The 228,195-nt window shown below is 70.9% G+C and carries 217 protein-coding genes, 2 tRNA genes, 3 pseudogenes and 3 riboswitches (1 of these 225 only partly in view); of the genes and pseudogenes, 101 read left to right on the top strand and 121 right to left on the bottom strand.

What is annotated here, in order from left to right:
* A protein-coding gene (gene cobF, locus BCF74_RS02380; RefSeq protein ID WP_106296344.1) for a precorrin-6A synthase (deacetylating) crosses the window boundary here: on the top strand, positions 1-216 show its end. The gene continues 579 nt to the left of window position 1, outside the view; the window shows 216 of its 795 coding nt (coding positions 580-795); its start codon lies beyond the left edge, outside the window; it ends in the stop codon at positions 214-216.
* On the opposite strand, the gene bluB is transcribed toward cobF, so the two are convergent.
* Both bluB and cobN read right to left on the bottom strand, forming a co-directional pair.
* Positions 185-1,978 carry a 5,6-dimethylbenzimidazole synthase gene (gene bluB, locus BCF74_RS17855; protein ID WP_106296343.1) on the bottom strand — a complete coding sequence of 598 codons (1,794 nt, stop codon included), beginning with the start codon at positions 1,976-1,978 and terminating at the stop codon, positions 185-187. The two genes, cobF and bluB, sit on opposite strands and share 32 nt — an antisense overlap.
* A gap of 2 nt (positions 1,979-1,980) precedes the next feature.
* Entirely contained in the window at positions 1,981-5,646 is a 3,666-nt protein-coding gene (cobN, locus tag BCF74_RS02370) for a cobaltochelatase subunit CobN (RefSeq protein WP_106296342.1), read from the bottom strand.
* Between the two features lie 78 nt (positions 5,647-5,724).
* Positions 5,725-5,796: riboswitch (cobalamin riboswitch) on the bottom strand.
* 53 nt (positions 5,797-5,849) lie between these two features.
* On the opposite strand from cobN, the gene BCF74_RS02365 reads away from it, so the two are divergent.
* Genes BCF74_RS02365 through BCF74_RS02355 form a run of 3 tightly spaced genes read left to right on the top strand, consistent with a single transcriptional unit; the run spans position 5,850 to position 9,279 of the window.
* On the top strand, positions 5,850-7,043 hold the full coding sequence (locus BCF74_RS02365; protein ID WP_245889171.1) for a cobalamin biosynthesis protein CobG: 1,194 nt from the start codon (positions 5,850-5,852) through the stop codon (positions 7,041-7,043).
* Positions 7,040-7,711 (top strand): precorrin-8X methylmutase, encoded by a 672-nt coding sequence (locus BCF74_RS02360; protein ID WP_106296341.1) that lies wholly within the window; start codon positions 7,040-7,042, stop codon positions 7,709-7,711. Before BCF74_RS02365 ends, BCF74_RS02360 begins: the two co-directional genes overlap by 4 nt.
* Positions 7,712-7,731: 20 nt before the next feature.
* Positions 7,732-9,279, top strand: a complete 1,548-nt coding sequence (locus BCF74_RS02355; RefSeq protein WP_106296380.1) for a precorrin-2 C(20)-methyltransferase — start codon at positions 7,732-7,734, stop codon at positions 9,277-9,279.
* A gap of 28 nt (positions 9,280-9,307) precedes the next feature.
* Here BCF74_RS02355 and cobM read toward each other — a convergent pair whose 3' ends face one another.
* Together cobM and cbiE are read right to left on the bottom strand one after the other, a co-directional pair.
* Positions 9,308-10,066, bottom strand: a complete 759-nt coding sequence (gene cobM, locus BCF74_RS02350) for a precorrin-4 C(11)-methyltransferase (protein WP_106296340.1) — start codon at positions 10,064-10,066, stop codon at positions 9,308-9,310.
* Positions 10,063-11,358: a precorrin-6y C5,15-methyltransferase (decarboxylating) subunit CbiE gene (cbiE, locus tag BCF74_RS02345; protein WP_106296379.1), complete on the bottom strand. Its 1,296-nt coding sequence runs from the start codon at positions 11,356-11,358 to the stop codon at positions 10,063-10,065. Before cbiE ends, cobM begins: the two co-directional genes overlap by 4 nt.
* Positions 11,359-11,452: 94 nt before the next feature.
* A riboswitch (cobalamin riboswitch) is annotated at positions 11,453-11,640 on the top strand.
* A gap of 42 nt (positions 11,641-11,682) precedes the next feature.
* Between cbiE and BCF74_RS02340 the strand changes: the two genes are divergently transcribed.
* The 10 genes from BCF74_RS02340 (at position 11,683) to BCF74_RS02295 (ending at position 23,588) form a co-directional block, all read left to right on the top strand.
* On the top strand, positions 11,683-12,732 hold the full coding sequence (locus BCF74_RS02340; protein ID WP_218279183.1) for an ABC transporter substrate-binding protein: 1,050 nt from the start codon (positions 11,683-11,685) through the stop codon (positions 12,730-12,732).
* Positions 12,729-13,781 (top strand): FecCD family ABC transporter permease, encoded by a 1,053-nt coding sequence (locus BCF74_RS02335; protein ID WP_106296339.1) that lies wholly within the window; start codon positions 12,729-12,731, stop codon positions 13,779-13,781. The genes BCF74_RS02340 and BCF74_RS02335 overlap by 4 nt, the downstream gene beginning before the upstream one ends.
* Entirely contained in the window at positions 13,778-14,740 is a 963-nt protein-coding gene (locus BCF74_RS02330) for an ABC transporter ATP-binding protein (protein WP_245889170.1), read from the top strand. Before BCF74_RS02335 ends, BCF74_RS02330 begins: the two co-directional genes overlap by 4 nt.
* An 18-nt stretch (positions 14,741-14,758) precedes the next feature.
* Positions 14,759-14,824: riboswitch (cobalamin riboswitch) on the top strand.
* 85 nt (positions 14,825-14,909) lie between these two features.
* A complete protein-coding gene (locus BCF74_RS02325; RefSeq protein ID WP_106296338.1) occupies positions 14,910-17,066 on the top strand; it encodes a VWA domain-containing protein in 2,157 nt (718 codons plus the stop codon).
* Entirely contained in the window at positions 17,066-17,680 is a 615-nt protein-coding gene (gene cobO, locus BCF74_RS02320) for a cob(I)yrinic acid a,c-diamide adenosyltransferase (protein WP_106296337.1), read from the top strand. Before BCF74_RS02325 ends, cobO begins: the two co-directional genes overlap by 1 nt.
* Complete coding sequence (gene cobBC / locus BCF74_RS02315; RefSeq protein WP_245889169.1) at positions 17,677-20,226, top strand: bifunctional hydrogenobyrinic acid a,c-diamide synthase/histidinol phosphate aminotransferase CobBC; 2,550 nt, start codon at positions 17,677-17,679, stop codon at positions 20,224-20,226. The genes cobO and cobBC overlap by 4 nt, the downstream gene beginning before the upstream one ends.
* Positions 20,223-21,263, top strand: coding sequence for a uroporphyrinogen-III C-methyltransferase (cobA, locus tag BCF74_RS02310; protein WP_106296335.1), 1,041 nt, complete (start codon positions 20,223-20,225; stop codon positions 21,261-21,263). Before cobBC ends, cobA begins: the two co-directional genes overlap by 4 nt.
* A 15-nt stretch (positions 21,264-21,278) precedes the next feature.
* The gene (locus tag BCF74_RS02305) at positions 21,279-22,046 is read left to right on the top strand and encodes an adenosylcobinamide-GDP ribazoletransferase (protein WP_106296334.1); all 768 of its coding nucleotides are present in this window, start codon (positions 21,279-21,281) and stop codon (positions 22,044-22,046) included.
* A 1-nt stretch (position 22,047) separates the two neighbouring features.
* Positions 22,048-22,593, top strand: a complete 546-nt coding sequence (gene cobU, locus BCF74_RS02300) for a bifunctional adenosylcobinamide kinase/adenosylcobinamide-phosphate guanylyltransferase (RefSeq protein WP_106296333.1) — start codon at positions 22,048-22,050, stop codon at positions 22,591-22,593.
* Positions 22,590-23,588: a cobalamin biosynthesis protein CobD/CbiB gene (locus BCF74_RS02295; RefSeq protein ID WP_245889168.1), complete on the top strand. Its 999-nt coding sequence runs from the start codon at positions 22,590-22,592 to the stop codon at positions 23,586-23,588. Before cobU ends, BCF74_RS02295 begins: the two co-directional genes overlap by 4 nt.
* An 85-nt stretch (positions 23,589-23,673) precedes the next feature.
* On the opposite strand, the gene BCF74_RS02290 is transcribed toward BCF74_RS02295, so the two are convergent.
* Genes BCF74_RS02290 through BCF74_RS02275 form a run of 4 tightly spaced genes read right to left on the bottom strand, consistent with a single transcriptional unit; the run spans position 23,674 to position 26,659 of the window.
* Positions 23,674-24,411, bottom strand: coding sequence for a cobalt-precorrin-6A reductase (locus BCF74_RS02290; RefSeq protein WP_106296332.1), 738 nt, complete (start codon positions 24,409-24,411; stop codon positions 23,674-23,676).
* Positions 24,408-25,091: a nucleoside/nucleotide kinase family protein gene (locus tag BCF74_RS02285; protein WP_218279182.1), complete on the bottom strand. Its 684-nt coding sequence runs from the start codon at positions 25,089-25,091 to the stop codon at positions 24,408-24,410. Before BCF74_RS02285 ends, BCF74_RS02290 begins: the two co-directional genes overlap by 4 nt.
* A 4-nt stretch (positions 25,092-25,095) precedes the next feature.
* A complete protein-coding gene (locus BCF74_RS02280) occupies positions 25,096-25,875 on the bottom strand; it encodes a TSUP family transporter (RefSeq protein ID WP_106296331.1) in 780 nt (259 codons plus the stop codon).
* Entirely contained in the window at positions 25,868-26,659 is a 792-nt protein-coding gene (locus BCF74_RS02275) for an HAD family hydrolase (protein ID WP_245889167.1), read from the bottom strand. Before BCF74_RS02275 ends, BCF74_RS02280 begins: the two co-directional genes overlap by 8 nt.
* 116 nt (positions 26,660-26,775) lie before the next feature.
* Here BCF74_RS02275 and BCF74_RS02270 point away from each other — a divergent pair, with 116 nt between their 5' ends.
* Entirely contained in the window at positions 26,776-28,407 is a 1,632-nt protein-coding gene (locus BCF74_RS02270) for a right-handed parallel beta-helix repeat-containing protein (protein WP_106296329.1), read from the top strand.
* A 50-nt stretch (positions 28,408-28,457) separates the two neighbouring features.
* Here the strand turns inward: BCF74_RS02270 and BCF74_RS02265 are convergent, their stop codons facing one another.
* Together BCF74_RS02265 and BCF74_RS02260 are read right to left on the bottom strand one after the other, a co-directional pair.
* Complete coding sequence (locus BCF74_RS02265; RefSeq protein ID WP_245889166.1) at positions 28,458-30,233, bottom strand: proline--tRNA ligase; 1,776 nt, start codon at positions 30,231-30,233, stop codon at positions 28,458-28,460.
* Positions 30,234-30,317: 84 nt separating this feature from the next.
* Positions 30,318-31,589, bottom strand: a complete 1,272-nt coding sequence (locus BCF74_RS02260; protein ID WP_106296327.1) for an MFS transporter — start codon at positions 31,587-31,589, stop codon at positions 30,318-30,320.
* A 22-nt stretch (positions 31,590-31,611) separates the two neighbouring features.
* Between BCF74_RS02260 and BCF74_RS17920 the strand changes: the two genes are divergently transcribed.
* Positions 31,612-32,142, top strand: coding sequence for an MGMT family protein (locus tag BCF74_RS17920; protein ID WP_218279181.1), 531 nt, complete (start codon positions 31,612-31,614; stop codon positions 32,140-32,142).
* 27 nt (positions 32,143-32,169) lie between these two features.
* Here BCF74_RS17920 and BCF74_RS02250 read toward each other — a convergent pair whose 3' ends face one another.
* Positions 32,170-32,607, bottom strand: a complete 438-nt coding sequence (locus tag BCF74_RS02250) for a DoxX family protein (RefSeq protein ID WP_106296326.1) — start codon at positions 32,605-32,607, stop codon at positions 32,170-32,172.
* 156 nt (positions 32,608-32,763) lie between these two features.
* Between BCF74_RS02250 and BCF74_RS02245 the strand changes: the two genes are divergently transcribed.
* Entirely contained in the window at positions 32,764-33,267 is a 504-nt protein-coding gene (locus tag BCF74_RS02245) for a hypothetical protein (RefSeq protein ID WP_106296375.1), read from the top strand.
* Positions 33,268-33,311: 44 nt separating this feature from the next.
* Here the strand turns inward: BCF74_RS02245 and BCF74_RS02240 are convergent, their stop codons facing one another.
* Positions 33,312-34,220 (bottom strand): hypothetical protein, encoded by a 909-nt coding sequence (locus tag BCF74_RS02240; RefSeq protein ID WP_106296325.1) that lies wholly within the window; start codon positions 34,218-34,220, stop codon positions 33,312-33,314.
* A 161-nt stretch (positions 34,221-34,381) separates the two neighbouring features.
* A complete protein-coding gene (locus BCF74_RS02235; protein ID WP_106296324.1) occupies positions 34,382-35,224 on the bottom strand; it encodes a GNAT family N-acetyltransferase in 843 nt (280 codons plus the stop codon).
* A gap of 98 nt (positions 35,225-35,322) precedes the next feature.
* On the opposite strand from BCF74_RS02235, the gene BCF74_RS02230 reads away from it, so the two are divergent.
* The 3 genes from BCF74_RS02230 to BCF74_RS17850 all read left to right on the top strand — a co-directional run bounded on the left by BCF74_RS02230 (position 35,323) and on the right by BCF74_RS17850 (position 36,555).
* Complete coding sequence (locus BCF74_RS02230; RefSeq protein WP_106296323.1) at positions 35,323-35,712, top strand: helix-turn-helix transcriptional regulator; 390 nt, start codon at positions 35,323-35,325, stop codon at positions 35,710-35,712.
* A 94-nt stretch (positions 35,713-35,806) separates the two neighbouring features.
* Positions 35,807-36,319 carry a VOC family protein gene (locus BCF74_RS02225; RefSeq protein ID WP_342747528.1) on the top strand — a complete coding sequence of 171 codons (513 nt, stop codon included), beginning with the start codon at positions 35,807-35,809 and terminating at the stop codon, positions 36,317-36,319.
* 110 nt (positions 36,320-36,429) lie between these two features.
* Entirely contained in the window at positions 36,430-36,555 is a 126-nt protein-coding gene (locus BCF74_RS17850; protein WP_281257162.1) for a hypothetical protein, read from the top strand.
* A 226-nt stretch (positions 36,556-36,781) separates the two neighbouring features.
* Here the strand turns inward: BCF74_RS17850 and ispG are convergent, their stop codons facing one another.
* From ispG to BCF74_RS02190, 7 genes are all read right to left on the bottom strand, one after another.
* Complete coding sequence (ispG, locus tag BCF74_RS02220) at positions 36,782-37,942, bottom strand: flavodoxin-dependent (E)-4-hydroxy-3-methylbut-2-enyl-diphosphate synthase (protein WP_106296373.1); 1,161 nt, start codon at positions 37,940-37,942, stop codon at positions 36,782-36,784.
* A 58-nt stretch (positions 37,943-38,000) separates the two neighbouring features.
* Positions 38,001-39,359, bottom strand: coding sequence for a M50 family metallopeptidase (locus BCF74_RS02215; protein ID WP_106296322.1), 1,359 nt, complete (start codon positions 39,357-39,359; stop codon positions 38,001-38,003).
* A 114-nt stretch (positions 39,360-39,473) separates the two neighbouring features.
* Complete coding sequence (gene dxr, locus BCF74_RS02210; RefSeq protein WP_106296321.1) at positions 39,474-40,664, bottom strand: 1-deoxy-D-xylulose-5-phosphate reductoisomerase; 1,191 nt, start codon at positions 40,662-40,664, stop codon at positions 39,474-39,476.
* Positions 40,661-41,188 carry an acyl-CoA thioesterase gene (locus BCF74_RS02205; protein WP_218279180.1) on the bottom strand — a complete coding sequence of 176 codons (528 nt, stop codon included), beginning with the start codon at positions 41,186-41,188 and terminating at the stop codon, positions 40,661-40,663. The genes dxr and BCF74_RS02205 overlap by 4 nt, the downstream gene beginning before the upstream one ends.
* A 33-nt stretch (positions 41,189-41,221) precedes the next feature.
* Positions 41,222-41,824 (bottom strand): TIGR03086 family metal-binding protein, encoded by a 603-nt coding sequence (locus BCF74_RS02200; RefSeq protein ID WP_106296320.1) that lies wholly within the window; start codon positions 41,822-41,824, stop codon positions 41,222-41,224.
* Positions 41,825-41,935: 111 nt separating this feature from the next.
* A complete protein-coding gene (locus BCF74_RS02195) occupies positions 41,936-42,280 on the bottom strand; it encodes a barstar family protein (protein ID WP_106296371.1) in 345 nt (114 codons plus the stop codon).
* The gene (locus BCF74_RS02190; protein WP_106296319.1) at positions 42,280-42,780 is read right to left on the bottom strand and encodes a guanyl-specific ribonuclease; all 501 of its coding nucleotides are present in this window, start codon (positions 42,778-42,780) and stop codon (positions 42,280-42,282) included. Before BCF74_RS02190 ends, BCF74_RS02195 begins: the two co-directional genes overlap by 1 nt.
* Before the next feature lie 88 nt (positions 42,781-42,868).
* On the opposite strand from BCF74_RS02190, the gene BCF74_RS02185 reads away from it, so the two are divergent.
* The 4 genes from BCF74_RS02185 (at position 42,869) to BCF74_RS02170 (ending at position 47,168) form a co-directional block, all read left to right on the top strand.
* Positions 42,869-44,116: a sensor histidine kinase gene (locus BCF74_RS02185; RefSeq protein ID WP_106296318.1), complete on the top strand. Its 1,248-nt coding sequence runs from the start codon at positions 42,869-42,871 to the stop codon at positions 44,114-44,116.
* Complete coding sequence (locus tag BCF74_RS02180) at positions 44,113-44,760, top strand: response regulator (RefSeq protein ID WP_106296317.1); 648 nt, start codon at positions 44,113-44,115, stop codon at positions 44,758-44,760. The genes BCF74_RS02185 and BCF74_RS02180 overlap by 4 nt, the downstream gene beginning before the upstream one ends.
* A gap of 234 nt (positions 44,761-44,994) precedes the next feature.
* Positions 44,995-45,768 carry an ABC transporter ATP-binding protein gene (locus BCF74_RS02175; protein WP_106296316.1) on the top strand — a complete coding sequence of 258 codons (774 nt, stop codon included), beginning with the start codon at positions 44,995-44,997 and terminating at the stop codon, positions 45,766-45,768.
* Entirely contained in the window at positions 45,765-47,168 is a 1,404-nt protein-coding gene (locus BCF74_RS02170) for an ABC transporter permease (RefSeq protein ID WP_106296315.1), read from the top strand. Before BCF74_RS02175 ends, BCF74_RS02170 begins: the two co-directional genes overlap by 4 nt.
* Positions 47,169-47,283: 115 nt before the next feature.
* Here BCF74_RS02170 and BCF74_RS02165 read toward each other — a convergent pair whose 3' ends face one another.
* From BCF74_RS02165 to BCF74_RS02145, 5 genes are all read right to left on the bottom strand, one after another.
* Positions 47,284-48,744 carry an NAD-dependent succinate-semialdehyde dehydrogenase gene (locus tag BCF74_RS02165; protein WP_106296314.1) on the bottom strand — a complete coding sequence of 487 codons (1,461 nt, stop codon included), beginning with the start codon at positions 48,742-48,744 and terminating at the stop codon, positions 47,284-47,286.
* Between the two features lie 158 nt (positions 48,745-48,902).
* On the bottom strand, positions 48,903-50,408 hold the full coding sequence (gene phoA / locus BCF74_RS02160; RefSeq protein WP_425432796.1) for an alkaline phosphatase: 1,506 nt from the start codon (positions 50,406-50,408) through the stop codon (positions 48,903-48,905).
* A gap of 126 nt (positions 50,409-50,534) precedes the next feature.
* A complete protein-coding gene (locus tag BCF74_RS02155; RefSeq protein ID WP_106296312.1) occupies positions 50,535-51,047 on the bottom strand; it encodes an Rv0909 family putative TA system antitoxin in 513 nt (170 codons plus the stop codon).
* A gap of 43 nt (positions 51,048-51,090) precedes the next feature.
* The gene (locus BCF74_RS02150; protein ID WP_245889165.1) at positions 51,091-52,167 is read right to left on the bottom strand and encodes a LacI family DNA-binding transcriptional regulator; all 1,077 of its coding nucleotides are present in this window, start codon (positions 52,165-52,167) and stop codon (positions 51,091-51,093) included.
* A gap of 104 nt (positions 52,168-52,271) precedes the next feature.
* Complete coding sequence (locus BCF74_RS02145) at positions 52,272-52,502, bottom strand: hypothetical protein (protein ID WP_106296311.1); 231 nt, start codon at positions 52,500-52,502, stop codon at positions 52,272-52,274.
* Positions 52,503-52,601: 99 nt separating this feature from the next.
* On the opposite strand from BCF74_RS02145, the gene BCF74_RS02140 reads away from it, so the two are divergent.
* The gene (locus BCF74_RS02140) at positions 52,602-53,705 is read left to right on the top strand and encodes an LOG family protein (protein ID WP_106296310.1); all 1,104 of its coding nucleotides are present in this window, start codon (positions 52,602-52,604) and stop codon (positions 53,703-53,705) included.
* A gap of 47 nt (positions 53,706-53,752) precedes the next feature.
* On the opposite strand, the gene BCF74_RS02135 is transcribed toward BCF74_RS02140, so the two are convergent.
* From BCF74_RS02135 to pyrH, 6 genes are all read right to left on the bottom strand, one after another.
* On the bottom strand, positions 53,753-54,076 hold the full coding sequence (locus tag BCF74_RS02135; RefSeq protein ID WP_245889175.1) for a type II toxin-antitoxin system PemK/MazF family toxin: 324 nt from the start codon (positions 54,074-54,076) through the stop codon (positions 53,753-53,755).
* A gap of 11 nt (positions 54,077-54,087) precedes the next feature.
* Positions 54,088-54,321, bottom strand: coding sequence for a ribbon-helix-helix domain-containing protein (locus BCF74_RS02130; protein ID WP_106296308.1), 234 nt, complete (start codon positions 54,319-54,321; stop codon positions 54,088-54,090).
* 43 nt (positions 54,322-54,364) lie between these two features.
* Entirely contained in the window at positions 54,365-55,594 is a 1,230-nt protein-coding gene (gene rlmN / locus BCF74_RS02125) for a 23S rRNA (adenine(2503)-C(2))-methyltransferase RlmN (protein WP_106296307.1), read from the bottom strand.
* Positions 55,595-55,642: 48 nt separating this feature from the next.
* Positions 55,643-56,503 (bottom strand): phosphatidate cytidylyltransferase, encoded by an 861-nt coding sequence (locus tag BCF74_RS02120; protein WP_245889164.1) that lies wholly within the window; start codon positions 56,501-56,503, stop codon positions 55,643-55,645.
* 34 nt (positions 56,504-56,537) lie between these two features.
* Positions 56,538-57,095 carry a ribosome recycling factor gene (gene frr, locus BCF74_RS02115; protein ID WP_106296305.1) on the bottom strand — a complete coding sequence of 186 codons (558 nt, stop codon included), beginning with the start codon at positions 57,093-57,095 and terminating at the stop codon, positions 56,538-56,540.
* 136 nt (positions 57,096-57,231) lie between these two features.
* Positions 57,232-57,987 (bottom strand): UMP kinase, encoded by a 756-nt coding sequence (pyrH, locus tag BCF74_RS02110; RefSeq protein WP_106296304.1) that lies wholly within the window; start codon positions 57,985-57,987, stop codon positions 57,232-57,234.
* A 163-nt stretch (positions 57,988-58,150) separates the two neighbouring features.
* Between pyrH and BCF74_RS02105 the strand changes: the two genes are divergently transcribed.
* Positions 58,151-59,653 carry a sulfatase family protein gene (locus tag BCF74_RS02105; RefSeq protein ID WP_106296303.1) on the top strand — a complete coding sequence of 501 codons (1,503 nt, stop codon included), beginning with the start codon at positions 58,151-58,153 and terminating at the stop codon, positions 59,651-59,653.
* Positions 59,654-59,678: 25 nt separating this feature from the next.
* A complete protein-coding gene (locus BCF74_RS02100; protein WP_245889163.1) occupies positions 59,679-60,314 on the top strand; it encodes an antibiotic biosynthesis monooxygenase in 636 nt (211 codons plus the stop codon).
* A 99-nt stretch (positions 60,315-60,413) separates the two neighbouring features.
* Here the strand turns inward: BCF74_RS02100 and tsf are convergent, their stop codons facing one another.
* Together tsf and rpsB are read right to left on the bottom strand one after the other, a co-directional pair.
* A complete protein-coding gene (tsf, locus tag BCF74_RS02095) occupies positions 60,414-61,244 on the bottom strand; it encodes a translation elongation factor Ts (RefSeq protein ID WP_106296302.1) in 831 nt (276 codons plus the stop codon).
* Positions 61,245-61,301: 57 nt separating this feature from the next.
* Positions 61,302-62,276: a 30S ribosomal protein S2 gene (gene rpsB, locus BCF74_RS02090; protein WP_106296301.1), complete on the bottom strand. Its 975-nt coding sequence runs from the start codon at positions 62,274-62,276 to the stop codon at positions 61,302-61,304.
* Between the two features lie 290 nt (positions 62,277-62,566).
* Here rpsB and BCF74_RS02085 point away from each other — a divergent pair, with 290 nt between their 5' ends.
* Positions 62,567-63,805, top strand: coding sequence for an MFS transporter (locus BCF74_RS02085; protein ID WP_245889162.1), 1,239 nt, complete (start codon positions 62,567-62,569; stop codon positions 63,803-63,805).
* Positions 63,806-63,911: 106 nt separating this feature from the next.
* The gene (locus tag BCF74_RS02080; RefSeq protein ID WP_245889161.1) at positions 63,912-64,232 is read left to right on the top strand and encodes a DUF1232 domain-containing protein; all 321 of its coding nucleotides are present in this window, start codon (positions 63,912-63,914) and stop codon (positions 64,230-64,232) included.
* Between the two features lie 144 nt (positions 64,233-64,376).
* Here the strand turns inward: BCF74_RS02080 and BCF74_RS02075 are convergent, their stop codons facing one another.
* The 3 genes and pseudogenes from BCF74_RS02075 to BCF74_RS17840 form a co-directional block, all read right to left on the bottom strand.
* Positions 64,377-66,503, bottom strand: coding sequence for a M6 family metalloprotease domain-containing protein (locus BCF74_RS02075; RefSeq protein WP_106296299.1), 2,127 nt, complete (start codon positions 66,501-66,503; stop codon positions 64,377-64,379).
* Positions 66,504-66,547: 44 nt separating this feature from the next.
* Complete coding sequence (locus BCF74_RS17845; RefSeq protein WP_281257161.1) at positions 66,548-66,817, bottom strand: DNA alkylation repair protein; 270 nt, start codon at positions 66,815-66,817, stop codon at positions 66,548-66,550.
* Positions 66,818-66,894: 77 nt separating this feature from the next.
* Positions 66,895-67,149 (bottom strand): annotated as a pseudogene (locus BCF74_RS17840) (DNA alkylation repair protein); the annotation flags it as partial.
* A gap of 133 nt (positions 67,150-67,282) precedes the next feature.
* On the opposite strand from BCF74_RS17840, the gene BCF74_RS02065 reads away from it, so the two are divergent.
* Both BCF74_RS02065 and BCF74_RS02060 read left to right on the top strand, forming a co-directional pair.
* Entirely contained in the window at positions 67,283-68,449 is a 1,167-nt protein-coding gene (locus BCF74_RS02065; RefSeq protein WP_106296298.1) for a pyridoxal phosphate-dependent aminotransferase, read from the top strand.
* A gap of 97 nt (positions 68,450-68,546) precedes the next feature.
* On the top strand, positions 68,547-69,149 hold the full coding sequence (locus BCF74_RS02060; RefSeq protein WP_106296297.1) for a murein hydrolase activator EnvC family protein: 603 nt from the start codon (positions 68,547-68,549) through the stop codon (positions 69,147-69,149).
* 47 nt (positions 69,150-69,196) lie between these two features.
* On the opposite strand, the gene BCF74_RS02055 is transcribed toward BCF74_RS02060, so the two are convergent.
* The 5 genes from BCF74_RS02055 to BCF74_RS02035 form a co-directional block, all read right to left on the bottom strand.
* Complete coding sequence (locus BCF74_RS02055; RefSeq protein WP_170070102.1) at positions 69,197-69,958, bottom strand: DUF3152 domain-containing protein; 762 nt, start codon at positions 69,956-69,958, stop codon at positions 69,197-69,199.
* 337 nt (positions 69,959-70,295) lie between these two features.
* The gene (locus tag BCF74_RS02050; protein WP_245889160.1) at positions 70,296-71,213 is read right to left on the bottom strand and encodes a tyrosine recombinase XerC; all 918 of its coding nucleotides are present in this window, start codon (positions 71,211-71,213) and stop codon (positions 70,296-70,298) included.
* Positions 71,214-71,408: 195 nt separating this feature from the next.
* Positions 71,409-72,542: a DNA-processing protein DprA gene (gene dprA, locus BCF74_RS02045; RefSeq protein ID WP_106296295.1), complete on the bottom strand. Its 1,134-nt coding sequence runs from the start codon at positions 72,540-72,542 to the stop codon at positions 71,409-71,411.
* Positions 72,539-73,168 carry an ATP-binding protein gene (locus BCF74_RS02040; protein ID WP_245889159.1) on the bottom strand — a complete coding sequence of 210 codons (630 nt, stop codon included), beginning with the start codon at positions 73,166-73,168 and terminating at the stop codon, positions 72,539-72,541. Before BCF74_RS02040 ends, dprA begins: the two co-directional genes overlap by 4 nt.
* A 347-nt stretch (positions 73,169-73,515) precedes the next feature.
* Positions 73,516-73,728 (bottom strand): hypothetical protein, encoded by a 213-nt coding sequence (locus BCF74_RS02035; RefSeq protein ID WP_106296294.1) that lies wholly within the window; start codon positions 73,726-73,728, stop codon positions 73,516-73,518.
* Between the two features lie 186 nt (positions 73,729-73,914).
* Between BCF74_RS02035 and BCF74_RS02030 the strand changes: the two genes are divergently transcribed.
* From BCF74_RS02030 to BCF74_RS02015, 4 genes are all read left to right on the top strand, one after another.
* Complete coding sequence (locus tag BCF74_RS02030) at positions 73,915-74,664, top strand: hypothetical protein (RefSeq protein WP_106296293.1); 750 nt, start codon at positions 73,915-73,917, stop codon at positions 74,662-74,664.
* A complete protein-coding gene (locus BCF74_RS02025) occupies positions 74,661-75,800 on the top strand; it encodes a helix-turn-helix domain-containing protein (RefSeq protein ID WP_106296292.1) in 1,140 nt (379 codons plus the stop codon). The genes BCF74_RS02030 and BCF74_RS02025 overlap by 4 nt, the downstream gene beginning before the upstream one ends.
* Positions 75,801-75,984: 184 nt before the next feature.
* Positions 75,985-77,439 carry a hypothetical protein gene (locus BCF74_RS02020; protein WP_218279179.1) on the top strand — a complete coding sequence of 485 codons (1,455 nt, stop codon included), beginning with the start codon at positions 75,985-75,987 and terminating at the stop codon, positions 77,437-77,439.
* 325 nt (positions 77,440-77,764) lie between these two features.
* Positions 77,765-80,464 carry an ATP-dependent DNA helicase gene (locus BCF74_RS02015; protein WP_106296290.1) on the top strand — a complete coding sequence of 900 codons (2,700 nt, stop codon included), beginning with the start codon at positions 77,765-77,767 and terminating at the stop codon, positions 80,462-80,464.
* A gap of 36 nt (positions 80,465-80,500) precedes the next feature.
* On the opposite strand, the gene BCF74_RS02010 is transcribed toward BCF74_RS02015, so the two are convergent.
* The 3 genes from BCF74_RS02010 to soxR all read right to left on the bottom strand — a co-directional run bounded on the left by BCF74_RS02010 (position 80,501) and on the right by soxR (position 85,519).
* Positions 80,501-80,878, bottom strand: coding sequence for a sulfate permease (locus BCF74_RS02010; protein ID WP_106296289.1), 378 nt, complete (start codon positions 80,876-80,878; stop codon positions 80,501-80,503).
* A gap of 191 nt (positions 80,879-81,069) precedes the next feature.
* Positions 81,070-84,600: a MobF family relaxase gene (gene mobF / locus BCF74_RS02005; protein ID WP_106296366.1), complete on the bottom strand. Its 3,531-nt coding sequence runs from the start codon at positions 84,598-84,600 to the stop codon at positions 81,070-81,072.
* 460 nt (positions 84,601-85,060) lie between these two features.
* Positions 85,061-85,519 (bottom strand): redox-sensitive transcriptional activator SoxR, encoded by a 459-nt coding sequence (gene soxR / locus BCF74_RS02000; RefSeq protein ID WP_106296288.1) that lies wholly within the window; start codon positions 85,517-85,519, stop codon positions 85,061-85,063.
* A 514-nt stretch (positions 85,520-86,033) separates the two neighbouring features.
* Here soxR and BCF74_RS01995 point away from each other — a divergent pair.
* The 21 genes and pseudogenes from BCF74_RS01995 (at position 86,034) to BCF74_RS17005 (ending at position 107,550) form a co-directional block, all read left to right on the top strand.
* Positions 86,034-87,569, top strand: a complete 1,536-nt coding sequence (locus BCF74_RS01995) for an MFS transporter (RefSeq protein ID WP_281257160.1) — start codon at positions 86,034-86,036, stop codon at positions 87,567-87,569.
* 768 nt (positions 87,570-88,337) lie between these two features.
* Complete coding sequence (locus BCF74_RS01990) at positions 88,338-89,174, top strand: AraC family transcriptional regulator (protein ID WP_106296287.1); 837 nt, start codon at positions 88,338-88,340, stop codon at positions 89,172-89,174.
* A gap of 253 nt (positions 89,175-89,427) precedes the next feature.
* On the top strand, positions 89,428-90,540 hold the full coding sequence (locus tag BCF74_RS01985; RefSeq protein WP_106296286.1) for an ArdC-like ssDNA-binding domain-containing protein: 1,113 nt from the start codon (positions 89,428-89,430) through the stop codon (positions 90,538-90,540).
* On the top strand, positions 90,540-91,511 hold the full coding sequence (locus tag BCF74_RS01980; RefSeq protein ID WP_177426622.1) for a bifunctional DNA primase/polymerase: 972 nt from the start codon (positions 90,540-90,542) through the stop codon (positions 91,509-91,511). The genes BCF74_RS01985 and BCF74_RS01980 overlap by 1 nt, the downstream gene beginning before the upstream one ends.
* On the top strand, positions 91,511-92,272 hold the full coding sequence (locus BCF74_RS01975) for a DUF2637 domain-containing protein (protein ID WP_177426621.1): 762 nt from the start codon (positions 91,511-91,513) through the stop codon (positions 92,270-92,272). The genes BCF74_RS01980 and BCF74_RS01975 overlap by 1 nt, the downstream gene beginning before the upstream one ends.
* Positions 92,269-92,673, top strand: coding sequence for a hypothetical protein (locus BCF74_RS01970; RefSeq protein ID WP_106296283.1), 405 nt, complete (start codon positions 92,269-92,271; stop codon positions 92,671-92,673). The genes BCF74_RS01975 and BCF74_RS01970 overlap by 4 nt, the downstream gene beginning before the upstream one ends.
* A gap of 7 nt (positions 92,674-92,680) precedes the next feature.
* On the top strand, positions 92,681-93,592 hold the full coding sequence (locus tag BCF74_RS01965; RefSeq protein WP_106296282.1) for a hypothetical protein: 912 nt from the start codon (positions 92,681-92,683) through the stop codon (positions 93,590-93,592).
* Positions 93,589-94,626: a ParB N-terminal domain-containing protein gene (locus BCF74_RS01960; RefSeq protein ID WP_106296281.1), complete on the top strand. Its 1,038-nt coding sequence runs from the start codon at positions 93,589-93,591 to the stop codon at positions 94,624-94,626. The genes BCF74_RS01965 and BCF74_RS01960 overlap by 4 nt, the downstream gene beginning before the upstream one ends.
* A gap of 47 nt (positions 94,627-94,673) precedes the next feature.
* On the top strand, positions 94,674-95,372 hold the full coding sequence (locus tag BCF74_RS01955; protein ID WP_106296280.1) for a hypothetical protein: 699 nt from the start codon (positions 94,674-94,676) through the stop codon (positions 95,370-95,372).
* A 15-nt stretch (positions 95,373-95,387) separates the two neighbouring features.
* Positions 95,388-97,034, top strand: a complete 1,647-nt coding sequence (locus BCF74_RS01950; RefSeq protein WP_106296279.1) for a M23 family metallopeptidase — start codon at positions 95,388-95,390, stop codon at positions 97,032-97,034.
* 276 nt (positions 97,035-97,310) lie between these two features.
* Positions 97,311-97,577 (top strand): DUF6112 family protein, encoded by a 267-nt coding sequence (locus BCF74_RS01945; protein ID WP_106296278.1) that lies wholly within the window; start codon positions 97,311-97,313, stop codon positions 97,575-97,577.
* A 185-nt stretch (positions 97,578-97,762) separates the two neighbouring features.
* Positions 97,763-98,083, top strand: a complete 321-nt coding sequence (locus tag BCF74_RS01940) for a DUF6112 family protein (protein ID WP_106296277.1) — start codon at positions 97,763-97,765, stop codon at positions 98,081-98,083.
* A 34-nt stretch (positions 98,084-98,117) separates the two neighbouring features.
* Positions 98,118-99,542 carry a conjugal transfer protein TrbL gene (locus BCF74_RS01935; protein ID WP_106296276.1) on the top strand — a complete coding sequence of 475 codons (1,425 nt, stop codon included), beginning with the start codon at positions 98,118-98,120 and terminating at the stop codon, positions 99,540-99,542.
* Between the two features lie 7 nt (positions 99,543-99,549).
* Positions 99,550-101,019: an SCO6880 family protein gene (locus BCF74_RS01930; RefSeq protein ID WP_106296364.1), complete on the top strand. Its 1,470-nt coding sequence runs from the start codon at positions 99,550-99,552 to the stop codon at positions 101,017-101,019.
* A 91-nt stretch (positions 101,020-101,110) separates the two neighbouring features.
* Positions 101,111-101,488 (top strand): annotated as a pseudogene (locus BCF74_RS01925) (hypothetical protein); the annotation flags it as partial.
* A gap of 839 nt (positions 101,489-102,327) precedes the next feature.
* Positions 102,328-103,815 (top strand): ATP-binding protein, encoded by a 1,488-nt coding sequence (locus BCF74_RS01915; protein ID WP_106296275.1) that lies wholly within the window; start codon positions 102,328-102,330, stop codon positions 103,813-103,815.
* The gene (locus BCF74_RS01910) at positions 103,812-104,390 is read left to right on the top strand and encodes a hypothetical protein (protein WP_106296274.1); all 579 of its coding nucleotides are present in this window, start codon (positions 103,812-103,814) and stop codon (positions 104,388-104,390) included. The genes BCF74_RS01915 and BCF74_RS01910 overlap by 4 nt, the downstream gene beginning before the upstream one ends.
* Entirely contained in the window at positions 104,387-106,174 is a 1,788-nt protein-coding gene (locus BCF74_RS01905; protein ID WP_106296273.1) for a type IV secretory system conjugative DNA transfer family protein, read from the top strand. Before BCF74_RS01910 ends, BCF74_RS01905 begins: the two co-directional genes overlap by 4 nt.
* A gap of 78 nt (positions 106,175-106,252) precedes the next feature.
* Positions 106,253-106,732 (top strand): single stranded DNA-binding domain-containing protein, encoded by a 480-nt coding sequence (locus tag BCF74_RS01900; protein ID WP_106296272.1) that lies wholly within the window; start codon positions 106,253-106,255, stop codon positions 106,730-106,732.
* Positions 106,733-106,747: 15 nt separating this feature from the next.
* Entirely contained in the window at positions 106,748-107,323 is a 576-nt protein-coding gene (locus tag BCF74_RS01895; RefSeq protein WP_106296271.1) for a hypothetical protein, read from the top strand.
* A complete protein-coding gene (locus BCF74_RS17005) occupies positions 107,320-107,550 on the top strand; it encodes a hypothetical protein (protein ID WP_146132853.1) in 231 nt (76 codons plus the stop codon). Before BCF74_RS01895 ends, BCF74_RS17005 begins: the two co-directional genes overlap by 4 nt.
* Here BCF74_RS17005 and BCF74_RS01890 read toward each other — a convergent pair.
* From BCF74_RS01890 to rplS, 8 genes are all read right to left on the bottom strand, one after another.
* A complete protein-coding gene (locus BCF74_RS01890; protein WP_245889174.1) occupies positions 107,504-109,027 on the bottom strand; it encodes a recombinase family protein in 1,524 nt (507 codons plus the stop codon). The genes BCF74_RS17005 and BCF74_RS01890 overlap by 47 nt on opposite strands.
* Positions 108,909-110,138, bottom strand: coding sequence for an ATP-binding protein (locus BCF74_RS01885; RefSeq protein ID WP_245889158.1), 1,230 nt, complete (start codon positions 110,136-110,138; stop codon positions 108,909-108,911). Before BCF74_RS01885 ends, BCF74_RS01890 begins: the two co-directional genes overlap by 119 nt.
* Positions 110,135-110,503 carry a YraN family protein gene (locus BCF74_RS01880; RefSeq protein WP_106296269.1) on the bottom strand — a complete coding sequence of 123 codons (369 nt, stop codon included), beginning with the start codon at positions 110,501-110,503 and terminating at the stop codon, positions 110,135-110,137. Before BCF74_RS01880 ends, BCF74_RS01885 begins: the two co-directional genes overlap by 4 nt.
* 122 nt (positions 110,504-110,625) lie before the next feature.
* Positions 110,626-110,940 (bottom strand): DUF2469 domain-containing protein, encoded by a 315-nt coding sequence (locus BCF74_RS01875; protein WP_106296268.1) that lies wholly within the window; start codon positions 110,938-110,940, stop codon positions 110,626-110,628.
* Positions 110,937-111,806: a ribonuclease HII gene (locus BCF74_RS01870; protein ID WP_106296267.1), complete on the bottom strand. Its 870-nt coding sequence runs from the start codon at positions 111,804-111,806 to the stop codon at positions 110,937-110,939. The genes BCF74_RS01875 and BCF74_RS01870 overlap by 4 nt, the downstream gene beginning before the upstream one ends.
* 82 nt (positions 111,807-111,888) lie before the next feature.
* The gene (gene lepB, locus BCF74_RS01865) at positions 111,889-112,791 is read right to left on the bottom strand and encodes a signal peptidase I (protein WP_106296266.1); all 903 of its coding nucleotides are present in this window, start codon (positions 112,789-112,791) and stop codon (positions 111,889-111,891) included.
* Positions 112,792-112,805: 14 nt separating this feature from the next.
* A complete protein-coding gene (gene lepB / locus BCF74_RS01860; RefSeq protein WP_106296265.1) occupies positions 112,806-113,546 on the bottom strand; it encodes a signal peptidase I in 741 nt (246 codons plus the stop codon).
* A gap of 42 nt (positions 113,547-113,588) precedes the next feature.
* The gene (gene rplS / locus BCF74_RS01855) at positions 113,589-113,948 is read right to left on the bottom strand and encodes a 50S ribosomal protein L19 (RefSeq protein ID WP_106296264.1); all 360 of its coding nucleotides are present in this window, start codon (positions 113,946-113,948) and stop codon (positions 113,589-113,591) included.
* Between the two features lie 299 nt (positions 113,949-114,247).
* On the opposite strand from rplS, the gene BCF74_RS01850 reads away from it, so the two are divergent.
* Entirely contained in the window at positions 114,248-115,006 is a 759-nt protein-coding gene (locus tag BCF74_RS01850; protein ID WP_106296263.1) for an ABC transporter permease, read from the top strand.
* Between the two features lie 75 nt (positions 115,007-115,081).
* Here BCF74_RS01850 and BCF74_RS01845 read toward each other — a convergent pair whose 3' ends face one another.
* The 9 genes and pseudogenes from BCF74_RS01845 to BCF74_RS01810 form a co-directional block, all read right to left on the bottom strand.
* A complete protein-coding gene (locus BCF74_RS01845; protein WP_106296262.1) occupies positions 115,082-115,681 on the bottom strand; it encodes a hypothetical protein in 600 nt (199 codons plus the stop codon).
* Positions 115,678-116,358 carry a class I SAM-dependent methyltransferase gene (locus tag BCF74_RS01840; protein WP_245889157.1) on the bottom strand — a complete coding sequence of 227 codons (681 nt, stop codon included), beginning with the start codon at positions 116,356-116,358 and terminating at the stop codon, positions 115,678-115,680. The genes BCF74_RS01845 and BCF74_RS01840 overlap by 4 nt, the downstream gene beginning before the upstream one ends.
* On the bottom strand, positions 116,355-117,572 hold the full coding sequence (trmD, locus tag BCF74_RS01835; protein ID WP_106296261.1) for a tRNA (guanosine(37)-N1)-methyltransferase TrmD: 1,218 nt from the start codon (positions 117,570-117,572) through the stop codon (positions 116,355-116,357). Before trmD ends, BCF74_RS01840 begins: the two co-directional genes overlap by 4 nt.
* Before the next feature lie 20 nt (positions 117,573-117,592).
* Positions 117,593-118,183, bottom strand: a complete 591-nt coding sequence (gene rimM / locus BCF74_RS01830) for a ribosome maturation factor RimM (protein ID WP_106296260.1) — start codon at positions 118,181-118,183, stop codon at positions 117,593-117,595.
* Between the two features lie 137 nt (positions 118,184-118,320).
* Entirely contained in the window at positions 118,321-118,563 is a 243-nt protein-coding gene (locus BCF74_RS01825) for an RNA-binding protein (RefSeq protein ID WP_106296259.1), read from the bottom strand.
* Positions 118,564-118,565: 2 nt separating this feature from the next.
* Entirely contained in the window at positions 118,566-118,697 is a 132-nt protein-coding gene (locus tag BCF74_RS17970) for a sunset domain-containing protein (RefSeq protein ID WP_483868520.1), read from the bottom strand.
* A 231-nt stretch (positions 118,698-118,928) separates the two neighbouring features.
* Positions 118,929-119,417: pseudogene (gene rpsP / locus BCF74_RS17650) on the bottom strand (30S ribosomal protein S16); the annotation flags it as partial.
* A 260-nt stretch (positions 119,418-119,677) separates the two neighbouring features.
* Positions 119,678-121,207: an SDR family NAD(P)-dependent oxidoreductase gene (locus tag BCF74_RS01815; RefSeq protein WP_106296257.1), complete on the bottom strand. Its 1,530-nt coding sequence runs from the start codon at positions 121,205-121,207 to the stop codon at positions 119,678-119,680.
* The gene (locus tag BCF74_RS01810) at positions 121,204-121,668 is read right to left on the bottom strand and encodes an RrF2 family transcriptional regulator (RefSeq protein ID WP_106296256.1); all 465 of its coding nucleotides are present in this window, start codon (positions 121,666-121,668) and stop codon (positions 121,204-121,206) included. The genes BCF74_RS01815 and BCF74_RS01810 overlap by 4 nt, the downstream gene beginning before the upstream one ends.
* A 212-nt stretch (positions 121,669-121,880) precedes the next feature.
* On the opposite strand from BCF74_RS01810, the gene BCF74_RS01805 reads away from it, so the two are divergent.
* Positions 121,881-122,816, top strand: coding sequence for a sulfite exporter TauE/SafE family protein (locus BCF74_RS01805; protein WP_106296255.1), 936 nt, complete (start codon positions 121,881-121,883; stop codon positions 122,814-122,816).
* 102 nt (positions 122,817-122,918) lie between these two features.
* Here the strand turns inward: BCF74_RS01805 and BCF74_RS01800 are convergent, their stop codons facing one another.
* On the bottom strand, positions 122,919-123,407 hold the full coding sequence (locus BCF74_RS01800; RefSeq protein ID WP_146132852.1) for a T6SS immunity protein Tdi1 domain-containing protein: 489 nt from the start codon (positions 123,405-123,407) through the stop codon (positions 122,919-122,921).
* Positions 123,408-123,512: 105 nt separating this feature from the next.
* Between BCF74_RS01800 and BCF74_RS01795 the strand changes: the two genes are divergently transcribed.
* Both BCF74_RS01795 and BCF74_RS01790 read left to right on the top strand, forming a co-directional pair.
* Positions 123,513-123,770, top strand: coding sequence for a type II toxin-antitoxin system Phd/YefM family antitoxin (locus tag BCF74_RS01795; RefSeq protein ID WP_106296253.1), 258 nt, complete (start codon positions 123,513-123,515; stop codon positions 123,768-123,770).
* A 1-nt stretch (position 123,771) separates the two neighbouring features.
* Complete coding sequence (locus BCF74_RS01790; RefSeq protein WP_106296252.1) at positions 123,772-124,029, top strand: Txe/YoeB family addiction module toxin; 258 nt, start codon at positions 123,772-123,774, stop codon at positions 124,027-124,029.
* A gap of 1 nt (position 124,030) precedes the next feature.
* On the opposite strand, the gene BCF74_RS01785 is transcribed toward BCF74_RS01790, so the two are convergent.
* The 6 genes from BCF74_RS01785 to BCF74_RS01760 all read right to left on the bottom strand — a co-directional run bounded on the left by BCF74_RS01785 (position 124,031) and on the right by BCF74_RS01760 (position 131,988).
* The gene (locus BCF74_RS01785; protein ID WP_106296251.1) at positions 124,031-125,119 is read right to left on the bottom strand and encodes an amidohydrolase family protein; all 1,089 of its coding nucleotides are present in this window, start codon (positions 125,117-125,119) and stop codon (positions 124,031-124,033) included.
* Positions 125,120-125,211: 92 nt separating this feature from the next.
* Positions 125,212-126,000: an alpha/beta fold hydrolase gene (locus BCF74_RS01780; RefSeq protein WP_245889156.1), complete on the bottom strand. Its 789-nt coding sequence runs from the start codon at positions 125,998-126,000 to the stop codon at positions 125,212-125,214.
* A gap of 53 nt (positions 126,001-126,053) precedes the next feature.
* The gene (gene ffh / locus BCF74_RS01775; RefSeq protein ID WP_106296249.1) at positions 126,054-127,655 is read right to left on the bottom strand and encodes a signal recognition particle protein; all 1,602 of its coding nucleotides are present in this window, start codon (positions 127,653-127,655) and stop codon (positions 126,054-126,056) included.
* Between the two features lie 9 nt (positions 127,656-127,664).
* On the bottom strand, positions 127,665-130,079 hold the full coding sequence (locus BCF74_RS01770; RefSeq protein ID WP_170070101.1) for a [protein-PII] uridylyltransferase: 2,415 nt from the start codon (positions 130,077-130,079) through the stop codon (positions 127,665-127,667).
* A gap of 131 nt (positions 130,080-130,210) precedes the next feature.
* A complete protein-coding gene (locus BCF74_RS01765) occupies positions 130,211-130,549 on the bottom strand; it encodes a P-II family nitrogen regulator (protein ID WP_106296247.1) in 339 nt (112 codons plus the stop codon).
* Positions 130,546-131,988 (bottom strand): ammonium transporter, encoded by a 1,443-nt coding sequence (locus tag BCF74_RS01760; RefSeq protein ID WP_106296246.1) that lies wholly within the window; start codon positions 131,986-131,988, stop codon positions 130,546-130,548. Before BCF74_RS01760 ends, BCF74_RS01765 begins: the two co-directional genes overlap by 4 nt.
* A gap of 224 nt (positions 131,989-132,212) precedes the next feature.
* On the opposite strand from BCF74_RS01760, the gene BCF74_RS01755 reads away from it, so the two are divergent.
* The gene (locus BCF74_RS01755; RefSeq protein WP_106296245.1) at positions 132,213-132,614 is read left to right on the top strand and encodes a thiol-disulfide oxidoreductase DCC family protein; all 402 of its coding nucleotides are present in this window, start codon (positions 132,213-132,215) and stop codon (positions 132,612-132,614) included.
* Between the two features lie 39 nt (positions 132,615-132,653).
* Here the strand turns inward: BCF74_RS01755 and ftsY are convergent, their stop codons facing one another.
* The 3 genes from ftsY to BCF74_RS01740 form a co-directional block, all read right to left on the bottom strand.
* Entirely contained in the window at positions 132,654-133,868 is a 1,215-nt protein-coding gene (ftsY, locus tag BCF74_RS01750) for a signal recognition particle-docking protein FtsY (RefSeq protein ID WP_106296244.1), read from the bottom strand.
* Positions 133,869-134,105: 237 nt separating this feature from the next.
* Positions 134,106-136,067, bottom strand: coding sequence for a M13 family metallopeptidase (locus tag BCF74_RS01745; RefSeq protein WP_106296243.1), 1,962 nt, complete (start codon positions 136,065-136,067; stop codon positions 134,106-134,108).
* Entirely contained in the window at positions 136,067-136,324 is a 258-nt protein-coding gene (locus BCF74_RS01740; protein ID WP_245889155.1) for a hypothetical protein, read from the bottom strand. Before BCF74_RS01740 ends, BCF74_RS01745 begins: the two co-directional genes overlap by 1 nt.
* A gap of 99 nt (positions 136,325-136,423) precedes the next feature.
* Here BCF74_RS01740 and lepB (BCF74_RS01735) point away from each other — a divergent pair, with 99 nt between their 5' ends.
* On the top strand, positions 136,424-137,131 hold the full coding sequence (gene lepB / locus BCF74_RS01735) for a signal peptidase I (RefSeq protein WP_245889154.1): 708 nt from the start codon (positions 136,424-136,426) through the stop codon (positions 137,129-137,131).
* Between the two features lie 145 nt (positions 137,132-137,276).
* Here the strand turns inward: lepB (BCF74_RS01735) and smc are convergent, their stop codons facing one another.
* The 4 genes from smc to BCF74_RS01715 form a co-directional block, all read right to left on the bottom strand.
* The gene (gene smc / locus BCF74_RS01730) at positions 137,277-140,906 is read right to left on the bottom strand and encodes a chromosome segregation protein SMC (RefSeq protein ID WP_106296242.1); all 3,630 of its coding nucleotides are present in this window, start codon (positions 140,904-140,906) and stop codon (positions 137,277-137,279) included.
* 249 nt (positions 140,907-141,155) lie between these two features.
* Complete coding sequence (locus BCF74_RS01725) at positions 141,156-142,073, bottom strand: type IV toxin-antitoxin system AbiEi family antitoxin domain-containing protein (protein ID WP_106296241.1); 918 nt, start codon at positions 142,071-142,073, stop codon at positions 141,156-141,158.
* A gap of 217 nt (positions 142,074-142,290) precedes the next feature.
* Positions 142,291-142,578 (bottom strand): chorismate mutase, encoded by a 288-nt coding sequence (locus BCF74_RS01720; RefSeq protein WP_106296240.1) that lies wholly within the window; start codon positions 142,576-142,578, stop codon positions 142,291-142,293.
* An 85-nt stretch (positions 142,579-142,663) separates the two neighbouring features.
* A complete protein-coding gene (locus BCF74_RS01715) occupies positions 142,664-142,987 on the bottom strand; it encodes an acylphosphatase (RefSeq protein WP_106296239.1) in 324 nt (107 codons plus the stop codon).
* Between the two features lie 78 nt (positions 142,988-143,065).
* Here BCF74_RS01715 and BCF74_RS01710 point away from each other — a divergent pair, with 78 nt between their 5' ends.
* Entirely contained in the window at positions 143,066-145,126 is a 2,061-nt protein-coding gene (locus tag BCF74_RS01710; protein WP_106296238.1) for an acyltransferase family protein, read from the top strand.
* A 90-nt stretch (positions 145,127-145,216) separates the two neighbouring features.
* Here BCF74_RS01710 and mutM read toward each other — a convergent pair whose 3' ends face one another.
* From mutM to BCF74_RS01665, 9 genes are all read right to left on the bottom strand, one after another.
* A complete protein-coding gene (gene mutM / locus BCF74_RS01705; RefSeq protein WP_106296237.1) occupies positions 145,217-146,083 on the bottom strand; it encodes a bifunctional DNA-formamidopyrimidine glycosylase/DNA-(apurinic or apyrimidinic site) lyase in 867 nt (288 codons plus the stop codon).
* Positions 146,084-146,135: 52 nt separating this feature from the next.
* Complete coding sequence (gene rnc / locus BCF74_RS01700) at positions 146,136-146,909, bottom strand: ribonuclease III (RefSeq protein ID WP_106296236.1); 774 nt, start codon at positions 146,907-146,909, stop codon at positions 146,136-146,138.
* Between the two features lie 11 nt (positions 146,910-146,920).
* Positions 146,921-147,115 (bottom strand): 50S ribosomal protein L32, encoded by a 195-nt coding sequence (rpmF, locus tag BCF74_RS01695; protein ID WP_106296235.1) that lies wholly within the window; start codon positions 147,113-147,115, stop codon positions 146,921-146,923.
* A 1-nt stretch (position 147,116) separates the two neighbouring features.
* The gene (locus BCF74_RS01690; RefSeq protein ID WP_106296234.1) at positions 147,117-147,698 is read right to left on the bottom strand and encodes a YceD family protein; all 582 of its coding nucleotides are present in this window, start codon (positions 147,696-147,698) and stop codon (positions 147,117-147,119) included.
* Between the two features lie 183 nt (positions 147,699-147,881).
* Entirely contained in the window at positions 147,882-148,382 is a 501-nt protein-coding gene (gene coaD / locus BCF74_RS01685) for a pantetheine-phosphate adenylyltransferase (RefSeq protein WP_106296233.1), read from the bottom strand.
* A gap of 115 nt (positions 148,383-148,497) precedes the next feature.
* Positions 148,498-149,133: a hemerythrin domain-containing protein gene (locus BCF74_RS01680; RefSeq protein WP_106296232.1), complete on the bottom strand. Its 636-nt coding sequence runs from the start codon at positions 149,131-149,133 to the stop codon at positions 148,498-148,500.
* Positions 149,134-149,313: 180 nt separating this feature from the next.
* A complete protein-coding gene (gene rsmD, locus BCF74_RS01675; RefSeq protein WP_170070090.1) occupies positions 149,314-149,943 on the bottom strand; it encodes a 16S rRNA (guanine(966)-N(2))-methyltransferase RsmD in 630 nt (209 codons plus the stop codon).
* Position 149,944: 1 nt separating this feature from the next.
* Positions 149,945-152,146 (bottom strand): ATP-dependent DNA helicase RecG, encoded by a 2,202-nt coding sequence (locus BCF74_RS01670; RefSeq protein ID WP_106296230.1) that lies wholly within the window; start codon positions 152,144-152,146, stop codon positions 149,945-149,947.
* Between the two features lie 15 nt (positions 152,147-152,161).
* The gene (locus BCF74_RS01665) at positions 152,162-153,844 is read right to left on the bottom strand and encodes a DAK2 domain-containing protein (RefSeq protein WP_106296229.1); all 1,683 of its coding nucleotides are present in this window, start codon (positions 153,842-153,844) and stop codon (positions 152,162-152,164) included.
* A 106-nt stretch (positions 153,845-153,950) separates the two neighbouring features.
* Between BCF74_RS01665 and BCF74_RS01660 the strand changes: the two genes are divergently transcribed.
* The 3 genes from BCF74_RS01660 to BCF74_RS01650 all read left to right on the top strand — a co-directional run bounded on the left by BCF74_RS01660 (position 153,951) and on the right by BCF74_RS01650 (position 154,991).
* Positions 153,951-154,026: transfer RNA gene (locus BCF74_RS01660), tRNA-Lys, on the top strand.
* A gap of 126 nt (positions 154,027-154,152) precedes the next feature.
* Positions 154,153-154,626, top strand: coding sequence for a nucleotidyltransferase family protein (locus BCF74_RS01655; RefSeq protein WP_106296228.1), 474 nt, complete (start codon positions 154,153-154,155; stop codon positions 154,624-154,626).
* Positions 154,626-154,991 (top strand): HepT-like ribonuclease domain-containing protein, encoded by a 366-nt coding sequence (locus BCF74_RS01650; protein ID WP_106296227.1) that lies wholly within the window; start codon positions 154,626-154,628, stop codon positions 154,989-154,991. The genes BCF74_RS01655 and BCF74_RS01650 overlap by 1 nt, the downstream gene beginning before the upstream one ends.
* Before the next feature lie 259 nt (positions 154,992-155,250).
* On the opposite strand, the gene BCF74_RS01645 is transcribed toward BCF74_RS01650, so the two are convergent.
* Positions 155,251-155,481, bottom strand: coding sequence for a hypothetical protein (locus tag BCF74_RS01645; protein ID WP_106296226.1), 231 nt, complete (start codon positions 155,479-155,481; stop codon positions 155,251-155,253).
* A gap of 45 nt (positions 155,482-155,526) precedes the next feature.
* Here BCF74_RS01645 and BCF74_RS01640 point away from each other — a divergent pair, with 45 nt between their 5' ends.
* On the top strand, positions 155,527-156,609 hold the full coding sequence (locus BCF74_RS01640; protein ID WP_170070100.1) for a glycosyltransferase family 2 protein: 1,083 nt from the start codon (positions 155,527-155,529) through the stop codon (positions 156,607-156,609).
* On the opposite strand, the gene BCF74_RS01635 is transcribed toward BCF74_RS01640, so the two are convergent.
* The 5 genes from BCF74_RS01635 to BCF74_RS01615 form a co-directional block, all read right to left on the bottom strand.
* Positions 156,523-156,777, bottom strand: a complete 255-nt coding sequence (locus BCF74_RS01635) for a DUF3618 domain-containing protein (protein WP_106296224.1) — start codon at positions 156,775-156,777, stop codon at positions 156,523-156,525. The two genes, BCF74_RS01640 and BCF74_RS01635, sit on opposite strands and share 87 nt — an antisense overlap.
* Complete coding sequence (bcp, locus tag BCF74_RS01630; protein WP_106296223.1) at positions 156,774-157,259, bottom strand: thioredoxin-dependent thiol peroxidase; 486 nt, start codon at positions 157,257-157,259, stop codon at positions 156,774-156,776. Before bcp ends, BCF74_RS01635 begins: the two co-directional genes overlap by 4 nt.
* 60 nt (positions 157,260-157,319) lie before the next feature.
* A tRNA-Leu gene (locus BCF74_RS01625) sits at positions 157,320-157,401 on the bottom strand.
* A gap of 26 nt (positions 157,402-157,427) precedes the next feature.
* The gene (locus BCF74_RS01620; protein ID WP_106296222.1) at positions 157,428-158,684 is read right to left on the bottom strand and encodes a glycosyltransferase family 87 protein; all 1,257 of its coding nucleotides are present in this window, start codon (positions 158,682-158,684) and stop codon (positions 157,428-157,430) included.
* Positions 158,685-158,749: 65 nt separating this feature from the next.
* The gene (locus BCF74_RS01615; RefSeq protein WP_170070099.1) at positions 158,750-160,009 is read right to left on the bottom strand and encodes a glycosyltransferase; all 1,260 of its coding nucleotides are present in this window, start codon (positions 160,007-160,009) and stop codon (positions 158,750-158,752) included.
* Between BCF74_RS01615 and BCF74_RS01610 the strand changes: the two genes are divergently transcribed.
* The gene (locus BCF74_RS01610; RefSeq protein WP_106296221.1) at positions 160,002-161,120 is read left to right on the top strand and encodes a glycosyltransferase; all 1,119 of its coding nucleotides are present in this window, start codon (positions 160,002-160,004) and stop codon (positions 161,118-161,120) included. The two genes, BCF74_RS01615 and BCF74_RS01610, sit on opposite strands and share 8 nt — an antisense overlap.
* Before the next feature lie 27 nt (positions 161,121-161,147).
* On the top strand, positions 161,148-162,233 hold the full coding sequence (locus tag BCF74_RS01605; protein ID WP_106296220.1) for a glycosyltransferase: 1,086 nt from the start codon (positions 161,148-161,150) through the stop codon (positions 162,231-162,233).
* Here BCF74_RS01605 and BCF74_RS01600 read toward each other — a convergent pair.
* The 7 genes from BCF74_RS01600 to BCF74_RS01570 form a co-directional block, all read right to left on the bottom strand.
* Positions 162,205-162,852 (bottom strand): WbqC family protein, encoded by a 648-nt coding sequence (locus BCF74_RS01600; protein ID WP_106296219.1) that lies wholly within the window; start codon positions 162,850-162,852, stop codon positions 162,205-162,207. The two genes, BCF74_RS01605 and BCF74_RS01600, sit on opposite strands and share 29 nt — an antisense overlap.
* Complete coding sequence (locus BCF74_RS01595; protein ID WP_146132850.1) at positions 162,849-163,469, bottom strand: PIG-L deacetylase family protein; 621 nt, start codon at positions 163,467-163,469, stop codon at positions 162,849-162,851. The genes BCF74_RS01600 and BCF74_RS01595 overlap by 4 nt, the downstream gene beginning before the upstream one ends.
* Positions 163,470-163,550: 81 nt before the next feature.
* Positions 163,551-164,450: an alpha-1,2-fucosyltransferase gene (locus BCF74_RS01590; RefSeq protein ID WP_170070098.1), complete on the bottom strand. Its 900-nt coding sequence runs from the start codon at positions 164,448-164,450 to the stop codon at positions 163,551-163,553.
* The gene (locus tag BCF74_RS01585; RefSeq protein WP_106296216.1) at positions 164,447-165,274 is read right to left on the bottom strand and encodes an alpha-1,2-fucosyltransferase; all 828 of its coding nucleotides are present in this window, start codon (positions 165,272-165,274) and stop codon (positions 164,447-164,449) included. The genes BCF74_RS01590 and BCF74_RS01585 overlap by 4 nt, the downstream gene beginning before the upstream one ends.
* A gap of 42 nt (positions 165,275-165,316) precedes the next feature.
* Positions 165,317-165,970 carry an RdgB/HAM1 family non-canonical purine NTP pyrophosphatase gene (gene rdgB / locus BCF74_RS01580; protein ID WP_106296215.1) on the bottom strand — a complete coding sequence of 218 codons (654 nt, stop codon included), beginning with the start codon at positions 165,968-165,970 and terminating at the stop codon, positions 165,317-165,319.
* Complete coding sequence (gene rph / locus BCF74_RS01575) at positions 165,967-166,716, bottom strand: ribonuclease PH (RefSeq protein ID WP_106296214.1); 750 nt, start codon at positions 166,714-166,716, stop codon at positions 165,967-165,969. Before rph ends, rdgB begins: the two co-directional genes overlap by 4 nt.
* A gap of 51 nt (positions 166,717-166,767) precedes the next feature.
* The gene (locus tag BCF74_RS01570; protein WP_170070097.1) at positions 166,768-167,640 is read right to left on the bottom strand and encodes a glycosyltransferase family 2 protein; all 873 of its coding nucleotides are present in this window, start codon (positions 167,638-167,640) and stop codon (positions 166,768-166,770) included.
* Between the two features lie 42 nt (positions 167,641-167,682).
* On the opposite strand from BCF74_RS01570, the gene BCF74_RS17000 reads away from it, so the two are divergent.
* Positions 167,683-168,651, top strand: a complete 969-nt coding sequence (locus BCF74_RS17000; protein ID WP_170070096.1) for an FkbM family methyltransferase — start codon at positions 167,683-167,685, stop codon at positions 168,649-168,651.
* Here BCF74_RS17000 and BCF74_RS01555 read toward each other — a convergent pair.
* On the bottom strand, positions 168,611-169,990 hold the full coding sequence (locus BCF74_RS01555; RefSeq protein ID WP_106296210.1) for a glycosyltransferase family 4 protein: 1,380 nt from the start codon (positions 169,988-169,990) through the stop codon (positions 168,611-168,613). The two genes, BCF74_RS17000 and BCF74_RS01555, sit on opposite strands and share 41 nt — an antisense overlap.
* Positions 169,991-170,133: 143 nt before the next feature.
* On the opposite strand from BCF74_RS01555, the gene BCF74_RS01550 reads away from it, so the two are divergent.
* Positions 170,134-170,910 (top strand): glycosyltransferase, encoded by a 777-nt coding sequence (locus tag BCF74_RS01550; RefSeq protein WP_170070095.1) that lies wholly within the window; start codon positions 170,134-170,136, stop codon positions 170,908-170,910.
* Positions 170,907-171,992, top strand: coding sequence for a glycosyltransferase family 4 protein (locus BCF74_RS01545; protein ID WP_106296208.1), 1,086 nt, complete (start codon positions 170,907-170,909; stop codon positions 171,990-171,992). The genes BCF74_RS01550 and BCF74_RS01545 overlap by 4 nt, the downstream gene beginning before the upstream one ends.
* Here the strand turns inward: BCF74_RS01545 and BCF74_RS01540 are convergent.
* Positions 171,980-172,747 carry an MBL fold metallo-hydrolase gene (locus tag BCF74_RS01540; RefSeq protein WP_106296360.1) on the bottom strand — a complete coding sequence of 256 codons (768 nt, stop codon included), beginning with the start codon at positions 172,745-172,747 and terminating at the stop codon, positions 171,980-171,982. The two genes, BCF74_RS01545 and BCF74_RS01540, sit on opposite strands and share 13 nt — an antisense overlap.
* Before the next feature lie 20 nt (positions 172,748-172,767).
* Entirely contained in the window at positions 172,768-173,622 is an 855-nt protein-coding gene (gene murI / locus BCF74_RS01535; RefSeq protein ID WP_106296207.1) for a glutamate racemase, read from the bottom strand.
* A gap of 55 nt (positions 173,623-173,677) precedes the next feature.
* Between murI and BCF74_RS01530 the strand changes: the two genes are divergently transcribed.
* The 14 genes from BCF74_RS01530 to BCF74_RS01465 all read left to right on the top strand — a co-directional run bounded on the left by BCF74_RS01530 (position 173,678) and on the right by BCF74_RS01465 (position 189,292).
* Positions 173,678-174,613 (top strand): glycosyltransferase family 2 protein, encoded by a 936-nt coding sequence (locus BCF74_RS01530; protein WP_106296206.1) that lies wholly within the window; start codon positions 173,678-173,680, stop codon positions 174,611-174,613.
* Positions 174,610-175,173 carry an acyltransferase gene (locus BCF74_RS17645; protein WP_106296205.1) on the top strand — a complete coding sequence of 188 codons (564 nt, stop codon included), beginning with the start codon at positions 174,610-174,612 and terminating at the stop codon, positions 175,171-175,173. Before BCF74_RS01530 ends, BCF74_RS17645 begins: the two co-directional genes overlap by 4 nt.
* Positions 175,170-176,246, top strand: a complete 1,077-nt coding sequence (locus BCF74_RS01520) for an NAD-dependent epimerase/dehydratase family protein (protein WP_106296204.1) — start codon at positions 175,170-175,172, stop codon at positions 176,244-176,246. The genes BCF74_RS17645 and BCF74_RS01520 overlap by 4 nt, the downstream gene beginning before the upstream one ends.
* The gene (locus BCF74_RS01515) at positions 176,243-177,247 is read left to right on the top strand and encodes a CgeB family protein (RefSeq protein ID WP_106296203.1); all 1,005 of its coding nucleotides are present in this window, start codon (positions 176,243-176,245) and stop codon (positions 177,245-177,247) included. Before BCF74_RS01520 ends, BCF74_RS01515 begins: the two co-directional genes overlap by 4 nt.
* The gene (locus BCF74_RS01510; protein ID WP_106296202.1) at positions 177,238-178,290 is read left to right on the top strand and encodes an RNA-binding protein; all 1,053 of its coding nucleotides are present in this window, start codon (positions 177,238-177,240) and stop codon (positions 178,288-178,290) included. Before BCF74_RS01515 ends, BCF74_RS01510 begins: the two co-directional genes overlap by 10 nt.
* On the top strand, positions 178,287-179,012 hold the full coding sequence (locus tag BCF74_RS01505) for an acylneuraminate cytidylyltransferase family protein (RefSeq protein ID WP_106296201.1): 726 nt from the start codon (positions 178,287-178,289) through the stop codon (positions 179,010-179,012). Before BCF74_RS01510 ends, BCF74_RS01505 begins: the two co-directional genes overlap by 4 nt.
* On the top strand, positions 179,009-181,252 hold the full coding sequence (locus BCF74_RS01500; RefSeq protein WP_106296200.1) for an N-acetylneuraminate synthase family protein: 2,244 nt from the start codon (positions 179,009-179,011) through the stop codon (positions 181,250-181,252). The genes BCF74_RS01505 and BCF74_RS01500 overlap by 4 nt, the downstream gene beginning before the upstream one ends.
* 2 nt (positions 181,253-181,254) lie before the next feature.
* Positions 181,255-182,340 carry a glycosyltransferase family 4 protein gene (locus BCF74_RS01495; protein ID WP_170070094.1) on the top strand — a complete coding sequence of 362 codons (1,086 nt, stop codon included), beginning with the start codon at positions 181,255-181,257 and terminating at the stop codon, positions 182,338-182,340.
* Positions 182,337-183,584 carry an O-antigen ligase family protein gene (locus tag BCF74_RS01490; protein WP_106296198.1) on the top strand — a complete coding sequence of 416 codons (1,248 nt, stop codon included), beginning with the start codon at positions 182,337-182,339 and terminating at the stop codon, positions 183,582-183,584. The genes BCF74_RS01495 and BCF74_RS01490 overlap by 4 nt, the downstream gene beginning before the upstream one ends.
* Entirely contained in the window at positions 183,581-184,621 is a 1,041-nt protein-coding gene (locus tag BCF74_RS01485) for a glycosyltransferase family 4 protein (RefSeq protein WP_106296197.1), read from the top strand. The genes BCF74_RS01490 and BCF74_RS01485 overlap by 4 nt, the downstream gene beginning before the upstream one ends.
* 42 nt (positions 184,622-184,663) lie before the next feature.
* Positions 184,664-185,668, top strand: coding sequence for a GDP-mannose 4,6-dehydratase (locus tag BCF74_RS01480; RefSeq protein ID WP_106296196.1), 1,005 nt, complete (start codon positions 184,664-184,666; stop codon positions 185,666-185,668).
* Positions 185,665-186,651: a GDP-mannose 4,6-dehydratase gene (locus BCF74_RS01475; RefSeq protein ID WP_106296195.1), complete on the top strand. Its 987-nt coding sequence runs from the start codon at positions 185,665-185,667 to the stop codon at positions 186,649-186,651. The genes BCF74_RS01480 and BCF74_RS01475 overlap by 4 nt, the downstream gene beginning before the upstream one ends.
* Entirely contained in the window at positions 186,648-187,769 is a 1,122-nt protein-coding gene (locus BCF74_RS01470) for a glycosyltransferase (RefSeq protein WP_106296194.1), read from the top strand. The genes BCF74_RS01475 and BCF74_RS01470 overlap by 4 nt, the downstream gene beginning before the upstream one ends.
* Positions 187,770-187,831: 62 nt before the next feature.
* Entirely contained in the window at positions 187,832-189,292 is a 1,461-nt protein-coding gene (locus tag BCF74_RS01465) for a sugar transferase (RefSeq protein WP_170070093.1), read from the top strand.
* 251 nt (positions 189,293-189,543) lie between these two features.
* On the opposite strand, the gene BCF74_RS01460 is transcribed toward BCF74_RS01465, so the two are convergent.
* Positions 189,544-191,004 (bottom strand): tyrosine-protein kinase domain-containing protein, encoded by a 1,461-nt coding sequence (locus BCF74_RS01460; protein ID WP_106296192.1) that lies wholly within the window; start codon positions 191,002-191,004, stop codon positions 189,544-189,546.
* A gap of 168 nt (positions 191,005-191,172) precedes the next feature.
* On the opposite strand from BCF74_RS01460, the gene BCF74_RS01455 reads away from it, so the two are divergent.
* On the top strand, positions 191,173-192,081 hold the full coding sequence (locus tag BCF74_RS01455) for a nucleotidyltransferase family protein (RefSeq protein ID WP_170070092.1): 909 nt from the start codon (positions 191,173-191,175) through the stop codon (positions 192,079-192,081).
* Positions 192,078-192,386, top strand: a complete 309-nt coding sequence (locus BCF74_RS17220; protein WP_106296190.1) for a PqqD family protein — start codon at positions 192,078-192,080, stop codon at positions 192,384-192,386. Before BCF74_RS01455 ends, BCF74_RS17220 begins: the two co-directional genes overlap by 4 nt.
* Here the strand turns inward: BCF74_RS17220 and BCF74_RS01445 are convergent.
* The 3 genes from BCF74_RS01445 to clpS are packed head-to-tail and all read right to left on the bottom strand — an operon-like array spanning position 192,361 to position 193,797.
* Positions 192,361-192,780 (bottom strand): VanZ family protein, encoded by a 420-nt coding sequence (locus BCF74_RS01445; RefSeq protein WP_170070091.1) that lies wholly within the window; start codon positions 192,778-192,780, stop codon positions 192,361-192,363. The genes BCF74_RS17220 and BCF74_RS01445 overlap by 26 nt on opposite strands.
* Entirely contained in the window at positions 192,777-193,448 is a 672-nt protein-coding gene (locus BCF74_RS01440) for a DUF2017 domain-containing protein (protein ID WP_106296188.1), read from the bottom strand. The genes BCF74_RS01445 and BCF74_RS01440 overlap by 4 nt, the downstream gene beginning before the upstream one ends.
* Before the next feature lie 58 nt (positions 193,449-193,506).
* Positions 193,507-193,797, bottom strand: coding sequence for an ATP-dependent Clp protease adapter ClpS (clpS, locus tag BCF74_RS17510; RefSeq protein WP_218279177.1), 291 nt, complete (start codon positions 193,795-193,797; stop codon positions 193,507-193,509).
* Positions 193,798-193,896: 99 nt separating this feature from the next.
* Between clpS and BCF74_RS01435 the strand changes: the two genes are divergently transcribed.
* On the top strand, positions 193,897-195,147 hold the full coding sequence (locus BCF74_RS01435; RefSeq protein ID WP_245889173.1) for a nicotinate phosphoribosyltransferase: 1,251 nt from the start codon (positions 193,897-193,899) through the stop codon (positions 195,145-195,147).
* 239 nt (positions 195,148-195,386) lie between these two features.
* Positions 195,387-196,289 (top strand): DUF559 domain-containing protein, encoded by a 903-nt coding sequence (locus tag BCF74_RS01430; RefSeq protein WP_106296186.1) that lies wholly within the window; start codon positions 195,387-195,389, stop codon positions 196,287-196,289.
* A gap of 239 nt (positions 196,290-196,528) precedes the next feature.
* On the opposite strand, the gene BCF74_RS01425 is transcribed toward BCF74_RS01430, so the two are convergent.
* Entirely contained in the window at positions 196,529-198,382 is a 1,854-nt protein-coding gene (locus BCF74_RS01425; RefSeq protein ID WP_106296185.1) for an ABC transporter ATP-binding protein, read from the bottom strand.
* Positions 198,383-198,545: 163 nt separating this feature from the next.
* Here BCF74_RS01425 and BCF74_RS01420 point away from each other — a divergent pair, with 163 nt between their 5' ends.
* From BCF74_RS01420 to BCF74_RS01390, 7 genes are all read left to right on the top strand, one after another.
* Positions 198,546-199,913, top strand: coding sequence for an MFS transporter (locus BCF74_RS01420; protein WP_106296184.1), 1,368 nt, complete (start codon positions 198,546-198,548; stop codon positions 199,911-199,913).
* Between the two features lie 7 nt (positions 199,914-199,920).
* The gene (locus tag BCF74_RS01415) at positions 199,921-202,113 is read left to right on the top strand and encodes a molybdopterin oxidoreductase family protein (RefSeq protein ID WP_106296183.1); all 2,193 of its coding nucleotides are present in this window, start codon (positions 199,921-199,923) and stop codon (positions 202,111-202,113) included.
* Positions 202,110-203,576, top strand: coding sequence for an FAD-dependent oxidoreductase (locus BCF74_RS01410; RefSeq protein ID WP_106296182.1), 1,467 nt, complete (start codon positions 202,110-202,112; stop codon positions 203,574-203,576). Before BCF74_RS01415 ends, BCF74_RS01410 begins: the two co-directional genes overlap by 4 nt.
* An 82-nt stretch (positions 203,577-203,658) precedes the next feature.
* Complete coding sequence (nirB, locus tag BCF74_RS01405) at positions 203,659-206,235, top strand: nitrite reductase large subunit NirB (RefSeq protein ID WP_106296181.1); 2,577 nt, start codon at positions 203,659-203,661, stop codon at positions 206,233-206,235.
* Positions 206,232-206,648: a nitrite reductase small subunit NirD gene (gene nirD, locus BCF74_RS01400; protein ID WP_106296180.1), complete on the top strand. Its 417-nt coding sequence runs from the start codon at positions 206,232-206,234 to the stop codon at positions 206,646-206,648. The genes nirB and nirD overlap by 4 nt, the downstream gene beginning before the upstream one ends.
* Complete coding sequence (locus BCF74_RS01395; RefSeq protein WP_106296179.1) at positions 206,645-207,208, top strand: precorrin-2 dehydrogenase/sirohydrochlorin ferrochelatase family protein; 564 nt, start codon at positions 206,645-206,647, stop codon at positions 207,206-207,208. The genes nirD and BCF74_RS01395 overlap by 4 nt, the downstream gene beginning before the upstream one ends.
* Positions 207,205-208,332: a uroporphyrinogen-III synthase gene (locus BCF74_RS01390; protein ID WP_106296178.1), complete on the top strand. Its 1,128-nt coding sequence runs from the start codon at positions 207,205-207,207 to the stop codon at positions 208,330-208,332. The genes BCF74_RS01395 and BCF74_RS01390 overlap by 4 nt, the downstream gene beginning before the upstream one ends.
* A gap of 8 nt (positions 208,333-208,340) precedes the next feature.
* Here BCF74_RS01390 and BCF74_RS01385 read toward each other — a convergent pair whose 3' ends face one another.
* Both BCF74_RS01385 and BCF74_RS01380 read right to left on the bottom strand, forming a co-directional pair.
* Entirely contained in the window at positions 208,341-209,591 is a 1,251-nt protein-coding gene (locus BCF74_RS01385) for a homogentisate 1,2-dioxygenase (RefSeq protein ID WP_106296177.1), read from the bottom strand.
* Positions 209,592-209,714: 123 nt separating this feature from the next.
* Positions 209,715-210,362 carry a helix-turn-helix domain-containing protein gene (locus tag BCF74_RS01380; protein ID WP_106296176.1) on the bottom strand — a complete coding sequence of 216 codons (648 nt, stop codon included), beginning with the start codon at positions 210,360-210,362 and terminating at the stop codon, positions 209,715-209,717.
* Between the two features lie 185 nt (positions 210,363-210,547).
* Between BCF74_RS01380 and BCF74_RS01375 the strand changes: the two genes are divergently transcribed.
* The 3 genes from BCF74_RS01375 to BCF74_RS01365 all read left to right on the top strand — a co-directional run bounded on the left by BCF74_RS01375 (position 210,548) and on the right by BCF74_RS01365 (position 214,352).
* Positions 210,548-211,450 carry a hypothetical protein gene (locus BCF74_RS01375; RefSeq protein ID WP_106296175.1) on the top strand — a complete coding sequence of 301 codons (903 nt, stop codon included), beginning with the start codon at positions 210,548-210,550 and terminating at the stop codon, positions 211,448-211,450.
* Positions 211,447-212,688 carry a fumarylacetoacetase gene (gene fahA, locus BCF74_RS01370; RefSeq protein WP_106296174.1) on the top strand — a complete coding sequence of 414 codons (1,242 nt, stop codon included), beginning with the start codon at positions 211,447-211,449 and terminating at the stop codon, positions 212,686-212,688. The genes BCF74_RS01375 and fahA overlap by 4 nt, the downstream gene beginning before the upstream one ends.
* A 158-nt stretch (positions 212,689-212,846) precedes the next feature.
* Positions 212,847-214,352, top strand: a complete 1,506-nt coding sequence (locus BCF74_RS01365; RefSeq protein ID WP_245889153.1) for an amino acid permease — start codon at positions 212,847-212,849, stop codon at positions 214,350-214,352.
* Between the two features lie 43 nt (positions 214,353-214,395).
* Here the strand turns inward: BCF74_RS01365 and BCF74_RS01360 are convergent, their stop codons facing one another.
* The 3 genes from BCF74_RS01360 to hppD all read right to left on the bottom strand — a co-directional run bounded on the left by BCF74_RS01360 (position 214,396) and on the right by hppD (position 217,356).
* Entirely contained in the window at positions 214,396-215,316 is a 921-nt protein-coding gene (locus BCF74_RS01360; protein WP_106296359.1) for an RDD family protein, read from the bottom strand.
* A 57-nt stretch (positions 215,317-215,373) separates the two neighbouring features.
* Complete coding sequence (locus BCF74_RS01355; RefSeq protein ID WP_106296172.1) at positions 215,374-215,997, bottom strand: GNAT family N-acetyltransferase; 624 nt, start codon at positions 215,995-215,997, stop codon at positions 215,374-215,376.
* Positions 215,998-216,111: 114 nt separating this feature from the next.
* Positions 216,112-217,356: a 4-hydroxyphenylpyruvate dioxygenase gene (gene hppD / locus BCF74_RS01350; protein ID WP_106296171.1), complete on the bottom strand. Its 1,245-nt coding sequence runs from the start codon at positions 217,354-217,356 to the stop codon at positions 216,112-216,114.
* Positions 217,357-217,463: 107 nt separating this feature from the next.
* Between hppD and BCF74_RS01345 the strand changes: the two genes are divergently transcribed.
* A complete protein-coding gene (locus BCF74_RS01345; RefSeq protein ID WP_106296170.1) occupies positions 217,464-217,955 on the top strand; it encodes an Lrp/AsnC family transcriptional regulator in 492 nt (163 codons plus the stop codon).
* Between the two features lie 34 nt (positions 217,956-217,989).
* Here BCF74_RS01345 and BCF74_RS01340 read toward each other — a convergent pair whose 3' ends face one another.
* From BCF74_RS01340 to BCF74_RS01290, 11 genes are all read right to left on the bottom strand, one after another.
* Entirely contained in the window at positions 217,990-218,295 is a 306-nt protein-coding gene (locus BCF74_RS01340) for a hypothetical protein (RefSeq protein WP_106296169.1), read from the bottom strand.
* 49 nt (positions 218,296-218,344) lie between these two features.
* Complete coding sequence (locus tag BCF74_RS01335) at positions 218,345-218,665, bottom strand: hypothetical protein (RefSeq protein WP_146132846.1); 321 nt, start codon at positions 218,663-218,665, stop codon at positions 218,345-218,347.
* A gap of 21 nt (positions 218,666-218,686) precedes the next feature.
* Positions 218,687-218,980: a hypothetical protein gene (locus BCF74_RS01330; protein WP_146132845.1), complete on the bottom strand. Its 294-nt coding sequence runs from the start codon at positions 218,978-218,980 to the stop codon at positions 218,687-218,689.
* Positions 218,977-219,519, bottom strand: a complete 543-nt coding sequence (locus tag BCF74_RS01325; RefSeq protein ID WP_106296166.1) for a hypothetical protein — start codon at positions 219,517-219,519, stop codon at positions 218,977-218,979. The genes BCF74_RS01330 and BCF74_RS01325 overlap by 4 nt, the downstream gene beginning before the upstream one ends.
* Positions 219,516-220,244 (bottom strand): hypothetical protein, encoded by a 729-nt coding sequence (locus BCF74_RS01320; RefSeq protein ID WP_106296165.1) that lies wholly within the window; start codon positions 220,242-220,244, stop codon positions 219,516-219,518. Before BCF74_RS01320 ends, BCF74_RS01325 begins: the two co-directional genes overlap by 4 nt.
* A complete protein-coding gene (locus tag BCF74_RS01315; protein WP_106296164.1) occupies positions 220,241-220,843 on the bottom strand; it encodes a hypothetical protein in 603 nt (200 codons plus the stop codon). The genes BCF74_RS01320 and BCF74_RS01315 overlap by 4 nt, the downstream gene beginning before the upstream one ends.
* A 105-nt stretch (positions 220,844-220,948) precedes the next feature.
* A complete protein-coding gene (locus tag BCF74_RS01310; RefSeq protein WP_106296163.1) occupies positions 220,949-222,724 on the bottom strand; it encodes a DEAD/DEAH box helicase in 1,776 nt (591 codons plus the stop codon).
* Positions 222,725-222,901: 177 nt separating this feature from the next.
* Complete coding sequence (locus BCF74_RS01305) at positions 222,902-223,870, bottom strand: zinc metalloprotease (protein WP_106296162.1); 969 nt, start codon at positions 223,868-223,870, stop codon at positions 222,902-222,904.
* Between the two features lie 396 nt (positions 223,871-224,266).
* Complete coding sequence (locus BCF74_RS01300) at positions 224,267-224,602, bottom strand: DUF3039 domain-containing protein (protein ID WP_106296161.1); 336 nt, start codon at positions 224,600-224,602, stop codon at positions 224,267-224,269.
* Between the two features lie 80 nt (positions 224,603-224,682).
* The gene (locus BCF74_RS01295; protein WP_245889152.1) at positions 224,683-225,243 is read right to left on the bottom strand and encodes a YqgE/AlgH family protein; all 561 of its coding nucleotides are present in this window, start codon (positions 225,241-225,243) and stop codon (positions 224,683-224,685) included.
* Positions 225,233-227,455 carry a DEAD/DEAH box helicase gene (locus BCF74_RS01290; RefSeq protein WP_106296159.1) on the bottom strand — a complete coding sequence of 741 codons (2,223 nt, stop codon included), beginning with the start codon at positions 227,453-227,455 and terminating at the stop codon, positions 225,233-225,235. The genes BCF74_RS01295 and BCF74_RS01290 overlap by 11 nt, the downstream gene beginning before the upstream one ends.
* Between the last annotated feature and the right edge of the window lie 740 nt (positions 227,456-228,195).

The raw sequence follows: 228,195 nt of genomic DNA, 5'->3' as shown, positions 1-228,195 counted from the left end.
GGGCACCTGACCTGCCGCGAGCTCGTCTCGCGCGACCCCGGCATCGTCATCCACTGGGGCGCGTATCTCGGTCTGCCACAACAGGTTCTGCGCTCCGGACGCCTCGCCGACGTCATCGACGAGATCGCCCGGCTGCGCGCCGGGCTGCGCGAGGAGCACGGTTGGGTCATGGACACCTACGCCCTCACGGTGCCGTCCGCGCCACCCCGCGCCTGATCCGCATCCCCTGGAGGACGAGCGAGGCCGCGAGACAGGCGCCCACGCCCTCCCCCGAGCGAAGTCGCAGCGAGAGCAGCGGCTCGAGTCCGAGGGCCCGCAGCACCGCGTCGTGCGCGAGCTCACGGCTGCGCTGACCGGCGACGAGATGGCCCTGCACCGCCGGGTCGAGCGCGGCCGCGAGGACCCCGGGCAGCGACCCGGCGAGCCCGTCGAGGATGACGGGAGCGCCGGCGCCGGCTGCCCCGAGGACGACGCCGGTGAGGACGGCGATCTCGGCGCCGCCGAGGGCCACCAGGAGGTCTGCCGGGTCGTCCCGCCACGCCTCCACGCGAGGGCCGCAGCGGCTCAGGGCCTGTTCCACGACGGCCCGCTTGCGCTCGACGATGTCGGCGTCGGCGCCCGCCCCGACTCCCACGGCATCCCGAGGCGAGAGCCCGGTCACGGCACAGGCAAGGGCCGCGGCGACGGTGGTGTTGCCGATGCCGACCTCCCCCAGGGCGACGAGACCGGTGCGTGCCGCCCCCTGACCGATCCGGCGACCGATGTCGAGGAGCTGGTCGACGTCGTGCCGGTCGAGCGCGTCGCTCGTCGCCAGGTCGCCGCGTGGGTGCTCGGGCCGCGCGGCGAGAGCACCGCGCACGGCGGAGTTCCCGGGCACGCCAGCGTCGACGACGACGACGCCGAGCCCGGCCGAGCGGGCGCTGACCGCCCCCATCGACTCCCCGGCAGCGGCCGCCTCGAGGACGTCACGGGTCACCCGGTCGTCGAAGGCGCTCACCCCCAGCCCACTGACGGGGTGCGCTGCACCGGCGAGGACGAGGGTCCCGCTGAGGGGGGTGCGCCCCCGGCCCAGGGCCTCCACGCGGCTGACGACCCGGTCGAGGACACCGAGGGACTCTGGCGGTGAGAGCAACGCGTCCGCGTCATCCGTCGCCGAGACGAGGGACTCCGGTGGCAGGGCGTCAGCCCGACCGGCGCGTTCGGCCCGTGTATCGAGATGCGACACCGGCTGGGTCGGTCCAGCACCCGCCTCGTCCCGCCAGCGGTCGTGCATCACCACGTCCGCGAGCGGCATACGACGCGACCACGCCGCCCGCTCGAGCCCCGGCGCAGGTGGCCGCTCGTCCGGCCAGCCGAGGCACATCCAGCCCATCGGCACGACACCCTCGGGCAGGTCGAGCAGGGCCGAGAGCGCATCCGGGTCGAAGAGCGTCACCCAGCCCATCCCGAGCCCGCGGGCGCGAGCGGCGAGCCACATGTTCTCGATGGCGCACGCGCACGACCACAGGTCGGCGTCGGGGAACGTCGCCCGGCCGAGCACCCCCGCGGCGGGGGTCCGCCGGTCGCACACGACGACGACCCCGACGGGCGCCTCGCGCAGGCCCTCGAGCTTGAGGTCGAGCATGCGCGCCGCCCGCTCGTTCGTCAGCTGCGCTGCCTGGTCGAGGCGAGCCCGGTCGGCGAGGTGCGCGGCCCGGTCCCGCGTCGACGGGTCGCGCACGACGATGAACCGCCACGGCTGCGAGTGCCCGACCGACGGCGCTTGATGGCCGGCGGTGAGGACCTCGGTGAGCAGGTCCTCGGGCACCGGGTCGGGCCGGAACCGGCGGATGTCCCGCCGTCCCGCGATGACGTCGTCGAGGGCGGTCACCACCTCGGGCGCGAAGGCCCACCCCGCCGGGTCTGCGGCCCGCTCCCGGGCGCTCGAGGCGTCACCGACGAGCGGTCGCGGCCGGGGCCAGGCGTCGCGGTCGGCCATGCTCACTCCTCGAGGTCGCCTTCGATGTCGAGGTAGACCTGCCGCATCGCGTCCATGACCTCGGGGTCCGGCTCCTCCCACAGGCCGCGGTCCGCCGCCTCCGAGAGCTTCTCGACGATGCCGCGCAGCGCCCAGGGGTTCGCGTGCCGCATGAAGTCCTGGTTGGTCTTGTCGAGGACGTAGTCGTGCGCGATCCGGTCGTACATCCAGTCCGGCACGACTCCCGCCGTCGCGTCGAACCCGAAGAGGTAGTCGACGGTCGCTGCCAGCTCGAACGCGCCCTTGTAGCCGTGTCGCTGCATCGCGGCCACCCAGCGCGGGTTGACCACGCGCGCCCGGAAGACCCGGTTCGTCTCCTCCTGCAGCGTCCGCGTGCGGACGTTCGACGTGGTCGTCGAGTCCCCGACGTATGCCGCGGGGCTGGCTCCCCTGAGCGCCCGCACCGTCGCGACCATGCCGCCGTGGTACTGGAAGAAGTCGTCGGAGTCGAGGATGTCGGACTCGACGTTGTCGACGTTCTTGGCCGCGACCTGGATGCGCGAGTAGTTGCGCTCCATGTCGTCGCGGGCGGGTGCGCCGTCGAGGTCGCGGCCGTAGGCGAAGCCACCCCAGGACGTGTAGACCTCGGCGAGATCCGCGTCGTCGCGCCAGGTCCCGGACTCGACGACCTGGAGGATGCCCGCGCCGTACGACCCCGGCTTGGAGCCGAAGACCCTTGTGCGAGAACGCCGCTCGTCACCATGCACCTCGAGGTCGGCGAGTGCGTGCGCCTTGGGGTGGTTCTGGTCGAGCGGCTCGTCGAGGCCGACGACGAGCGCCACGGCGTCGTCGAGGAGGTTGATGACGTGCGGGAACGCGTCGCGGAAGAACCCTGAGATGCGGACCGTGACGTCGATGCGCGGGCGGCCGAGCTCCTCGAGCGGGATCGCCTCGAGGCCGATGACGCGGCGGGACTGTTCGTCCCAGACGGGAGTGACCCCGAGCAGCGCGAGCACCTCGCCGATGTCGTCGCCCGAGGTGCGCATCGCCGAGGTCCCCCACGCCGAGAGACCGACCGAGCGCGGCAGCTCGCCCTCGTCCTCGAGGTAGCGCGCCAGCAGCGACTCGGCCATGGCCACGCCCGTCTCGTAGGCGAGGCGAGACGGGATCGCCTTGGGGTCGACCGAGTAGAAGTTGCGCCCCGTCGGCAGCACGTTGACCAGCCCGCGCAGCGGCGAGCCGGAGGGTCCGGCCGGGACGTAGCCGCCGTCGAGGGCGTGCAGGACCATGGGGATCTCCCCCGTCGTGCCCGCGAGCCGCGGGACGACCTCGTCGCACGCGAACCGCAGCGAGGCCTCGACCCCCGCGTTCGGTGCACCCAGCTCGGTCGCGACGACCTCGGGGACGGCGGCGACGTCCCAGCCGCGTGCGGCGACGGCCGCGACGAGACGGCGGGCGACCTCCTCGGCGGCGTCCGTGTCGCTCGTCGACGCGCCGGTTTCGCTCAGGCCGAGCGCAGTCCGTAGGCCCGGCACCCCGTCACGCGCGCCGCCGAAGACCTGCCCGGCACGCAGGACGGCGAGCACGAGGTTCTCGAGCGCCTCACCCGTGGGTGCCTCGCCGAGGACGTGCAGCCCGTCACGGATCTGCACATCCTTGACCGCGCACAGCCAGTAGTCGATCTGGCCGACGAGCTCGTCGAAGCCGTCCTCGTCGGGCCGCTCCTCGAGGCCGAGGTCCTGGTCGAGCTTCGCCGCCTGGAGCAGCGTCCAGATCTCCCCCTGCAGGGCCGGCGCCTTCGCCGGGTCCATGACCGAGACGTTGCCGTACTCGTCGAGCAGCTGCTCGAGCCGGGCGATGTCGCCGTAGGACTCCGCGCGCGCCATCGGCGGCACGAGGTGGTCGACGATGGTGGCGTGCGCGCGGCGCTTGGCCTGCGTGCCCTCGCCCGGGTCGTTGACGAGGAACGGGTAGATGAGCGGGACCGAGCCGAGCGCGGCGTCGGTGCCGCAGGCGGACGACATCGCGAGGTTCTTGCCCGGGAGCCACTCGAGGTTGCCGTGCTTGCCCATGTGGACGATCGCGTGGGCCCCGAACTCCTCCTCGATCCACCGGTAGGTCGCGACGTAGTGGTGGGTCGGCGCGAGGTCGGGGTCGTGGTAGATCGCGATGGGGTTCTCGCCGAACCCGCGCGGCGGCTGCACGAGGAGGGCGACGTTGCCGGATCGCAGTGCGGCAGAGACGATCTCGGCCTCGCCGTCCGCGGTGCTGGCACCTGAGTGGTCGACGAAGAGCTCCCCCGGAGCCTGACCCCACGCCTGCGTCATCGCCTCGCGAAGGTCCGCCGGAAGCGCGTCGAACCACGCGGCATACCGGCTCGCGGGGATGCGCACGTGGTGCTCGGTGAGCTGGCCGTCGGTGAGCCACTCGGGGTCCTGCCCACCGGCCGCGATGAGCGCGTGGACGAGCGCATTGCCCGCAGTGGTGTCGAGCGACTCGCCGTCGCGGGGCTCGACGTCGTCGAGGCCGGGTATGCCGCCCCGCTCGCCGAGGTCGTAGCCCGCCTCGCGCATGGCGCGCAGCAGGCGGATCGTCGACACGGGGGTGTCGAGACCGACGGCGTTGCCGATCCGGGAGTGCTTCGTCGGGTACGCGGACAGCACGATGGCGACCCGTCGCTGCTCGGGCGGGACGTGCCGCAGCCGGGCGTGGCCGACGGCGATGCCGGCGACGCGGGCGCACCGCTCCGGGTCGGCGACGTAGTGCGGCAGCCCGTCGGCGTCGATCTCCTTGAAGGAGAACGCCACCGTGATGAGCCGTCCGTCGAACTCGGGCACGGCGACCTGCGTCGCGACGTCGAGAGGCGACATGCCGTCGTCCGAGCCGGCCCACTCGTCACGGCTCCACGTGAGGCAGAGGCCCTGGAGGATCGGCACGTCGAGAGCGGCGAGGGCAGCGACGTTCCAGCTGTCGTCGTCCTCGCCGGCCGAGGCGGTGGCCGGGCGGGTGCCGCCGGCGGCGAGGACCGTCGTGACGATGGCGTCGTAGCCGCCGAGGTGTTCGAGCAGGTCGTCGGACGCGTCCCGCAACGACGTCGCCCACACCGGCACACCGACTCCCCCAGCGGCGTCGACGGCGTCGGCGAGGGCGTGCGCGAAGTCGGTGTTCCCGGCGGCGAACTGGGCCCGGTAGAAGAGCACCGCGACCCGCGGTCGGGTGCCGTTCGCCTCGCCCGGGTCCGCGGACGCGCCGTCGCGCGGACGCTCCAGCGTCCCCCAGCTCGGCAGCACGGTCGGCGGCGCGAACGTGTCGCCGCTCAGGAGCAGGGTGTCCGACAGGAAGCCGTGCAGCTCGCGCAGGTTGCCAGCCCCGCCCTGGGCGAGGTAGCGATGCGCCTCGTGGACGACCCCAGCGGGCGCGGTCGACTCGGCCATGAGCGCGGCGTTCGGCGCCTGCTCGCCCCCGAGGACGACAAGCGGCACGCCCCGCTCACGCACCGACGACAGCTCGACCGGGAGGTCCTGCGGCGACCCGAGGATGCGCGCGACGACGACCTGGGCGCCGTCGAGCGCCGCCTCGAGCATGTCCGGGCCCGAGCGTGCCGGGTTCGCCCACACGTAGTCGGCGCCGCTGGCGCGGGCACAGAGCAGGTCGGTGTCGGAGGTCGACAGGAGTGCGATGCGCGGCATGCGGCCGGTGCTCCTTCCGGGGTGTCCTCGCCCCGTGACGGCTGGGACCCGACAGGCAGCCGGGCCGGCCGCGACGACGTTCCTGACTCACCTCGCGCTGCCGCCCGAGGCTCACAGTGGCGGGACCGTCCCGGACTCGCACCGGGTTCCGTCGACTCGCAGCCGTGGGCAGCCTAGCGGTCGGGCCGCGTACTGTGACCGCCGTGTCCGACCCGTCCTCCGATCGCGCTGCGGCAGACCGTTGCCCGGGGCTGCTCCGGCCGTTCATCGCCGACGACGGTGCCCTCGTGCGCCTGCGCCTGCCCGGCGGACGGGTCACGACCTCGGTGCTCCGCGAGGTCGTGCGCCTCGCTGCCGAGCACGGCGCGCCCGTCGTCCAGCTCACCTCGCGCGGCAACCTGCAGCTCCGCGCACTGCCCGATCCGCTGCCGTCATCGTTTGTCGAGGGGGTCGAGGCGACCGGCCTGCTCCCGTCGGCGAGCCACGAACGGGTCCGGAACGTGCTCGCGGCCCCCCTCGCCCGCGACCTCGACGGCCTTGTCGCGGAGTTCGACGCCGCACTCTGCGCCGACCCGGGCCTCGCGCGCCTCCCGGGCCGGTTCCTCTTCGCCCTCTCGGACGCCTCCGGATCGGTCCTCGCCGAGAGGTGGGACGTCGCCTACCAGCGGCTCACGCCGACGACGGGGTTCCTGTATGCCGGTGAGCACCGTCGCGAGGTCGCGCCCGCTGACGCGGTGGCCGCGATGGTCGACATCGCCCGGCAATTCGTGCAGTCGGCTCCCGTCGGCGCATGGAACATCCGCGACCTCCCCGACGCCCGCATCACCGATTTATGGCGACTTCGCGCAGTTCCGACGAACGAATCCCCGCGCACGGAGGGGCGCGAAGTCGCCATAAGTCGCTCGGGTGGACCGCGGTCGGCGCCGCCGCTGCGGCCCGGCGTGGTGGGCTCGGACGTCGTCGCGGGCGTGCCCCTCGGAATGCTCGATGCGGATCACGTCGACGCGCTCGCCGACGCCGCTGCGTCGGTGGTTCTCACTCCGTGGCGCTCGGTGGTCGTGCGAGACGGCGCCACCCACGTCGGCAGCCTGCGCGCCGCGGGTCTGGTGACCGAGCCGGACGGTGCATGGGCCAGACTCTCTGCCTGTGTCGGCGCGCCGTCGTGCCGGCGCACGACCGTCCGCACGCTCGACCTCGCGCGTTCGGCCTCGGCGGCCATCGGGTCCGATGCCGGCGCAACGACCCGGGACGTGCACGTCGTGGGGTGCGAACGGCGTTGTGGCACAGGCCCATCCGACACCGTGCTCGTCGCGCCGCCGACCGTCGCGACCGTCGTCGAGGCCATGACCCACCTACAGAACGCGACGGCCGAACCAGCAGATCGAGGAGAACCGTGAGCGAGCTCGCCGCACCGACGCGACGCTACGACTACGTCACCGACGGCCAGGAGATCTATCGCCGGTCGTTCGCGATGATCCGGGCCGAGAGCGATCTGAGCTCCCTGCCCCGCGACCTGCACACCATCGCCACGCGCATCGTCCACGCGGCAGGTGACGTGGGCATCGTCTCCGAGGTCGCCGCCCACCGCGACGTCGTCGCCGCCGCCCGCTCCGCACTGCGTGCCGGAGCCCCGATCCTCACCGACTCGCACATGCTCGCCTCGGGCGTCACTCGCCGACGCCTCCCCGCCGACAACGAGGTGGTCTGCACCCTGCGTGACCCACGAGTACCCGACCTGGCCGCCCAGTGGGGCACGACCCGGGCCGCCGCCGCCGTGTCGTTGTGGGGCGACCGGCTCGACGGCGCCGTCGTCGCGGTCGGGAACGCCCCCACGGCGCTGTTCCACCTGCTCGAGCTCATGCTCGACGGTGGCCCGCGCCCCGCCGCTGTCGTCGGTATGCCGGTCGGTTTCGTCGGCTCGGCCGAGTCCAAGGTCGCCCTGGCCGAGCACGACCTCGGCGGCGGTGTGCAGGTGCCGTGGCTCGTCGTGCACGGACGGCGCGGCGGCTCGGCCATGGCCGCCGCCGCTCTCAACGCCCTCGCGACCGAGGACGAGCTCGCGTGAGCGCGTCGGCCCTCGGTGCGATGGTCGCCGAGCCCGGGCACCTCTACGGCGTCGGCGTCGGCCCCGGCGACCCCGGGCTCATCACCCTGCGCGCCGCCTCCCTCATCGCCACGGCCGACGTCGTGGCCTACCACCGTGCAGCGCACCGCGAGTCGACCGCCCGCGCCATCGCCGCACAGCACCTGCGTGACGACGTCCTCGAGGAGCCGCTCGTCTACCCCGTGACGACGGGCACGACCGACCACCCGGGCGGCTACTACGGTGCCCTGTCCGACTTCTACGACGAGTGCGCGCAGCGGTTCCGGGAGCACCTGAGCGCCGGCCGCAGCGTCGTCTGCCTCGCGGAGGGTGACCCCCTCTTCTACGGCTCGTTCATGTACGTCCACGACCTGCTGCGCGAGGAGTTCCCGGCCGAGGTCGTCCCCGGCATCACGGCGATGTCCGCCGCCACGGCCGCGGTCGGCTCCGGCCTCTCCCGGCACGAGGACACGGTGACCGTCCTGCCCGGAACCCTCCCCGTGCCGGAGCTGGCCCGGCGTCTCGCCGACACCGACGCGGCCGTCATCATGAAGCTCGGCCGTACCTTCGAGGGTGTCCGCGAGGCACTGCGCCAGGCCGGCCTGCTCGAGCGCGCCGTCTACGTCGAGCACGCGAGCCGACCCGGCGAGCGGGTCGTGCCGGTCGCCGAGGTCGACGCCGAGACCGTGCCCTACATGTCGATCGTCGTCGTCCCCGGTGAGGACAAGCGCGCCGACTCGGCCGGACGCGCAGCGGACGCGTCTCGCCCCGGCGCGCACACGGCATACGAGAACGACTGTGGCGCAATGGAACCCACGATCGGGACGGTGCACGTCGTCGGCCTCGGACCGGGCCCCGACGCGTGGCTGAGTCCCGAGGCACAGGAGGTCCTGGGACGGGTCGACCACGTCGTCGGCTACGCGCCCTACGTCGCCCGGGTCCCCCAGCGGGTCGGTCTCACCCGGCACGCGAGCGGCAACACCGTCGAGGTCGACCGGGGACGCCTCGCACTCGACCTCGCCCTCACCGGCGACGACGTCGCCGTCGTCTCCGGCGGGGACGCGGGCGTCTTCGGCATGGCCGCGGCGGTCTTCGAGGCCGCGGAGGACGAGCTGTATGCCGGTGTGCCGGTGCAGGTCATCCCCGGCATCACGGCCGCGCATGCCGCGAGTGCGCGGGCGGGCGCCCTGCTCGGCGCGGACCATGCCCTCATCTCGCTGTCCGACCGGCTCAAGCCGTGGGAGGTGCTGCTCGACCGCCTGACCTCCGCGGTGCGCGCCGACCTCGCGGTCGCGCTCTACAACCCGCGCTCACGCAGCAGGCCGCACCAGCTCGGTCAGGCTCTCGACGCGGTGCGCGAGGTCGCGCCCGCCGACCGCGTGGTCGTCGTGGCGCGCAACGTCGGCCGCGACGGCGAAGAGCTGCGGGTGACGACCCTCGGCGAGCTCGACCCCGAGTCCGTCGACATGAGCTGCCTCGTCGTCATCGGCGCGTCGAGCACGCGGGTCACCCCGGGCGGGCGGGTCTGGACGCCGCGCTGGGTGGACTGACAGGGCCGTTCTCAAGAGCCCGGCGGGCTCAGGCCTCGGGCGCGCCCAACCCGCGAACCCGGTTGCCGTAGAGGTGGCTCTCGACGAAGTCCCCGGTGCCGAGCGCCCGGCCGACGATGATGACCGCGGCCTGGCGCAGGCCGTGCTCCTCGACGCGGTCGGCGATGTCGGCGAGCGTCCCGCGCAGGATGAGCTCCTCGGGCTGCGAGACCTGCGAGCCCACCGCGACGGGACAGTCCGCGCCGTAGTACTCGGCCAGCTCGGCCGCGAGCCGGCGGGTGTGCCGAATCGCGAGATGCAGCACGAGCGTCGCCCCCGTCGCGGCGTAGGTCGCCAGCTGCTCGCCGGGCGGCATCGCCGTGGAGTCCCGTTGCGCGCGGGTGAGCACGACGGTCTGGGCGACCTCGGGCACGGTGAGCTCGCGACCGAGCACGGCCGCCGTCGCGGCATAGGCCGGAACGCCCGGCGTGACGTCCCACGCCACGCCGGCCCGGTCGAGACGCCGCGTCTGCTCGGCGATCGCGGAGTAGACCGATGGGTCGCCGGAGCACAGCCGGGCGACGTCCTTGCCGGCCTCGTGGGCCGAGACGAGGTGCGCCGTGATCGTGTCGAGGTCGAGGCGCTGGGTGTCGACGAGCTCGGCGCCGTCGGGGCAGTGCGCGAGGACGGCTGCGTCGAGGTAGGTGCCGGCATAGAGGCACACGGGCGACTGCTGGAGGAGCCGCACCGCGCGCAGGGTGAGTAGGTCGGCGGCGCCGGGGCCCGCTCCGATGAAGTGGACGGTCACGAGTTCCTCTGTCCTGCAGCGGTTTCGGTGGTCGCGGGGGCGACGTGAGGCTTCGTGGCGGCCCACTGCACGATGGGTCGCGCCGGCTCCCACGAGAGATGGCGACCCAGGGGCCGGGCCCGGTCCACGCCGAAGCGCCGCAGCTCGCCACCGTGGCGCTGCTGGACATCCACGACGACCGCCTCGGTCCCGAGGGTGACGGCGTGGACGACGATCCGCCCGCCGCGCCGCAGCGCCCGCCAGCACGCGTCGACGAGCTCGGCACTCGCGCCGCCGCCGACGAACACCGCGTCGGGAGGGGGCAGCTCGCCGATGCGGTCGAGCGAGGCCCCCTCCACGACCTCGACCGGCACCCCGAAGCGGCGGGCGTTCTCGGTCACCCGCGCGGCGCGCTGCGGGTCGCGCTCGACGGCACTTACCGAGGTGCGCGGCGCTGCGAGGCACCACTCGACCGACACCGAGCCGGAGCCGGCCCCCAGGTCCCACAGGTGCTGCCCGGGCAGCGGTCGGAGCGACGCGAGCGCAAGGGCGCGGGCCTCGCTCTTGGTGATCTGCCCGTCGTGCGTGAAGTCGTCGTCGGGCAGGCCCGGTGACGTGCCGGGCAGGTGCGCGTCGTCCGGGACCTCGAGCGCCACGACGTTGAGCGCCGGTATGCCGTCCGCTCGCCTCCTGGTGTCGCGCGCCGGGTCGCCAGGCTCACCCTCTGCACCCGCGGCATGGGCGAGATCCGTTGCGGCGCAGTCGAGGCGCGACTCGTCGTCCGTCCCGAGGTCACCGAGCACAGTCATCCGGGTCTCCCCCAGCCCGAGCTCGGCGAGCACCGCCGCGAGCCGCCCGGGCGTCTGGGCACCGGCGGAGAGGGCGACGACCCGCGCCCCCGGCGCAAGGTGCCGGCGCACGGCATACGGAGTGGACGACACGAGCGAGACGACCTCGACGGTCTCCGCCGGCCAGCCCATCCGGGCGCGCGCGAGCGCGACCGACGAGACCGCCGGGTGCACGCGCACCACATCCGAGCCGAGCACTCGGATGAGGGTCGTGCCCACTCCCGACACGAGCGGGTCGCCCGTGGCGAGGACGACGACGCCGTCGAGTCCGGTCTCGTCGAAGAGACCCCGCAGCCCGGGCAGCATCGGTGACGGCCAGGCCCGCCGCTCCTGCCCCGGCCGCTCGTCGAGGAGCGCGAGCAGCCGCGGCGAGCCGACGACGACCCGGGCCCCGGCGACGAGCTCCCGCTCCGCCGCGCCGAGGGCGCTGGGCCCGGCAGCGGGGACTCCGACGACGTCGATCACGCGCTCACTGTAGACAGCGGGGGCCAGAGACGTGACGTGCCCGACGACGCGGCGCGGGGCCTCGGTCACCTCTGGTACGTTCGCCGCGAGCAGTTGAGCTGCTCCCGACGCTGGTCGCACGAGAGTGCACAGGGAATCCGGTCCGAATCCGGAGCTGACGCGCAGCGGTAGGGGAGACGAACGCGACGACGAGCCACTAGTCGGGCCGAAAGGCATCGACCGGGAAGGCGTCGCGGGAGGACGATCCCGAGCCCGAAGACCTGCCAGCGGCGGATCCGTGACGTTGGCCTCGCGACTGGGCCCCGACCGAAGAGAGCTGGCCCTGTGCGACCTCCCTCCGCCTCCCGCCGAACCATCCGCGCGATCCTCGCTCTGCTCACCGCTTCACTCGTGGCGACCGCCTGCGCCGGCCCTCCCCCGGGCCCGACCGCCGGTGCCGACGCCGCTGCCGCTGCTGGCAAGGGCGCCACGCCCTCCTCGTCCGCGCGCGACGCCGGACCGACCCGGCTGACGAACTGCGGTGTGCAGGTCGAGGTGGCCGAGGTCCCACAGCGCCTCGTCACCCTGCACCAGGGGGCAACCGAGGTGGCCCTCGCGCTCGGTCTCGAGGACCGGATGGTCGGCACCGCCTCGATCGACGACGCGATCGCCCCACGCTGGCGGGCGGCATACGAGTCCGTGCCGGTGCTCGCGAAGGAGAGCCCTTCTGCGGAGGCGTTCCTCGCCACCCGGGCGGACTTCGCCTACGCCTCCTACGCGAGCGCCTTCGCCAAGGATGGTGTCGGCGAGCGCGACCTCCTGAAGAGCCGCGGCATCGCCAGCTACGTCAGCCCGTTCGGCTGCCAGAAGAGCGGGCCGCCGGCCACGGCGACCTTCGACGCGGTGTGGGGCGAGCTACGGGACATCGCGCGGGTCTTCGACGTGGAGGACCGGGCCGAGAGCATCATCGCCGCGCAGCGCACCGCCATGACAGAGCTGCGGGCGCAGGCGCCCGGCAAGGGGCTGCGCGTGCTGTGGTTCGACTCCGGCGACCGCACCCCGTTCGTGGGCGCCGGCGACGGTGGTCCCCAGGTCATCCTCGACACCGTCGGGGCGACGAACGTCTTCGCCGACCTGCCCGGTGCGTGGGCGGACGGGTCGTGGGAGCGCGTCGTCGCTGCTCGCCCGGACGTCATCGTCCTCGCCGACGCGACGTGGTCGACCGCCCAGCAGAAGATCGACTACCTGCGCGGCGACCCCGTGCTGGGCACGCTGCCCGCGGTGCAGCGCGAGGCGTTCGTCATCCTGCCGTTCAGCGAGACGACTCCGGGCGTCCGGCTCGCCGACGGAGCAACCTCGCTCGCCGCCCAGCTGCGCGAGCTGAACTCGCGATGACCCCGCGCCGCCACGGCTCCGCGGCCCGCCTCACGGTGGGGGTCGCGCTGTTGGGTCTGCTTCTCGGCAGTGCCGTGCTCGTCCTCGGCGTCGGTTCGGTCCCGGTGTCCCCGGGCGACACGGTCGCGGTCGTCGCGCGCCGGCTCGGGCTCATCGACGGACCGGGCGTGACCCGCATCGCCGACGAGATCGTCTGGCAGATGCGGATGCCGCGCGTCGTCCTCGCGGTGTGCGTCGGCATCCTGCTCTCCCAGTGCGGCGCGGTGCTCCAGTCGCTCACCGGCAACGACCTCGCCGACCCCTACCTCCTCGGCATCTCGAGCGGCGCGGCGGCGGGGGCCGTGGCCGTGCTCGTCCTCGGCTGGACCGTGCCCGGCCTGTCGACGAACCTCGTGCTGTCCGTCGGGGCGTTCGTCGGCGGGCTCGTGGCCCTGGGGCTCGTCCTCGCCCTCGCCACCGGACGGTCCGGGACGCTGCCGCCGGGGCGCACCATCCTCGCGGGCGTCGCGATAGGCCAGGTCGCGGCAGCGTTCACCTCGTGCGTCGTCATGGTCTTCGGCGACCGCGACGGCGCCCGCCAGGTGCTGCGCTGGACGATGGGCTCGTTCTCCGGGGTGCGCGCCGCCGACACCCTCCTCCTCGGACCCCTCACCGTGGTCGCCGTCGTCGGGCTGCTCGGGTTCGCCACCCGGCTCGACGCGTTCGCCTTCGGTGACGTCAGCGCGAGCTCGCTCGGCGTGCACACCGAGCGGGTGCGGTGGGTGCTGCTCACCGGATGCGCGCTCCTCACCGCCGCGACCGTGGCGCTCGTCGGGCCGATCGGGTTCGTCGGCCTCACGGTGCCGCACGTCGTGCGCCTGCTCGTCGGTCCATCGCACCGCGCCGTGCTCCCGCTGTCGGCGCTCGCCGGAGGGCTGCTCATGCTCTGGGCCGACACCCTCGCGCGCACCCTCTCCCCCGGTCAGGAGCTGCCCGTCGGGGTGGTCACCGCGGCGGTCGGCACCCCAGCCCTCGTCATCCTGCTGCGTCGACAGGCGGTGCGGTCATGACCGCCGACCTGCCGCACACATCCGGCGTGCACAACTCACCCATCCCTCCCCTCCGGCACACAAACGGCGTTTCCGGTATGCCGTCCGCTGCCGTTGCGTCGGCACGTTCCGGCGAGCCTTTCCTCACCGCGGAGCGCCTCTCGTGGGCGGCCGGCGGAACGCCGGTGCTCGACGACGTGACGTGCACCCTGCGGCCCGACGTCGTCACCGGGGTCGTCGGCCCCAACGGCTCCGGCAAGACCACCCTCCTGCACCTGCTCGGCGGACTGCGCCGACCGGCATACGGCACGGTCCGACTGCGCGGCGAGGACGTCCACCGGATGCCGAGCCGCGAACGCGCCCAGCGCGTCGCGCTCGTCGAGCAACACCCGTCGACGACGCTCGACCTCACCGTGCGCGACGTCGTCGCCCTCGGGCTCGTGCCGCATCGCGGCCGGTGGCCGTTCGGTGTGCCCGTCGACGACGCCCGCCTCGACGACGCCATGCGTCGGGTCGAGATGGACGCCCTCGAGGACCGCTCGTGGGCGACGCTCTCCGGCGGTGAGCGGCAACGCGCCCACCTCGCGCGTGCCCTCGTGCAGGGGCCGGAGCTGTTGCTGCTCGACGAGCCGACGAACCATCTCGACGTCCGCCACCAGCTGAGCTTCCTCTCGACGATCGTCGCGCTCGGCATGAGCACCGTCGTCGTCCTCCACGACCTCGACCTCGCCGCGGCGTTCTGCGACGACCTCGTCGTCCTCGATGGCGGCCGGCTCGCCGCCCACGGACCCGCCGAGGACGTCCTCACCAGTGACCTCGTGGCGCAGGTCTTCGGAGTCGCGGCCCGGGTGGAGCACACTGACCGGCTCCGGGTGACCTGGCAGGGGCTGGCCGACCGTGACGCCACGCCGCGCCTGGAGGATCGCTCGACGGCAAGGACGTCGAGCGCCTCGCCGACCGTGTCGGGGTCCGTGTCATGATGGCGCCGGTCCCCGCGAGGAATACCGGTGCAACTCCGGAGCGGTCCCGCCACTGTGATCCCGTCCCGTCGGGAGAGCCAGGACGTCGTCGGGGGCCCTCGCGCCCGGTGCCCCGGCGTGAGCCGCTGATTGGGCGAGCGTGGTCACTCGCCCCAAGGAGACCCGCGACGTGACGCACTTCCCCTTCACCGCTGTCGTCGGAGCCGACGACCTCTCCCTCGCCCTCGTCCTCACGACCGTCTCGCCCTCGATCGGCGGCGTCCTCGTGCGCGGCGAGAAGGGCACCGCCAAGTCGACCGTCGTCCGCGGACTCGTCGACCTGCTGCCCGAGCAGTCGGTCGTCGACGGTTGCCGGTTCGGCTGCGACCCGGCTCGGCCCGACCCCACCTGCCCCGACGGCCCGCACCCTACGGACGCGCCGACGAGCACGCGCTCGGCTCGGCTCGTCGAGCTCCCCGTCGGTGCGACCGAGGACCGGGTCATCGGCTCGCTCGACCTCGGCAAGGCCCTCGGCGCCGGCGAGGCGGCCTTCCAGCCGGGGCTGCTCGCCGACGCCCACCGCGGCATCCTCTACGTCGACGAGGTCAACCTCCTGCACGACCACCTCGTCGACCTCCTCCTCGACGCCGCGGCAATGGGCCGCAACACAGTCGAGCGCGACGGGGTATCGGTGAGCCACGCGGCGCGGCTCGTCCTCGTCGGCACGATGAACCCCGAGGAGGGCGAGCTGCGGCCGCAGCTGCTCGACCGCTTCGGTCTCACCGTCGAGGTCGCGGCCTCACGCGACCCGCAGCAGCGCGCCGAGGTCGTGCGTCGCCGGCTCGCGTTCGACGCCGACCCGGTCGGCTTCGCGCAGTCGTATGCCGCCGCGCAACGCGACCTCGCGGACCGGGTCGCCTCCGCGCGGGCTGCCGTCGAGGACGTCGAGCTGAGCGAGCGCGCCCTGTCGACGATCGCTCGCGTCTGCGCCGGTTTCGAGGTCGACGGCATGCGCGCCGACATCGTCACCGCCCGGGCCGCGATGGCGCACGCGGCGTGGCACGGACGCGACCGCGTCACCCGGGCGGACATCCGGGCGGCGGCGATCTTCGCGTTGCCGCACCGCCGGCGTCGCAACCCCTTCGACGCCCCCGGCCTCGACGAGGAGCTGCTCGACCAGCTCCTCGGCGACGAGCCGGACGACGACGACCCGGGTGACGGTGGCCCGGACGGCGGAGGTGCCGACGATGCCGGTGACGGGCCGAAGGACTCGCCGAGCCCAGCAGACGAAGCCGGGGCCGACACCTCTGACACCGACCCCGACGGCACGTCGCCCGACCCCTCGGAGCGCCCCGAGGCCCCGCGAGAGCCTGCCGAGTCGTCCGACGCAGACGCGTCGACTCCAGGCGGCGACACGGACACCACCGACGATCCGGACGCCGAGCAGCAGGCGGAACAGCCTGCGACGGGAGGAGCCGTCGCCGCCGGAGTCGCCACAGCCGGCACCCCGTTCCGGGCGCGCACCTTCACCCTCACCGGCCTCGGCTCGGGGGCAGAGGGACGCCGGAGCCGGGCGCTCACCCGCACCGGTCACACCATCGGGTCCACAACCGCGGGCAGCGGCCGGGCCCACCTCCCGGCGACCATCCTCGAAGCCGCGCGGCACCGCGCGACGCGCGGGACGGCATACGGACGCCTGGAGGTCCGGCCCGACGACCTGCGCACCGCCGTGACCCAGGGGCAGGAGTCCAACCTCGTCCTGCTCGCGGTCGACGCGTCCGGGTCGATGGGCGCGCGCCGGCGGATGGAGGAGGTCAAGACGGCGGTGCTGTCGCTGCTCCTCGACGCGTACCAGCGGCGGGACCGGGTGGGCCTCGTGACCTTCCGCGGGCACGACGCCGAGGTCGCGCTGCATCCCACGTCGTCCGTCGACGCGGCCGCGCGCTCGCTCACCACGCTTCCGCACGGCGGACGGACCCCGCTCGCCGAAGGGCTGCTCCTGTCGACCAAGGTCCTCGCCACCGAGAAGCTGCGTGACCCGAAGCGACGTCCGCTCCTCGTCGTCGTCACCGACGGTCGAGCGACAGCCGGACCGGAGGCACTGGAGCGGGCGCGCACCATCGCTGACGCCTGGGGCCGCACCGGGCACCAGTCGGTCGTGATCGACTGCGAGACAGGGCGATTCCGCCTCGGGCTCGCTGCCGACCTGGCCGCGCGGATGGGTGCCACCCACGTCCCGCTCGGCGAGGTCGCCGCCGGCGCCATCGTCGACAGCGTCGCCGCCGCGCGCGAGGACTGGCGCGCCGGTCGCACCCGCGGCACCCGCACAACGGGCAAGGTCGCCTGATGCCGCGCGGACAGGTCCCCGTCACCGCGCAGGACGGCCTCACGACGCGGCAGCGGCGCAACCGCCCCCTCGTCCTCGTCCACGGCGGCACCGGCAAGGGCAAGTCGACCGCGGCATTCGGTCTGGCGCTGCGCGGCTGGAGCCAGGGGTGGTCGATCGGCGTCTTCCAGTTCGTGAAGTCCGCCAAGTGGCGCATCGGCGAACAGTCGGCGCTCGAGGCGCTCGGCCGGCTGCACGAGCAGACCGGCGAGGGCGGCCCGGTCGAGTGGCACAAGATGGGCTCGGGCTGGTCGTGGTCACGCAAGGCCGGCTCGGAGGAGGACCACGCCGAGGCCGCCCGCGAAGGCTGGGCCGAGATCCGCCGGCGCCTCGAGGCCGAAACCCACGGGCTCTACGTCCTCGACGAGTTCACCTATGTCCTCAAGTGGGGCTGGGTCGACGTCGACGAGGTCGTCGAGGTGCTGACGAGCCGCGGCGGGCACCAGCACGTCGTCATCACCGGCCGCGACCCCCACCCCCGGCTCGTCGAGATCGCCGATGTCGTCACCGACATGACCAAGGTCAAGCACCCCTTCGACGAGGGCCAGAAGGGCCAGAAGGGCATCGAGTGGTGAGGCTCCCCCGGGTCGTCATCGCGGCCGCCGCCTCCGGCCAGGGCAAGACCACCGTGGCCGTCGGTGTCATGGCCGCGCTCACCCGGGCGGGGCACGTCGTCGCAGGGGCGAAGGTCGGGCCGGACTTCATCGACCCCGGCTACCACGAGCTCGCAACCGGACGCCCGGGCCGCAACCTCGACCCGTGGCTCCAGGGCGAGTCGCGCATCCTGCCACTGCTCGCGCACGGGGCGGCGACACCGGACCCTGCCGACCTCACCGTCGTCGAAGGCGTCATGGGGCTCTTCGACGGCCGCCTCGGCACGGACGGGTGGGCCTCGACCGCGCACGTCGCGACGCTCACCCGCAGCCCGGTCGTCGTCGTCATCGACATCTCGTCGGCGTCGCGCACCGTCGCGGCCACCGTCCATGGCCTGCGCACCTTCGACCCGGATGTACGCGTCGCCGGGGTGATCCTCAACAAGGCGGGCTCGACGCGGCACGCCGACGAGGTGCGTCGCAGTGTCGAGCAGCTCGGCGTCCCGGTCCTCGGCGTGCTCCCCCGTGACGCCGGTGTCAGTGCACCGTCGCGGCACCTCGGTCTCGTGCCGGCGGCCGAACGACCCGAGGCCGCAGCCGCCCTCGACCGCCTCGCGGAGCAGACCGCAGAGCTCATCGACCTCGACGCGATCGTCGAGATCGCTTCTGCCGCACCGGATCTCGACACCCTGCCCTGGTCGCCCGTCACTCTCCCCGACCGCGCTCGTATGCCGTCCCGCCGGGTTGCCGTCGCCGGCGGGCGGGCGTTCACCTTCCGCTATGCCGAGACCGAGGAGCAGTTGCGAGCCCTCGGACTCGAACCGGTCGTCTTCGACCCGGCCCTCGACACCGCGCTGCCCGCCGGAACCGCCGGCATCTACCTCGGCGGCGGCTTCCCGGAAGTCCACGCCGGCGCCCTCTCGACGAACCGCCGTCTCCTCGCGGACGTGCGCGACGCCGTCCTCTCCGGTGTGCCCACGGTCGCGGAGTGTGCCGGCCTGCTCTACCTCTGCGAGGCGGTCGACGGGCACGGGCTCGTCGGCGCCGTGCCCGCGCGCGCGGCAATGCACCCCCGGCTCACCCTGCGCTACGTCACGGCCACAGCCCCGGAGGACACCCTGCTCGCACCGGCCGGGGCGGAGGTGCGGGGGCACGAGTTCCACCGCACCCGGACCACGCCCGGCCACGGGGAACGCGCGGCGTGGCGCCTCCACGGCTCGGCCGCGGACGGTTCGCCGGAGGGCTGGTCGCTCGACCCGGCGGGCACCGGATCGCCCACCGTGCACGCGAGCTACCTGCACACGCACTGGGCCGGTCACCCCGAGCTCGGCCTCCGTTTCGCCGAGGCTGTCCACGCGAGCCCGCACGAGCGCTCCGTCGACCCCGGCGCACCGGGCGTCCGGTCCGTCGTCGATGCGCGCAGCACCAATGAGAGTGGCACCGGCGGGAACGCGCCCGCTGCGACCAACCACCCGGGCAGCGGGAATGCGCACGACCCCGGCGAGGACCTGCTGGAACACCATGGCGACCTGGAGACCGACCCCCATCTGGTCGACCTCGCCGTCAACGTCCGGCTCGCCGCACCACCGCCGTGGCTCGCGAACCGGCTGCGCGAGCACATCGGCGACCTCGCGGCATACCCCGACGTCCGCGGGGCGACCCGAGCGCTCGCTCGCCGGCACGGGGTCGGTGAGGACACGGTCCTGCCGACGAGCGGCGCCGCGGAGGCGTTCGTCCTGCTGGCGCGCATGACCGACGCTCGCCGACCGGTCGTCGTCCACCCCCAGTTCACCGAGCCGGAGGCCGCACTGCGCCGCGCGGGCGTCGTCCCCGAGCGTGTCGTCCTCGATGCAGCGGACGGGTTCCGGCTCGAGCCCGGTCGCGTGCCCGACGACGCCGACCTCGTCGTCATCGGCAACCCGACGAACCCCACCGGAGTGCTGCACCCACGGTCCGTACTCGAGTCGCTCCGGCGACCCGGTCGGCTGCTCGTCGTCGACGAGGCGTTCATGGACACCATTACGGGAGAACGAGACTCGCTCATCTCGCCCGACATGGACGGCGTCCTCGTGCTGCGTTCCCTGACGAAGACGTGGGGTCTCGCCGGTCTGCGCGCGGGGTATGCCGTCGGCTCCCCCGCCGTGGTCGGCGCGCTCGCCCGGCAGCAGCCGCACTGGTCGGTGAGCAGCCTCGCGGCGAGCGTCATGGAGGCGACCTCGACCCCCGCAGCCGTGGCCGAGGCGGAGGCGGCGACCCGTGAGACGGATCTCTGGCGGAACCACCTCGTCGCGGGGCTGCGCGCCCTCGGCCTCTCCCCCATCGCGTCGCAGACCTCGTTCGTCCTCGTCACCGTCGGCGCCGGGGTGCGCGAGCGGATGCGCGAGCGTGGCTATGCCCTGCGGCGTGGTGACACCTTCCCAGGGCTCGGCCCCGAGTGGGTCCGCATCGCGGTGCGGGACCCGCAGACGATCGACGGGATGTTGCGTGAGCTCGCCACCGTCCTCACCACGCAGGAACGCATCGCATGAGCCTGACCCTTCCCGTGCCTGCCGGCTCGCGTGTCCTCGTGACCTCGCCCGGCCGCCGCATCGCCGAGACGGTCCACGCCCTCACCGACCAGGGTGCCGATGTCGCGGTGACACCGATGGGATCCACCGACACGGCCACGCGCGCGACGCTCGAGGACCTCGCCGGGCGACAGCTCATCACGGTCCTCGGCGAGGTTCACCTCACCGACTTCGACGTCGTCGTACGTGACCCGCTGACCGACGACGCGACGGCCCCTGCTCGTCGTGAACCCGACGCAGCGGAGGCTCTCGACGCCCCACGCGACGCCTCCCCGGGACGGGTCACGCTCGTCGGTGGCGGGCCGGGGTCGGCGGACCTTCTCACGGTCGCCGGGCTGCGCGCGATCCGCGAGGCCGACGTCCTCGTCTGCGACCGGCTCGCACCCCTGTCGGCCCTCGCCGACGCACGCCCGGACGCCGAGGTCGTCCACGTCGGCAAGATCCCGCGCGGCGCGTTCACCCCACAGGAGGCCATCAATGACCTCCTCGTCCAGAATGCCCTCGCCGGCAAGCACGTCGTGCGGCTCAAGGGCGGCGACAGCTACGTCTTCGGCCGGGGCGGCGAGGAGTGGAATGCCTGCGTCGCCCACGGCCTCCCCGTCGAGGTCGTGCCCGGGGTCACGTCGGCTGTGGCCGTCCCGGCCCTGGCCGGCATCCCGCTGACCCACCGCGGAGTGACGCAGGGTTTCGTCGTCGTGTCGGGACACGTGGGACCGCGCGACGAACGCAACGACGCCGACTGGGCTGCCCTCGCGCAGAGCGGGCTCACCATCGTCATCCTCATGGGGGTCGCCGCGCTCGGGGAGATCTGCGAGGTCCTCGTCGAGCACGGTCTCGACCCCGACACGCCCGCGGCCTGCATCGCGGACGGTGCGATGCCGAGCCAGCGCTCTGTCCGCGCGACCGTCTCGGACATCGCCTCGGTCGCCGCCGCTGAGGACCTCACGCCTCCGGCGATCACGGTCATCGGTCCCGTCGTCACCGCTCTCGAAGGCTGAACACCGTTGTCGGACATGGCTTCTGGACTCCGTCTCGCCGTGGGAACGCTGACGGTCGTGCCCGTCGGGCCGGTGGCGGAGCCGACGCGTCGTCAGGCCCGCTGGGCGATGACGCTGGCGCCGTTCGCCGCGCTTCCGGTCGCCGTCGTCGCGGGAGTCGTCGCCGCGCTGGGTGAGCTGGCCGGGCTCCCGGCCCTCGTCACGGCGGCGCTCGTCGTGGGCGCGCTCGCCCTGTCCACCCGGGCCATGCACCTCGACGGGCTCGCCGACACGGTCGACGGTCTCGGCGCCGGGTGGACTCGCGAGCGCGCGCTCGAGGTGATGCGCCGCGGCGACGTCGGCCCCATGGGTGTGGCCGCGGTGGTCGTCACCCTCCTTGTCCAGGTGGCGGGTCTAGCGGCGCTCGTCACCCGCCCGTGGGCCTGGCTCGTCGTCGGCGTCGTCGTGGCCGCCTCACGCGGCGCGCTGCTCCTCGCCTGTCGGTCCGGTATGCCGTCCGCGCGCCCGAGCGGGCTCGGCGCCGTCGTCGCCGGGTCGGTCCCGACGTGGGCCGCCTCCCTGGGCGGGGTGGCGATCGCCGCGACCCTTGCCTCGGCGACGACTGCCGCGGGACTCGAACCGTGGGCTGGTCTGACGGCGACCGTCGTCGCAACGATCGTGGTGGCCCAGGTGCTGCGCACCTGCCGCCGGGCCTTCGGCGGGGTGAGCGGAGACGTCATGGGCGCCAGCATCGAGCTGGCCCTCACCGCGATCCTCGTCGCCCTCTCCTCGGGGCGGTGGTGACGTGCGCACCCTCGTGACCGGAGGCGTCCGCTCCGGGAAGTCGGTCATCGCCGAACGACTGGCGTCGCAGGCTGCAGGGTCGGACGCGGCTGTCACCTATGTCGCGACCGGACCGACCGCGGACGACCCGGACTGGGCCGATCGCATCGCCACCCACCGGGCCCGTCGACCCCCGGCCTGGACCACGGTCGAGACCAGCGACCTGGCGGGGGCGGTCGACGCGCTGACCGGGCCGGCGCTCGTGGACTGCCTCGGCACCTGGCTCACCGGTGTCCTCGACGAGCTCGACGCCTGGGACCGGCCGCGCGAGGCATGGCAGCCGGCGCTGCACGAACGCACCCGTGCCGTTGTCGACGCCTGGGCCCGGTGCCCCCACGACGTCGTCGCCGTCACCAACGAGGTCGGCTGGGGCGTGGTCCCCGCGCATCGCTCGGGCCGGGTCTTCGCCGACGAGCTCGGCCGCCTCAACCAGGACGTGGCCCGCGCGAGCGACCGGGTGCTGCTCGTCGTCGCCGGCCACGTCCTCCCCCTCCGGGAGCCCACGTGAGCCGGTCCCCGGCCTCAACTCGTCTCGACCCGGTTGCGATCGGGCTGCTTGTGGGCTTCGCCGCGGACCGGGTGCTCGGCGACCCCCGACGGGGGCACCCGGTCGCCGGTTTCGGCCGGGTCGCTGCCGCTGTCGAGGAGCGCGGCTACGCACCTCGCCGCGTTCGCGGAGGGTTGCTCGCGGGTGGCCTCGTGGCGGCGGTCGCCGGCACTGCCCTGCTGGAGCGACGACTCCCCCCGACGATGCGGGCCGTCACCGCCACCGTCGCCACCTGGGCGGTGCTCGGGGGACGGTCTCTCGAAAGGGAGGGCGAGGCCATCGGCACACTCCTCACCGAGCCTGACCTGTCGGGCGCCAGGGCACGCATCCGCAACCTCGTCGGCCGCGACCCGAGCAGGCTCGACGGTGACGGGATCGCCCGCGCCTGCGTCGAGAGCATCGCCGAGAACTCCGCCGACGCCGTCGTGGCGCCGTTGTTCTGGGGCGCTGTCGCGGGCGTCCCCGGGCTCGTCGGGTATCGGGCCGTCAACACCCTCGACGCGATGTGGGGTCACCGCAACGCCCGCTACGAGCGCTTCGGCTGGGCGGCCGCCCGCCTCGACGACCTGGTGAACTGGCTCCCGGCCCGCCTCACCGTCGCCCTCAACGCCGCTCTGGCAGCTGTCGGGGTCGGTTCGGGTGGTGGTGCGGATGACGGCGCGACCGGGGTCACCCGGGCCGGCCATGTGCTGCGCACGGTGCTCCGGGACGCGCCGGCACACCCCAGCCCCAACGCCGGCCCGGTCGAGGCATCGTGGGCGTCGGTCCTCGGCGTGCGGCTCGGGGGGACCAACCACTACGACGGGGTCGACGAGGACCGCGGGCAGCTCGGGGACGGACCTTCCGTCACGCCCTCCGACATCCCCCGTGCCACGGCCCACCTGCGTCGACTGTCCACCGTCGCACTCATCACCCTCGTCGCCGGCAGAGCCGCCGCCCGCCACCGACGCCACTGATTGCCGATTCCGTGCACCACTGATTGCCGATTCCGTGCACCACTGATTGCCGATTCCGTTCGGTCGGACCGAACGGAATCGGCAATCAGTCGGAAAGCCAGGTGAGGACGTCGGCGACCGTGCCCACCTCGGTCAGGCCCGAGGGGACCGCGGGTCGTCGCACGACGACGACTGGCACGCCGAGCCCGCGAGCCGCGTCGAGCTTCGCGGCGGTGTAGTCCCCGCCGGAGTCCTTGGTCAGCAGGAGATCGACGCCGTGCTCACGCATGAGCTTCCGCTCGTCCTCGACGCCGAAGGGGCCACGGTCGAGCAGCACGGTCCACGCCGACGGCGCACCCCGGTCCAGCGGCTCGACGACCCGGACGACGACCTCGCGGTCGGTCCAGGCAGCGAAGTGCTCGAGCGTCTGCCGCCCGGTCGTGAGGAACGGCTTCCGCGTGCCGAGGCGCTCGGCCTCGGCCCGGGCGTCGGTGTAGGAGTCGACCCAGCACCACCGGCCCGCGTCGGGGTGAGCAGACCATCCGGGCCGTGCCAGCCGGAGGCACGGAACCCCCGCCGCGCGAGCAGCCGCGGCCGCATGCGACGTCATCGTCGTGGCGAAGGGGTGAGTGGCGTCGACGAGGTGGGTGAACCCGCCCTCGCGCAGCTCCCGCACGAGGCCGTCCACGCCCCCGAAACCGCCGACCCGAACCGGGCCGACCGGCATCCGAGGCGACGAGACACGTCCCGCGAGCGAGGACACGACATCGGTCCCGCCTGCCACGAGAGCGGAGGCCAGCGCACGCGCCTCGGCCGTCCCGCCGAGCAGGAGCACCCGAGTCATGGTCGCCTCGCCCGGACGACGACGCCGTCGAGGAGCACGAGGTCCGCACGCGCCACTCCCTCGGCGACGACTCGGGCGTTGGCCTCGTCGGAGCGCAGCACCCACTCGCGCGCGGCGCCAGGCTCGCGGCCGGTGCCGACGTGCCGACCGACGAGCCGCTCGACGCGCACCGGGTCGTCCAGCTCGCACCACCACACTTCATCGAGCAGCGCGGGGACGGCCGTCCAGTCACCGTCATCGAGGAGCAGGTAGTTGCCTTCTGTCACAACGAGATCCGCCTCGGTGGACACCGTCACTGAGTCCGGCACCGGCTCGCCGACGACGTGGTCGAAGGTCGGCGCGGTGACAACCGCGCGCGGCACGCCGCGCACCGCAGCCAGCACACCGGCATACCCCACCGCGTCGAAGGTGTCCGGAGCACCCTTGCGGTCGCGGCGACCCAGGGCGTCGAGCTCCACATTGGTGAGGTGGTAGCCGTCCATGGGCACGTGGGCGACCCGGCCGGACAGCCGTGAGTGCCCGGCGGCCGCCTCGAGGATCCGTGTCACGACCGTCGTCTTCCCCGCGCCCGGAGGACCGGCGATGCCGAGCACGGCGCGACGGGGCGCGACGCCGTCGACGAGAGCAGCGAGGCGGTCGAGCAGCTCCTCGACCGCGCGCCCGACCAGGGCCTCGGGCACTGACTCACCAGACACCGAGCACCTGCCCACCGATCCGCACGATGAACGCGGCCACGACGACGACGAACACGACCCGCACGAACCCGCTCCCCCGCGACACCGCCGTGCGCGCTCCCACGTAACCGCCGAGCAGGTTGGCCGCCGCCATGACGGCGCCGACCTTCCACATGACGTGCCCGCCGGGCACGAAGACGGTGAGCGCGCCGAGGTTCGTGGCGAAGTTCGCGATCTTCGCCTTGGCGCTGGCCTCGAGGAACGCGTACCCCATGAGCCCGACGAGGGCGAACACCATGAACGAGCCCGTGCCCGGGCCGAGCGCGCCGTCGTAGATCCCGATGACGAACCCGACGAGCATCGCCGTCGCCGTGTGCCGGGTGCCGTCCCAGCGCAGTGCAGTGCTCGTGCCGAGAGAGGGCTTGAAGAGCGTGTAGGCGCCGACGGCGATGAGCATGACGAGGATGATCGGGTTGAACGCCGCCTTGGGGATGTTCAGCCCGATGAAGGCGCCGCCGATCGCCCCCACGTAGGCGACGGCGGCCATCGGCAGGGCCGTCCGCAGGTCGGGACGCACGCGACGCCAATAGGTTGTTGCGCTGGCGACCGTGCCGGCGACCGACCCGACCTTGTTCGTCGCGAGCACCTGCGCCGGTGTCGCGCCCGGGAAGCCGAGCAACAGTGCCGGGATCTGCACGAGCCCTCCCCCGCCGACGACGGCGTCGATCCAGCCGGCGACGAACCCGGCCAGGGCCATGAGGGCGACGGTCGTGAGCTCGACCTCACCCATCGGCGTCGGCGCGGCCTTCGTCGAGCCACCGGTCGACGATGTCGAGGATGTCGAGGAGCTCTTGGGCGCGAGCGTCGGGCTCGGCCGTCACCTCGACACGCTGGGCGGCGGGGATGTCACTGTGCGGGACCCAGATCGCCCGCATCCCGATCTGCTGCGGCCCGTGGACGTCCTCGAAGATCCGGTCACCGACGTAGACCGCCTCACGGGGCGCGACACCCACGGCCTCGCAGGCGAGCCGGAACGCGTCGGGGTGCGGCTTGACGCAGTGGATCTCGGACGAGTAGACGTCGCCGTCGATGAGGTCGAGCACCCCGTCGCGGGCGAAGATCTCGCGGTGGTACTCGCGCGACCAGATCGTGTTGGACAAAACGCCGACGCGAATTCCCCTCTCCCGCAAGCCTTCCCACAGCGGGCGGACCTGTGGGTCGGTGTGCGTGTGCGGCTCCCAGAAGCCTTGGTATGCCGCGAGCGCGAGATGGTGCCTATCGTCCTCGGCGTCGACGCCGGCAGCGTCGAGGATCTGCTCGATGCTCGCGCTCGAGTGGTCCTCGCGGCCCCGCTTCCACGCGTCCGACTCGGCGGCGAGGATCGTCTCGGCGAGCTCGTGGGCCCGCTCAAGGTCGACCTCGCTGACCTCCGGCGAGTCGACGGGGATGCCGTGCACCTCGCGGGCGAAGACGCGCCACTGCTCGGGCAGGTCGACGTCGTGCCACGGGGTGAGCGTCCCGCCCCAGTCGAAGATCACGGCGGCGACGGAGGACACGGGCGTCGGAGCAGTCACCGGCTCAGCCTATTGCTGCCCGGACCACTCCGATGTTTCGGTTGCCACATGCGCACTTCTGCATGAATAGTGGGCGATGCAAGCAGAGTCGATCATTTCTGAGCAAAGGAGCTCCTGTGCCCGTCCTCTCCCGCGCACCACACCGGCTGCGTCGCCCGCACCGCCGTCGCCTCGCGCCCTTGGTGACCGTCACCGTCGCCGCGCTGGCCGCCGCCGCGCCGGTGGCCGTCGTCGCCTCCCCCTCCGCCGCCGCTCCGGGGCGCACCCTGCACGTCGACTGCTCCGCCGCACCGACGGGCAAGGACAACGGCACCGCCAAGCGTCCGTTCACCAGCCTCGAGCAGGTCAACGCGCTCACCCTGCGGCCCCGGACGACGGTCGCCTTCCGCCGCGGCACCACGTGCGCCGGAACCCTCGCCCCGAGCGGCACCGGCGCCAGGGACGCGCCGGTGACCTTCACGGCATACGGCACGGGCTCGCGACCGGTCATCGACGGACAGGGAGCGCCCGACGCCATCCGCATCAGGAACATGGAATGGGTCACCCTCGAGAAGCTCGAGGTGACCAACGCCGCCAACCCCGGGACGAAGCGCCGCGGCGTCACCGTCGACCTCGAGAACTACGGCAAGGCCGAGGGACTCGTCGTCCGCGACCTCTACATCCATGACGTATGGGGTGACGACGCCAAGGACACCAACGGCAGCGGCGGCCTCTACTTTCGCGTCCTCGGCACCGAGCGGGCCAGCTGGTTCGAGAACGTCATCGTCCAGGGCAACCGCATCGAGGACGTCGACCGCACCGGCATCAACCTCGTTGCGAGCGTGTGGCGCGGCCGCGAGGACATCAACCGCCCGGACCTGCCGCCGTGGACGCCGAGCCGCAACGTGCGCATCACCGGCAACACCGTGACGAACACCGGCGGAGACGGCATCGTCATGACCCAGGTCGACGGCGGCCTCATGGACTACAACAAGGTCCACAAGTTCCAGATGCGCTCCTCCGGATGGAACGCCGGCATCTGGCCGTGGAACTCCGACAACGTCACCATCCGCTACAACGAGTCCTCGGGCGGCAACTCGACCGTCGACGGCATGGGCTTCGACATCGACGAGGGCACGAACAACACCGTCGTCGAGTACAACTACAGCCACGACAACGACGGCGGCTTCATGCTCATCTGCACCGCCGAGGGCACGATCACCGGGGCGGTCGTTCGCTACAACATCAGCCAGAACGACAGCTACCGCGGGCTCGAGATGTGCAGCGGCAGCATCGGCGACGCCAAGGTCTACAACAACACGATCTACATCGGCGACGGCGTGAGCCAGACGGTGATCAACGAGAACACCACCCGCCCGCACAACATCGCCTTCGAGAACAACATCGTCGTCAAGGAGGGGGCGGGCAGCGCGACCATGAACCTGCGCCCGAATACCCGGATCTCGTTGTCCGACAACACCTTCTGGAACGTCACGGGCGTGCCGGCCAACCCCGGCGGCATGACGGCCGACCCGCGGTTCATTGCGCGCGGCACGGGTCCGCAGGGCTACCGCCTGCACGAGACCTCGCCCGTCCTCGACACCGGCAAGGCCATCGCCGACGACGTCACGCGTGACTGGTTCGGCAACCCGGTCCCGCTGAGCGGCCCGGTGAACGCCGGCGCCTACGAGGGTGACGGCGTGAGCGGACCGGTCCCGAGCCCGGTCGAGTTGACACCGTTCACCCCAGCCGACGCCGGCTCGCGCTGACGTCGATGCTCAGCGCGCGCTGACGCGACGGCCGGGCCCCAGTCCAAGCCTCAGGCCCGCCCGACCTCGGCGACGATCATGTCCACCGCATCGGCAACCGGCACCTCACGCCGGTCGCCGGTGCGGCGGTCCTTGATCTCGATGACGCCGTTCTCGAGGGACTTGCCGACGACGACGATCGTCGGGACACCGATGAGCTCGGAGTCCTTGAACTTCACGCCGGGGCTGACCTTCTGCCGGTCGTCGTAGAGCACGGAGACTCCGGCGGCCTCGAGCTCCCGGGTGAGCCGTTCGCCCGTCTCGAAGACCTCGGGGTCGCGGGTGGTGTCCTTGCCGGTGGCGACGACGTGCACGTCGAACGGGCTGATCTCCCGCGGCCAGATGATGCCGAGGTCGTCGTGGTTGCCTTCGACGACGGCCGCCACGGCCCGGGAGACGCCCACGCCGTAGGAACCCATGATGACGGTCTGCAGCTTGCCGTTCTCGTCGAGCACCTTGAGGTCGAGCGCCTCGGCGTACTTCGTGCCCAGCTGGAAGATGTGGCCCATCTCGATGCCGCGCGCCGCCTCGAGCCCGTGACCGCAGGAGGGGCAGGCGTCGCCCACGCGCACGTCCGCGGCCTCGATGACGCCGTCGGCGCCGAAGTCGCGGCCCTTGACGAGATCGAGGAAGTGCTGGCCGTGCCAGTTCGCCCCCGTCACCCAACGGGTGCCGTCGACGACGCGCGGGTCGAGCAGGTAGCGGATCCCCGACGTCCCCTCGGCCCCGAGCACGTTGGGCCCGATGTAGCCCTTGACCAGGCTCGGGTTCGCCGCGAAGTCCTTCTCCTCGAAGGCTTCCACCGTCGCCGGCTCGACCTGGGCGCCGAGCCGTTTCTCGTCGAGCTCGCGGTCGCCGGGGATGCCGATGGCGAGCGGCTCGCGGGTGCCGTCGGGGTGGACGAGCGTGACGAGGACGTTCTTCAGGGTGTCGGCCGCCGCCCACTCACGTCCGTCCTCCCGCGGGAAGTGCGCGTTGAGGTGCGCCACGAGCGTCTCGATCGTCGGGGTGTCCGGCGTCGACTCGGCGTGCGCGGTCGTCGTGCCCTCGAAGGGGACCGGATCGGGCACCGGCACCCGCACGGCCTCGACGTTCGCGGCATATCCGCAGTTCGGGCAGCGAACGTAGGTGTCCTCACCGTTCTCGGCGGTGGCGAGGAACTCCTCGGACTTCGACCCGCCCATCGCGCCGGCCATGGCCTCGACGATGACGTAGTGGAAGCCGAGCCGGTCGAAGATCCGGATGTAGGCGTCGCGGTGCAGCTGGTAGCTCTTGTCGAGTCCGGCCTCGTCGATGTCGAAGGAGTAGCTGTCCTTCATGACGAACTCGCGCCCGCGCAGCACGCCGGCGCGCGGCCGCGCCTCGTCGCGGTACTTCGTCTGGATCTGGTAGATCGACAGGGGCAGGTCCTTGTAGGACGAGAACAGGTCCTTCACCGTGAGGGTGAACATCTCCTCGTGCGTCGGCCCGAGCAGGTAGTCGTCGCCCTTGCGGTCCTGGAGGCGGAAGATGTTGTCGCCGTACTCCTCCCAGCGGCCGCTCGCGGCATACGGCCCCTTGGGCAGCAGCGCCGGGAAGAGCAGCTCCTGCGAGCCGATCGCGTCCATCTCCTCGCGCACGATCCGTTCGACGTTGCGCAGCACCCGGAGCCCGAGCGGCAGCCACGTGTAGATGCCGGGGCTGACCCGCCGGATGTAGCCCGCCCGGACGAGCAGCTGGTGGCTCGGCACCTCGGCGTCCGCCGGGTTCTCGCGAAGGGTTCGCAGGAACAGGGACGACATGCGCATGGCCACGATGGCTCTCCAGGTGTCAGGTGTGTCGGGTGCAACCGGGTGGGACGCGCCAAGGATAACGAGCAGGCCGTATGCCGTTCACGCGGATTCCGCGTACCTCGCCGTGGGTGCCGCGTGGCGGAGCGCCGGCACCCACGCGAGGAGCGCGGCGCAGCCGTTGGCGACGGCGACGACGAGCAGGGCGGCAGGCACGCCCCATCGCGATGCGACCTGTCCGGAGACGAGCACCCCGATGGTCGCTCCCCCGCCCCACGAGATCGTCCGCGACGCCGTGCTCACCCGGGACAGCAACCGGTCGGGGACGATCTGCATCCGATACGTCACGGTGGCCGAGATGACGAGGACGTGCAGGAAGGAGTAGGCGAGGTAGACGGCGAGCGCCGGGCCATAGCGGTCCAGCCGGCTGAGCACCGCGAGCAACACCGTCATCATCGGGAAGAGCACCTGGGCCATCCGGATCGCGCCGAAGCGGCGGCTGAGCCGGGGCATGACGAACGACGCGAAGAACGCGCCCGCCGCCCAGCTGCCGAAGAGCAGCCCGAACCGCCATCCGCTCGTGCCGACCCCGAGGACGCGGTCGGCCCACGGCACGATCAGCCCGAGCAGCGCCGCCGCCGACCCGGCACCGAAGACCGAGACCATCGCCAAGGGCCACAGCGTCGGGTGTCGGCGCAGCCAGGTGAGGCCCTCGACGAGGTCGCCCCAGAGGTCGCGCACCGTCGCCCGGCCGCGCACCTCGCGGACGCCGCTCATCGCACCGCGGATGGCCCGCACGAGCAGCATGCTGCCGAGGAACGAGAGGACGTCGACGACGAGCAGGGTCGCCGGTGACCAGATGGCGAGCGCCAGGCCGGCGGCCGCGGGCATCGCGACGTCGAGCACGCTCTGCGTCCCCCAGATCCGCGCGTTGGCGTCCGGCAGCCGGGACCGGCCGACGAGAGAGGGCAGCGCCCCCGCGCTGGACCCATCGAAGAGGACGGCCGCGGACGCGGAGGCGAACGCGGCGGCATACACGTGGACGACGGTGAGCACTGACGCGAGGTGCGCCACGACGATCGAGGCGATGGCGAGAGCGCTCACGAGGTCGGCGGTGACCATGATGCGGCGGCGGTCGAACCGGTCGCCGAGGACGCCGCCGATCAGACCGAAGAACGCCATCGACATCGTGCTCGTCGCCATCAGCCCAGACGTCAGCGCCGGCGACCCGGTGAGCTCGTAGATCAAGACGGGCAGGGCCACGGCGGTGACCGACGAACCGACCATCGTGACCGCGCGCGAGCCCCAGTAGCGGAGGAAGTCACCGTCGCGCCAGAGGCTCTGCGTGGAGCCGGTGGCGGCGGTCTCGGTCACCACCCCACCCTAGGGTGGAGGCGTGGCGAGCGAGCTGACCGTGGAGCGGGTGTTGACCGTCGTCGAGCTCGTGCCGCGCGGACGCGTCGTGTCCTACGGCGACATCGCCGGGATCGTCGGCATCGGCCCGCGCCAGGTGGGTTCGTTCATGAGCCGGTATGCCGGTGGGCTGCCGTGGTGGCGCGTCACCAACGCGGCGGGAGACTTCCCAGAGGAGCTGCGGGAGCGGGCCCGCCCGCACTGGGCCGACGAGGGAATCCTCTTCAAGCGCAATGGTTTTGGCTGCCGTATCGCCGACTACCGAGCGGACCTCGCGAGCCTGCGGACGGCATACGAGCAGCGCATCGCCGACACGCTCGCCCGCATGGGGACACCGGTGCCGCACACGAGCAACCCGGCCGCTCGGGCGCTGGCGGCCGCGGGCATCTCGACGCTCGAGGAGCTCAGCGAGTGGCGCCGCGCCGACGTCGCCGAGCTGCACGGCGTCGGGCCGTCGTCCCTGACGGTGTGGGACGCGGCGCTCGACGAGGCCGACCTGACGTGGAAGGCCTGACGGGCTGTGTCTCGGCGCGTGCGCGGGTCAGCGCAGGCGGCCGGCGGCGCGCAGGGCCGTGCGGATGAGCGGCCACTGCAGCGGCAGGCGCGCCACGGTCCCGGCGAAGAACGCCTTCGAGCCGACGTCGTCCCGGCGCTGCGCCCGCTTCGCGTGGGTGGCGCTCATCTGGACGTTGGCCGGGAAGACCGCAACGAGCAGGGCGGCGCTGGCGAGGCCGGCGACCTTGCGGGTCTGCGGGAAGAGCAGGCCCAGACCGCAGGCGATCTCGGCGACACCGCTCACGTAGACGAGCTCGCGCTTGTTGGGCAGCAGCTTCGGCACGATGCCCTCGAACACCTGCGGGCGCACGAGGTGGGTCGTGCCCGACGTGAGGAAGAGCGTGGCGAGGCCGATGGTGGCCTTGTCAAGCGAGGCCACGTCGAGCGGCAGGTTCGAGGACGACTTCGGCGAGAGCGACGGCATACCGCCGATCCTAGGCAGCCGTCGTATGCCGTGTGCCCACCGGCCGCTGGAGCCTCGGCAAGTCTTTACCTCCGCTTTGCCGGGCGCAGAGCCGGCCGGTCCTAGCGTCGAGTTGCCCGTCGTTCGGTGGGCGCCGACCTCCAGGAGGGACCTCTCATGACCGTTCTCGCCAGCCGTTCCGCGCGCGCCCTGACCGCTGCGGCGGTCGCCACCGGTGCCGTCTTCGTCACGGCGCCGAGCGCCTCGGCCGTCACCAAGCTCACCCATTCGCAGGCCACGTCGAAGTTCCGGACGTACGGGCTCACGTGGTCCTCGTCGGGCGGCTGCAGCGACCGGTACACGTCGACGTGCACCTCGTTCGAGCAGATCAACCTCGCCACGGCCGACGGGATCGTGACGTTCAAACGGGCCAGCGGCTGCGCGACGAACATCACCGGCGGCACCGAGGTCGGCCACGCGTCGGGAACCTACAGCCACTGGAACGGCTACAAGGTCGACATCGGCATCACGACCTGCAACAACAGCTACATCACGCGGAACTTCGCGTATGCCGGTGTGCGCGGCGACGGCGCGACGCTCTACAAGTCGGCGGCGGGGAACATCTACGCCAAGGAAGGCAACCACTGGGACATCACGTACTACAACTGCGGCGGCTGCTGACCGCTCCGGCTCCCCAGCTCCGGTCCTCACAAGGGCGGCGTATCTCACGCACTTGTGAGGACCGGGAGCCCGAGGCCACGAGCGACCTGGTCCACGAAGCGGCCGGGCTCGAGCCGCAACCCCAGCAGCGGGATCCGGAGCACGCGAGAGCTGCCCAGCGACACCTCGTTCGCGCGCAGGGCGTCCTCGGTGGGGTTCAGCCCGAGCAGGTGGTGGCCGCCGTCGATCTCCACGACGAGGCCGTCCCACTCGGCGTCGAGGTAGACCCTCCCGGACGAAGTCACCCGCACCGTCTGCCGCAGTGGCGGCGGGAGTCCATATCGTCGGCACCAGCCACCGAAGTCGAGCTCACCCAGGGACTGTGCCCCATCGCAGACATCGGGGATCACGCGGCCGAGTAGGTCTCGACGCGCACATCGGCCGATCTGGTGCCAGACATCCAGCAGACTGCCGGGGCGGACCAGTCGCTGCTGGACGGGGAGGCAGATGAGCAGGGCGGCCTGCCGTTCGCTCACCGCCCAGGCCGCCGCATGGATGGTCGCCCATTCCGGCTTCAGCCGCGGCACGCCTGCTCCGAGGGTCGGCTCAAGCACCCGACGCTGGTGTCTCGTGACGCCGTCCACTCGACGCGCGGTCGCGGACCGAGGCAAGGACACGTCGATCGTGTTCGGGCTGAACCCCGTCATCCCTTGGGCGACCAGGGCTGCAACCCCGTCCAGCACTGCTCCCGGCCCCGACTCCCACACGGCGTGCCAGAGGTCTGCGACCGGCTCGGGCTCGACGTCGAGGATGCGGACGGTGTGGACACCCCATGTCGACCAGCGGCCTGCTCGGACCTCGGTTCGCACGTCCTCCTTGCCGATCTTGACGTCCCTGAGCAGACGACGGTGGACGACTCCCCCATGATCGCCCGCCAGCTCACGGGCGATGCGGCGGCGTTCGGTCCCTTCCATGCGACGAGGCTGCGGGAGGGGCGCCAACCACCGCACCCCGCACCTCGTCTCCCTGTGGACGGTCGGGCAGCCGGCCCTCGCCTGTGGACAACCCGCGGTCCTCACAAGGGCGGCGTATTTCACGCACTTGTGAGGACGGGAGCGGGTGGACGCGCGGGCGGTCAGAGGAGGACGGTGGCGAACTCGCCAGCGGGCGCGAACCCGAGCCGGTGGTAGGTCGCGAGCGCGGGACCGTTGAAGTCGTTGACGTAGAGCGACACGAGCGGCGCCGGCCCGGCCATGACGTCCTCCATCACCGCCGCGAGCATCGGCACGGCGAGCCCCTTGCCGCGCAGGTGCGGCGCGAGCCACACGCCCTGCAGCTGCGCGCACCCGAGCGCCAGCGAGCCGATGTCGGTCTTGAAGACGACCTTGCCGTTCTCGACGACGACATAGGTGTGCCCACGGGCGATGAGCGCCGCGAGCGACCCGCGATAGCCGCGCGACGACCCCGTGTAGGGCCGGTAGCCGATCTCCGCGGTGAACATGTGCTCGGCCGCGGGCAGGACGATGTCGACCTCGTCGGGCCGGGCCGGACGCACCCGGCGGTCGAGGTCGACCCCCAGGACCGACGGAGGCGTGGCCGTCGCGAGCAGCGGCTGGTGCTCACGGACCGCGCGCGCCGGCCCCCAGTTCGGCTCGAGCCGGTCCCACAGGTCCACGACCTCGTCGCGGGGACCCAGCACGGACGCGACGCGACCGCGCCACTTGCGGATACGGTCGGCATACAGGCTGCGCGCGGTCTCGGAGGTCTCGACCGGCACGACGTTTGCGCTCGCCCAGCACAGCGACGTGAGCCGGCCGTCCTCGCGGATGCCGAGCGCGGAGGTCGACGCCCCGGACTGGGCCTCGAGGATGCGCGCCGCGACGAAGACGTGGGCCGCGAGGTTGCGCGAGCACAGCTCGAGCGCGTCGTCGACGTCGGACCGGGAGAGCGTTCTCACCGGGTTGCGGGTGCGGAGCACGTGCCCAGCCTACGAGCCGCGCGGCCCGCTCACCTGCCCAAACGCACTGAAGCCGATGTCACCCGTCCTGAGTCGGCGCCGGCTGCGACACTACTGCCATGGAGCGTGACGACCTCGTCCGACTGCGGCAGGCCCGGGACCGGATCGACCGCGACTACGCCGAGCCACTCGACGTGCCGATGCTCGCGCGCGAGGCGCACATGTCGACGGGACACTTCCAGCGCTCCTTCAAGACGGCGTTCGGCGAGACGCCCTACGCGTGGCTGATGACCCGCCGGATCGAACGGGCCATGTGGCTGCTGCGCGGCGGGATGAGCGTCACCGATGCCTGCATGGAGGTGGGGTGTACCTCGCTCGGGTCGTTCAGCTCGCGCTTCACCGAGCTCGTGGGCGAGACGCCGAGCGCGTATGCCGCCCGGTCCCACGAGAGCCTCGTCGGCGTTCCCGGGTGCATCGCCAAGCAGGTGACGCGGCCCCGGCGGACCTGAGGCCGCACCGGACCTGGGGCCACACGGGACCTGAGCCGCAAGCGGTCAGGATCGGAGAAGCGGGGCGGCGCGCACGCGGCATACGGTCGCTGACATGACCACCACAGAGAACACCGCAGGCACGACCGCCGCTTCCGTCCCGGCGATGGCCTCACTGGCCGTCGTCAACGTCTTCGTCTTCACCAACGACACCGAGGCCTCGCTCGGCTTCTACCGCGACACCCTCGGGTGCGCCGTCCACACCGACGTCACGAACGGCGACTTCCGCTGGGTGACGCTCACTCCCCCGACCCAGCCGGACCTGCAGATCACCGTGCACAACTACACCGGCGGAGGGTCGATCCCGATGTCCGACGGTGACGCCGACGCCCTGAACGACCTGCTCGCCAAGGGGCTGCTCGCGGCGCTGATCTTCAAGGTCGACGACGTCGACGCCGTCTTCGAGCACGTGCGGTCGTCGGGCGCGGAGGTGCTGCAGGAGCCGGCCGACCAGTTCTACGGGGTGCGCGACTGCGCGTTCCGCGACCCGGTCGGCAACATGGTCCGCTTCAACCAGGACCTGCCGGCCGACCGCGTCCCCGCGTGGCCGACCGACGCCGCGGAGTGAGCCGTGTGCCACCACGAGTGGCAGGTCGCGAGGGCTCGGGCCGCCGCCCGGGCCCTCGCGGCTCCGCGCGACGACGCATCATCCGGGGAACCCGCGGGTAGACAGGTCCCATGCGCCTCGGAAGAAACGTCGAAGTTCGTCCGCTCGGCGGCGGCCCCGGCTGCCTCGCGATGATCCTGGTGTCGATCGTGCTCTCGGTTGTCCTGACGGTCGTGCTCAACCTGCTGGTGCGCTGAGCCCGACCTGCTGCTCCGCCGAGCCCAACCTGCTGCTGCCCCGAGCGGCCACCTGCTCAGACGATGCTCTGATCTTGCGTCGTCCTTTGGGCCACCGCGGTCCAAAGGACGACGCAAGATCAGAGCACTGCAGCGCCCACAGCGGCAGGCGCGTCCGATGCTCTAACCGGCAGGCGCGTCCGATGCCCGAACCCGGCAGGTGCGTCCAACCGGCCTCAGGGCCGCGTCAGCCGACGGTGACGCTCGGCGCTCCCGCGGACTCCTCGTCGATCGGCTCGCCCATCTCCTCGGCGATGCGCATGGCCTCCTCGATGAGCGTCTCGACGATCGCCGACTCGGGCACCGTCTTGATGACCTCGCCCTTGACGAAGATCTGGCCCTTGCCGTTGCCGGACGCGACACCGAGGTCGGCCTCACGTGCCTCACCAGGTCCGTTGACGACGCAGCCCATGACGGCCACCCGCAGCGGCACCGTCATACCCTCGAGGCCGGCGGTCACCTCGTCGGCGAGCTTGTAGACGTCGACCTGCGCGCGACCACACGACGGGCACGAGACGATCTCGAGCTTGCGCGGCTTGAGGTTGAGCGACTGCAGGATCTGGTTGCCGACCTTGACCTCCTCGACCGGAGGCGCCGACAGCGAGACGCGGATCGTGTCCCCGATCCCGCGGGACAACAGCGCCCCGAAGGCCGTCGCCGACTTGATCGTCCCCTGGAACGCCGGCCCGGCCTCGGTGACCCCGAGGTGCAGCGGCCAGTCACCGCGCTCGGCGAGCAGCTCGTAGGCGCGCACCATGACGACGGGGTCGTTGTGCTTCACCGAGATCTTGAAGTCGTGGAAGTCGTGCTCCTCGAACAGCGACGCCTCCCACACGGCCGACTCGACGAGTGCCTCGGGCGTCGGCTTGCCGTACTTCTCGAGCAGCCGCTTGTCGAGCGAGCCGGCGTTGACGCCGATGCGGATCGAGACGCCGGCCTCCTTGGCCCGTCGCGCGATCTCGCCGACCTGGTCGTCGAACTGACGGATGTTGCCCGGGTTGACCCGCACCGCCGCACACCCGGCGTCGATCGCGGCATACACGTAGTTCGGCTGGAAGTGGATGTCCGCGATGACCGGGATCTGCGACTTCTGCGCGATCGCGGGCAGCGCCTCGGCGTCGTCACGGCTCGGGCAGGCGACGCGGACGATGTCGCACCCGGCGGCGGTGAGCTCGGCGATCTGCTGCAGCGTCGCGTTGATGTCGGTCGTCGGCGTCGTCGTCATCGACTGCACGGAGATCGGGAAGTCGCTGCCGACACCGACCTTGCCGACCTTGATCTGCCGGGTCTTGCGGCGGGGAGCCAGCACGGGCGGCGGGAGGGACGGCATACCGAGTCCAACACTCATGCCACCCATTATCCGGTATGCCGTCCGCGCGCCTTCTCGCGCACCCTCACCGAGGCTTTCATCCGCCGAGGTCGATGGGGTTGACGATGTCGGCATAGATGAGCAGCGCCGACATGACGATGAGCACCATCGACACCCCATAGGCCACCGGCAGCGCCTTGGCCACGTCGACGTACCCCGGGTCGGGCCGCCCTCGCAGCCGCGCCCACGTCTTCTTCACGCCCTCCCACAGCGCCCCCGCGACGTGCCCGCCGTCGAGCGGCAGCAACGGCACGAGGTTGAAGAGGAAGAGCATGAAGTTCAGCGACATGAGCAGCGAGACGAGGAACCAGAACTTGTCGCTCCACGACTCCCCGATGAAGGCGTCGAGCCGGCCCGACGTCACCTCGCCGGCGACCCGTCCGACGCCGACGACGGAGACAGGCGAGTCGAGCTCGCGCTCCTGACCGCTGAAGGCCGCGTTCCAGACGCCGACCATCTTCTGCGGGATCCGCACGAGCGCCTGCGCCGTCTGGGCGAGCGTGTCGCCCATGATCGCCGGGACGGCCGTGACCGACCGCTCGAGCACGACCGGCGTGGCCGACGAGACCCCGAGGTACCCCGCCTCGATGACCTGCTGCTTGCCGTCGGCGCCCAGGATGGGCTGCCCCTCCTCGTCGTAGGCCGGCAGGGTGTTGAGGATCGGCGTCACCGTGAGGGTCCGCTGGGTGCCGTCGCGTTCGATGACGAACTTCGTCGGCTGGTCGACCCGCGGCCGGACGAGCTCGCCGACGTCGGAGTTGTCGCGGACGACGGTGCCCTGGACGGAGATGATCTTGTCGCCGGGAAGCAGACCGGCGGCGTTGGCCGGAGAGGGCTGGGCCCCCGTGCAGTCGGTGTCGGTGGCTTCGGCCGCGGGCTTGACGCACTCCGCGACGGCGGCGACGAGGGCACCCTCCTGCGGGCGCGGGAACCCGTGCGCGGGCACGAGCACGGTGAGCAGGACGAGCCCGATGAGCAGGTTCATCACCGGCCCGCCGAGCATGATGATGACCTTCTTGTGCACCGGCAGCTTGTAGAAGACGCGGTTCTCGTCGCCGGGCCGGATCTCCTCGAGGGATGCCTTGCGTGCCTCGTCGGCGAGCTGGCTGAACCGGCCGGTCGAGGACACCCGCATCTTCGTCGGGTCGTCACCCGGGCGCGGCGGGAACATGCCGATCATCCGGATGTAGCCGCCGAGCGGGATCCCCTTGATGCCGTACTCGGTCTCGCCGCGACGCCGCGACCAGATCGTCGGCCCGAAGCCGACCATGTACTGCGTCACGCGGACACCGAACTTCTTCGCCGGCACGAGGTGGCCGATCTCGTGCAGACCGATCGAGACACCCACGCCCAGGGCGAGGAACAGCACTCCCACGATGTAGGCGAGAACGGTCATGGCTCGTACCTCGGTGCCTTCCGGTGGTCGATGTCTGCGGTGTCAGCGTCTGCCGTGTCAGCGTCGATGTCGAGGCTGGGAACCAGCCGGGAGCCCGCTGACGGACGGCTCGGCTCAGAGCCCGAGCTCGGTGGCGGCCTGCCCCCGGGCCCATGCGTCCGCGCCCAGCACTCCCTCAACGGTCGACGCGTCGAATTCGCTCCCAGTATGCGCGCTCTCGTGCTCATCGACGACGCGGGCCACCGAGTCGACGATGTCGAGGAACCCGATCCGACCCTCGTGGAACGCGTCGACGGCGACCTCGTTCGCCGCGTTGTAGACCGCCGGGAACGTGCCACCGGCCTCCCCCACACGCCGCGCCAGCCGCACCGCCGGGAACGCGTCGTCGTCGAGCGGCGCGAAGTCCCACGACTGCGCCATCGACCAGTCGCACGGCTCGTCGACGTCCTCGAGCCGCTCCGGCCAGGACAGCCCGAGCGCGATCGGCACGAGCATCCGCGGCGGACCGAGCTGGGCGATGGTCGAGCCGTCGCGGAACTCAACCATCGAGTGGATCTGCTGCTGCGGGTGCACGACGACGTCGATGCGCTCGAAGGGGATGTCGAAGAGGAGGTGCGCCTCGATGACCTCGAGACCTTTGTTCACGAGGGTGGCCGAGTTCGTCGTGATGACCCGCCCCATGGCGAAGTTCGGGTGCGCGAGCGCCTGCTCGGGCGTCACGTCGCGCAGCTCGTCGCGAGAGCGCCCGCGGAACGGTCCGCCGCTCGCCGTGACGACGAGGCGCCGCACCTCCTCTGCCCGGCCGCCTCGCAGGGACTGCGCGATCGCCGAGTGCTCGCTGTCGACGGGCACGATCTGGTCCGGCTTCGCGGCGCGCCGCACGAGGTCGCCGCCGATGATGAGCGACTCCTTGTTCGCGAGCGCGAGCGTCGACCCGGCCTCGAGCGCGGCGAGGGTGGGCCGCAGCCCGATGGAGCCGGTGATGCCGTTGAGCACGACGTCGGCCCCGGTCCCGGCGGCGGTCACCGCCGCGCCGTCCCCGACCACGATCTCCGGTGCGTATGCCGTGTGCCCGGCGCGCGCGGCATACGCACCGATCGCGGTGCGCACCTCCTCGGGCGAGCCGGACGCGACGGCGACGAGCGGCACGTCGAACTCCACGGCCTGGCGCGCGACGAGGTCGATGTTGGACCCGGCAGAGAGCGCAGCGACGGAGAACCGGTCGCGATTGCGGCCGATGACGTCGAGGGCCTGGGTGCCGATCGACCCGGTCGAGCCGAGGATGGCGACGGAGCGCTGGCTCACGCGTCACCCTCCGACGCAGCGGCCATGCCCTCGGCGAGCTCGGCCTCGCGGGACGCCTCGATGGCCGCCCGTCGGGCGAGCCGGTGCTCGCGGCGGATCTGCGCCTCGCGGAACCGGCGCTTCTCCTCGGGCGTCTCGAGGTCGAGCGGCGGGACGGCCTTGGGCTTGCCGTCGGCGTCGACGGCGACGAAGACGAGGTAGGCGCTGGCGACGTGGACCCGGTCGGTGTTGGAGTCCCACCGGTCCACCTCGACCCGCACCCCGACCTCCATCGAGGAGCGGCCGGCCCAGTTGAGCTGCGCGCTCGAGTGCAGGATGTCGCCGACGCGCACCGGCGTCAGGAACGTCATCTCGTCGAGCGCGGCCGTCACGGCCGGCCCACCGGCATACCGGTTGGCGACGACGCCGGCGATGGAGTCGACCGCCTTCATGAGGTTGCCGCCGTGCACGGTGCCGAGGAGGTTCGCCTCGGTCGCGCGCATGATCTCGGACAGGGTCACGCGAGTGTCGCTCGGTGTGGTCACCCGGTCATCCTGCCAGCGGGCCTCAGGCGCGCCTCACAGCGCACGCAGCGTCGTCGGCGGACGCCACCGCGGGTCGCGGCCGGTCCGCGCGAGGACCCGCTCGAAGGCCGTGGCATGCTCCGGTGGTTCGACGGCGGCACCGAACGTGCCGGGCGTCCCGGCCGGGTCGAAACCCTCGACGTATGCCGCGAGCGCCTGCACCGTCGCGTCGTCCGGCTCGAACGCCTGCCCGGTGGCCTTCGCGAGGTCCCAGCCGTGGAAGGTCACCTCGCCGAGCGCCACGAGACCCATCACCTCGGCGGGAGCATCGAAGCCCCCGGCCCGAGTCATGCCGGTCCATGCCTCGGGCTGTCGCCAGGCGGCGGCGAGCGCGTCCGAGCGGGTGGGGATGTCGTCGCGCCAGGCCGGGTCGGCGTCGGGCCAGCCGTCGGCGTCGGGGTTGGTGTCGGTGAGCGGCCCGAGCTCCTTGTCGGCGCTCGCGCGGAAGGCCTGGGTCAGCCCGTCGACGTGGGCGAGGAGCTGCGAGACGGTGCGCCCATCGCACGGCGTCGGCGCGCCCAGCTGGTCGTCGTTGACGCCGCGCACGACATCGCCGAGCCGGTCGGTGGCCGGCGTGAGGTCAGGTGGGTTCGTCATGTGCCCACGCTCCCACTGGCGGACCTCGGAGTCGAGGGATGCACCAGTTGGCGAGCGATGCAGCCAGCCCTGGCTCACTCACCGCTCTCTGGCTCGCTCGGCTCGCAGCCCTCAGCGGTTGATGATCGTCATGTGGACCTTCGGGTGGTCCGCGCCGACGTCGGCGAGCACCGACTCGATCCCGGCCGCTGCCTTCGGGTCGGACTCGCGCAGTCTCGCGACCCCGTCCCAGACGAGCTCCCACTCGTTCGTCGTCTCCCGGGCGAAGGTGTCGAGGCAGTCGGCGAGCGCGTCGAGGTTCATGCCGAACCACTCGGGGAAGTTCAGCACCTCCGAGAACGCCGCGAGCGACTCCTCCTTCGTCGCACCGGCGGGGATGACCTCGACGGTCCGACCCTCCTCCTCGGCGTCGGCGATGAGGCCGTCGAGGTCCACCCGGTCTCCGAGGATGCGCATCACTGACCCTCCTGGATCTGTCGGAAGCTGTCGTAGTGGTCGTCGGTCCAGTACGTGTCGCCGGCCCGCCCACGCACGATGCGTCGGGCACCGCGGTCGTCGGATCCCGGTGTCTCGACGGTGTATTCGCGGTAGTAGCCCCGCTTCTGCTGCGGCAGGATCCCCTCGCGGTTCTGGAAGGTCTCGTCGTCCTGGTCGTACGGGTACGGCCCGCCGGCGCGGATCAGCCCCAGGGTCGCGCGGGCCTCGCGCGGCAGCCGGGACTCGGGGATCGTGTCGAGTCCGGAGTCGGGTGTGTTTCCCGTCGACGGGTATGCCGTCCCGCTGGGTCCCGCGGTCGCCGTCACCCGGGCGCCGGGCTGGGTGCCGTCGGTCCCGGCGTCGCTCGTGTCGCGGGTCGCGAGCCACCAGAGCCCGACGACGAGGGCGATGGCGAGCAGGGGCGCGAGCCACGTCAGGGCGCTGCGGCGTCCGGTCACGGGGGAGGTCACGGGCGCCATTGTGCCGTGCAGCACCGTCGCGCGGCGTGGGCCGCACGAGCCGCGAGAACGAGGCGACCCCGGTGTTGCGGGTCGTACGCTGTGGCGCGTGACCGACGTGTGGGGTGAGGACCGGCCGACGCGACGCCAGCTGGCGTTCGACGTCGTCACCGCGCTGGTCTTCGCCGCGGTCATGCTGCTCGTCCACGTCGGGTTGGGCCTCACCGCCCCGGTCGCGGTCGTCCTCCTCGCCGCTGCGCTGGCCGTGCGCCGCCTGTCGTGGCAGGCGATGTCGCTCCTGGGGTTCGCCGCAGCGGTGACCCAGGTCGCCGGTGACACCATCGCCTACCTCGCGAACACGGCATACGCCGTGCTGTTCCTCACCCTCGGCGCCCACCAGGACGGCCGGGTGCGCCGGTTCGGGCTCGTGGCCGCCGGAGTCGCGGTCACCGTCGCCGCCCTCTTCGGCGCGACGCGTGGCTGGCCCGATCTCGCCGCTCCCGACGTGCGAGAGCCCGGCACGAGCCTCGTCGAGCGCCTCACGACGGCGGTCGCGCTCGGCTCGAGCGCGGCCGTGTTCTGCCTCGGCGGGTGGGCCTGGGGCTACCTGCGGTGGCAGCAACGGCAGTCGGTGCAGGCGCGCGTCGACGCCCGCGTCGAGGCCGTCGAGCGGGCGCGCATCGCGGACCTGTTCGAGGTCGAGCAGGAGCGGCGGCGCATCGCGGCGGACATGCACGACGTCGTCGCTCACTCGTGGGCCGTCGTCGCGGCGCAGAGTGACGGTGCGCGGTATGCGTTGCGGGACAACCCGGCTGGCGCGGAGCAGGCGCTCGAGGTCATTGGTGAGACGGCCCGGGCCGCGATGGCCGACCTGCGCACGATCGTCGCCCAGCTCCGCGACCCCGACCTGCAGCCCAGCACGCCGGGGCGCGCACAGCAGGACGTCCTGCTCGAACGCATGCGGGCGTCGGGGATGGAGGTCGAGCTCGCCGAGAGCGGCACCCCGGACGAGTCGCCGCTCCTCGCGCTGACCGCGCACCGGTTGCTCGCGGAGTCCCTGACGAACGCCCTCAAGCACGGAGACCTGACGCGGCCCGTCACGGTGGGCATCGACTGGACCGACGGCTACGCGCTCACGGTACGCAACGGCATACCGACTCGATCCGATGCGGCGAAGCCGCCCGGTGGCCACGGTCTCGTCGGTATGGGCGAGCGGGCCGCCGTCGCGGGCGGCACCTTCGCTGCCGGACCCGAGGACGGCGACTGGGTCGTCCGTGCCCACATCCCCACGAGCGGTACGCCGCGACCCGGGGGCGGCTGGCCAGCGGACCCGTCCGCACGAGAAGGTGGAGCATGACCATCCGTGTCGCCCTCGTCGACGACCAAGCCCTCTTCCGCGCCGGGATCTCGATGGTCGTGGGCAGCCAGGACGACCTCGAGATCGTCGGCGAGGCCGGCGACGGTTCCGAAGCGGTGGCTCTCGTCGAGTCGGTCCGTCCGGACGTCGTGCTCATGGACGTGCGGATGCCGCGGGTCGACGGGGTGGAGGCCACCCGGCGGGTCGTCGAGCGCTTCGGTGACGCCGGGCCGCGGGTACTGGTGCTCACGACGTTCGACGTCGACGAGCTCGTCGCCGATGCCATCGAGGCGGGCGCGTCCGGGTTCGTCCTCAAGGAGACCCGGCCCGAGCTGCTCCTCGCGGCGGTGCGAGCAGTCGCGGAGGGGACGCAGGTGGTCGCGGCCGGAGCCACCCGGGCGGTGTTCGAGCGGTTCCGGGAACGTTCGACGAGCCCGCCCGGGGCCGACTACGAGCGCCTCACCCCGCGCGAGCGCGAGATCCTGCTGCGCGCGGCGCAAGGACTGTCGAACGCCGAGATCGCCACGGCCGAGTTCCTCTCCGAGGCGACGGTGAAGACGCACGTGTCCCGCATCCTCACCAAGCTCGCGCTCCGCGACCGGGTCCAGCTCGTCGTCTACGCCTACGAGCACGGCCTCCTCTGACCCTCTCGTGCCGTACTCGCCCAATTGGGTGACTTCGGGACCAACTCGCCCAATTGGGTGACTTCGGGACACGCCGGCCGTGACCAGCTCGCCCAATTGGGTGACTTCGGGACACACCGGCGGCATACCTCGCGGGTGGGCGGAGGGCATACGTCGGCATACATCTCAGGGCTGACCCAGAATCGGCACCGCGGCCGATGTGCGCGACCCCACCACGCACCTAGCGTCGTGGGCATGACTTCAACACCGTTCCAGGACAACGCAACCCAGCCCGTCGTCTCCCTTCGACGGGTCTCCCGCATCTACGGCGAGGGCACCGGCAGGGTGGCCGCCCTCGACGGCATCGACGTCGACATCCACCGCGGTCAGTTCACCGCGATCATGGGTCCGTCGGGGTCGGGCAAGTCGACGCTGATGAACGTCGCGGCCGGGCTCGACGACGCCACGAGCGGCGAGGTCATCCTCGCCGGCGCACCGCTGACGCACCTCGACGACGACGCCCGGACCCGGCTGCGCCGCAGCGAGGTCGGCTTCATCTTCCAGGCCTTCAACCTCGTGCCCACCCTCACTGCGCGCGAGAACATCCTGCTGCCGTTCGAGCTCGCTGGGCGCACCGTGACCCGCGAGCAGCAGCAGTGGATCGAGCACCTCATCGCCACCCTCGGCCTCACCGAGCGCGTCGGGCACCGACCGAGCGAGCTCTCCGGCGGCCAGCAGCAGCGCGTCGCCATCGCCCGCGCCCTCGCGTCGCGCCCGGCGATCGTCTTCGCCGACGAGCCGACCGGCAACCTCGACTCGCGCAGCTCGCGCGAGGTGCTCACCCTCCTGCGCACGGCGTCGCGCGAGTACGGCCAGACGATCGCCATGGTGAGCCACGACCCGGTCGCGGCGTCGTATGCCGACCGCATCCTCGTCATCGCCGACGGTCACCTCGTGGGCGACCACGGTCCGCTCACCCCGCAGCAGATCTCCGAGCTGCTCATCGGCTTCGAGGTCGGTGCGGCATGAACCACTCCTCGAAGGGCAACCTCGTCCTCGGCTCGCTGCGCGAGCTCGGCACCGTCGGTCTCGTGGCCGGCCTGAGCGGCGCGTATGCCGCGGTGCTCATCATGACCTCGACGGTGCTCGCGGCGATGAGCGAGGAGTCCGGCGGGAGTGTCGGACTCATGCTCGGCATCGTCGCCGGCGTCTTCATCCTCATCGCCCTCTATGTCGGCGCCATCGTCATCATCGGCGCGGTCGACACGGTCATCTCCGGCCGGCTCCGGCACATCGCCCTGCTGCGGCTGCTCGGATCACGGGCGAAGGACCTGCGGGTCTCGGTCGTGCGCGGCACCGCGACGGTGGGCGCCCTCGGTGCCCTCGCCGGGGTGGTCGTGGGCACCGTGCTGACGCACGCGACTCGTGCCGTCCTCGTGGCGCGCGGCACGCTGCCCGAGGCGGACTACCCGCTGGTGAGCTCCGCGCTGGTCGTCGCCTTCTGGGCGATCGCCGTGTGCGCCATGTGCGCCGGGTGGCTCGGCTCACGTGGCGTGCTGCAGGTCTCCCCTGCAGCGGCACTGTCCGGGACCGCGGCCCCGGTCACTGCGTCGGGACGGGCCTCGCTCCTGCGCGCCGTCGTCGCCGGCATCGGCATCGTCGGCGGGTTCGGGGTCCTCGCGGCCGGCGCCCTCGCCGGGGAGAGCGCCCCGGAGGCGGGTTTCGTCCTGTCCTTCTTCGGTGCAGCGGGCGCGAGCACCGGGTTCCTCGTCGGGGCGCGCCTCGTCATCCCGTCGATGGTCGCGGCGTTCAGCCGCCTCCTCGGGCGGGACCCGGCGAGTGTCGTGGCGCGGCGCAACGCCCTCCTCGACCCGCTGCGCACGACCCGCTCGACGATGGGCCTGGTCATCGGCGTCACCCTCGTCACGACCTTCGCCTCCGGGATGGCCGCCCTGCGCGCCTCCGTGGACGCGTGGGAGCTCGACGCGGAGCAGCGGGCCGAGGCCCTGCAGATCATGGACGTCACGACGGCCGTGCTCGTCGGCATCATCGTCATCTCCTCGCTCATCGCGGCTGTCGGCTTCGTCAGCACGATGTCGCTCACGGTCATCCAGCGGCACCGCGAGATCGGCCTGCTGCGCACGCTCGGCTTCACCCAGCGCCAGGTCCGCACGATGATCACCAAGGAGTCGGTCGCGCTGTCGGTGTCGGCGATCCTCTTCGGCACGGTGCTCGGAATCATCTACGGCACGAGCGCCGCCCAGTCCCTCGTCGGGTCGCAGGGGTCCGGCTTCGTCTGGGGTGTGCCGTGGGTGTCGCTCGCGGCGATCGCGGTGTGCGGCCTGGTGCTCGTGCTGCTCGCGTCCCGTGGCCCGGCGCGCCGTGCGATCGACATCGCGCCCGTCGAGGCCCTGCGCATCGAGGCCTGACCGTCCCGTCCCCCGACCTCTTGCGACTTCGCAGAGCGCCGCCGCCGGGCTCCGCACTCTGCGAAGTCGCAATGGGTGGCCATCAATGGTCCCTGACCAGGGTGGGCGCCGACAGTCAGGGGTTGAGCGAGACGTACGTCGTCTCGAGGTACTCGTGGATGCCCTCGAACCCGCCCTCACGCCCGAACCCGGAGTGCTTCACCCCGCCGAACGGCGCCGCCGCGTTCGAGACGATCCCGGTGTTGACCCCGACCATGCCGAACTCCAGTGCCTCGGACACCCGGATGACCCGGCCGAGGTCGCGCGTGTAGGCATAGGCGACCAGTCCGTACTCGGTGTCGTTGGCCAGGCGCACCGCCTCGTCCTCGTCGGCGAACGTCGTCACCGGTGCGACCGGTCCGAAGATCTCCTCGCGCAGCAGCCGGGCGTCGGCCGGCACCTCGGTCAGCACGGTCGGTGCGTAGAAGTGCCCGCGGCCGGCGACCTTCTCTCCCCCGGTCAGGACCCGCGCGCCCCGGTCGACGGCGTCGGTGACGAGCTCGTGCACACCGTCCCGGGCCTTGTCGGTGATGAGCGGGCCGACCTCGACGCCGGCCTTGGTCCCCTTGCCGACGGTAAGCGCGCCCATGCGCCGGGCCAACGCCGCCGCGAACTCCTCGGCCACCGACTCGTGCACGAGGAACCGGTTCGCCGACGTGCACGCCTCGCCGATGTTGCGCATCTTCGCGAGCATCGCGCCCTCGACGGCCGCGTCGACGTCGGCGTCGTCGAAGACGAGGAAGGGTGCGTTGCCGCCGAGCTCCATCGACACCCGGAGCAGCTGCTCGGCCGACTGCTCGACGAGGAGCTTGCCCACCGCCGTGGACCCGGTGAAGGTGAGCTTGCGCAGCCGCGGGTCGCGGATGATCGGCTCGGAGACCGATGCGGTGTCCGAGGTCGTGATGACGTTGAGGACGCCGTCGGGCAGCCCCGCCTCGGTGAGCAGCGCGGCGAGCGCGAGCATCGTCAGCGGAGTCTCGCTCGCGGGCTTCATGACCATCGTGCATCCGGCCGCGATGGCGGGACCGATCTTGCGGGTGCCCATCGCGAGCGGGAAGTTCCACGGCGTGATCATGAACGCCGGCCCGACCGGCTTGTTCATCGTGAGCAAGCGCGACCCGCCCGCGGGGTTGACGGCATACCGGCCGTGGATGCGCACCGCCTCCTCGCTGAACCACCGGAAGAACTCCGCGCCGTAGGCGACCTCACCGCGCGCCTCGGCGACCGGCTTGCCCATCTCGAGGGTCATGAGCAGCGCGAACTCGTCGGCGCGCTCGGTGATGAGCTCGAACGCGCGACGGAGGATCTCGCCACGTTCGCGCGGTGGCGTCGTGGCCCAGTCCTGTTGTGCCGCAACGGCTGCGTCGAGGGCGAGGGTGCCGTCGGCGATGGTCGCGTCGGCGACCTCGGTGAGGACGCCGCCGGTCGCGGGGTCGTGGACCGGGAACGTCTGGGCGCTGAGCGAGTCGCGCCACTCACCGCCGATGAACAGCTGGGTGGGGACGGATGCGAGCAGAGACTTCTGCGAGACAGCCATACGTTCGAGTATGCCGTCCGCGCGCCTCTCGCGTGCGGGGCGCCGCACGCACTCGGGCACCGCTCGACGACCCAGCGCCCCGGGGCGCGTCGAACCAGAGACGGCCCGGTCACCGCGAGGTGACCGGGCCGTCATACGGACTGGGAAGCAGCCGCGACTCAGCGCTCCCCGAGACCGAGTGCGCGCGAGATGGTGAAGAACATGTCGGTCTGGTCGGTCAGGCCGACGACGTTGGCCGCCTGCGGACCGTAGCCGGCGACGCGCAGCTGTGAACCGGTGTGCTGCTGCGAGTCTCCGGCGGCACCGGTGCCGTAGGCGATCGTCAGCGGCGAGCCGTCCTTGGTGAGGAGGTTGGCGGTGAGGCCGGGCGTGGTCGAGCCACCCTCGACGATCTGGCTCGTGTGGGCGTGGTCGGCGGTGACGATGACCGTGGTGTTGCCGTCCTTCTTGGCGAACTCGAGGGCCGCCTGGACGGCCTCGTCGAGGTCGATGGCCTCACCGATCTGCCCGCACGCGTTGGCGGCGTGGTCCTGCTTGTCGATGCTCGCGCCCTCGACCTGGAGGAAGAAGCCCTTGTCGCCCTTGGCCTGCGCATTGGCCTTGTCGTGGCCCTTGGCCTTCCCCTTGGCCTTGCCCTTGTCGTGGCCCTTGGCCTTGCCGTTGCCCTTGCCCTCGCTCTGGGCGGCGGGGGTGTCGAGGAGCTCGATGGCCTTCGTCGTCATCTGGGCCAGGGTGGGCTGGGTCGAGGGGCGCTCCGGGTTGGCCGTGCACTTCACGGGCGGGAGGGCGCCACCGGTGGGCGTCGCCTTCGGGCCGGTGTAGCGCACCGGCAGGTTGCCGGGGGCGAAGAGGCCGAGCAGCGGCGTGTCCTGGTTCGCCTCGGTGACGGCCTCGAGGCCGGCCACGTCCGTCACGGTGCGGTAGCCGCGGGCGGTGGCCTGCTGCGCAAGGGTCTGGCCGGCATACTCGCCCGCCTTGGCCTTCTCGGCGAACGTCTTCGCGCCACCGCCCAGGGTGACGTCGGGGCGGGTCGTGAGCAGCTGCTCGGTGATCGAGCCGGGGCCGCCGTTCTCGAGGGCGGCCTCGGGGCAGGTGGTGCTCGTCTTCTCCGGACCGAAGCAGGAGCGCTGCGAGATGTTGGCGACCTGGACGGCGGGGGTGGCGTCCTGGATGTCCGACGTCGTGACGTTGCCGGTCTTGAGACCGCGCTCCTTGGCGAGCTTGAGCAGGGTCGGGAGCGGCTTGCCCTCGATGTCGACCGAGACCGCGTTGTCGTAGGTCTTCGTGCCGGTCGCCCACGCCGTGCCGGTCGCGGCGGAGTCGGGCGCGTAGTCGGGCTTGCCGTCCTTGTAGAGCGAGTACGTCGTGTACTGACCGGTGAGCGGGAGGGCGTCGATGCCGGGGAGGCGCCCGGCCGCGCCGTACTCGTAGTAGCGGGCCGAGGTGATCTCGGAGTCGCCCATGCCGTCGCCGATGAGGAGGATGACGTTGCGGGCCTTGCCGCCGTCGATGGCCTTCTTGACGGCGGCGGTCTGGTCGCCGGAGAGTCGGGTGGCGCCGCCGGTGGCGGCGAGGCCGGAGGCGGCGTATGCCGCGGTGCCGGTGATGGCGAGGGCACTCACCGTGGCGAGGGCGAGGGTGGTGCGTCGGGAACTGCGGATCAGAGGAGTCATGGGCGACACCCCACTCCCGTTGGATGAACCGCCGGCGAACGACCGTCGCCCCAAAGACGAACGGCACCTGTGACTGCCAGCGAAGTCACAGGTGCCGTCGAGGGTTCTCTCGGAAGGCTACTGGCCGGTTCCGTGGGTTCCTGGCGTGCCGCCGTGCGGCGCCTCGGGGTCCTGCGGGAAGGGCGAGTCGCCGCGCGGGTCGGTGTCGGCGCCCGGCGCCTCGTGGTCGCGCGGGAACGGCGAGTCCGCCGTGACCGGCCGGTCGCCGACCGGACGATCCGTCGCCGGCCCCTCGGTGAACGGACCGTCGGTCGCCGGGGCGCCCGTGGTCGGACGGCCGGTGGACGGGAGGTCGTCGCGCAGCGCGTCGGTCCGGGTACCCGGAGCCGGGGCCTGGTCGGCGACCTTGTCGAAGCCGGAGTGGGCCGCGCCCTTGGCCTTGGCGACCTTGTCGGCGTACTTGCCGTCGGTCTTCTCGTCGATCTTCGTGGCGGCCTTCTCGACCATGCCGTGGACCTTGTCGCGGTTCTCGTTGGCCGCGTTGGTCGCGGCGTCCTTGGCCTTGGCAGCCGCGTCCTTGGCGGCGTCGGTGAGCTTTTTGAAGTCGAAGCCCTTGCCTGAGTCGGTCATCTGCCTGCTCCTCGCTGGGTGGATGGGCGGGATGCTCTCGACCCTACGCGCCCGGCGCCTCGAAGGGTGGTCCCGTCGACCCGCGGATGACGAGCTCGGTGGGCAGCGTGACCGAGGCTGCCGGCGACGCGTCTCCACCGGCACGTCGCGAGCGCACGGCGTCGACGAGCATCGACGCGGCGAGCCGCCCCTTCTCGGAGACGTCCTGGCGGACGGTCGTGAGCTGCGGTCGCAGCCGCAGGGCGAGGGGGTTGTCGTCGAAGCCGACGACGGAGAGCCGGCCGGGCACGTCGATGCCGGAGTCCTGCGCCTCGAGGACGATGTCGGCGGCGATGACATCGGAGAAGGCGAGCACCGCCGTCGTGTCCGGCGCGGCCTCGAGGATCTCGGCGAGGATCGCGCCGTGACCGCCCATGGCGTCGATGGGCAGCCGGTAGACGACCGGCGTCACCCCCGCCTCCTCCAGCGCCTCCGTCCACCCGGCGAGGCGCTCGATCGAGGCGTAGCCGTCGCTCGCGCGGTGCCGGTCCGCCTCGCCCGGGTCGACGATGCCGTATGGCGGCTCGCCGGACTTCGTCACGAGCGCCACCTTCGTGTGGCCGAGCTCGACGATGTGCCGGGCCGCGGCCCGGGCACCCTCACGGTCGGCGACGTTGACCCCCGGGGTTCCGGCCTCGGATGCCTGGTCGACGTTGACGATGGGCAGTCCGCGCCGCACCACCTGCTCACGAGCCCCGGACGCAGGGTCGCAGTTGTAGACGATGACGCCGTCCATGGCGACGTCCCGGGCGGGCACCACCTCACCGGACGGCTCGCTCGACAGCAGGGTCAGGGCGAGGCCGGACTCGTTCAGGGTGTGGGCGATGGCCCCGAAGAACGCGGACGCGACCTCGTCCGAGAACGCTGTCGCCGTGCTGTTCGACAGCAGGACTCCGACCGAACCGGTGGCGCCCCGGGCGAGCGCCCGCGCCGACGGGTCCGGCCCGGTGTACCCGAGCTCGTCCGCCGCGGCGAGGATCTTCTCGCGCAGCTGCGCCGAGAGCTGGTCGGGCCGGGAGAAGGCGTTGGAAACGGTCATCCGGCTCACGCCGACCTTGTCCGCGACCGTCTGCAGCGTCACCCGGCCCACGTGCTCCTCGCTCTCCGGGAACCGCGCGGCTCCCGGGGCAGACGCTATCCGGTCCACCGCGAGGTCCGGCACCGGCATGCGGCCGGCGCCCGGGATCACCGGGCGGCGGGCCGGGCCGTCGGCCGGCACGCGCTGCGCGGCTCCACGGCGGACGCGATGCGGCGCAGCGCACCGGCCAAGTGCGTCCGCAGGGCAGCGGAACCGGTCCGCAGCCGCGGTTCAGCCGTGGGGCGTCCGGGCTGGGCCGGGCCGTCGACGCGAGCGCCGGCGAAGTGGCGCTCCTGGGCGCGCGTGGCGGTGAGACTGGCGAGGGGCAACAGGTCCATGGGACTCTCCTTCTGGCGGGCTTCTGTACCGCTACAGTAGCGGTGTGCACTGTACCGGTCAAGTGCAGCCTCACACGCGCCGCGTCTACAGTCGGCGCCATGCGTGACACCGAGATCGAGTCCGTCGCCGACCTCGACGCCGCCCTCGCCGACAGTCGGCCCCTCACCGGACTGCGCCTCCAGGACCTCGACCTGTCCGGCCACGAGGACGAGCTCCTCGCCCGCTCCGACCTCGACGGTCTCGTCGTCCTCGGCGGCCGCCTCTCCCCCGAGCTCGACACGCACCTCCGCACGCAGGGCGCCCTCGTCTTCCCCACCGATCCGGCGGCCCCGGTCAACCCCTACCGCGCCACGCTCTACCAGCCGCACGAACTCTACGCCGGCCTCGCCGAGAGCGGCTACGAGTCGACCCCCGACTACCTCGCCTACGAGTGGGCCAAGCGCGCCGAGCTGCGCCACGACGCCTTCGTCACCCTGCTCCGCGCGATCCACGACGACTCCGTCACCGATGCCCTGCGCGACGTCCTCGGCGAGTCCCCCGTCGTCGGCGTCATGGGCGGGCACGCGCTCATGCGCGACAGCGAGGCGTATGCCAGCGCCGCGCGTCTCGGGCAACGAATCGCCTCCGCGGGCCTCGTCGTCGCGACCGGTGGCGGGCCCGGCGCCATGGAGGCCGCGAACCTCGGCGCGCTCTGCCCGGACGACGCCGCGGTGAGCGACGCACTCGGGCGACTGGCCGGCATACCGTCGTTCCTGCCGTCGGTCGACGACTGGGCGCGCGTGGCGCTCGAGGTCTATGACGACCTCGTGCGAATCCCCTTGCCGGACACTGCGATTCGCTCGATCGGAATCCCGACGTGGTTCTACGGGCACGAACCGCCGAACGTGTTCGGCAACGGCATCGCGAAGTACTTCAGCAACGCCATCCGCGAGGACGGGCTGCTCGCCTGCTCCACCGCCGGACTCATCGTGCTGACCGGCGCGGCGGGGACGGTGCAGGAGATCTTCCAGGCGATCACGCCGCTCTACTACGCCCCCGAGGAGCGCACGCTGCCGCCGCTCGTCCTCGTCGGCGTCGACCACTGGACGCGGCAGGTGCCGGTCTGGGATGCGATCCAGGCCCTCGGCCGGGACCGGGCGCTGGGCCGGGCCGTGCACCTCGTCGACACCGTCGACGAGGCCGCCGACCTCGCCCTCACCTGACTCGGGGAAACCGACGACGCACGGCCACGGCGCACAGGCCGTGGCCCTCAGAGACCGAGGACGAGGCGCAAGCCTGCGTCAACCGAGCGCATCGTCGCTGAATCGAGGCGACCAACGGTCTCGGTGAGACGTGAGCGGTCCACGACCAAGGTCTGCGAGACGTTGACCACGCTGGCCTTCGGCAGCCCCGCATCGCCGGCACTGAGCTCGACGTTTCCGGGCGCCGCAGCCAAGCGGAGGTTGCTGGTCACGGCACTGACGATCACTGTCGCAATGCGTGATCGGTTGAACCTGTCCGAGGACACGACGACCGCGGGTCGGCGATAGCCGGGTTCTGACCCGACCGGCTCCCCGAAGTCGACCCAGCACACCTCCCCGCGGGCTACCACTCCCACGCACCGGACGAAATGAGGTCCCGACCGTTGACGGTCGGCGCCTCAGCCCCCATCTCATCCGCCAACGCGTCGAGCGCAGCCGTCACCGGATCATCCTCCTGCTCCGACAGGAAGGAGCGGATGGCGTGGGTGTACAGCTGCGAGCGGGTCCAGCCGTGCCGCTCAGCCACGTGATCCGCCTCGCGGAAAACGTCGTCAGGAATGGAAACGGCCGTCTTCATGATCGAAGTATAACCGGTATTACCATCGTGACGGGTTGGAGCCTCAGGCCGTGGCGGCGGCGAGCTGGCCGCAGGCGCCGTCGATGTCCTGGCCGCGGGTGTCGCGGATCGTCGTGGGGATGCCGTGGGCGCGCAGCCGCTCGACGAACTGCTGCTCGACCCCCGGTCGCGAGGCGGTCCACTTCGAGCCCGGCGTCGGGTTGAGCGGGATCGGGTTGACGTGCACCCAGCCCTTGCCGCGGGCGCGCAGCTTCTCGCCGAGCAGGTCGGCCCGCCACGCGTGGTCGTTGATGTCGCGGATGAGCGCGTACTCGATGCTCACCCGCCGGCCGGTGGCCTCGTAGTAGCGGTGGGCCGCGTCGAGGGCCTCGTCGACCTTCCACCGCGTGTTGATCGGGACGAGCTCGTCGCGCAGCTGGTCGTCGGGCGCGTGCAGCGACAGTGCCAGCGTGACCGGGATGCCTTCTGCCGCAAGCTTGTCGATGCCGGGAACCAGCCCAACCGTCGACATCGTGATGCCGCGCGCCGACATGCCGAGGCCGTCGGGTGCCGGGTCGGTGAGGCGGCGGATCGCGCCGATCGACGCCTTGTAGTTCGCGAGCGCCTCGCCCATGCCCATGAAGACGACGTTGGAGATCCGTGTCGGTCCCTCGAACTCCGGTATGCCGTCCTCGGCCCCGAGCTCGGCACTCCCCTCCCCCGCCGGGTCGCCTTCTCCCGCAACGGGACCGGGCTGGGAGGCGAGCTCGCCACGGCGTAGCGAGCGGGCGGCATACACGACCTGCTCGACGATCTCAGCCGTCGACATGTTGCGGGTCAGGCCGGCTTGGCCGGTCGCGCAGAACGGGCAGTTCATGCCGCAGCCGGCCTGGCTCGAGATGCAGATCGTCACCCGGTTGGGGTAGCGCATGAGCACCGACTCGACGATCGCGCCGTCGTGCAGCCGCCACGCCGACTTGATCGTCGCGCCGTCGTCGGCGGTGCGCTGCACGATCGGCGTGAGCAACGGCGGCAGGAGGTCGCGCACGAGGTCGTCGCGGATCGCCTTGGGCAGGTCGGTCATGTCGTCGGGCGACTCGACGAGCCGCTCGAAGTAGTGCGTCGAGAGCTGCTTGGCGCGGAAGCCCTTGTGGCCCAACTCCTCGACAGCGGCCTTGCGTTCCGGCGCGCTGAGGTCGGCCAGGTGCTTCGGAGGCTTGCCGCGGCGGGGCGCCTGGAAGGTGAGCTGGCCCGGGGCGGGGCGAGCGGTCGTGGGCTCGGGCAGGGAGGTCATCGCGTCGATTCTCTCACCCGCGCGAGGCTCGCCGGACGAACCTCAGGGTCAGGGCAGCGCCCAGAGCAGCAGCGCCCAGACGACGGGGACGCAGAGGACGAGCGAGTCGAGCCGGTCCATGATCCCGCCGTGCCCGGGCAGCAGCGCCCCCATGTCCTTGATGCCGAGGTCGCGCTTGATGCTCGACTCGATGAGGTCGCCGACGGTGGCCGCGCCGGCGACGACGACACCGATGACGGCTCCCTGCCACCACGTGCCGTCGAGCAGCAGCACGATCGACACCGCACCGACGAGCGCGCAGGTGAGCACCGAGCCGCCGAACCCCTCCCACGACTTCTTCGGCGACAGCGACGGCGCCATGGGGTGCTTGCCGAAGAGCACCCCGAACGCATAACCGCCGATGTCCGAGAACGTCGTGACGAGGATGAAGAACACGATGCGCAGGTGCCCGTCGTCGGCCGCGAGCAGCAGCGACGCGAACCCGCCGAGGAAGCACGGGTAGAGCACGACGAGCAGCGCCCCGGCGATGTCGTTCATCGCCTTGTCGAGCCCGTCGGCGACGCGCCACACGAGCACGCCGACGCAGGTCAGCCCGAAGGTGAGGATCAGTGCCTCCGGCCCGCGGAAGTACGCCGACAGCAACATCGACACCGCACCGACGACGACCGGCACGAACGGCACGTCCATCCCGGCCTGGCGCACCGCCCGGCGCATCTCCCACGCGCCGACCCAGATCGCGACGACGAGGACGGCGAGGAACGCCTCCCTCCGGAACGCGAGCGAGGCGATGATGACGAGCGCCAGCCCGACCCCGACCCCGATGGCCGCCGGCAGGTTGCGCCCGGCACGCGACGAGCGGGTCACCCGAGTCGGGCCCTCGGCCTGCTCGGCAGGTGTCGCTTCACTCATGGCGGGAGTGCTCATCGGACGTCGGACGCCGAGGTCAGACCTCGAGCAGCTCGGACTCCTTGCCCTTGAGCAGGTCGTCGACGGTGTCGACGTACTTCTTCGTCGTCGTCTCGAGGTCCTTCTCGGCGCGCGAGCCCTCGTCCTCGCCGACCTCGCCATCCTTGACGAGCTTCTCGATGGACTCCTTGGCCTGGCGGCGGATGTTGCGGATGGAGACCTTGGCGTCCTCACCCTGCGCGCGCGCCATCTTGATGTACTCCTTGCGCCGCTCCTCGGTGAGCGCGGGCAGGACGCAGCGGATGATGTTGCCGTCGTTGCTGGGATTCACCCCGAGGTCGGACTCGCGAAGCGCCTTCTCGATGTTCGCCATCGCGCCCTTGTCGAAGGGCGTGACGAGGATCGTGCGCGCCTCGGGCGTCTGGAACGACGCGAGCTGCTGCAGCGGCGTCGGCGCACCGTAGTAGTCGACGACGATCTTGCTGAACATCCCCGGGTGGGCACGGCCGGTGCGGATGCCGGAGAAGTTCTCCTTGGCCACCTCGACGGCCTTCTCCATCTTCTCCTCGGCCTCGAGCATGGTGTCGTCGATCATCGGGGCAGGTCTCCTTCGGTATGCCGTCCGCGAACCTCGCGTGGCGCGGGTCCAGTGTGTCAAAGATCGCCGCCGCCCGTTGCAGCGACAGGGCGGCGAGCGGGCCTTCAGCCGTCGTGAGCGGCCCGGGGGAGTCTCAGGCGGTGACGAGGGTGCCGATGCGCTCGCCCTGGATGGCCCGGGTGATGTTGCCCGCGCCCTCCATGCCGAACACCATCATCGGCAGCCCGTTCTCCATGCAGAGGCTGAACGCGGCCGCGTCGACGACCTTGAGGCCCTTCTGCAGCGCCTCGCCGTAGGTGATCGTGTCGAGCTTGCGAGCGTCCGGGTTGGTCCGCGGGTCGGAGTCGTAGACGCCGTCGACGCCGCTCTTGGACATGAGCACGATGTCGCAGTGACACTCCAGCGCCCGCTGCGCGCTCACCGTGTCGGTGGAGAAGTACGGCATACCGGCGCCGGCACCGAAGATGACGACTCGCCCCTTCTCGAGGTGGCGGATGGCGCGACGCGGGATGTAGGGCTCGGCGACCTGGCCCATGGCGATGGCGGTCTGGACGCGGGTGTCGATGCCCTCCTTCTCGAGGAAGTCCTGCAGGGCGAGGCAGTTCATGACGGTGCCGAGCATGCCGATGTAGTCGGCGCGCGAGCGCTCCATGCCCTTCTGCTGCAGCTCCGCGCCGCGGAAGAAGTTGCCGCCGCCGACGACGATGGCGACCTGGGCGCCGCTGCGGACGGCGTCCGCGATCTGCGCCGCGATGCCGCGCACGACCTCGGGGTCGACGCCGATCCGGCCACCACCGAACACCTCACCGCTGAGCTTGAGGAGGACCCTCCGGGGCCGCTCACCGGTGGTGCTGGGAGCGGGCTGTGTCTGGACGTCAGTGGTCACCATGCCTCCTCGGCACAAGCGTCTTGGCGGTGGTTCGCCGGCGGGTCGCCCGTCGGTCGGCGGCGGTCGGCGGTGCCCCGCATCCTCGCACACTGCCATCCTGTCCTCGTATGCCGCGTGCGGCCTCGCGCGCTGCCGTCACCGCCCCTGACCTCAGGAGATCCCGTTGTCCGAGCCGGCTCCCTCCCGCCGCGCGACGCCGGCCCGCCCGAACGTCGTCCTCATCGTCTCGGACGACCACGGGTATGCCGACCGCGGCGCCCTGGGCCGGCACACGGACGTCCGCACGCCCGCCCTGGACCGGCTCGCCGCCGAGGGCGTCTCGTGCACCGAGGCCTACGTCACGGCGCCGAGCTGCTCACCGTCGCGCGCTGGACTCATCGCCGGGCAGCACCAGGCCCGCTGGGGCGCGCGATGGTTCGACGACTCGTGCTTCCCCGACCACCTGCCCTCCCTCGCCGAGCGGTTCGCCGATCTCGGCTACGCCACCGGCTACTTCGGCAAGGTGCACTACGGCCCCGAGGACGTCAGCGACCGGGCCACCCCGCCGCACCACGGGTTCGAGGAGACGTTCTACGGGCTCGCCGGGCAGCAGACCGGCCGCCTCAACTACCTGCGGCACTCCGCGGCCCTGGCCGAGGAGCTGGGGCCCTTCGCGGCGCGGGTCAACGCCGTCCAGCCGATGCTCGAGGGCGACACCCCGGTCGACTGCGACCGGTTCCTCACCGACGAGCTCGGTGAGCGGACCCGGGACTTCGTGACGCGGCATACCGCGCATGCAAGTGACCCGGGCGACGCCAGCGACGAGCGCGACGAGCGGCCGTTCTTCCTCATGCTCGCCTTCAACGCCGTGCACAACTTCTGCTGGCAGCTGCCGCCCGAGGAGCTCGAGCGTCGCGGCCTGCCCACGCAGAGCGGCTACGAGGGTGATGGGAGCGACTACCGCGGCTGGTACGACGGGCAGGTGGCGCCGAAGCTCGAGCACGGGCGCGACTACTACCTCGCCCAGCTCGAGCTCATGGACGCCCAGATCGGCGCCCTCCTCGACACCCTCGACGCCACGGGTGCCGCCGACGACACCGTCGTCGTGTATCTCACCGACAACGGCGGCTCGAACTGCAACCACGCCGACAACACCCCGCTCGCCGGCACGAAGTACACCCTCCAGGAGGGCGGGATCCGCGTCCCGTTCCTGTGGCGCTGGCCTGGCGGTGGTGTCACCGGCGGCGTCGAACGGTCCGGGGTCGTCTCCTCGCTCGACCTCTACCCCACGCTCCTGGCCGCAGCGGGAGCCGAGCGGACGGCATACGACCACTGCGACGGGACCGACCTGCTGGCGTTCCTGCGCGACGGTGACCCGGGCCTCGCCGAGCGAGAACTGCACTGGGACAACGGTTTCCAGTGGGCCGTGCGACAGGGCCGGTGGAAGCTCTCCTTCACCGACCCCGAGAGCGGCGAGGTCGAGGCGCTGCGCGAGATCGAGCGCGCCGAACCGATCCTCGGGCTCGGGCTGTTCGACCTCGTCACCGATCCCGGTGAGACGCGCAACCTCGCCGAGGAACGCCCCGATGTCGTGGATCGGCTGACCACTGCCCACGAGACGTGGCGGGCGTCGGTGCTCGGGACGCCACAGCAGCCGACGGGGCGCGTCCCGGATTCGACCCGGTGACGGGCGCGTCGGCACACTGGTCCCCGTGAGTGACCAGCCCTCCGCTCCCCTGCCCGACAGCGCTCCCGACCGCACGCCGCGCGGCACGTCCGGTGGCCCGGTCACCGTCGCCATCACCCGCAAGGTCCGGCCCGAGGACGAGCTGCTCATGCGGGCGTGGGCCGAGGCAGGGGCGTCGATGGCGAGCCACTTCCCGGGGTTCCTCGGCTCGGGCTGGGTGCGGCCGTCGACGGCATCGAGCGAGTGGCACATGCTCTACCGGTTCGACTCGCGCTCCTCCCTCGACGCCTGGCAGGAGTCCACCGAGCGCAACCGCTGGCTCGCCGCCGCGACGAACCTCGTCGAGGACACTCGGGTCGAGCACCGCACCGGCATCGAGGGCTGGTTCGACGAGCCCGAGGAACGCTCGGTCGACGAGCTCGGCGCGCTCACCGCTCCCCCGGCACCGCCGCGCTGGAAGCAGGCGAGCATCATCTGGCTCGCGTTCTTCCCGACGAGCCTCGCGCTGACCTACCTCATGGCGCCGTTCACCGGCGACTGGCCGGCGTGGGCGCGGGTGCTGCTCTCGACGCTCGTCGCGACCCCGCTCATGACCTACCTCATCCTGCCGAGGGTGACGAAGCTGTTCCACCCCTGGCTCACCCGCGCCTCCGGCGGGTAGCCCTCACCCCGTGCCTGCGGCGACCAGCCCTGGACGCAGGTATGCCGCCCGCTCACGAGAGCGGACGGCATACCGGAATGCGTTGCGGGAGAACCGAGATCAGGCTCCGACGCGGAAGCGCGCGAAGGCCTTGACCGTGGCGCCGGCCTCCTCGGCGACCTTGGCGACGGTCTTCTTCGGCTCCTTGGCGAACGGCTGCTCGAGCAGCACGTTGTCCTTGAAGTAGCCGTTGACGCGACCCTCGACGATCTTCGGGAGCGCAGCCTCGGGCTTGCCCTCCTCCTTGGCCGTGGCCTCGGCGACGCGACGCTCGTTCTCGACCGTCTCGGCGTCGACCTCCTCGCGGGTGAGGACCGTCGGGCTGAACGCCGCGATGTGCATCGCGATGTCGCGGGCGACGGTGTCGTCGCCACCCTCGGTCGCCACGAGGACACCGATCTGCGCGGGCAGGTCGGGGCTGGTCTTGTGGAGGTAGGACACGACCGTCGGGCCCTCGAGGCGGGCAACCCGCTTGACCTCGATCTTCTCGCCGATCGTCGCGTTGGCGTCGTCGAGGAGCTCCTTGACGGTCTTGCCGTCCGCGAGGGTGCTCGCGAGCAGCGCGTCCGCGTCGGCGGCCTGGGTGTCGACGGCCTGGGCGAGGACCTGGTCGGCGAGGGCGATGAACTTCTCGCCCTTGGCGACGAAGTCGGTCTCGCAGAGGACCTCGACGAGCGTGCCGACGCCACCCTCGGCCTTGGCGGCGACGAGGCCGTTGGAGGTCGTGCGACCCTCACGCTTCGTCACACCCTTGAGGCCCTTGACGCGCAGGATCTCGGTGGCCTTGGCCTGGTCGCCGTCGGCCTCGTCGAGGGCCTTCTTGACGTCGAGCATGCCGGCGCCGGTGGACTCACGCAGCGCCTTGATGTCAGCGGCGGTGTAGTTCGCCATGGATGAATTCGCTTCTCTCTCTTGTCGAAAGGGCGGGCTGGGAAGGAGGTGGTGCGGTCAGGCCTTCTCGGCCGGGGCCTGCTCGGCCTCGGTGGCCTCGACGGCGGCGACCTCGTCGGCCGGAGCCGACTCGGCGACCGGGACCTCGAGGGCCGGGTCGGCGTCGGTCGCAGCGTCAGCAGCCTCGGGGGCGTCCGCGGCGGCGGTCGCGCCGGCCTCCGGGGCGACGGCCTCGGCGGTGGCGGCGGCCTGGTCGGCCTCGGCACCGAGGAGCTCGCGCTCCCACTCGGCCAGCGGCTCCTCGCCGGTGCCCTCGGCGTCGGCGGCGGCGTTGTTGCCACCCGAGCGCGCGATGAGACCCTCGGCGACGGCGTCGGCGATGACCCGCGTCAGCAGCGTGACGGAGCGGATCGCGTCGTCGTTGCCGGGGATCTTGTAGTCGACCTCGTCGGGGTCGCAGTTCGTGTCGAGGATCGCGATGACGGGGAGGCCGAGCTTGCGGGCCTCGTCGACGGCGAGGTGCTCCTTCTTGGTGTCGACGACCCAGACGGCGGACGGCACCTTGGACATGCCGCGGATGCCGCCGAGGGTCTTGTCGAGCTTGTCGCGCTCGCGCTTGAGGAGGAGGAGCTCCTTCTTGGTGCGACCCGAGCCGGCGACGTCGTCGAAGTCGATCTCGTCGAGCTCGGTGAGCCGGGTCAGACGCTTGGAGATCGTCTGGAAGTTCGTGAGCATGCCACCGAGCCAGCGGTGGTTGACGTAGGGCATCCCGACGCGCGTCGCCTGCTCGGCGATCGGCTCCTGCGCCTGCTTCTTCGTGCCGACGAAGAGGATCGTGCCGCCGTGGGCCACGGTCTCCTTGACGAACTCGTAGGCGTTGTTGATGTAGGTCACCGACTGCTGGAGGTCGATGATGTAGATGCCGTTGCGCTCCGTCATGATGAAGCGCTTCATCTTGGGGTTCCAGCGACGGGTCTGGTGCCCGAAGTGGACGCCGCTCTCGAGGAGCTGGCGCATGGTGACGACGGCCATGCCGTGTTCTCCTTGTGTGGTTTTTCGGTTCCGTCGGCGACTCACGGTGTTGTGGCCGCCTGCCTGGCGCCGGCGACACACCACGCCGTATGCCGTCCGCTCGCCTGAGCGGGACATCCGGACCATCGTGGTGCGCCCCGCTTCGTGGTGATCCAGTCAGCGGAGGTGCGACGCGCGAATTTGATCCCCGGGTGCGAGCACACGAGAACCAGCCCACATCGTACGCGCGCGGACGGCATACCGAGAAATCCGGTAGGCCGCGCACGTGGCCGCGCGTAGGCTCACCGCTCGTGTCACGCCTCGGGGAGATCGTCGCGCCGGCGCGCCTCGGTACCCCGTTCCGGTGGAACCTCGCGTCGGTGTGGCTGAGCAACCTCGGCGACGGCATCGCCCTCGCCGCCGGTCCCCTGCTCGTCGCGTCGCTGACCCGCAACCCGACCCTCATCGCGGCCGCGGTCGTCGTCCAGCGGCTGCCGACGCTCGTCCTTGCCCTGTATGCCGGCGCGCTGGCCGACCGGGTCAGCCGCCGCACGCTCGTCGTGACCGCGAACGTGCTGCGCTCGCTCGTCATCGGCGTGCTCGTCGCGACGATCGTCACCGACGTCGTCACCATCTGGGTCGTGCTGGGGACGCTGCTGCTCATGGGCGTGGCCGAGCAGTTCGCCGACTCCGCGACGCGCGCGGTGCTGCCGATGATCGTGCGCCGCGAGGACCTCGCGATCGGCAACGCGCGCATGCTCGCCGGCTACCTCGTCGCGAACGACCTGCTCGGGCCGCCGATCGGTGCGTTCCTGTTTGCCGCCGGAATGGCGCTGCCCTTCGGTGCACAGGCGGCCGCGGTGCTGCTCGCGGCGTGGCTCTTCACGCGGCTCGACCTGCCCGCCCCCGACCGGACGGACCGCGAGGACCGGCACATCCGGCACGACATCGTCGAGGGGCTGCGCTGGATCCGGGACAACGCGGCCGTTCGGACCCTGTCGATCGTCATCTTCGTCTTCAACCTCACGTGGGGTGCGCCGTGGGGGATCCTCGTGCTCTGGGCGCAGGAGCGGCTCGGGGTCGGGGCGGTCGGCTTCGGCGTGCTGTCGACCGCCTCGGGAATCGGCGGGCTGCTCGCGATCGTCTCGTTCGACCGGCTGGAGGCGCGGTTCTCGCTGGCGACGCTCATGAAGGTGTGTCTCACGCTCGAGGTCGTCGTGCACTTCGCGCTGGCCCTGACGACGGTGCACTGGCTGGCGCTCGTGCTCATGTTCGTCTTCGGGTCCTATGCGTTCGTCTGGGGTGCGGTGTCGACGACGGTGCGGCAACGGGCGACGCCGATGGAGTTCCAGGGGCGCGTCGCGTCGGTGTACTCCTTCGGGCTCGTCGCCGGGCTGCTCGTCGGGCAGGCCCTCGGCGGGCTCATCGCGAGCCGGTGGGGTGTGGCGGCGCCATTCTGGTTCGCCGGGGTCGGGGCGGGCGTGACGCTGCTGCTCGTGTGGCGGCAGCTGGACTCCATCGCCCACGCCGGCGACGACATTTCCCACTGATTGCCCGTTCGCACCCCACGACTTATTGCGCACAGTTCGCACGGGCCGTGCGAACTGTGCGCAATCAGTCGGGGGTGACGTGGCCGAGCGGGGCACACTGGGTGGTGTGGACGACGTCATCAGGGTGGTGCTCATCGCGCTCGCCGTGCTGGTGGGCCTGTTCGCGCTGGTGGTCGGCTTCCTCATGTGGCGCTACCGGATCCCGCCGCGTGGGGTCGTGGCGCTGGCGATGGCCGGGTTCTACCTGCTGAGCCCGGTGGACGTGCTGCCCGAGGCCGTGCTGGGGCCGCTCGGCCTGGCCGACGACGCCGGGATCCTCGGGGTGGCCGTGCTGTTCGCGCTGCGGCTGGCCCGCGCCCGCAAGGTCCTCACCGACTCGGGCGTCGACTTCGGCCGCCTCCGACGCGGACCGACGAACCGGCAGTGACGACCACGGTGGGCCGCGGCACGCACGGCGCGCACCCGGCATACGGCATCACCGAGGCCATTGCATGTCCGTGGGCCCGCTGACTCAGCCCGGGTCAGCGGCCACCCTGAGGCGAGGTGGCCAAAGGTCAGCGGTCAGCCCGGGTCAGCGGGCGATGGCGGTGCAGGTCGCGGTGGCGGTCTTGCTCGGGTCGCTCTCGCTCGTCGCCGTCAACGTGACCCTGGCCGGTCGCTTCGTGCCGTCGGCGGCGAGGGCCTGGACCGGCACCTCGACGCTCTCCCCCGCCTGGGCCGTCGCCAGCTCGTTGGGCAGGTTGACCCTCCAGCCGGCGGTCGACGTCGAGGCCGAGAGCCGGTAGACGTCGCTGTCGAGGTACGGCGTCACGTCCTCCGGCTGACCGGACGAGTCGCCCACGCCGGACCCGGTGTTGGTGAGCCGGAAGCGGCAGGTGCTCAGCCCGTCCGAGCCCTTGGGTGCGGCCCGGCCCTGGAGGGCGACACCGCGCTGCTGGTCGCCGGAGCCGTCGAGCGAGCGCACGGCGACCGTGTAGGTGAGAACGCCTTGGGCGTCACGCTTCAGGTCGAGGACGTAGAAGTGCAGCCGGTTGGCCTCGTCGACGTACTCGTACTGGCTGCCGGACTTCGCGCCCGCCTTGAACAGGGCGTCGGAGAGCTGGCGGTAGTCGCCGATGGTGATCGGCACCTTCGTGCCGTCGGGGAGGACGTAGTCGGTCATGCCGATGTCCTGCGGGTTGGCGTCGATGACCCAGGCGAACGGCGAGCGGTTCGCGTTCTTGGTCTTGGCGAGCAGGACCCCGGAGTCGGGGGTGAAGGAGTCGGCGCCCATACGGTCGACGACCTCGACCGTGTAGTTGTCGTAGCCGCCGCCGTCGCACAGCGGGTTGGTCGCGGTGCTGCACGCCGGTGAGCGGTCGCCGTTCTCCAGCTCGACGTTGATGCCGGACAGGCCGGCGTCACCCGGCTCGACCGCGCGGGCCGTCACCGTCGCGACGGCGAGACCGGAGTCGGCGAGCGCTTCACGGGACAGCCTGAGCACGTTGGCCTCGTCGACCATCTCGAGCTTCATCTTGTTGCGCAGCATGTGCTGGGCTCCGAGGGACCCGCCACCCGTCGCCGGGATCACCCACCGGCTGTGCGGGCCACCGGGACCGTTGAACGAGCCGCGGCTGAGCATGTCCCAGATGCCCGAGTAGGACCGTCTCGGCGGTATGCCGTAGGGGTTGTTGTAGTTGTCGCCGATGCCGAGGATGTGGCTCAGCTCGTGGGCGTAGACGCCCATGCCGCTGCTCTCGGCCTGCGTCGAGGACCCGCCCCCGGCGTTGGGCCAGATCGTCGAGCCCGACGCCCACGAGGTCCAGTCGACGTAGCGCGTGTCGGACCAGTTCGGCAGGGCACTGTCCGGCGGGCCGAAGGGGTCGGTGACGTCCTCCTTGGTCGGGAACTTCATCATCCCGAACTCCTGCCACGTCGAGGACTCGTCCTGGCCGGCGGAGAGGATGAAGACGAAGTCGAACTGCTCGCGGATCGCGGCGCCCTCCGCGCCCTGCCACAGGGCGAGCCCGTCGGTGCGGATGTTGCGGGTGCACGTGTCACCGGCGGGGCAGGCCTCCTGGCCCTGGAACTCGAGGCCGTACTCGTGGTCCTTGCCGGGCATCGTGTACGGCCCGAACGCCGTGAGGTCGACGCCGTAGCGGCCGCCCGAGTCTTCCATCCAGTACTCGTGGATGGTCCGGCCACCGTTGAGGGCCCCGGGCTTGTTGAGGAAATCCTCGTAGAACTGGGCCACCTGCGAGCGCGGGACGTTGCTGGCGACGCTGCTCGGGTTGCCGAACACCGTCGACCCCTGGGGTTGGGTCACGACGAACGGCTGGTTGGGGTAGTCGAGCAAGACGAGCGCACCCTTGAAGGTGTCCTTGGAGCCCTGGACGGACGGGTCGTTCCACGTCGTGCCCGGCGGCTTGGTGTAGTCCTCCCACGTCATCTCGTCCGGGTTCTCCCAGTCCTGTGGGTCGATCGGTGCCGGGAAGCCGGCGGCTCGCAGCTCCTGGGCCATCCGGCGCTGCGTGGGCGAGCCCTTGGGGCCGTCCTTCTGCCACGGCTGGGTCTGCGGCCACTGGTCGGCACGCCACGGCGTCGGCTTCGGGTCCGCGGCGCGGCCGGCTGCCGGACTGGCACCCGCCGACGTGCCGACGAGGGCAAGCACGATGAGGGCGAAGAGGGGGACGACTCGGCGGACGGTGCGCGCGCTCATACATCGGACCTTAGACCCGAACGCACAGGTGCGCCACGGGAGCGTCACAGGTGCTTGAGGGCCTCACGCCGGCTCAGTCCCGACATGGAGTCCGTATGCCGGGTGACGACGTCGCGGACCCACGCCGGGTTCGTGCGTGCGTACTGCCGCAGTGCCCACCCGATTGCCTTGCGCACGAAGAACTCCCGGTCGCCGAGGTTGGGCACGATGACGTCCTCGAGCAGCTGCGTGTTGGTGCGTTCCCGGTGACGCAGCTGGCTGATGATCGCCGACCGTCGCAGCCACAGGTCATCGCGTTCGGCCCACTCGCGCATCCGCAGCCCCTCCCCTCGGGATCGACGAGCAGCACCTCCCCCACGACGTTGGACAGCTCGTCGACGAGGTCCCACCACGCCCCCGTGACGACGAGCTCCTCGACGAGCGGCATGACCTCCGGGTCCCGCCACGCGCGGTAGGCGCGATGGCGGAGCAGGTCGAGCGCGGCATACCGCTCCTCACGAAACGCGGCCTCGTCCCAGAGGCGACGGACCGTGCCCTCCCACTCCCCGCGGGTGGCGAGCCGCAGTCCCGGGTCGCCCATGAGCGGGCGCAGCGCGACACGCCGATCCGCCGAGGTGAGCCCGAGGAACGGCATCTCGCTCTTCATGTAGCGCTGCTGTCCCACCGCGCGCTCCGGGTCGGCACCGGTGTGCAGCGTCTCTCGGACCGCCTCGACGAGGTCGGCAGACGTGGACATGTCATCGAGGGTAGGGCGACGGGAGCCGCGTAGCCTGCGAGGCATGGAATCGCCTCTCGTGCAGCGGATGCAGGGCTTCGGGTCGACGATCTTCGCCGAGATGTCGGCGCTCGCCCTCGAGCACGACGCCGTCAACCTCGGGCAGGGCTTCCCCGACACCGACGGGCCGCGGGAGGTCCTCGACGCCGCCAAGGCCGCGATCGACGCCGGGCGCAACCAGTACCCGCCGGGTCCCGGCGTGCCCGAGCTGCTCGATGCCGTTGCGGCACACCAGGATCGGTTCTACGGGATCTCTCTTGACCCGCGCAGCCAGGTGCTTGTCACCGTGGGAGCGACCGAGGCGATCGCGGCGACGATCCTCGCGCTGTGCGAGCCCGGCGACGAGGTGGTCACCTTCGAGCCCTACTACGACTCGTATGCCGCGTCGATCGCCCTCGCGGGCGCTGTCCGTCGCACGTCGGTGCTGCGGTTCCCGGACTTCGCGGTCGACGAGGCTTCGCTGCGGGCGGCGTTCTCGGAACGGACCCGGCTCGTCCTGCTCAACACGCCGCACAACCCGACCGGCAAGGTCTTCACGCGTGACGAGCTCAACCTGATCTGTTCTCTCGCAAGGGAGTTCGACGCGTGGGTGGTCACCGACGAGGTTTACGAGCACCTCGTGTTCGACGGTGGCGAGCACGTGCCCATCGCGACGCTGCCAGGGATGGCGGAGCGGACCCTGACGATCTCGTCGGCCGCGAAGACCTTCTCTGTCACCGGCTGGAAGGTCGGCTGGGTCACCGGTCCCGCCGAAGCCGTCGCCGCCGTACGCACCGTGAAGCAGTTCCTCACGTATGTCGGTTCGGGCCCCTTCCAGCCGGCCGTCGCCGTGGGTCTCGGGCTCGGTGATGACGTGTATGCCGGGTTCACCCGGACGATGCAGGCGCAGCGGGACGTGTTGGTCGCAGCGCTGCGCGACGAGCTGGGACTGCCGGTGTCGGTGCCGGGCGGGACCTACTTCGTCATCGCGGACGTGGCGAAGTTGGGAGCGCGCGACGGACTCGCGTTCTGCCGCGAGCTGCCGGCCCGTGCGGGAGTCGCCGCGGTGCCGGTGTCGGTCTTCCACGACGACGAGGACGCTGCCCGCACCCTCGTCCGGTTCGCCTTCTGCAAGCGCGAGGACGTGCTGCGCGAGGCAGCCCGGCGTCTCGCGCAGCTGCGCACGGCTTGACCGGCGTTCGTCCACAGGCGGCGGCTCCGGTCGGCGCCGTCCACAGGCACCCATCCGGCGGGTGGCGCGGCCCCGGCGCCACCCGGACGCTGGGGCCATGGACACCGTCAGCAGCTCCGCCATCATCGCCGCCCTCCGCCGCGCCGCGACCGTCCTCACCCTCGCCGGCTCGCTGGCACCCGCGGGCGTGATCACGATGCCCGACCCTGGACCGACACCGGTCGCGGCAGGGGGCTCGCTCGCGCCGGCGCGCATCGACCCGGCGTCGCTGCGCGGCACGTGGGAGTGGCCGTTGTCGCCGCGACCGCGAGTGCTCGCGCCGTACCGCGCGCCGGCGTCGACATATGGCGCCGGGCACCGTGGTATCGACCTCAGTGCGAACCAAGGCCAACAGGTCGGCGCGGTCGACGACGGCGTCGTCACGCACGTCGGCATCATCGCCGGGCGCGGCACGGTCACGGTGACCCACACATCGGGGCTGCGCAGCACCTACGAGCCGGTCGCCGGAGCCGTCACGACCGGCCAGCGCGTCGCGTCCGGGCAGCGTCTGGGCGTGGTCCGGGGCCGGACGCACTGTGGTGGCTCGTGCCTGCACCTGGGGGCGCTCACCGAGAGCAGCCCCAGTGGCTACACCGACCCTCGTCCCCTGCTCGGTGGGAGCCGGGTCATCCTGCTACCGCAGGGGACGACGAGCCCCTGACCCGAGGGCGAGCCGCGCCGCCCCGACGGCCACGAACGGCTCCTCGATCACGTGACGGTGGGCCAGGCGTTGGCCTTGCACCCGTCGAGGCCCTTGGTCTGCTGCAGCATGATGGGCGCGGGCGCTCCCTTGCTCGGGCACTCGACATGGCCGTGGTAGAGCCCGTGACCGACCTCGTGGTTGACGAGGTACTGGCGATACCCCGTCAGGTCCGTCCCGAAGTGCGGCACCGCCTCGGTCCACCGTCGCGCGTTGAGCACTGCCTTGCGCAGGTTGAAGCAGGACACCTTGCCGTTCGTGTCCAGTGGCGCGCAGAGCTTGTCCGTCGTCTTCGGACTCGCCAGCACGACGGTGAGGTCGACGTCTCCCGCCGCGGTCTGCTCGGCCGTGGCGGCCCGGAACCGGACCCGCTCCTCGGTCTGCCAGCCGCGGGCGTCTCCCAGCGTGGCGGAGATGATGCGCGCCGCCTCGGCGGAGTCCACGCCAGCACCCTCCTCGACCTCGAACCCCACCCGCAGCGTCTTCGTCGGGTTGACCGTCGGCGCGGCGATGGCCGGCAGTGCCAACGCCGTGAGGTCGCCCGATGCCGCCTCGGGCACCTGCCCCTGACGTGGCGTCGCGGCAGGCGTGGCGCTCGTGGTGGGAGTCGGAACCTCCTCCGCTGCCGCGGCAGGCTGGACGTCCGGCCGGGGCAGGGAGGCACGCTGCGACGTCAGGTCGGCTGTGCTCCGTCCGGAGCCGCTGAGCTCGTCGCCGGGCCAGAACGACCACAGCGACAGACCGCTCAGGACGGCGAACACGCCGGCCACGACGGCCCTCCGTCGAGCCACCTGCACCGCTGTCGGGCCGCGCCGACGGCGACGACGCTCACGCACCGGAACCGGTGACGTCGACCCCAAGGACGTGTGGCTCTCCCCGAGGTCACCTCGGTGCGCCACCGAGCCTGGACGACGTGCCGTGGTGGACCGTCGGTCAGGCACCGCCGAGTGCCGGCCCCGTCGGTCGCGGCGTCCCCCGCCGGCGGTCCGCTCCTCGGCCAGACGCCGATCCGCCAACCGACGGAGCTCCGCACGCCGCAGCGGCGCCGGCTCCTCGACCGTGGTCGAGGAGCCATGGTGGCTCACCCAGTCGGGGACGTCGAGGTCGTCAGGCACGGGGGTGGGCCTGGGCATAGGAGGCGGCGAGGCGCTCGATGGACACGTGCGTGTACAGCTGCGTCGTCGAGAGGGACGCGTGGCCGAGCAGCTCTTGCACCATGCGCAGGTCGGCCCCGCCCTCGAGTAGGTGGGTGGCAGCACTGTGCCGCAGACCATGCGGTCCGAGGTCGGGGGCGTCGGGCACGTGGCTCACCATGGCATGCACGACACTACGCACCTGGCGGGGGTCGATGCGCCCACCGCGCCGCCCGAGGAAGAGCGCCGGGCCGCTGCGTTCGGTCGCCAGCCGGGGCCGAGCCCTCGCGAGCCACTCCTGCACGGCTGCTCGAGCCGGTGCCCCGAAGGGCACCCGGCGTTCCTTGTCCCCCTTGCCGATGACGCGGACGACGTCCGCGTGCAGGTCAACGTCGTCGACATCGAGGCCGGTGAGCTCCCCGACCCGGATGCCCGTCGCGTAGAGCAGCTCGAGGACGGCGCGGTCCCGCAGGTGCACTGGGTCGTCGTCGTCCGCCGCGACGGCAGCGACGTCGAGGAGCTGGGCAGCGTCCTGCCGGGCGAGGACGGCGGGAAGGGTGCGGTGCTTGCGAGGAGCGACGAGGCGGAGCGCCGGGTCCGTGGGCACATGGCCCTGACGGGTCGCCCAGGCGAAGAACGTGCGCAGGGAGGCCGACCGACGTCCCAGCGTGGACCGTGCGGCGCCTCGGGCGGCGAGGTCGCCCAACCAGGCCCGCAGGTCTGCCAGCCGCACCGACTCCAGCGGCGTCGCTTCCCCGCCCTCGCCGTCGAGGTGAGCGAAGAAGTCCCGCAGGTCACCGAGGTAGGCCCGCACCGTGTGCTCGGAACGGCTCCGTTCGGCACGCAGGTGGCGCTCGAAGGCGTCGATGACCTCCGACCGGGTGGCACTCACACAGGTCACGGTCCCAGACGACCCTTCAGGGTTCAACCACCCCCGTCGGCGGGTCCGTCCGCGCCGATGACCCCGCCACGACCACCCCACCACTCGCCGCCCGGCCATCCCGGCCGCCGCGACCACCCGGCCACCCCGGCCGCCGCGACCACCCGGCCACCCCCGCCGCCGCGACCACCCGGCCACGCCGGCGGTTCAGTCCGGGAGCACCTTGCGCCACCGGTCCTGGTCGCGGCGCACGAGGCCGACTGCGCCGAGCCGTCCCAGCACGGACAACAGCGTGGGGGTGTCGACCGCGGTGAGTCGTTGCAACGCGGCGAGGTCCGCGCCTCGGCGCAGCGGTATCGCCGACCAGACGGCATGGGCCACCGGGTCGAGCTCGGCCTCCGCGCTCGAGGGTGCACGGGCCGGTGCGGCGGCGTCGAAGCTCAGCCGGCCGACGAGGTCCACCACCTCGGCGGTGTCGGTGACGAGGCTCGCCCCGGTCTCGCGGATCAGCTCGTGGCAGCCGGCCGACTGCACCGACGTCACCGGCCCGGGGACGGCGGCGACGTGCCGACCGAGCGCCGCAGCGGTCCGTGCCGTGTTGAGCGAGCCGGAGCGCAGACCCGCCTCGACGACGACCGTCCCGGCCGTCATCGCCGCGATGAGCCGGTTGCGGGCGAGGAACCGATGCCGGAAGGGCGCCCAGCCGAGCGGCAGCTCACTCACGACGGCCCCGTGCTCGGCGATGTCACGGAGCAACCCGTCATGGGCGGCGGGGTAGGCCCGGTCCAGCCCTCGCGCCAGCACCGAAACGGTCGGCCCGCCGGCCGCGAGCGCGCCACGGTGCGCGGCAGCATCGATCCCGAACGCAGCCCCGGACACCACGCCGATCCCCCGCGCGGCCAGTCCTTCGCCCAGCTCGGTCGCGATGGTCAGGCCGTAGGGGGTGGCGGCCCGTGACCCGACGACGGCCACGCCGCCTTCGACCAGCCCGAGGCCGCCCCGGCCGCGGACATACAGGCAGATCGGTGGGTTGGCCAGCTGCTCCACCCCCTCGGGCCAGTCGTCGTCCCCGGGGATGACCACTCGCACCTCGAGCCGGTCCAGCGACCGACGTGCGCTGTCGATGTCGAGCGACTCGAGCCGTTGGTCGTAGCGCCCCGTGGGGTCCAGCGACCCGGCCCGCAGCCTCGCCAACGCCTCAACAGGACCGTGCCTGCGCAGCCACGCCGTCACCTCTTCGGTCTGGGGCTCGGCGAGGCGACTCCAGGCGAGGCGCGCCCACCGCTCCTCGTCCGACGCAGAGGCAGCGCCACGGCCTGCGTTGATGACTGACAGCGTCATGCCGCCGCTCCTCCCGAGCGCATCGTGAACGCGAACCCGACGTCGTCCACGGTCGGCGTGGTGTGACCTCGCAGGTCGGCTGCCGACCACGCGAGCCGGAGGGTGCGGTCGTACCCGCGCAGCGTGAGCCGCCCCTCGTCGTGCGCTCGGTCGATCTCGCCGGTGACCCGGCTCGGGAGGCGCCACGGCTGACGCCGCAACACATGGCCGGGAACCTCGGCGTTCGTCCGCCAGCCGTGCTCGGCCCATCGTTCCCGCTGGGCGCCCCGGGCCGCGAGCACGCGCTCGAGGACCTGGGCGCTGCTCTCGCCACGCGCGTCACCGAAGGCCGCACGCGACACCGGAGACACGATGACCTGGATGTCGACCCGGTCGATGAGGGGTCCGTGCAGCTTGCTCTGGTAGCGACGGAGGGCGAGCGAGCTGCACGAGCAGTCGGAGCCCTTGCGCCACGCGCCGCCGCACGGACAGGGGTTGGTCGCGAGCACGAGCTGGAAGCGGGCCGGCAGCTGCAGGTGCTGACGGGCCCGGGTGATCATCGCGACGCCCGACTCGAGCGGCTGGCGGAGCTGCTGCAGGACGCTCTGTTTGAACTCCCCGGCCTCGTCGAGGAATGGAAAGTACACCTCGGTGTGTGTACAGGAATTCTACCGCGAGCTGCGCTCAGACGGCCCCTGCTGGAGCCGCGGACCGCAACAGCCTGATCGGCGAATCGTGACACCTCCCACCAACCCTGTCTCCCCGTCCGCCAAGCGACCAGGAGCACGTGTCCTGCACACCGACATGGCCGTGCGCCCGCACTGCGGCCGGCAGGTGTTCTTGTGCTCGGCGCATGGCACAAGTCTCCGATGCCGCGCGGATCGGACGACGACCTCCGGCCTGGGTGGTCGTCAACTGCTCCGCACCGACGCCGCCGCTCTACGAGACTCCGTAGCCAACGACGCTCGCGCTCACAGGTCGGCCGTGCCGCTACCTAGCGCTTCTTGCCGCGGGTGCCGTAGGGACTCTGGTTGGTCGGCTTCAGCGAGACACCCAGCTCGCCAGCCCGGCTGCGCACGGCGTCTTCGGTCCGGCCAAGGTGTAGGCCCAGGACTCTGGTCGGGGTGTTCTGCGCAACCTCACGGCGAAGCTGAGCGTCATGGGCGGCTGTCCACGACTTGCCGGCATTAGCAGGCTTCTTGGCCATGCTGGGACCTCATCTCTCGGAAGGGGGCGGGTACGACATCCGCCGCTGGCACCAGCGTGCCAGCAAGCGGGAGAGGACTCAAGCAGCAACACGCGTGTCTGCTTAATTTTCCTACACATGTTCCACGGTCTTGCTCATCAGCGTGTCGCATCGACGATTGACGGGCGGTCCTGCTTAACTGGTGTCATGACGTCATGGGACCCACATGGGCAAGTCCACCTGGACTCGCTCCGTACCAGCTTCGCCGAGGCGGGGTTGATCGACTTCGTTCAGACTGCGGCCGCCGAGGTGTGGCGGATCAACCGAGAGCGCCACGAACCGGTGGAGGCGCACGACGACGCCTTCACCTTGAGCGTGCTCTCATCGCGGAACCTGGCCAACAGGTTGCTCGCCGAGGTGCCGGACAATGCCGCGCTCCGAGCCTCGGGTGTGGTTGCCAGCAAGGAGTTCGGCTCGACGGTGCTGCACACTCCCCGAGCTGACGTGCGCTTGGTGAAGGCACCCTTCGGGTCGGGGCGTCACCCGAGTTTCGAGGCGGACTTCGATTGGTCCGACTCCGAGGGCAGACAGGCCGCAGCGCTACGCAACCACGCCGCGTACGACCCGCCGTCGCGAGACCCGCAGGCTGAGCCGCTGTTCGAGCTTCCGTTGCCGAACGCTTCTGAAGCGGTCACTCACTGTCGTGAGGTGTTCCTGGTGTGGGGTGCGGAGCTGAGGACGGGACTGACTGCGGGGTGGTTGGGACTGCCCACAGCGAGCGCTCAGCGCTGGATCGCGGTGACGCCCGTCTGGTGGGACGAAACACCTGCCCAAGACAGCTCGACCAGTGGTGAAGGACCCGGTTCCGACGACGGATCGACCTTCGGCGATAAGCCCGCCCCGGTGCCCTCTCTGACGCTCAAGCCGCGCCGGCAGGAAGGAGGCAACAGACTGTGACGTTCGAGTCCGAGTCACGTCAAAGGGCACGTCGTCGCCGCGCGAGCGGAGCCTTGGTCGACTTCGATGGCAAGCGCCTGTCGGTTGCGCGGCGCCTACGCAGGATGCAGCGGACCGCTCTGGCAGCGCAGACCAGCGTGACAGCAGCCGCTATCACCCAGTACGAGCGCGGGGGCCGGCCCACGAATACCGTCGCAGCAGAACTGGCGTTGGCTCTGGGCGTGCCGATCGAGTTCTTCCGGCAAGGCCGCCCTTTGACAGCGGTCTCCACGGGCGACGCTCATTTCCGGTCACTGCGAGCCACACCGGCCATCTCCCGCGACCAGGCCCTGGCCTTCGCCGAGATCGCATTGGCCGTCATCGAGGTCATTGAGCAGTACGTCGACCTCCCCCAGATCACCGACATCATCGAGCCAGTCGACGACGAGCCCTCCCCGACCCTGATCGCCTCCATCGCCGCCGACACCCGTTCCCGACTCGGCGTGGAACCGGGGCCAGTCCCACACGTCGTTCGTCTCCTTGAGGCTCACGGCATCATCGCCCTGCGCCTACCACCGGAGATCGACCCCCGCGTTGACGCGTTCTCCACCGAAGCCGGCCACCGACCCCTGGTGCTGCTCTCTCCGCTCAAGGACGACCGAGCACGAAGCCGTTTCGACGCCGCCCACGAACTCGGCCACCTCGTGATGCACCAAGACGTCGAGCCCGGCTCCAAGATCATCGAGACTCACGCACATCAGTTCGCTGCGGAGTTCCTAGCACCGACACCAGAGCTAGAGCCGGACCTGCCACGCAAGGTCGACTGGGATGCGCTACTGCAAGCGAAGACCAAGTGGGGCATCAGTCTGGCTGCTCTCGCCTACCGATGCCACGCCATCGGACTATGGGGCGAACACAGCTACCGCCGCGCGAACCAGCACCTACGCAGCCAGGGCTACCCCGAACCCGGTCCGCTCGGTCCCCCTGAATCCCCGTATCTGCTCGGCGCTGCCGTCGATCTGCTCAACCAAGCAGGAACCACAACCGATGACCTGGCAAGAGCGAGCCGCTTCACCGTCGAGCAGATCGACGACATCGTCGCGGCCGGCAGCGAGACCAAGCCCCGGCTGCGCCTAGCCGTCGACCCCACACCCTGAGCCCACCTCGATCCCCGGGAGAACCAATGCGACTCCTTCCCGCTCCAACTGAGCACGCGGGTTCAGCCCTGATGGAGGACCCGATGCCGGACGTGTGCGCGCGGGACGGGCACGGTATGCGGCAGCGCACTACCATCGCGCAGCCGACCAGCGAAGCAAAGGTCCACGGTGTGGGGAGCATGAGATGAGGTTCAGCAGCGCCTTCGGTGTCACCCACGGCAAGAAGAGTCCGTGGTTCAATCCCCTGCTTGACCAAGACACGCCGCTGTACGTCGACCCGTTCCTGGTGTTCGACGACAACAAGCCCCTGTGGGCGGGTGCCAAGCAGGAAGTCACGGACTTCTTCGACGCCGCAGCACGTCTCATCGAGCAATCCAAGGGCAACCAGAGCTCGCTCGCATACAAGAAGGCGCTCGAACTGCTGAGGTTCCCCGAACCCAACGAGTTCTGCCTCGGCCTGAGCATGGGAGCCCCGCACGGGTCCGGGACGGGCACCAAGTTCGCCCGCGAGATGGCAGGCGTCCTCGACCTCGCACGCCAGTACGGGCATATTGAAGACCTCGCGTCCATCGCGGGCTTCAACCTCTTCGCCAGCGGGATCGGTCTGGATCGGATCAGCGACATCCTCTGCAACATCCTCAAGCACCGGTTCATCCGATACACCCAGAAGGTGTCCAAGAAGCTCGGCATCCCGATGGAGCTAGTGACCGTCAAGCACCCCGGCTGGGACCGGCAGCGATCCAGGTGGCTACCCGACGCCAAGATCGAACTACCTAAGTCGCCCTTCGGTGACGGTGGAGCACTGCTCGCACCCGAGCGGTTCTTGAAGGAAATCCCGACGGTGACCCCGGACGAGTTCTGGAAGTGGGCCGAGGTCCACGAAGCTCGTCTTCTGCGACAGGACTTCAGCTACGAGATCGCACAGGGCCTCAACCAGGCGGACCGCCGCGTCCTGGCACGACGCTTCGCCCGCAAGTATCCAGACAAGGCAGCCGACTACCTGCGACTGGTAGCACAGATGCCCCACCTGCCCTACGACGTCGAGATGGACCCGAAAGGCCTGGTCTTCTGGCGGGAGACCGGAGAGGCCGTGGGTAAAGCGTCGCCCATCACCTCAGCCGAGGTTCCTTCCCAGCAGCGGGAGTTCCCGGCGTTCGTCGAACTCCTCGCGACACGCTTCCAGCACGCGGTCGAGAGCACTGATCTGTGGCGGGCACTGTGGGCCGCCGGCAACCCGCAAAAGGAAGAAGTCATCCAGGCCATCGCCGGCGCGATGTGGACAGAAGCCTGCCGCGCCGCACAGGTTGACATCAGCCAGGAGGTCAACCGCGGCCGCGGCCCTGTCGACTTCAAGTTCTCCAAGGGCTGGGAAGATCGCGCCCTTCTCGAAGTCAAAGTGATCCGCAGCAGCAGCTTCTTCAAGGGCGCCGCGACCCAACTGCCCCAATACATGAAGACCGAGCAGATCAGCCATGGCGTATACCTGTGCATCGGACACTACGACGAGGACTTCGCGCCCGCGCGTATCAAGCGCGTCGAGGACACGATCGCTACTCTCGCAAAGAAAAAATGCATCCAGATCAAACTCGTCCTCGTCGACGCCAGGCGAGACAACAAGACCTCTGCGTCAAAGCAGTAGACGGCGCCAGTTGCATGAAGCTGTTCATCGGAACGCCTAACCGGCGCACCACCTCCCGGTCAGGAACCGGCCAACCCAGAATGCGGTTGCAGACATCGCCGGAGACAGGTTGGTGCAGCGAGTACATCAGATCTGCGGTGCCGCTATCAGACGAGGTGGGGTGGTGCTTGACCTGCACAGAAGTTGCCACTCCGCACAGATTGGACATCCGCCAGAAGAACCAGTCGCCTACCAATCACCGGGAGCCGTGCATCGTGGTCGGCCCATCTCTTTGGTCTTGGTATCGAGGGAATCTGTGTCGTCGCTGCTTCATTGGAGGTTCAAGATGACCAACGTTGCCGAACACATAACGGCCGCCGACGCAGTCATCTGCGCCAACATCGCCACGCTGCGTAGTCAGCGTGACCTCCTATCCCAGAACGTCCTGGGGCAGCTACGGAATTTGGTCGAGGGCGTCGCCGTGCGCTTGCACACCGGCAGAGGGGACGTCGAGTACAACTACGACGCGATCGAGGCCGCACTCTCCTGGGTGAAGGCGAACGGTCGACTGAACTTCGTCACAAGGTTCCACACCTTGCTGAAGCCGTCGGTCTCTCACTACACATTCGACGGTGACACCTCGGAACGACTCATGCTCCGCTACTACGAGTACATGCTACGTCTGCGCACGCTTCTGTACGACGAAACCAGCGTCGCGATTCTCGGCAACCTTGAGCTTTTTCCGCTCGACCAGGACCCGGCGCTCGCTGAGTACCACGAGAAGATCGCCATAGAGATCGACAAGCTGGGCAGGGCAACCTCGGCCCGTCACGACCGGTTCTACATCCACAAGACACGGCCGTTCGTCACCGGCGGCCGAGTATTCTACGAGGTCACGTTCTACAAGGCCGTCAATCGAGTGAGCAAGGCCGACCGCATCATTGGGTTCACCGACATGGACATCGCGGACAACTACTCTGCGAACCTGGGCCTTCAGGCGGCCAGCATCGAAGTCTTTGGGCAGCAGATGCCGGTGACCCTCATCCGCAACTGGGAAGTGTCCATCCGGCCGTGCGAGGTCGACCACTTCGCCAGCCTTGTCGGGAGGCCGACGAAGGTGCGGACGGACTCTGCCGAGTACAAGTTCGTCATGGCTGGCTTGACCGGCGGCTCAACTCTGCTGGACCTCATCGACGCCTCCGATGAGTGGTACAACGACGTCAAGGCACGGGGAACGGCCACCTCCCGGAGTCCGCAGATCTTCCCTGCCATCGACGAGGCGCGCAGCATCATCCGCGGGAAGAGGCCCGGCCACAATCTCCTGCGCTACCTGCTTCTTCGGATGCGCAACGACTGGCTGAAGGCGCAGTACCACTGGGAACCGAACACCCGCCTTTCGAACCTCAACGTCAGCTACTCGTGCATCCCGTTCGACGACATGCCGTTCTGCACCGCACCGCGGGCCCACAACCCGCGGTTCTGGGACCTCATCAACAGCCTCGATACCGCTGGCCGCACCCACGAGCTGTTGGCTCGCCGCGTACAGCGCAATGTCGAGGATCGCGGGATCTTGTACACGCCGATCGCCGAACTCGAGGACCTCGGCGACGTAGCAGCCCTCATCGCCACCTACAACAGCAAGCTGTACTACAAACACCGGCCCGCTCGTAACCTCGTCCTCGACAACGGCCACGTCTTCATCCAGAGCTATGAGGACGACACCCACGACATCGTCACCAAACTCCAGGCACACGCGGCCAGCGGCATCAGCGGGTACACGGCCGCGGTGGAACAGTGGCTTGGGACGACGGCACACACCGTGGACGACACCGCGAAGCGAGCGGCACTCATCAGGTTGTTCGCTCAGTCCCGCGTGGCGCTCGTCTACGGGGCTGCCGGGACAGGGAAGACCCGCATGGTCGACCACATCGCCAACTACTTCGGTGGTAATCAGAAGCTGTTCCTCGCCAACACCCACCCCGCAGTCGAGAACCTGCGCCGCCGCGTGAGCGCGCCAGAATCCACCTTCCGGACGATCGCCAGCCACAAGCACAACCCCACCGGCGACTTCGACCTGCTCGTCATCGACGAGTGCTCGACGGTGAGTAACGCCGACCTCCTCAACATCCTGCAGAACACCAGCTTCAAACTCATCGTGCTCGTCGGGGACGTTTTCCAGATCGAGTCCATCAGATTCGGTAACTGGTTCAACATCGTTCGGTCCTACATCGAGCCGTCTTCCATCTTCGAGCTGGCTACGCCGTACCGCACCAGCAGTGATGACCTCATCGACTTCTGGACCAAGGTCCGCAACCTCGACGAGGGCATCACCGAGGCCATCGCCCGCAACGGGTACTCGACCGCCCTGGATGCCAGCCTCTTCGACAACCACTCTGCCGACGACATCATTCTGGCGTTGAACTACGACGGCCTGTACGGCATCAACAACATCAACCGGTTCTTGCAGGCCAGCAACACCTCGCCCGCCGTCCCGTGGGGGCCGGCGGCGTACAAGGCCGGTGACCCGGTCCTGTTCGCGGACACCAACCGGTTCAAACCGCTGATCTACAACAACCTCAAGGGCACCATCGTCGACATCCAGGCCTCCGACGGCAGCATTCAGTTCGACGTTCGGCTCGACCGGCCAGTGACCGAGTTCGACGTCGAGGAGTACTCCGACTTGCAGTGGGTCTCCGATTCGACCGTGCGATTCGCGGTCTACGACATCGACATCAGTGATGAGGACGACGACACCGACACCACCACCGTCCCATTCCAGGTGGCGTATGCGGTCGGCATCCACAAGGCCCAGGGCCTGGAGTACGACGCGGTCAAGGTCGTCATCACCAGCGCCAACGAGGACGACATCACGCACAACATCTTCTACACTGCCGTCACACGGGCCCGGCAGGACCTGCGGATCTACTGGTCGCCCGAGACGCAGCAGGCGGTCATCAGCGGGTTCCGGGCTGCGGACACCAGGAAAGACGTCGCGCTCCTATCGTCGCGGAGGGGTCTCACTCCTATCCGGCGGCGTCGGCCCTGAGGAGACGTAGCCTTGCGGTGGAGTTTGACCGCGGGGTCAGTGCACCAGCGCGTCGGCCCGAGACTCCTGGGTTGTCTCACTGACCTCGGCACGCTGCTGACGACGGCGCTCGGCACGCTCGCGCAGGCGCGCACCGATGAGCAGGATCACGCTGACCGGCCCGATCCAGAGCATTTTCAGGCTGTTCCAGATCACCCACAACACGACCAGGTGCAGCCAACCGGGGCCGTTCTCGGCGATGGCCTGCACGCAGAGGTTCGCGATCAGCAGGTACGGGACGGCGAGCAGCATCGCCGGGATGCCCCACCGCAGCCCGCGCCTGGTGCGGATCGCGTCGAGCAGGATGTTGGTCGGCATCCAGGTGCGCAGGAACAGGCGGGTACGGATGCTGAGGTTCCAGATCAGGCGGATCATCGCGGACAGTCCTCTCCTCGGGGTTCTGTAGCGAACGAACTTCCCTGAGAGGGCCTTGTCGCCGAAGCGATGGGCCATGCCGCCGAACCGGTCGACGGCGCATAACTATGGCGCTACCTGCACCGAATTCTACGACGGGGCGCCGACATGCGGAAGGGCACCGGCCTCGGCCACGATCGGGATGCCTGTTCTCACAGGCTCGGGCCCTGCCGGGTCGGAGCGGGTGGGCGGTGCTGCCGGTGTGGTTCGGGCTGGCCGGCGAGCTGGCGGAACGCGGCCTCGGCCCTGGCCCGGTCGATCTTCTGCGCAGCGTTCTCCGGAACTGGACCAAGGGGCGTGTCCTCGGTGATGCCGTACCGGTCGCGGTAAGCGGCGATGGTGCGGGCGTAGCGTCGCCACGCCGCTGCTTTGCGGGGGTCGCGCGGTGGCTCACTGAGTGGCCGCGTCCATGCTTCTCCGGCGTCGCGAGCGGTGTCGAGCACGGCGTCTGCGCGGGTCTCGATCAGCTCGCGCCGCTCATGGAGGGCGTGGCGCATGTCGCGGGTCATTGGGCCGTCGGCGGACGGGACCAGTCCGGCGATCAACCGTGGCGCCTTGCGGGTGCGGCCCGAGCTGGCCGGGCGGGCGGTGGCGCGGGTCACCCGGTAGTGCAGGACGGAGGCGATGTCGTCGGCATCGGTGAACCCGCGCGCGGCCACCAGCCGCGGGAACAAGGTGTCGAGGTCGTGGTGGTTGGCCTCTGCGCGACGCAGTTCCGCGGTGAGCGCCCCGAACGCCTCGGACTCGATCGCGGCGTCGGCCTGTTCGGCAGTCAGGCCAGAGGCACGGATGAGGGTGGCCCAGCGGTCTCGTTGGGCAGCGGCGGCGATGGTCTCGTACTCGGCGGCGAGCTGCGCGATCGACCCCCACTGATCCTGCTCGGCGGTGATGGTCTCGTGCGCGGACAGCTCGGCACCGACGTGCTGGAGCACCCCGAACAGCACGGACCGGCCGGTGGCGTCGGCGTTGTCGCCCGGATACGGGTGGGCGTGTTCGTCGGGCCGGTCGAGGATCACGTAGGCGCGGTTGGCGTGCTTGCCGCGGGTCATCGCGACGTAGAAGTTCTCCCTCGTGGTGGTCGGCTCCACCAGCACATGCGCGGTATCGACGGTGACGCCCTGAGCCCTATGCGCCGTGACCGCGTAACCAAGATCAACATGCTCGACCACATAGGCCGTGGGCAGGACGATAGAACCGCCGAACCGGCGTCCAGCCTGGCGGATCGTGACCGACCCGTCGTCACGAACGCCAGTGATGGTCCAGGCATCGCCGTTGTGCACCCACGTCTTCCCGGCCCGTAGGCGACGGTCGTTGCGGCGGGTGATGATCGTGTCCCCCACGCCGGCAGCGGTCCCGTCTGTGAGTTCTACCTCCCGACCGGGCTTCAACGTGCCGTCGAGGATCAGGTCCGCACGAGCACGCTGATTGAGGGCGCTCACGTCATCGCGGGTCTCAGCAACCAGCACCGACACCAACCCGCGCTCCCGGTCGGCGCGCCAGGCGGTGTAGGCGGCGTCGCTCATCGCCTCGGCCTCGCCATCGCGGATGCGGTCGTGGTCGAGGTAGGTGTCGATCACCTGCGTGCGACCGTGCCGCAGCGCGAGGGAGGCGGTCTTCTCCCACTCATGGGTGAACCGGTGCACGTCGACCAGCTCGGGAGCATCGTCCCGGTCACCGACGAGGAGCCCGAACGCACCGCCTGCGTCCACGGACTGGAGCTGGCCGTAATCGCCGACCAGCAGCACCTTCGCCCCGGCTCGTTCGGCCAGATGCGTGATCCGGTCCAGCGAGAGGGTTCCGGCGAGGGAGGCTTCGTCAATGATGACGAGCTGACCGGCCCGGAAGTCTTCGCCGTGAACGAGGTGGTTCTGCCACCACTTCGCCGTGTTCTCCGTAGCGATCCCGAGGTCGTCGGCGAGGACCTGCGCGGCCACCGCGGACGGTGCGAGCCCGACCACGGACCCGGCGCCGTTTTCCTTCTCCCATGCCCGACGCAGTGCGGACATCGCCGTCGTCTTCCCCGCCCCGGCCGGTCCGACCAGCACATCGAGGACACGGCCGGAGACCGCGATCTTCATGAGTGCGTCGGCCTGATCCTCGCCGAGCATCCGCCCCTCGGCATCGGGACGAGCGGCGATCTTCTCGACCGTCGCCAGCGGCACGGTCGGCCCGGTCGTGGTGCGGGAGCGGTCGAGCAGTCGGTCTTCGGCGGCCAGGAGCAGCTCGGAGGAGAACACGGTCGAGTGCTTGGGCCGGAACACGCTGGTGCCGTCCACCCGCCGGAACGCGGCCGGGCTGGTGGCAAGGTCGGGCGGCGTCAATCGCAGCGATACGGATTCGGCGGCGTCGGCAATCATCCCCACGACGGCTTCGCGGTCGTGCATGGTGACGAAGCGCCAGCCCATCGTCTGCCGGGACGCCTCGGCCATGAGGTTCCATCGCCGCCAGTTGGACCGTTTCTCACCCACCACCTCGACCACGGTCTGGCCGAGTTCGGCGATCGCGTCCAAGGGGACGTCATCGGCACGCAGCAGCAATGGCTTGTCGTTGTCGGTGATCGTGCGTGCCCAGCCGGTGGCGTCGTGGCCGAGCACGCCGGTGGCGCGGGTACGCCACTCGGCGGTCAGGTCGGCCAGGGACCGCACCTCCTTCTCAGGCCGCGTGGACAGAGTGGCTTGCGCGCGGAGCTTCACGATCGTGGCCGGGGACGGTCGCCGCCCGTGCTTGCTCACGTAGTCGGTGATGAGCCGATCGGTCTCGGCGTCGATGTGCCTTGCGCGGGTGGAGAACTCCTGGACCAGCTCCTCCGGCACGGTGCTGATCGCCCACGCCGGGTTCCGGTCCCGGCCCATGTCCCTTGCTTCCCACTCGACGCCGAACGTGCGGGTCATCTGGTCGGCGAACACCGCCTCGTGCAGCTCCGAGAGCGCGACCACGGCGGCGTGCATCGGCCGACCATCCAAGGACCGCCACTTGCCGTCGAACGCGGTCTGCACCTTGTTGCTGATGACGACGTGGGTATGCAGGTGGGGGTCGCCGGCGCGGGAGTCGAAGTGATCGAACGCCGTCGTCACCAGGCCGGTCACATCGACCTGCGCAACAGCACCGTCACCGGCGGTTGCACCCGAGCGGGTGGCTGCAACCTCGCGCTCCATGAACGCAACCACCTCCGCAACCGCCCGATGATGCGCCTCCCAAATGAGCGCCTGCGTGCCGGCATCGGCGACCGCCCACAACACCGAGGCCGACTTCGGGACCGAGAAGGTGAAGTCGAACCCCGCCACAGCACGGCGCCTGCCGCGCTCGGTCTCCTCGCCCTCGATCTGCGCGACCGCCTCACCTTTCGCGCCGGGACTCAGGTCCGGGTCGAGGTCGGCGATCCGGGCCTCGATCCGCTCCGGCACCGACTTGTAGGCGGGGAACGCATGCCCGAGGGGATTGCCGGTGATCGGGTCACGACCCATGCCCATCACAAGCTGGAGCTGAGCCTCCGACACTCGATCCCCCACGACGAGCTGACCCTTGCCGAGCGCGGCGACACCGGACCCGAGCCACTGGCCCGGTGGTGTTCCCGCCTCCACGTAGTACCTCGTCAAAGGCGTGGACAGCTCACGGTCGCCGTCCGCGGCCGCGATCGTGCGCAGCAGGTACTTGTAGCCATCACCCGCGCTCATCACGCGCATCGAGACCGTCACCACGCCACCGCCCTTCGGTGGACAGGTGAGCGGACGACGACCGCGCGAACGCGCCGTCAACCTAGGTTGACCTCGACCTGCAAGAGGCGTGGTACCTCGAATAGAGGCATCACGGAGAGCCTGTCAGAAACTCGTGCGTCACCCCTCGGGACACCTGGGCGATGACCTGAACGGCGACAGCACTCCAAGACGGAACGCTGGCCAGGGATCGTCGACCTAGCGCAGTTCCCCTACGCGAAGACCCGACAGTGCGCCAAGTCGGCTGTCAAACGGCGCGCACTGTTCTCCTGGCGTCTCGGCCCCGTATGGAGTCTCGTGTGGCCCTCGCGTAACGGATGCGATCGGCGGACCGCCGACGCTCACTCGGATTAGTGCTGGCAGCCACCCGCCCTCCGGTCTCACAGCAAGCGGCCTGAGGTCAGGACGGCATGGACGCTTGGCGCCGGAGTCATTCGCCGTCGAGGAGCCGACGCGGCCCGGTTCCCGCCTCTCCGAGCTGGTCATTCCGATTGGCGAGCATGCACCTGTCGATAGACAGGCACCCACATCCCACACAGTCTGTGAACTTGTCCCGGAGTTGTTCGAGACGCCTGATCCGCTGGTCTAGCTCAACCCGCCATTCCGCTGTGAGTCGCTCCCAATCCTGACGGCTGGGTGCTCGATCTTGCGGCAGGGTCTCCAGCTGGCCGCGAAGCGTTGCTAAGGGAATACCGACCTGCTGCGCTATCTGGATCAGCGCGACGCGGCGAAGCGCATCTCGCCGGTAGCGACGCTGGTTGCCAGATGTGCGCGCACTCGTAATGAGACCCTGGCGCTCATAGAAGTGTAGTGCCGACACGGCGACGCCGGAGCGCGCCGAGACTTCCCCGACTGAAAGTTCAGTCTGCTGCCAGTTCGGACGTCTCATAGTCGCTCTGCACCTTTTCATGGTCGATGGTGCCAGTCGCTTCGGCGACCACCTCGACACCTCCGGAACGCCAGCTTCGCGAAGCAAGCCCAACGCACTCATTTCCGCTGCCTGATGCCGGAGCGACACCCGCACGCCCACATTTTAAAACCTCAACCATGGTTCAGGTCAAGCAACGGGCTGCCCAGCCAACCATCGCGTCAGGCCAGACTCAGCGGGGAACGCGACCTCACAGTGGACAAGGTGTGGTCTCACGGTTGGGGCAACACCCAGTCTCACGACCTTCACGCCAGATGGCTCCTCAGTCAGCCGGAGTCGCATCCGTTGGCGAGCAGCGCCGCACTTGACCTGAACCATTGTTGAGGTTCTAGCGTGAACGTATGCCCCTAGAAGCGGCAGAACGCACGCCTCCCAAGGCACTTCAGCGGCGGCGCTTGAGCCGAAAGCTCGGCCGGGCCCTGCTCCCTCGTTGTCGTGTCGATGTGCGGCTGGCGCACGACTGGAAGGAATAGCAATGGACTCTCAAGCGACCAGTTTTACCCCGGATGTGTCACTCGGGAACGTGCCACGTCCGCCATCCCGGCTGACTCTGCCGGTTGTCTTGGTCGGTGTCGGTCTAGTAGCGATGTCGATTTCGGGCACAGCCATCGCACTACCGAGTATCGGTCGGGAACTCGCCGCCTCGGGCTCGGCACTGAATTGGGTCGTCGCCGGCTATAACCTGGCCTTTGCTGCAATGACTCTCATCGCAGGCGCAGTCGCGGACCGCGCGGGTCGGCGTCGAATCTTCATCATCGCTTCAGTCGTGTTCTCTGGCGGGTTCCTTGCAACAGCGTTGGCGCCATCGGTCATCGTGGTAGACATCGCACGGGTGGTGTCCGGTATCGGTGGTGCCGGAGTGATGGCTGCGGGCGGAGCGCTGCTGGCATCGAGCTACGAAGGAGGCGCCCGCAACCGTGCTTTCGCGTTCATGGGCACCTTGGCCGGGGTCGGCATCGCGGTAGGGCCGACGGTGATCGGTGCTCTGATGGCATTGACGGGATGGCGCGGCAGCTTCATCACGTTCGCAGTACTTGGCGCACTCATCGCGGGCGGAGCCGCGCGGCTTCAAGAAACTCACGCCGCTCACAACCGTACCGACTGGCTCGGGAGCCTGTTGTTCGTCGTGACTCTCAGCGCCTTCATGTTTGCTCTCCTTGAAGCGCCGGAGGTCGGCTGGGCTCACCCGATGACGTTGCTGGCATTTGCCGTGGGCGTGGTGGCATTGGTTCTGTTCGCTATCGCCCAGCGCCGTAGCGCTTCCCCGTTGCTCGCGCCCGAACTCGTCTCTGACCGCGGATTCATGGGTTGGTGTCTCGCGACCTTGACGACCTCAATCGGGTTCCTCGGCGCGCTGGTGTTCCTCCCGACCTACCTGCAGGCTGTTGCAGGTCAGACCCCGGCGGCTGCGGGTTTGACGATGCTGCTGCTGACAGCGCCCGTGGTGGTTACCCCCACCCTCGCTGTCACGTTGGTCAATCGTGGCATCTCGGCGCGACTGCTGATCATGTCCGCGCTCGTGCTCGTTGTCGCGGGCAACTTCAGTTTGGTAGTCCTAGGTCCAGAAAACACGACGGCGCTCGTCGCGGTCCCGCTGCTGCTGATCGGGGTCGGCATGGGGGCCTCGTTTGGTATCACTGATGGCCAGGCGATGGCCCTAGCTCCGGCGCGGCTCGTCGGGACCGCCGCTGGCTTCCTCAACACGCTCCGTGGTGCGGCAGAAGCTCTGGTGATCGCTGTGTTTAGCGCCTCGCTCATAGGGTTCCTCGCCGACCGACTGGGTGACTCCAGCCACGCGGCCGATGTCGCCGCCGGCAACCTCGACACTACGGCCACCAGCGCCCACGGCGCCGAAGTCGACGCATTCACTTCCTCTTGGCACCTAACGCAGATCGGCGTCGGCTCGGTATGTCTTCTGATGTCCGTCGTCGTGGCTCTCTTGCTCCTCGTCCCTTCTCGCGGCCCGCGTGTGAACGAGGACGAGGATCATCTGTCTATGGACTCCAATTGATTCCCGATCATGTCCACCACAACGCTCTCGTGCTTGTGGCTAGGAGCGCTCCCGGCTGGTCGCAACCGAGAGTGCTCCGTACCCGAGGCCGCAGCCCTTCTAGTTCGGCACTGGTCAGTGCTGAGGGCATGCAATGCGTAGCGATGCCCACCAACGAAGATGTCCACGATCGACGGCCACAAAGTCTCTGGCTCGTGTGGGCCAGCACGCTCGTGGACGGCACTCCGAACTTACGTATCCGAGAAGCACGCGCGTGCGTCTCCTGGTCGATCACGTCCCCACTTGTGGTGGATCAGACCGTCCACTCCGGTCTGGCATCTCGCGCCTGGGGCTGACGAACATCGAAGACGATGGGCTCATCACCGGGACATGGCCGGGCCGCAGGGTCGTGTACACGATCACCGACCGCGGACAAGAAGACACCACAGCGTCCGGGGCAACATCGCGTCGAGTGGGTTCTGCGACGCGACGCGACGCGCGGAGCCGGAGGGCAAGGGTGCCCAGCTCTCAACAGCACAGCGCATTGTGATCGAGTTCGTCCGGGACGTGAACGAGGAAATCGCCATGTGCGCGAACCGAGACGACCTGTCACCGGAGACCGTCCGGCGACTCGGAACCGAACTGAACCGAGCAGAGGAGGCGATCGCACGCCGCCTCGGCCGGCCTTAGCGACCTCATCGCGTCACGGGGATGTCGATGTCGTCAAGGTCGAACGATCATCAGCCGATCCTGGCGCGGACGCGAACAGTCCATTCGCCGGTGGGTCCGGTGGCCTACGACTGTGTGAAGGTGATCGTCGTCAGGTCGGGCTCGGCGATTCTGTTCAGCGAGTTCGGGCAGAAGCCCGTCAACGTCGGCGACGCGGTGATTCTCGGCGCGAACGTGCTGTGCGGCTCGGAGCCCGAGGGGCATATCACCGTCACCACCATCTACCTGGACACCGATTACGTGATCGACCAGGTGTTCTGGCAGCACGCCGGGCTGTTGCAGGATAGGCTCGAAGCCCAGGGGCTCGCCGAGACCGTCTACTCCGATCCGGCGCAGATACTCCGCCTCGGTGAGGAGCGCGCGGGCATGCTCATGCCGTGGCTGGACGAGCTGGTCGAGCGGAGCATCGACGGCGGCTTCGCCCAGAACTTCTACCGGGTGCAGGCGGTGTGGTTCAGCATCGCTCACGTGATCGCCCCGTTCGTCAAGGTCTCCCCGGTGCGGATATCACCATCCCAACGTGCGCGCATCCGGCCCACCCTCCCGCGCCACCGCCAGTTCGCGCCGTTGCGTGCCGAGGCTCGCCGGGCCGCCGAGCTGCTGCATCAGGCACCCGCGGAGCAGTGGACCCTCGCCGCTCTGGCAGTGAGGGTGCATCTGTCGCCCTCGCAGCTCAGTCGGGTGTTCACCGACGCCTACGGCAAGACACCCTTGGCGTATCTGACCATGCTGCGCGCCGAGCACCTTGCCAAGTCGTTGCGGGAGACCGACCTGCCGATCGAGACCGCGATGCGGGAGGTCGGCTGGCGCAGCCGCGGGCACGCCGCCCAGCAGTTCCGCAAGTACGTCGGTCTCACCCCCACCCGGTACCGACAGTTGACCCTTCGCGCGAGCTGAACGCCGCTCCCGATCTGAGCATCACGAGCGGGATATCGGGAGCATCCCGGCACCGAACCCCACGGAGCACGAAATTGCCGGTAGGCCGGTATGTCCTACGTCAGGCGCATCACGAGTTCTCCTGACGGCCGACCTATCGAACCGACTGGTTCGCTGACCGTCTCGACATACCTGCTGGTTCTCCTGGCGCACCTAGTTGGTGCACCGCCGCCCTGTGCTGGGCGCGGTCGATGCCGGGAGGAGGCCAGAGCAGATGGCGACGAGGCAGGAAGCCCGCGAAGCACGCGAGGCGAAGCTCGATGAGCTGCACGAGCGGCTGACCGGCGCGGTCGAGCGGCTAGTGTCGGGGCCGGATTGGGCGCGGGCGCTGGCGTTCGCCGCGAGGTTCCGGTCGAGGAGCTTCAACAACGCCACCTTGATCTGGCTTCAACACATGGAGGCGTTCGAGGCCGGCCGGGTGTCGGAGCCGTTCCCGTCGTATGTGGCCGGTTACAAGCAGTGGCAGCAGCTCGGCCGGCAGGTGGAGAAGGGCCAGCCCGGCTACCAAATTCTCGCGCCGGTGACCGGCCGGTTCGCCTCGGCGAACCCCGCGGATGCGGATTCCTGGCGGCGGCTCGGGAAGGGTGAGAAGCCCCGGCCGGGTGAGGTGGTGCGCTCCAAGATGGTCGGCGTCCGCCCGGCGTATGTGTGGGACGCATCGCAGACGTCCGGTGACCCGATCCCCGAGCCGCCGGCACCGCGGCTACTGGAAGGCGAAGCGCCTGCCGGGTTGTGGGACGGCCTGGCCGCGCAGGTGGAGGCGGCGGGGTTCGCGGTGCTGCGGGTGCCGCACGAGGGGATGATCCACGGCGCGAATGGGATGACCGACTACACCGCGAACACCGTGGCGGTGCGGGAGAACATGGACCCCGCCGCGCAGGTCAAGACCCTCGCCCACGAACTCGGCCACGTCCTCCTGCACGGCCCCGACGCCGAGGAGGCGCGGCAGCATCGCGGCATCGGCGAGGTCGAAGCCGAGTCGGTGGCGTTGATGATCGGCGCCGCCCACGGGATGGACACGAGCGGTTACACGATCCCGTACGTGTCGACCTGGGCGGCCCGCGTCGATGGGAGAGAGCCGGTCGAGGTGGTCAAGGCGACCGGGGAGCGGGTCCGCAAGACGGCCCTGGCGATCCTGGACCAGCTCGACACCGAGCAGATCGGCGACGGCACCCCGCCCGGCTTGGACCGGGACGCAGCCCGGCGGGAGGCACCCGCACATGCGCGCTCGGCTGCCGAGCCGGCTGCTCCGCGTCGGGTGGCGTCGTTGCCTGAGCCAGGTGCGCGACCCGTCGCGGTGCCGGCGTTCGAGGGTCGGGGGCTGTGATGGCCGAGCACGGCGCGGTCTCATCGGTGCTGCTGCGGATGAGCGGGTCGTGGCCGCTGTCGGCGGCCGCGCGTGAGTTCGCGGCTGCGGGGGTGCCGGTGTTCCCGTGCGCTCCGGTCGGGAAGCGGCCGGCGACCGAGCATGGCTTCCACGACGCCACCACGGACCTGGATCAGGTGGAGGCGTGGTGGCGGAAGTCGCCGGGCGCGAACATCGGCGTCCCGACCGGCGCCGCGTCCGGTGTGGTCGTGGTGGATGTGGATGTGCATGGCCCGGTCGATGGCCGCGCCGGGTTCGACCTCGCCCACCGCGCCGGGCTGGTGGAGGGTTGGGAGCTGCTGGTGCGCACGCCCACCGGTGGGATGCATGCCTACTACCCGGCCACACCCGGCATGGAGCAGCGGTCGTGGCAGGCGGCCCGCGCGGGGATCGACTTCCGCGGCGACGGCGGCTACATCATCGTCCCGCCCTCACTCCGCTCCATCGAGGGCACCACGGTCGCCTACGGGGTCGAGACGATCAACACCGGCCCCGCCCGCACCCTGGATGCGCAGCGGCTGCGGGACTTCCTCGACCCCCGCCCCACACCGAGCCGTCCCGCGTCTGGCGGTCCGGATCGGGACGTCGATGTGGACGTGTCCCGGTTGGCGGCGTGGGTCGCGGCGCGTGGCGAGGGTGAGCGGAACCGCGGCCTGTTCTGGGCGGCGTGCCGGCTCGCGGAAAATGGGCTCCCCGCCTCCGATGCGCTGGACGTGCTGACCGCGGCCGCCGGTCACGCCGGGCTCGCCGAGCGCGAAATCGCCACCACGGTCCGCTCCGCCTACCGCACCGTCCACCCCGCACCCGCCCGGCGTGACGCACGCGATGGGTCGTCACCGGTTCGGGGTTCCTCGCCGCTGGCCGCGGACGGCTGGTTCCGCCCCGACCCCGCCCGCCCGTCAACCGGGCCGTCGAAGGCGCGGGGGCTGTGATGACCACCCCGATCGCGAGCAGGACAGCGGGTCGCCGGTGGGCGGTGGTGACGGCGGTGTCGGGGACGGTGTTCATCGCCGCCGGAGCCTTCTGGCTCTCGTTCACCGCGCTGGCGGACCTGGCTGCGAGGTCCGGCGTCGGGGCCGGGCAGGCGTGGGCGTGGCCGCTGATCGTGGACGGCATCATCGTCGTCGCCACCGTCGCCGTCGTCGCCCTCGCCGCCCACCGATCAGCTTGGTATCCGTGGGTGCTGCTGATCGGCGGCGCTGCGGTCTCGGTGACCGCCAACGCCCTGCACGCCGTGGTCGCCGCCGATGCCGACGTGCCTGGCGTGCTCGCTGCGAGTGTGGCGGCGGTGCCGCCGGTGGTGCTGCTGGCGATCACCCACCTGACCGTCATCCTCACCCGCCCCGCACCCGACACCGGCGGTCCCGAGGTCGCGGCATCCGACCCCACGGCCTCGTCCCCCGCGGTCCTCGACGCACCGTCGCCGTCACCGCCGCGAGAGCTGACCGCACCGCACAGCGCGGTCGAGCCAGCCCATCGGGCGGGCAGGAACGTGCCCGACACGTCTACGTCCGCGCCGGCACTGGAGCGCAGGGGCCGGGCGGCGGACCTGCGGGACGCGGGGTGGTCGAACAAGCGCATCGCCCGCGAACTCGGTGTGCATCCGTCCACGGTCGGGCGCTGGTTCACGGCTGCGCACCTTCCTGACATGAGGACCCCTGAGACGACCGATGGTGAGGAGGCGACCCGATGAACGGGAACCCACACGAACAACACGAGCAGCACGAGCGGCGACGGCCTACCCCCGAGCCAGCGGAGGAGCGGCCGGAGCCGGTCGAGAAGACCGGCACACCGGATGCGGTGGAAGCCGCCCACGTCGGCCGCGGCGACCAGGGCACGCCCGGACACGAGAGGCGGGCGCGGGGTGTGGAGTGGGTGCGGCCCACGGACCTGATCGCCCGGCACGCCGCGACGCTGTCGGGGCGGGGTATCGACTTCGAGGCCGAGCTGGCCCGCCGCGCCCGCGCGCCGTTCGCGAACCGGATGCACGACCTCGCCGACCGGGCACGGCGGTTGCCGCCACTGTCGGCGTTCGGCCGCAGCAGTGCTACTCCCGAGGGTCCGGTGCGCTCGGGTGTCGGGATGAACAGGTGAGGCGGCCATGACCACCACGACACACCACGACCACAACGACGACGGCGAGCCGGTGGAGGACTTCACCACCGGTGAGGGCCTGCGTGCCCTGCTGAACCGACTGCACAAGACGGGCGAAGGCGCCTGGGCCTCCGACCCCGTGGCGCGGGAGCTGATGACCCACGCCGCACAGAAGTACACCCCGCTGGCGCGCAAGCACGGTCTGGACCCGTGGGAGGCGGCGTCAGCGGCGTTCGACGCGATGCAGTACGACTCCACCCGGCGGGCGGATGATCCGTGGGCGATGGTCACCCACGGGGTGCGGATCACCTGCATCTTCGAGGAACGCGCCCAAGGACTGCTCTGCTCGGTCCACCAGGCCCGCCGTCCGCACGTGTCTGTGTTCCACGACCCGGAGCGGTTCGGCGACCGGGATAACCCCCTGACGGAGTACCACCCGGCCTTCCACGTCACCGACCCCAGCTCGGCAGAGGCCGAGACCGACACCAGCGCCGATGCGGGCGACGGTGGCTCCGGCGGTTCGGATCGGGCGTGCATGTCCGCTGAGTCAGCGAGCGAGGATGCCATCGGCCTGCTGTGCCTGCTGGGCTGGGCACCGGAGACCGCGCGGGCCTCGGTGGAACACGTCTGCGGGGCGCTGATGCGGGCCGGTACCCGGCAGTCCGCCTATGAGAGCCTTCGGCGGGACCGGCACGCCCGCGCCCTACTGGACCTGCCCCGCGCCTCGTGGACCGCGCTGCTGCGGGCACTGCTCGGCAACCCCCACCCCGCCTACGCCGCCACCAGTGCCGGCAAGGGGGTGCTGTTGCGGCTGCTGATCGGCGAGACGCTGCCGGTGCTGCTGCGCGACGACGACCTCGTGCTCTCGCTCTCCCTGGCCGCCCCACGGCGCCGTCCCGCCGGGGGTGAGGGGCAGTGAGCTTCGATCCGGGACACATCGAGCTGGAATGGACGGTCGAGTCCATCCGCGTCGGCCGCCGACACCGCACCGAGCTGGGCGACATCGACGAACTCGCCGCCTCCATCGCACGCGACGGACTGCTGCAACCCATCACCGTCACCCCGGACGGCGCCCTCGTCTGCGGCGCGAGGAGGCTCGCCGCGATCCGGAAGCTCGGGGAGAAGAAGGTCAACGTGTGGGTCCGCTCCGGCCTCTCCGACCGGCTCGGACAACTCCTAGCCGAACAGGACGACAACATGCTCCACAAGCCGCTCACCCAGCGCGAGGCTGCCGCCCTGTACCGGGAGCTGAAGCAGGTGATGGCCGAAGATGCCGCCCGGCGGAAGGCATCGACGCAGTTCAGCAGCGACTACCAGCCGGGGAGTGACGGTCCTGCAAATTTTGCAGGACCGTCAGCAGGTCCGCTCGGTGTCGCTCGTAAGCAGGCGGCGGTGATGGTCCCCGGGGGCGCCTCGCACACGACCCTGGAGAAGATCGGCTACCTCGAACAGATCGTCGCCGACCCCGCCCAGCCCGAGAGCCTGCGCGCCCAGGCACGGGCGGGATTGGAGCGGATCGAGGCCGGCGCGCCCGTGCATCCCATCTACCTGGCGGTTCGCGACGCGGCGATCGCTGCGCAGGACGCGCGGGAGGCCGACCTGCACCAGATGGCCGACGAAGCCGTCGCCCGCGCCACCGCCGCCAAGAAGCAGAAGGGCAAGACGCCGGTGCCGCCTCCGGTGCCGCTGACCGGTGTCGATGGGGAGCCGGTGCGGTATCCGGTGCGGGCGTTCATCCACACCTGGGGCGAGCTGACCGAGTGGTGGACCCACTACGACGCCGACCAGCTCGCCGCCGATCTGAGCGACGAGCAGATCGCGGGCTTCCTGGACACCGCCGACGGCACGAGCGGGTTCGCCGACGAGCTGCGCGCCGCCCGCGACCACCAAGCCTCCGACCATCAGCCGGCCGACGAGCCGCCCACTGGTCGTGCACACCTGCGCGCCCTCTGACACGGCGCTGTCTGAGCGCGAAGGCAGGACTGGCGCACCTGTCGGGTATGAAGACCCCACTCGCCTCGTCTGATCCTCGTTCCCGTCACCGGCTCATCGCACTCATCGCCGCTCTCGTAGCGATCGTGGTACTCGCCGGAGTCGGCGTCTACGGCCTCCTGGCCGGGCCACCGAAGCCCGATACATCGGACGGCGACGGCGGGACACGGCCGGGGCCGGTGGTCACCTCGCCCGACGAACCAACCCCCACCGGGATGCCGCGGCTGCCGGAGATCGAGGCGTCCGATGACCCGGAGACCTTCGCCGGCAACGTCGCCGAGGCGTTGTTCGCCTGGGATACCGCCTCGGGGTTGATGCCCTTGGACTACAGCGCGGTGGTCCTCGCCGTGGGCGACCCCTCGGGTGCGGAACAGGCCGGGCTCGCCTCCGACGTCGCCGCCTACCTCCCGAGCCGGCAAGCGTGGCTGGAGCTTCGGCAGTACGGCACCGCCCAGCACCTCACCATCGACAACCTGTTCGTGCCGCCGGCGTGGGGTGAGGCGGTCGAGCAGGCCCAGCCCGGGCAGCTCGCGCCCGGCACCGTCGCGTACACGATCGAGGGCACCCGCCACCGCGAAGGCGTCTGGAACGACGAGCAGGTGACCTCCGAGCATCCGGTGGCGTTCACGGTGTTCATCGTCTGCGCACCGACGTACGACACCTGCCATCTGCTGCGGCTGTCCCAGCTCGACAACCCCCTGCGTTGAGACAAGGGGGCTGTCGTGTTGAAGAAGGTCGCCGTCGCCGCGCTGGTCCTGGTGTTCTTCGGACCCGCTCTGGCGTTGCTTTCGGTCGGGGTGCTGATGAACCCCGCCGCGACCGCCACCGCAACCTGCACCGTCAACGGGGGCGGAGTCACGGTCGGGGACGTCCCCGACGAGTTGGAGGTCACCACCGCCAACGGTGAGACCTTCACGCTGAACCGGACCCAACTCACCCACGCCGCGACGATCATCGAGACCGGCAGCCAGATCGACGGAGTGAGTCGCGACGGACTGGTCATCGCGTTGATGGCCGCACTCACCGAATCCACCCTGCGCCAGCTCTCCAACACGTCCGCCTATCCCGAGTCGGCGAACTACCCCAACGACGGGGACGGTGGAGACCACGACAGCCTGGGTCTGTTTCAGATGCGGCCACAGTCCGGGTGGGGCACGGTCGCGGAGCTGATGGACCCCGTCTATCAAGCGGAGGCGTTCTTCGGCGGGCCCACCGGTCCGAACCATCCCTCGCCGCGGGGCCTGTTGGACATTCCCGGCTGGGAGGAGATGGACAAGGGCGAGGCCGCCCAAGCCGTCGAAGTCTCCGCCTACCCCGACCGGTACCGCAACTACGAGCCAGTCGCCGAGACCATCCTGTCCACCCTCACCACCACAGCGAGCACGGGCGGCGAGGTCGTACCGGTGGCTGGGCCGGAGTCGTCGCGGGTGGTGTTCCCGGTCCCTGAGGGCACCTGGGTCCTGACCTCCGAGTACGGGCCACGCATCCACCCCATCACCGGCGAGCAGAGCTTTCACACCGGGACCGACTTCGCCGCCCCGGACGGCACCCCGCTGCTCGCGGCAGCCGATGGCACCGTCACGGTCGCGGAGTTCTCCGGTGGCTACGGCGGGCTCATCGTCATCGAGCACACCATCGGTGGGCAGACCGTCGCGACCGCGTATGCGCACATGTGGGAGCACGGCATCCACGTCGCGCCCGGAGACCAGGTGGTCGCCGGGCAGCACATCGGCGACATCGGCAGTTCCGGTAACTCCACGGGTCCGCACTTGCATTTCGAGGTCCGCCTCGGCGGCACGAACGGCGAGCACACCGACCCCGCCGCCTGGCTCAACTCCCATGACGCGGCCGACCTGCCCGAACCCGAGACCGGCCCCGGCACCCCCGGCGAGGACTGCGACCCTGAGAATGGCAGCGCTCCCGGTGGGTCGCCGGAGCCGTTCGAGGGCGACCCGAACCGCATGGTCGACGACCCCACCACTGGTGGGCAGATCACCGCCCGGATGCTGCACCTCTACCAGCAGACCATCGCCGCGTTCCCCGACACGAGCTGGGCCTGCTACTCACCACGCCCCGGCACCGTCTCCGAACACCCCCTCGGCCGGGCGTGCGACGGCACGTTCGGCAACGCCATCGGCCAGCACCCCACCCCGGCACAGCGCGAACTCGGCTGGGACGTCACCAACTGGATGAAGACTCACGCCGAAGCCCTGGGCATCGAATACCTCATCTGGGACGGCAAAATCTGGTCCCTCGCCCGCGACGCCGAGGGCTGGCGCCCCTACAACGGCGGCGGCATGCACGACCCCGGCGACGTGACCGGCGGCCACTACGACCACCTCCACGTCACCGTCTCTCAGAATCCGTGATTATTCGCTTACATCTGATGCACGAATCATGCGTCAGATGTAAGCACCGGATCGGCCACCGTCCCGGCCACAACCGCCGCTGAGCCGGTGCCGGCAATCCGAGCGAAGACCCTGGTCATGTGGCGTCCGCCGGACCAGGCGGCCGGTCCCGGCATAGCTGGGCCAGCGGGTCGCACCTACCGGCATGAGGGCTATTCCGTCACTTCGATCATCGGACACCACCAGCATCGCTTTCACTCGCTGCACCCGCAAAGAACGTGCCCGTGGTGATGCGGCATGAACGTGTTCCCGGACTTCGACGGGCTCGGCGGCATCGGCGACCTCCGGGCGGTGATCGGTGCGCTGCTCACATTCGTACTGATCATCGCGGTCCTGATGCTGATCGTGTCCGCGATCGTGTGGGCCATCGCCGCCGCGAACGGCAACCACGCGATGGCCGGCAAGGCCCGCACCGGCGTGCTCGTCGCCGTGGGCACCGCCGCACTGGCCGGTTGCGGGGTGGCGTGGATGAACTGGCTCATTGCCCTCGGCGACCAGCTCTGACACCCGCCCGTCGTCGCCGTCGTCGCCGATGCCGTCTCGCCCTGTCCAGGTGGGGCGGCACTCGCGTGGTGGGGGGATCAGGTCGGCCGGGCACGGGCGGGGTGGAGGTGCGGGCGCACCTGACCTGCGAACCCCGTCCGTGTTCCCCGCCCTTCCCGGCGGGTCCGCATCTGTCAGGAGCCATCGTGTTCGACCTCGCCATCACCTATCTCACCGCACCGCTCGTGCTGCCGATGGACATCAACATCGACCCCAACAGCGACGGCCTGCCCGGTATCGCGCAACTGCGCACCATCGTCGGCGCCGTCATGACCGTCGGTCTGATCCTCTCGGTCCTGGCGCTGATCATCTCCGCGATCGTGTGGGGCTTCGGCGCCAACTCCTCGAACCCGCACCTCGCGGGCAGGGGCAAGATCGGCGTCCTCGTCTCCTGCGGCGCCGCAGTGATCTGCGGCGCGAGCGTGACCCTCATCAACTTCTTCTGGAACGTCGGCCAGCAGGTCTAACACCCATCCATCGAGCAAGGAAGCAGGTTCTGTGATGGGTGTCTGCGACGTCCCTGTCATCTCCAGTGTGTGCGATGCGGTCGGCGAAGGTGCCGCGTCCTTGGTGGCGGCGCCGTTCGACTGGCTTGCCCAAGCGATGGGCGCCGCCGCCGGCTGGCTATTCGAGGCCGTCTGGGCCGTGTTCGACACCACCACCCTCGTGGATGTCACCAGTCCCGAGTACGTGAGCGTCTACAACATCCTGTTCGGCGTCGCGGTGTTCGTGATGCTGATCTTCTTCTGCCTCCAGCTCATCACCGGCCTGATCAGACGCGACCCCACCGCACTCAGTCGTGCCGCCCTGGGGCTCGCCAAGAGCGTGCTCGGCAGCTTCGTCGTCATCACCCTGACCGCATTGCTGCTGGAGATTGTCGACCAGCTCTGCATCGGGATCATCCAGGCCGCCGGGGAGACCACCGAGAGCATGGGCGACAAGATCGCCCTGCTCGCCGCCGGCCTGGTCGGCATCAACATCGCCGCCCCCGGCGTCGGCGCGATTGTCACCATTTTCCTCGCCGGCCTCGCGATCGCCGCCGCCGCCATCGTCTGGCTCTCCTTGCTGGTCAGGAAGGCGCTGCTGCTGGTGGCGATCGTGTTCGCACCCCTCGCCTTCTCCGGGGCCTCGTGGGATGCCAGTCGGGGATGGATCAGCAAGTGGGCGATGTTCGTCATCGCCCTAATCTGCTCCAAGCTCGTCCTGGTCGTGATGTTCCTCGTCGCCATCACCCAAGTCAGCGCACCCATCGACGGCGACCTGGCCTCAGTGGCCGATCCGATCGCCGGGATCGTGCTGATGGCGATGGCCGCGTTCGCGCCCTACCTGACCTACAAGTTCATCGCGTTCGTCGGGTTCGACATGTACCATGCGATCGGCTCCGAACAGGACGCGAAGCAGGCGCTGAACCGGCCCGTGCCTATCCCGTCCAAGCCCGGCAACGGCGGTGACGAGCCCAAGAAGGTTCTCGACGGCAACGACGGTGGCGGCCCGGGCGGCGGCCCTCCCGGTGGCGGTGGTCCCGGTGGCGGTGGTCCCGGTGGCGGCGGGACACCGCCGCCCACCAGCTCTGCGCCGACATCGACGGCGGGGACGACCGGCGGTGGCACGGCTGCGACCGCGGGCAGCAGCTCTGCGGGCGCTGGCGCGGGAGCTGGTGCTGCGGCGGCGGGTCCGGTCGCGGCGGCCGTGGTCGCGGCGAAGGTCGCCAAGGACGCCGCTACCGCCGGACCCAAAGCCGGCCAGGCCCTCGGTGCACAGGGCGAGGGCGCCGCCGACGCCGCCGGCCAGACCGGGCAGGGACACACCGGTACCAGCCCGGAGCCACAGACGCCCCCACCGCCATCGACGCCGGCACCGAAGACCCCGAACGGCGGACCCTCCGCGCCTCCGGCGCCGAGGCCGACCAACACCGGGAAGGAGTGAGATGGCGATGGCAACTACCAAGAACGAGAACAGCGTCTCCTCGGCGTTGGTGCCGGTGAAGTTCTCCCGCCTCACCCGCCGGGGCGTGTTGTTGGGGCTGTCGTTGGCGCAGCTCATCACCCTCGCCATCGGCATCCTCTCCATCGTCGGCGCCCTCTACGCCGGCGGCGGCATCCTGCTCGCCTACACCGCCCCAATCTGGGTCATCGCCGCCGCCTTGACCTGGATACCCATCGCCGGAAGGCCCGCGGTCGAGTGGCTGCCGGTCGCGTGCTGGTGGCTCTGGCGCACCACCGTAGGCCAGCTCCTCTACCGCCGCCGGATCGTCGCACCCCGGCCAGTGGGCACGCTCGCGCTACCCGGCGACCAGGCGCGACTCCGCGAGTACACCGACCCCGAGACCGGAGCCGGGATCATCCACGACCCCACCACCGCCACTCTGACCGTGGTCTGCGAGGTGACGCATCCCGCGTTCGTGCTCCTCGACCCCGGTGAGCAGGAACGCCGCGTCACCTCCTGGGGCCGCGTCCTCGCCACCGTGTGCCGCTCCGGCCGCATCGCCACCCTCCAAGTCCTGGAACGGACGCTGCCGGACTCCGGCACCGGGCTCGCGGAGTGGTGGGAGGCCCACGGCACCGCCGACGACACCTGGGCCTCACAGACATACGCCGAGCTGATCGACCGCGCCGGCCCCGCCGGCGAGAGGCACGCCACCACGCTGTCGCTCGCGTTGGACATGAACGCCAGCGCCAGGCAGATCAGGACCGCCGGCGGCGGCCTGCGCGGCGCGGCCGCGGTCCTGCGCCAGGAGATGAACACCCTCACGGCCGCGCTGCGCTCGGCCGACCTGTCACCCTCCGGCTGGCTCACGCCGGGCCAGATCGCGGTGATCCTCCGCTCGGCCTTTGACCCGGCGATCGCCGCCACCCTCGAACGCCACGGCCAGCTCGGCCAGTCCCTCGCCACCGCCGGGCCGGTCGCGGTCAACGAGTCCTGGTCGCGCATCCGCACCGACTCGGCCCACCACGCGGTGCTGTGGGTCTCCGAGTGGCCCCGCTCGCTGGTCTATCCCGGTTTCCTTTCTCCGGTCCTGCTCTCGACGGGGATTCAGCGATCGTTCTCGTTGCTGTGCACACCGCTGCGCTCCGACCAAGCTGCCCGCGACATCCGCAAGAAGAAGGTCGAGCACATCTCCGATCGGGCTCAGCGGGCCAAGATCGGGCAGATCGAGGACGCCGCGCAGACCGCGGAGTACCACGACGTGCTCCAGCAAGAAGCAGACCTCACCGCCGGCCACGGAGTGCTCCGCTACACCGGCCTCATCGCCGTCTCCGCACCCACCGTCGAGGAGCTGGATGCCGGGGTGGCGGCGATCGAACAGGCCGCCATCCAAGCCTCCTGCGAGACCCGGCTCCTGGTCGGGCAGCAGGCCGCGGCGTTCACCGCGGCCGCGCTGCCGCTGTGCCGGCGCATCTGACCGCACCTGTGCTCGGTGGGTGGGCGGGTGCACCTGACCGGTGGCCCCCGAATCGCCGGGGGTGCTCGCCCACGTTGCCAGGGAGGCTGTCATGCCCACGTTCCACGACCCACTCGCCGATGCCGCCGAGGCATCCGAGGCGATGCGGGGTCTCGCCCACGCCAGCCGGGTCTTCGACCAGCCCGCCGATACCTACCAGGTCTTCGGTGACCTCACCGCGACCATGCGATCGCTGCGGCAGGTGCTCGACCAGCTCGCCAGTGCCCACCTCGCCCAGCGGGACCGGGCGCACCACGACGACGGCGACCACCTCGCCGGGGACCCCTCCGCTTTGGCGGCGGCCGATGAGCTGCACCAGGCCGGGACCCTGCTCGACCAGGCTCACGACCACCTCAATGCCGCGTTCTCCCACTCCGGGCGGATCGCCTGGCACCCCGGACCCGCACGGACCGGCCTCGACCACGACGCCCCCGTGCCCACGACAGTTACCGCGGGGACGCTGAGGCTGATGGTCTGGCCTGATACCCCGGTGGGTGAGCACCAGCGCTACGCCTACCGGATCACCGACACGACCACCGGCCAGGAGCTGGAGGGCCGGGACCTGTTCACCGGGGCCGGCCAGCCCGTCGATGCCGACCACGCGATCCGCGACCTCGCGACCTTCCTGTCCGCGGCCGGCGAGGCCCGACAGTACGCCCTCGACCATCCCGACAGCACGCCCGAGCACGCAGGGCTGTTCCCGGAATGGGTGGCCGAGGCAGCCCGCACCAACACCGACGCCCTCACCGAACTCACCGGGGCGCCCGAGGCTCCTGAACACACCATCGCCGGTGACCTGGCAGGGCCGGCCCGGCGGTGGATCAGCGTGGTGTTCCTCCAAGGCGAGGAAGCCGACCAGGTTCTCGACGTGATCGACCGGGACGGCACCGCCGCGGCGATCGAACACCTGAAGGGCTGGGACTACGGGGAGGAGACCACCCAGGCCGCGCTCGAGAACGGCTACGTCTACGACGAGCCTCCGACCGGAGCGCTGGACCGGGTGGTCACCGGCGAGGACGACTACACCCTCACCTACAACCCCTTCGCCGGACACGTCAGCCTCCTGCGCGAGCACTACGCTCCGTCGGACGACAGGCTCGACGACCCCGGCGTGGTGCCGGCGCGGGAGGCGATCGCCGGGATCGGCGCCCCGTCCGCACCTGAGCCGACGCAGGCGTCCGCCGTGCGACGGACAGCGCTCGGCGCAGACAAGGACTGGTTCGCCGGACCCGCCCGCACCACCGGATCGGCCGGGCGGGGGCTGTCCCTGTGACCGGCACCGAGCCCGAGCGACTGCACACCTCCGTCCTGGTGGCCCCCGCCGCCGAGCGCCGCCGACTGCGCAAGCAACGCCGACAGGCCGCGGCACGTCTCCAGGCCGAGCGACGCCACGCAGAGAAGCAGGCGGCACGGGCGAAAGCCGAGGCCGAGAAGGCCGAACACCGCGCGACGACCTACCTGCCCGCAGCCGGCGAACCCGGCCCGGCCGCGCTTAGGTCGCCGGGCCGGTTCCGGCTGCCCAGGCATCAGGACACCTCCGCGACGTTGGCGGGCGCGTATCCGTTCGTCGCCGAAGGCGGCCTCGGCTCCGATGGAGTGTTCGTCGGGCAAGACCTCTACTCCGGCGGCAGCTTCGTCTACGACCCCTGGGTCTTGTATGCCCGCGGGATCATCACCGCCCCCAACATCGTCCTGGCCGGCATCGTCGGCTCCGGCAAGTCCTCACTGGCGAAATCTCTCTACACCCGGTCCCTGCCGTTCGGCCGCCGCGTCTACGTACCCGGCGACCCGAAAGGCGAGCACACCGCCGTCGCCGAAGCGGTCGGCGGGCGGGCGATCGTCCTTGGTCACGGACTGCACACAAGGCTGAACCCGCTCGATGAAGGCCACCGTCCAAGTGGCTTGTCGGATGAGCAGTGGTCCTCCACCGTCGCCTCGCGTCGTCGCGACCTGATCGGCGCCCTCGCCGAGATCGTGCTCGCGCGCGGGCTGACGCCGTTGGAGCACACCGCCATCGACCTCGCGCTGACCGCGACTGTGCGAGAGAACACGGTGCCGATCCTGCCGATGGTCGTGGACCACATCCTCACCCCGACCGATGCTCCGGATGGGCGCCTCGCGGAGGATGGCCGGCTCGTCGGTCACGCCCTGCGCCGCCTGGTCGCCGGAGACCTCGGGGGGCTCTTCGACGGGCCGAGCACCGTGGCGTTCGATCCGTCGCTGCCGATGATCAGCCTCGACCTGTCGCGAGTGACGGAGAACTCCACGCTCATCTCGGTGCTGATGACCTGCTCCAGCGCGTGGATGGAATCCGCGCTGCTGGACCCGGCCGGCGGGCAGCGGTGGGTGATCTACGACGAGGCCTGGCGGCTGATGTCCCACCCCGCCCTGCTACGACGCATGGACGCTCACTGGAGGCTGGCGCGACATTACGGGATCGCGAACATGCTGATCTTCCACAAGCTCACCGACCTCGACAATGTCGGCGACCAGGGTTCCGCGATGCGCTCCCTCGCCAACAGCCTGCTCGCCAACGCGGAGACCCGCATCGTCTACCGGCAAGAGTCCGACCAGCTCGGCACCACCGCGCAGGCACTCGGTCTGACCGGCACCGAGCAGAAGCTCCTCCCCACCCTCGGGGTCGGGCAGGGGCTGTGGAAGATCAAGTCCAGGAGCTTCATTTCGCAGCATCAGCTCCATCCGGTCGAGCTGGAGCTGTTCCGGACCGACGCCCGCTACCTGGGCGGTCAGTCATGAGCGGACGCAACCCACTCCACCGCACCCCATCCCAGCAGCCCGACGAGACACCGGTGATGCTGCCCCACGTCCTCATCACCGTCACCGAGACGGGCACTCTGGACGTCACCATCGACGGGACCGCGGTCCCGCCACCCGCGGCGGGCGAGGAGTGGATGCGCAGCAGCTTCGGGCCGCTGCTGGACGCGGTGACCAAGGACCGCACCGTCGCGGTGCGGATCGAGGTCCGCGAGGTCGACGGGACCGTGTTCACCGACCTCATCCGCGCCCGCAAACCCACCCCACCACCACACGACGACGACACGGCAGCGCCGCAGACGCGGCGGGCACGCCGCGCCAAGCACACCACGCAGCACGAGCCGCCGGCGCTGGTCGAGGTCACCGGGGAGGGGTTCGTGCCCGGTGAGGACATCGCCGTTGCCGTGATCGTCGCCCACACCGACGCCACCGGAACCGGGGCCGCCCGCGCCCTGCTCGACCGGCGCCAGCCCGAAGCCGCGCTGGACGAAGGTCGGGGTGAGGTCATCCTCTACGGGCTTATTTCCGGCACGACTGTGGTCAGGCGGGTGCCATGAGCAGCCCGCAGGGCCGACAGACCGGCTCGTTCGGGGACGAGCTGACCAACGCCGCCCTCATCGGCCTGGTCGGCATGTTCGGCGTGGCCTTGATCTTGCGCGCCTCCGGCAGCGTGGCAGCGTTCCTCACCCGCAGCCCACAGCCTGCCGCGGGGCCGGCGTCGGGGCTCGGGGTGCTGTTCAACCCCGGCGACCCCGCCGCCGCGCTCCAGGCGGACGGGCTGAACCCGGCCGCCTACTGGATCGTCACCGGCCTCCTGCTCGCAGGGCTATGCGTGGGTGGCGGGTGGGTGTGGGTGCGGCTGCGCCGTCACACCCGCAAGACCGAGACCGACCCCCGCCGCCTGGCCGGCACCGCCACCGGCCACGAGGTCAGCCAGACGGCCTCCGGCAAGGCGCTGCTGCGCCGTGCCGGAACGCTGCGCCCCTCGGTGAAGGAGCCGGCTCCGTCCGATGTCGGGTACCTGCTGGGCACCAGCCACGGCAAGCAGGTGTGGGCATCGGTGGAGGACTCGATCCTGCTGCTCGGCCCGCCCCGCTCCGGCAAAGGGCTGCACGTCGTCATCAATGCCATCTTGGACGCACCGGGCGCGGTCGTCACCACATCGACGCGGCCGGACAACCTCACCGCCACCCTGAGAGCCCGGCAGCAGGACGGCCGGCCGGTGGGAGTGTTCGACCCCCAGCACCTCGCCGAAGGGGTGCCGTCGGGGTTGCGGTGGTCCCCGGTACGCGGGTGCGAGGACCCGCTGACGGCGATGATCCGCGCCACCGGACTCGCCTCAGGTACCGGACTCAGCAGCGGCGGCGTGGAGTCGGGCGGGTTCTGGGAAGGCAAGACCCGCACCGCCCTCCAAGCACTGCTGCACGCCGCCGCCCTCGACCACCGGCCACCCGCCGAGCTGTTCCGTTGGACCCTGGACCCCTCCATCGCCGCCGAAGCCGTCGCCGTCCTCACCAACCACCCCGGCGCAGCCACCGGATGGGCCGACTCCCTCGGCGCGATGATCGACTCCGACCCCAAGACCCGCGACTCCATCTGGCAGGGCGTCTCCCTCGCGCTCTCAGCATTGGCCGACCCGCGCGTCCTCGACGCAGTGACTCCGCGCGAGGGCGAGGACTTCGACCCCGAAGCCTTCCTCCAACAGCGCGGCACCCTGTTTCTCTTGGCGACCGGCGCCGGCGCCGGAGCGTCCGCGTCCCTCGTGGCGGCATTCGTGGAAGACCTCGTGGAAGCCGCACGCCGCCTCGCCGCCCGCTCACCCGGCGCCCGCCTCGACCCGCCCCTCCTGCTGGCCCTGGACGAGATCGGCAACCTCTCACCCCTGCCCTCGCTGCCGACGCTGATGGCCGAAGGCGGCGGCACCGGCATCACCTGCCTGCCCGTCCTCCAGTCGCTCGCCCAGGCGCGGGAGAAGTGGGGCGACAACGCCGCCGGCGCGATCTGGGACGCCAGCATCGTGAAGATCATCCTCGGCGGCGCCTCCAACTCCCGTGACCTCCAAGACCTCTCCTCCCTCATCGGCGAACGCGACGAGTACACCGACTCGGTGACCCTTGGCGATCACGGCACGAGGTCGAACCAGCGGTCGGTCCGGCGGGTGTCGATCCTGCCGCCGGACCGCATTCGGACCTTGCCGTTCGGCACTGGCATCACCCTGCTGCGCTCGGCGCCGCCGATCGTGACCGACCTGCGCGCCTGGCCCACTCGCCCCGACGCCGACCAGCTCGGCAAGGACCGCGGGGCCATCGAGTCATTGCTGCGTCGCCCCGCCGACACCTGATCGGCCGGGGCAGGGTGGTGCACCTGCCTGGTGTAGCCGCGCACCGTTGACGCGGCCTGAGACAGGCAGGAGCACAGCATGTCGATCAACGCGCGGCCCTCGATACGAGGGTTCATCGCCAAAGAGCCGCGAGAGCTGGAGACCCAGGACGGCGCCCCGTACGTGAAGGTGCGGTTCGGGCAGGAACGCAAGCACCGCGAGGAAGACGGCTCGTTCACCGACCTCGGCAAGACCTTCGCCACCTTCGTCGCCTACGACGACAACGTGCAGCGGATCATGGACAACTACGTCCCCGGCGACCGGTTCATCGCCCAGGGCTTCCTCCGCACGTTCCCCAAGGGTGACACCGGCATGGAAGGCGAGGTGTTCGTGGTCACCGGGATCGGGCACGACACCGCCTACACCCGCTACGACGTGGACCGCAGCAAGCGCCACACCGGCCCCGAACAGAGCGCACCCGTGCACACCGCGACCGCACGGGCCGCCGAGCGGGACGCGACCGCGTTCGATCCGCCCGACCGCCGACCGGCCAGCACCGCGCCGGCGATCAGCATGTGAAGGGTGGGCAGAGCGATGACCGAGCACACCCCGGACCCCGAAGACCTGGACGAGGAGCCCGACGACCTGGACGAGGACAACCTCGTCGCCGAGAACGATCCGCTGGTCGCCGAGCCTCCGCACCCGATCAACTGGAACCTGCTCACCGCCGACGATGCCGAGGTCGAGTGGTTCGAGCTGAACCGGTGGGTCCGATGGCTGCGCACCACTTACGGGCTCCCGGCCAGCGTGATCCCACCGTTCTGGCACCACCACCCCGAGCTGGTGTGGGAACTGTCCGCACTGCACCTGCACTGGCTGTGCGCCTACGACCCCGACATGAGCGGCAGCGCCCCGCTGGGCTGGCACCGCGACTTCGCCGACGCCCGCAACCGGCTACGCGAATGGGTCGCCGCCTCCGGCACCCGCCTGGACCGCGACCGCCCTACCCGCCAGACCACCTGGCCCGGCGAGAAACCCGCACCGCCGGTCGAAGACGTCATCATCGCCGACCGCGAAAGCGAGTTCGTGGACTTCGTGATCGCCGACGTCGAACAGCGCCGGCATGCTGAGGATGAGTTCTTCGCCGCGATCGCCAGGGACGAGCAATGACCACCGACCCGGGTTGCCCGCCCGCCGACGAGCTGAACCCGCTCGTCGGCGAACCGGCCTATCCCGCGTTCGCGGCCGGGTGGTGCGCCGGGACGATCCGGCGCACCACCCAGCCCGCCTCGGACGACGTGATCGAGGAGGTCGCGACGATGCTCGATGCCGCGCAGGTCGCCGACACCCTCACTCGATCGGAACGATCCGCAACCGCTCCTCGATCGGCGCCTTGACCGGCAGCGCGTCGACGCGGTGGATCAGCCGCCGCAGATACGCGCGCTTCTCCTTGATGTCCCGCTCCTGCCACGACGCGATCAAGGATGGGCCGTCCTCGATCGGCACCTCGTCCAGCTCCAGCGCATCCAGGCGCCGCTGCAACGCATCCACACGGGTCTGCGCATCCTCGATCAGCGACAGCAGCACCGTCACCATCGCCCCCCGGTACTCGCCCGTGCCCTGCTTGCCCACCAACACGTCCCGCTCGGCCTTGGCCTCATCGAGCTGTGCCAGCACCTCGATGATCCCCGCATCCGAACGGGCCGCGCGGCGGCGAGCCCGCGCCCGCGCCAGCGCGTCATCGGTGATCTGCGAGAAGAACCAGCCCAGCACGAACGCCTCCGCATTGGCCGCGTTCACGGTGCAGCCGCCCGAGCAGTTGCCCGGCCCGCGCACCCGGTTCGCCTGACACCGGTACTCGTACGCCTTCACCTTCTCCCCGGACGCCTTGGTGCGGTACTTCTGCAACCCGTACAGCCGCGACCCGCACTGGCAATGCAGCAGACCCGTCAGCAGCCACTCGTGCGACCCCCACGGCCGTCGCGTCTTCGAGGTCTTCGCCTGCTCCAACAACCCGCGCACCCGCAGCCACGTCGCCCGGTCACACACCGGCTCCTGCGCGATCACCGGCTCCCCGGACCCATCACGGGCGATGTAGTCGAGCAGGTCGATCTTCACCCCGCGCTGATGCTCGGGAACCTGCCGCATCCGGTACCCGATCATCCGCGGAGACACCAACGACCGGTAGATCGTGGACTCCCACACCGGACCACCCTTGGCCGTCGTGATCCCATACCGGTCCTGCCAGAACCGGCCGATCTGCGCCAAGCTCTTCCCGGCCAGCACCATGTCCACCGCATCCCGCAACGCCGGATGCTCCACCGGATGCGGCACCAGCCTCCGCCCCGAACGGCCCAACTCATCCACCACCCGCGGACCGGCCGACCACCCGAACGGGACCGTGCCGCCGTGGAAGAAGCCTGCCTCGGCCAGATGCCGCTTCGAGGCGAGCTGTCGTTCACTCATCGAGTCCGTCTCGACCTCCGCAAGCAGCGCCTTGATCCCCGTCACCAGCTTCGCGCCCGCCGTCGCAGTGTTCAGCTCACTGGCGCTGTCCTGATGCGAGACCAGGTAGACACCCGCCTGCTGACACTGCGCGATCCACTCCATGATCCGCGCCGCGATCCGGTTCGTCCGATCCAACTTCCAGAACGCCAACGCCGGCACCTGCCCGACCTGGATGTCCTGATTGAGCTGCCGCCACCCCTTCCGGGTCTTGACCGCAGACTTGCTCGCCGAGTCGTTGTCGATGTACTCACCCATCACCGTCCAGCCACCCTCGGCCGCCAGCTTCCGGGTCAGGTCGATACGCTGCCGCTCGATCGCATCCGCCTTGTCCTTGTGATACTTCGACAACCGCAGATACAGGTAGATCGGCTTCGTCTCGGGCAGCGGCTCGGCCGGACCAGTCCGCGTGAACGCCGGATACACCACCGACCTCGTTGCCCGCCCCGGCCGCGCATGCGGCCCAGGACGGCCCCGCGCCGCGCTCTTGTTCGTGTCCATCAGTGACCTCCTTGGAGAAGGAGGTGCACTTTCCATTGCACGCCTCGTCGAGGAAGAGCACGCCGCAATGGGCTCGGGACACCGCCCCGGGGTGCACGAAACCCGACCCGCCCCCGATGACGGAGGCGACCGAGGCACTGTGGTGGGGCGCGACGAACGGCGGGGTGAGGTCGAGCCCACCGCCACCGACCTCGTCGCCGGTGAGCGAGCGGATGGCGTGGGTCTGCAACGCCTGCTCTCGGGTGAGTGGCGGCAGGATCGTCACGAGCCGTTCGGCCAGCATGGTCTTGCCGACGCCGGGTGGCCCGTTGAACAGGACGTGGTGCTCCCCCGTCGCCGCGAGCTCGAGGGCGTTCCTCGCCTCGTCCTGGCCCACGACGTCGGCCAGGTCGACCGAACGCCGGCTCGCACCCCCTTCGCCGGTGACCGGCTCGGCGACCGGAAGCGGGTCGACGCCGGCACGGACGGCATACCAGGAGACGAGGGTCCGAAGGTCCGGCGCGGCATGGACGCTGATCCCGTCGACGAGCTGCGCCTCGGCGACGTTCTCAGGTGGCACGACGACGTGCCGCACTCCGACCCGGGCGGCCGCGAGCACCGCGGGCAGGACGCCGCGCACGCCGCGCACCGACCCGTCGAGGCCGAGCTCACCGAGGTGGACGACGTCACGGATCCGGTGGGCGTCGACCACGTCTGCCGCGGCGAGCACCGCGAGAGCGATCGCGATGTCGAAGCCCGTCCCCACCTTGGGGATCGCGGCCGGTGACAGGTTCGCCGTGATGCGATGCGGCGGCAGCGGGCAGCCGCTCGTGGCGGCGGCCGAGCGGATGCGGTCCGGTGCCTGGCTGCACGCCTTGTCGGGCAGGCCGGTGACGCTGAAGTGCGGCAGCTGTGCCGAGATGTGCGCCTCGACCTCGACGAGGACGCCGTCGAGGCCGGTGAGCGCGACCGAGAGCGTCCGTCCGAGCCGGGCGTTCACGACCCCACCGCCTCGACGTGCCGCAACACAGGGCGCTGGCCGCGACGGGCGAGCACGCCGATGACGTCGATGCGCACCTCCCGCACGGGCTCGGGCCGCTCGCGCAGGTATGCCGCGGTGAGCCGTCGCAGTCGCCGCACCTTGTCCCAGGTCACCGCCTCGAGCGGGTCACCGACTCCGGTCCCGCGACGCGTCTTGACCTCGCAGACGACGAGACAGTCGCCGTCACGCGCGATGAGGTCGAGCTCTCCGTCCGGACAGGTCCAGTTGCGCGCGATGATCTCCAGCCCGCGTTCACGCAGGTAGCGCGCCGCGAGCTCCTCGCCGTAGCGACCCAGCGCCCGGGTCCCGTGCAGTCCGTCCATGCCGAGCAGCGTCGGCTCTCACTCGCCCACCGCGCCACCACGGACCCGTCCGCCTGTGGACGACGGGGCGCGAGGTCGTCGCCTGTGGACGACGAACCGTGCTCAGCGCGGCGAGAACCGCCTCAGAACTCGCCCTTGGGCAGCTCGAGGTCGGACTTCGCGAGCTCCTCGACGTTGACGTCCTTGAACGTCACGACCCGCACCTGCTTGGCGAACCGCGCGGGCCGGTAGATGTCCCACACCCAGGCGTCCTGCATCGTCACGTCGAAGAACACCTCGCCGCCGTCGCTGCGCACCTTCACGTCGACGGAGTTGCACAGGTAGAAGCGGCGCTCGGTCTCGACGACGTGCGAGAACAGTCCGACGACGTCGCGGTACTCCCGGTAGAGGGCGAGCTCCATCTCGCTCTCGTACTTCTCGAGGTCCTCGGCGCTCATTGGTGTCCTTCGTCGTACGTCGGCTCGCTCGTGGTCAGGGTCGGCGCGGGCGCCTCGGCGGCGACCGGCTCGACGCGGACGGCGTCGACCGTCCCGCTCCCGACATCATCACCCATGACGTCGTCGGGCACGGTCCCGGGGAGGCGCCACGAGCGCCGGTGCAGCTCGCTGGGTCCGTGCTCGCGGAGGGCACCGAGGTGCTCGGGCGCGGCATACCCCTTGTTGAGCTCCCAGCCGTATGCCGTGTGCTCGCCTGCGAGGTCGACCATGATCCGGTCGCGCTCGACCTTGGCGAGGACGCTGGCCGAGGCGACGGAGGAGCACTTCAGGTCCGCCTTGATCATGGTCGTCACCGGCGGGCTGTGCGGCCCGGCTCCGCCACCTCCGCCACCAGAGCCGGCAGCACCACCGGCACCGCCGTCGGCGCCCCCGCCGTCACCGGCGAATGCGAGCAGACCGACCTCGTCGGGCTCGGTGAGCCAGTCATGGTTGCCGTCGAGGATGACGAGGTCGGGGACGACGGCGAGCTGGGCGAGCGCCCGGCGCCCGGCAAGGCGAAGCGCCGCGATGATGCCGATCTCGTCGATCTCGGCGGGCGAGGCGTGCCCGACCGCGTGGGCGTGCGCCCACCGCCGGATCCGCGGAACCATCGCCTCGCGGACGTGCGGCTGCAGCAGCTTGGAGTCGCGCACCCCCTGCGGGGCCGAGCGGCAGGTCTCGTCGATGACGACGACGCCGACCGTGACGGGACCGGCGAGGGCGCCGCGTCCCACCTCGTCCATGCCCGCGAGCAGCCGGTAGCCGTCGCGCTGCAGGGCACGCTCGACCCGCAGGCTGGGTTTGCGCTGGCGGACTGCGGGGGGCATGACGGGTGGTGCTGAGCTCTCGGGAGTGCGGGCGGTCGAGGCCTGCGGACGGTCAGGGGTCAGGAGGTCAGGGTCAAGAGGTTCAGGGAGTGCCGCTGGGCGACGGCGAGCCGGTGGACTCGCGCTGCGTCACCTGACCGGGAGGGGGCACGGTCGCGAACGTCGCCTCCGGGCGACGCAGCCAGCCCGCCCGGTCGAACGGCCAGACGATGGCGACGGCGCGGCCGGTGATCTTGTCGATCGGGACCGAGCCCTGCTCGCCGGTGCCGTCCGGGTCGTGGTAGCGCGAGTCCTCGGAGTCGCTGCGGTGGTCGCCCATGACCCAGACCTTGCCCGCGGGAACGGTGATGTCGAAGCTGATCGAGCTGGCGACGTCACCGGGCTTGATGTACGGCTCGGTGATCGGGGCGCCGTTGATCGTGAGGCGTCCCTGCGAGTCGCAGCAGACGACGCGGTCGCCCGGCATGCCGATGACCCGCTTGATGAGGTGGTCGTCGGACGTGTTCGGGAGGAGGCCGACGAAGGTCAGGACCCGCTCGATCCCGTCGCGGACGGGGCCGTGGCTCACCTCGGGGATCGGCGCCAGCCAGTCCGCCGGGTCCTCGAAGACGACGACGTCGCCGCGCTGCAGGTCGACAGTGTCGGGGACGAGCTTGTTGACGACGACCCGGTCGTCGACGATGAGCGTGTCCTCCATCGAGCCGGACGGGATGTAGAACGCCTGCACGAGCCACGTCTTGACGACGAACGACAGTGCGAGCGCCATCGCGACGACGACGACGAACTCGCGCACCGCGGCGCCGAGCGCACCCATCGCCGAGCGCCCCCGACCGGGCTCCTCGGGCCCGTTCGGCCCTGGGGCCTCCAACCCGGAGGCATCCGGCCCGGGCCCGTATCCCTCGAACGGGTGGTCGAGGTCATCGGGCCCTCGCGCGCCGTCGCGGTCGGCTGGGCCCGGGTCGAACCGGGCCTCGTGGCTCGTCATCACGTGTCCCGCTCTCAGGGCTCGGTGGTGGAGGGCTTGGTGGGGATGGACCTGCCGTGCGCGGCGCTGGTCGCGCCGAGGGCGTCGGGCCCGGACAGGCTACCCATGCGCCCCACCGGCCAGATCCGGGTGGCCACCGTGCCGATGATGGCGCTCGCCGGCACGGTGCCGTCGGTGCTGACCGAGCCGGCACCGACATGGGTGCGCGAGTCGTTGGCCTCGTCGGGGTTGTCGCTGAGCAGGAAGTAGCGGCCCGGGGGCACGGTCACCTCGAACGGGGCAGCGTTGGCGGGGAGCCGTGCGCCGACCGCCGTGCCGTTGACGCTGAGCCGCCCGTCGGTGCAGCAGGTGACCTTGTCTCCTCCGGTCGCGACAACCCGCCCGAGGACGGACTGCTCACCGAGGTCGATCCCGAGCGCCGCCGAGGCCGAGGACAGTGAGCGCCCGATGAGACCGTCGTCGGTGTAGGACGCGCGGTCCGGACCGGGCCAGGCCTCGGTCACGTCGGCGACGACCACGTCACCGACCGACGGCTGACCGACCTTGACGGCCAGCACCCTCTCCCCCTCCGCGAGGCCGGGTGACATCGACGCGCTCGCCACGGCATACGGCTGCGCGAGGAAGGCACGCACGAGCATGACGACGAGCACACCGACGGCAAGGAGCACGGGCAGCCGGTGCCGGGCACGACTCGACCCGGCCGTCGCCGTGGAGGCGGGGACCGGGTCGGTGTCGGGTGTGGCCGGAGACGTCATCGCGACGATGCTAGTCGCCCGGCCTGTGCGGAGAGCGGACGCTCAGCCGGCAGGCTGCGACGTCTCGCGCTTCTCCTTGATCTTGGCGGCCTTGCCGCGCAGGTCGCGCAGGTAGTAGAGCTTCGCGCGGCGGACGTCACCGCGGGTGACGACCTCGATGTGGTCGATGATCGGCGTGTGGAGCGGGAAGGTGCGCTCGACACCGACACCGAAGGAGACCTTGCGGACCGTGAAGGTCTCGCCGATGCCGCCACCGTGACGACGGATGACGACGCCCTTGAACTGCTGGATACGGGAGCGGGTGCCCTCGACGACCTTGACGTGGACGTTGACGGTGTCACCGGCGCGGAAGTCCGGAACCTCCTTGAGGGAGGCCTTGTCGATCTCGTCGAAACGCTGCATGGTGCATTCGCTTTCTGTGCGGTGCCACAGGTCACCCACGAAGAAGGTGGTGCTGCTGTCTGGAGTGGTGCGCCTCGTCCGGCCTCATGCTCGGCGCGGGCCCGTGGGGCCGCGCTGTCGCACTCCCCCTGTGGCGGGGGCCGTCATGACGACGACACGCGAGGAACAAGTCTGCCAGAGCACCCGGCATACCGAGAAATCGCGACGGCGGTCAGCCGGTCGTGCGCGCGACGGGCGGGACTCCCTTCGTTGGGCGCGGTGACAACGGCGGTGTGGGCGCGAGGCCCTAGCGTGGGCGGGTGAGCATCGAACCCGGGTGGCCGGTCGCCATCGCGTGCGTCGCGCTTCTCGCGCTGACGCTCGTGATGTATGCCGTGGGGCGGCTTCCGCGGCCGGGTTCCACTGTCGTGGCGGCCGGGAGGGCGGTGCTCCAGCTGGGACTGGCGGCGCTCGTCATCACGGCGGTGGCGCGCTCGCTGTGGCTGTCGGTGCTGCTGCTGTGCTTCATGTTCGGCGTCGCGGTCGTGACGACGACGCGGCGGGTGGAGGCGGTGGGCGCATGGCCGTGGGCGACGCTGGCCATGGCGGCCGGGCTGCTGCCGGTCGTGACGATCATCCTGGTGACGCGGACGGTCCCGCTCGAGGGCATCGCGCTCATCCCGGTCGTCGGCATCATCCTCGGCAACACGATGAACGGCCACACCCTCGTCGGGCGCCGGGCCTTCGCGGCGCTGCGCGAGGAGACCGGCCAGTACGACGCGGCGCTCTCTCTCGGCATGACCCGCGCCCAGGCCATCGACGAGATCACCCACCGGCGGCTGCCCGAGGCGCTCATCCCCGGGCTCGACCAGGTGCGCACGGCGGGGGTCGTGACGTTGCCGGGCGCGTTCATCGGGGTGCTGCTCGGTGGCGGGTCGCCGGCCCAGGCCGCGGCGGCGCAGGTGCTCGTGCTCCTCGGGATCATGGCGGCGCAGACGACGACGGCGGTCGTCGCCGGGCAGCTCATCGACGCGGCCAGGCTGCTGCCGGCGGACCTGCGCGAGCGCCTGCGCCCCTAGCCGTGGTGACGCGCCTCGGAGGCGCCGTGCTCAATCCGGCTCGCGAGCCGGGGCATGCTTCCCCAGCCGGATCGATCAGGCTTGCGAGCGAGGGCGCGGCTGGCGAGCCGTCTCGTGCACACCCGGGACCGCCCGGAGGATCGCGTTGGCGAACCGCCGGTTCCGGCCGTAGGCCAGCCACTGCATCGGGAACGACGGCCGCGCCCAGACCGTCACGAGCCCGCGCCCGTGACCGTTCGGCTCGAGCCGGACCGTGATCGCGTCGCCGTAGCTCATCATCGACAGCGACCGGCTCGCCTGCACCGTCAGCGGGTCCGACAGCCCCTGCGCGCCGAAACCCTCGGCGCGCAGGGCGGCATACACGGCCTCCCACACCTGCGGGGGCGGCGCGGTCGTCACGACCTGCCCGAGGCTGGAGGCTCCGGGGCCGGCCGGGCCTCCGACCTTGCGGTCGCGCGCGGCCGAGAACGCGATGAGCGCACCTTCGAAAGCCACGATGGCGAGAGCCACGATGAGCCCCGTGACCCAGCTCTCGGCCGCCAACAGGACGACACCGAGCAACAGCGCGAACCCGACGAGCACTGCCGTCGCGATGCCGCCGACGATCCGCAGTTGGCGCGAGAGCCGGTCGTGGGCGGCGCGCAGGTCCGGCGGGTTGAGCGGCGGGGTCGTCACGCAGGCGAGGCTACCGGGGTCTCGCCCGTATGCCGTCCGATCAGCACCGCTTGGCCGTCCCGTTCGTCGCCGGCAGCCTCACGGTCGAGGCGGGCCACCTCGCGGATCCCGGCCTGCGCCAACCATCGCGACATGACGTCGGCGGTGCGCAGGTGCCGCACCAGCTCGACGTCGTACCCGAGTGCTCGGTAGGCCCGGCCGGCGTCCTGCATCCCGACCCCGGTCTGGAAGGCGACGAGCAGCACCCCACCCGGTCGCAGCACCCGGCCGAGCTCGTGGAGCATCGTCGGCAGCACGCCGTCGGGCGTGTGGATCGTCGAGTACCACGCAAAGACACCGTCAAAAGCGTTGTCGGAGAACGGAAGCGCATCGTTGCTCGCCACCTGCACGTCGAACTCGGGGTGATCCGTGCGAGCGCGACGGACCATCCCGGGCGCCAGGTCTGCGCCGACCGGCCGCACCCCGGCACACGCCAGCACGGGCAGCATCCGACCCGCGCCGCAGCCGGCGTCGAGCACCGCCCCACCCGGTCCCACGAGGGCGGTGAACCGGTCGATCATCGCGATGTCAGCCGGCTGTTCCGGTTCGGTGGACGGGAAGTGGTCGGCATAGTCGTCGGCGACGACGTCGTAGGTCGCGGCGACATCGGTCCGCGACTGCCTGCTTCCGCGACTCACGAGGACGAGGAGGGAGGCGAGGCAGGGCGCCGCTTGGTGAGGTCGACGGTGCCGGGGAAGGCGCCCTCGCCGGGCCGCACCCGGTAACCGGCCTTGCGGTACATCCGCAGGTTCTCGGTCGACTTCGCGCCGGTGTTGAGCCAGAAGGTGCGGACGTCCTCGGGAGCCAGCGACTCGGCATACGCGAGCAGCTCGCGGCCGAGGCCGCGGCCCTGGAGGTACGGCGCCACCATGAGCCGCCCGATCTGCCACGCGCTGTCCTCGTCGGGGTGCGGGCGCACCCGCACGGACGCGAGGAGCGCGCCGTCGCGTCGCCAGACGCGCGTGTCCCAGTGCTGTATGCCGTCGCGCACCTCGTCGAGGTCCTCCTCGCCGGCGCCGAACATGCCGTAGCGCGCGAACTCCGGCGCCCAGCAGGCGCGCGTGAGCACCTGCAGGTCGGGGGCGTCGGCCGGTGTCGCGACGCGCTCCTCGAGCTCGCCGAGCGCGCTCGTCGCGGCGGCCGGCGGCAGCAGGTCGGGCCGACGGGCGGCGGTGCGCTCGACGCGCTGCTGGTGGCGCCACGTCGCGATGGCCGCGTGGTTGCCGCCGAGCAGGACCTCGGGCACCTCGCGGCCGTCCCACGTCGCGGGCTTGGTGTAGACGGGGTACTCGAGCAGCCCGTCCTCGTGCGACTCCTCGACGAGCGACTCGGCATTGCCGATGACCCCGGGCAGGAGCCTGGCGATCGCCTCGACCATGGCGAGCACCGCGACCTCCCCGCCGTTGAGGACGTAGTCGCCGAGAGAGAGGACGCGCACCGGCATCCGCTCCCCCGCCCACTCGTAGACACGCTCGTCGATGCCCTCGTAGCGGCCGCACGCGAACGCGAGCCACGGCTCGTCGGCGAGCTCGCGCGCGATGGCCTGGGTGAACGGCTCCCCACCGGGGCCGGGAACGATGAGGGTCGGGACGCGCCGCCGCCCGGTGGCGTCGATCGACTTCCCTTGTGCGAGAACGTGATCCAGCGCCTCACTCCACGGCTGCGGCTTCATCACCATGCCCGCTCCCCCGCCATAGGGGGTGTCGTCGACGGTGCGGTGCCGGTCGTGCGTGAAGTCGCGCAGGTCGTGGACGTGCAGGTCGAGCAGCCCGTCGCGCCGGGCCTTGCCGATGAGCGAGAGGTCGAGGGGTGCGAGGTAGTCGGGGAAGATCGAGACGACGTCGAGTCGCATGTCGTGAATGCCCTTCTCGCTCAGGACTCGTCGAGGTCGAACAGCCCGGGCGGCGCGTCGACGACGACACGACCGGCGTCGAGGTCGACCTCGGGCACGAGCGCCTCGACGAACGGCACGAGCACATCTCGACCGCCGGTGAGGCGCACCTCGAGCAGGTCCTGCGCCGCGCCGACCGTCAGCCCGGTCACTTCGCCGATCGCCTCCCCCGCCGGGCGGACGACGGTGAGGCCGACGAGGTCGTGCTCGTAGAAGCCCTCGTCGGCACCGTCGACGCCGTCGGATCCGTCGCTGCCGGATCCGTCGCTGCCGGAGTCGCCCCCGTCCGCCGACGGGTTCGTGACGAGGCGCGTGCCGCGCAGCGACTCAGCGCCCGTCCGGTCCGGGATCTCCTCGAACCCGAGCAGCCAGATCTCGCGATGCTTGCGCGCCGAGGCGATGGTGAGTCGTCGCGGAACACCGGTCCCGGCCGCCGCCTCGGTGTCATACACCGCTCCCGGCACGAACCGGCCCGCCGGGTCGTCGGTGTGCACCTGCACCGTCACCTCACCGCGCAGCCCATGGGGCTTGCCGATGCGGGCGACGAGCAGGGACTCAGCAGGACGCGGCATACGGGCAACCGTAGTTCGCCCGACCCCGAACACGAGAAACGGCTCCCGAGCAAGAGAACTGATCTCTTGTTCGGGAGCCGTTTCTCGCCGTCCCCCAAAAGGGGTGACGGATGGTGCGAGGTGCGGATCGTGAGTGCTCAGCGGACCCGGTCGGTGTCGACGATGTCGATCCGGACCTGGCGGCCGCCGGCGAGCGCGGTCATCACGGTGCGCAGTGCGCTGGCCGTGCGACCGGAGCGGCCGATGACCCGACCGAGGTCGTCAGGGTGCACGCGCACCTCGATGATCTCGCCGCGACGGAGCTCCTTGCGCTTCACGGCGACGTCGTCCTTGTGGTCGACGATGCCGGTGACGAGGTGCTCCAGCGCCTCCTCGAGCACGGTCAGGACCCTGCCTTGACGAAGCCGGCGGCCTCGGCGTCAGCGGCGGTCTTGAACCAGACCTCGGCGACGGTCTGGTCGTACCACTGGCCGTCGGGCTCGTGGAACTTCATCGAGTCCTTGTTGCCCTTGATGATGTAGCCCTCGGGAGCCGAGCCGTCCTCGAGCGCCGCGGCGGCACCCTTGGGCAGGTCGGTGTCCTTGTCCGCCTTCGCGTCCTTGGCGTCCTCGCCCTCGGCCTCGGCGGCCTCGGTGGTCTCCGTCGCCGGGGTGGCCTCGGCGGGCGACTCGACGACGTCGGCCTCGCCGGCCTTGTCGGCGGTCTCGACCGAGTCGGGGGTGGTGTCGGCGAACGCGGCGGCCTGCTCGGCCTCGGCCGCGGTCTCCGCGGGAACCTCGGCGTCAGCGTCGGCCTTGGCGTCCTTGGCCGCGTCGGCGTCGGCCTTCGCGTCGTTGGCGACCTCGGTCTCGACCGCGGCGTCGGCCTTCTTGGAGGCCTTCTTCTTCGCCGTGGTGGCGCCGGAGGTGTCGTCACCCTCGGACGTGCCCGCGGCGGCGACGGCGGCCTCGTAGAGGTCCTTCTTGCTCGGCTTGGCCTCGGCGACCTTCAGGGTGCCGTCCTTGTAGAGCTTGAGCAGGGCGGCGACGGCCTCGGTCGGCTGCGCCCCCTGGGCCACCCAGTAGTCCGCGCGCTCCATGTCGATCTCGACGAGCGAGGGCTCCTGGTTGGGGTCGTACTTGCCGATCTCCTCGATCGCGCGGCCATCGCGCTTGGTGCGCGAGTCCATGACGACGACGCGGTAGATGGCGGTGCGGATCTTGCCCATCCGCTTGAGACGAATCTTGACGGCCACGAGTGTGGTCTCCGTTCGGTTGTGAGCGCGGCGAGACCGCACGCGACTCGTGCGGGGTGCCGTCACCCGGGGTAGGTATCCGCCGCCGGAGACTCCGGCGCGGAAGGTGTACAGCGGACCATTCTGCCAGAGGTCGAGGGGTGCTCCCGACCACGCGCGGCGCCCGCGCGCACCCGCAGTGCGCGGCCGGCATACGGACGCGGCAGCGGTATGCCGTCCGCGCGGCATACCGAAGACGCGCACCTCGCGCGCCGGTCACCTCACCAGGGGCTCGGCTCGTAGTCCTTGAGGAAGTGGCCGTAGAGGTCCTCGCCCGCCTCGCCGCGCACGATCGGGTCGTAGACGCGGGCGGCGCCGTCGACGAGGTCGAGCGGGGCGTGCCAGCCCTCGGCGGCGATGCGGAGCTTCTCGTGGTGCGGCCGCTCGTCGGTGATCCAACCGGTGTCGACGGCGGTCATGAGGATGCGGTCGGTCTCGAACATCTCCCCCGAGCTCGTGCGGGTGAGCATGTTGAGCGCGGCCTTGGCCATGTTGGTGTGCGGGTGCCCGGCACCCTTGTAGCGGCGCGAGAACTGGCCCTCCATCGCCGAGACGTTGACGACGTAGGCACGCCTCGCGCCACCCTGCACCGCCGCGCGCAGGGCCGGCCGCAGCCGGGACACGAGGATGAACGGCGCCGTGGAGTTGCAGAGCTGGACCTCGAGGAGCTCGAGCGGGTCGACCTCGTCGACGACCTGGGTCCAGGAGTTGTTGGTCTGGGTGTCGGGCAGCAGCCCGCCGGCGTCGACGGCCGTGCCGGCGAGGTGCCGGTCGAGGCTGGCGTGCCCGGCGGTGAGGGCCATCTCGGTCATCGACGCGGCGGTGCGCTGGGCGAGCGAGCGGGCGGCGTCCTCCTCGGACTCCCCCTCGTGGTGGGCGACCTTGGTGTCGCGCAGGGTGCCGAGGAGGTTCGCCGGGTGGGCCTCGCTGATCCGGTCGAAGGTCACGAGCTCGGGGTAGCGCACGTCGCGTTCGAGCGGCACCTGCTCGCCGTCGACGAGGTGGGAGTAGGAGCCCGGCGAGCGGCGCACCGTCTGGGCGGCGTTGTTGATGAGGATGTCGAGCGGCCCCGCGGCAGCGACCTCGTCGGCGAGCGCGACGACCTGGGTGGGATCGCGCAGGTCGATGCCGACGACCTTGAGCCGGTCGATCCAGTCCGCGCTGTCCTCCTGCGCCGCGAACCGGCGGGCGGCGTCGTGCGGGAAGCGCGTCGTGATCGTGAGGTGGGCGCCGTCGCGCAGCAGCATGAGCGCGATGTACATGCCGATCTTGGCGCGGCCGCCGGTGAGCAGCGCGCGCTTGCCGGTGAGGTCGGCACGCTGGACCCGCTTGGCGTGGGACTTCGCGGCGCAGGTCGGGCACAGCCAGTGGTAGAACGCGTCGACGGTCGTGTAGTCGTCCTTGCAGATGTAGCAGCCGCGGGGCGTGATGAGCTCGCCGACGGTCGTGCCGACGGGCGGGACCTCGAGCAGGATCCCCTTGGTCTCGTCGTCGATGCGCATCGGCGAGCCGGTGGCCGTCTTGGCAAGGATCGCCTCGTCGTGGGCGACGAGTGGCGCCTTGGCCTCACGGCGGCGGGCCTTGCGGATCTGCTTGTACATCCGGCCGGTAGCGCGCTTCACCGCCTGGATCGCCGGGTCGTCGGCGTCGAGGTCGGGCAGCTGGGCGAGGACGCGCAGGGTCGTTGCCAGCTCGTCGGGGTCGAGGCCGGTGCCGGTCGTGTCGACGTCCTGCTGGGTGCTCTCGGTCATCGGCTCTCCCACGCGTCCGGGGTCTCGGCGAGGGAGCGCACGTGATCGGGCAGGTCGCCGGAGAATGTCTCCGCGAGGCTGGTCTCGTCGAGCACCGCGCGCAGGCTGGCGCGGACCGCGACCCAGACCGTGGGCAGGTGTTGTGCGACGCCTTCGTATGCCGTCTCGTGCGGCCGCAGCCCGCGCACCTCCGCGAGTGGGCCGTCGACCGCGCGGAAGACGTCACCGAGCGAGATCTCCTGCGGCTCGCGCGCGAGGGAGTAGCCGCCGCGTGCGCCGCGGGTGCTCGTCACGAGCCCGGCCGTGCGCAGGTCGGCCACGATGGCCTCGAGGAACTTGCGCGGCAACGCCTGACGGGTCGCGAGGGTCTCGACGCTCACCGGTCCGCCCTCGGTCGTCGCGGCCTCGGCGAGGATGAGCATCGCCCGCACCGCGTACTCCGTGCGCGCCGAGATGTCCACGGGCGGCATTGTCCCCCAGCCGTCCCGAACTCACCCAATTGGACGGTTCGGGACCGAGTCGGGACGGGGTCGGAACGCGAGCAACGCCAGGCGAGCGGCCGGCATACCGACATGTGAGACATAACGACTCGTTTGTTGACCCATAACTCCCTGTCACGAAAACTCCTACCGGACAGACCGGATATCTCCCCCTCTCCCTGACAGGACCTCTCATGCGCAAGCTCGTCCTCCTGGCCCTCGTCGGCCTCGGCGCCCAGCTCGTCGACGGCAGCCTCGGCATGGCCTACGGCGTCACCTCCACGACGCTGCTGCTCGCCATCGGCACGAACCCCGCCGCCGCGTCGGCCACCGTCCACCTCGCCGAGATCGGCACCACGCTCGCCTCCGGCGCCTCGCACTGGAAGTTCGGCAACGTCAACTGGCCGGTCGTCGCGAAGATCGGCATCCCCGGCGCGGTCGGCGCGTTCGCCGGTGCGACGTTCCTCGCCAGCCTCGACACGAGCGTCGCGGCCCCGGTGATGTCGCTCATCCTCCTCACGCTCGGCCTCTACGTCCTCGTGCGGTTCACCCTGCGCGGGCTGCGCACCGACCGGCTCGGGCACCCGCTGCGCAAGCGGTTCCTCGGGCCGCTCGGTCTCGTCGCCGGCTTCGTCGACGCGACCGGTGGCGGCGGCTGGGGCCCGGTGGGCACCCCGGCGATCCTCGCGAGCGGTCGCCTCGAGCCGCGCAAGGTCATCGGCTCGATCGACACCTCGGAGTTCCTCGTCTCGGTGGCGGCCTCGATCGGGTTCCTTCTGGCGCTCGGCTCGCAGGGGATCAACTTCGCGTGGGTGGCGGCGCTGCTCGTCGGTGGCCTCATCGCGGCGCCCATCGCGGCGTGGCTCGTGCGGCACGTCCCGCCGCGCGTCCTCGGCTCCGCCGTCGGCGGCATCATCGTCCTCACCAACACCCGCACCCTGCTCAAGTCCGACTGGATCGACGCGTCGTCGGGCACGCGGTATGCCGTGTATGCCGTGATCTACGCGCTGTGGGCCGCTGCCGTCGCGTGGTCGGTCCGGGCGCACCGGGCCGAGCGCGACCTGGCTCCGGAGCCGGCGCGCGAGGGCGCGGTCGAGGGCGAGCGCGAGCTGGCCGGCGACCCCGTCTGAGGGCCGCCCCCCTTCTCTGGTGAAGGAAGTGTGCTGCAGGACGCGCGCCATGCTGCGCGTCCTGCAGCACAGTTCTGGGCGGACGGCTCTGGGGACGGCCCCTCAGGTCTGCAGGTGCGGCCGGCCGTCGTCGCCGATGCTCACGCCGGTGATCGCGGTACCTTCGGGCAGGTCCTTGACCTGGCGCTGCAGCTGACCGGCCATCGACAGTGCGACGTCGAGGTCGGCGACCTCGAGGTTCGACACGTCGAGCGCGCCGCCCAGGGCGGGGAGCACCGTGAACGACAGCACCTCGCTCGGCCCGGGCTCGAGCCCACGCTCGGCCGCCGCGCTCACCAGCCCGGCGAGCAGGAAGCGGTCCTGGCCCTCCGGGGTGTTGAGGGCCGACTGGAGCTCCTCGGGACTGTCCCACTGCCGCGTGAAGGTGCCCTCGACGAGGTCGAGGTACCAGACACCGTCGTCGCGCTGGAGGAAGACGTCCCCGAAGGCCGAGGTCGCGATGGGCGTGCCTCCGTCGAGGTCACCGACCCAGGCCCAGTCGGCCAAAGCGCTGCGCAGCATCTGCTCGGGAAATCTCCTGATGAGCTCCATCCCGCCAAGGTAGACGACGGGGTCCCACCTGGCGTGCGCGTCCCCGTCGAGGTGCCATTGACCTCGAACGGCCCCCAACGTACGCTTTCCTGTACAGGAGGCACCATGAAGACGATGGGCTACACCGAGTCGCGCAAGCGCTACGCCGAGGTGCTCGACGGCGTGGTCAACGACCGCGAGGAGGTCGTCATCACCCGCGCCGGTCACGAGCCCGTCGTCATCGTGTCCCTCGAGGACTACGAGTCGCTGCGCGAGACGGCATACCTCATGCGCTCCCCCGCCAACGCACGCCGTCTGCTCGACGCGATGGAGCGCCTCGAGTCCGGCCGCGGCACCCCGCACGAGCTCGTCGAGACCGACTGACGTGCTGCTCGTCTGGGACGAGGGGGCCTGGGACGACTACCTCTGGTGGCAGGCGCAGGACCGCAAGGTGCTGAAACGGATCAACACGTTGCTCATGGACGTCCAGCGCAACGGGAACGCTGGGATCGGCAAGCCCGACCCGCTCAAGCACGACTTCGCCGGCTACTGGTCGAGGCGCATCACCGACGAGCATCGCCTCGTCTACAAGGTGGTCGACGACGAGGTCCGCATCGCGGCCTGTCGCTACCACTACGGCTGAGTCAGATGGTCCGTCCGCGCAGGATGATGGCGCTCGGCTCGCCCAGCGCGGTGACGTCCTCGCGTGGGTCGCGGTCGAGGGCGAGCAGGTCGGCGTCGGCGCCCTCCTCAAGCCCGGGCCGGCCGAGCCACTCGCGGGCTCCCCACGTCGCGGCGGCAAGCACCTCGGTCGGGGTGAACCCGATCTTGCCGAGCTCGACCGCCTCCTCGGCGGCGAGGCCGTGGGCGATCGAGCCGCCCGCGTCGGTCCCGAGGTAGATCGGTATGCCGGCCTCTCGCGCCGCGCTGAACGTCTCGTAGCGCCGGGCGTGCAGGTCGAGCATGCGCCGGTGGTAGTCGGGGAACTTCTCGCGCGCCGGCTCCGCGATGCTCGGGAAGGTCGCGATGTTGACGAGCGTCGGGACGATCGCGATCCCTTGTGCCGCAAAGGATTCGATGGTGTCGGGCTCGAGTCCCGTGGCGTGCTCGATACAGTCGGTCCCGGCGGCGGCGAAGTCCCGCAGCGAGTCCGGGCCGAAGCAGTGCGCGGTCGTGCGGGCGCCCTCCTCGTGGGCGGCGGCAATGGCTTCGGCGAGGACGTCGGCCGGCCAGCACGGCGTGAGGTCGCCGGTCTCGCGGTCGACCCAGTCGCCGACGAGCTTGACCCAGCCGTCGCCGGCACGGGCCTCGATGCGGACCCGCTCGACGAGCTGCTCCGGCTCGACCTCCCACGCGTAGTTGCGGATGTAGCGCTTGGTCCGGGCGATGTGCCGGCCCGCGCGGATGATCTTGGGCAGGTCGTCGCGCTCGTCGATCCAGCGGGTGTCGGCCGGGGAGCCCGCGTCGCGGATGAGCAGGGTGCCGTTGTCGCGGTCGTCGATGGCCTGCTGCTCGGCGGTCGCGTCGTCGACGGCACCGTGCCGGTCGAGCCCGACGTGGCAGTGCGCGTCGACCATGCCGGGGACGAACCACCCCCGCAGCGTCTCGACGTCGTGCCCCGCGCCGGTCGGCCGCTCGAAGGTGATCCGGCCGCCGACGACCCACGCCTCGGGACGCACGTCGTCCGTCCCGACGATGACCTCTCCGACCAGGTGCAGCACCGATGCCGTCATGGTTCCGACCCTAACGGCCGCTCTCGGACGCGGCTGTTCCCGGCTGCTGCCCCGCCTCACCCTCTCCTGGGCAACGGGCACGAACCGGCCGGTCAGCGAGAGGCGGCCTGGACCACGCGCCGCAGCGCCTCAACGACGACGGCCGGCGCGTCCGAGTGCACCCAGTGCGTCGCGCCCTTGACCTTGAGCAGCCGCACGTGCGGGAACAGCGCTCGCATCACGTCAGCGTCCGCCTCCTTGATGTAGCGCGACTCCGAGCCCGCGACCCACAGCACGCCACCCTCGAACGGTGCCACCGACCCCGGCGGCAGCGGCCAGTCCGCGATGAGCGAGTCCTCGCCCTGCGCCGCGTCGTCGGCGAAGAGCTGGACGTTGGCCTGCCACCGCCACGACGTCCCCTCGCGCCGCAGGTTCTGCAACAGGAACGCCTTGACCCCCAGGTCGGACTCCTCGAACCGCGCCTCCGCGTCAGCTCGGTCGCGCAGCTCCCCCAGCGGCAGCGACTGCATCTCACGGATGTAGCCGGCGAACCGGTCGAGGTCGCCGTAGTCCTTCGGCGCGATGTCGACGACGACGAGCCGCGACACCAGAGCAGGGTCCGTCAGGGCCAGCACCATCGCGACCTTGCCGCCGAGCGAGTGCCCGACGACGATCCACGGCCCCTCGTCGACGGCGCGCAGCGTCGCCGCCACGGAGGCGGCATACCCGGCATACGAGAACTCCTCGGACCACGGCGAGCGGCCGTGGTCGGGCAGGTCGACGAGGGTGCAGCGCGCCCCCGTGCCGTCGGGTCCGGCGAGGGCCTTGGCGATGGTCGACCAGTTGCGTCCTTGGCCAAAAAGCCCGTGCAGGAACGCAATTCGCGGTCCCGACGTCCCCACCGAGAGCGTATGCAGCGGGCCCACCACAGCGGCCCCGTCACCTCCCGGAGCGGTCACTTCCCCAAGAACTTCTCGAAGCCCTTCGGCAGCTGTGACGGGTCGAGCGCTGCGGGATCCAGCTCGTTCCCGGCACCGCCGAACGAGGCACCCGACGGCTTGTTCGCAGCTCGCTCCGCCGCGGCCTTCGCCTCGGCCGCACGCTTGGCCGGGTTGCCGGACTTGCTCTTCTTGCGCTGCACCTGCTGCTGCTTCTTGCGGCCACCGCCGCCGCCCATCCCCGGCATGCCGGGCATCCCGGGGATGCCGCCGCCGCGGGCGAGCTGCTTCATCATCTTCTGAGCCTCGCCGAACCGCTCGAGCAGCTGGTTGACCTCGGAGACGGTGACACCGGAACCGCCGGCGATGCGGGCGCGGCGCGAGCCGTTGATCTGCTTGGGGTGGTTGCGCTCGAACGGCGTCATCGAGCGGACCATCGCCTCGACCCGGTCGAACTCGCGCTCGTCGAGGGCGTCGAGCTGAGCCGACATCTGCCCCATGCCCGGCATCATCTTGAGCATCGACTTCAACGAGCCCATCTTCTTGATGGCCGACATCTGCTGGAGGAAGTCGTCGAAGGTGAAGTCCTCGGCCGCGAGGAACTTCCGCTCCATCTCGGCGGCCTGGGCGCGGTCGAACGCCTTCTCGGCCTGCTCGATGAGGGTGAGCACGTCACCCATGTCGAGGATGCGCGACGCCATCCGGTCGGGGTGGAAGACCTCGAAGTCCTTCACGCCCTCACCGGTGGAGGCGAACATGATCGGCCGCCCGGTGACGCCGGCGACGGACAGGGCGGCACCACCGCGGGCGTCACCGTCGAGCTTGGACAGCACCACACCGGTGAAGTCGACGCCCTCGAGGAACGCCTCGGCGGTCTCGACGGCCGCCTGGCCGATCATCGCGTCGATGACGAAGAGGACCTCGTCGGGGTTGATCGCGGCGCGGATGTCACCGGCCTGGCGCATGAGGTCGGCGTCGACGGCGAGACGACCGGCGGTGTCGACGATGACGACGTCGTGCTGCCGGCTCACGGCCTCGCGTATGCCGTCCCGGGACACCGCGACCGGGTCACCGAAGCTGCGGGTGCCCTCGCCCGTGGGCCCGACCGCGTCGTGGCCGCCGATGTTGCCCCGCTCCGGCGCGAAGACCGGCACACCGGCGCGCTCGCCGACGACCTCGAGCTGGGTGACGGCGTTGGGCCGTTGGAGGTCGGCCGCGACGAGCATCGGCGTGTGGCCCTGGTCCTTGAGCCAGTAGGCGAGCTTGCCCGCGAGGGTCGTCTTGCCGGCACCCTGGAGGCCGGCGAGCATGATGACGGTCGGCCCGGACTTGGCGAACCGGATGGTGCGGGTGTCGCCGCCGAGGATCGAGGTGAGCTCGTCGTTGACGATCTTGACGACCTGCTGGGCCGGGTTGAGCGCCTCCGACACCTCCGCACCGAGGGCCCGCTCACGCACCGAGGAGGTGAACTCCTTGACGACCGGCAGGGCGACATCGGCGTCGAGCAGCGCCAGCCGGATGTCGCGGATCGTCTTGTTGACGTCGGACTCGGACAGGCGGCCCTTGCTCCGCAGGTTGCGGAAGGTCGATGTCAGGCGGTCGGAAAGGCTCGTGAACACCGCACAAGGTTAACCGGCGTCGCAGGTGTCGATGACGACGGCGACGACCTGCGCGACCTTGCCCGGGTCGAGCAGGCGCCCGGCCCGGTCGGTGACGTAGAAGGTGTCGAGCGTCTGGCCGGCATACGTCGCGATGTGCGCGGAGCGCACGGACACCCCGGACTTCGCGAGGGCGATGCCGAGGTCGTGCAGCAGCCCCGGCCGGTCCTCCGCGCGCACCTCGATGACGGTGGCGTCGGTGCTCGCGCCGGGAACGACGAGGGCGCGCGGCTGGCCGGGCAGCCCGAGACCGGACTCCCCCGCGCGACGGCGCGCGAACTGGCGGCGCCGTTCGAGCAGCCCGAGCGGTCCTCGGTCTCCGGTCGCGAGTCGGGCGAGGCCGCGACGGATCCGCTCCGGTTCGGGTGCGCTCCCGGACGGGGACTCGACGTGCCACTCGTTGACCGCGGCCCCGTCGAGGGTTCGCAGCACGGCGGTGCGCACGACGAGCCCTTCGGCCGCGAGCAGCCCAGCCGTGTCGGCGAAGAGCCCGAGCCGGTCGCGGTCGGCGATGTCGACGCGCCAGGACCCGCCGTTCGCGACGACCTCGACGTGCGGGTCGCCCGCCGCGAGGGCTCGCACGATCTCGTCGGGGATCTGCGCGTCACCGCTCGCCGTGGTCGCCGCCAGCTCGGTCTCGTATGCCGTCCGCTCGCCGGGCGTGCTCGGCTCGCCGCCGGTGCGGTCGAGCCGGGCGCGGACCGCGGTGGCGAGCTGACGCAGCAGGGCTGCCCGCCAGTCGGTCCAGGCCTTGGGGCCGGCAGCGACGGCGTCGGCCTCCGTCAGCGCGAGCAGCAGCTCGAACCGGTCGCGGTCACCGTCCACGGCTGCGAGGGCGGCGTCCACCGTCGCCGGGTCGGCGTGGTCGCGTCGGGTCGCGAGCTCGATGAGGGTGAGGTGCTCGCGCACGAGGCCCGTGACGACGGCGACATCGGCGTCGGCGTGCCCCAGGCGGCGCATGACGTCCTCGGCGAGCGGGGCACCTGCGACCGAGTGGTCGTGGGCGCCGCGGACCTTGCCGATGTCGTGGAGCAGTGCCGCGAGGAGGAGCAGGTCGGCGCGGCCGACGGTTCGGACGAGACCGCTCGCGTGGACGACGGTCTCGATGAGGTGGCGGTCGACGGTGTGCCGGTGCACGGCATTGCGCTGGGGGCGGGAGCGCACGGCGGCCCACTCGGGCAGCCAGCGGTCGACGAGCCCGTGCTGGTCCAGGCCCTCCCAGACCGGGACGAGACCGGGGCCGGCAGCGAGCAGGTCGCTGAAGAGGTCCCGCGCGGTGGCCGGCCACGGGGTCGGCAGGTCGGGGCTCTTCGTGGCAAGGTTGTCGAGCGTCGTCGGCGAGATCGGCAGACCGGCGCGGGCCGCGACCACGGCGGAGCGCAGCGGCAGCTGGGGGTCTGTCTCGACGAGCGAACCGGACCCGAGGACGACCTCGCCGTCGGACTCGAAGAGCCCGTAGCCGAGCGGCACCATCTGCGGGCGGCGCGGCCCGACGCGCAGGACGCGGGCGCGCTGCGACTGCCCGGCGCGACGGAGGGTGCCGTCGAGGGCGTAGGCGATGGTGCGGCCCGCGTCGGACACGGCGGCGAGCAGGTCGTCGGGGTCGTCGTGGCCGAGCAGTGCCGCGACGGCGTCGTGGTCCTCGCGGCCGAGCCGGTCCCGACCGCGGCCGGTGACGACGTGCACCGCGTCGCGGACGTCGAGGAGGAGTGCGTATGCCGCGTCGGCCTCGCCGCGCGGGCGCTCGGCGAGCCAGGCCTCGGTGAGGGCGCGCAGGATCGTCAGGTCGCGCAGGCCGCCGTGCGCCTCCTTGAGGTCGGGCTCGAGGGACTGGGCCAGCTCGCCGTGCCGGTGGTGGCGGGCGGCGACGGCCTCGACGAGCTGCGGCAGCCGCCTGCGGGCCTGGGCGCGCCAGTCGTGGCTCACGGTGGCGCGCGCCGCAGCGACGACCTCGGCATCCCCGGCGACGGGGGCGATGTCGAGCAGACCCACGGCGGCGGTGAGGTCGTCGGCCGCGACGGTGCGGCACTGGCTCACCGACCGGACGCTGTGGTCGAGGCGGACCCCGGCGTCCCACAGCGGGTACCAGAACCGGTCGGCAAGGGTGGTGATGTCGTCGTTCGTCAGGGCGCGCGTGTCGTGGAGCAGGACGAGGTCGTAGTCCGAGAGCGGCCCGGCCTCGCCGCGTCCGACGCTGCCGACCGCGGCGAGCGCGATGCCGCTCGCCGGGGGCTGGCGCAGGGACTCGGTGGCGTCGGCCCACACCTCGCCGAGCCACGCGGCGTTGAACTCCGCGAGCCGCCGGCGCCGTTCCGGCCCGGCACCGGCAGCCGCGAACGACCGGGTCCCGGCCAGGTCGAGCCTGCGTGCAGCCACGTCGCCCATGTCCCTCACTCCCCTCCTTCTCCCACTGATTGCGACTTCGCAGAGTGCCGATCACCGCTGATTGCGACTTCGCAGAGTTGCGAGCGCAGCGAGCAACTCTGCGAAGTCGCAATCAGTCGGGTGATGTTGGGTCAGACGGCGTCGGTGCCGCGCTCACCCGTCCGGACGCGCACGACCTCCTCCACGGGGACGGTCCAGATCTTCCCGTCGCCGATCCGGCCGGTCTGCGCGGACTTGAGGATGACGTCGGCGACGCTGCTCGCGTCGAGGTCGTCGACGAGCACTTCGAGCCGGATCTTCGGGACGAAGTCGACGGTGTACTCGGCGCCGCGGTAGACCTCGCTGTGCCCGCGCTGGCGGCCGTAGCCGGAGGCCTCGCTGACGGTCATGCCCGAGATGCCGTAGGCCTCGAGGGCCTCCTTCACGGCGTCGAGCTGGTGCGGCTTGATGATGGCGGTGATGAGCTTCATGCCTTGGCTCCTTCGGTGATCTCCTCGTGGTGGCGGGCGTCGTGGCCGAGCGCGGGGCTCGAGGTGACACCCAGTCGACCACCGCGCGAGACGAGGTCGTAGCCGGACTCCGCGTGCTCGGCCTGGTCGATGCCGGACACCTCGTCGTCCTCGGTGATGCGCCAGCCGATGGTGGCCTTGAGAGCGAGGGCGATGACCGCGGTGAGGACCCCGGAGAAGACGAGCGAGGCCAGGGCGATGACGACCTGGACGACCGTCTGCTGCACTCCGCCGCCGTAGAACAGGCCGCCCTCGGTGGCGAGCAGGCCCGCGCCGACGGTGCCCCAGAGGCCGGCGGTGAGGTGGACGCCGACGACGTCGAGGCTGTCGTCGTAGCCGAAGCGGAACTTCAGCCCGACCGCGAGCGCGGCGAGCGCACCGGCGACGGCGCCGAGGATGATCGAGCCGACCGGCGACAGGGCGCCACAGGCCGGGGTGATGGCGACGAGGCCGGCGACGACACCGGACGCGGCACCCACCGACGTCGCGTGGCCGTCGCGCAGCTTCTCGACGAGCAGCCAGCCGAGGATCGCGGCGCAGGTCGCGACGGTGGTGTTGACCCAGACGAGGCTCGACAGGCCGTCCGCGGCGAGCTCCGACCCGGCGTTGAAGCCGAACCAGCCGAACCACAGCAGGCCGGCGCCGAGCATGACGAGCGGGACGTTGTGCGGGCGCATCGCGGTCTTGCCGAAGCCGAGGCGCTTGCCGACGATGAGGGCGAGGACGAGACCGGCGATACCGGCGTTGATGTGGACGACCGTGCCGCCGGCGAAGTCGATCGGCAGGACGTTCGCGGCGCCGTCGGTGGCGCCGAACATCATGGCGGACAGGCCGTTCTCGGCACCGCTGAGCAGGCCGCCGCCCCACACCATGTGCGCGACGGGGAAGTACACGACGGTGACCCACATGGCCGTGAAGAGCAGCCAGGTCGAGAACTTCGCCCGGTCGGCGATGGCGCCGCTGATGAGCGCGACGGTGATGATCGCGAACGTCAGCTGGAACCCGACGAAGAGGATCTCGGGGATCCACACGTCGGCGCCGAAGATGTCGACGACGGGCAGGCCGCTCGCGTCGACGGTTGCCCCGGACGCGGCCTCACCGACGACGCCACGCAGGCCGAACTTCTCGAACGGGTTGCCGAACAGGCCCGCGATGTCGCCCCCTCCGAAGGACATCGAGTAGCCCCACAGCACGTAGATGACGCCGACGACGCCCATGGCGCCGAACGACATCATCATCATGTTGAGGACGGACTTGGCGCGCGTCATGCCGCCGTAGAAGAGCGCGAGGCCCGGCGTCATGAGCAGCACGAGCGAGGCGCAGATGAGGACGAAGGCCGTCGCCGAGGCGTCGACCACGGGCGGCTCTGCGGCCGCGAGCGGGATCAGGGTTGGGCTCATGACGAAGGAGTCTGGGAGCCGGCGGTTTCACCTGCCGCCGCGTCGTGTTACGTCCACGTTGCAGATCCCTCACCCGCGTCAACGTTGTGTTTCCCGCGCTCGCCTCCCGTCCCGAACTCACCCAATTGGACGGTTGGGGACAGGCGCGCCGGTATGCCGCCCGCTCGCCTCCCGTCCCGAACTCACCCAATTGGACGGTTGGGGACAGGTGCGAGACTGGGCGCATGGCAGCAGCAAACGGCCCCGTGCTCGTCTACGACGGCGACTGCGGCGTGTGCACCCGCCTCTCCCGCCTCACGACCACGAGAGTCCGGGCGCACGCCGGCGACTTCGCGGTGAGCGCCTACCAGGACGCCGACCTCGACGCGCTCGGCCTCACCCCCGAGCAGTGCGACGCCGCGCTCCAGTGGGTTGGCAGCGACGGTCGCATCAGCACTGGGCAGGACGCCGTCGCCCGCACGCTCCTCGCCGGCCGCCTCCCGTTCAAACCGATCGGAGCGGCCATCCTCGCCCCCGGCGTCAACGCACTCGCCGGTCTGGCCTACCGCTGGGTCGCCCGCAACCGTCACCGCCTGCCCGGCGGCACCCCGGCCTGCTCCCTCCCCGCGGCGCAGCGCCCCAGCTGACCACGGTCGGGAGCGGACGGCATACGACGGACCTCCGGGTCACTCCACGATCGCGTCGACGAAGGCCTCGGGGTCGAACGGTGCGAGGTCGTCCGGGCCCTCCCCCAGGCCGATGAGCTTGACCGGCACGCCCAGCTGGCGCTGCACCGCGACGACGATGCCACCCTTGGCGGTGCCGTCGAGCTTCGTGAGCACGATGCCGGTGATGCCGACGACCTCGGAGAAGACCTCGGCCTGACGCAGGCCGTTCTGTCCGGTCGTCGCGTCGAGCACGAGGAGGACCTCGTCGATGGGGCTCTGCTTCTCGATGACCCGCTTGACCTTGCCGAGCTCGTCCATGAGTCCGACCTTGTTGTGCAGGCGGCCGGCGGTGTCGACGATGACGACGTCGGCCTCGAGCTCGGAGGCGCCCTTGACGGCGTCGAACGCCACCGCGGCCGGGTCGGCGCCCTCGCGGTCGGAGCGGACGGTCGGCACACCGACCCGCTCACCCCAGGTCTGGAGCTGGTCGGCCGCCGCCGCACGGAAGGTGTCGGCCGCGCCGAGCACGATGTCCTTGTCCTCGGCGACGAGCACGCGGGCGAGCTTGCCGACGGTCGTCGTCTTGCCGGCGCCGTTGACGCCGACGACGAGGATCACCGCGGGGCGCCCGTCGACGCGCGACGACGCGATGGAGCGGTCCATGGTCGGGTCGACGAGCTCGAGCAGGTCCTCGCGCAGCCAGCCGCGCACGGTGGCCTCGTCGGCGCTGCCGTGCACCTTGACCTGGGTGCGCAGCTTCTCGACGAGCTCGGTGCTCGCTTCGACGCCGAGGTCGGCGGTGATGAGGGTGTCCTCGACCTCCTCCCACGCCTCCTCGTCGAGGTCGCCGCGCGAGAGCAGGGCGAGCAGGCCCTTGCCGAGGGCGGTGTTGGAACGGGCGAGCCGGGCACGCAGCCGCTGGAGCCGGGTCTGCGGCGCCTCAGGACGCTCGACCTCCGGGACCTCGACCGGCGGGAGCGTCTCCTCCTCGACCGCCGTGTCGTCGCGGGTGACCGTGTCGTCCGCGGGCCGCGGAAGCGTGTCGACCGACCCGTCCGCCTCGTCACGCCCTGCTCCGGGAGCCCCGGGGACCGACCGCGTCGGACGCTCACGCGGCAGGTCCTTGGTCGCTCCACCCCGCCCTCGCAGCAGCCCGGCGGCGAGTCCGCCGAGGACGACGAGGATGCCGACGGCGACGGCAACGTATTCCCAGAGAGTGTCGATGGCGCTCACTCCGCCATCTTCGCATCACCGGCCCGGTGCCGCCGAACCCGCGGGGCGAGGCCGGCCGCGAGAGCCAAGGCTGTCTCACAACGTCGATGACGGATAAGTGTTCACACACACTTATCCGTCATAGAGGTGACGAGAGAGGTATGCCGTCCGCGCACCGCCGCGCGCGCGTGCTGTCGACTCCCGGACGACGAACACGTGCGTGCGCACCGCACCCACACGACGTGGGCGGGTCGAGCCTCAGAAGATGCGGACCCGCTCGTCCTCGGGCACCCACATGCCGTCACCCTCGCGCACGTCGAACGCCTCGTGGAACTCGGTGAGGTTGCGAGCGGCGTTGGCGCGCAGGTCCATCGGCGAGTGCGGGTCGATGGCGAGCAGCCGTACCGCCTCGGCCTCGCGCGCGAGCCCGCACCACACCTGCGCCCACCCGTAGAAGAACCGCTGGTCGCCGGTCAGCCCGTCGATGACCGGCGCCTCGCCGCCCTCGTGCGAGATCCGGTATGCCGCGTGGCCGATCGTGAGCCCGCCGAGGTCGCCGATGTTCTCGCCGACCGTGAGCGCGCCGTTGACCTTGTGCCCCGGGGCGTCGCGCGACTCGAGCTCGTCGAACTGGGCGATGAGCCGCTGGGCGCGGCCATCGAAGTTCGCGCGGTCGCTGTCGGTCCACCAGTTGCGCAGGTTGCCCTCACCGTCGTACTGCGAGCCCTGGTCGTCGAAGCCATGCCCGATCTCGTGCCCGATGACGGCACCGATGCCGCCGTAGTTCACCGCGTCGTCGGCGTCGACGTCGAAGAACGGCGGCTGCAGGATCGCGGCCGGGAAGACGATCTCATTGAGGCCCGGGTTGTAGTAGGCGTTGACCGTCTGCGGCGTCATGAACCACTCGTCGCGGTCGACCGGCCCACCGAGCTTGGCGAGGTTGCGGTCGACCTCGAACGCCGTCGCCCGCGCGACGTTGCCGAGCAGGTCATCGGCCTCGACCTCGAGGGAGGAGTAGTCGCGCCACTTGTCCGGGTAGCCGATCTTCGGCGTGAACGCCTCGAGCTTGGCGAGCGCCTCACGACGCGTGTCCGCACCCATCCACTCGAGCGAGTCGAAGTCGCGGCGGAACGCCTCGACGAGGTTGTCGACGAGCTCGAGCATCCGCTCCTTGGCGTGCGGCGGGAAGTGCTTCTCGACATAGAGCTGCCCGACGGCCTCGCCGAGCGCGTCCTCGACGAGCGCGACGCCGCGCTTCCAGCGGTCCCGGATCTGCGGCACGCCCGAGAGGGTGCGGCCATAGAAGTCGAAGTTCTCGGCGACGACCGCATCACTGAGATAGGGCGCGAGTGCGTGCACGACCCGCCAGCGCAGCCAGTCGCGCCACGTCTCGATGTCCACCTCGGTCAGCGCCGCCGCCATCGACCGCAGGTGGTCCGGCTGCCGGGCGATGACCTGGTCGAACGCCCCCTCCGGCGCCTGCACACCGGCCAGATAGGCATCCCAGTCGACGTCCGGCGTGAGCTCCTCGAGCCCGGCCCGGTCGACGAGGGTGTACGTCTTCACGGCGTCGCGGTTCGCCACCTGGTCCCAGTGCGCCTTCGCGATCCGGGTCTCGAGGTCCACCACCCGCGCGGCCGCAGCGGCGGCCGCGTCACCGGCATACGCACCGCTCAGGGTGAGCATCCGCTCGACGTGACCGGGGTATGCCGCCCGGATGGCTTCGTGGGCGGCGTCGCGGTAGTACGCCTCGTCGGGGAGGCCGATGCCGGCCTGCTCGAGGTAGACGACGTAGCGGGACGAGTCGCGGTCGTCGGTGTTGACGATGGGATGAACGAGCCCGTCGACGCCGGCACGCAGGAGCTCACCGAGCACGGCCATGACGTCCGAGGACGTCTGCACGGCGTCGATGCGCTGCAGGAACGGCGCGAGCGGCGCAACCCCGAGCTGCTCGATGCGCTCAGCGTCCATGAACGAGCTGTAGAGGTCGCCGACCTTGCGGGCCACGGTGCCGGGCTGCGGATCGCCCTCTGCGACGGCGGTGATGATGTCGCGGACCTGGCTCTCGGCGTTCTCGCGCAGCTGGTCGAAGGTGCCGTAGCGGCCGCGGTCGGCCGGGATCTCGGTGCGGGCGACCCAGCCGCCGTTGACGTGCCCGAAGAGGTCGTCCTGCGGACGGATGGAGGGGTCGCCGGCGGAACGGTCGATGCCCGAGCGCATCAGGACCGCGCGCCCGCGTCGGCTGCGGCGCTCGTCTCGGGGTCGGGCTCGGCATCCGCACCGTCGTCCTCCGAGCGCTCACCACGCTCGAGCCGCTGGCGGGCGGCCTGCTGGCGCTCCTTGAGCGCGGTGACGACGTCCTCACCCTTGGGCGTGAGGATGTCCCGGCCATCGCGACGTGCCGGAACCGCGACGAGCGCGACGACGGCGAGGGCGAGTCCGACGCAGATGAGCATGCCGAGGATGAGCGCGACCATGCGACAAGGGTGGCCCAACCTCACGGCGTTGCCAAAACGACACCCCGCGGGTGAGACGCCGCAGCCATCGCGCCCACGTCACCGCGTAGGCTCGGCCGGGTGACCGCGACGACCCCTCACGAGGTGCCTGCGCGGCCCCGACGCAGACTCCCTGCATGGCTGGAGATCGTGCTCGCGGTCATTGTCGTCGGGCTGGTCCAGGCCTTCCTCGTCAAGCCGTTCGGGGTCCCGTCGCAGTCGATGGAGAACACCCTCCAGATCGGCGACCGCATCGTCGTCAACCGACTCGACTCGACCGTCGGGCGAGGCGACATCGTCGTCTTCTCCCACGGCGAGACCTGGCAGGAGCCCCAGCTCCCCGAGGCCGACAATGCTCTCGCCCGCGCGGCCCGCAAGGTCGGCGACCTCACCGGGATCGGCCCCTCGAACACGGCATACACGGTCAAGCGCGTGATCGGGACGCCCGGCGACACGGTCGCGTGCTGCGACGGCCAAGGTCGCGTGCTCGTGAACTCGAAGCCGCTCGACGAGCCCTACGTCCATGACGACCACGCGTTCCGCTCCCCCGAGCTCACCTGCGACACGACACCCAGGTCCTCGCGGTGCTTCCCCGAGATCCGGGTCCCGGAGGACCGGCTCCTCGTCATGGGCGATCACCGCTCCCAGTCGGCGGACTCGGTCGTCAACTGCCGCGGCGGCACCGAGGCCGGAGGGTGTGCCCGGTTCGTGCCGATGAACCGGATCGTCGGGCCGGTCGTGTTCCGGATCTGGCCGCTGGGGACGTTCGGCCGCATCACCGCCGGCTGACCTCACGTTTTGCTCCTGGGGAGCAAAACGCAAGGGTCCGGAGGGAAAGTTTCCCTCCGGACCCTTGCGCACCCGTCCGGTCGCTCGCGACCTTGGCGTATGCCGTCCGCCCACCTGGGTGAGGCCGCGCAGCCCCCGGGCTGAGTCAGGCGGACGCGGCGACGTCGCGGATGCGCTGCGACACGACGGTCGTGATGCCGTCGCCGCGCATGCTCACTCCGTAGAGGGCGTCGGCGATCTCCATCGTCTTCTTCTGGTGGGTGATGACGATGAGCTGGCTCGAGTCGCGCAACTCCTCGAAGAGGGTGATGAGCCGGCCGAGGTTGGTGTCGTCGAGCGCCGCCTCGACCTCGTCCATGATGTAGAACGGGCTCGGCCGCGCCTTGAAGATCGACACGAGCAGCGCCACGGCGACGAGCGAACGCTCACCACCGGAGAGCAGCGACAGCCGCTTGACCTTCTTGCCGGGCGGGCGGGCCTCGACCTCGATGCCGGTCGTGAGCATGTCGCTCGGGTCAGTGAGGACGAGCTGCCCGGACCCGCCGGGGAAGAGCCGCTGGAAGACGCGCTCGAACTGCTCGGCCGTGTCGTGGAACGCCTCGGTGAACACCTGCTCGACCCGCTCGTCGACCTCCTTGACGATGTCGAGCAGGTCGCGCTTGGACTTCTTGAGGTCCTCGAGCTGCTCGGTGAGGAACTTGTGCCGCTCCTCGAGCGCCGCGAACTCCTCGAGCGCGAGCGGGTTGACCCGGCCCAGCGCCGACAGCCCCCGCTCGGCCTTGCGCAGCCGCTTCTCCTGCTCGTCGCGCACGAACGCCGACGGCTCGGGGGTCTCACCCTCGTGGTCGGGGTCGGCGATGAACGGGATCGGCTGGTGCGGTCCGTAGTCCTCCATGAGCACGTCGGGGTCGATGCCGAGCTCCTCGACGGCCTTGGCCTGCAGCTGCTCGATGCGGGCGACCTGTCGGGCGCGGGCGACCTCGTCGCGGTGCGCGGTGTCGGTGAGCTCGCGCAGCTCGTCCTGGTGGGTGCCGAGCTCGGCGCGCAGCGCCTGGATCGCGGTGTCGCGCTCGGCCCGTCCGCGCTCGGCCTCGTCGCGCAGGCGTGCCGCGCGTTCCAGCGCGGTAGCCATCTTTTCTGTGGCGTATGCCGCCGCGCGGCTCACTGCGTCGGCGATCGTCGCCTCCCGGCGGCGCCGCTCCTGGCGCTGGCGGAGGCGTTCGCGGGCCTGCAGCTCGTTGCGGGCGGCGCCCTCGAGGGAGTCGGCGCGGCCCTTGAGGGCGCGGGCGCGCTCCTCGCGGGTGCGCAGGGTGAGGCGCAGCTCGGTCTCGGCGGTCCGAGCGCGGCTCGCGGCGAGCTCGAGGGCGTCGCGCTCGTCGGTCGACGGCTCGTCGGCGTCGCCGTCGTCGGTGGCGCTGGCCTCCTCGAGCCGCTGCTCAAGCGCGGCGAGCTCGGTGCGGTCGGACTCGAGCGCCGCTTCGGCGTCGGCGATGGTGCGTTCGGTGCGCTCGATCTCGGCGCGGGCGGTACGCATCGTCGACTGGTGCGACCCGAGCTCCTCGGCGACGGCGGCCATGCGGGCGTCGCTGTCGTGCAACGCATCCAGCGCCGCCTCGACCCGCTCGCGCGCAGTCGCGGCCTTCTCGCGCTCGGCCGCGAGCGCGAACCGGGACTGCTCGCCGCGCTGGGTCGCGGCCTCGGCGCCGGCGCGGGCCTCGTCGAGGGCGGACTGCAGCTCGAGCAGCGACTCGCCGCTGCTCGACCCGCCGCGCACCCATCCGGGCGCGAAGACGTCGCCGTCGGCGGTCACCGCGGTGATGCCTTCGCCTCGGGCGACGAGGGCCAAAGCGTGTTCGGCGTTCGGGACGAGAGCGACCCGGTCGAGGAACTGCTCGACCGCGGGCAGCACGTCGGCGGGCGCGTCGACGACATCCCGGGCCCAGACGGCCGAGCCGTCGAGGGCCGGCCACGACGAGCGGTCCGACGGTGCGGCGGTGTCGCCGACGAGGAGCGTCGCCTGTCCCCCGTCGTCGTCGCGCAGGGCCCCGACGGCGCGGGCGGCCTGGGCGGCGGTGCCCACCGCGAGCGCCTCGGACGCCCAGCCGAGCGCGGCCGCGACGGCGCCCTCGTGACCGCCACTCACCTGGAGCAGCGAGGCGACGGTGCCGCGGATGCCGAAGTCGTCGCCGGAGGCGGAGCCGGAGCCGTCGGAGCCGCTGGCCTCGACGCCGGACTCGCCGGCCGACTCGGACGCCGCGAGCAGCGCAGCGGCACCGTCCTTGCGGCGCAGACTCAGCTCGAGGGCGTCGACGCGGGCGGCGGCGGACGCGCGGTCGCGCTCGGCCTCGCGCTCGGCCTGCTCGAGCTCGGTGATGCGGGCCTCGACTTCGGCGAGCGCGGCGGCCTCGGTCTCGTAGGCGGTGTCGAGACCCTCCTCGCCCTCCTCGTCATTCGCGATGGTGCCCTCGAGCCGGGAGAACTCGCGCTCGGCCTCGGCGGCGCGGGCTGCCGATGCTGCGATCACTCCCTGCAGGCGCCCGATCTCGGCCTCGCCCGCCTCGATGCGGCTGCGGCGGGCGCCGACCTGGCCGGCGAGCTTCGCGAGCCCCTCGCGACGGTCGGCAGCAGCGCGAGCCAGACGCGACAAGCGATCCTGCTCCGCGGCATACGCACGCTCCGCCTCCTCGCGGGAGGCGACCGCGGCGGCGAGCTCCTCGGCGGCGGTGCTCACCTCGGCGAGGAGCTTCTGCTCGGCCTCGCGGGCCTGAGCCGCCTGGGCGCGCAGCTCCTCGGGGTCGCGGCCGGTTGTCGTCTCGTCCTCGTCGTCCTGGCTGAGCAGGCGGACCCGCTCACGCGCGACGGATGCGGTCGACTCGAGCCGGTCGCGCAGGGACTGCAGCGTGACGAAGCGCTCCTGCGAGCGCCCCAGCTCGGGGGCGGCGTCGGTGGCCTGGCGCTCGACCTCGGCGATCCGGGCGCGCAGCGACTCGAGGGCGTTCTCGACGGTCGTGCGGCGCTCGATGAGGGCCGTCTCGTCGGCGACCTCCTGCTCGAGGGTCGAGGTGAGCTGGACGAGGTCGTCGGCGAGGATGCGCAGCCGGGCGTCGCGGGCCTCGGCCTGGATGACGGCAGCCTTGCGCGCCGCCTCGGCCTGGCGCCCGAGCGGGCCGAGCTGACGGCGGATCTCGCTGGTGAGGTCGTGGACGCGGGTGAGGTTGGCCTCCATCGCGTCGAGCTTGCGGAGCGCCTTCTCCTTGCGCTTGCGGTGCTTGAGGACGCCGGCGGCCTCCTCGATGAAGCCGCGACGCTCCTCGGGTGTCGCGCGCAGGACGGTGTCGAGCTGACCCTGCCCGACGATGACGTGCATCTCGCGGCCGATCCCGCTGTCGGACAACAGCTCCTGGATGTCGAGGAGCCGGCTCGGGGTGCCGTTGATGGCGTACTCGGAGCCGCCGTTGCGGAACATCGTCCGGGTGATCGTCACCTCGGTGTAGTCGATCGGCAGGGCGCCGTCGGTGTTGTCGATGGTGAGGCTGACCTCGGCGCGACCCAGCGGCGGGCGCCCGGCGGTGCCGGCGAAGATGACGTCCTCCATCTTGCCGCCGCGCAGGCTCTTGGCGCCCTGCTCGCCCATGACCCACGCGAGGGCGTCGACGACGTTGGACTTGCCGGAGCCGTTGGGGCCGACGATGCACGTGATGCCCGGCTCGAGGCGCATCGACGTGGCCGAGGCGAAGGACTTGAAGCCCTTGAGGGTCAGGCTCTTGACGTACACGCGGTGGCTCTCGGTGCTCGGGGACGGCGGGCTGCACGGGGTGCAGGTCGAGCGCTCACTGTACCGGCGGGGTCAGGGCGCTCTCGGGACGCGACGGGCGCCCGGTGATGCCTGTGACGCGTGTGGTTCCTGCGACTCCTGAGACCTGCCCTCTTTCCCGCCTGATCACGGAACCGGGGTGTTCGTGGCGGAACTGTTCCGCCACGAACACCGCGCTGCCGCCACGAAGTTCCAGGCGCCCGCCGGCCGTCACGCCGCCCGGTCGCGCAGGGCCCGTCGCACCTTCGCCGACGCTCGACCCGAGACCTCCAGATCGGCCCACGTCACTCTCACGAAGATCTTGCCCTCGGCACGCATGTCGTCTTCGCGTCGCTTCTCGCGCCACAGCACCTCGGGGTCGCCGTCGGCGTACTTGACCTTGCCGTCGATCTCGACCAGTACGTCTGTGCCCTCCACGCCGAAGTCCGCGCGTCCGATCATCGATCCGTCCCGCCTCCGGACGACGACCTGTGAGACGACCCGTATGCCGTGCGTCAGGAACTCAACGCGTGCGCGGCTTTCTGCCACGGACTCGCACTGCGGGTCGACGAACGTCAGCATCGCGCGGGGTCGGCTCGACCGTGGCCAGTGTTCGACGGATGCGACGGCCGCCGTCAGCTCGTCCACCGTGACCAACTTCCGGTGCAGGGCCGCATCGGCAGAGACCACGCCCTGCACGATGCCGTGGTCGACCGCGAGCTGGACGAGGGCGTCGGCGAGGGGAACCGTTGGGCCCCAAGGGGATTCCACCGTGCGCCCCATTTCTCGCGGCCGCACGCGGAACGGTTTGGTCCCGACCCTACGAGCGGTCTCCCGTGCGATGGCCGGCCGGTCGAGCGGGCACCCCCAGACCGGCAGATCGTGCGCCAGGACGGCAGTGACACCGGTCAGTGCGGCGTTCTCGTAGATGAGGTGCGCGCCCGTCGCGAGGTGACCGTGCCAGACGGCCGGGTCGGTGTCGACAAGGTGCGCCACGGCATACAGACCGCGCGCCGGATGCAACAACAGTCGGCAAGCGACCGCGGCGGTGAGCCCCTTGCGGTCCAGCCCGACGCCACGAGCCTGCGACGTCGTGAACATGCCGCGTTGCGTCGCGGCGATGGCGAGGAGGTTGTCGTCGAGCTTCATGGGACCGACCTTCAGTCCGTCGGATGACGCATCGCCACCCCATGCTCGGGATCTGTGGACAACCGCCGCCGGGAGTCGTGCCCTGTGGACAAGCGACGTGTGCGCCCGGGCCGGGGGTTCGTGGCGGAAGCGGGGTGTTCGGGGCGGAACGGTTCCGACACGAACACCCCGGTCCCGTGATCAGGCGGGAAAGGGGGAAGGCGAGCAGGAGACGCCGTCAGGTGCCGGCGATGCGCTCGTGGTGGTGGATGACCTCGGCGATGACGAAGTTGATGAACTTCTCCGCGAACTCCGGGTCCAGCCCGCTCTCGTCCGCGAGGGCGCGCAACCGCGCGACCTGCCGCTCCTCGCGCGCGGGGTCCGCGGGCGGCATACCCATCTCCGCCTTGAGCTCGCCCACGCGCTGGGTGCACTTGAAGCGCTCGGCGAGCAGGTGCACGAGGGCCGCGTCGATGTTGTCGATGCTCGACCGCAGCCGGGCCAGCTCGGGTGGGACCTCGCTCATGGGCCCCATCGTAGGAACGTCACCGGCGGGCCCGGTCCGGTGTCCCACGAGCCGGTATGCCGTCCGCGCGCCCTCACGCGCACCCTCACCTCTCGACGAAGCCGGTGAGGTCCGGGCGGGGCTCGCTCTCGACGGGCGTCGACGCCGACGTGACCTCCCCCGGGCGGTGCATCGTCGACGGCTGCTCGGACAGCAGCTCGACGAGTCGCGCCACGGCACCGCGCGGACCCTGGGCGACGACCTCGACGCGCCCGTCGTCGGTGTTGCGGGCATGGCCGGAGAGACCGAGCTCGAGAGCGCGCGCCCGCGTCCACCAGCGGAAGCCCACACCCTGGACCCGCCCGCGCACCGACATCGTCACGCGCGTGGGGCGCAGTCCGTCACCGGTCGGGTCGAGGCTGTTCTCCATAAGCCCCGATCGTAGGTCGCGGGTCGGACCTCCGCGCGCCTCCCCGGGGCTGTCAGTGGCGGTCCATAACCTGACAGCATGAGCGTGGAGACGCCGGCGGGACGGGCCGCAGCGGGCGCAGCCGCAGCGGATGCAGCCGCAGCGGATGCAGCCGCAGCGGATGCAGCCGCAGAGGACGCAGGCGCGGCCGATGCAGGTGTGGGCACACCTGCCGCGCTCGACGGCCACCGCTCGCTCGTCGATGCCGACAGTGGCGGCCACCCGGAACGGGAGCGTGGCCGCCTTCCCGGCCTCGACGGCCTGCGGGCCGCGGCGATCATCGCCGTCCTGCTCTTCCACCTCGACCCGCGGTGGCTGCCGGGAGGCTTCCTCGGCGTCGACGTCTTCTTCGTCATCTCCGGCTTCCTCATCACCACGCTGCTCGTGCGTGAGCACCGCCGCGAGGGCCGCGTCGACCTGCGCGGGTTCTGGACGCGGCGCGCCCGCCGGCTCCTCCCCGCCCTCCTCGTCCTCGTGCCGACCGTGGCCCTCATCGCCCGGCTCGTCGAGGCCGACCTGCTCGTCGGGATCCGCCGGCAGGCCCTCGGCGCGCTGACCTTCACGAGCAACTGGCTCGAGATCGCGGCCGGGTCCGACTACTTCCAGAGCACGTCACCGCAGCTGCTCATGAACCTGTGGTCGCTGGCGGTCGAGGAGCAGTTCTACCTCGTGTGGCCGCTCGTCGCGCTTGCGCTGCTGCGGTTCGCGCCGTCGGCGCGGGCGCGTGCGCTCGTCGCCGTCACACTGGCCGTCGGCTCGGCGGTGCTCATGGCGGTGCGCTTCGACCCGGCCGAGGGTGCGACGCGCGTCTACTACGGCACCGACACCCACCTCATGGGGCTCATGCTCGGCGCCGCGCTGGCCTTCGCGTGGGCGGCGCCGCACCGTGCCTGGACGTCGACCGGGCGGTGGGAGCGAGTCCGCCGTCCCGTGCTCGCCGTCGCCGGGCTCGTCCTCGTCGCGCTCGTCGCCCTCCTCGACGAGTCGACGCCGTTCACCTTCCGCGGCGGCATCCTGCTCGCCTCGCTCGCCACGGCCATCCTCGTCCTCGGCGTCGTCGACCGCCCCTCTCCCCTGCGCTCGGTCCTCGACGCGCCCGTCCTGCGCTGGATCGGCCAGCGCTCCTACGGCCTCTATCTCTGGCACTGGCCGGTCATCCTCATCATCGAGGCCGACCTCGCGTGGGCGCAGCGCGGTGACGACGGTTACCTCTGGTCCCGGCTGTGGGCCGTGCTCGTCACCGTGGCCATCGCCGACCTCTCCTTCCGCTTCGTCGAGACGCCCGTCCGTCAGCACGGCTTCCGGAGCGCGGCGCAGCGTGGGCTGCGGCGGTTACGGTATGCCGGTACGCGCACCGCGCGCGCCACCTGGGCGGCGGTCACCGTCCTCACGATCGCCCTCGCCGTCGTCCTGGCCACGGCGCCGGGCCGAACCCGCGTGCAGGAGCTGCTCGAGGCCAACGCCGCTGATGCAGCCCCGACACCGGCCGCATCCGCGAGCCCGTCAGGGGCGGCGCCGGCGCCGTCGGCCAGCGCGTCAAACGCCCCGTCGGCGGCGGTGACACAGGACTGGACCATGCCCACGGGCGCCGAGATCGACGCCTACGGCGACTCGATGATGGTCGGCAGCCTGCAGGCCCTGCGCTACTACTTCCCCGGCATCCGCATCGACGCGAAGTCCAACCGCCAGTGGTCCCAGGGCCTCGCCGCCGTGACCGAGCGTGGCGACGACAACCGTCGCGCCGTCGTTCTCGCCCTCGGCACGAACGCGGGCGTCGACGTCGGGCGCGCCCGCCAGACCCTCGACGCACTCGGGCCGGACCGGATGGTCGTCCTCGTGACGCTGCACGGGCGGATGAGCCGCATCGCCGACGACAACGCCGCCCTGCGCGAGCTCGCCCGGGGCCGGGGCAACGTGGCGCTCGCCGACTGGGATGCCGCCGTCGAGGGAACCGAGGGCCAGCTGCAGTCCGACGGGCTGCACCCCTCCCTCGTCGGCGCCCACCTCTACGCCAAGACGATCCGGCAGGCGTTCGCGGACCTGAGCGAACGGCATACCAAGAAGCAGGTCACCCTCAAGGACCTCCCGCTCCCGAAGTGACGTGCGCGCCGCGGATGCGCGCTCCGGTCGCTCTGCGCCACGGGAAGAGCGGCCGGGCGCTCAACGCCGCGGGGTGAGCGGGCCGGTGGCTCAGCGGCGTGGGCGCGGCTGGCAGCGCGGGCACGAGAACGATGAGCGGTTCATGAACTGCTCGCGTCGCATCGGCGTGCCGCACCGGTCGCACGGCTCCCCTTCACGGCCGTACGCATGCAGTGAGCGGTCGAAGTAGCCGCTCGCGCCGTTGACGTTGACGTAGAGCGCGTCGAAGCTCGTCCCGCCCTGCGCGAGAGCCGCGCTCATGACCTCCCGCGCATGGTCGAGGACCCGCGAGATCACCGGCTTGGTCAGCCTGCTCCCGAGCCGCTCGCCGTGGACACCCGCACGCCACAGGGCCTCGTCGGCATAGATGTTGCCGATCCCGGAGACGACGCCCTGGTGGAGCAGCTGGCGCTTGATCGCGCTGTCGCTGGCCTTGATGCGCCGCACGACCGCCGCTTGGTCGAAGGAGTCCTCGAACGGGTCGGGCGCGATGTGCCGGATCTGGTGCGGCACGCCGTCGTCGTCGAGGTCGTCGAGGGCGAAACCGCCGAAGGTGCGCTGGTCGACGAAGCGCAGCTCGGGGTCGCCGTCGGCGAAGGTCAGCCGGGCGTGCAGGTGCTTCTCATCCGGGGCGTCCGAGGGTTCGACGAGCAGCTGACCGCTCATGCCGAGGTGGACGATGAGGCCGGCGGCGGCAGCACCGGTTGCGGGCTCGGCGAGAACGAGCCAGAGATACTTGCCGCGACGGCGGGCCTGCGCGACGGTCAGGCCGGTGATGCGGTCGGCGAGGTCGACCGGGCCGGGGACGTGCCGGCGGGCCACGCGTGCACCGAGGAACGTCGCGCCGGTGATGGTCCGGCCGACGACGTGGTCGGCGAGGCCGCGGCGGACGACCTCGACCTCGGGCAGCTCGGGCACGGCGTCACCTCGCGTCTCGTCGGGTCGGTCCGGTGGGACAGTCGAGCGTCGGTCAGTCGGCGTCCGGCAGCGGGGCCGTCGAGGCCCCGTCACCGTGGCGGTCGCTGAGGGTCTTCCAGGCCTCGGCCGCGGCCTTCTGCTCGGCGTCCTTCTTCGTGCGGCCGACCCCGGCACCGTGAGGGACGCCGTCGACGAGGACCCGGGCCTCGAAGGTCTTGGCGTGCTCGGGGCCGTCGTCGGCGATGACGTACTCGACGGGGCCCACGCCGTGCAGGGCGCAGATCTCCTGCAGGCTGGTCTTCCAGTCCAGGCCGGCGCCGAGGGTGGCGGAGTGGGCCATGAGCGGGTCGAGCAGGTGGTGCACGAGCGCGGTCGCGGCCGTCATGCCGGCGCTCGAGAAGGTCGCGCCGATGACGGCTTCGACGGTGTCGGCGAGGATCGAGTCCTTGTCCCGACCGCCCGTGGACTCCTCACCGCGGCCGAGGTGGAGGTAGTCCCCCAGGCCGAGGGTCCGACCGACCTCGGCAAGCGCCCGCATGTTGACGACGGCGGCGCGCAGCTTGGCGAGCTGACCCTCGGAGAGGTCCGGGTGGGTCGTGTAGAGCGTGTCCGTCACGACGAGCCCGAGGACGGCGTCACCGAGGAACTCGAGACGTTCGTTGTGCGGCAGTCCGCCGCTCTCGTACGCGAACGAGCGGTGGGTCAGGGCACGCAGGAGCAGCGCCTCGTCGACGGCTCCACCGGTGACCTCGAGGAGGTGCTGGTGGAGCTCGGCGACAGGGCGCCTGGGGGTCAGCGACCCCGCCCCGGTGGAGCCCCTCCCCATGGCGGGGTGGGTCAGCCCTGGTGCTCGGTGCGCTCGGCGACGCCGTAGTGGCGGCCGTTGTACGTCCCGCACGACGGGCACGCGACGTGCGGCTGCGTCGGGGCCTTGCACTGGGGGCACGTGGTCAGGGTGACCGGCGTCGCCTTCCAGTTGGCGCGGCGCGAGCGGGTGTTGGAGCGCGACGTCTTCCGCTTCGGAACAGCCACGTCAGGTCCTCTCTGAGTTCTGCGGTGTGGACGGGTCGGACGCGAGGTCCTTCAGGGCCGCCCACCTGGGGTCGATCTGCTCGTGTGCGTGTCCGGGGTCGTCCGCGAGGTGCGCTCCACAGACGGAACACAACCCGGGACAGTCGGGACGGCATACGGGCTGGAACGGCAGCTGGGGAACCACCGCATCCCGGAGCACCGGCTCGAGGTCGATCAGACCGTCCTCGATCCTGTACTCCTCGGCTGCATCCTCGTCCCCCACCTCTTCGCGGTGGGCTCCCCGATCGGCGTAGGCGAACAGCTCCTGGAACCGAGCGTCCACGTCGTGGCTGATCGGGTCCAGGCACCGCACGCAGGCGCCGGTCGCCGTGCCTCGCACCGAACCGGTGACCAGGACGCCCTCGACGACGGACTCGAGCCGCACGTCGACGAAGAGGGGCTCCCCTTCGGCGACCTGCAGCACCTCCGTGCCGAAACCGGCTGGTGCCTCGACCTCGCGGGTGAGCTCCGCCATCGAACCGGGTCGCCGGCCCACCTCCTTGGTGTCGAGCACCAGAGGGGAACGGGGATCGAGACGAGTCATTGCCCTTGCCGTACGAAGTCGAGTGGTTCGGCCCGTCGTCACGGCAGACGCAGACCGAGGAGCAACGGTACCGGAGCGTGTGGTCGCTTCCCAAATGCGGTCGGTATGCCGGCCCATGCAGAGCATGGGACCCGCGCTCCCCTGCCGGGGTGGCTGCCGCTGCGGCTGCCGGTCAGGCGCCGGTCAGCCCTCGGCCAGCTTCTCCGTGAGGGCGCGCAGGACGTCGTCGGGGACGAGCCCGGTGACGTCGCCGCCGAACTTCGCGACCTCCTTCACGAGCGAGCTCGACACGTGCTCGAACTCGGGAGCGCCCGGGAGGAACACGGTCTCGACGCCGGTGAGGTGGCGGTTCATCAGCGCCATCGGCAGCTCGTAGGCGAAGTCGGTGCCGCCGCGCAGGCCCTTGACGATGACGTCGGCCTCGACGTCGCGGCACACGTCGACGAGCAACCGTCCGGCGAAGGGCTCGACCCGCACCCGCTCGCGCACTTCGGGCGCGAGGGCGTTCTCGATGAACGCGATCCGCTCGTCGACGGTGAACGTGCCCTGCTTGGCGGGGTTGTGCAGGACCGCGACGACGACCTCGTCGTAGAGCGCGGCGGCACGCTCGATGACGTCGAGGTGCCCGACGGTGACGGGGTCGTAGGACCCGGGGCACACGGCTCGCCTGATCTGCTCGCTCACGCTCGCCACCCTAGGGGACGACGGCGAAGGCTCGCCGACGACGAGGTATGCCGGCCGCACTGCGCGCGGCCGGCATACCTCTCACGGGTCGTCACCGTGTTCGACCCGGATCGGGTCAGGACTTCTTGGCCTTCTCCTTGGAGGCCTCCTCGACCTCCTTGGCCTCCTCCTTGGCGTCGGCCTTGATGTCGTCGGCCTTCTCGCGGGCGTCCTCGGAGGCGATGACGCCCTCCTTCTCGGCCTTCTTGAGCAGCGATCGCACCTGGTCGAGGCTGCCGGCGCCCTCCTCGAGGAGCTGGTTGCGCCGGGTGGCGAAGGCGACGCCGAGCTCGTCGCGCCGTTCCTGGGACACGTCGACACGGGCCGGCGCGAGGATCGTCTGCTCCTCCTCGTTGTCGTGGTGGTTCACCGCGGTGGCGAGCTCTTCGAGGGCGGAGTCGTACTTGTCGGTGTCGGTGCCCTTGGCCTCGAGGAACGCCTCGAGGGCCTCGAGGATCTCGGCGTGCTCCTCCTCGCCGTGCTCCTCCTCGTGCTCGCCGATGGCGCGGCTCTTGCGCAGCTCCGGGTAGACCTCGTCCTCCTCGGCCTCGGCGTGCGCGACGAGGATCGCGGACAGCGCCTCGCGGGCAGCGGCGCGGTCGACGTCGGGGCGGCGGCACTCGCGCAGCAGGTCTTCGAAGGTGCGGTGGTCGTCGAGGATGAGCTCGACGACGTCACCGGAGGTGGGGCGGGGGATCTCGTAGTCGCTCATGTGGGTCATTTTGGCTGATCAGGGCTGGTTTCGCGCACTCAGGTCGACCTCACTTCCGGAGGACCCCGTTCCGATCGCGTGACCCGCCGACACACCCTCGCGAAACGTCGATGACCGATAAGTACTCATACGTACCCATCAGTCATCGACGTGACGCGACCACCATCCGACCCGGGCGTGTCAGGTCGAGGCAGCACGGTCGGGCCGCGCGTCCGGAACCCAGCGGGCCCACCAGATGACCGTGTCGCCGTGCGCCTTGCGGCGTTCGGGTTCGAGCCCATCGGGCCACGCCGGCTCGGGCGACCGCTTGGAGCGTTCGACGAGGACGAGGGCGTCGTCTGCGAGCCAGCCGCGGTCGGCGAGCGTCGCGAGGTCGGTCGCCAGCGCGTCCTCGGGCAGGTCGTAGGGCGGGTCGAGCAGGACGAGGTCGTATGCCGTCCGCGCGCCTCCCAGCGCACCCGAACTGCGTTCTCGCGCAGGCGTGCCCGCACCCCCGAGCGCGGCAGACACGGTCGTCGCGAGGACCGTGGCGCGCAGCCCGAGGGCGGCGGCGTTGGTGCGGATGAGGGCCGCCGCCGACCGGTCGTGCTCGACCAGCGTCACCTCGCTCGCCCCGCGACTGGCGGCCTCGAGACCGAGGGCGCCCGAGCCGGCATACAGGTCGAGGACGCGCGCCCCGGCGACCGCGTCGCGGGCGTCGAGCGCGGAGAAGAGTGCCTCGCGGACGCGGTCGCTCGTCGGCCTCGTGCCGCGTCCGCCGGGGGTCTTGAGGGCACGGCCGCCCGCCGTGCCGGCGATGATCCGGGTCACCTCAGCCTCGTTCCAGGTAGGCCGCCTGCTCGGCGTCGAGGCGGTCGCGCACGAGGCCGGCGAGGGCGGGGTGGTCGGCGAGCTCGGGGTCGGCCTCGACGAGCGCGAAGGCGTCCTCGCGGGCGTCCTCGATGAGCTGTTCGTCGTCGAGGACGTGGAGGAACTGCAGCTGGCTGCGACCGCCGTGCTGGGCCGCGCCGAGGATGTCGCCCTCGCGGCGTTGGGTGAGGTCGACCCGGGCGAGCTCGAACCCGTCGGTCGTGCCGGCCACCGCGTCGAGGCGTTCGTGCGGCTCGATGCCGTCGCCATGGTGGACGAGCAGGCAGAGCCCGGGCAGGCCACCTCGCCCGACGCGGCCGCGCAGCTGGTGCAGCTGGGAGACGCCGAACCGGTCGGCGTCCATGACGACCATGACGCTCGCGTTCGGCACATCGACGCCGACCTCGATGACGGTCGTCGAGACGAGAACGTCGATGCTGCCGTCGGCGAAGTCGCGCATCACCGCCTCCTTCTCCTCGGCCGGGAGGCGGCCATGGAGCACGCCGATGGTCAGCCCGGCGAGGGCAGGGTTCTGCGCGAGCTGCGCGTGCACGGCATACACCGAAGCGAGCGGTCGCACCGCTCCCCCACCCTCGTCGCCGCCAGCCTCGTCGGCGTCGCCATCGCTGTCCGCGCCCGACGACGCGGCGAAGATCTCGGCGTCCTCGTCCGGTTCGTCGTCCTCGCCGATGCGCGGGCACACGACATAGGCCTGCCGACCGAGCGATACCTCCTCGGCCACGCGCTCCCACGTCCGCTGCATCCAGCCGGGCTTGTCCTCGGGCACGACGTGGGTCGTGATCGGCGCGCGTCCCGCCGGCAGCTCGCGCAGGGTCGAGGTCTCCATGTCGCCGAAGACCGTCATCGCGACGGTGCGCGGGATCGGGGTCGCCGTCATGACCAGCACGTGCGGCGGCCGGGCAGCCTTGCCGCGCAACGCATCTCGCTGTTCGACGCCGAAGCGGTGCTGCTCGTCGACGACGACGAGGGCGAGGTCCTGGAAGCTCACGTGCTCCTGGATGAGGGCATGGGTGCCGATGACGATGCCGGCGTCACCGCTCGCGATGTCGAGCAACGCCTTGCGGCGGGCCGCCGTCGGCATGCTGCCGGTGAGCAGGGCGACGCGCGTGCCGATCTCGCTGCCGCCGAGCATGCCGCCCTCGGCGAGGTCGCCGAGGAGTGCGGTGATGGAGCGATGGTGTTGTGCGGCAAGGACTTCCGTCGGTGCGAGCAGCGCAGCCTGCCCTCCGGCGTCGACGGCGGCGAGCATCGCCCGCAGCGCGACGACGGTCTTGCCGGAGCCGACCTCACCTTGGAGCAGCCGGTGCATCGGCACCTCGCGCGCCATCTCGGCCGCAATCGTCGCGCCGACCTCACGCTGCCCGGCAGTCAGCTCGAAGGGCAGGCGCGCGTCGAACGCGTCGAGCAACCCACCGGGCCGCGGCGTTCGGGCATGGGTGGACTCGGCCGCCTGACGGGCCCGGCGCTGGGCGAGGGCGACCTGCAGAACGAACGCCTCCTCATACGACATCCGGCGACGCGCGGCCTTGACCTCCGGCCATGAGTCGGGCGTGTGGATACCGCGCAGCGCCGCCGTGCGACCCATGAGATCGCGGCGGTCCAGCACCGTATCGGGCAGCGGCTCCTCGGTCTCGTCGAGCAGGTCGAGGACCATCCGGACGCACTCGGTGACGGTCCAGGTGTGCAGGTTGCCGACCTGCTTGTAGACCGGGATGAGTCCGCGCCGCTCGCCGCGGTCGAAGTCGCTGAGCAGCGAGTAGCCGGGGTGCGCGAGCTGGAACTTGTTGCCGTAGCGCGACACCTGCCCGGCGAAGAGCGCCTGGGTTCCGGGGACGAGCTTGCCCTCGTGGCCGTGGGCGTTGAAGAACGTCACCTCGAGGTCGGTGGTCCCGTCGGTGATGACGGCCTGCAGCATCCGTCCGCGGCGGGACTTCATCGAGCGCGTCGATGCGGACTTCACCTCGGCGACGGCGACGAGGTAGGACCCGACTCGGGCGTCGGCGAGGTTGCTCTGCGGGTTCTGGTAGCGCCGCGGCCAGTACGCGAGGAGGTCGCCCACGGTCTCGATCCCGCGGGAGTCCTTGAACTTCTTGGCCTCGCGCTTGGCGAGGACCTTCGTCAGCGGCGTGCTCTCGGCATACATGGCTCGTCCGCTCCCCTACTCGACACCGATGAGCAGCGGGTAGACCTGCTGGCCGCCGTCGATGCGCACGACCTCGACCTCGAAGTGCTCCTTGGCGAGACGTTCGGCCACGCCGTCCACGAGCCCAGGGCTCGCGTCGGCGCCGGAGACGATCGTGACGAGCTCTCCGCCACCGGAGAGCAGTCGGCGCAGCACCTCGTCGGCCGCCGTCGCGAGGTCGTCGCCGACGAACGCGACGTCGCCGCCGACCACTCCGAGGACGTCGCCGGGCGTCACCGGGCCGGCCCACGTGAGCACCTCGCGGGACGCAATCGTCACGGCGCCGTGCCGCGTGGCACCAGCGGCACTCGTCATGGCAATCGCGTTCTCCCGCAACCCCTTTGCCGGGTCGACGACAGCCAGCGCCGCGAGGCCCTGGACCGCGGCGCGGGCCGGCACGATGGCCGTCGTGAGGCCGTCCTCCTCGGCGGCGCGGCAGGCGACCTCGGCCGCCATGAGGGTGTCCCTGTCGTTGGGCAGCACGACGACGGATGTCGCGCCGGTCCCGCGGATCGCCTCGAGCAGCTGCCCGGCGGACGCACGCGCGCCGGGTGCGCTCGGCACGACCACGGCGCCCGCGTCGCTGAGCACCTCGGCCATCCCCGGCCCGGCCGCGCAGGCGACGACGGCGAACCGTTGCGGCTCCCTCGCGGCGATCTGGGTTGCGAAGTGGGTGACCTTGATGCGGTGCGGTCGTCCCGCGTCGATGCCGGCCTCGATCGCCGCGCCGATGTCATCGACGTGGACGTGGACGTTCCACAGGTCGGGACCGCCGACGACGAGGAGCGAGTCGCCGAGCCCGTCGAGCGCTGTCGTGAGCGCGCCGACGCGGGCGTCGTCGCTGTCGTCGAGGAGGTACATGACCTCGTATGCCGGTCCGTCGCCTCCCGCTGCGGCCGCCAGGTGGTCGTCGTCGAGGGGGTCACCGGCGCGGGTGCTGCCGGTACCGACGTGCCACCCCGCACGCGGCGCGAGCTGGTCGGCGGCCCGGCCGATGATGCCCTCGGCCTCGGACCAGTCGCCGGTGAGGACGCGATGCAGGGACTCGAGCATGAGCACCGCCCCGGCACCGCCGGCGTCGACCACTCCGGCGCGGGCGAGGGTGTCGAGCTGGTCTGGGGTGCGTTCGAGCGCCTCGGCTGCCGCGGTCGCGGCCGCCTCCGCCACGTCCGCCGCCGCGCCCCCGTCGGCCGCGCGGCGAGTGGCCGCCTGTGCCGCGGCGTCGGCGACGCTGAGGATCGTGCCCTCCTGCGGATGCGCCACGCTGGCCCGCGCGAGCGCGGCACCCCGCTCCATGGCTCGCGCGAGAGCCGGCCCGTCGACCTCGGTGAGGTTCTCGTCGAGGACGACCGCGGTCATACCGCTGACGAGCTGGCTCACGATGACCCCGGAGTTGCCGCGGGCCGACATGAGGAGGGCCCGCGCCAAGGTGCGGGCCTCCTCGACCAGGCTCGCCGTCCCGAGGATGCCCTCGGCGGCGTGCACCCGGCGCACCTCGCTCAGGGCGGCGTCCATCGTGAGGTAGAGGTTGGTGCCGGTGTCACCGTCCGGGACCGGGAAGACGTTGAGCTCGTCGATCTCGGTGCGTCGGGCCGCGAACGCCGCACGCGTCAGCGCCGCCCACTGGCGGGCTCCGTCGGCGTCGAGGGTTTCGGGCACGTCGGCAGGCTATCTGCCCACGCCGACCGGGCCGTGACCATCCCGCGCGACGTGCGGTCCGCCGATTTCGTGAGAGGGTCACCGGCCTGCTAATGTCTCCGCTCGCGCGCCATTAGCTCAATTGGCAGAGCAGCTGACTCTTAATCAGCGGGTTCGGGGTTCGAGTCCCTGATGGCGCACCACCGAGACCCCCGTCCGCCACTGCGGACGGGGCCTCGTCGTCTTCGGGCCGCCCCATGTCGATGCGGCCCTCAATGCCGCCCCGTGCCGTCCGAGCGGCCACGCGTCGTCTGCGATAAGGTTGCCTTATGACACTGGCGGCCGAGTACCGCGACGCGCGACGCGCGGAGGGTGTGGCGCGCCTGCGCCGCGCTCTCGCGCTCCGCGCCATGGTTGCGGCGGGCGCCTCCCAACGCGACATCGCGAGTGCACTGGGTATCTCCCAGCCCGCCGTGAGCCAGCAGCTCAAGGTGGCGACACACCTCGACCAGGTTCACCCGCAGGAACTCCTCGAAGCAGCGACTCCCATCCTCAAGGCCGTTGCCACCGAGCACGGCTACACGCGGCTTGCGGTCTTCGGGTCTGTCGCCCGTGGCGAGGCACGGGCGGACTCCGACATCGACCTCCTAGTCCAGCCGCCGCCGAACACGTCGTCGTTCGACTTCGTCCGGTTCACGCAGATCATCGAGGACATCCTCGGACGGGATGTCGATCTCGTCGACTACGGCGGCCTCAGGTCTGGACTCGATGACGACATCCGCCGAGAGGCGGTCCTGTTGTGATGCAACGGTCCGCAGCGAAGGAGCTGCTGCACATCCAGGCATGGCTCAGCCGGGTCCACGAGATCACCCTCCGGGGTCGCGACGACTACATGGCCGATCCGCTCCTGCAAGAAGCAGGCGACTCACTGATGATGAAACTCGGCGAGGCAGCCAACCGGCTCGCGAGGATCGGTGTCCTCGCGCCCGCTGGTGTCGAGTGGGCACTCGCCGTCGCCAACCGCAACTTCATCATCCACCAGTACGACGAGATCAACCGGGACGTCACGTGGCTGACCCTGTCGCGCGACCTCCCCGCTTGGCGTCGCCACCTGGAACCGTTGTTTGGAGAAGCTGAAGTCGCACTCGGTGACCAGCGCGAACAGTAGTTAAGGCGCCGATGACTCCGGCCACAGCCTTCCTCAGCAGGTTCGGGGTTCCAGTCCCTGATGGCGCACCAGGCCCATGTCTGAGGGTGGCGCATAAATCCTCGGGTGGGTGACCACGGCTAGGAACTCGTGCAGGCACGGCCAAGGGATCGCCACGCCGGCGGGGGCAGCCACCGCACCCGCGAGGACGCGCGTGGCCGCAACATGGAGCGGCGAGTCCCGCCGGTGGGCGTAAAGGAGTAGTTCGTCTTGAGCGCGATCACGCGGTCTCGGCAGAGGCGATGCGGATCGCCTCACCGGGGTCGACGCGCAGCCCCTCACCGTCAGCAGTGGGGAAGACGAAGTCGGGCCGTGATCGATCGCTCGTGCGCCGATCGATCTCGCGCCGCAGCCCGGTGACCACGAGGTCACGCACGGTGGTCGACTGGGCACGGGCCAGCTCCTTGGCCTCCCTGGCCAGCGCGTCGGGCAGCTCGAACGTCGACTTCATACGGTCCACCGTATCCACCGCTGGTGGGCCCCTATGCTGCGAGCGATGACTCCTCTCGACGCGTCGGTCATCGTCCCGTCGCACCGCGGCGCGGACCGGCTGCGCACGCTCCTCCCCGCCCTCGCCGCGCAGGACCACGACGGCCCGTGGGAGGTCGTCGTCGTACTCGACGGCGTCGTCGACGACTCCCCCGCCGTCCTCGAGTCGTATGCCGTCCGCGCGCCTCTGCGGGTCGTCACCCTGCCCGAGCAGGGCGGCGTCGCGAACGCCCTCAACGCCGGATACGACGCGGCTCGGGGGCGCGTGCTCATCCGCTGCGACGACGATCTGCTGCCGCCACCACACATGGTCCGCCGTCACGTCGAGCTGCACGCCGGCCGTGACGACCTCGGGGTCATCGGCCCGACCCGCGACCGGTTCGACGACACCCCCTACGCCCGCGCCTACGGACGTCCGGCGAACGCGCGACTGCTGCGGACGGCATACGAACGCGGTCCGCAGGAGCGCTGGGTGGGGTGGGCGGCACACAACTCGCTCACCCGTGCGACGTGGGAACGGGTGGGTGGTTTTGACCCGGCGTTCACGTACAGCGAGGACGCCGAGCTCGGGGCGCGGCTGCACGAGGCCGGCATTGAGCTCGTCATCGACCGCGAGCTCGAGCTCGCGCACACGGCACCGGCGACGTCGCTCGCGGAGCGGGCCGGGCGGGCATACGTCAGCGGGTCGGCACGCACGGTGCTCGAGCGCACCCACCCGCGCACCGTGACACCACCACCGTCGGACCACAGCGCGTGGGGCCGCGCCGTCGCGGGCACGGCGCGGCTCGCGGGGTCGCGCAAGCGAGCCACACAACTTGGTGCGCTTGGCGACCGGGCGCTGCGAGTCCTGCCGAGCGGCATCGGCGGCAGGGTCGCCGCGCTCGTCGTCGAGGCGGCCGGACGCGCCGGTCACCGCGCCGGCGCCGACAACCTCGCCGAGGAGCGCTGGACCTACGACCGCCGACCGGTCAGCGAGACGACGGCGACAGGGACGTCGACGACGTCAGCGGCGGCGACGACCCCGCAGCACGCGAAGGGCGACGACCACGGCCACGACCGCGACGGCCGCCGCGATCCGCTCGACCCGTAGGTCACCTTCGGGGGTCGTCGTCGCGTCGGCGAAACGCGCCTTGGCCTTGTCGACCTCGCGCTTGGCGATGTTCGACGGCGTGGCGCGGGTGGTGAGCTCGTCGAGGGTGCGGGCCAGACGCGCGCGGCGCTGGGCGATGTCGGCCTCGAGGGCGGCGATGTTGCTCATGCGGTCAAGTCTCCCTGAAGTCCGAGGTCCTTGCGGAGCTTGGCCACGTGGCCGGTGGCCTTGACGTTGTACCAGGCGTTCTCGACCTTGCCGTCCTCGTCGACGACGACGGTGGAGCGGATGACGCCCTGGACGGTCTTGCCGTAGAGCTTCTTCTCGCCGAAGGCGCCCCACTGCGTCATGACCTGCTTGTCCGGGTCGGAGAGCAGGGTGAGGGTGAGGTGCTCCTTGTCGCGGAACTTCGCCAGCTTCTCCGGCTTGTCCGGCGAGATGCCGAGGACGGTGTAGCCGTCGCCCTTGAGGGAGTCGAGGGACTCGCTGAAGTCGCACGCCTGCTTCGTGCAGCCCGGCGTCATCGCGGCCGGGTAGAAGTAGACGATGACCTTCTCCCCGCGCAGGTCCGAGAGCGTGACGCTCTCACCCGTGTCGGTGCTCAGGGTGAAGTCCGGGGCGGTGTCGCCCGGGGCCAGTCGCTCACTCAACGCTGCTCTCCTGGTTCGTCTCGGCTCGCGCCAAACTATCAGCGGGCCCGAGCCGGGTTGTGCGCGAGGCGGGACTCGAACCCGCACACCCGAAGGCACCAGAACCTAAATCTGGCGCGTCTGCCAGTTCCGCCACTCGCGCGTAGTGGTCACTGTAACTGCGGTGTGTCAGGGTCCCTCCAGCTGTAGGCGGTGCGGATCGCGTCGGCGAACGCCGCCTGTCCGTATGCCGTCCTCGCGCGTTGCCGGCCCGTCGCGATCGATGTCCCGCGACCCCAGGCCGAGCACACAGATCATGGCGAACATCATGAAGTCGATGGAGTCGAGCGCCCCGGTGAACGGGCCGGCCTGGTCGAACGCCCGACTGAGGGGGATGTGCAGAACACAGAACACGAGGACGACAGCGCCTGACAGCTTGACGCGCCAGCCTCGATGCAGGATCAGCGCGATACCCGCCAGCGGAAGCCAGATCTGGTGGTGCGGCCACGAAATGGGCGAGGCCAGCACAGCAGCGCACATGACAAGAATGGCCGCGGAGATGTGGTCACCTCGCCGCCGTGCCTGCTCGGCGCGATAGAAGGCGGCGAGGACGAGCGCCGTGCCGAGGGTCAGCCACAGCACGGTTCGAGGCAGGCCCTCCAGACCCGCCCGCGACAGGACACCGAAGACGGACGCGTTGGCCGGCAGATCGGGCCGCCCGACGCGACCGGTGTCCAGCACTGCTCGGGTCCAGAACTCCTTCGAGACGTCCGGATAGACCAGCCATGCCAAGGCCCCTAGCCCGATGAAGGAGAACGACGCCAGCGCCGCTGATCGCCATTGGCGCGTCAGCACCAACCACGCAATGGCGACCAAGGGCGTCAGCTTGATTGCTGCCGCCACACCCGTCAGAACACCGCGCCATCGCTCTGGCACAGAGGCGCCAAGGTCCAACACGATCAACAGAGCGAGCACGACGTTGACCTGGCCGTTGATGATCTCGGACTGGAACTGAGAGCTCCCAAGGAACATGGCCACCGCGGCGAGATAGGCCGCCAATGTGCCAACACGCCCCCACGCGAGCTGGGACGCTCGAAAGATCAAGGCCACGAGAACACCGGCAAACAGCAGGTCCAGAACCGTCCAGATGTCGCCCAAGCGTTCGGGATCCAGCCAGGTCACAGGGGTCATCACGATGGCGGCGAATGGTGGGTAGGTGAAGCCGAACCCGGCTCCGTTCTCCCACTCGTAGAGGGCCCCACCATCACGCCAGTTCTGCAACGCGCCCTGATAGACCGAGATGTCTCCGGCCACCCCCACGTTGAACGACTGCGCGAGCAGCCAGTCGGACCGCACCATCCTCGCGAACGCAGCGGTGGACGCCAGCACGCCGGCCCACAGGAAAAGCCGGCTCTGGGCGGGAGAAAGCTTCAGCCGGGCGCGCACGTCCACATTCAAGCAGTACCGAACCGGTAGTCGACCGCGGGAGCAGGTCGACGTGATCCCCGCCGTCACGTCAAGCCGTATGCGGACGCAATCTCGTCCTCGAACTGGTCACTGCCAAAGGCACGCTCGGCCCAGGCCTGCGCCCGACGCCATCGGGCGAGCTGTGACGTCGGGTCGGTAAGTGCCTGAACCAGCGCGGCGGCCATGAGGGCCGGGTCGTCGGTCACGGCAGCGAACAGGTCCGGCCCGTCGATGCCCTCTGCGCCCACCGTCGTGGTCACCGTCGGCACGGCATGCAGCAAGGCCTCGACAACCTTGAACTTCACTCCGGCACCCTCACGCAGCGGAACGACGCACGCCCCTGCCCCGGCGTAGACCTCATCGAGAGAGGCCACGAAACCGGTCAGCTCGGCGCCCTCCACCCGATCGACCATCGCCACGAGATGTGCTGACGCCCCGCCACCCACGATGCGCAACCGCGCCGTGGACAGCTGTTCTCGCACGAGCGGCCAGATCTCCTCGAGGAGCCATGCCGCCGCCCGCGCGTTCTCCACGCGGGCCAGGTACGAGACGAACACGACGGCACCGTCGGAGCCAGCCCCCGTCACGAGCTCTCCCGAGTTGCTCGGTTGCGCGACGGCTGCACCCAAGGGGGGCCGGACCACCGTGAGGTTCGCCGGCGAGCCGAGCAGCGCAGCGTCCTTGGCACTGAAGGTGAGTGCGGTGTCGAGCTGCCGGACGAGGCGTCGCTCGCGTCGACGTGCCAGCGCTGTCTGTGCACGCCAGTACACCCGGGACCATCTGCCCCTTCTTGGTTCACGGGCGAAGCTCTGCGACTGGACATCGTGGAAGGTCCCGACGACCCGGGCGTGGGGACTGAGTTGGCGTACCAAGGGCGCCAACCGGATCGAGTCCTCCCATTGGAGATCAACGATGTCGGCCTCCCGGAGGGCTGATCGCGCTGCCGACGAGATCAGGAGACCCACCGCGTAGGGCAGGTACGGAGCCCCCGGGTCCAGCCGGCGCCACCATCGGTCCACGTTGGTGGTCAACCAACCCAGCGGCCCGCGAACGGTGACCAGCTGGTGACGGGGAGCACCGGCCATCTGCGCGGCGCGACGGTTGACGGTCGTGTCGGCCGTCAACAGCATGACGTCGTGGTGACGCGAGACGAACTCGTGAACCGCAGCAACGTATCGGCCGCCCGCATGCGGGACCGCGTCGTGAGGGAGCACGTACGCGAGCATCACGATGCGCTGTTCCCTCACGCGCACATGCTCGCATGCTGCGACCGCGTACTGACCTAGGATCGCGCTCGTGCCCACCCTGTCCGTGGTTCTGCCAGGCGTCCTGCCCGTGGACGAGGCGGGTCGAGTGGCCATCGACGACAAGACGATGTCGGGTCTGACCCGGTTGGCCGACCATTGGCCCGGAATGTTGGTCGCCGCCTCAGTGCCCGGCCCGCCAAGCAGCGCGGGGGTCAGCGACAGGTGGCATCGGCTGGGCGACCTACCGTTCGAGGTCTTCACCGACAAGCACATCCTCGGTGCGGCCACGCGCCCTCTTCCGGACCTCATCCTGGCGCCCTACCTGCCTGCCACGGCGGCGCTCGGGGCGGTTCCGCACCTACTCGTGCCGGTCCTCGAGTTCGCCCCCGAGGCGCTGGCCGCGGAACACAGTCGGAGCGCAGACGTCGTCTCGTCCACCCGCCCGCGCGTCGGTGCGTGGCGCCAGGGACGGGAGACCGACGCGTTGGTGCGCAGGGTGCGCGGGGTCCAGTGCAACGGCCACCCCGCGCACGACAGGTTCTCCTCGATCGCTCGCTCGGCCCTGCTCTACTTCGACAGCCGCATCACGCGTCAGCACCTCGATGACGCCCGCGCCGCCGTGCGCAACCCGCCGCGACAGACAGTGCGACTGTGCTTCTCCGGCCGCCTGATCGCCGCGAAGGGACCGCGCTTCGCCATCGAGCTGTCGTCGCGACTCAGGAGCCACGGCGTGGACGTCGAGACCACCGTCCTCGGCACGGGTACCCAGCTCGACGAGCTGCGCGCGATTGCCGGCAAGGAGGTGACCTTTCGTGGCCACCTGCCCTTCGACCCGGACTGGACGACCTTCGTCCGGGACAACGTGGACCTCATGGTCCTTCCCCACCCGTTCGGCGACCCGAGCGGAACATACCTGGAGTCGGCGGGATGCGGCGTCCCACCGCTGGGTTTCGACAACGCGGCCCTGAAGGCCCTCGTGCGTCGGCACGGGCTGGGCTGGGCAGTCCAGACCAGCGACGCCACAGCCCTGGAGCGGGCCGCCGTGAATATCCTCGACAACCCGGCACAGTGGACGGCTCGACGTGAGGCCGGCCTGGCCTTCATGGACCAGCATGATGTGGATACGACGTCTGCGCGCCGGGTCGAGCACCTCACCTCTCTCCTGTGACGCCTGACCCGCACGAAGGAGCTGCTGATGATCCGGTTCATGGCGCCCGACCTGCCCTCGCCGAGCGGCGGGATCAAGGTCATCTACAAGTACGTCGAGCACCTGGTCGCGCTCGGCCACGACGCCCGGGTCTGGCACGGCACACCGGGATTCGCGTATGCCGAGTGGTCGAGCACCGCTCCCGTCGAGACCGGGCGCACGGTCGCCGCGGCGCCGGGCGACGTCCTCGTCGTGCCGGAGACGGGAGGGTCGAAGTGGAGCTTCCTCAACCCGGGCGTACCGCTCGTCATGCTGTGCCAGGGCATGGACTTCGTCTTCGCCGACGCCTCGTTCACGCGGGACGTGCGCGGTGACTACCCGGGCTGGCCGCAGGCGGTCGGGGTGCTCGGGGTGTCGGACGCGATCGTGACGTTCCTGCGGCGAGCGTGCGCGCCGGGCTTCCCGATCCACCACGTGCCGGTCGAGATCGAGGACTACTTCGTGCCGCGTGAGAAGGAGCGGCGGATCGCACTCATGCCCCGCCGGCGGCGCGAGGACCTGCTCGGCGCGGTGCAGCTCGTCCGGCGTTCGGGGCGGCTCGGCGACTGGGAAGTCGTCCTCATCGACGGCATGACTCAGGCGCAGGTCGCCGAGGAGCTGGGGCGGTCGGCGATCTTCCTCTTCGGTGCCGAGCGTGAGGGGCTGGGGCTGCCGGGGGCGGAGGCGATGGCGGCGGGGTGTCACGTGATCGGGTTCACCGGCGACGGGGCGAAGGAGTACCTCACGCCCGAGACGGGTGCGGTGATCCTCGACTCCGACGTCGTGGGGATGTGCGACGCGACGCTGGCGTCGATGGAGCTGTTCGACGCGGACCGGGCGGCGTGGCAGGTGCCGGTGGACCGCGGCCATGAGCTGGTGCGGGCGCGCTACTCCCCCAAGGAAGTTCGTGACGCGCTGGCTCGTGCCTTCGAGTCGGTGCTGGCGCCCGGGTCACCGGCTCTCATCGAGGCGCCGGTGACGTTGGAGCACTACATGGCACACGGTCCGCGTGGCGGGCGCGCCGGCGCGGCATACGTCGGTGCCCGTCGCCTCGCACGGCGAGGCGTCAATCGCCTCCGTGGCGCAGCGAGATGATCTCCATCGGGTCGTCGTGGTCCATGAGGACGGTGACGATCGAGTCGCCGGTCGTCTTCTCGTGGTCCGACCAGACGAGCTCGATGCCGAGCTCGTCGAAGCGGGCCTGCCCTTCGTCGCGGATGTAGTCGCGGGCGCCGGTGCCGGAGAGGTACGACGTCGCGCCCTGGTCGACGAGGACCTCGAGGACGCGTTCAAGCCCGGCCTGCTTCGGCGGCGGCGGGACGACGAGCTCGGTCGTGATGCCGAGCAGGTCGCGGATCTGCTCGATGAGGGCAATGTTGATATCGGCGAGGTTGGTGGCCTCAACGGAGGTGATGCGGTCGAGCAGGTCGGGGCCGCGGTCCTTCCAGTGCCGCGCGCCGGTGTAGCGGCCGGTGATGGAGTCGACGAGGTGCTGCTGCCAGCCGTCCTTGACCTCGACGGTGTTGATGGGCACGAGGTGCGGCTTGCCGACGAGCGGCAAGGTCACCCACGTCTCGCGCATCATGACGCGGCGCTGGACCCAGTGCTTCTGCAGCTGGTCGTGGACGGCGAGGACGAAGCGGTCGCAATTGACCATCTTGAACCAGAACCCCGACCACGGCAGCAGGTCGGGCTGGTGGATCGCGGCCTTCACCGGCGCACCTGTCGGACGAGCGCGTATTGCTCGGCGTAGGCCATGAGCCGGACGAGTCCGGCCGCCGCGGCGAGCTGCTTGACGGAGTTGATCGGGTGGATCTCCGTCGGGATCTCGGACTGGTATGCCGTGCACGCGAGCGCCTTCTTGGTCACCTGGTCTTCGGTGAGGTCCTCGAAGACGTTCCAGCGCAGGTCGCTCGGGTAGAGGTTCACGTCGTAGGCGGCGATGTCGTAGACGAGGACGCTCGGCGGGAAGTGGTGATCGGCCGACATGGAAACCCGGGCCGAGCGCATGCCGGCCTCGTAGACGGCGATGTGGTCCTGGTGCAGCGACGGGAACGGCAGGTAGACCTCGTCGGGGCGCACGTGGGCCATGACGGCGTCGAGGGCGGCGACGAGCTCAGTCATGTGCTGGTCGGTGACGCCGTCCTCGAAGCCGAGGTTGCGGCTGTCGGTCACGCCGAGGATCCGCATCGCCTCGGCGTGCTCGGCCGCGCGGGTGGGGCCGCTGTCGGTGACGGTGGCGACGACGCACTCGTCGGGGTACTTCGCCATGAGCCCGCCGCAGCCCATGGACTCGTCGTCCATGTGCGGCGCGATCACCAGTCGCTTCACGTTGCGCACTCCCCTCTCGGATTCGGGCCAAGGTTAACCAGTCAGCGGTTCCGCCATCAGCGCTTCCCGGACCTGAGGCGGTCAGGGGCGTGCGCGACCGTCCAAGACCCACTGTGGCTGCCAGCCGTCGGGGAGCTCGTCGACGAACGAGAAGTCGGCGTCGTACTCCACGCAGCGGCCCGGCGGATAGGTGCTCTGGAAGAACGCCGGGGCCCAGATCATGCCGGGGTTCTGGCCGTGGACCGTGCGGCTGACGAAGGCACCCCAGAGCGAGAAGGTCGAGTTCGAGATCACGAGTCGTCGCGATCCGCAGATATCCCGGAAGTTCTGGGCAGCGGTGTCCGTGTCGGGCGCGAAGGTCACCTCCTCGGCAGCCGCCCAGAGGAACGGCAGGTGGTCTCGACACCACTGCTGGTCGTCGGACACGACGTGGATGCGCTGCACCTCGCCGTCACGCACGATGGAGCGTCGAACCGCCTGATCCACGTAGGCCGCGAGGTCGATGGCGAACCAGCTCCGGTGCGCGGCGACCGAGTAGTAGTCGCCGCGACGCACGTTGACCGTGAGGACGGTGTCGCTGGCGAGGTCCGAGTTGGTCACCCCGGCGAGGAGCGGCTCGGGCATGAGTCCATCCCGGATGAACGCGGAGCGCGCTTGGGGCGAGAAGCCCTGGGCATATCCGCTCTCGGCCTGCTTGTGAGCCCAGTGGTCGTGGCGCTGGTCGAGGAAGTGCACCTCGTCGGGCTCGATGAGGAACCTCTCGGAGAAGGCCGGGATCTCCAGGAGCCACGGGCGGGTGCGCTCGTTGATGAGCACCCGCGGCTCGGGATGCTGGCCGCGCCGCTCGTGTGCCCAGCACCAGAGGTAGAGCTGGTTGCCGAATCCCATGAAGTCCGGGGTCCAGTTGACGTCGCGCCGGCCCAGCCGTCGCCGCACCGGTGAGAGCACTGCGGAGGCGGCGTCACGCACGATGGCTTTCACTCGGACACCGGATCGGTGACAGGAGCCCAATGGCTCGGGATGTCCTGCACGATGCTCCATCGCGGGTCAAGCTGCCATGCGGCACCGTCGGCCTCATCTCTGATGTGGAACCACGGCGCCACGATCCACTCCGGGCGCCGTGTGCGCCATGAACTGAGGTAGCCGCCCCAGTAGGAGAAGGTCGAGTTGGCGAGGATCAGGCGCGGCGCGTTCGCCACGATCGCCAAGTGGGTCTCCGGTGGGAGGCCATCGGTCTCGAACGTCAGCCGATCAGCGTGCTGATCGAGCCAGCCCAGGTGGTCGACACACCAGTCGATCCCGTCTGAGACGACGTGAATCCGTTCGATCGCTCCCCCGCCCTCACGGCTGCGGGTCAGTGCGGCGGTGAGGTATTCGTCGAGGTCGAACGAGTAGTTGAGTCGGTTGGCGGCGCTGCTGACGTAGTCACCGCGCCGCACGTTGATCAGCACATCTGCGTCGGTCAATCGGTGTGACTCCGGCACTCGTTCCGGTGCGATGACTCCTGTCGGTTCGATGAAGCCGCGGATGAACTCGTCGAGGTTCGACTCGTCGAAGGCGACGCCCCACTCCGAGTAGAGCCCCTTCTCGATCCGGTCGGTGCGCCGCACATCTTCTGGCTCGACCGTGAGCTCCATGGCTGGTGCGCCGAAGACCGGGAGCCACGGACGCATCTTGGGCGTGCGCAGGCTGACGATGTCGAGGTCGCGAGCACGCCAGTGGTGCGCGTGCATCCAGTCGTACAGGAAGTTGCCCAGGCCCGCCGTCTGTTGGGTCCAGAGCACCTTCCGCTGGCCACGTCGCACAACGCGATCCACTGCACGACGGAGTCCGGCCCGCACTTGGACCTACCCGAGGGGCCGCAACGCGTCGGCGAGGCGGGGTGAGAGCTCACGGAACGCACGGCCACGGTGAGATATGGCGTTCTTCTCGGCATCGCTGTACTCGGCCAAGGTGCGATTGTCGCCTTCGGGCACGAAGGCAGGGTCGTAGCCGAATCCGTTGGTGCCGCGCGGCGCACGGATCAGGTGGCCGCGCACCTCACCCTCCGCGATCTCCTCGCGACCGTCGGGCATGACGAGCACCGCGGCGCAGCGAAAGGCGGCGCCGCGGTGGGCATCCGGGACGTCGGAGACCTGCTCGAGCAGTAGCGCGAGGTTGGCAGCGTCGCGCTGGTGGCGTGTCGCGGCAGCGCCGCTTGTCGAACCCGACCAGCGCGCGGAGAAGACCCCCGGTGAGCCTCCGAGTACGTCGACAGCAAGACCAGAGTCGTCGGCCACGGCAGGCAGGCCCGTGGCGGAGGCAAGCGCAGCGGCCTTGAGCCGGGCGTTGCCGACGAAGGTCACCTCGGTCTCCGGAGTCTCGGGCACGTCGGGGAACGCGGCCGCAGAGACGATCTCGAGTCCCAGATCGTCAACGAGGTCCCCGAGGATCTGTTCGAGCTCGTGGACCTTGTGCTCGTTGTGCGTGGCGAGCACAAGACGATGGCGACGCTCCGTCATGCGCGTTCCCGCACAGGCTCTGCGAGGGATGCCTGCTGACGCTGGGTGAGGTCAGCGCACGCGGCGGTGGCCAGGTCGAGCAGCTGATCGAGTAGGCCGCGGTCGAAAGCCGCGCCGGCTCCCTCGGCAGTCCCTTGGACTTCGACGAAGCTTCCGCTCCCAGTCATGACGACGTTCATGTCGGTGTCCGCGGTCGAGTCCTCGGGGTAGTCGAGGTCGGCGACCGGGCTGCCATCGACCACGCCGACACTCACCGCAGCGACCGAGTCGGTGAGAGGTTTCGCGTCCTTCGCGATGAGCCCCTTGGCGCGGGCATCCTCGATGGCATCGGCCAGCGCGACCCACGCACCGGTGATCGAGGCGGTCCGGGTTCCGCCGTCGGCCTGGAGGACATCGCAGTCGAGCACGATCGTGTTCTCCCCCAACGCCTTCGTGTCGATGACCGCGCGCAGGCTGCGGCCGATCAGTCGGCTGATCTCGTGGGTGCGACCGCCGACCTTGCCCTTGCGGGACTCCCGGTCGCTACGGGTGTTCGTCGAGCGAGGCAGCATCTCGTACTCGGCGGTGACCCAGCCGGTTCCCTGGCCCTTGAGCCAACGCGGCACACCTTCGGTGAAGGAAGCGGCGCACAACACTCGGGTGCGACCGAACTCGACGAGAACCGAGCCCTCGGCGTGGTCGAGCCAGTTGCGGGTGATCCGCACCTCGCGGAGCTGGTCGGGTCGTCGGCCATCGTGACGAGTCATGGACGCGAGGCTACTTGGCAAGGTGGCGCTCCGGACAGCTACGCCTCCGTGTCATGGCGCGGGCGATCCGAGGCGGCGGGCCTCGACGACCTTGCCCGCCTCGAAGGCCATGAGCGTCAGCCACCGACGCCTGTCGTCACCCGTCCCCCTGATGGGGAACCGCCGCAGCAGAAGTAGTTCGTGATGGATGCGCCGCAGGACTGACTTGGGCACCACCTCAGTGGGCCTGACCTTGGCGTAGAGGGTGGCTGTACCCCTGCCCGAGTTGAACTGCTGCCTGAGCACACCTCTCAAGTCGGTACGGATGCGGTAGTGGATCAGCGCATCCGGCACGTACGCGAACCGATAGCCGAGGTCCCAGGCTCGCCAGGCGAAGTCGATCTCCTCGGCTCCCGCGGGATACGTCTCGTCGAAACCTCCCACCTCCTGCCACACGCCGCGCCGCATACCGAGATTGCAACCTATTCCGTATGTGCGCCCGCTCCACGTCTCGAAAAGACCATCGGTACGTTCAGCAATCGGGACCCAGGCCGCGGAGGCTCCGGACAGGGCGGTCGTCTCGACAGGACCGCTCACCAAGTGGTGCTCATTCAGCGCCTCGGATAGCGCGGACACCCAACTCTCGGAGACTCGGTCGTCCGCATCACAGATCAGGATGCGATCACTCGAGGCGTTTTCCATCCCGGCGTTGCGGGCAACCGACACCCCTCGACCGCGCGACGCGTCGACGATCCGCACCCCCGGAAGGCTGTCTCTCCACCTGTCCACAACGGCGTACAGGTCGTCGGTGGAACCGTTGTCCGCGACAACGACCTCGAACGGCGGCGCATCAACTTGGTCACGCAGCGCGGCGAGCTGCTCACCGATGACGTGGGCGGCATTGTAGGTCGGAATCACCACGGAACACTGCGCATCGTCGGGCACATCAGGAACTCTACGGCGCCTGCCCTTCAGTACAGTCCAGTCATGTTGCGACGACTGGTACATGTGGCCCGTCGAACCAGCGATCGCCTTCACGGTGAAACCCGGACTCAGCGCACCAGGCGTCGTGAACTCGACACCGCTCGGCCGAGTGGCGCCGACCCCGACGCCCACGAGTACCGCGTCGAACTCACGCTGGCTCGAGAACAAGCTTTGGCGGCGCTGCATTGGACGGGAGATGTTGCGGACCCCGTCGAGGTCACGAAGACCATGGAGGGACTTGCTCTACGCGACCCTGGCGTGCCGTTCGTTCGCCTCGGGAGTTCGGGTGACGGCGGTTATGTGATCCCCGACGACCTTGAGGGAGTCGTGGCTTGCGTGTCCCCCGGCGTTGCGGACAGAGCAGATTTCGAACTCGCACTTCTCGAACGCGGAATCCCCTGCCACCTCCTTGACGGGTCTGTGCCGCGAGCCCCGCTCGACCATCCGCTCCTGACCTTCGAGCCGACTTTCCTTGGTCCAAGGGACCAGCCGGGATGGACCACGCTTCGACGCGTCATCGCTGACGTAGCGCCGCCCGAGGGCGACATGGTCCTCCAGATGGACATCGAGGGGTGGGAGTGGGAGGTGATTCCTGCAGCTGGGAGCGACGTCTTGTCCCGGTTTCGCATCATCGTGCTGGAGCTCCATGATCTCCACCTGATGGCCACCAGGAGTGGCCTACGCCGTGTTCAGGAGGTCTTCTCTGCGCTGTCCCAGGATTTCGTTCTGGTCAACCTGCACCCGAACAACTATGAGTTCCCGATCTCGTGGCACGGCCTTTCCATGCACCCTGTCGTTGAGATGACGTGGTTGAGGCAGGACCGGGTCCAGTCCGTGGGGCCGGGTAGGTATCCCCACCCGTTGAACGCGGCGAATTCGCCTGACTTGCCAGACTTTGCGCTCGATCCGCGCTGGTGTGCGGGAACCGGTCTCAAACCGAGCGGCGCGGCCAGCCGAGCAACGTCCGTTTGACTCGTCCAAGGCGCGTGCGCCAGCGCAGGTTGCGACGGGCCCGCCGCACGACGCGCTCGTGCTCGAGCCACATGGCTCGGTCACGGTCGACCACTGCCCGGAAGGCTGCATCCCGATCAGGGTGCGCGGCGCGAACGCCCGGAGAGCTCAACGCGGCCTCCAGGTCGTGAACCCACGTTGACTCGGCACATCGGCGTTCGAAGTCGCGAGCCGCGACTCTGCCCGCCTCCCCCACACGAAGCCGCAGTTCCGGATCGTCTGCGAGTTCGCGCAGCAACTGTGCCGCATCATCGAGTCGAGGTTGCGCCCAGACGGGGCGAGTGGGGTACTCCCGAGGGTGGTAGTAGTGACTCGCGTCGTCGCCGATCTCGACGACGTCGTACGGGACGAGCACGTTGCTTCCAGGACGGACGAAGTCGCCATGGCCGGCGTAGTCCATGGCGACCGTGGGAACGCCTAGGGCCATGGCCTCCAGCACCGGCAGGCCCAGGCCTTCGGCGCGAGCGAGCGACACATACACGTCGCAGCTGCTCACCAACGAGAGCACCGTTTTGTAGTCCAATTGCTCGTCAACGAGGATGACGCGGTCATCGGCGGCACAGCGTGCAAGGAACTCGGCAGCCCTCGACTCCTCACCGGTCAGCTCGCCTTCGTCCGGGTTCTTGTCGAAACCTCCGTGGACCTTGAAGACGAGCCGGACGTCGTCGCGGTCCGGGAACGCGCGCCGAAACGCCTCATGGACGTCGATGGGGTTCTTGCGGTCGAATCCGCTGACCGTGTTGAACACGTTGAGGAAGACGATGGTGCCCTCTGGGAGTCCCCACAGTGCCCTGTCAGGCTCGGCCTTGGACGGCAGCGGCGGGCATACAGGGACCGTGATCGCGGGAGTGCCAGGAAACGCCCGTGCAAATACCGAGGTATTGAAGTCCGAAATACCGAGCAAGACGTCAGCGCCGCTGAGTTCCTCAATGAGCGTACTGGTCAGCTCCTCAATCTCCCACCCGACCAGCATCGCCCTCAGTCGAGGACGCAAAAGCTCTGGAGCCTCAAGTGTTGCCTTACCCAAGTAGTGCGCGAGAAACAGCACCAGCACTGGATCGCCGCGGCCGACTGCGGCCTGAGCAAGGTCCTTCCGGACACTGTCGGCCACCATGCCTAGCGAGGGCGAGTCGACTACCGTGTCGACGAACTCGAGACCCAGCGATGAACGTGGGGGACGTCGTGGCACGCGGCCAGCATAGGCGCCGCGCCACGACGGGAACGTGGACTTCACCACGGTCACGTCCCCGCCGGTTAACACAAACCTGACGTTCTCCTGCTGGGCGGCCCGGGTCTCCACGGTTCTGCGGGGCGACAATCAAACCGCTTCTTGGAACGCTTCTGCTAGGCGGCACGCAGCCGGCTTCACGACGAGCGCTGGTCGAGCATCGAGAACCTCCAGAACGGCTGGGACGAGCCACCACGTAAGGCATCATGTCGCCCGTGATCGTGTTCGGATGTTGTGTCGGGCCGAGTGGCAAGTACGACACGGTGGCGCGACCCGGGATCGAGCTCGCGCGCCGCCACGACGACCGCGTGATCCTGGAGACCGGGGTGACGGGGATCTGCGCGGTCTACAACCGAATTCTCGACGAGGCACGGGCGATCCCCGACTGCGAAGCCGTTGTCCTGCTCCACGACGACGTCCAGTTCACGAGCCCAGCGGCACGCGGCCAGATCCTGCGACCGCTATCCGACCCGAGCGTCGGGATCGTCGGTGCGGTGGGCGGTCGAGGGCTGTTCGGTCCACAATGGGTCGGGGCCCGACGACTCGCCGGCGAGGTCACCGACTTCTACGGGCATCGCCGCTTCGGTCCGCGCTTTGCCGAGGTCGACGTCGTCGACGGGCTACTCCTTGCGTTGGGGCCTCGCGCGATTCGTGAACTGCGCTTCCCTGAGGACGTCCTGACACGCTTCCACGGCTACGACACCGACATCTGCCTTCAGGCCCGCGCCATGGGCCTCAAGGTGCGTGTCGTCCCCGTGGACCTCCTCCACCGCGACAAAGGAAATGTTGGCGATGCGACGGCGTTCGAGGAATCCCGCAGCGTGCTGCTCCGGCGGTGGCCGGATCAGATCACCCCGTTGCGTGCATCCGAGCGCCCCCGCATCTGGGCCCGCGAGCACGTGCGCCCCCGACTCGGGGCTCTGCGGCACCGTGCCGCGGTCGCCACGAAGTCCCTTCGACACTCCACCCAGGGGCCGGACCGCACACCATGACGAGAACTGTCCTCCTCACCGAGCACGACCTACCCACGTGGAGCCGTCGCTTTGCTCAAGGCGACGCGCCTTCGCCCCTTCCATACGGGGTGGACGCTCTTACTAGCGAGGGTTTCGCCCTCGCGGGCGTCTCCCAGAGCGCCTCCAGGGGCGGCACGAAACTTCGCGATGTCGTTGAGCATCGGGTCGGCATGGGCTTGGAAAGGCCCCTGCGTGCAATGCCGCTGGTCGCGGGCGCGGATTTGGTTCTCGCGCTGCTCGAGGGGCAGGGCTTGTTGCCGGGCTTGCTCAAGCGGCTTGGTGTTCCGCCATACCGCTCTACTCCCCTTGTCATCATGTCTGTTTGGCTTGCAGATGACCTCCGACGTTCATCACAGGACCATCGCCGCTGGATCGCCCAGCGAGTAGGGGCGGCAGATCTGATCACCCACATGTCAAGGTCTGAAGCGGACGTTCTGATGGACATCGGTATACCTTCCGAAAAGCTCTTTTCCGCCACCTTCGGCGTCTCCCACCGGTTCTACTCCCCAGGCCAAGGTGTGCGCGATATCCCCTTGCTCGCCGTCGGCCAAGATCGAGGTCGGGACTACAGGACCCTCATCGACGCCATCGGCGGCACCGAACTCACGCTCGACCTCGTGTCCCGCCCTGAGAATCTCCAGGGCATCGACATTCCGGCGAACGTGCGCGCCCACCCTCCGGTCCCATTGGCCCAGTATCGCTCGCTCCTGAAAAGGGCTCAGATAGTCGCCGTTCCGACTCACGATCTTGCCTACCCAACAGGTCAAAGCGTCGCCCTCGAAGCCGCTGCCTCAGGCTGTGCAGTTGTCGTGACCGGGACACGGGCCATGCGAGAGTACTTCCGTGACGGCATAGATGCCGAGTTCGTGGAAGTTGGGGACGTGGAGGGATGGCGCTCCACGCTGCAAGCCCTACGTGAAGACCCGACACGGCGCGACCGGCTCGGTAGCGCGGCGCGACACAACGTCGTCAACAAGCACAACGCCGACCATATGTGGGCCGAGATCGCCGACGTTCTTCGCGACCGCGGCATCGTCAAGGGCTCGCGTCAGACGTCGTAGGTCGCGTCGGGGTCGGCGAGCTCGACCTCACCGGTCCACACCGCCGCGGCCTCGGCGCGCGCGGTCTCCGGGTCGTTCCACGGCGGCAGGTGCGTCAGCATGAGCCGCTCCACACCCCCGGCGTCGAGCGCCGCCTGAGCAGCCCGCGCCGCGGTCAGGTGGATCCCCCTCGTCTCGTCCCGGCCCTCGACGAAGGCAGCGTCCATGAGTGCGAGGTCCGCACCGCCGAGCAGCCCGCCGAGCGCGTCGCAGGAGTCCGTGTCACCCGTGAACGCGAGCACCCGTCCTCCGGCTTCGACCCGGTACCCATAGGCCTCGACCGGATGGTTCACGGCATACGGCGTGATCCGGAAGGGTCCCACCTCGACAACGGCGCCGTCCTCGACGGAGGTGACCTCGAAGTGCCGAGCCACCTCGTCCGGCGACGCCCCGTGATACATCCGCACGAGCTGGTCGGCGGTGTCCTTCGGTCCGAAGACGGGCAGGGGCACCGTCAGCTCGCCCTCGGGTCGGTACTTGCGCGTGACATACAGACCCGTGACGTCGCTGCAGTGGTCGGGGTGCAGGTGGCTGAGGAACAGCGCGTCGACGGCGGCCGGGTCCAGGTGTCGCTGCAGTGCCCCGAGCGCGCCGCTGCCGAGGTCGAGGAGCACGTTCCACGTCCGCTCCCCGTCGTCGGCCTGCACGAGATAGCTCGACGCCGGGGACGACGGCCCGGCGAAGGAGCCGGAGCAGCCGACGATGGTCACGCGCATCCCGCGATTGTCCGCCACGGTCACGACACTTCCTCCGCGCGGATGACGAGCGTCTCACCCGAGCCCGCCCGTGACGGCGCCGCGGTGAAGATCTCACCGAGCTCCGCGCTCACCCCGAGGAAGCGCGTCGCGAGTCGCCGGAACTCCTCCGGGTCGCCCGTCGTCGTGAAGCCGTGCGTCGGCGCGGGCGCCCCATCGGGCCGCAGTAGGTCGCGCTCGGACAGCACGCGATAGACGTCCTTCGCGGTCTCCTCCGCCGACGACACGAGCGAGACCTCGTCGCCCATGACGAGCTGGATGACGCCGGTGAGCAGCGGGTAGTGCGTGCACCCGAGGACGAGGGTGTCGACGCCGCTGTCGCGCAGCGAGTCGAGGTACTCGTGCACGACGGCCGTCAGCTCCGCTCCACCGGTCACCCCGGCCTCGACGAACTCGACGAAGCGCGGGCACGGCGTGCTCGACACCTCGAGCTGCGGCGCCGCGGCGAAGGCGTCGAGGTAGGCGCCCGACTGGTGCGTACCCGAGGTGGAGATGACCCCGACCCGGCCGTTGCGCGTCGTGAGGACGGCGCGCCGCACCGCCGGCCGGATGACCTCGACCACGGGCACGTCGTAGCGCTCTCGCGCGTCGTGGAGCACGGCCGCGCTCGCCGTGTTGCAGGCGATGACGAGGGCCTTGACGCCGTGGTCGACGAGCCGGTCGAGGCACTCGAGGGCGAAGGCGCGCGTCTGCGCGATCGGCCTCGGACCGTAGGGCGCTCGGGCCGTGTCACCGAGGTAGGCCACCGACTCGTGGGGCAGCTGGTCGAGGATGGCGCGGGCGACGGTGAGGCCGCCGTAGCCGGAGTCGAAGACGCCGATCGGTGAGTCAGGCACCGGACTAGGCTAGATCGCTCCGGAGGGCACCGGCTCACGGGTAAAGTTTCGCCCCATGGCGGCGCACGACCAGGGGGTTCTCGACGGGGCTGCGCCGACCCCGGCGGTCAGCGTCGTCGTGCCGCACTACGGCGACCCCGCCTCGGCGGTCGCCCTGCTCGAGCAGCTGCGCGACCAGCAGGGTGTCGAGCTCGAACTCGTCGTGTCGGATGACGCCTCGCCCCAGCCGTTCCCCGACCACGCCGTTGACGTCACCGTCGTGCGTCGCGAGAGCAACGGCGGGTTCGGTGCCGCGGTGAACTCCGGTGCCGCGGTCGCCACGCACGAGCTGCTCCTCATCCTCAACAGCGACCTCGATGTCGGCCCGACCTTCGTCCGGGACCTCGTCGACGCTGCCGCGCCCTGGCAGCCGTGCGTCGCCGGCCCCGCGATCCGGCGCCCCGACGGCACGGTCGACCCCACCGGGCGTCACTTCCCGACGACGACGCACCAGACCGTCGAGTGGCTCACCCCGCTCGCGCGCTACCGCCACCTCGACGTGCTCCACGAGGCCGTCGGCCACGACCTCAGCGCCGCCCCCGGCTCGATCACCCCGGTCGACTGGGTCGTCGGCGCCGCCCTGCTGCTGCCGACCGGGGCCTTCCGCGCCGTCGGCGGTTTCGACGAGACGTTCTACATGAACGCCGAGGAGGTCGACCTGCAGCGCCGGCTGCGCGACCTCGATGTCCCGAGCGTGTACGTCGGCACCGTCACCGCCGTCCACGAAAGCGGCGGCTCGTCCGACCCCGGGCGACGCCGACAGTGGCTGGTCGACGGGCGGATGACGTATGCCGCGAAGTGGGGTGGGCAGCGTCGCCTCCTTGCCGCCCTGCGCGCGGCGACCGTGGTCAACCTCGGCGCCAATGCCGCACGCCGTCTCGCTGGCCGCGACATCGACCCCATGGGAACAGCCCGCGCGGAGCTGGCCCTCATCCGAGGAGGGTCTCGATGAGCCTGAGTCGCCGGATCACCGAGGCACCCGCCGGTGTCCGCTGGCACCGCGGCCGCCTCGCCACTTCGCTCCTCTATCGCCGGGCCTTCCGGTCCATCGGTCGCGGATCGGTCGTCGTCGCTCCCCGAGTGCTGCGCGGTGTCGACCGGATCAGCATCGGCGACGGCGTCGCGGTGTATGCCGGTGCGTGGCTTGCCGCAGAAGGTCCCGACGCGAGCGTGACCATCGGTGACCGTACGTACCTCGGCCACGACGTGCACGTGCACTCCATCGACCCCGTCACCATCGGCTCGGACTGCGTCCTCGCGGACGGTGTCTTCGTCGCCTCGACGGACCACGGGCGCGGTGACCGCTCGGCCACCCACGGCACCGGGCCGATCACCATCGGCGACGGGGTGTTCCTCGGACAGCGAGCGGTCGTCCTCGGCGGAGTGACGGTCGGCAACGGCGCCACCGTCGGCGCGCACGCCGTCGTCACCCGCGACGTGGCTCCCGGCGAGGTCGTCGTCGGCGTCCCTGCGAAGCCTGTCGTCCCCGCCGACCCGGAGCAGACACCGTGACCGTCCTCATCACCGGCGGCGCCGGGTTCATCGGCCAGCACCTCGCCCGACGCCTCCGCACCGCCGGACACGACGTGCTCGCCCTCGACTCCCTCCTCGGCCAGGTTCACCTCGACCCGGACGCGAGCGTCGCCGCGTTCCCCGGTGAGGTCGTCGTGGGCGACGTCGCCGAAGCCGCCACCTGGGAGAACCTCGACCAGCGCGACGACATCGACACGCTCACCGCGGTGGTGCACCTCGCCGCGGAGACCGGGACCGGCCAGTCGATGTACGAGCCGGAGCGGCACCGCCGCGTCAACGTGGGCGGTACCAAGCTCGCGGTCGCCTTCGCCCAACGTCACGCCATCCCCCTCGTCGCCCTCAGCTCCCGTGCCGTCTATGGCGAGGGCCGCCACGGCTGCCCCGTCCACGGCACGACCTTCGGCTCACCGTGCTGCGAGCGTGCCGTCCCGGAGGCTTCGCAGGAAAGCGACGAACACCGGCCCGTGTCGGTCTACGGCGAGACGAAGTCCGAGGGCGAGACGGTCATCGCGCGGCGAGCGGACGGCATACCGGCGACGATCCTGCGGCCGCAGAACGTCATCGGCGCCGGGCAGGCGCTGCACAACCCCTACACCGGAGTCCTCGCCGCGTTCCTCGCCATGCTCAAGGAGGGGCGGCCGCTCACGGTCTACGGCGACGGCTCGCAGACGCGTGACGTCGTGCACGTCAGCGACCTCGTCGAGACGATCGCGTGGTCCCTCGACAACCCACCCACGCCCGGGGAGACGCGAATCCTCAACTCCGGCAGCGGGATTCGCACGACGCTCCTCGAACTTGCCGAGTGCGCCGCGGCCGGAGCGCCGGTCGTCTCGCCCGGCATCACCCACCTCGACGTGCACCGCGCCGGCGATATCGACCACGCATGCGCCGACCTCACCCTGACCCGCGAGCTCGGTGCACCGCTCCCCCGGTGGTCGCCCGCCGACGCGGTCGCCGAGTTCATCACCCGCTCCTGGACCGAGACCGGCGCTCCGGCGGACGCCTGGGACGACGCCCTCGACGAGCTCTCGCAGCGGGGCCTCACCTCGTGACCGCCCGCTCGCTGCTGCTCGTGACACCGCGCTTCCACGGCTACTGGAACTCCATCGCCGACGCCGCGGAACGTCGTGGGTATGCCGTCCGAACGCACCTCTACGACGACCACCCGACCGTCACCGACAAGGTGCGGGTCAAGGCCGCCGAAGCCCTCGGTCGCATGCCCGGACCGACACCGCTCGCGTTGGGTCCCGACCTCACGGGCCGGGCCGTCGACGCCCTGCGCGAGGGCGACCCCGATGTCGTCCTCGTCGTCAAGGGCGACGATCTCGGCGCCGCCTTCTGGGAGACGTTGTCCGCCATGCCCGCGCGCCGGGTGATGTGGCTCTATGACGAGCTGCGCCGCACCGACTTCGTCGACGGGTCACTCGAGTCCATGGACGCCGTCGCCAGCTACTCCCCGCTCGACGTCGCCACCTTCATCGGCATGGGGCTGCGCGCCGTCCACGTGCCCCTCGCGCACGACCAGCGGGTGCGCTTCGTCCCGCGGCCGAGCGACGAGGTGACCTTCGTCGGCGCGCGCTACCCGCGACGAGAAGAACTGCTCACCGCGCTCGCCGAGCTCGACGTGCCGGTGCGCGCCCACGGTCGGGACTGGTCGACCCACCCCGTCGACCGGCTGCGGACGTGGCGCCTCACCGCGCCCGCGGTCGAGTCCGGCCGTGACCTCGACCGAACCGACGCCTACGGCGTCATGGCCGGCTCGGTGGCGACGCTCAACGTCCACGGCGACCAGGACGGTTTCACGATGCGGACCTTCGAGGCATCGGGCATCGGCGCGCTCCAGCTCGTCGACCGCGAGGACGTCGCCGACCTCTACGAGCCGGGCACCGAGGTCCTCACCTTCGATGGCGCCGACGAGGCGGCCGAGCACGTCCAGCGCGCCCGCCGCGACCCGGCGTGGGCGGCCGGAATCCGTGAGGCCGCCCAGAAGCGCACCCTCGCCGAGCACACCTTCGACCACCGCGTTGCGGCGTTGGAGGAGCTGTGGGGCTGACCCATCCGCGCGACCTCGACGCCTGGCGTCGTTGGGAGCAGCACCAACGTCCTCTCGCCGCGCGCGTCACGGGAGCAATTCGCGCGCGCCGGGGCGTGGAGACCACCGCGGTGCTCACGTCGGCCGGCGACCAGCCGCGTGTGCTCGTCGCGCTCGAGGCGCTCAAGGACACGACCCGACTGTCCCAGCTCAGCCCGGTGGGTCACCTCGACCCGGGTGACGTCGCCGTGCTGTCACCGACTCCGGTTCTGGATGACCTGACCCCGATGGCGCCGGCCGTCGAATGGGCAGGGCGGCCGGGCCTTGCCGACGCCCTGGCCGCGGCAGCCGTGAGGCAGAACTCGATCGTGCTGTCGACGGGGCACTACGCCGCCCTGGGTGCTGCCAGCCGGCAGCAGCTCCGCGAGCCGTCGCGCTTCCTCACCGTGCAGCACGGCCTGCTCACCCCGAGCGCACCACCGCTCGCCGAGGGTACGACCCTGCTCGCGTGGTCCGACGCGGACGCGGACTTCTGGCGCTCCGGGCGCGACGACGTCACCACCGTGACCGTCGGCTCGCAGCTGCTCTGGGAGGCCGCACGTGCTCCCCGGGTCGAGGTTGCCGACGAGCGGCCGGTCTTCCTCGGCCAGCTCCACGGCGCCGAGCTGCCCCGGGCCGCGATGGCGGCGAGTGCCAAGAGGTTCTGTCTGCGCACCGGCGCGACCTATCGCCCCCACCCGAGCGAGACCGACCGCGCCTCCCGCCGCCAGCACGCCCAGTGGGAGGCGGAGGGCATAGAGGTCGACCGCTCGACCACGCCGCTCGTCGAGCTGCGCCGACCCGTCGTGAGCGCCTACTCGACCGGAGTGCTCGAGATGGCCGCACGCGGCATACCGGCTTGGGTGCACTTCGACGATCCACCCGCGTGGCTGCGCGAGTTCTGGGATCGTTACTCCCTGGCCCCGTGGGGTGGGGAGCCGACGCCGGCGCCACGCCAGCCGGACCTCGAACCGGCCCGGGCCGTCGCCGACCACATCACCCAGCTTCTCGGAGAGTCCTCATGAGCATCCTCGCCGTCATCCCGGCGCGCGGCGGCTCCAAGGGCGTCCCCCGCAAGAACCTCCGTCCCGTCGCCGGACGCCCGCTCATCGAGTGGACGATCCAGCAGGCGCTGGATGCCGAGCACGACCTCGACGTCGTCGTCTCCACCGACGACGAGGAGATCGCCGACGTGGCCCGCGCCGCTGGGGCCGAGGTGCCGTTCCTCCGGCCTGCCGACCTCGCGCAGGACACCACCGCGACCGAGCCCGTCGTCCGCCACGCCATCGACGAGCTGACCGCTCGCGGCCGTCGCCCCGAGGCGGTCATGCTGCTCCAGGCCACGTCGCCGATCCGGCTCCCCGGCACCATCGACCGCGCCATCGCCGAGTTCACCGCCTCGGGCGCCGACTCCATGGTCGGCGTCGTCCCGCAGGCACCGTTCCTCTGGTGGGCCGGCGACGACGACACCGGCCCGCACGCCGACTACGACATCACCGCGCGTCCGCGTCGGCAGGACCTCACCGCGCGCACCCTGCGCTACCGCGAGACCGGCTCGCTCTACCTCACCCGCACCGAGGTCTACGAGCAGCTGGACAACCGTCTCGGCGGCCGGGTGAGACTGTTCGTCATGGACGAGGTCGAGGGAATCGACATCGACAGCGAGGTCGACCTCGGTGTCGCGGACGCCGAGCTCGCCAACCTCCACCGGACAGCACCACAGGACATCCAGGACTCCCCCGCATGATCATCGAGCGCAGCCTCGCCCCCTACGTCGTCAACGGGGACGACTCCGTCCTGCACGCCCTCGAGCGGATCAGCGCCAACAAGGCCCGCATCGTCTTCTGCGTCAGCGAGCACGGCCGGTTCATCGGAGCCATCTCCGACGGCGACTTCCGCCGCTGGGTGGCCCGACAGTCGCCGATCGACCTCACCGTCGCCTGCTCCGAGGTCGCCAACCGCGACGCCGTGACGATGCCGGCCGACAGCACCCCCGCCGCGATCCGCGCCCGGTTCACCACCGCCATCGACCACATCCCGCTCATCGACGAGCACGGACACCTCACGGGCGTCGCGATCAACCGCAGCGACGCCCTGAGCATCGGCCGGCACACCGTCGGGCCGGGACACCGCAGCCTGCTCATCGCCGAGATCGGCATCAACCACAACGGCTCGGTCGACCTCGCCAAGCGCCTCGTCGACCTCGCCAAGGGCAGCGGCGCGGATGTCGTGAAGTTCCAGCTGCGTGACATGGAGGCCCTCTACCGCGGCGCCGGAGCGAGCTCGGCGGGCGAGGACCTCGGCCCGCAGTACACCCTCGACCTGCTCTCCCGCTTCAACCTGCCCGCCGAGCAGCTCTTCGAGGTCTTCGACCACGCCCGCGACGTCGACATCGACGTCATGTGCACGCCGTGGGACGCCCCGAGCGTCGACGCCCTCGTCGACTACGGCGTGCCGGCGCTCAAGATCGCCTCGGCCGACCTCACCAACCACGCGCTGCTCACCCACGCCGCAGCGTCCGGCACGCCGATGATCCTCTCCACCGGCATGTCGACCGAGGAGGAGATCCGGGAGACGGTCGCGGTGATGAAGACGACCGGCACGGCATACGCGATGTTGCACTGCCAGTCCACGTACCCGGCGCCGTTCAAGGACGTCAACCTGCGCTACCTCACCCGGCTCGCGGAGCTCGGCGACTGCCCGGTCGGCTACTCCGGCCACGAGCGCGGCTACCACGTGCCGATCGCGGCGATCGGGCTCGGCGCCTCGATCATCGAGAAGCACTTCACCGTCGACCGGTCGATGGAGGGCAACGACCACAAGGTCAGCCTGCTCCCCCACGAGTTCACCGAGATGGTGCAACGGGTTCGCGAGGTCGAGGACGCGCTCGGCTCGAGCGGTCCGCGAGCCGTGTCGACCGGCGAGATGATGAACCGGGTCAACCTCGCCAAGAGCCTCGTCGCCGCCCGCGACATCACGCCCGGCGAGACCATCACCGCCGACGCCGTCGACATCAAGTCCCCTGGCCGCGGCCTGCAGCCGAATGCGCTGTCCCAGCTGGTCGGTCGGCCCGCGGGCCGGGCGCTCAAGGCCGGCGACTTCTTCTACGCCACCGACCTCACCGACGCCGTCGCGCGCGGCCGCGACTACACCTTCCGGCGGCCGTGGGGGCTGCCCGTGCGCTACCACGACATCGCCGCCCTCACCGCGGACACGACGCCGGACTTCCTCGAGTTCCACTTCTCCTACAAGGACCTCGAGCTCGACCCGGCGAGCATCTTCACCGAGCGCCTGTCCATGAGCTACGCGTGCCACGCGCCCGACCTCTTCCAGGGCGACTTCCTGCTCAACCTCGCCGCCGAGGACGACGCCCACTGGGAGCGCTCCATCGAGGAGCTGCAGCGCGTCATCGACCTCACCCGCTTGATGCGCCAGTGGTTCACGACCGACGCCGACCCCGTCGTCATCCAGAGCATGGGCGGGTTCACCACCGACGCCCACGTCCCTGCCGACGAGCTGCCGGACATGTACGCCCGCGTCGAGGCCGGGCTTAAGCGCGTCGACGACACCGGGGTGCGGCTCTGCGCGCAGACCTTGCCGCCGTTCCCCTGGTACATGGGCGGCCAGCTCTACTGCAACCTCTTCGTCCGGGCCGACGACACCGCCGCGTGGGCGGCGCAGACCGGTCGGCGCCTCTGCCTCGACGTCTCGCACTCCAAGCTCGCGGCGACCTTCCACGAGCAGCCGTTCAGCGAGGCCGTCGAGCTGCTGGCACCGCACGCCGACCACCTGCACCTCGTCGACGCGACCGGCGTCGACGGCGAGGGCGTCCAGGTCGGCGAGGGCGAGGTCGACTGGCCCCTGCTCGCCCAGCAGCTCGACCGGCTCGCCCCGGGCGCCGGCTTCATTCCGGAGATCTGGCAGGGCCACGTCAACAACGGCGAAGGCTTCTGGGTCGCGCTGGACCGACTCGAGCAGTGGTTCTGAGCGTGGCCGAATCGACGTCGTATGCCGTCCCGCCGACGGCGTTGTGGGTCGTCCCGGTCGCCGAGCTGGGCGGTGTCGCCCGGCACGTCCTCGACGTCGCCCGGGCCGGCATCCCGGGGTACCGACTCGTCGTGATGTGCCCCGAGGGACCCCTGGCGGACGAGCTCCGGCAGCGCGAACAGCCCGTCGTGACAGGCGATCTCGGCCCCAGCGCTGGGTTGGCCCGTTCGGTCCGGACGGTGCGGCGGGTCGTGCGCGCGCTCCGCCCGGCCGTCGTGCACAGCCACCTCAGCCATGCCGACATCACGTGCGCGGTGGCGACGGTGGGGCTCGACACGGCGCTCGTCTCCACGGAGCACGGCATCGCCGCGGACCGTGGGCTCTACCAGGCCTCGTCGGCCCGGGCCAGACTCATGGTCGCCGTCCACACCGCGCGGATGCGGCGGTTCGACGCCGTCATCGCGGTGTCCCGGGCGACGGCCGACCTCGTCCGCTCGACGTGGCTGGCCGGGTCACGTGTCCGCGTCGTCCACAACGGCGTCGACCGGCCCGCTCAGGCGACGGAACGACGGGACGTGCGCGACGGCATACACGTCGTCTCGCTGTCCCGGCTCGCCCCGGAGAAGGGCCTGGACGACCTCATCGACGCCTTCGCACTCGTCGCCCGCGATGACCCGGGCGCACGGCTCACCCTCGCCGGGACGGGCGAGCTGCGTGACGCCCTCACGGCCAAGGTGGCAGGCTCGGGCCTCATGGAGCGTGTGAGCCTGCCCGGGCACGTCGACCCCGGGCCACTGCTCGCCCAAGGGGACGTGCTCGTGCAGCTGTCCCGCTCGGAGAACATGTCCTACTCGATCCTCGACGCCGCCGCGGCGGGACTGGGCGTTGTCGCCACCGCCGTCGGCGGCAACCCCGAGGTGCTGCCACCGCGGTGCCTCGTCGACGCGGCCGACCCTGAGCAGGTCGCGCGGACCATCCGGGAGCAGGCCACCGATCCCGGCCTGCGCCCCGGCCTGCCGAGGTTGTGGCCGACCGTCGCCGACATGGCGAGCGACGTCGGCGGGACCTATGCGGAGGTCACCCGATGAGCGAGCTGCGCGCACTGACCGCTCGCGGGAACGACGAGGAGGAGAAGCCGCCACCCACGGGCTGGATCACGAGCCGGATGAGCGACTTCTTCCTCTGCGCGCTCATCCCCATCAACTATGCCGTCCCCGGCCTCCCCGGCAGTGCCCCCATCCCCGAGCTCGCCGTCATGGCCCTCGCGCTGATCGCGATGAACCGGCGCCCGGACAGTCCGCCCCGACCGGCGTGGTTCCCGATGCTCCTCAGCCTCATGTGGCTGGTCCTCGGCGCATCGACCCTGCTCAACGGTGTCGACGGCTCCCGACGGATGCTGCACATGACGAACTACGTCATCCTCGCGCTCATCCTCGCCTCGGGTCGGGTGCACACCCCCTCGGCCCTGCGCGGGTTCGCGACCGGCATCGCCGTCGCTGGTGTGTCCGCGTTCGTCAACCGCGTCGTCCCGATCTTCGGCGCCGGCTACGGCGACCGGTTCACCGGACTCCTCAACGACCCCAACGTCGCCGGCTACTACTTCACCGTCTTCGGCTGTCTCGGCCTGGCCGGGACCCGGTCTCCCAAGCTGCGCGGCTGGGTCTTCCTCGCGATGGCCCTCACGGTCGCCGGAACCCAGAGCCGGACCGCGATCGCCGCCGTCGGCCTCGCCGCGCTGTGGTTCGTCACGCGACGGCTGCTCTCCGGGCGCGTGTCCATCGCGATCTTCGCTGCGGCCTGGTGGCTGGTGCTCACCCTGTCCGAGCGGTACCAGCAGTGGGGCCCGTTCGCCGACCGCGAGGGCAGCGACGCCCTGCGCGAGCGCATCCAGGCGGCCGAGCAGGTGCTCGTCGCGCAGAACCCCCTCTACGGCAACGGCGCCGGCACGGCGAAGGTCGACCTCAGAGGAGACACCTTCTTCTTCCACAGCTCCTACCTCGGGCTGCGGGCCGAGGGCGGCTGGCTGCTCTGGGGCATCTTCGTCGCTCTCCTCGCCCTCACCGCCCTGGCGCTCACCCGCGAGGTCCGGTCCGAACGCCAGGTCTGGATCGAGATGGCCCTCATCTGCGGCGTCGTCATGGCCATGAGCCTCGGCGAGGTCCTGCTCGAGCTGCCCGTCGCCGCTGCTCTCGGCATCGCGATGCGCCAGGCTCTCGCACCCGAGAAGGTCGTGGACCCCGACCCGGACGACCCGCCCTCCTCGCGCGCCGACGAGCCGGGCGCGACCGTGGTCGGCGGACCGGCGACCCGGTCGGCACGGCACGCCACATGACCGGACGACTCGTCCTCGCCGCGAACAACGGCGAGCTCGGGGGCGGTGAGGTCATGCTGCTCCACCTCGCCGACGCCGCGCGGGGCCTCGGGCTCGACGTCGCGGTCGTCGGGCCGGACGCCGAGGCCGGCGTCCTCGACCGGGCCGAGGCGTCCGGACACCCGGTGACCCGGCTCTCGGCCTCGCGCCGCCGCTACCTGCGCGAGCTGCGCGACTGGGACCGCGCGAAGGGCGGGCGTGGCGACGCGGTGCTGTGGTGCAACGGGCTCGTCCCCGCCGCCGCGACGACGGGCCACCGCGGCCGGGTCGTGCACCTGCACCAGGAGCCGCTCGGCCTGCACCGTCCGCTCGCCCGGCTGGCCACCCGCGGCGCGCTCACGACCCTTGTACCCAGCCACTCCATGGCCGCTCGGGTGCCCCGGACCCGTGTCCTGTGGAACTGGACCGACGACCAGCCCGCCACACGCCGGCCCGCCTCCGACGGCGTCGTCACCCTCGGCTTCCTCGGCCGTCCGAGCCCCGACAAGGGAGTGACCGTCCTCGCCGAAGCGTTGGCGCAGCTGGAGCGCGAGCACCCGGGTCGTCACCGCCTGCTGCTCGCCGGTGAACCGCACTTCGTCGACGAGCGCGAGCGTGACCGGGCCGAGTCGGCGATCGCTCCGGTGGCCCACCTCGTCGACCGGCCGGGGTGGCTCGATCGAGCCGCGTTCTTCGAGACCATCGACCTCGCGGTGTTCCCGTCCGTCATCGCCGAGTCGTTCGGGCTCGTCGCCGCCGAGGCCATGGCCGCTCGCGCCCCCTTCGTCATCAGCGACGCCGGCGCCCTCCCCGAGGTCACCGGCCCCGACCACCCGTGGGTCGCCCGGGCCGGCGACGCCGCGGACCTCGCCCGCGTCATCGCGACGGCGACGCGCGCCACGGAGGGCGAGCGGACGGCATACCTCGACGCAGCGCGACAGCGCTGGCACACCCACTTCTCGCCCGACGCCGGCCGGGCCCGCCTCCACGACCTGCTCACGGACCTGCGCCTGCTCTGACACGATGAACCGACTCGACCCGCCCCACGGAGGACGCCACCGATGCCACGCGCACTGATCACCGGGATCACCGGTCAGGACGGCCTCTACCTGGCTGAACTGCTCCTGTCGAAGGGCTACGAGGTGCACGGGGTGCTGCGCGGGCAGAACAACCCCAAGCGCGAGCTCGTCGAGCGGGTCGTGCCGGACGTCACCCTGCACACCGGCGACCTCACCGACCTGTCCAGCCTCATGCGGGCCATCGGCCGCGCGCAGCCCGACGAGTTCTACAACCTCGGTGCGGTCTCCTACGTCGCCTACTCGTGGGAGAACGCGCACGTCACGACCGAGGTGACCGGCAACGGCGTCCTCAACGCCCTCGAAGCGGTACGGCTGTATGCCGGTGACGACCCGTCGCGGGTGCGCTTCTACCAGGCGTCGTCGTCGGAGATGTTCGGCAAGGTGCAGGAGGTGCCGCAGTCCGAGAAGACCCTGCTGTGGCCGCGCTCCCCCTACGGCGTGGCCAAGGTCTACGGGCACTACATGACGATCAACTACCGCGAGTCCTACGGCATGCACGCCTCGAGCGGCATCCTCTTCAACCACGAGTCGCCGCGTCGCGGACCGGAGTTCGTCACCCGCAAGGTCTCGCTCGCCGTCGCGCGAATTGCGTTGGGACAGCAGGAGAAAGTCACCATGGGCAACCTCGACGCCCGCCGCGACTGGGGCTTCGCCGGCGACTACGTCGAGGGCATGTGGCGGATGCTCCAGCAGCCCGAGGCCGACGACTACGTCCTCGCGACGGGCGAGACGCACTCGATCCGCGAGCTGCTCGACGTCGCGTTCAGCCAGGTCGGCATCGACGACTGGGAGCCCTACGTCGAGCAGGACCCGCGCTTCATGCGCCCGGCCGAGGTGGACCTGCTCATCGGCGACGCGAGCAAGGCTCGCGAGCGCCTGGGGTGGCAGCCGACCGTGCGCTTCGAGGAGCTCGTGCGGATGATGGTCGACGCCGACCTCGCGCTGCTGCGCGAGGGCGCACGGGACTCGGGGGGCTCGCGGTCGTGACCCGGACCCCCGTCGCCCTCGTCACCGGCGCCTCCGGCCAGGACGGGAGCTACCTCGTCGAGCGACTCCTCGCAGACGGGTATGCCGTCCACGGCCTCGTGCCGCCCGCTGGCGCGGCCGGCACCGTTCCCGGCGTCGCTGACCTCCCGGCCGAGGTGACGGCACACGCCGCCGACCTCACCGACCCGGTCGGTGTGCGAGCGCTCGTGCGTGACGTGTCCCCGGACGAGGTCTACAACCTCGGCGGCCTCAGCTCGGTCGCCCGCTCGTGGCAGGAGCCGGAGCTCACCGCACGGGTCAACGGGCTCGCCGTCGTCTCCCTGCTCGAGGCGGCGGCGGAGACGCAGGAGAGCACGGGCCGAGAGGTTCGGCTCGTGCAGGCGTCGAGCGCCGAGATCTTCGGGGAGGCGCCCATCGCGCCCCAGGACGAGCGGACCCCGGTCCGGCCGGTCAGCCCCTACGGCGCCGCGAAGGCCTTCGCCCACCACTGCGTCGGCGTCGCCCGTCGGCGAGAGCTCTTCGCCGTGAGCTGCATCCTCTACAACCACGAGTCGCCGCGGCGCCCGACGACCTTCGTCACCCGCAAGATCACGTCCGGAGCGGCCCGCATCGCACGAGAGGGTGGCACGCTCGCCCTCGGCAACCTCGACGCGCGCCGCGACTGGGGCTGGGCCCCCGACTACGTCGACGCCATGGTGCGCGCCGCGCGGCACACCGAGCCGCTCGACTACGTCGTCGCCACAGGCGAGGCGCACAGCGTCGCCGACTTCGTCGCGGCTGCGTTCTCCCGGGTCGGCATCGACGACTGGCAGGCGCACGTGCGCATCGACCCCGAGTTCGTCCGGCCGGCCGACCCGGCGGTGCTCATCGGGGACGCCACCCGGGCACGCACCGAGCTCGGGTGGTCACCGTCGGTGACCTTCGACGAGCTCGTCGGGCGGATGGTCGACGCCGACGTCGCGACCCTGGAGCGGGCCGGGTGAGCGTTCGTCCACGCGTGGCCATCGCGCACGACTACCTCACCCAGCGCGGCGGCGCCGAACGCGTCGTCCTCGCCATGGCCCGTGCGTTCCCCGGGGCGCGCATCCACACGACGCTCTACGACCCCGACGGCACCTATCCCGAGTTCCGTGACCTCGACATCGTCACCTCACCGCTCAACCGGGTCGGGGTGCTGCGGCGCCGGCACCGGCTCGCCCTCCCACTGCTCGCGCCCGCGGCCTCGGCCACCCGGATCGACGCCGACGTCGTCCTCGCCTCCTCGAGCGGCTGGGCCCACGGGTTCCACTCGAGCGGTGCGCTTCTCGTCTACTGCCACGCCCCGGCCCGCTGGCTCCACCAGCGCGACGAGTACCTCGGCGCGCACGGCTCGCGCGGCCTGTCCGGGATCGCGCTCGGCCTGCTCGCTCCGGCGCTGCGTCGCTGGGACCAGCGCGCGGCGGCACGCGCCGACGCCTACCTCGCGAACTCGCGCGTCGTGCGCGACCGCATCCACGCGGCATACGGGATCACCGCGGAGGTGCTGCCTCCTCCGCACGGTGTCACCGCGGACGGTCCCACCGAGCCGGTGCCGGAGCTGGCGGGCTGGGACGACTACCACCTCGTCGTCTCGCGACTGCTCCCCTACAAGAACGTCGACGTCGCCGTCGAGGCGTTCCGTGGCCTGCCCGACGACCGGCTCGTCGTCGTCGGGGACGGACCGCTGCGTGACGTCCTGGCCGCCAGCCTGCCCGACAACGTCCGGCTCGTCTCGCATCTCAGCGACGCGCAGCTGCGCTGGACGTATGCCGGTGCGCGGGCTCTCGTCGCGCCGAGCCTCGAGGACTTCGGCCTCACCCCGCTCGAGGCGGCCGCCTTCGGCCACCCGACGATCGCGCTCGAGGCCGGCGGCTACCTCGACACCGTCGTGCCCGGTCGCACAGGCGTGTTCTTCACCGACGCGACCCCCTCGGCGGTCCGACGGGCGGTCCGCAACGCCGCCGGATTGCCCTGGGTGAGCGACGACCTCCGGGCACACGCGGCCTCCTTCGGCGAGGAGCGGTTCGCCGACGCATTGCGGTCGCAGGTGCGAGCCGTTCTTCGCGAAGCTGGGATGCGGTAGCCAACTCCGACGTATCTTGGAGGAGTTGTGTCGTTCGACATCCTGCGAGGAGGGATGCCGGAGTGCTCCAGCTCGACGAGTTGCGCACGGGGACCGCGGCCCGCGGACGGAGCAGGGCGGCTTTGGTCGTCCCGTCGGTGGCCGCCGCCCTCGTGGACACCGGGCTGATCATCGTCGCGACCTTCCTCGCGGCGTGGGGGCGCCGAGAGCTCAGGCTCTTCGACACCGCCGGGGACCTCGACTCCAACCTCTCCATCGCCGCGGTGCCGATCGTCGCGCTCTGGCTGCTGAACCTCGGCGGGACGGGCGCTTGGGCCCCGCACCTCTTCGGCGCCGGCTCGGCGGAGTACAAGCACGTGCTGCGCGCGTCCGTCTTCGCCGCAGGTTGGATCGGGATCGCGTGCTACCTCACCCGGTTCCCGCTCTCCCGCGGGTTCTTCTTCCTGCTCTTCGTCATCGGGGTCCCGCTTCTCCTCGTCGGACGCTACGCGCTGCGCGCGACCCTGCACGTCCTGCGACGCCGCGGCCACCTGCAGCAGAAGGTCGTGCTCGCGGGCACGCCGCGCCAGGTCGACGAGATCGCCGGCGTCCTGCACCGGGAGCGCTGGCTCGGGCTCAACGTGCTCGGAGCCGTCGTCCCGACCCCGGACGGGTCCGGCGAGACCCCGCGCGGGCTCGCCGTGCTCGGGCCGACCGCCCGCACCGGCGCCATCGTCACCTCCAGCGGCGCCGACGTCGTCCTCTTCGCCGGCGGGGCGGTGACCTCCGCGCAGGAGATGCGGCGCGCGGTGTGGGAGCTCGAGGAGACGGGCGTCAACATCCTCATCTCCCCCAGCCTCACCGACGTCGCATCCGACCGGGTGCGCTCACGCCCTGCCGCGGGGCTGCCCCTGCTCGAGCTCGAGGGGCCCAGCGCGAGCCGGCCACGGCGCATGCTCAAGCGCGTCTTCGATGTCACGGTGACGTCGATGCTCGTGCTCGCCTTCGCGCCGGTGCTGCTCGTCGTGGCCCTCCTCGTCAAGCTCGGCGACGGCGGACCCGTGCTCTTCACCCAGCAGCGGGTCGGCCGGCAGGGTCGGCCGTTCGGGGTGCTGAAGTTCCGCTCCATGGTGGTCGGCGCCGACACCCTCACGGCGACGATGCGCAACAAGCACGACGTCGACCACGTGCTGTCCAAGGACGAGGACGACCCGCGGATCACCCGGGTCGGGCGCGTCATCCGCCGCTACTCGCTCGACGAGCTGCCCCAGCTGTTCAACGTCCTGCGCGGCGACATGAGCCTCGTCGGCCCGCGTCCGCCGCTGCAGACGGAGGTCGACCGCTACGACATGGATGTGCACCGGCGGCTCACGGTCCTGCCGGGCATGACCGGCCTGTGGCAGGTCTCGGGTCGGGCCGACCTGTCGTGGGAGGACTCGGTGCGGCTCGACCTCTACTACGTCGACAACTGGTCGATGACGCAGGACCTGCTCATCCTCGCGCGCACCGTGCACGCCGTCGTGTCCCGGCGCGGCGCCTACTGAGGCCGCGGCACCTACTGAGGCCGCGGCACCTACTGAGGCGCGCACCCGGCATACCGCGCTCGCACGCGCAGGCGCAGCACCCCGGCCACCCGGCCTACCCGACTCCACCGCAGCACACCCGGGCCGACGGACATGCAATCGGGGCCACAGGCGTCCACGTTCGCCTCGATCACACGGAGCTGGCCCCGGGCTGCGCGACCCATTGCACGTCCGACAGCTCGCCGTCGGAGCAGCGCGCGGCGCGTCCGCGCTCAGCCGCGGCGGCCGGCTCCCACGCGGTCCTTGGCCTTCTTCGCGGCCCGACGGCGACCCTTCTTCGGCCCGCTCTTGTAGTACTCGTAGCTGCCGTGGCTGTAGTAGGTCGAGTAGCCGTCGCCGTACATCACCGAGCCCATGCCGCGCTTGGGCGCCATGTTGAGGACGATGCCGAGGATGCGGCCGCCGACCTGCTGGATCATCTTCGCGCAGGCCTCGACCTGGTCCTTGTGGGTCTTGCCGACGGCGAAGACGAGGATCGTGCCGTCGGCGGCGCCGGAGAGCAGGGCCGCGTCGGTGACCGGGAGCAGCGGCGGGGCATCGAGGATGACGAAGTGGTCGCGGGTGAGCTCCTGCAGCAGCTGGCGCATCCGGGCCGAGCCGAGGAGCTCAGAGGGGTTCGGCGGGACCTGGCCGCCGGCGATGACGAACACGTCCTGGTGGCGCGTCGCCTGCATGGCGTCGGTGTAGTCCATCTGTCCCGAGAGGACCTCGCTCAGCCCCACCGTCGAGCTCACCTCGAGGATGTTCGCGATGTTGGGGCGACGCAGGTCGGCGTCGATGATGACGACCGGGCGTCCGTCCTCGGCGATGATGCTGGCGAGCGTCGAGGACACCGTGGACTTGCCCTCCGACGGGCTCGCGCTCGTGACGACGATGCTCTGCGGCGGTGCGTCCGGGCTGACGAAGCGCAGGTTGGTGCGGATCTGCCGGAACGACTCCCCGGCCAGTCCGAGGCCCGACGAGCGCCCACCACGGGCCTTGCGGAGCTCGTTGCTCAACGGGATGACACCGAGGGAGCTCGACCCGGTGAGGTCCTCGACGTCCTTCGACGTGCGAATGCGGGTGTCCGAGAGCCGGCGGATGAAGATCCACGCGTACGCGAGCGCCGCCCCGGCGACCGCGCCGGCGAGGACGTACTTGGTGACGTTGGGACCGATCGGGGCACCCGGCAGCAGCGCGGTCTCGATGGGGATGATGCGCACGAGCGCCTGCGTCCCCGGCTTGACCTCGCCGCCACCGAGCTCGAGCCGGTTGGCCTCGGCGGCGACGGCCTCCATCGTCGCGTCGGCGAGGTCGCGGGCGTCCGTCGGGGTCGGGCCGGTCGCGTTGATCTTGAGGATGACCGACCCCGGAGCGACCGAACCCGCGACCCGGGCCGCGAGCACCTCCGGCGGCGCATCCGAGCCGATGATCTCCCCGGCACGCTTGCCGACCGCACGGCTGTTGATGAGCGGCAGGTACGACTCGGCCTTGGATCCTGCGAGCGTGCTGCCCGCGAAGACGTCACCGGTGTTCTGGCCCCCACCGGTCACGACATAGCCACTCGCGTCCGCGGCATACACCTTGGGCAGCGTCTGCGCGTAGGCGAACGCCAGTCCCGCACCGATGAGGACGAGAAGGACGATGCGGAGGAGATTCGCGCGACTGAGTCGGACGAAGTCGAGAAAGGTCATGGAGGTCCCTGCGAGAGCGTGTGGCTGCTCGGATCACCTTATCGCGCGTGATCGTGCGCCCCGGCCAATCGGCGAACTGGCCGGGGACGACCCTCGGGACACACCCCTCAGGACACGAAGGCGTGCTTTGCGTGTGACAGGCCGGGGCTGTGCGGGCACGATGTTCGGGTGGAGGAGCCCCGGACCGACGTGCCGCTGCACGTCCGCGTCGAGCTCGCCCATGGCGCGACCCAGGTGCTGGCGAACCAGCAGAAGGTCGACCTGCTCCACATCAAGGGCCCGGCGGTGGCAGAGGGGTTGCGCAGGCCCGGCACGGCCAGCACCGACGCCGACGTGCTCGTACGCCCGCAGCACGTCCCCCGGTTCATGGCTGGCCTGGAGCGGACCGGGTGGATCCTGCGTACGGACTTCCGTGACGGCTCGGCCTTCGAGCATGCCGCCGGGCTCTACCACCCGCACTGGGGCCTGCTCGACGTGCATCGCCGGTTCCCGGGGATGGACCGCGACCCCGAGCACACGTTCGAGGTGCTGTGGGGGCGCCGCGAGCACACCCGGCTCGCCGCCATCGACGTCGCCGTGCCCGACCGCACGGGCCAGCAGCTCGTCCTCCTCCTCCACGTCGCCCGCAGCGAGGCGCCCGCGATGGACCAGCACCCCGACCACGCGGTCAACTGGGGGCACGCCTCCGAACAGGACAGGCAGGCCGTCGTCGAGCTCGCCCGTGAGGTCCATGCCGAGGTGGCTCTCGCGGCTGCGACCGACCAGCTGGACGCCTACGACGGCGACCCGGAGGCGGCCCTCTGGCGGGTCTTCTCGCGTCCCGGGCACACCCGGCTCGAGGAGTGGCGGGCCCGCGTGCAGGCCGCCCCGACCCGCCGCGCCAAGGTCGGCGTGGCGCTGCGCGCGTTCCTCGTCAACAAGGCCTGGCTCGCGGAGGACCTCGGCCGGCCACCCACCCGGGCCGACATGGTCCGCGCGTTCGGCGGCCGCTTCGTCCAGGGCGCGCGCGACCTGGGACGGATGAGCCGACGCTCGGCGCAGGAACACCTGCACATCGACCGGGAGGGCCCCTCGTGAGCATCACCGAGGACGCCCGCTTCCGCCCCCGGCCGCACGTCGGCTGGGTCACGGACACCCTGTCCACACCGCACGACTCGCCGACCGTCTATGTCGCGCCGTTCCCCGAGGGGCCGGCGCTCGTGCTCGAGGGCACCGGCTCCGTGGTCTGGCTCAGCCTCGACGACGGCGCCAGCGTCGGCGAGACGATCACCCTGCTCGCCGAGGGCACCGGGACGGACCGGTCCGTCGTCGCTCCGGCTGTGGCGTCCTTCGTCGAGTCGTTCCTGGCGCAGCGCCTCATCGAGGCGCGCGACGGGCACTGAGCCGCGACCCGGCATACGCCCCGGCGACCGCACCGCACGTGTTGGCGAGGACGTCACCCCACGACGCGTCCCGGGTCTGCACGATGAGGTCCTGCGCCGCCTCGAACCCCACCGACAGGGCCAGCCCGAGCAGGGCCCACCACCACCAGCGCACCCGCGGGGCGATGAGCGCCAGGGCGAAGGTCAGCGGGGCGAGCAGGAACACGTTCCACACGACCGCCCACCGTTCCGGCGTCATGCTCGGCGGGACACCACGGTTGAGGAACCACACATAGACCGCGACGTTGAGCCGGTTGATGCTCCACGCATCCGGCCAGAGCAGCAGCGCCGCGATCGCCACGGTGTATGCCGTGAGCACCAGACCGGCGAGCCAGCGCGCCGCCGCGCGGCTCACCGCTGCGACTCGCCCTTCTGCATGGCCTGGATGAGGGTCTCTTGGAGCCAAGTGAGGAAGTCGTAGACCGAGACGGCATGCAGCCGCGGGTCGTCCTCGTCGGCATCCGCGAGCAGGCTCTCGAGGCGGTCGACGTCCTCGTCGGCGCGCAGGCCCAGGCGCTCACCAAGGACGAGACGCACGTCCGTGAGCGCGACCATCATGTCGACGGCCTGTGCCTGGTCGAGCTGGACGCCGGGGCCCGGAGCCCGCAGGGCGCGGATAGCCGAGGCGAGGTGGGCGGCCTTGCGCTGGCGCAGCCCCTGCTCGGTGAGCCTGCGGAACTCCGACGCGGCCTGGTCGTCGGTGCGGTTGCCACTGGGGAGAAGCCGCTCGAGCGCCGGGTCACGGTCGCCGAACGAGCGGGCGTCCTCGGGCACCGGTGTCGCGTCGGGCAACTGGTCCTCGGCCGCGACCGAGACGCCCATCCCGAGACCACCGAGACCCGAGACGATCGCGTCGAACTCGTCGTCACCCTCGGGCCCTCCCCCGGCGGTAGCCGGCTCGGGCCGCACGAGCTCATGCACCTGCTCCATGAGGCCGGCCACGACGGCACGCTCCACGGCGTCGAGCTTGGCCGTGTAGACGATGTCGGGGCCACGTCCCTTGCGGGCGAACGCGCGCGCCATCAGTCGTCCTTCTGACTGAGCATCTGGTCGTTGCTGCCCAAGACTCTGCCTCGCACGCTCAGTCGTCCTTCTGGAACGTCGCCCACAGCCCGTAACCCTGCAGCGCCTCGGTGTCGATCTCCATCTTCTCGCGGGGTCCGTGGGAGACGACGGCCCTGCCCTTGGTGTGCACGTCCATCATCAGCTTTTCCGCCTTGGCGCGGTCGTAGCCGAAGTAGCTCTGGAAGACGTACGTCACATAGGACATGAGGTTGACGGGGTCGTTCCAGACGAGCGTGATCCACGGGACGTCCGGCTCGACGAGGGGGTCCGAGGAGACGACCTCCTCCTCCACGGGCGCAATAGACACGCCTCCCACTTTAGGGTGCTGTGCGTGACTGCCACGCCCGGGACCACGCCCCTGCCCTCGAGCTCCACCGCCCTGCTCACCGACCACTACGAGCTGACCATGGTGCAGGCCGCGCTGCGGTCGGGAGCCGCCTCACGGCGGTGTGTGTTCGAGACCTTCGCGCGTCGGCTGCCGGAGGGGCGACGCTACGGCGTGCTCGCCGGAACCGGGCGCCTCCTCGAGGAGATCGAGCGCTTCCGGTTCGGGGACAACGAGATTCGTGCCCTGCGCGAGCGCAGGGTCGTCGACGACGAAACCCTGGACTTCCTCGCCGGCTACCGCTTCGACGGGGACATCCGGGGGTATGCCGAGGGCGAGGCATGGTTCCCCGGCTCGCCCGTGCTCGTGGTCGAGTCCGACTTCGCCCACGGAGTCGTGCTGGAGACGCTCGTGCTGTCGATCCTCAACCACGACAGCGCCGTCGCGAGCGCCGCGTCCCGCATGACCGGCGCCGCCGGGAGCCGCCCGTGCATCGAGATGGGCTCCCGCCGCACGCACGAGGAGGCCGCAGTGGCGGCCGCGCGGGCGGCATACATCTCCGGTTTCGCGACCACCTCGAACCTCGAGGCGGGACGACGCTGGGGCGTGCCCACGGCGGGGACGGCCGCGCACTCGTTCACGCTGCTCCACGACGACGAACGCGAGGCGTTCACGGCGCAGGTCGAGGCCCTCGGGGTGGGGACGACGCTCCTCGTCGACACCTACGACGTCGAGCGGGCGGTGCAGATCGCCATCGAGGTCGCCGGTCCGGAGCTGGGCGCCGTCCGGCTCGACAGCGGCGACCTCGTCGTCCAGGCGCGCGAGGTGCGCGAGCAGCTCGACGCTCTTGGGGCGAAGAACACCCGGATCGTCGTCACGTCCGACCTCGACGAGTACGCCATCGCGGCGCTCGCGGCTGCGCCGGTGGATGCCTATGGCGTGGGGACGCGGCTCGTCACCGGGTCGGGCGCGCCGACAGCCGGGATGGTCTACAAGCTCGTGGCGCGCGAAGGTGACGGCGGCGAGATGGTCGACGTCGCGAAGGCGAGCAAGGACAAGACGTCGGTCGGCGGGCGCAAGTTCGCGCTGCGCCGGCGCAACGCACGCGGCGTGGCCGAGGCCGAGGTCATCGGGATCGGGGTGGCGCCCGAGGACGACGGGGACGACCGGGAACTGCTCGTCGACTATGTCCGTGGGGGCGAGGTCGTGGGCGGTGACCACGTGACCCTCGAGGCCGCCCGGGACCGGCACGAGGCGTCGATGGCCGAGCTGCCGCGCTCGGCGCACCAGCTCAGCCGCGGCGAACCGGCCATTCCCACGACCTACCTCTGAGAGCCCGCCGCCTTTCCCTACCTCTGAGAGCCAGCCGCCTTTCCGGCCCAGGCCACGGCCCGACGGACGTGCAAAAGGGCCGACGCCCAGGTCGGCCACGGGACGGCCGTGCTCAACGGGAGGTGCCGACACGGCATACCCCCGCCATTGCACGTCCGTCGGCCCGGCTGAGAGTGGTGCGGGACCCGGCTGTGGAAAAGTCGGCGGGCGATTCGGCGCCCTGGGGCACCCTTGCTGCCATGTCCGTCGTCCAGACCCTGACCCGCATCGGCGGGTGTGCGACGACGGCCGAGCTGCGGGAACACCACTCGAAGCGGGCGGTCGCGGCGGCCATCGCTGCCGGCGAGGTGGTCCGTCTCGGGAGAGGTCGGCTGGCGCTGCCCTCGACCGGTCAGCACCTTCGGGTCGCCCACGCGCGCTCCGGGACACTGTCCCACCTGAGCGCCGCCCAGCACCACGGGTGGAAGGTCAAGATCGTTCCCGACGTCGCCCACGTCACCCTCCCGCGGAACAGGCGCATGCGCTCGGAGCACAGCGACGGCATCCGTCCGTACTGGGCCGACCTCGACGACGACGACACACGGGGCGGGGTCACGACGCCCCTCCGCACGGTGCTCGACTGCGCCAGGACCCTCCCGTTCGACGAGGCCCTGGCGGTCGCGGACTCGGCACTGCGGGCGGACGCGGTCGGGCGGGACCTGTTGCGCCGGGCTGCCGCAGGCCTGCGTGGCCCCGGAGCGGCGGCAGTCCGGCGGGTCGCGCGTCACGCCGATGGGCGGGCGGCCAACCCCCTGGAGTCGGTGCTGCGGGCCATCGCCATCGAGGAAGGGTTCGAGCTGCAGCCGCAGCTCGAGGTCGCGGACACGGGGATGTATGCCGTCGTCGACCTTGGCAGCGAGGAGCTGCAGCTCATCGTCGAAGCCGAGGGCTACGAGACCCACGGCACGCGAGAGGGCCTCCGGCGGGACTGTCGGCGGCACTCGCTGTTCGCAGCCCGCGGGTGGGACAGCCTGCGGTTCTGCTACGAGGACATCATGTTCGAGCAGGGATGGGTGCGCTGGGCGCTGTGTGCGTGGCGGACGACCCGCGAGGGCGGCGTCCCGCCGGCACCACCCCGGCTGGCGAAGTCCGCCGCCGCCTGACGGGGCACGCACCACCCGCGCATGGGCGGGGGACGCTGCCTCTCTGGCCCAGGTCGCGGCCCGACGGACGTGCACAAGGTCCGACGCTCAGGGTCGGCCACCCGGCGGCCGTGCTCAACGGAAGGTGCCGACGCGGCATACCGGCGCCATTGCACGTCCGTCGGCCCGGGCGGCGAGCGGGGATGGGCCGACGGCGCGTGGCTGGCGGCGACGGGCCGGCGATGGGGGACGCGCCGGGCCTAGCGCTGGGCGTGCTCGCCTTGGGTCTCGAGCAGCTGACCGAGCGCCACGAGGTGGGCGAACTCGGCGTTCTCGCGCGCCACCTCCGCGAACGTTCCGGTCGTGGCGACCTTGCCCTTGCTCATGAAGACGAGCTGGTCGACGTGCCGCACGGTCGAGAGCCGGTGCGCGACGATGACCATCGTCATCGAGCCGGACAACCCGCGGATCGTCTCGGTGAGCCGGTTCTCGGTCTCGTTGTCGAGAGCCGACGTGGCCTCGTCGAGGACGAGAACCTCGGGCCGACGATAGAGCGCGCGGGCGATGCCGATGCGCTGACGCTGACCGCCGCTGAGCCGGACGCCGCGCTCCCCGATCGTGGTGTCGAGCCCGTCCGGGAGATGGGAGATGAGGTCGCGCAGCTGGGCACGGTCGACGGCCTCGTCCATCCGCGCCTCGTCGACCTCCTCGTCGAAGGCGATGTTGTCGCGCAGGCTCTCGTCGAGAAGGGTGACGTCCTGCGGGACGACAGCGAGGCGACGCTGCCACGCCGGCAGGTTGTCGAAGATGCTCACGCCGCCCGCGGTGACATCCCCCGAGAGCGGCTGGTGCAGGCCCAGAAGCAGGTCGACGAGGGTGCTCTTGCCCGCGCCGCTCGAGCCGACGATCGCGACCGAGGATGCCTTCGGGATGTCGAGGCTGACGCCGCGCAGGACGAGCTCGTCGGGCTGGTCGCCGTACGCGAACGTCACGTCCCGCACGGCGATGTCACCGGTCGGGGTCTCGGAGGTGCGCAGCGCAGCGTGCTCCTCGCGCTGTGCGTCCTGCTGCATCCGGTTGACGTGCACGACGTGGGCCAGCGGGCCCTGGGCGAAGCGGATGCCGGCGATGGCGGCGATGAGGCGGACGGCGCTCGGCAGGATCCGGGTGCCGGCGGCGACGAAGACACCCAGGAGCAGGATGCCCTCGCCGGAGGTCGCGTTCGACGTGACACCCACGGCGAGCAGCCCGACCCCGACGACGAAGACGATCTCGAGGAAGTACTTCGGAATCTCGCTGAGCACCGAGGCCGTGACGTTGGCCTCCGCCCCCACGACGTTCGCGGCGCGGAACTCCTCGACGAACCGGCCGTGCGCCTGCCGCAGCTTGATCTCCTTCACGGAGGTGAGCGACTGCAGCGACGACTTCGACACGGCCTGCGAGGCCTTGAGGTTGCGCTCGCCGGCCGCCACGATGCGCGGCCGGATGAGCCGCTGGACGACGAACCCGGCCAGACCGAGGTACGCGAGCGCCGCCAGCGCCGCCACCGGCGAGATGAAGAGCAGCGAGATGAAGATGAAGCTGATCGTGAAGACCTCGGTGATCGCCGACAGTGCCGATGACAGGCCGCCGGAGTAGCCCGCAGCGGTGGCGCCCTGCACGGTCCACAGCTTGTCGCCGGTATTCGTGCGCAGGTGCCAGGCGAACGGCCCCCGCAGGTAGCCCTCGAGCAGTCGCGTCGCCGTGCTGATCTGTTCGGCCGCCATGAACCGCAGCTGCCACCGGCGGACGAGCAGCGCGGCGACGTCCTTGACGACGAAGGCGCCGACGATGAGCAGTGACACGGCGAGGACGAGCTGGCGGTCCCCCGGCTCTCCGAGGAAGCGGTTGATGTAGCCGAGTGCCCCGCTGTCGTGGTCCTGCCCGGTGACGTACTGCATCATCGGCACCATCGCGAGCACACCGAGGGTGTCGAGCAGCGACAGCACGACGGACAGCCCGATCGAGATGACGAGCTTGCGCCGGGTCGCCGGAGAGACCAGCTCCCCCGTTCCTTCCGGGAAGCCGAGAACCCTCGCGACCCGCCGCGGCACGGGGCCGGTCAGCGAGATCACCGCCTCAGTCTGCCTTGTCCGTGTCAGTGCTGGTCCCAGCTCCACCGAAATGCTGCAGGTCAGGAACCTCACAGCGCCGCCGGGCCCGCTGTGCGGTCACCGTTACGAACGGTTTACGCGCACCGCCATGACCGGAAACACCCCCTCGGCAGGCTCCCCACCCATGGAGACCACGACGGACACCCGCGACACGGCATACGTCACGGCGACCCCGCCGACGACCGCGACCCCATCGACCACCCGCGGGCGGTGGATCGAACACTGGGACCCCGAGGACCCCGGGTTCTGGGACTCGACCGGTCGTCGCGTCGCCCGCCGCAACCTCGCCTGGTCGATCTTCGCGGAGTTCCTGGGCTTCTGCGTCTGGGCGCTGTGGTCGGTCGTCGTGCCGCTGCTCCCGGCGGCCGGGTTCGACCTCTCCCTCAACCAGCAGTTCTGGCTCATCGCCCTCCCCAGCCTCGTCGGCGCCACCGTCCGCATCCCCTACACCTTCGCCGTGCCGGCCTTCGGCGGCCGCACCTGGACGGTGATCTCCGCACTCCTGCTCGTCCTGCCGGCCAGTGCGCTCGCCTGGGTCGTCACGCGACCCGACACGCCGTTCGCCGTGCTCCTCGCCTGCGCCGCGCTGGCCGGCTTCGGTGGCGGCAACTTCGCCTCCTCGATGACGAACATCTCGTTCTTCTTCCCGGAGGCCGAGAAGGGAAAGGCGTTGGGGCTCAACGCTGCTGGCGGCAACCTCGGGACCGGCGTCGTCCAGATGGTCGTGCCGGCCATCATCGCCATCGGGGCCGGTGTGCACCTCGAGCGGGCTGGCCTGGTCTTCATCCCCCTCGCCCTGCTCGCCGCCTTCGGGGCGTGGCGCTGGATGGACAACCTCTCGGGCGTGAAGTCCGACTACCGCTCGTTCGCCATCGCCGCGCGCAACCCGCACACGTGGATCATCTCGTTCCTCTACATCGGCACCTTCGGGTCGTTCATCGGGTATGCCGGTGCGTTCCCGACGCTGCTGCGCACCCAGTTCCCGTCCGCTCCCCTGGGGCTCGCCTTCCTCGGTGCGCTCATCGGCGCCCTCACCCGCCCGCTCGGTGGGATGGTCGCCGACCGGCTCGGCGGGGCTCGGGTGACGATCGGCTCCTTCGCCCTGCTCGTCGTGGGCGCACTCGGTGCCGTGCAGGCGCTGCGGTCGCAGAGCTTCGGGCTCTTCTTCGCGTCGTTCCTCGTGCTCTTCACCGGCGCCGGACTCGGCAACGGCGCGACGTACCGGATGATCCCAGCGGTGTTCCGGGCGGGGGTGCCCGCGGAGTCACTGCCGGTCGCACGCAAGGCCGCAGCCGGGTGCATCGGCATCGCCGGGGCCGTCGGCGCCTACGGCGGCTTCCTCATCCCGCGCGGGTTCGCGATGGCGCAGGGCACCTACGGCTCGCTGGTCCCGGCCTTGCTCGTCTTCATTGCGGCCTATGTCGTCATGGGTGCCGCGACGTATGCCGTGTACGCGGGTCGTCGGTCGGCCTTCGCCTCGCGGTCGATCTGAGCCCGGCATGGCGAGACCACCCCAAGCCGTCGCATCGCACTGTCCCTACTGCGCGCTGCAGTGCGCCCAGTCACTGACCTTGTGCTCGGGGACCGTCGAGGTTGCAGGCCGCGACTTCCCGACGAACCGCGGCGGCCTGTGCCAGAAGGGCTGGACGAGCGCCGCCGTCCTGCGCGCCCCCGACCGGCTCACGACGCCACTCGTCCGGGGCCGCTCGGGCGAGATCGAACCCACCTCCTGGGATGCAGCGCTCGACCTGATCGCCATGCGGCTCAAGGAGATTCGCGACACCCATGGCCCGGACGCCGTGGCCGTCTTCGGCGGTGGCGGGCTCACCAACGAGAAGGCCTACCAGCTCGGCAAGTTCGCCCGTATCGCCCTCGGCACGGCGAACATCGACTACAACGGCCGGTTCTGCATGAGCAGCGCGGTCGCCGCGATGAACCGGTCCCTCGGCGTCGACCGCGGACTGCCGTTCCCCCTCACCGACCTCGGCGGGGCCGACGCGATCCTCCTGCTCGGCAGCAACCTCGCCGAGACGATGCCACCGGCCGTCGCCCACCTGGCCGGGGCGAGGGCCGCGGGTGGGCTCATCGTCGTGGACCCGCGGGCGAGCGCGACGGCACGGCTCGCCGACGACGGCGCCGGACTGCACCTCCAGCCGGTGCCGGGCACGGACCTGCCCGTCCTGCTCGGCCTGCTCCACGTCGTCTTCGCCGAGGGACTGACCGACGCGGCATACGTCGCGCAGCGCACCACGGGTGCCGAGGACGCCCGCCGGCTCGCCGCCTCGTGGTGGCCCGCACGCGTCGAGGCCGTGACGGGCGTGAGCGAGGTGCAGCTGCGCGCGGCCGCACACCACCTCGCCGCCGCGTCGCCGAGCCGCGGCGGGTCCGGGGCGTACGTCCTCACCGGCCGCGGCGTCGAGCAGTCCAGCCAGGGCACCGCCACGGTGGGCGCTGCCATCAACCTCGCTCTCGCGCTCGGGCTCGTCGGCCGGGTCGGCTCGGGATATGGCGCGATCACCGGCCAGGGCAACGGCCAGGGCGGTCGCGAGCACGGCCAGAAGTCGGACCAGCTGCCGGGCTACCGGATGATCGACGACCCCGCGGCGCGGGCCCACGTCGCCGACGTCTGGGGCGTGGATCCCGCGATCATCCCCGGCAAGGGCCGCCCAGCCGTCGAGCTGCTCGACTCCCTCGGTCGCGAGGGCGGGCCCCGGGCGCTGCTCGTCCACGGCGCCAACCTGCGCGTCTCCGCACCGAACGCGCGCCACGTCACCGACCGGCTCGACGCCCTCGACCTCCTCGTCGTCTGCGACGTCGTCCCATCCGAGACCGCGCAGCGCGCCGACGTCGTCCTCCCCGTCCTCCAATGGGCCGAGGAGGAGGGCACGATGACCTCGCTCGAGGGTCGGATCCTGCGGCGCCGCAAGGCGATCGAACCACCTGCCGGTGCCCGCTCGGAGCTGTGGGTATGGAGCGAGCTCGCCTCCCGTCTCGGCGCACCGGGGGTGTGGGAGATAGATGCGGCGCTCGTCTTCGACGAACTGGCGCGGGCGAGCGCCGGAGGTCGGGCCGACTACTCCGGGCTGAGCCACGCCCGCCTCGACGCCGAGGACGCGGCGGTGCACTGGCCCTGCCCGGCGACCGACGGTGTACCGCACCCGGGCACACCGCGCCTCTTCCTCGACGACTTCCCCACGCCCGACGGGCGCGCCCGCTTCGTCGTCGCGGACGATGTCGGGCCGGCAGAGGCGACCGGCCCCGACGCCCCGACCCACCTCGTCACCGGACGCGTGCTCCAGCACTACCAGTCCGGCGCCCAGACCCGTCGGGTCGCCGAGCTCGCCGGGGCCTCGCCGGAGCCGTTCGTCGAGGTGCATCCCGTCCTCGCCGACCGCCACGGCATCGAGCCCGGCGACCTCGTCGAGGTGACGAGTGCCCGCGGGTCGGCGCGTGCCATCGCCCGGGTCACCGACGCCGTGCGACCCGACACCGTCTTCATGCCGTTCCACTGGGCCGGTGTGGGCAGCGCCAACCGGGTCACCAACGACGTCACCGACCCGGTGTCGGGGATGCCCGAGTTCAAGGTCTGCGCGGTCACCGTGGCCCGCCTCGACCTTGCCGCTCCCCCGACCCGGGCGCCGGCCACCACCGGGCTGGGCCGGGCAGCCACCGCCACGGAGGTCCCCACATGAGGCTCGTCGTCATCGGCAACGGCCTGGTCGGGTCCCGCTTCGTCGAGGACGTCCTTGCTCGTGACACGACCGGCAAGTACGACGTCACCGTCATCGGGGCCGAGGGTTGTGAGCCCTACAACCGCGTGCTCCTCAGCGAGGTCGTCGCCGGCCGCTACGACCTCACCTCGCTCACCCTGCCCAGCCCGGACCACCCCCGACTCACCGTCCTGCGCGGGACCTCCGCAGCCGCGGTCGACCGGGAGGACCGCGTCGTCACGACGACCGACGGCAGCCGGCACCGCTACGACCAGCTCGTCCTCGCGACCGGGGCCTCGGCTCGCATCCCTCCGCTGCCCGGCCTCGACCACGGGGGTGGCACTCTCCCCGTCGGGGTGCATGCGCTGCGGACCATCGACGACGCCCGCGAGATCATCGCCGCCACGCTCAATGCGCGTCGTGCGGTCGTGCTCGGCGCGGGAGTGCTCGGGATCGAGGCGGCGAGCGCCCTCGCCCAGCGTGGCTGCCCGGTGACCATCGTCCATCCGGCCGACGCGCTCATGGAGCGCCAGCTCGACACGGCGGCGAGCACCGTCCTCGCGAGCGCCATGCCGCACGTCGGCATCACCCCACGCATCGGCGTGGGCGCCGAGGCCGCGATCGTCGCGGACGGGCGACTCACCGGCATACGACTCACGGACGGCGAGGTCGTCGAGTCCGACCTGCTCGTCGTCGCGACCGGCACCACCGCCAATCTGGGCATCGCGCACGACGCCGGACTGCCCTGCGAGAGAGGAGTGCTCGTCGACGAGGCCGGGATGACCGCCGACCGACGCGTCTTCGCCATCGGCGACTGCGCCCAACCTCCGGAGGGTGCGACGGGCCTCGTCGCCCAGGGCTGGGACCAGGCGCGCGCCCTTGCCGAGCGCCTCACCGGCACGAGCGCACCGGCCCGCCCCGACCGGAACGGCAGCGGTCTCGACGTCGTGCGCGTCAAGGCCCACGGGCTCGACGTCGTCACGATGGGGGTCTGCGGCGGGGCACGGCCCGAGGACCGGCGGCAGCGCACGCTGCGACTGTCCGACCCGGACGCGGGCCGTCACGTCGAGGTCGTCGTCGAGGGTGACCGGCTCGTCGGAGCCACGTGTGTCGGCGCCGGTCAGGTCGCCGCCGACCTCGTCGCCGCCTACACCCGGCGCACCCCCGTCCCCCGCGACCCGGCGCACCTGTTGCTGAACGCGCTCGCCACATCGGCGCCCATGGCGAGCGGTGAGCCCGAGACCCTGCCCGACGACGCCACCGTGTGCCGCTGCAACGGCGTGACCAAGGCGGACCTCTCCGCCGCCCACGCCTGCGGCGCCCGGTCGGTCGAGGACCTCGCCGCCGCGACTCGCGCCACGACCGGGTGTGGCGGCTGCCGGGACGAGGTGTGCGGGCTCCTCGACTGGCTCGACACCCACGCTCCAGCACCCTCACCGACCTGACGCCTGCCCCGTGAGCAGGGTTTAACCCACCCGAAACAGGTGAACCACAGTGACGAAACCGATCGTTCCTAGCGTCTCCGACATGCCTGCAGCACAGTCCCCCCAGCACCTCGTCGTCATCGGTGGCGGCATGGTCGCCCGCCGTCTCGTCGACGCGCTGCGGTCGCGCGACGCGGCCGGCTCGTGGTCGGTCACGCTGCTGTGCGAGGAGCCGCGCGCGCCCTACGACCGGGTCGCCCTCACGTCGTACTTCACCGGGCGGCACCCCGAGGACCTCGCGCTCGGCGGCCAGGAGCTCTGGGACGACCCGCTCGTCACGCTCAAGCGCGGTGTCAAAGCGGAGGCGATCGACCGCGACGCCCGCACCGTCACCACGTCCACGGGCTCGGTCATCGACTACGACGCCCTGGTCCTCGCCACTGGTTCGTATGCCGCGGTGCCGCCTGTTCCAGGGAAGGACCTTCGGGGTGCGTTCGTCTACCGCACCATCGACGACGTCGCCGACCTGCGCGGGTGGGTCGAGAAGCGCCGCAACGAGCTCGACCGCCCAGTGCGCGGCGCGGTCGTCGGCGGCGGCCTCCTCGGTCTCGAGGCGGCCGGAGCCCTGCGCGCCCTCGACGTCGACACGACCGTCGTCGAGTTCGCGCCGCGACTCATGCCGCTCCAGGTCGACGACGGCGGCGGCGAGGCGCTCCGACGGCTCATCGAGGACCTCGGCGTCAGGGTGCGCACCGGCACGGCGACGTCACGGATCGTCGGAGACCGCGGCCGCGTGTCCCGCATGGAGTTCACCGAGGGGCCCGCGCTCGACGTCGACGTCGTCATCTTCGCCGTCGGGGTCAGACCGCGTGACGAGCTCGCCGTCGCGGCCGGCCTCGAGGTCGGCGAACGCGGCGGCGTCATCGTCGACGACGCCTGTGCCACAAACGATCCCGCGGTGTGGGCCATCGGCGAGGTCGCGAACATCGGCGGTCGCTGCCTCGGGCTCGTCGCTCCCGGGTACACGATGGCCGAGATCGTCGCGGACCGCTTGCTCGGGGGCAGCGGGACCTTCCCCGGCGCCGACCTGTCGACGAAGCTCAAGCTGCTCGGCGTCGACGTCGCGAACTTCGGTGACGCCTTCGCGCAGGAGCCCGGTGGCCTCGAGGTCGTCATCTCCGACCCCGTCGCCGGGGTCTACAAGAAGCTCGTCATGTCCGACGACGCCCGCACCTTGCGCGGCGGCATCCTCGTCGGGGACGCCAGCGCGTATGCCGCGCTGCGGCCCATGGTGGGCCGCGAGCTGGGAGGCGACCCTGCGGCATACCTGCTCCCCGAAGGCGCGGGAGCCGCCCCGGCAGGCGACCTGCCCGACGACGCCGCGGTGTGCTCGTGCAACAACGTCACAGCGGGCGCGATCCGCTGCGCCGTCACCGATGGCGGCTGCACCGACCTGACCGGCGTCAAGGGCTGCACCAAGGCCGGGACGAGCTGCGGGTCGTGCCTGCCGCTCGTCAAGAAGCTCGTCACCACCGAGCTCGAGAAGTCCGGAGTCGAGGTGAGCAGCGCGCTGTGCGAGCACTTCGACCTGTCGCGGGCCCAGCTCTTCGATGTCGTGCGGGTGCAGGGGCTGACGACGTTCTCCGAGATCATCGCCGCCCACGGGCGCGGTCGCGGCTGCGACATCTGCAAGCCGGTCATCGGCTCGATCCTCGCCTCGCTCGGCACGGGGCACATCCTCGAGGGCGAGCGCGCCAGCCTGCAGGACACCAACGACCACGTCATGGCCAACCTCCAGAAGGACGGCTCCTACTCGGTCGTGCCGCGCATCCCCGGAGGCGAGATCACCCCCGAGGGCCTCATCGTCATCGGTGAGGTGGCCAGGGAGTTCGGGCTCTACACGAAGATCACCGGGGGTCAGCGGATCGACCTCTTCGGCGCGCGGATGGACCAGCTACCGGCGATCTGGAAACGCTTGGTGGACAATGGTTTTGAGTCCGGCCACGCCTATGGCAAGTCGCTGCGTACGGTGAAGTCGTGCGTCGGGTCGACGTGGTGCCGCTACGGCGTGCAGGACTCGGTGGGCCTCGCCATCGCCCTGGAGCTGCGCTACCGCGGCGTGCGCAGCCCGCACAAGCTCAAGCTCGGTGTCTCCGGGTGCGCCCGCGAGTGCGCCGAGGCCCGCGGCAAGGACGTCGGCGTCATCGCGACGGACCACGGCTGGAACCTCTACGTCGGCGGCAACGGCGGCTTCACGCCGCGGCATGCCCAGCTCCTCGCGGAGGACCTCAACACCGAGACGCTCGTGCGGACGATTGACCGGTTCCTCATGTACTACGTGCGCACCGCTGACCGGCTGCAGCGCGCGGCGGCGTGGGTCGAGGACCACGAGGGTGGTCTCGACGCCATCCGAGCCGTCGTCATCGACGACTCCCTCGGTGTCGCCGCGGACCTCGACGCCGCGATGGCCGTGCACGTCGACGCCTACGAGGACGAGTGGGCGGCCGTCCTCGCGGACCCCGAGAAACTGCGCCGGTTCGGCTCGTTCGTCAACGCGCCCGACGTCGCCGACGACTCGTTCGCCTATGTCGCCGAGCGCGGTCAGCCGCGACCGGCCACCGCCGACGAGAGGGCCGGTGGGGTCCTCATCGCCGGCACGACCCTGGAGGTGCGGCGATGACGGTCGAGACCGGCGTCGTCCCGCACCCGGACGTCCGGCGACGGGGTTTCATCGCGGTGTGCCGCGTCGGAGACCTCGTTCCCGAGCGCGGCGCGGCCGCGCTCGTCTCCGGCGAGCAGGTGGCGCTCTTCCGCTGCGCGGACGACACCGTGTATGCCGTGCAGCAGCTCGACCCGTTCTCCGGTGCCTTCGTCATGGCGCGCGGGATCGTCGGGACGCGGGGCGAGGTCCCCACGGTCGCCTCCCCCATGTACAAGCAGGTCTTCGACCTGCGCACGGGCGAGTGCCTCGATGCCGTCGGCAAGGAGCCCGTGCCGCTCGCGGTCTGGCCGGTCGAGGTGCGCGACGGCGTCGTGCACGTCGCCCCGCCGGAGGGCCCCTCCGAGGTGTCGTCGCCGGGGACAGAGACGTGACCACCCTCATCGGAGTCGACCTCGTCGGCCGCGCCGTCCTCGTCGCCGGGGGCGGGCCGGTCGCGGCGGCCAAGGCGCGCCGGCTCGTCGACGACGGTGCGATCGTCCACGTCGTCACGCCCGTCGTCTGCCGGGAGATGCTCGACCTGTGCGACCGGGTGGCGGTGTCGTGGAGCCAGCGCGAGGTCGCGCTCGACGACGTGACTGGCAGCTGGTTCGTCGTCGCGTCCACGGGAGACCTCGCCGTCGACCGGGCACTGTGCGAGCGCGCCACCAGCGAGCGGGTGTTCTCGGTGTGTGCCGGGGCCTCGGAGCACGGCACCGCACGCACCCCGGCCGTGACCGAGCACGCCGGCCTGCGAGTCGGCGTCGTCTCGGTTGGACGTCCCGACCCGGGCCGGGTCGTGGCCGTCCGCAACGCGCTCGCCCAGCACCTCGAGAGCGCCGACATCGACCTGCGTCCACGCCGCACCGCCCCCGGTCGCCGTGGTCGGGTGGTCCTCGTCGGCGGCAGCACCGTGTCTCTCCGCCGCCGTGGCGACGAGGAGGTGGTGGCGTGAGCGTCGAACGCACTCCCCCGGGTCTCAGCCAGGTCCTCACGGGCTGCGTCGTCCTCGTCACCGCGGATCGGCGCTCCGAGGAGCTCTCCTCGGCGCTGGCCCGGCGGGGTGCGACTGTCCGGCATGCGCCGGCGCTGACGATCGTGCCCCACGAGCACGACGAGGACCTGCTGCTCGCGACCAAGCAGCTGCTCGCGGCGCCACCCGACGTCGTCGTCGTGACGACCGGCATCGGGCTGCGCGGCTGGGTCGAGGCCGCCGACGCCGCCGGGCTCGCCGATGAGCTCGTCGCCGTGCTCTCGCGCGCGCGGCTCATCGCCCGCGGACCCAAGGCGCGTGGCGCGATCCAGGCAGCGGGGCTCACTGCCGACTGGGTCGCCGAGTCCGAGACCTCCGCGGAGATCCTCGAGCTGCTCCTGGGCGAAGGCGTCTCGGGCCAGCGGATCGCCGTGCAGCACCACGGCGCCGGTGCCGACGGCCTGGACACCGAGCTCGCCGCCGCGGGGGCGGACGTGCAGAGCCTCGTCGTCTACCGCTGGGGCCCTCCGCCGGACCCGGACGCTCTGGTTGGGTCCGTGCGGGAGACGGCGGTCGGCGAGGTGGACGCCGTCGTCTTCACCTCGGCTCCGGGCGCGCACGCGTGGCTGGCGGCAGCGGAGTCGGCCGGAGTGCTCGACGCCGTCGTCGAGCGCACCGCTGCGGGTTCGTTGGTCGTCGCCGCGGTTGGACCGGTGACCGCAGCCCCTTTGCAGGACAAGGGAATCCGGCCGCTCGTCCCGGATCGCAGCCGTCTCGGGGCCCTCGTCCGCACGCTCGTCCACCACTTCGAGGAGAGCCAGTCCGCGGCGTTGCACACGCCGGTCGGGCTGCTGCAGGTCCGTCGGACCGTCGCCCTCCTCGACGGGCACGTGCTGCCGCTCTCGCCCAGCGGCGCAGCGGTCCTGCGGCTGCTCGTCGCCGCCGACGGAGACGTTGTGTCCCGAGCGCAGGTGCTCGAGGTCCTGCCCGGCGACTCCGTCGACCCGCACGCGGCAGAGGTGGCCGTCGCGCGCCTGCGCGAAGTCGCCGGCCGTGAGCTGGTCGAGACCGTCGTCAAGCGCGGCTACCGCCTCGCCCGCCGCTGACTCCCGGCTCAGCGGCGGGAAGCACTCCAGGACAGGTGGTACTTGCCGTCGTCGCAGGCGCGCCCGCCCTCACCGAGCTCGAGCGGCCGGAACGTGTCGACCATGACCGCGAGCTCGTCGAAGTACTCGGCACCGATCGACGCCTCGGCGGCGCCAGGCTGCGGACCGTGGGCGTGACCGCCGGGGTGCAGTGAGATCGAGCCCTGGCCGATGCCCGAGCCCTTGCGCGCCTCGTAGTCGCCCTCGACGTAGAACATGACCTCGTCGGAGTCGACGTTCGAGTGGTAGTAGGGCACCGGGATCGACAGCGGGTGGTAGTCGACCTTGCGCGGCACGAAGTTGCACACGACGAAGTTCCAGCCCTCGAAGACCTGGTGCGCCGGCGGCGGCTGGTGGACGCGACCGGTGATGGGCTCGTAGTCGCGCACGTTGAAGACGTAGGGGTAGAGGCAGCCGTCCCAGCCGACGACGTCGAGGGGGTGGAACGGGATCGTGTGGACCGTCCCCACGAGACCGCCGCTGCTCCCCGGTCCGCTCCCCCGGTGCTTGATGTAGACCTCGGTCTCGTCGCCGGGCTTCTCACCGATGTCCTCGGCGAGGAGCGGCCCGTCGGGCACCCGCAGGTCCCGCTCGCAGTAGGGGCTGTGCTCGAGGAACTGGCCGTACTTGCTCAGGTAGCGCTTCGGCGGCGCGATGTGGCTGTTGCCCTCGATCGCGTAGGCGCGCAGTGGCTCCTTGCGCGACACCTTGGGGATCCAGCGGTGCGTCGTCGCGCGCGGGATGACGATGTAGTCGCCCTGCCCGACCTCGAAGGCACCGAAGACCGTCTCGACCCGAGCCGACCCGCGCTCGACATAGACGCACTCGTCGCCCACGCCGTTGCGGTACCACGGGCTGGTCGCCCCGGCCACGGCATACGAGATCCGCACGTCGCCGTTGCCGAGGAGGAGACGGCGGCCGGTGACGACATCGGTCTGCTTCACGGTCTTGGCGTCGTCGAAGAGTGCGTGCGGCTGGAGGTGCAGCGGCTTGAGCGGGTGGTTCGGCGTCGTGGACAGGTCGCCGAGGGACCACTCGCGGGCGTCCACGATCGTCGACGGGATGTTGCGGTGGTAGAGCAGGCTGGAGTCCGACGAGAAGCCCTCCTCACCCATGAGCTCCTCGTAGTAGAGCTCGCCGACCTTGCCGCGGCCGGCCGGGCGGCGGTGCTGGGTGTGCCGCTTCGGCGGGATGCTGCCCATCGACTGGTAGTGCGCCACGACGTCCTCCTGAGTGCCGTCACCGGTGTCCGTTTATCGGACGATCGGATGAGAACCGGTACGGCAGGATGGCGCGGTGCGCCACCGCTGTCAACCGCCGTATGCCGGGTGACCGGCTCCTCGTCACGCCTCCGGCAGGCGCAGCGCGTCTGCGATGGCCTGCGCAGCGCGCGCGACGGACGGCCCGACCTCGTCCACCGGCAGCTCGTGCAGGGCGACCGCGCCGACCGACCCCTCGACGGCGCCCGGAGGGAGCGCGGCAGCCACGCCGTGCGCCCCCGGTTGGAGCTCACCGTGGGTGCCGACCGGGTCGAGGCTGCCCTCGCGCCCGGCGAGGATCGCCAGCCCTGCCGCGCCCCGACCGATGGGATGACGCGACCCCGTCCGGTAGGCGACGTGGTAGTCGGTCCACGAAGGCTCGACCACCACCACGGCGACGGCCTCACTGCCCTCGACGAGCGTGAGATGTGTTGTCGCACCGAGCTCGTCGGCGAGGCGGCGGAGCACGGGCGTCGCGACGTCGCGCACGAGCGGGCCGAGCGCACCGGCAAAGCGGGCCACCCCCAGGCCGAGCGTCACCCGACCATCGGGGCGCCGGACGACGAGGGCATGCGCTTCGAGCGTCGCCACGAGGCGATAGGCGATGGTGCGTCCCACGCCGAGCTCGTCGGCGATCTGCGTCATCGTCACGCCACGGTTCGGATCGGCACGCGCGACGAGGGTGAGCACCCGCAGCCCCCGGTCGAGGGTCTGGGACAGCTCGGGGGCCATGGAGTCACCTCCGGTCGGGACGCGCTTGACACGTCGGTCACGAGCCGTGAGGTGGGTCGGCCCGCCAGGGCAGCCTGTCCGATAATCGGCCAAGGAGTCAAGATGAGGTCTCGCCGCGAGCCGGAGCAGTACGGTGCTGCCGTGAGCACGCACCTCGACACCGACGCAGCCAGGGTTGGGACGGCATGACGCGGGCGGACGTGGGAGCGCTCTTCGACGGGCTCATCGACGACGCCGCCGTCTTCCCGCCGGGCAACGCGCCCCTCGATGTCGCGGTCCAGCGCCACCGGGCCCACCGCGCCGCGTCGTATGCCGCGGTCGTCGGTCCGCTCCTCGTCCCCGTCTCCGATGTCGAGGCTCTCGTGGCGGAGGCCGGGGCGCCGGACGCGGCCGGCGCACTGCGCGTCGGGCTCATCGCCCGTCCCGGTGTCGACCCCGCGGACGTCGTCGCCGCCATCGAGCGGCTGCGCGACGAGCCGGGCGTCGAGGTCGACGGTGCCGAGCTGGGCTGGTTCCCGGGCTGGCGCGACCTGGCCGTCGACGGGCTGCCGCTCACCCTCGAGATCCCCCGGGGCGAGAACCGCGACCGCGCGCTCGAGGACGTGCGCGCCGGCTCCGACGAGGCCGGGCACGCGGTGCAAGCGAAGTTCCGCACCGGGGCGACGCCGACGTGGGAGTGGCCGGACGAAGCCGAGCTGGGTGCGTTCATCCACGACGCCGCGCGACTCGGTGTCCCCTTCAAGCTCACCGGTGGCCTGCACCACGCCGTGCGCGCCGACTGGTCCGACGACGGCAGCGATCCGCAGCACGGCGTCCTCAACGTCCTCCTCGCCATCCACTCCGCAGCCAACGACGGTGCCCTGCCAGCGGTGGAGTCCCTTCTCTCCCAACGGGACTCGCGCATGCTTGCCGACGCCGTCGCCGACCTCGACGAGACCGAGGCGCGGCGCGTACGCAGCCTGCTCACGGCATACGGCTGCTGCGAGGTGACCGACCCCATCGGCGAGCTCGACGACCTCGGCCTGCTCGACCTCGACGACAGTGACGACCCCCAGACCGACCCGACCGAGGAGACCCCCGCACCATGACCTGGCTCGACCTCCCCGCCGACCACCCCTTCGGCATCACCAACCTCCCCTACGGCGTCTTCTCGACGGCGGGCTCGTCGCCGCGCGTGGGCGTCCGGATCGGGGACCTCGTCCTCGACCTTGCTGCGGCGGCGGAGCAGGCCGGCATGGAGTCGTATGCCGTGTGGGCGCAGGGCTCGCTCAACCCGTTCCTCGCGCTCGGTCGCCCGGCGTGGACCTCGGCCCGTGAGTGGCTCGTCGAGCAGCTGACCAACCCGGCGCAGCGCGACGCAGTCGAGCCCCACCTCGTGCCGCTCGCCGACGTGACGATGCACCTGCCGGTCGAGGTCGCGGACTACGTCGACTTCTATGCCAGTGAGCACCACGCGACCAACGTCGGCCGGCTCTTCCGGCCCGACTCCGAGCCGCTCACCCCGAACTGGAAGCACCTGCCGATCGGCTACCACGGCCGCTCCGGCACGGTCGTCGTTTCGGGCACCGACATCGTGCGACCGAGCGGCCAGCGCAAGGCGCCGACCGAGTCCGAGCCGTCGTTCGGGCCCAGCGTGCGGCTCGACATCGAGGCCGAGCTGGGGTTCGTCGTCGGCGGGTCGAGTGAGCTGGGTTCGCCTGTCTCCGTGGCAGATTCGGACGAGCATCTTTTTGGTGTCGTGCTCCTCAACGACTGGAGCGCACGTGATCTGCAGGCGTGGGAGTACGTGCCGCTCGGCCCGTTCCTCGGCAAGTCCTTCGCGACGTCGATCTCGCCGTGGGTCGTGACGACCGACGCCCTGCGCGCGGCGCGCGTGCCGCTCCCCTGGCAGACCGACCCCGCTCCCCTGCCCTACCTCGCCGGTGAGGCGACTGACGACGGCGCGGGAACGGCATACGGGCTGGACATCACCTACGAGGTGGACTGGAACGGCACCGTGGTCTCGCGTCCGCCCTACGCCTCGATGTACTGGTCCCCGGCGCAGATGCTCGCGCACATGACGGTCAACGGGGCCACGGTGCGACCGGGCGACCTCTTCGGGTCCGGGACCATCTCGGGCCCCGAGAAGGACCAGCGCGGTTCCTTCCTCGAGCTGTCCTGGGGAGGCAAGGAGCCGGTCGCCCTCGACGACGGTTCGGAGCGGACGTTCCTCGAGGACGGCGACACGGTCGTGCTGCGGGCCACCGCGCCCGGACCGGACGGCACCGTCATCGGCCTCGGCGAGTGCACGGGCACCATCCGCCCCGCCCGCACCCAGACCCCGTGACAAAGTCACCCAAGTGAACGCCCCGAGAAAAAGTCACCAATTGAACGCCTCGTGACACAGTCACCCAAGTGAACGCCGCGAGAAAAAGTCACCAATTGAACGCCTCGACACCTGACGTGAAGTTGGGACATGCCTAACGCTGGGTTATGGTCTCCGCCGTGACCGACAGCACCCGCGGCGACTCCGTCCTGCGCACCAAGCCCATCGAGGACGTCCTCGCCCAGCAGTCCGACCCCGGCGGCGAGACCGGCGACCGCCCCGGGCTGCTCCAGCGCCGACTGGGCGCCAAGGACCTCATGGGCTTCGGCATCGGCATCGTCATCGGAACGGGCATCTTCACCCTGACCGGCATCGAGGCCAAGACCCACGCCGGCCCGGCCGTCGTCATCTCCTTCGCCATCGCCGGACTGGTGAGCCTGCTCGCGGCGCTCTGCTACGCCGAGATGGCGTCCTCGGTGCCCACCGCGGGATCGGCCTACACCTATGCCTACGCGACGATCGGCGAGATCTTCGCGTGGATCATCGGCTGGGACCTCATCCTCGAGTTCGCGCTCGGGGCAGCCGTCGTCGCGCGCGGCTGGTCGGGCTACATGCAGGAGCTCTTCGACCTCCCGACGACGCTGTTCGGCGAGGACGCGCCCGTCAACGTCGGCGCGATCGCGATCGTCCTGCTGCTCGGCGTCGTCGCCGTCGTCGGCATCCGCGAGAGCGCCCGCGTGACCAACATCCTCGTCGCGATCAAGGTCGCCATCTGCCTGTTCATCATCGTCGCCGGCGCGTTCTACGTCCGCGCCGAGAACCTCACGCCCTTCGTCCCGCCGTCGCGTCCGACCGACGAGGGCGGCTCCGGTCTCGACCAGGCGCTCAGCCAGGCGGTGTTCGGCATCGAGCCGACGGCGTTCGGCTTCGCCGGCGTGCTCACGGCCGCGGCCATCGTGTTCTTCGCCTACACCGGCTTCGAGGCGGTCGCGAACCTCGGCGAGGAGACGAGGCGCCCGGCCCGCGACCTGCCGCTCGGCCTGCTCGGCACCCTCGGCATCTGCACCGTCCTCTACATCGGCGTCTCTTTCGTGCTCACCGGCATGCAGAACTACACCGAGCTCAACGAGGGCGCGCCCATCGCGTCGGCGTTCGAGGCGGTCGGCGCCCACTGGGCGGCCATCCTCATCTCCATCGCCGCGGTGTCCGGCCTGACCTCGGTGATCCTCGTCGACATCGTCGCCATGGGCCGGATCGGCTTCTCGATGGGCCGCGACGGCCTGCTGCCGAAGTCGGTGTCGCGGGTGCACCCGAAGTTCGGCACGCCCTACCGGATCACGATCGCGACCATCATCTTCGTCGCCGTCCTCGCCGGGCTCATCCCGCTCGCCGAGCTCGCGAGCCTGGTCTCGATCGGCACGCTCTTCGCCTTCGTCGTCGTCTCGCTCGCCGTGCCGATCCTGCGCCGCACGAAGCCGGACATGAAGCGTCCCTTCCGGGTGCCGTTCTCGCCGGTCGTGCCGGTCCTCTCGGCGATCGCGTGCCTCTACCTCATGACGAACCTCACCGTCGAGACGTGGCTGCGGTTTGTCGTATGGATGGCCCTCGGCATCGTGCTGTACCTCGCCTACGGCCGGCGCAACGCCCGTCTCGCCCGCCACAGCTCGACCGGCGCCGACGCCTGAGCCCGCTGTGGCCCCCGACGATCGGCGACGTGGGTGTTCCGGGTCAGCCGCGTGGGTCGCGGGTCGCCTTGCCCCGGACGACGATCGTCTTGGCGACCTTGTCGTGCAGTGACTGGTTGAGGTCGTCCGGGATGGGCCAGATGACGTCGGTGATGAGAGCGATCGTCGCGAACGTCGACAGGTAGGGCAGGTTGCCGAAGGCCTGCAGCACCGCCTGGAAGCCTGCCCTGCGCACCGCCGTATCGGTGTCCAGCGGGCCGGGACGGTCGATGCGGCGCACGCTGATCCCGACCATGCGCTTGCCCGGTGTCGCGCCCCAGCGCGTCAACGAGAACACGTGGTAGGCGAGGAAGACCAGCAGCTGCACCGCGATGAACGCCGCGAGCCAGCGCAGCTCCATCTCGGCCACCGCCTGGCTCATCGCCTGGAAGTCGTTCGACGCCATCGCCGAGTTCAGCCGTTCCGCGACCGGCGCGAGGGCCTGCCACAGGAAGTACCCGCCGAAGATGAGTGACAGGAAGCCGACGACGATGAGGTCGACGAGGTAGGCGACGACCCGCAATCCGTAGGACGCGAGCTCGGGTTGTCCGGGGACCTTCGCCGTCGGCGAGGGGCGCTGCGGGACCTGAGGCGGCTGACCGTACGGGTTGTGCCCCGGCTGCTGCCCCCACTGCCCCTGCGGCGGCTGACCGTAGGGGTTCTGCTGCCCGGGCTGTCCGTAGGGGTTCGGCGGTGGCTGTTGTCCCTGTTGTCCAGGCTGGCCGTACGGGTTCTGCGGCGGCTGCCCGGACGGCGTGGGCGCCATGGGCGTGCTTGCGCCCTCGGCCGGAGGCGTCACCGGCCCCTGGTGCTGGCGGGTCCGCAGCGGCGTCGTGTTCGACGTCCACAAGATGCCGTCGAAGTAGCGCAGCTCGTCGGGGTTGTCGGGATTCTCGTACCACCCGGGGCTGCTCGGGTTGCTCATGCGCCCGAGGATGTCACACCCACCTCACCGCGGCCGCAAGGCCAGCGCCGCCACGCGTCAGACGAGGTCGAGTCGCATCACGACGCGCCGCTTCGTCGGGCGCGTCACCACCTCGAACCCCGCATCGGCGAAGACGTGCTCCAGCCCGACGAACAGCTCCCCTGCGATCGCTCCCCGGGCACTCGCCATCGGGTATCCCTCGATCGCCCGAGCGCCACCGTCGCGAGCGTGGTCCACCGCCGCCGCGAGCAACGCGCGACTCACGCCACGCCGACGGTGTCCGACCCGCGTCACGAAACACGTCACCGCCCACACCGAGCCGTCCGCCCGGTCCTCGTCGCGCCCCTCCCACGGCACCTTCCCGCTGCGGACCATGCCCTCGTATGCCGTCCGCGGCTCCACCGCGACCCAGCCCACCGGCTCGTCCCCGTCCCACGCGACGAGGCCAGACGTGGTCCGCGCCCGCGCGTGGCCGCACCGGGCCTGCTCCTCGAGGCGGCCGCGGAGCTCGTCGACCCCGAGACCCCCCAGTGACTCCCCCGGCCCGAGCTTGAACCACTGACACTGACAGCGATGCGCGTCTCCGCGCGCACCGAAGACCCGCTGAAGGTCCTGTGCCGCAACGGTGTTCGCCCGGACGACCCGCAGCTCGCGAGCCTCTCCCACCGAGCCTGCACCCATGGTCCGAGCCTAGACCCGGTCGCACGTCCGCACGCGCGAAGGCGCGGTATGCCGGGTGGTCACCACCCGGCATACCGCGCCTGTACGTCAGCGGACCTGAGCGGTCCGATGGCCTCAGAGGTTGCCGCGCTTCTCCTGCTCGCGCTCGATGGACTCGAAGAGGGCCTTGAAGTTGCCCTTGCCGAAGCCGAGCGAGCCGTGCCGCTCGATGATCTCGAAGAAGACCGTCGGGCGGTCCCCGAGCGGCTTGGTGAAGATCTGCAGCAGGTAGCCGTCCTCGTCCCGGTCGACGAGGATCTTGCGCTTCTTCAGCTCCTCGATCGGGACGCGGACCTCGCCGATGCGGGCGCGCATCTCGGGGTCGTCGTAGTACGCGTCGGGGGTGTCGAGGAACTCCACACCCTCCTTGCGCAGCTCGTCGACCGTCGTCAGGATGTCGTTCGTCGCGAGCGCGAGATGCTGGGCGCCGGGGCCGTTGTAGAACTCGAGGTACTCGTCGATCTGGCTCTTCTTCTTCGCGATGGCCGGCTCGTTGAGCGGGAACTTCACCCGGTGGTTGCCGTTGGCGACGACCTTGGACATGAGCGCGGAGTAGTCGGTGGCGATGTCGTCACCGATGAACTCGGCCATGTTCACGAAGCCCATGACGCGGTTGTAGAACGCGACCCACTCGTCCATCTTGCCGAGCTCGACGTTGCCGACGATGTGGTCGAGCGCCTGGAAGAGCCGCTTCGGCGCGCCGTCGCGCTTGACGAAGTCGGACGTGCGGGCGACGTACCCCGGGAGGTACGGACCGGCATACGTCTCACCGTCGATCGTGCGCTGGACGAGCGTGTGCCGCGTCTCGCCGTAGGTCGCGATGGCACCGATGCGGACCGAGCCGAACTCGTCTGAGACGGTCTCGGGCTCCTGGACGACGCGGGCGCCGGCGGCCTTGGCCTGCGCGATGCACTTGTCGACGTCGGGCACCTCGAGCGAGATGTCGACGACGCCGTCGCCGTGCTTCGCGTGGTGCTCGATGAGCGGGCTGTCCGGCTGCACCGCACCCTTGACGACGAAGCGGATCGAGCCGGACTTGAGGACGAAGGCCTTGTGGTCGCGGTTGCCGTTCTCGGGACCGGAGTAGCCGACGAGCTCCATGCCCCACGCGGACTGGTAGTAGTGCGCCGTCTGGGTCGCGTTGCCCACGACGAAGACGATGGCGTCCCAGCCGGTGACGGGGAACGGGTCCGTGCTCTCGTCGTACTCGACGAGGCCGACGAGGCGCTTGAGCTCCTCGATCTTGAGGTCGGCGGCGCGCTCCTGGTCGGTGAGGTCGATGTGCGTGTCCTGCGGCGTTGCAGTCGTCGTGTCGGTCATGCGTGCAGGGTCTCGGATGCGCGCAGGATGTGCAACGGTATGCCGCCGCGCTGCACACTCTGTGCACCGTGTTGCCTTTTCGTGGGGTCGAGGTCGACACTGTGCCCATGATCCGACCCGACGGCATCGACGCCTTGGACGCCCGCATCATCGGCCTGTTCACCGAGAACCCGGCGGTCGGCGTGCTCGGGGCGTCGCGCCGGCTCGGGGTGGCGCGCGGGACGGTGCAGGCCCGGCTCGACCGGCTCCAGGAGCGCGGGATCATCGCCTCGATGGGTCCGCAGATCGACCCCGACGCGCTCGGCTACCCGGTCACGGCGTTCTGCACGCTCGAGATCCGCCAGCGGCAGGGGCATGCGCCGGTCGTCGCGCACCTGTCGGCGATCCCGGAGGTGCTCGAGATCCACTCGACGACGGGGGTCGGCGACCTCATCGTGCGGGTCGTTGCGCGGGACAACGCCGATCTCGGCCGGGTCATCGACGAGATCATCGATGACGTGCACGTGCTGCGCGCCAACACGTCGATGTGCCTCGTGACGCATCTCGACCACCGCACCGGCCCGCTCGTCGAGGCGGCCGCGGCACGCACCGACACCTGAGGCGGGTCAGGTAGCGAGCGCCGTCTCGACCAGGTCAGCCGCTGATCGCGTCACCGGTCAGGAAGGCCGCCCAGAGAGAACCGATGATGAGCACCGACCCCAGCAGCATCCAGAGACCGCCGCGTTGGCCCGGGCACGCGGTCCAGCGCCGCATGGCGATCCACACGCACACCATTCCAAGGACGGCGACCGGGACGCCGGCAAGGAGGCCCAGGAGATCGGTGCTGAGGGCCAGCACGACGTAGGCGATGGCCATCAGGCCGCCGATGGCGAGCATGAAGACCGCACCGATGCGGACTCGGGTGTCGTCGTACGACGTCGTGAGCGAGCGGTCGCTCATCAGGACACTCCTCGGGCGGTGGTGAGTTGTGAGCACGTTGCTGTCGTCGTCATCGGACCGAGAGGAAGCACCCGACGAACCCTGCGACCATCATGAGGTTCGGTACGGCTAGTGGCCGCCACGGTGTGAGGTCCACGGTGGCCCCGGGCTCGCTGCGGCGGTGGATCCGCAGGATCACGGTCCACGCGATCACCCAGCCGAGGCCCGCGAGAAGGACCCAGCCGAGCATGTCCCACCACACCTCGTCACCGAGGATCGCCATCGCGCCGAACATCCCCAACGGCACCCAGACGAAGAACATGGCCATCACATAGCGCCAGCCGCGCGTGTCGTCGGAGAACGCACTGCGCCAGAAGTCACGCACCCTCACCGTGGAGCGCCCCCCATGAGCTCACGACGCCAGGGCGTTTCCGAGCATGAAGGCTGCCCAGATCGATCCGACGATGAACAGGCCCCCCGTCACCGCGATGGCCATACCGCGCGAGCCATCCGTCGCGCGACGGCGTAGGGCACCCACCACCACGAGGGCGGCACCCACGATGTTTATGGGCACGGCGACCAGCCACGCCCAAGTGCCGGTCTTGAACGCACCGATCGTGAACGCCACCGCGATGATCGCAGCGATGATGACGAGAGCGATGTTCGTGACGGTGATCTTGGCTTCGAGGATGTTCACAGTGGTCACCAGGTTCCGAAGGAGTTGGGGGGCTGGGGCGACCCGTCGTCCGGCCGCGGGTCCGGAGACCGTCTGCCGTCGGACGTGGGATCAGGGGTGGGCCAGTCGGGAACTCGGACCTCCGGATCGCCCGGCTCGGAGTACCGCGCCATCTGGTCCAGAGCCTCGCGCAACTCCGGGTCCTTGGCGGTCTCCTCCTCGACAATCGCCCGTAGCCCGTCACCGACCTGGCCCCGATACGCCACCGCGCTGGGGTGCTCGTCCCGGCCCGACATCACCTCGGCCCATGTGGTCTCGTTGCGATCCAGTCGTCGCTGGAGCTCTTGACGCTCGCGGCCGAGCGCACCAGTTCGCGCTTCCTTCTCCTCCTGCTCTCGATCCGCACGTGAGTCGTCGGCTTCCGCGTCCAGCTCCGCACGAGCGCGAGCCATCAGGTCATTGGCCTCTGCCACCTTGGAAAGGATGCCGTCGATGGCACTCTCTTGCTGCCGGAGCGCCGCCTCGGCCTCGAAGACTGCGCTCTCCTCGGCCCAGCGTGAGTCTGTCACTTGAAGCCCGCCGAGGCAGTTTCGTCGATGTGCCCCGCAGCCGATGAGCTGTCAGCGGAGGCCGCAAAGCTCAGGACCGCGTTGAGCGCCGACAGCGTTGTGGCAACCACACCCGCAGCCTTGGCCAACGCCGGGAGAAGGTTCACCAGTTCCTTGATCATGTCGATGACGGTGTTGATCAGCCGGATCGCCCGCCGGACTCCCGAGCCGCCGGTGAAGATCTCCTTCGCGAGCTTGGCGACTGTCATGGAGAGGACCCACTCCTCAACGAGGCCCAAGATGCCGCACGCCGCGTTGACCACCTGTTCGGTCGCCTTGAGCATGTTGCCCAGCTGACGGCTCATCAAACCGCACGCGGTCCCCTGTCGACGGTGCGCCGAGGCGTGCTCGCGCATTCGCGATTCGGCGGTCTCTGCAGCGGGCGCGATCCAGGCGTCGTTGACTGATCCTGCGATGGTGTCGTAGTTGTCCCCGGCAGCGGTGAGCGCCAGCCCGGCGTTCTGCCAGTTCGTCCTGAGCCGGTCGACTCCGTTGAAGTCTCCGGCGATCGGCGACATGATCGCCTCGATCGGGGACCAGCTCAGCAGCTTCTGTGCAGCCCAGTCGATCGCCTGGAGAATGACTCCGCAGTTGCCCTTGGCGCTCTCGATCATGGCGCCGTAGGCGTCGCCGCCAGACGCTGCCACCAGCAGGCCCTTGGGGTCTTGCAGCGTGATGGCGCTCATCGCTGTCCCTCGTTCTCGAAGTTCTCGTAGTCCCGTTCGTCCTGCACCGCGCCCTGTCCATCCTTGATGGTCTTGAGGGCCGACTCACCTTCACCGATGATGGAGATGATGGGGAACGGGTTACCCCGCCCGGGGCCGCGGTGTCGCGGTCCGATGCCGTTCTCCTCCTCCAGCTTGCGCACTCCTTCGTCGACCTTCTCGACGACGCCCGCACCATTGGCAACGTTCTTGTCCGACTTGGTCACGAGCGGGCCGGATTCCGGCGTCGTGCCGGGAATCTGGGGAACCTCGACCGAGACGGTGATGCCCTTCAACCGCGAGGACGACTCGAGGTCGTCATCGCGATAGCGACGGCGGTTGTTGTCGATGTTGGTGGCGATCGCAGCAGAACTGGTCTTGCCCTTCGACAGGCTCGTCTCGGCGGTCGTGTAGGCCTCTTCGTACTGTCCCTTGAACAGGCTCAAGAACCCCGTGAACACGCTGGCGTCGCTGCAGTTCCCGGTGACGAACGTGTGGATGTCCGCCAAGTAGCCCGCGTTGAGGTCTGCGGCGGACTTCAGATTCCGCATCCCCGGGTAGCTGACCTCGATCTGCGTCACTCGTACTATCCCCTCTGTCGTGTTCCCATCCCTATGTCCCGTCGAACACTAGACAATGACTAGTCCCGATGCCATGGGGAGCACTCCCCGTGGCATGGTCACCTCCTAGCGGCGGCCGACGAACCAGAGCCGCACCTTCTCGACACGGGCCGCCACCTGCTCCGACGACGCCGCCGCGAGCTCCGGCCCGCCGCAGGCCCGGCGCAGCTCCATGTGCACGTTCGCGTGCGGCGCTCCCGTCTTCTTCGCGTAGGCCGCGACGAGCTTGTTGAGCTCCTTGCGCTGCGCCGCGAGCGCCCGGTGCGCCGAGACCGGCGCCTCCTGCGCACCGCCGCCCGAGCGGCGCCCGGTCGACTTGGACTGCTTGGCTTGCCGCTCGGTCAGCAGCGCTGACACCTGCTCGGGCTCGAGCAGACCGGGCAGCCCGAGGTAGTCCTGCTCCTCCTCGGAGCCGACCTCGGCGTGCAGCCCGAACTGCTGGGCGTCGAAGAGGACGTGGTCGAAATGGGCGTCGGACTCGAGCGCCTCGAACTTCTCGTCCTCGAGCCCGAGCGTGCGTTCGGTGCGGTTCGCCGCCGCGAGCAGCCCCTCCTCCTCGGCCCACATGGCCGCCTCGCCCTCGGCATCCTCGCCCGAGCCGCGCCGGTCCAGCGCGTGGTCGCGCTCGACCTCCATCGTCCCGGCGTGCTGGAGGATCACCGGCACCGACGGGAGGAACACCGACGCCGTCTCGCCCCTCTTGCGGGCCCGCACGAACCGCCCCACCGCCTGGGCGAAGAACAGCGGCGTCGACGTCGAGGTCGCATAGACACCGACACACAGCCGGGGCACGTCGACGCCCTCGGACACCATGCGCACGGCGACCATCCACCGCGAGTCGCCTGCGGCATACTCCTCGATCCGCGCGCTCGCCCCCGCGTCGTCGGACAGCACGACGGCCGGCTTCTCCCCCGTGATCGACTCGAGAATGCGCGCATAGGCGCGAGCCGACGTCTGGTTCGACGCGATGACGAGCGCGCCGGCGTCGGGGACGTGCCGCCGCACCTCGGTGAGCCGCTTGTCGGCGGCGGCGAGCACAGACGGGATCCACTCGCCCTTGGGGTCGAGCGCGGTGCGCCACGCCTGCGCCATCTGGTCCTTGGTGAGCGGCTCCCCGAGCCGCGCGGCAACCTCGTCGCCCGCCTTGGTCCGCCACCGCATCGCCCCGCCGTAGGCGAGGAACAGCACCGGCCGGACGACCGCGTCACGCAACGCAGCGGCATACCCGTAGGTGTAGTCCGCCGCCGAACGCAGGACTCCGGCCTCGTCGAGCTCGTAGCGGACGAACGGGATCGGGTTGGTGTCCGAGCGGAACGGCGTCCCGGTGAGCGAGAGCCGGCGCACCGCGGGGGTGAACGCCTCGCGGATCGCGTCGCCCCAGCTGCGGGCGTCGCCGCCGTGGTGGATCTCGTCGAGGATGACGAGCGTCGGCGTCGTCTCTGTGCGGCGACGGTGCAGGTCCGGACGCGAGGCGACCTGGGCATAGGTGAGCGCGACACCGTCGTACTCGCCGGAGTGCACCGCGGTCGAGTTCGAGAACTTCGGGTCGAGCTGGATGCCGACCCGGGCCGCGGCGTCCGACCACTGCGTCTTGAGGTGCTCGGTCGGCGCGATGACCGTGACCGCGCGAACCTCACCGCGCTCGAGCAGCTCGGCGGCGATCCGCAGCGCGTAGGTCGTCTTGCCGGCACCGGGCGTCGCGACCGCGAGGAAGTCCTTCGCGTCGTTCTCGAGGTATGCCGTGAGCGCCTCCTGCTGCCAGGCGCGCAGCTTCGAGGCGGTACCCCACGCGGCCCGCTCCGGGAAGGCGGGACTGAGGTGGCTGGCGGCTGAGGTACTCATCGGCCCGGCAAGGTTAACGAGACCGCGGCCCCGACACGAACAGCGCCCCACCGGGACACGCCAGCAATCCACCCAGTGTTCATGGCACGGACGAGGGCCCGTTCATGGCACGGACGAGGGCCCGTCCCGGACGGTGTCCGTGACGGGCCCTCGGTCGTGGCTTGTCAGCCGACGGGTTCAGCCTCGGTAGGCCACCCAGGCGTTCTGCATGCGCGTGTTCTGGCCCGCGGTGAAGTGGTCCATGCACGCGTCGGTGGAGTAGTCCATGAAGTTGCGGATCGGGTCCAGACCCGGGAGCGTGCACGTGTCGCGACCGACCGGGCAGCCGTCCGCCGGGCTCGCCTCGGCCGGGGTGTCGCTCACGTAGTCACCCGCGGTGTCCGAGCAGCCGCCCTGGAACGTGTGGTACAGGCTCAGCCAGTGGCCGACCTCGTGCGTCGCGGTGTCTCCCTCGTTGAAGGGCGCGGCGGTGCCGCCAGGGACGCTCTGGTCGAGGATGACGACGCCGTCGTTCGAGGTGAGGCGCGACTGCGGGAAGGTCGCCCAGCCGAGGAGGTTGCGGGCGAGCTTGGCGGTGTAGATGTTGAGGTCGCCCATGTCGCCCTGGCGCAGCGCCGACTTCATGTTGCGCTCGGCCGTGGTGCCGCTGTCGAGGTTGTTGTACCAGGTGGCGTTGTTCGTCGTCGTCGTGCCGGCGAGGCGGAAGGTGAAGCCGCTGTTCGCGTAGGCGTTGTTGAGGACGGTGATCTGGTTCGCGATCTGGGTCGAGGAGATCGTGCCGGCGGTGCCGTCGGTGATGGTGTGCCAGTAGACGTCGATCGTCGCCGGGACGAATGCGCCGCCGCCGCCGGGCTTGCGTGCGCCCTCCGAGGTCTTCGTGAGGCCCTTGGCGGCGAGCGCCTTCGTGAGGTCGGCCTCCATGGCCTTGGCCTGCGCCGCGGTGACGTCGTTGTTGTCGCGGACCTTGCCGGCCTTGGTGCCGCGCGCCGCGGTCTGCGCGGGCGTCTCGCTGGCGCACTCGGCTGCGACGCCGCGCTCACCCGCGGTGGGGATCGCGGTGGCCGTGGATGCGCCGAGGCCGAGGGTGGCGGCGGAGAGAGCGGCGGCCGCGAGGAGCGACGCCGGCCGCAGTGAACGAGCAGACATGGGGTTCCCTTCCGGTTCGCACAAACCCCTGTGGGGTTCGGGTGCCTCCGAACCTAGACAGCCCTCAACGACCGTCGATACCCACAAATCCCCATGTCTGGGTCAAGACTTGGCAAAGTCCTTGCGGCGGTGGCGCGCTCGCGGCGCAGATCGTATGCCGTCAGCGCACCCGCGGCGTGTGACGTGCGAGCCACTGTGGCGCCGTCACCCTCGTGCACAATCCGGTTCGCGAACCGTCGCCTGTTTCGCAAGCCGGATCGATCCGGTTTGCGAGCAACGGCGTGGTTCGCGAACCGTTTCGGGTATGCCGTCCGCGCGCTCGTATGCCGTGCGCACGTCGGGCATGCCGTCCGCGCGCTCGTATGCCGTCCGCGCGCCGCGTCGTGCGCCGTCCGGTCAGCCGTTGCCGCCGTCGTCGCCGTCCTGCGGCGGACGGAGCCCTTCGTAGATCTCCTTGCACGTCGGGCAGACCGGGAACTTCTGCGGGTCGCGGCCCGGCACCCAGACCTTGCCGCAGAGGGCCGTCACCGGTTCGCCGGAGAGGGCCGACTCGAGGATCTTCTCCTTGCGGACGTAGTGCGAGAACCGCTCGTGGTCGCCCGGCTCCTGGACCTCGGGGACGGTCTCCTCGCGCTCGAGGACGGCCGTGCTGGTCGACGGGCCGGCCGGCTCGGGCTGCGGCGCGTTCGGGTCGCTGAGGGGGATCTGCGGGTCACTCACGCCATTCACCATAACCCGGGCGCGGGTGCGTGGGTCCGCGTCCGGCAGGGGGTCAGTTGAGCTTGGGGTCGTTGGTCGAAATCGGCGTCGGGTCAGTTGAGCTCGGGGTCGGACGGGAAGTACGCGACGAACGCGAGCTCGTCCCGCTGTCGGCGCAGCACCCGCTCCCACAGGCGCTCGGGCTCGTCGGTGAGCAGGTCCTCGGCACGGGAGTCCACGACGAACCATGACCCACGACGCAGCTCACCCTCGAGCTGCCCGGCCTCCCACCCGGCATACCCGGCGAAGATCCGCAGCCCGCTGACCTCGGGCATGACGAGCAGTGGCGGGGTGTCGAGGTCGATGATCGCGACCGACCCGAAGAGCAGCTGGCCACCCGGTGGGACCTCGTCGAGGCCCGACACCGTCACGAGCCCGAGCGCGGAGTCGAGCTGGACCGGCCCGCCCTGGAAGAGCGTCTGCGGTGAGGTGATGTGCTCACCCCACCCGGGCAGCACCGCGTCGACGTCGGCACCGAGCGGCTTGTTGAGGACGACGCCCTGAGCGCCGCCGTCGTCGTGCTGGAGGATCAGGACCACGCTGCGGTGGAAGATCCCGTCGTCGAGCCGGGGCGTCGAGACGAGGAGTCGTCCGGTGGTGCGCTCAGCGGTCACGGTTCCATTCTGCACGGCCACCGGAGCCGCGTCGCGGGCCCGAGCGGTCCCCGCGTCCACCGCGGTCACCGCGTCCATCGCGGTCCCCACGTTCGTCTCGGTCACCGCGACCGCGGTAGCCCTCGGAACGCGAACCGCCACGCGGCCCACCCTGGCCGCGGCCGGCATACCCACCACGACCGCCGGACCGGACACCGGGACGACCGCCCTGGCGACCACGCTGCTGCGGGCGCGCCTCGAGCAGCGGGCGCCACTGCTCCTCCGGCACCGGCACACCCGACGGGGTGCGGCCACCGGCGGCGGCGACGTGCTGGTCGCCGGGCACGACCCGGGTCGGCTCGACGTCGAGCCCGGCGGCGTCGGCGAGGCGCATCATCGTGCGCTTCTGGTGCGGCAGCGCGAGCGTGACGACGGCGCCGCGCTCCCCCGCGCGGGCGGTGCGGCCGGCGCGGTGCAGGTAGTCCTTGTGGTCCGCGGGCGGGTCGGCCTGGAGGACGAGGCCGATGTCGTCGACGTGGATGCCGCGCGCGGCGACGTCGGTCGCGACGAGCACCGGGAGGGTGCCGTCACGGAACGCCCCGAGCGCGCGGTTGCGGACCGCCTGGGACAGGCCGCCGTGGATCGCGGCCGCGAGGACACCGCGCTCACGCAGCTCGCGAGCGACGCGGTCGGCGCCGAGCTGGGTGCGGACGAAGACGACGGTGCGGCCCTCGCGCGCGGCGAGCTCGGCGGTGAGCTGCTTCTTGTTGTTCGGGTCGATGAGCATGATGTGGTGGCTCATCGTCGACACGGCGGCCGTCGCGTCGTCGGTCGAGTGCGTCACCGGGTCGGTGAGGTAGCGCTCGACGAGCGCGTCGATGCCGCGGTCGAGCGTCGCCGAGAAGAGCAGCGTCTGACCGCCCTTGGGGATGGTGTCGAGGATCGCGGTGACCTCGGTCATGAAGCCCATCTCGGCCATGTGGTCGGCCTCGTCGAGGATCGTCACCTGCACGTCGTCGAACTCGACCGCGCCGCGCTCGTGCAGGTCGGCGAGGCGGCCCGGGGTGGCGACGAGGATGTCGATGCCGCGGGCGAGCGCCTTGATCTGCGGGTCGTAGGACAGGCCGCCGGCGACGAGCCGGTGCCGCAGCCCGGTGACGTGGACGAGCGGCTCGAGCGCGTCGCTCACCTGCATCGCGAGCTCGCGCGTCGGCACGAGGATGAGCGCGCGGGGGCGCTTGCTTGCGGGCTTGGTGCCGTCGGCGAGACGGGTGATCGTCGGCAGACCGAACGCGAGGGTCTTGCCCGAGCCGGTCTGGCCGCGGCCGAGGACGTCGCGCCCGGCGAGGGCGTCGGGGATCGTCGCGGCCTGGATCGGGAACGGCTCGGTGATGCCGTCCCGAGCGAGACGCTCGACGAGCCGCTCGTGCAGTCCGAGGGCGGCAAAACCGTTGTCCGCGTTGACTTCTGCGGGTCCGGACTTGGCCTTGGACTCGTACTTCACCCAGGTGTCGGCCTCGGCGCGCTCGGCCTCGGCCTCCTCGAAGGTGCGCGGCTGCTCGGGCAGGTCGTAGCGGTGCTCGTCGTAGTGCCGGCCCTCGTGGCGGTCGCGGCGGACGGGGTCGGCGACGCGGCGCATGGGGCGGTCCCTGTCGCGGTCGCGGTCCTCCCACGGCTTGCGGCCGAAGGACTTCTGCCCGTAGGCCGGCCGCTCACCTCGCGCGGGCCGGTTCGGGGTGCGCGGTCGGTCGTCGCGGTTCTGGCGGTATGCCGGCCGCTCGCTGCGGTCGTACCGGTCGCCGCGCGCGGGACGGTCACTACGGGCGGGACGCTCGCCGCGGTCATACCGATCACCGCGCGCGGGACGCTCGCCGCGGTCATATCGGTCACCGCGCGTGGGACGGTCGTCCCGGCGGGACGTGCGGTCGGGTCGGTCACTCGAGCGGAAGCCACGACGATCGTCGCGGCCGGCCGGGCGCCGGTCGCCGCGGTCGCGGTGGTTCCAGCGGGACTCGCGGGTGGGGGCGCCGTCGCGGCGGGCCTCGCGCTCCTCGGCGTTCCAGCGCGGGCTGCGCTCGGAGCGGGGTCGCTTGGTCGGGCCGTCGGGCTGGCCGCGGTGGTGCTTCTTGGCACCGGGGGCACCGGGGCGCTTGGCCGCCTTCTTCTTGGCGGCGGCCTTCTGGGCGGGGGTCCAGCGGGGCTTCTTGCCGCCGGAGGATGCCTTCTTGGGCATGGTGAACAACTCGATCCGTGTCGATGGTGGAGGCGTGTGGCCCTACATCGACGACGGCAGTGTCAGCGAGATGGTCGGAGGCGACCGTGGCGGGCTGTACGCAGGGCGCCGGAACTGGCGCAAGCAGTCAAGTCTACCAGCGGAAGACAGCTCCCCCGACCACTCCAACCTTCCGTGAAAAAGTCACCCAATTGAACGGGTCGGCCGAATCTGCCCCAGCGTCCAATTGGGTGAGTTCGGGACGGAAGGCGACCCCACGGCATACCCCCACCCCCGCCTGTCCCTAAGCGTCCAATTGGGTGACTTCGGGACGGGCGAGGAGGCGAGTGGCGACGAACCAACCGAGGCGTGCGCTGTCCCTAGGCGTCCAATTGGGTGAGTTCGGGACGGGTGAGGAGGCGAGTGGCGACGAACCAGCCGTGGGTGCGCTGTCCCTAAGCGTCCAATTGGGTGAGTTCGGGACGGGAGACGAGGCGGGTGGCGACGAGCCAGCCGTGGGTGCGCTGTCCCTACGCGTCCAATTGGGTGAGTTCGGGACGGAAGGCGAGCCCACGGCATACCCCACCCCCGCGTGCCTAAGCGTCCAATTGGGTGAGTTCGGGACGGAAGGCGACCCCACGGCATACCCCACCCCCGCGTGTCCCTAAGCGTCCAATTGGGTGACTTCGGGACGGAAGGCGACCCCACGGCATACCCCACCCCCGCCTGTCCCTAGGCGTCCAATTGGGTGAGTTTTTCAC

It is taken from the genome of Knoellia remsis (assembly GCF_003002895.1).
Lineage (GTDB): Bacteria > Actinomycetota > Actinomycetes > Actinomycetales > Dermatophilaceae > Knoellia > Knoellia remsis.
This window is presented reverse-complemented; position numbering and strand designations above follow the sequence as displayed.

What these genes read in the sequence shown, in the direction of transcription:
- BCF74_RS01805 (WP_106296255.1), top strand. Translation starts at nt 121,881, where the DNA reads ATGCGCAAGCTCGTCCTCCTGGCCCTCGTCGGCCTCGGCGCCCAGCTC.
- BCF74_RS01935 (WP_106296276.1), top strand. Translation starts at nt 98,118, where the DNA reads ATGGGTGTCTGCGACGTCCCTGTCATCTCCAGTGTGTGCGATGCGGTC.
- BCF74_RS01605 (WP_106296220.1), top strand. Translation starts at nt 161,148, where the DNA reads ATGATCCGGTTCATGGCGCCCGACCTGCCCTCGCCGAGCGGCGGGATC.
- BCF74_RS01875 (WP_106296268.1), bottom strand. Translation starts at nt 110,940, where the DNA reads ATGAGCGCCGAGGACCTCGAGAAGTACGAGAGCGAGATGGAGCTCGCC.
- BCF74_RS01900 (WP_106296272.1), top strand. Translation starts at nt 106,253, where the DNA reads ATGTCGATCAACGCGCGGCCCTCGATACGAGGGTTCATCGCCAAAGAG.
- BCF74_RS17645 (WP_106296205.1), top strand. Translation starts at nt 174,610, where the DNA reads ATGAGCCTGAGTCGCCGGATCACCGAGGCACCCGCCGGTGTCCGCTGG.
- BCF74_RS02265 (WP_245889166.1), bottom strand. Translation starts at nt 30,233, where the DNA reads ATGCGCATGTCGTCCCTGTTCCTGCGAACCCTTCGCGAGAACCCGGCG.
- BCF74_RS01985 (WP_106296286.1), top strand. Translation starts at nt 89,428, where the DNA reads ATGGCGACGAGGCAGGAAGCCCGCGAAGCACGCGAGGCGAAGCTCGAT.
- BCF74_RS01745 (WP_106296243.1), bottom strand. Translation starts at nt 136,067, where the DNA reads ATGCGCTCGGGCATCGACCGTTCCGCCGGCGACCCCTCCATCCGTCCG.
- nirB (WP_106296181.1), top strand. Translation starts at nt 203,659, where the DNA reads ATGCCTGCAGCACAGTCCCCCCAGCACCTCGTCGTCATCGGTGGCGGC.
- BCF74_RS02335 (WP_106296339.1), top strand. Translation starts at nt 12,729, where the DNA reads ATGACCCCGCGCCGCCACGGCTCCGCGGCCCGCCTCACGGTGGGGGTC.
- BCF74_RS02245 (WP_106296375.1), top strand. Translation starts at nt 32,764, where the DNA reads ATGACCGTTCTCGCCAGCCGTTCCGCGCGCGCCCTGACCGCTGCGGCG.
- BCF74_RS01955 (WP_106296280.1), top strand. Translation starts at nt 94,674, where the DNA reads ATGAAGACCCCACTCGCCTCGTCTGATCCTCGTTCCCGTCACCGGCTC.
- BCF74_RS02035 (WP_106296294.1), bottom strand. Translation starts at nt 73,728, where the DNA reads ATGGCCAAGAAGCCTGCTAATGCCGGCAAGTCGTGGACAGCCGCCCAT.
- BCF74_RS01760 (WP_106296246.1), bottom strand. Translation starts at nt 131,988, where the DNA reads ATGAGCCCAACCCTGATCCCGCTCGCGGCCGCAGAGCCGCCCGTGGTC.
- BCF74_RS01800 (WP_146132852.1), bottom strand. Translation starts at nt 123,407, where the DNA reads ATGGAGCTCATCAGGAGATTTCCCGAGCAGATGCTGCGCAGCGCTTTG.
- BCF74_RS02165 (WP_106296314.1), bottom strand. Translation starts at nt 48,744, where the DNA reads ATGGCTGTCTCGCAGAAGTCTCTGCTCGCATCCGTCCCCACCCAGCTG.
- BCF74_RS01970 (WP_106296283.1), top strand. Translation starts at nt 92,269, where the DNA reads ATGAACGGGAACCCACACGAACAACACGAGCAGCACGAGCGGCGACGG.
- BCF74_RS02240 (WP_106296325.1), bottom strand. Translation starts at nt 34,220, where the DNA reads ATGGAAGGGACCGAACGCCGCCGCATCGCCCGTGAGCTGGCGGGCGAT.
- BCF74_RS01530 (WP_106296206.1), top strand. Translation starts at nt 173,678, where the DNA reads ATGGCGGCGCACGACCAGGGGGTTCTCGACGGGGCTGCGCCGACCCCG.
- BCF74_RS01440 (WP_106296188.1), bottom strand. Translation starts at nt 193,448, where the DNA reads ATGGCGCGCGCGTTCGCCCGCAAGGGACGTGGCCCCGACATCGTCTAC.
- BCF74_RS02280 (WP_106296331.1), bottom strand. Translation starts at nt 25,875, where the DNA reads ATGGGTGAGGTCGAGCTCACGACCGTCGCCCTCATGGCCCTGGCCGGG.
- BCF74_RS02215 (WP_106296322.1), bottom strand. Translation starts at nt 39,359, where the DNA reads ATGACCGTTCTCGCCTACATCGTGGGAGTGCTGTTCCTCGCCCTGGGC.
- BCF74_RS02030 (WP_106296293.1), top strand. Translation starts at nt 73,915, where the DNA reads ATGACGTCATGGGACCCACATGGGCAAGTCCACCTGGACTCGCTCCGT.
- BCF74_RS01945 (WP_106296278.1), top strand. Translation starts at nt 97,311, where the DNA reads ATGAACGTGTTCCCGGACTTCGACGGGCTCGGCGGCATCGGCGACCTC.
- BCF74_RS02330 (WP_245889170.1), top strand. Translation starts at nt 13,778, where the DNA reads ATGACCGCCGACCTGCCGCACACATCCGGCGTGCACAACTCACCCATC.
- rimM (WP_106296260.1), bottom strand. Translation starts at nt 118,183, where the DNA reads ATGCCGCGTCCTGCTGAGTCCCTGCTCGTCGCCCGCATCGGCAAGCCC.
- BCF74_RS02065 (WP_106296298.1), top strand. Translation starts at nt 67,283, where the DNA reads ATGGAATCGCCTCTCGTGCAGCGGATGCAGGGCTTCGGGTCGACGATC.
- BCF74_RS02155 (WP_106296312.1), bottom strand. Translation starts at nt 51,047, where the DNA reads ATGACCGACTCAGGCAAGGGCTTCGACTTCAAAAAGCTCACCGACGCC.
- BCF74_RS01770 (WP_170070101.1), bottom strand. Translation starts at nt 130,079, where the DNA reads ATGGGCGACGTGGCTGCACGCAGGCTCGACCTGGCCGGGACCCGGTCG.
- lepB (WP_106296266.1), bottom strand. Translation starts at nt 112,791, where the DNA reads ATGACGAGCCACGAGGCCCGGTTCGACCCGGGCCCAGCCGACCGCGAC.
- BCF74_RS01635 (WP_106296224.1), bottom strand. Translation starts at nt 156,777, where the DNA reads ATGAGCAACATCGCCGCCCTCGAGGCCGACATCGCCCAGCGCCGCGCG.
- BCF74_RS01725 (WP_106296241.1), bottom strand. Translation starts at nt 142,073, where the DNA reads ATGAAGCTCGACGACAACCTCCTCGCCATCGCCGCGACGCAACGCGGC.
- BCF74_RS01980 (WP_177426622.1), top strand. Translation starts at nt 90,540, where the DNA reads ATGGCCGAGCACGGCGCGGTCTCATCGGTGCTGCTGCGGATGAGCGGG.
- BCF74_RS01500 (WP_106296200.1), top strand. Translation starts at nt 179,009, where the DNA reads ATGATCATCGAGCGCAGCCTCGCCCCCTACGTCGTCAACGGGGACGAC.
- BCF74_RS01345 (WP_106296170.1), top strand. Translation starts at nt 217,464, where the DNA reads ATGATCCGACCCGACGGCATCGACGCCTTGGACGCCCGCATCATCGGC.
- BCF74_RS01905 (WP_106296273.1), top strand. Translation starts at nt 104,387, where the DNA reads ATGAGCAGCCCGCAGGGCCGACAGACCGGCTCGTTCGGGGACGAGCTG.
- BCF74_RS01320 (WP_106296165.1), bottom strand. Translation starts at nt 220,244, where the DNA reads ATGAGCGCCATCACGCTGCAAGACCCCAAGGGCCTGCTGGTGGCAGCG.
- rph (WP_106296214.1), bottom strand. Translation starts at nt 166,716, where the DNA reads ATGACTCGTCACGATGGCCGACGACCCGACCAGCTCCGCGAGGTGCGG.
- BCF74_RS01480 (WP_106296196.1), top strand. Translation starts at nt 184,664, where the DNA reads ATGCCACGCGCACTGATCACCGGGATCACCGGTCAGGACGGCCTCTAC.
- rdgB (WP_106296215.1), bottom strand. Translation starts at nt 165,970, where the DNA reads ATGACGGAGCGTCGCCATCGTCTTGTGCTCGCCACGCACAACGAGCAC.
- BCF74_RS01435 (WP_245889173.1), top strand. Translation starts at nt 193,897, where the DNA reads ATGGTGCAGGCCGCGCTGCGGTCGGGAGCCGCCTCACGGCGGTGTGTG.
- BCF74_RS02075 (WP_106296299.1), bottom strand. Translation starts at nt 66,503, where the DNA reads ATGAGCGCGCGCACCGTCCGCCGAGTCGTCCCCCTCTTCGCCCTCATC.
- BCF74_RS02305 (WP_106296334.1), top strand. Translation starts at nt 21,279, where the DNA reads ATGGCTTCTGGACTCCGTCTCGCCGTGGGAACGCTGACGGTCGTGCCC.
- BCF74_RS01910 (WP_106296274.1), top strand. Translation starts at nt 103,812, where the DNA reads ATGAGCGGACGCAACCCACTCCACCGCACCCCATCCCAGCAGCCCGAC.
- BCF74_RS01375 (WP_106296175.1), top strand. Translation starts at nt 210,548, where the DNA reads ATGACGCGGGCGGACGTGGGAGCGCTCTTCGACGGGCTCATCGACGAC.
- BCF74_RS01670 (WP_106296230.1), bottom strand. Translation starts at nt 152,146, where the DNA reads ATGTATGCCGAGAGCACGCCGCTGACGAAGGTCCTCGCCAAGCGCGAG.
- BCF74_RS17000 (WP_170070096.1), top strand. Translation starts at nt 167,683, where the DNA reads ATGTTGCGACGACTGGTACATGTGGCCCGTCGAACCAGCGATCGCCTT.
- BCF74_RS01380 (WP_106296176.1), bottom strand. Translation starts at nt 210,362, where the DNA reads ATGGCCCCCGAGCTGTCCCAGACCCTCGACCGGGGGCTGCGGGTGCTC.
- pyrH (WP_106296304.1), bottom strand. Translation starts at nt 57,987, where the DNA reads ATGGTGACCACTGACGTCCAGACACAGCCCGCTCCCAGCACCACCGGT.
- bluB (WP_106296343.1), bottom strand. Translation starts at nt 1,978, where the DNA reads ATGGCCGACCGCGACGCCTGGCCCCGGCCGCGACCGCTCGTCGGTGAC.
- rlmN (WP_106296307.1), bottom strand. Translation starts at nt 55,594, where the DNA reads ATGACCTCCCTGCCCGAGCCCACGACCGCTCGCCCCGCCCCGGGCCAG.
- rpsB (WP_106296301.1), bottom strand. Translation starts at nt 62,276, where the DNA reads ATGGCCGTCGTCACCATGCGCCAGCTCCTCGAGAGCGGCGTCCACTTC.
- BCF74_RS01355 (WP_106296172.1), bottom strand. Translation starts at nt 215,997, where the DNA reads ATGGGTGCAGGCTCGGTGGGAGAGGCTCGCGAGCTGCGGGTCGTCCGG.
- BCF74_RS02140 (WP_106296310.1), top strand. Translation starts at nt 52,602, where the DNA reads ATGCGTGACACCGAGATCGAGTCCGTCGCCGACCTCGACGCCGCCCTC.
- BCF74_RS01965 (WP_106296282.1), top strand. Translation starts at nt 92,681, where the DNA reads ATGACCACCACGACACACCACGACCACAACGACGACGGCGAGCCGGTG.
- BCF74_RS02010 (WP_106296289.1), bottom strand. Translation starts at nt 80,878, where the DNA reads ATGATCCGCCTGATCTGGAACCTCAGCATCCGTACCCGCCTGTTCCTG.
- BCF74_RS01715 (WP_106296239.1), bottom strand. Translation starts at nt 142,987, where the DNA reads ATGGAGAACAGCCTCGACCCGACCGGTGACGGACTGCGCCCCACGCGC.
- BCF74_RS01795 (WP_106296253.1), top strand. Translation starts at nt 123,513, where the DNA reads ATGAAGACGATGGGCTACACCGAGTCGCGCAAGCGCTACGCCGAGGTG.
- BCF74_RS01305 (WP_106296162.1), bottom strand. Translation starts at nt 223,870, where the DNA reads ATGTCTGCTCGTTCACTGCGGCCGGCGTCGCTCCTCGCGGCCGCCGCT.
- lepB (WP_106296265.1), bottom strand. Translation starts at nt 113,546, where the DNA reads ATGACGTCTCCGGCCACACCCGACACCGACCCGGTCCCCGCCTCCACG.
- BCF74_RS01740 (WP_245889155.1), bottom strand. Translation starts at nt 136,324, where the DNA reads ATGGTCGCGCTCATCCTCGGCATGCTCATCTGCGTCGGACTCGCCCTC.
- mobF (WP_106296366.1), bottom strand. Translation starts at nt 84,600, where the DNA reads ATGCGCGTGATGAGCGCGGGTGATGGCTACAAGTACCTGCTGCGCACG.
- BCF74_RS01765 (WP_106296247.1), bottom strand. Translation starts at nt 130,549, where the DNA reads ATGAAGCTCATCACCGCCATCATCAAGCCGCACCAGCTCGACGCCGTG.
- BCF74_RS02230 (WP_106296323.1), top strand. Translation starts at nt 35,323, where the DNA reads ATGGAGCGTGACGACCTCGTCCGACTGCGGCAGGCCCGGGACCGGATC.
- BCF74_RS02290 (WP_106296332.1), bottom strand. Translation starts at nt 24,411, where the DNA reads ATGACTCGGGTGCTCCTGCTCGGCGGGACGGCCGAGGCGCGTGCGCTG.
- frr (WP_106296305.1), bottom strand. Translation starts at nt 57,095, where the DNA reads ATGATCGACGACACCATGCTCGAGGCCGAGGAGAAGATGGAGAAGGCC.
- BCF74_RS01360 (WP_106296359.1), bottom strand. Translation starts at nt 215,316, where the DNA reads ATGAGCAACCCGAGCAGCCCCGGGTGGTACGAGAATCCCGACAACCCC.
- BCF74_RS01415 (WP_106296183.1), top strand. Translation starts at nt 199,921, where the DNA reads ATGGCGAGACCACCCCAAGCCGTCGCATCGCACTGTCCCTACTGCGCG.
- BCF74_RS02250 (WP_106296326.1), bottom strand. Translation starts at nt 32,607, where the DNA reads ATGCCGTCGCTCTCGCCGAAGTCGTCCTCGAACCTGCCGCTCGACGTG.
- BCF74_RS01420 (WP_106296184.1), top strand. Translation starts at nt 198,546, where the DNA reads ATGGAGACCACGACGGACACCCGCGACACGGCATACGTCACGGCGACC.
- BCF74_RS02200 (WP_106296320.1), bottom strand. Translation starts at nt 41,824, where the DNA reads ATGACGAACCCACCTGACCTCACGCCGGCCACCGACCGGCTCGGCGAT.
- BCF74_RS01460 (WP_106296192.1), bottom strand. Translation starts at nt 191,004, where the DNA reads ATGACCTTTCTCGACTTCGTCCGACTCAGTCGCGCGAATCTCCTCCGC.
- BCF74_RS02145 (WP_106296311.1), bottom strand. Translation starts at nt 52,502, where the DNA reads ATGGACCTGTTGCCCCTCGCCAGTCTCACCGCCACGCGCGCCCAGGAG.
- BCF74_RS01490 (WP_106296198.1), top strand. Translation starts at nt 182,337, where the DNA reads ATGAGCGAGCTGCGCGCACTGACCGCTCGCGGGAACGACGAGGAGGAG.
- BCF74_RS01340 (WP_106296169.1), bottom strand. Translation starts at nt 218,295, where the DNA reads ATGAGCGACCGCTCGCTCACGACGTCGTACGACGACACCCGAGTCCGC.
- hppD (WP_106296171.1), bottom strand. Translation starts at nt 217,356, where the DNA reads ATGACCGACACGACGACTGCAACGCCGCAGGACACGCACATCGACCTC.
- BCF74_RS02225 (WP_342747528.1), top strand. Translation starts at nt 35,807, where the DNA reads ATGACCACCACAGAGAACACCGCAGGCACGACCGCCGCTTCCGTCCCG.
- cobO (WP_106296337.1), top strand. Translation starts at nt 17,066, where the DNA reads ATGCCGCGCGGACAGGTCCCCGTCACCGCGCAGGACGGCCTCACGACG.
- BCF74_RS17845 (WP_281257161.1), bottom strand. Translation starts at nt 66,817, where the DNA reads ATGCGCGAGTGGGCCGAACGCGATGACCTGTGGCTGCGACGGTCGGCG.
- BCF74_RS02195 (WP_106296371.1), bottom strand. Translation starts at nt 42,280, where the DNA reads ATGCGCATCCTCGGAGACCGGGTGGACCTCGACGGCCTCATCGCCGAC.
- cobN (WP_106296342.1), bottom strand. Translation starts at nt 5,646, where the DNA reads ATGCCGCGCATCGCACTCCTGTCGACCTCCGACACCGACCTGCTCTGT.
- BCF74_RS01720 (WP_106296240.1), bottom strand. Translation starts at nt 142,578, where the DNA reads ATGAGCGAGGTCCCACCCGAGCTGGCCCGGCTGCGGTCGAGCATCGAC.
- BCF74_RS01650 (WP_106296227.1), top strand. Translation starts at nt 154,626, where the DNA reads ATGCAACGGTCCGCAGCGAAGGAGCTGCTGCACATCCAGGCATGGCTC.
- BCF74_RS01300 (WP_106296161.1), bottom strand. Translation starts at nt 224,602, where the DNA reads ATGGTGAATGGCGTGAGTGACCCGCAGATCCCCCTCAGCGACCCGAAC.
- dprA (WP_106296295.1), bottom strand. Translation starts at nt 72,542, where the DNA reads ATGACGCTGTCAGTCATCAACGCAGGCCGTGGCGCTGCCTCTGCGTCG.
- ispG (WP_106296373.1), bottom strand. Translation starts at nt 37,942, where the DNA reads ATGAGTGTTGGACTCGGTATGCCGTCCCTCCCGCCGCCCGTGCTGGCT.
- fahA (WP_106296174.1), top strand. Translation starts at nt 211,447, where the DNA reads ATGACCTGGCTCGACCTCCCCGCCGACCACCCCTTCGGCATCACCAAC.
- BCF74_RS02120 (WP_245889164.1), bottom strand. Translation starts at nt 56,503, where the DNA reads ATGAGTGAAGCGACACCTGCCGAGCAGGCCGAGGGCCCGACTCGGGTG.
- BCF74_RS02020 (WP_218279179.1), top strand. Translation starts at nt 75,985, where the DNA reads ATGAGGTTCAGCAGCGCCTTCGGTGTCACCCACGGCAAGAAGAGTCCG.
- BCF74_RS02355 (WP_106296380.1), top strand. Translation starts at nt 7,732, where the DNA reads ATGGTCGCCGAGCCCGGGCACCTCTACGGCGTCGGCGTCGGCCCCGGC.
- BCF74_RS02170 (WP_106296315.1), top strand. Translation starts at nt 45,765, where the DNA reads ATGAACCACTCCTCGAAGGGCAACCTCGTCCTCGGCTCGCTGCGCGAG.
- BCF74_RS01640 (WP_170070100.1), top strand. Translation starts at nt 155,527, where the DNA reads ATGACTCCTCTCGACGCGTCGGTCATCGTCCCGTCGCACCGCGGCGCG.
- trmD (WP_106296261.1), bottom strand. Translation starts at nt 117,572, where the DNA reads ATGCGACTCGACGTCGTCTCGATCTTCCCCGACTACCTCGCACCCCTC.
- rplS (WP_106296264.1), bottom strand. Translation starts at nt 113,948, where the DNA reads ATGCAGCGTTTCGACGAGATCGACAAGGCCTCCCTCAAGGAGGTTCCG.
- BCF74_RS01815 (WP_106296257.1), bottom strand. Translation starts at nt 121,207, where the DNA reads ATGACCGAGAGCACCCAGCAGGACGTCGACACGACCGGCACCGGCCTC.
- BCF74_RS02180 (WP_106296317.1), top strand. Translation starts at nt 44,113, where the DNA reads ATGACCATCCGTGTCGCCCTCGTCGACGACCAAGCCCTCTTCCGCGCC.
- BCF74_RS17005 (WP_146132853.1), top strand. Translation starts at nt 107,320, where the DNA reads ATGACCACCGACCCGGGTTGCCCGCCCGCCGACGAGCTGAACCCGCTC.
- BCF74_RS01310 (WP_106296163.1), bottom strand. Translation starts at nt 222,724, where the DNA reads ATGAGTACCTCAGCCGCCAGCCACCTCAGTCCCGCCTTCCCGGAGCGG.
- BCF74_RS01895 (WP_106296271.1), top strand. Translation starts at nt 106,748, where the DNA reads ATGACCGAGCACACCCCGGACCCCGAAGACCTGGACGAGGAGCCCGAC.
- BCF74_RS01995 (WP_281257160.1), top strand. Translation starts at nt 86,034, where the DNA reads ATGGACTCTCAAGCGACCAGTTTTACCCCGGATGTGTCACTCGGGAAC.
- BCF74_RS02130 (WP_106296308.1), bottom strand. Translation starts at nt 54,321, where the DNA reads ATGAAGACGGCCGTTTCCATTCCTGACGACGTTTTCCGCGAGGCGGAT.
- BCF74_RS01485 (WP_106296197.1), top strand. Translation starts at nt 183,581, where the DNA reads ATGACCGGACGACTCGTCCTCGCCGCGAACAACGGCGAGCTCGGGGGC.
- BCF74_RS01545 (WP_106296208.1), top strand. Translation starts at nt 170,907, where the DNA reads ATGACGAGAACTGTCCTCCTCACCGAGCACGACCTACCCACGTGGAGC.
- BCF74_RS01505 (WP_106296201.1), top strand. Translation starts at nt 178,287, where the DNA reads ATGAGCATCCTCGCCGTCATCCCGGCGCGCGGCGGCTCCAAGGGCGTC.
- BCF74_RS01710 (WP_106296238.1), top strand. Translation starts at nt 143,066, where the DNA reads ATGAGCGTGGAGACGCCGGCGGGACGGGCCGCAGCGGGCGCAGCCGCA.
- BCF74_RS02190 (WP_106296319.1), bottom strand. Translation starts at nt 42,780, where the DNA reads ATGGCGCCCGTGACCTCCCCCGTGACCGGACGCCGCAGCGCCCTGACG.
- BCF74_RS01290 (WP_106296159.1), bottom strand. Translation starts at nt 227,455, where the DNA reads ATGCCCAAGAAGGCATCCTCCGGCGGCAAGAAGCCCCGCTGGACCCCC.
- nirD (WP_106296180.1), top strand. Translation starts at nt 206,232, where the DNA reads ATGACGGTCGAGACCGGCGTCGTCCCGCACCCGGACGTCCGGCGACGG.
- BCF74_RS02175 (WP_106296316.1), top strand. Translation starts at nt 44,995, where the DNA reads ATGACTTCAACACCGTTCCAGGACAACGCAACCCAGCCCGTCGTCTCC.
- BCF74_RS01655 (WP_106296228.1), top strand. Translation starts at nt 154,153, where the DNA reads ATGACACTGGCGGCCGAGTACCGCGACGCGCGACGCGCGGAGGGTGTG.
- BCF74_RS01930 (WP_106296364.1), top strand. Translation starts at nt 99,550, where the DNA reads ATGGCAACTACCAAGAACGAGAACAGCGTCTCCTCGGCGTTGGTGCCG.
- BCF74_RS02015 (WP_106296290.1), top strand. Translation starts at nt 77,765, where the DNA reads ATGACCAACGTTGCCGAACACATAACGGCCGCCGACGCAGTCATCTGC.
- tsf (WP_106296302.1), bottom strand. Translation starts at nt 61,244, where the DNA reads ATGGCGAACTACACCGCCGCTGACATCAAGGCGCTGCGTGAGTCCACC.
- BCF74_RS01880 (WP_106296269.1), bottom strand. Translation starts at nt 110,503, where the DNA reads ATGGACGGACTGCACGGGACCCGGGCGCTGGGTCGCTACGGCGAGGAG.
- BCF74_RS01680 (WP_106296232.1), bottom strand. Translation starts at nt 149,133, where the DNA reads ATGAGCGACTACGAGATCCCCCGCCCCACCTCCGGTGACGTCGTCGAG.
- BCF74_RS01540 (WP_106296360.1), bottom strand. Translation starts at nt 172,747, where the DNA reads ATGCGCGTGACCATCGTCGGCTGCTCCGGCTCCTTCGCCGGGCCGTCG.
- BCF74_RS01755 (WP_106296245.1), top strand. Translation starts at nt 132,213, where the DNA reads ATGGCAGCAGCAAACGGCCCCGTGCTCGTCTACGACGGCGACTGCGGC.
- BCF74_RS01975 (WP_177426621.1), top strand. Translation starts at nt 91,511, where the DNA reads ATGACCACCCCGATCGCGAGCAGGACAGCGGGTCGCCGGTGGGCGGTG.
- BCF74_RS01785 (WP_106296251.1), bottom strand. Translation starts at nt 125,119, where the DNA reads ATGACGGCATCGGTGCTGCACCTGGTCGGAGAGGTCATCGTCGGGACG.
- BCF74_RS17850 (WP_281257162.1), top strand. Translation starts at nt 36,430, where the DNA reads ATGCGCCTCGGAAGAAACGTCGAAGTTCGTCCGCTCGGCGGCGGCCCC.
- BCF74_RS01645 (WP_106296226.1), bottom strand. Translation starts at nt 155,481, where the DNA reads ATGAAGTCGACGTTCGAGCTGCCCGACGCGCTGGCCAGGGAGGCCAAG.
- BCF74_RS01870 (WP_106296267.1), bottom strand. Translation starts at nt 111,806, where the DNA reads ATGCCCCCCGCAGTCCGCCAGCGCAAACCCAGCCTGCGGGTCGAGCGT.
- BCF74_RS01410 (WP_106296182.1), top strand. Translation starts at nt 202,110, where the DNA reads ATGAGGCTCGTCGTCATCGGCAACGGCCTGGTCGGGTCCCGCTTCGTC.
- BCF74_RS01430 (WP_106296186.1), top strand. Translation starts at nt 195,387, where the DNA reads ATGTCCGTCGTCCAGACCCTGACCCGCATCGGCGGGTGTGCGACGACG.
- cobA (WP_106296335.1), top strand. Translation starts at nt 20,223, where the DNA reads ATGAGCCTGACCCTTCCCGTGCCTGCCGGCTCGCGTGTCCTCGTGACC.
- BCF74_RS01690 (WP_106296234.1), bottom strand. Translation starts at nt 147,698, where the DNA reads ATGACTCGTCTCGATCCCCGTTCCCCTCTGGTGCTCGACACCAAGGAG.
- rnc (WP_106296236.1), bottom strand. Translation starts at nt 146,909, where the DNA reads ATGGGGAGGGGCTCCACCGGGGCGGGGTCGCTGACCCCCAGGCGCCCT.
- soxR (WP_106296288.1), bottom strand. Translation starts at nt 85,519, where the DNA reads ATGAGACGTCCGAACTGGCAGCAGACTGAACTTTCAGTCGGGGAAGTC.
- BCF74_RS02060 (WP_106296297.1), top strand. Translation starts at nt 68,547, where the DNA reads ATGGACACCGTCAGCAGCTCCGCCATCATCGCCGCCCTCCGCCGCGCC.